The 229857-nt window shown below is 54.6% G+C and carries 219 protein-coding genes and 1 other RNA gene (2 of these 220 only partly in view); 91 read left to right on the plus strand and 129 right to left on the minus strand.

The annotated features are described in order from the left end of the window. The 3 genes from RB2501_RS11275 to RB2501_RS11285 all read right to left on the minus strand — a co-directional run. A protein-coding gene (locus RB2501_RS11275) for an NTP transferase domain-containing protein (protein ID WP_015754950.1) crosses the window boundary here: on the minus strand, positions 1-112 show its 5' portion. 428 nt of this gene lie to the left of the window's left edge; only the first 112 of its 540 coding nucleotides appear in the window; the start codon lies at positions 110-112; its stop codon lies off the left edge, out of view. 170 nt (positions 113-282) lie between these two features. Beyond that, positions 283-1266 (minus strand): GTP 3',8-cyclase MoaA, encoded by a 984-nt coding sequence (gene moaA, locus RB2501_RS11280; RefSeq protein ID WP_015754951.1) that lies wholly within the window; start codon positions 1264-1266, stop codon positions 283-285. 9 nt (positions 1267-1275) lie between these two features. Continuing rightward, a complete protein-coding gene (locus RB2501_RS11285; protein ID WP_015754952.1) occupies positions 1276-1521 on the minus strand; it encodes a MoaD/ThiS family protein in 246 nt (81 codons plus the stop codon). A 143-nt stretch (positions 1522-1664) separates the two neighbouring features. On the opposite strand from RB2501_RS11285, the gene RB2501_RS11290 reads away from it, so the two are divergent. Together RB2501_RS11290 and RB2501_RS16270 are read left to right on the plus strand one after the other, a co-directional pair. Then, positions 1665-2756, plus strand: coding sequence for a vWA domain-containing protein (locus RB2501_RS11290; RefSeq protein WP_394330206.1), 1092 nt, complete (start codon positions 1665-1667; stop codon positions 2754-2756). A 152-nt stretch (positions 2757-2908) separates the two neighbouring features. Beyond that, entirely contained in the window at positions 2909-3076 is a 168-nt protein-coding gene (locus RB2501_RS16270; RefSeq protein WP_015754954.1) for a hypothetical protein, read from the plus strand. 22 nt (positions 3077-3098) lie between these two features. Here the strand turns inward: RB2501_RS16270 and RB2501_RS11295 are convergent, their stop codons facing one another. The 7 genes from RB2501_RS11295 to RB2501_RS11330 all read right to left on the minus strand — a co-directional run bounded on the left by RB2501_RS11295 (position 3099) and on the right by RB2501_RS11330 (position 10094). Next, positions 3099-4565, minus strand: coding sequence for a M14 family metallopeptidase (locus RB2501_RS11295; RefSeq protein WP_015754955.1), 1467 nt, complete (start codon positions 4563-4565; stop codon positions 3099-3101). A 5-nt stretch (positions 4566-4570) separates the two neighbouring features. Then, positions 4571-5248 carry an N-acetylmuramoyl-L-alanine amidase gene (locus RB2501_RS11300; RefSeq protein ID WP_041327214.1) on the minus strand — a complete coding sequence of 226 codons (678 nt, stop codon included), beginning with the start codon at positions 5246-5248 and terminating at the stop codon, positions 4571-4573. Position 5249: 1 nt separating this feature from the next. Continuing rightward, positions 5250-5675, minus strand: coding sequence for a 3D domain-containing protein (locus RB2501_RS11305; protein WP_015754957.1), 426 nt, complete (start codon positions 5673-5675; stop codon positions 5250-5252). Positions 5676-6021: 346 nt separating this feature from the next. After that, positions 6022-6864 carry a 1,4-dihydroxy-2-naphthoyl-CoA synthase gene (locus RB2501_RS11315; RefSeq protein WP_015754959.1) on the minus strand — a complete coding sequence of 281 codons (843 nt, stop codon included), beginning with the start codon at positions 6862-6864 and terminating at the stop codon, positions 6022-6024. A 132-nt stretch (positions 6865-6996) separates the two neighbouring features. Continuing rightward, positions 6997-8508 (minus strand): DEAD/DEAH box helicase, encoded by a 1512-nt coding sequence (locus RB2501_RS11320; protein ID WP_015754960.1) that lies wholly within the window; start codon positions 8506-8508, stop codon positions 6997-6999. 117 nt (positions 8509-8625) lie between these two features. After that, on the minus strand, positions 8626-9555 hold the full coding sequence (locus RB2501_RS11325; RefSeq protein ID WP_015754961.1) for a 2-hydroxyacid dehydrogenase: 930 nt from the start codon (positions 9553-9555) through the stop codon (positions 8626-8628). A gap of 26 nt (positions 9556-9581) precedes the next feature. Beyond that, positions 9582-10094, minus strand: coding sequence for a DUF6155 family protein (locus RB2501_RS11330; protein WP_015754962.1), 513 nt, complete (start codon positions 10092-10094; stop codon positions 9582-9584). Positions 10095-10266: 172 nt separating this feature from the next. Here RB2501_RS11330 and RB2501_RS11335 point away from each other — a divergent pair, with 172 nt between their 5' ends. Beyond that, positions 10267-11130, plus strand: coding sequence for a sigma-70 family RNA polymerase sigma factor (locus tag RB2501_RS11335; protein ID WP_015754963.1), 864 nt, complete (start codon positions 10267-10269; stop codon positions 11128-11130). Between the two features lie 476 nt (positions 11131-11606). Here RB2501_RS11335 and RB2501_RS11340 read toward each other — a convergent pair whose 3' ends face one another. The 6 genes from RB2501_RS11340 to RB2501_RS11365 are packed head-to-tail and all read right to left on the minus strand — an operon-like array spanning position 11607 to position 20658. Next, positions 11607-12806 carry a YaiO family outer membrane beta-barrel protein gene (locus tag RB2501_RS11340; protein WP_148214359.1) on the minus strand — a complete coding sequence of 400 codons (1200 nt, stop codon included), beginning with the start codon at positions 12804-12806 and terminating at the stop codon, positions 11607-11609. Further along, positions 12806-15133: an LTA synthase family protein gene (locus tag RB2501_RS11345; RefSeq protein WP_015754967.1), complete on the minus strand. Its 2328-nt coding sequence runs from the start codon at positions 15131-15133 to the stop codon at positions 12806-12808. Before RB2501_RS11345 ends, RB2501_RS11340 begins: the two co-directional genes overlap by 1 nt. A 4-nt stretch (positions 15134-15137) precedes the next feature. Next, positions 15138-16565, minus strand: coding sequence for a glycosyltransferase family 2 protein (locus tag RB2501_RS11350; RefSeq protein WP_041327215.1), 1428 nt, complete (start codon positions 16563-16565; stop codon positions 15138-15140). Beyond that, positions 16558-18525 carry a HEAT repeat domain-containing protein gene (locus tag RB2501_RS11355; RefSeq protein WP_148214360.1) on the minus strand — a complete coding sequence of 656 codons (1968 nt, stop codon included), beginning with the start codon at positions 18523-18525 and terminating at the stop codon, positions 16558-16560. Before RB2501_RS11355 ends, RB2501_RS11350 begins: the two co-directional genes overlap by 8 nt. Before the next feature lie 32 nt (positions 18526-18557). After that, positions 18558-18935 (minus strand): response regulator transcription factor, encoded by a 378-nt coding sequence (locus RB2501_RS11360; RefSeq protein WP_015754970.1) that lies wholly within the window; start codon positions 18933-18935, stop codon positions 18558-18560. Continuing rightward, entirely contained in the window at positions 18928-20658 is a 1731-nt protein-coding gene (locus RB2501_RS11365; RefSeq protein ID WP_015754971.1) for an ATP-binding protein, read from the minus strand. The genes RB2501_RS11360 and RB2501_RS11365 overlap by 8 nt, the downstream gene beginning before the upstream one ends. A 139-nt stretch (positions 20659-20797) precedes the next feature. On the opposite strand from RB2501_RS11365, the gene RB2501_RS11370 reads away from it, so the two are divergent. Next, entirely contained in the window at positions 20798-22090 is a 1293-nt protein-coding gene (locus RB2501_RS11370; RefSeq protein ID WP_015754972.1) for a dipeptidase, read from the plus strand. Here the strand turns inward: RB2501_RS11370 and RB2501_RS11375 are convergent. Both RB2501_RS11375 and RB2501_RS11380 read right to left on the minus strand, forming a co-directional pair. Beyond that, a complete protein-coding gene (locus RB2501_RS11375; protein WP_015754973.1) occupies positions 22078-22482 on the minus strand; it encodes an acyl-CoA thioesterase in 405 nt (134 codons plus the stop codon). The genes RB2501_RS11370 and RB2501_RS11375 overlap by 13 nt on opposite strands. Positions 22483-22703: 221 nt before the next feature. Continuing rightward, entirely contained in the window at positions 22704-24101 is a 1398-nt protein-coding gene (locus RB2501_RS11380) for an NAD-dependent succinate-semialdehyde dehydrogenase (RefSeq protein ID WP_015754974.1), read from the minus strand. Between the two features lie 279 nt (positions 24102-24380). Here RB2501_RS11380 and RB2501_RS11385 point away from each other — a divergent pair, with 279 nt between their 5' ends. After that, positions 24381-24788, plus strand: a complete 408-nt coding sequence (locus tag RB2501_RS11385; protein WP_015754975.1) for a hypothetical protein — start codon at positions 24381-24383, stop codon at positions 24786-24788. Here RB2501_RS11385 and RB2501_RS11390 read toward each other — a convergent pair. Further along, positions 24777-25460, minus strand: coding sequence for a DUF2461 domain-containing protein (locus RB2501_RS11390; protein ID WP_015754976.1), 684 nt, complete (start codon positions 25458-25460; stop codon positions 24777-24779). The two genes, RB2501_RS11385 and RB2501_RS11390, sit on opposite strands and share 12 nt — an antisense overlap. A 126-nt stretch (positions 25461-25586) precedes the next feature. Here RB2501_RS11390 and epsC point away from each other — a divergent pair, with 126 nt between their 5' ends. Continuing rightward, positions 25587-26381: a serine O-acetyltransferase EpsC gene (gene epsC, locus RB2501_RS11395; RefSeq protein ID WP_015754977.1), complete on the plus strand. Its 795-nt coding sequence runs from the start codon at positions 25587-25589 to the stop codon at positions 26379-26381. Continuing rightward, positions 26371-27255: a cysteine synthase CysM gene (cysM, locus tag RB2501_RS11400; protein ID WP_015754978.1), complete on the plus strand. Its 885-nt coding sequence runs from the start codon at positions 26371-26373 to the stop codon at positions 27253-27255. Before epsC ends, cysM begins: the two co-directional genes overlap by 11 nt. 53 nt (positions 27256-27308) lie before the next feature. Here cysM and RB2501_RS11405 read toward each other — a convergent pair whose 3' ends face one another. The 4 genes from RB2501_RS11405 to RB2501_RS11420 form a co-directional block, all read right to left on the minus strand. Beyond that, a complete protein-coding gene (locus RB2501_RS11405) occupies positions 27309-27857 on the minus strand; it encodes a hypothetical protein (protein WP_015754979.1) in 549 nt (182 codons plus the stop codon). 124 nt (positions 27858-27981) lie between these two features. Continuing rightward, positions 27982-28488, minus strand: a complete 507-nt coding sequence (locus tag RB2501_RS11410; RefSeq protein WP_015754980.1) for a Dps family protein — start codon at positions 28486-28488, stop codon at positions 27982-27984. Positions 28489-28754: 266 nt separating this feature from the next. Next, positions 28755-29846, minus strand: coding sequence for a magnesium/cobalt transporter CorA (corA, locus tag RB2501_RS11415; protein ID WP_015754981.1), 1092 nt, complete (start codon positions 29844-29846; stop codon positions 28755-28757). A gap of 26 nt (positions 29847-29872) precedes the next feature. Then, positions 29873-30697, minus strand: a complete 825-nt coding sequence (locus RB2501_RS11420) for a tRNA pseudouridine synthase A (protein WP_015754982.1) — start codon at positions 30695-30697, stop codon at positions 29873-29875. Between the two features lie 158 nt (positions 30698-30855). Here RB2501_RS11420 and RB2501_RS11425 point away from each other — a divergent pair, with 158 nt between their 5' ends. Continuing rightward, positions 30856-31356 (plus strand): hypothetical protein, encoded by a 501-nt coding sequence (locus RB2501_RS11425; RefSeq protein WP_015754983.1) that lies wholly within the window; start codon positions 30856-30858, stop codon positions 31354-31356. Positions 31357-31463: 107 nt separating this feature from the next. Here RB2501_RS11425 and RB2501_RS11430 read toward each other — a convergent pair whose 3' ends face one another. The 21 genes from RB2501_RS11430 to RB2501_RS11530 form a co-directional block, all read right to left on the minus strand. Beyond that, the gene (locus tag RB2501_RS11430) at positions 31464-32942 is read right to left on the minus strand and encodes a MoxR family ATPase (protein ID WP_041327218.1); all 1479 of its coding nucleotides are present in this window, start codon (positions 32940-32942) and stop codon (positions 31464-31466) included. A gap of 31 nt (positions 32943-32973) precedes the next feature. Further along, positions 32974-34122 (minus strand): vWA domain-containing protein, encoded by a 1149-nt coding sequence (locus tag RB2501_RS11435; protein ID WP_015754985.1) that lies wholly within the window; start codon positions 34120-34122, stop codon positions 32974-32976. A gap of 57 nt (positions 34123-34179) precedes the next feature. Next, positions 34180-34800 (minus strand): bifunctional phosphoribosyl-AMP cyclohydrolase/phosphoribosyl-ATP diphosphatase HisIE, encoded by a 621-nt coding sequence (hisIE, locus tag RB2501_RS11440; RefSeq protein ID WP_015754986.1) that lies wholly within the window; start codon positions 34798-34800, stop codon positions 34180-34182. A gap of 13 nt (positions 34801-34813) precedes the next feature. After that, positions 34814-35569 carry an imidazole glycerol phosphate synthase subunit HisF gene (gene hisF, locus RB2501_RS11445; protein ID WP_015754987.1) on the minus strand — a complete coding sequence of 252 codons (756 nt, stop codon included), beginning with the start codon at positions 35567-35569 and terminating at the stop codon, positions 34814-34816. A 2-nt stretch (positions 35570-35571) separates the two neighbouring features. Beyond that, entirely contained in the window at positions 35572-36075 is a 504-nt protein-coding gene (locus RB2501_RS11450) for a DinB family protein (RefSeq protein ID WP_015754988.1), read from the minus strand. Positions 36076-36078: 3 nt separating this feature from the next. Next, entirely contained in the window at positions 36079-36819 is a 741-nt protein-coding gene (gene hisA / locus RB2501_RS11455; RefSeq protein WP_015754989.1) for a 1-(5-phosphoribosyl)-5-[(5-phosphoribosylamino)methylideneamino]imidazole-4-carboxamide isomerase, read from the minus strand. Continuing rightward, positions 36816-37403 carry an imidazole glycerol phosphate synthase subunit HisH gene (hisH, locus tag RB2501_RS11460; protein ID WP_015754990.1) on the minus strand — a complete coding sequence of 196 codons (588 nt, stop codon included), beginning with the start codon at positions 37401-37403 and terminating at the stop codon, positions 36816-36818. Before hisH ends, hisA begins: the two co-directional genes overlap by 4 nt. A gap of 11 nt (positions 37404-37414) precedes the next feature. Next, positions 37415-38551: a bifunctional histidinol-phosphatase/imidazoleglycerol-phosphate dehydratase HisB gene (hisB, locus tag RB2501_RS11465; protein WP_041327794.1), complete on the minus strand. Its 1137-nt coding sequence runs from the start codon at positions 38549-38551 to the stop codon at positions 37415-37417. Positions 38552-38577: 26 nt separating this feature from the next. Next, entirely contained in the window at positions 38578-39630 is a 1053-nt protein-coding gene (hisC, locus tag RB2501_RS11470; protein ID WP_015754992.1) for a histidinol-phosphate transaminase, read from the minus strand. Further along, the gene (gene hisD, locus RB2501_RS11475) at positions 39623-40939 is read right to left on the minus strand and encodes a histidinol dehydrogenase (RefSeq protein ID WP_041327796.1); all 1317 of its coding nucleotides are present in this window, start codon (positions 40937-40939) and stop codon (positions 39623-39625) included. The genes hisC and hisD overlap by 8 nt, the downstream gene beginning before the upstream one ends. 14 nt (positions 40940-40953) lie before the next feature. Next, positions 40954-41811, minus strand: coding sequence for an ATP phosphoribosyltransferase (gene hisG, locus RB2501_RS11480; RefSeq protein WP_015754994.1), 858 nt, complete (start codon positions 41809-41811; stop codon positions 40954-40956). 202 nt (positions 41812-42013) lie between these two features. Continuing rightward, positions 42014-42829: a prohibitin family protein gene (locus RB2501_RS11485; RefSeq protein ID WP_015754995.1), complete on the minus strand. Its 816-nt coding sequence runs from the start codon at positions 42827-42829 to the stop codon at positions 42014-42016. A gap of 12 nt (positions 42830-42841) precedes the next feature. Continuing rightward, positions 42842-44866 (minus strand): vWA domain-containing protein, encoded by a 2025-nt coding sequence (locus RB2501_RS11490; RefSeq protein WP_015754996.1) that lies wholly within the window; start codon positions 44864-44866, stop codon positions 42842-42844. A gap of 186 nt (positions 44867-45052) precedes the next feature. Then, on the minus strand, positions 45053-45799 hold the full coding sequence (gene fabG / locus RB2501_RS11495) for a 3-oxoacyl-[acyl-carrier-protein] reductase (RefSeq protein ID WP_015754997.1): 747 nt from the start codon (positions 45797-45799) through the stop codon (positions 45053-45055). A 105-nt stretch (positions 45800-45904) separates the two neighbouring features. After that, positions 45905-46777 (minus strand): succinate--CoA ligase subunit alpha, encoded by an 873-nt coding sequence (gene sucD / locus RB2501_RS11500; RefSeq protein ID WP_015754998.1) that lies wholly within the window; start codon positions 46775-46777, stop codon positions 45905-45907. 60 nt (positions 46778-46837) lie between these two features. Further along, positions 46838-47773 (minus strand): UDP-3-O-(3-hydroxymyristoyl)glucosamine N-acyltransferase, encoded by a 936-nt coding sequence (locus RB2501_RS11505; RefSeq protein ID WP_015754999.1) that lies wholly within the window; start codon positions 47771-47773, stop codon positions 46838-46840. Beyond that, on the minus strand, positions 47774-48343 hold the full coding sequence (efp, locus tag RB2501_RS11510; protein WP_015755000.1) for an elongation factor P: 570 nt from the start codon (positions 48341-48343) through the stop codon (positions 47774-47776). Between the two features lie 6 nt (positions 48344-48349). After that, positions 48350-49135, minus strand: coding sequence for an acyl-ACP--UDP-N-acetylglucosamine O-acyltransferase (gene lpxA / locus RB2501_RS11515; protein WP_015755001.1), 786 nt, complete (start codon positions 49133-49135; stop codon positions 48350-48352). A gap of 1 nt (position 49136) precedes the next feature. Then, positions 49137-50531, minus strand: coding sequence for a bifunctional UDP-3-O-[3-hydroxymyristoyl] N-acetylglucosamine deacetylase/3-hydroxyacyl-ACP dehydratase (locus RB2501_RS11520; RefSeq protein ID WP_041327219.1), 1395 nt, complete (start codon positions 50529-50531; stop codon positions 49137-49139). 4 nt (positions 50532-50535) lie between these two features. Continuing rightward, entirely contained in the window at positions 50536-51558 is a 1023-nt protein-coding gene (gene lpxD / locus RB2501_RS11525) for a UDP-3-O-(3-hydroxymyristoyl)glucosamine N-acyltransferase (RefSeq protein WP_015755003.1), read from the minus strand. Between the two features lie 47 nt (positions 51559-51605). After that, on the minus strand, positions 51606-52838 hold the full coding sequence (locus tag RB2501_RS11530) for an HD domain-containing protein (protein ID WP_041327220.1): 1233 nt from the start codon (positions 52836-52838) through the stop codon (positions 51606-51608). Positions 52839-52945: 107 nt separating this feature from the next. Between RB2501_RS11530 and porX the strand changes: the two genes are divergently transcribed. Further along, on the plus strand, positions 52946-54490 hold the full coding sequence (gene porX, locus RB2501_RS11535) for a T9SS response regulator signal transducer PorX (RefSeq protein ID WP_015755005.1): 1545 nt from the start codon (positions 52946-52948) through the stop codon (positions 54488-54490). Between the two features lie 126 nt (positions 54491-54616). Here the strand turns inward: porX and RB2501_RS11540 are convergent, their stop codons facing one another. Then, positions 54617-54925, minus strand: coding sequence for a DNA-binding protein (locus tag RB2501_RS11540; RefSeq protein WP_015755006.1), 309 nt, complete (start codon positions 54923-54925; stop codon positions 54617-54619). A gap of 176 nt (positions 54926-55101) precedes the next feature. On the opposite strand from RB2501_RS11540, the gene RB2501_RS11545 reads away from it, so the two are divergent. Next, on the plus strand, positions 55102-55473 hold the full coding sequence (locus RB2501_RS11545) for a hypothetical protein (protein WP_015755007.1): 372 nt from the start codon (positions 55102-55104) through the stop codon (positions 55471-55473). A gap of 11 nt (positions 55474-55484) precedes the next feature. On the opposite strand, the gene RB2501_RS11550 is transcribed toward RB2501_RS11545, so the two are convergent. Continuing rightward, positions 55485-56411: a hypothetical protein gene (locus tag RB2501_RS11550; RefSeq protein ID WP_148214361.1), complete on the minus strand. Its 927-nt coding sequence runs from the start codon at positions 56409-56411 to the stop codon at positions 55485-55487. A gap of 222 nt (positions 56412-56633) precedes the next feature. Between RB2501_RS11550 and tsaE the strand changes: the two genes are divergently transcribed. From tsaE to RB2501_RS11565, 5 genes are all read left to right on the plus strand, one after another. Next, positions 56634-57059, plus strand: coding sequence for a tRNA (adenosine(37)-N6)-threonylcarbamoyltransferase complex ATPase subunit type 1 TsaE (tsaE, locus tag RB2501_RS16030; RefSeq protein WP_015755009.1), 426 nt, complete (start codon positions 56634-56636; stop codon positions 57057-57059). Between the two features lie 181 nt (positions 57060-57240). Beyond that, the gene (locus tag RB2501_RS16135; protein WP_148214362.1) at positions 57241-57477 is read left to right on the plus strand and encodes a hypothetical protein; all 237 of its coding nucleotides are present in this window, start codon (positions 57241-57243) and stop codon (positions 57475-57477) included. Between the two features lie 133 nt (positions 57478-57610). Further along, entirely contained in the window at positions 57611-58249 is a 639-nt protein-coding gene (locus RB2501_RS11555) for a hypothetical protein (RefSeq protein WP_015755011.1), read from the plus strand. A 118-nt stretch (positions 58250-58367) separates the two neighbouring features. After that, entirely contained in the window at positions 58368-59564 is a 1197-nt protein-coding gene (locus tag RB2501_RS11560) for an alanine dehydrogenase (protein ID WP_015755012.1), read from the plus strand. 1 nt (position 59565) lies between these two features. Continuing rightward, entirely contained in the window at positions 59566-59943 is a 378-nt protein-coding gene (locus RB2501_RS11565) for a hypothetical protein (RefSeq protein ID WP_015755013.1), read from the plus strand. 82 nt (positions 59944-60025) lie between these two features. On the opposite strand, the gene RB2501_RS11570 is transcribed toward RB2501_RS11565, so the two are convergent. Beyond that, positions 60026-61192 carry a proline dehydrogenase family protein gene (locus RB2501_RS11570; RefSeq protein WP_015755014.1) on the minus strand — a complete coding sequence of 389 codons (1167 nt, stop codon included), beginning with the start codon at positions 61190-61192 and terminating at the stop codon, positions 60026-60028. A gap of 70 nt (positions 61193-61262) precedes the next feature. Between RB2501_RS11570 and aroB the strand changes: the two genes are divergently transcribed. Together aroB and RB2501_RS11580 are read left to right on the plus strand one after the other, a co-directional pair. Then, positions 61263-62345 (plus strand): 3-dehydroquinate synthase, encoded by a 1083-nt coding sequence (gene aroB / locus RB2501_RS11575; RefSeq protein ID WP_238528069.1) that lies wholly within the window; start codon positions 61263-61265, stop codon positions 62343-62345. Positions 62346-62460: 115 nt separating this feature from the next. Then, positions 62461-62766 carry a hypothetical protein gene (locus RB2501_RS11580; RefSeq protein ID WP_015755016.1) on the plus strand — a complete coding sequence of 102 codons (306 nt, stop codon included), beginning with the start codon at positions 62461-62463 and terminating at the stop codon, positions 62764-62766. A gap of 42 nt (positions 62767-62808) precedes the next feature. Here the strand turns inward: RB2501_RS11580 and RB2501_RS11585 are convergent, their stop codons facing one another. The 3 genes from RB2501_RS11585 to RB2501_RS11595 form a co-directional block, all read right to left on the minus strand. Further along, positions 62809-63333: a DinB family protein gene (locus RB2501_RS11585; protein ID WP_015755017.1), complete on the minus strand. Its 525-nt coding sequence runs from the start codon at positions 63331-63333 to the stop codon at positions 62809-62811. 9 nt (positions 63334-63342) lie between these two features. Further along, positions 63343-63822: an Lrp/AsnC family transcriptional regulator gene (locus RB2501_RS11590; protein WP_015755018.1), complete on the minus strand. Its 480-nt coding sequence runs from the start codon at positions 63820-63822 to the stop codon at positions 63343-63345. Positions 63823-63903: 81 nt separating this feature from the next. Next, positions 63904-65022, minus strand: coding sequence for a M14 family zinc carboxypeptidase (locus RB2501_RS11595; protein WP_148214363.1), 1119 nt, complete (start codon positions 65020-65022; stop codon positions 63904-63906). A 257-nt stretch (positions 65023-65279) separates the two neighbouring features. Between RB2501_RS11595 and RB2501_RS11600 the strand changes: the two genes are divergently transcribed. Next, positions 65280-65636 (plus strand): helix-turn-helix domain-containing protein, encoded by a 357-nt coding sequence (locus tag RB2501_RS11600; protein ID WP_015755020.1) that lies wholly within the window; start codon positions 65280-65282, stop codon positions 65634-65636. A 41-nt stretch (positions 65637-65677) separates the two neighbouring features. Next, positions 65678-66070, plus strand: a complete 393-nt coding sequence (locus RB2501_RS11605) for a hypothetical protein (protein WP_049764898.1) — start codon at positions 65678-65680, stop codon at positions 66068-66070. 92 nt (positions 66071-66162) lie between these two features. On the opposite strand, the gene RB2501_RS11610 is transcribed toward RB2501_RS11605, so the two are convergent. The 5 genes from RB2501_RS11610 to ychF all read right to left on the minus strand — a co-directional run bounded on the left by RB2501_RS11610 (position 66163) and on the right by ychF (position 73536). Beyond that, positions 66163-67125 carry a sterol desaturase family protein gene (locus tag RB2501_RS11610; protein ID WP_015755022.1) on the minus strand — a complete coding sequence of 321 codons (963 nt, stop codon included), beginning with the start codon at positions 67123-67125 and terminating at the stop codon, positions 66163-66165. 98 nt (positions 67126-67223) lie between these two features. Continuing rightward, on the minus strand, positions 67224-67658 hold the full coding sequence (gene mscL, locus RB2501_RS11615; protein ID WP_015755023.1) for a large conductance mechanosensitive channel protein MscL: 435 nt from the start codon (positions 67656-67658) through the stop codon (positions 67224-67226). 11 nt (positions 67659-67669) lie between these two features. Then, positions 67670-70393, minus strand: a complete 2724-nt coding sequence (locus RB2501_RS11620; protein WP_015755024.1) for a DNA gyrase/topoisomerase IV subunit A — start codon at positions 70391-70393, stop codon at positions 67670-67672. 13 nt (positions 70394-70406) lie between these two features. After that, the gene (locus RB2501_RS11625; RefSeq protein ID WP_015755025.1) at positions 70407-72266 is read right to left on the minus strand and encodes a DNA topoisomerase IV subunit B; all 1860 of its coding nucleotides are present in this window, start codon (positions 72264-72266) and stop codon (positions 70407-70409) included. A gap of 175 nt (positions 72267-72441) precedes the next feature. After that, a complete protein-coding gene (gene ychF / locus RB2501_RS11630; protein WP_041327803.1) occupies positions 72442-73536 on the minus strand; it encodes a redox-regulated ATPase YchF in 1095 nt (364 codons plus the stop codon). A gap of 159 nt (positions 73537-73695) precedes the next feature. On the opposite strand from ychF, the gene RB2501_RS11635 reads away from it, so the two are divergent. After that, the gene (locus tag RB2501_RS11635; protein WP_083760720.1) at positions 73696-75177 is read left to right on the plus strand and encodes a carboxypeptidase-like regulatory domain-containing protein; all 1482 of its coding nucleotides are present in this window, start codon (positions 73696-73698) and stop codon (positions 75175-75177) included. Positions 75178-75221: 44 nt separating this feature from the next. Here RB2501_RS11635 and RB2501_RS11640 read toward each other — a convergent pair whose 3' ends face one another. Beyond that, complete coding sequence (locus RB2501_RS11640) at positions 75222-75575, minus strand: 4Fe-4S dicluster domain-containing protein (RefSeq protein ID WP_015755028.1); 354 nt, start codon at positions 75573-75575, stop codon at positions 75222-75224. A gap of 110 nt (positions 75576-75685) precedes the next feature. Between RB2501_RS11640 and RB2501_RS11645 the strand changes: the two genes are divergently transcribed. From RB2501_RS11645 to RB2501_RS11675, 7 genes are all read left to right on the plus strand, one after another. After that, complete coding sequence (locus RB2501_RS11645; protein ID WP_015755029.1) at positions 75686-76786, plus strand: acyl-CoA reductase; 1101 nt, start codon at positions 75686-75688, stop codon at positions 76784-76786. A gap of 46 nt (positions 76787-76832) precedes the next feature. Beyond that, the gene (gene serC / locus RB2501_RS11650; RefSeq protein WP_041327805.1) at positions 76833-77897 is read left to right on the plus strand and encodes a 3-phosphoserine/phosphohydroxythreonine transaminase; all 1065 of its coding nucleotides are present in this window, start codon (positions 76833-76835) and stop codon (positions 77895-77897) included. A 55-nt stretch (positions 77898-77952) separates the two neighbouring features. Continuing rightward, a complete protein-coding gene (locus RB2501_RS11655; protein ID WP_041327807.1) occupies positions 77953-78912 on the plus strand; it encodes a D-2-hydroxyacid dehydrogenase in 960 nt (319 codons plus the stop codon). Between the two features lie 58 nt (positions 78913-78970). Beyond that, the gene (locus RB2501_RS11660; protein ID WP_015755032.1) at positions 78971-79606 is read left to right on the plus strand and encodes a DUF937 domain-containing protein; all 636 of its coding nucleotides are present in this window, start codon (positions 78971-78973) and stop codon (positions 79604-79606) included. Positions 79607-79701: 95 nt separating this feature from the next. Beyond that, positions 79702-80154: a DUF6146 family protein gene (locus RB2501_RS11665; protein WP_015755033.1), complete on the plus strand. Its 453-nt coding sequence runs from the start codon at positions 79702-79704 to the stop codon at positions 80152-80154. A 104-nt stretch (positions 80155-80258) separates the two neighbouring features. Beyond that, a complete protein-coding gene (locus RB2501_RS11670) occupies positions 80259-80576 on the plus strand; it encodes a DUF6787 family protein (protein ID WP_015755034.1) in 318 nt (105 codons plus the stop codon). Positions 80577-81016: 440 nt separating this feature from the next. Continuing rightward, a complete protein-coding gene (locus RB2501_RS11675) occupies positions 81017-83287 on the plus strand; it encodes a TonB-dependent receptor (RefSeq protein ID WP_041327222.1) in 2271 nt (756 codons plus the stop codon). A 90-nt stretch (positions 83288-83377) separates the two neighbouring features. Here RB2501_RS11675 and RB2501_RS11680 read toward each other — a convergent pair whose 3' ends face one another. Together RB2501_RS11680 and folE are read right to left on the minus strand one after the other, a co-directional pair. Next, on the minus strand, positions 83378-83674 hold the full coding sequence (locus RB2501_RS11680; protein WP_015755037.1) for a hypothetical protein: 297 nt from the start codon (positions 83672-83674) through the stop codon (positions 83378-83380). Between the two features lie 15 nt (positions 83675-83689). Continuing rightward, positions 83690-84286, minus strand: a complete 597-nt coding sequence (gene folE / locus RB2501_RS11685; RefSeq protein ID WP_015755038.1) for a GTP cyclohydrolase I FolE — start codon at positions 84284-84286, stop codon at positions 83690-83692. Between the two features lie 126 nt (positions 84287-84412). Between folE and RB2501_RS11690 the strand changes: the two genes are divergently transcribed. Together RB2501_RS11690 and RB2501_RS11695 are read left to right on the plus strand one after the other, a co-directional pair. Continuing rightward, positions 84413-85075 (plus strand): ABC transporter ATP-binding protein, encoded by a 663-nt coding sequence (locus tag RB2501_RS11690; protein ID WP_015755039.1) that lies wholly within the window; start codon positions 84413-84415, stop codon positions 85073-85075. 6 nt (positions 85076-85081) lie between these two features. Further along, positions 85082-85849 carry a TIGR02757 family protein gene (locus RB2501_RS11695; protein ID WP_015755040.1) on the plus strand — a complete coding sequence of 256 codons (768 nt, stop codon included), beginning with the start codon at positions 85082-85084 and terminating at the stop codon, positions 85847-85849. A gap of 19 nt (positions 85850-85868) precedes the next feature. On the opposite strand, the gene RB2501_RS11700 is transcribed toward RB2501_RS11695, so the two are convergent. The 4 genes from RB2501_RS11700 to RB2501_RS11715 all read right to left on the minus strand — a co-directional run bounded on the left by RB2501_RS11700 (position 85869) and on the right by RB2501_RS11715 (position 91438). Beyond that, on the minus strand, positions 85869-86600 hold the full coding sequence (locus RB2501_RS11700; protein WP_041327223.1) for a fasciclin domain-containing protein: 732 nt from the start codon (positions 86598-86600) through the stop codon (positions 85869-85871). Between the two features lie 5 nt (positions 86601-86605). Beyond that, a complete protein-coding gene (locus RB2501_RS11705; RefSeq protein WP_148214364.1) occupies positions 86606-88516 on the minus strand; it encodes a cytochrome-c peroxidase in 1911 nt (636 codons plus the stop codon). Between the two features lie 70 nt (positions 88517-88586). Continuing rightward, complete coding sequence (locus RB2501_RS11710; RefSeq protein WP_015755043.1) at positions 88587-90113, minus strand: PhoX family protein; 1527 nt, start codon at positions 90111-90113, stop codon at positions 88587-88589. A gap of 185 nt (positions 90114-90298) precedes the next feature. Then, positions 90299-91438, minus strand: coding sequence for a Gfo/Idh/MocA family protein (locus RB2501_RS11715; protein ID WP_041327811.1), 1140 nt, complete (start codon positions 91436-91438; stop codon positions 90299-90301). A 136-nt stretch (positions 91439-91574) separates the two neighbouring features. On the opposite strand from RB2501_RS11715, the gene RB2501_RS11720 reads away from it, so the two are divergent. Genes RB2501_RS11720 through RB2501_RS11755 form a run of 8 tightly spaced genes read left to right on the plus strand, consistent with a single transcriptional unit; the run spans position 91575 to position 99732 of the window. After that, a complete protein-coding gene (locus tag RB2501_RS11720) occupies positions 91575-93065 on the plus strand; it encodes a S10 family peptidase (protein WP_015755045.1) in 1491 nt (496 codons plus the stop codon). Between the two features lie 12 nt (positions 93066-93077). Continuing rightward, on the plus strand, positions 93078-93656 hold the full coding sequence (locus RB2501_RS11725; protein WP_015755046.1) for a hypothetical protein: 579 nt from the start codon (positions 93078-93080) through the stop codon (positions 93654-93656). Positions 93657-93708: 52 nt separating this feature from the next. Then, the gene (locus RB2501_RS11730; RefSeq protein ID WP_015755047.1) at positions 93709-94416 is read left to right on the plus strand and encodes an SGNH/GDSL hydrolase family protein; all 708 of its coding nucleotides are present in this window, start codon (positions 93709-93711) and stop codon (positions 94414-94416) included. Between the two features lie 57 nt (positions 94417-94473). After that, positions 94474-95487 (plus strand): glycosyltransferase family 2 protein, encoded by a 1014-nt coding sequence (locus RB2501_RS11735; RefSeq protein WP_015755048.1) that lies wholly within the window; start codon positions 94474-94476, stop codon positions 95485-95487. Positions 95488-95533: 46 nt separating this feature from the next. After that, complete coding sequence (locus RB2501_RS11740) at positions 95534-97450, plus strand: BatA domain-containing protein (protein WP_015755049.1); 1917 nt, start codon at positions 95534-95536, stop codon at positions 97448-97450. Further along, the gene (locus RB2501_RS11745; RefSeq protein WP_015755050.1) at positions 97447-98700 is read left to right on the plus strand and encodes a dihydroorotase; all 1254 of its coding nucleotides are present in this window, start codon (positions 97447-97449) and stop codon (positions 98698-98700) included. Before RB2501_RS11740 ends, RB2501_RS11745 begins: the two co-directional genes overlap by 4 nt. Next, positions 98700-99056 (plus strand): membrane protein, encoded by a 357-nt coding sequence (locus RB2501_RS11750; RefSeq protein WP_015755051.1) that lies wholly within the window; start codon positions 98700-98702, stop codon positions 99054-99056. Before RB2501_RS11745 ends, RB2501_RS11750 begins: the two co-directional genes overlap by 1 nt. 16 nt (positions 99057-99072) lie before the next feature. Continuing rightward, a complete protein-coding gene (locus RB2501_RS11755) occupies positions 99073-99732 on the plus strand; it encodes an alpha/beta hydrolase (RefSeq protein WP_015755052.1) in 660 nt (219 codons plus the stop codon). Here the strand turns inward: RB2501_RS11755 and RB2501_RS11760 are convergent. Next, positions 99726-100223 carry a hypothetical protein gene (locus tag RB2501_RS11760; protein WP_015755053.1) on the minus strand — a complete coding sequence of 166 codons (498 nt, stop codon included), beginning with the start codon at positions 100221-100223 and terminating at the stop codon, positions 99726-99728. The two genes, RB2501_RS11755 and RB2501_RS11760, sit on opposite strands and share 7 nt — an antisense overlap. 3 nt (positions 100224-100226) lie before the next feature. Then, positions 100227-100994 (minus strand): MBL fold metallo-hydrolase, encoded by a 768-nt coding sequence (locus tag RB2501_RS11765; RefSeq protein ID WP_015755054.1) that lies wholly within the window; start codon positions 100992-100994, stop codon positions 100227-100229. Positions 100995-101081: 87 nt separating this feature from the next. Here RB2501_RS11765 and RB2501_RS11770 point away from each other — a divergent pair, with 87 nt between their 5' ends. Then, on the plus strand, positions 101082-102557 hold the full coding sequence (locus RB2501_RS11770) for a hypothetical protein (RefSeq protein WP_015755055.1): 1476 nt from the start codon (positions 101082-101084) through the stop codon (positions 102555-102557). Positions 102558-102609: 52 nt separating this feature from the next. On the opposite strand, the gene bcp is transcribed toward RB2501_RS11770, so the two are convergent. After that, entirely contained in the window at positions 102610-103062 is a 453-nt protein-coding gene (bcp, locus tag RB2501_RS11775) for a thioredoxin-dependent thiol peroxidase (RefSeq protein WP_015755056.1), read from the minus strand. A gap of 46 nt (positions 103063-103108) precedes the next feature. Between bcp and nth the strand changes: the two genes are divergently transcribed. After that, the gene (nth, locus tag RB2501_RS11780; protein WP_015755057.1) at positions 103109-103774 is read left to right on the plus strand and encodes an endonuclease III; all 666 of its coding nucleotides are present in this window, start codon (positions 103109-103111) and stop codon (positions 103772-103774) included. 71 nt (positions 103775-103845) lie between these two features. Here nth and RB2501_RS16275 read toward each other — a convergent pair whose 3' ends face one another. The 4 genes from RB2501_RS16275 to RB2501_RS11790 all read right to left on the minus strand — a co-directional run bounded on the left by RB2501_RS16275 (position 103846) and on the right by RB2501_RS11790 (position 105720). After that, complete coding sequence (locus RB2501_RS16275) at positions 103846-103989, minus strand: hypothetical protein (RefSeq protein ID WP_015755058.1); 144 nt, start codon at positions 103987-103989, stop codon at positions 103846-103848. Between the two features lie 73 nt (positions 103990-104062). After that, positions 104063-104644, minus strand: coding sequence for a sigma-70 family RNA polymerase sigma factor (locus RB2501_RS11785; RefSeq protein ID WP_015755059.1), 582 nt, complete (start codon positions 104642-104644; stop codon positions 104063-104065). A gap of 283 nt (positions 104645-104927) precedes the next feature. Then, complete coding sequence (locus RB2501_RS16280) at positions 104928-105068, minus strand: hypothetical protein (RefSeq protein WP_015755060.1); 141 nt, start codon at positions 105066-105068, stop codon at positions 104928-104930. Between the two features lie 70 nt (positions 105069-105138). After that, positions 105139-105720, minus strand: a complete 582-nt coding sequence (locus RB2501_RS11790) for an RNA polymerase sigma factor (protein ID WP_015755061.1) — start codon at positions 105718-105720, stop codon at positions 105139-105141. A gap of 243 nt (positions 105721-105963) precedes the next feature. On the opposite strand from RB2501_RS11790, the gene uvrA reads away from it, so the two are divergent. Next, positions 105964-108741 carry an excinuclease ABC subunit UvrA gene (gene uvrA, locus RB2501_RS11795; RefSeq protein ID WP_015755062.1) on the plus strand — a complete coding sequence of 926 codons (2778 nt, stop codon included), beginning with the start codon at positions 105964-105966 and terminating at the stop codon, positions 108739-108741. A 129-nt stretch (positions 108742-108870) separates the two neighbouring features. Then, positions 108871-110223, plus strand: a complete 1353-nt coding sequence (locus RB2501_RS16140) for a hypothetical protein (RefSeq protein ID WP_015755063.1) — start codon at positions 108871-108873, stop codon at positions 110221-110223. A 19-nt stretch (positions 110224-110242) separates the two neighbouring features. Here RB2501_RS16140 and RB2501_RS11805 read toward each other — a convergent pair whose 3' ends face one another. From RB2501_RS11805 to RB2501_RS11820, 4 genes are read right to left on the minus strand one after another with little or no spacing between them, the layout of a single operon-like run. Next, positions 110243-111739, minus strand: a complete 1497-nt coding sequence (locus tag RB2501_RS11805; RefSeq protein ID WP_015755064.1) for an oligosaccharide flippase family protein — start codon at positions 111737-111739, stop codon at positions 110243-110245. After that, the gene (locus tag RB2501_RS11810) at positions 111709-113013 is read right to left on the minus strand and encodes a glycosyltransferase family 4 protein (protein WP_041327224.1); all 1305 of its coding nucleotides are present in this window, start codon (positions 113011-113013) and stop codon (positions 111709-111711) included. The genes RB2501_RS11805 and RB2501_RS11810 overlap by 31 nt, the downstream gene beginning before the upstream one ends. Further along, entirely contained in the window at positions 113013-115448 is a 2436-nt protein-coding gene (locus RB2501_RS11815; protein WP_015755066.1) for a YfhO family protein, read from the minus strand. Before RB2501_RS11815 ends, RB2501_RS11810 begins: the two co-directional genes overlap by 1 nt. A gap of 18 nt (positions 115449-115466) precedes the next feature. Further along, positions 115467-115733 (minus strand): hypothetical protein, encoded by a 267-nt coding sequence (locus tag RB2501_RS11820; protein WP_015755067.1) that lies wholly within the window; start codon positions 115731-115733, stop codon positions 115467-115469. Positions 115734-115811: 78 nt separating this feature from the next. On the opposite strand from RB2501_RS11820, the gene RB2501_RS11825 reads away from it, so the two are divergent. After that, the gene (locus RB2501_RS11825; RefSeq protein WP_015755068.1) at positions 115812-116873 is read left to right on the plus strand and encodes a transporter; all 1062 of its coding nucleotides are present in this window, start codon (positions 115812-115814) and stop codon (positions 116871-116873) included. Positions 116874-116948: 75 nt separating this feature from the next. Next, entirely contained in the window at positions 116949-118070 is a 1122-nt protein-coding gene (locus tag RB2501_RS11830; RefSeq protein ID WP_015755069.1) for a GNAT family N-acetyltransferase, read from the plus strand. A gap of 120 nt (positions 118071-118190) precedes the next feature. On the opposite strand, the gene RB2501_RS11835 is transcribed toward RB2501_RS11830, so the two are convergent. The 3 genes from RB2501_RS11835 to RB2501_RS11845 all read right to left on the minus strand — a co-directional run bounded on the left by RB2501_RS11835 (position 118191) and on the right by RB2501_RS11845 (position 122795). Continuing rightward, positions 118191-119450, minus strand: a complete 1260-nt coding sequence (locus RB2501_RS11835; protein ID WP_015755070.1) for an aminotransferase class I/II-fold pyridoxal phosphate-dependent enzyme — start codon at positions 119448-119450, stop codon at positions 118191-118193. 175 nt (positions 119451-119625) lie between these two features. Next, positions 119626-120666, minus strand: a complete 1041-nt coding sequence (locus RB2501_RS11840; protein ID WP_015755071.1) for a PLP-dependent cysteine synthase family protein — start codon at positions 120664-120666, stop codon at positions 119626-119628. Between the two features lie 71 nt (positions 120667-120737). Further along, positions 120738-122795 carry a S9 family peptidase gene (locus RB2501_RS11845; protein ID WP_015755072.1) on the minus strand — a complete coding sequence of 686 codons (2058 nt, stop codon included), beginning with the start codon at positions 122793-122795 and terminating at the stop codon, positions 120738-120740. Between the two features lie 135 nt (positions 122796-122930). Here RB2501_RS11845 and RB2501_RS11850 point away from each other — a divergent pair, with 135 nt between their 5' ends. Together RB2501_RS11850 and RB2501_RS11855 are read left to right on the plus strand one after the other, a co-directional pair. Then, complete coding sequence (locus RB2501_RS11850; RefSeq protein ID WP_015755073.1) at positions 122931-123257, plus strand: YbaB/EbfC family nucleoid-associated protein; 327 nt, start codon at positions 122931-122933, stop codon at positions 123255-123257. 44 nt (positions 123258-123301) lie between these two features. After that, positions 123302-123613 (plus strand): YegP family protein, encoded by a 312-nt coding sequence (locus RB2501_RS11855; RefSeq protein WP_015755074.1) that lies wholly within the window; start codon positions 123302-123304, stop codon positions 123611-123613. A gap of 105 nt (positions 123614-123718) precedes the next feature. On the opposite strand, the gene RB2501_RS11860 is transcribed toward RB2501_RS11855, so the two are convergent. Together RB2501_RS11860 and RB2501_RS11865 are read right to left on the minus strand one after the other, a co-directional pair. Beyond that, complete coding sequence (locus RB2501_RS11860; protein ID WP_015755075.1) at positions 123719-124747, minus strand: threonine aldolase family protein; 1029 nt, start codon at positions 124745-124747, stop codon at positions 123719-123721. Continuing rightward, the gene (locus RB2501_RS11865) at positions 124738-127158 is read right to left on the minus strand and encodes a zinc-dependent metalloprotease (RefSeq protein ID WP_015755076.1); all 2421 of its coding nucleotides are present in this window, start codon (positions 127156-127158) and stop codon (positions 124738-124740) included. Before RB2501_RS11865 ends, RB2501_RS11860 begins: the two co-directional genes overlap by 10 nt. Positions 127159-127348: 190 nt before the next feature. Here RB2501_RS11865 and RB2501_RS11870 point away from each other — a divergent pair, with 190 nt between their 5' ends. The 7 genes from RB2501_RS11870 (at position 127349) to RB2501_RS11900 (ending at position 135244) form a co-directional block, all read left to right on the plus strand. After that, a complete protein-coding gene (locus RB2501_RS11870; protein WP_015755078.1) occupies positions 127349-128812 on the plus strand; it encodes a circularly permuted type 2 ATP-grasp protein in 1464 nt (487 codons plus the stop codon). Positions 128813-128816: 4 nt separating this feature from the next. Further along, entirely contained in the window at positions 128817-129761 is a 945-nt protein-coding gene (locus RB2501_RS11875; RefSeq protein ID WP_041327226.1) for an alpha-E domain-containing protein, read from the plus strand. A gap of 42 nt (positions 129762-129803) precedes the next feature. After that, positions 129804-130652: a transglutaminase-like domain-containing protein gene (locus tag RB2501_RS11880; RefSeq protein ID WP_015755080.1), complete on the plus strand. Its 849-nt coding sequence runs from the start codon at positions 129804-129806 to the stop codon at positions 130650-130652. Between the two features lie 68 nt (positions 130653-130720). Beyond that, positions 130721-131813, plus strand: a protein-coding gene (gene prfB / locus RB2501_RS11885) for a peptide chain release factor 2 (RefSeq protein ID WP_238528070.1) whose coding sequence is annotated in 2 segments (ribosomal slippage) — positions 130721-130777 and positions 130779-131813 — 1092 coding nt in all. Because the reading frame shifts where the segments join, the coding sequence is not laid out codon by codon here. Between the two features lie 30 nt (positions 131814-131843). Then, positions 131844-132191 carry an arsenate reductase (glutaredoxin) gene (gene arsC / locus RB2501_RS11890; protein ID WP_015755082.1) on the plus strand — a complete coding sequence of 116 codons (348 nt, stop codon included), beginning with the start codon at positions 131844-131846 and terminating at the stop codon, positions 132189-132191. 95 nt (positions 132192-132286) lie between these two features. After that, entirely contained in the window at positions 132287-132742 is a 456-nt protein-coding gene (locus tag RB2501_RS11895; protein WP_015755083.1) for a hypothetical protein, read from the plus strand. A 6-nt stretch (positions 132743-132748) separates the two neighbouring features. Continuing rightward, positions 132749-135244 (plus strand): TonB-dependent receptor domain-containing protein, encoded by a 2496-nt coding sequence (locus RB2501_RS11900; protein ID WP_015755084.1) that lies wholly within the window; start codon positions 132749-132751, stop codon positions 135242-135244. A 199-nt stretch (positions 135245-135443) separates the two neighbouring features. Here the strand turns inward: RB2501_RS11900 and RB2501_RS16285 are convergent, their stop codons facing one another. Continuing rightward, a complete protein-coding gene (locus RB2501_RS16285) occupies positions 135444-135620 on the minus strand; it encodes a hypothetical protein (RefSeq protein WP_015755085.1) in 177 nt (58 codons plus the stop codon). Positions 135621-135758: 138 nt separating this feature from the next. On the opposite strand from RB2501_RS16285, the gene fumC reads away from it, so the two are divergent. Next, entirely contained in the window at positions 135759-137159 is a 1401-nt protein-coding gene (gene fumC / locus RB2501_RS11910) for a class II fumarate hydratase (RefSeq protein ID WP_015755086.1), read from the plus strand. Between the two features lie 88 nt (positions 137160-137247). Here the strand turns inward: fumC and RB2501_RS11915 are convergent, their stop codons facing one another. After that, positions 137248-138135, minus strand: a complete 888-nt coding sequence (locus RB2501_RS11915) for a hypothetical protein (RefSeq protein WP_015755087.1) — start codon at positions 138133-138135, stop codon at positions 137248-137250. Positions 138136-138297: 162 nt separating this feature from the next. Between RB2501_RS11915 and RB2501_RS11920 the strand changes: the two genes are divergently transcribed. From RB2501_RS11920 to RB2501_RS11930, 3 genes are all read left to right on the plus strand, one after another. Next, the gene (locus RB2501_RS11920; protein WP_015755089.1) at positions 138298-139134 is read left to right on the plus strand and encodes an MBL fold metallo-hydrolase; all 837 of its coding nucleotides are present in this window, start codon (positions 138298-138300) and stop codon (positions 139132-139134) included. 124 nt (positions 139135-139258) lie between these two features. Beyond that, on the plus strand, positions 139259-140653 hold the full coding sequence (locus RB2501_RS11925; RefSeq protein WP_015755090.1) for a M16 family metallopeptidase: 1395 nt from the start codon (positions 139259-139261) through the stop codon (positions 140651-140653). A gap of 2 nt (positions 140654-140655) precedes the next feature. Next, on the plus strand, positions 140656-142044 hold the full coding sequence (locus RB2501_RS11930) for a M16 family metallopeptidase (RefSeq protein ID WP_015755091.1): 1389 nt from the start codon (positions 140656-140658) through the stop codon (positions 142042-142044). A gap of 50 nt (positions 142045-142094) precedes the next feature. On the opposite strand, the gene ettA is transcribed toward RB2501_RS11930, so the two are convergent. The 3 genes from ettA to RB2501_RS11945 form a co-directional block, all read right to left on the minus strand. Then, the gene (gene ettA / locus RB2501_RS11935) at positions 142095-143789 is read right to left on the minus strand and encodes an energy-dependent translational throttle protein EttA (RefSeq protein ID WP_015755092.1); all 1695 of its coding nucleotides are present in this window, start codon (positions 143787-143789) and stop codon (positions 142095-142097) included. Positions 143790-143859: 70 nt separating this feature from the next. Further along, on the minus strand, positions 143860-144039 hold the full coding sequence (locus tag RB2501_RS11940; protein WP_015755093.1) for a CAL67264 family membrane protein: 180 nt from the start codon (positions 144037-144039) through the stop codon (positions 143860-143862). Between the two features lie 102 nt (positions 144040-144141). After that, positions 144142-145122: a Gfo/Idh/MocA family protein gene (locus tag RB2501_RS11945; RefSeq protein WP_015755094.1), complete on the minus strand. Its 981-nt coding sequence runs from the start codon at positions 145120-145122 to the stop codon at positions 144142-144144. 82 nt (positions 145123-145204) lie between these two features. On the opposite strand from RB2501_RS11945, the gene RB2501_RS11950 reads away from it, so the two are divergent. Beyond that, a complete protein-coding gene (locus RB2501_RS11950) occupies positions 145205-146833 on the plus strand; it encodes an acyl-CoA carboxylase subunit beta (RefSeq protein ID WP_015755095.1) in 1629 nt (542 codons plus the stop codon). Between the two features lie 96 nt (positions 146834-146929). On the opposite strand, the gene RB2501_RS11955 is transcribed toward RB2501_RS11950, so the two are convergent. The 15 genes from RB2501_RS11955 to RB2501_RS12025 form a co-directional block, all read right to left on the minus strand. Next, positions 146930-148639, minus strand: a complete 1710-nt coding sequence (locus RB2501_RS11955) for a hypothetical protein (protein WP_041327227.1) — start codon at positions 148637-148639, stop codon at positions 146930-146932. Positions 148640-148796: 157 nt separating this feature from the next. Next, positions 148797-150149 carry a M24 family metallopeptidase gene (locus RB2501_RS11960; protein ID WP_015755097.1) on the minus strand — a complete coding sequence of 451 codons (1353 nt, stop codon included), beginning with the start codon at positions 150147-150149 and terminating at the stop codon, positions 148797-148799. Positions 150150-150174: 25 nt separating this feature from the next. Then, positions 150175-151263, minus strand: a complete 1089-nt coding sequence (locus RB2501_RS11965; RefSeq protein WP_015755098.1) for an AMP-binding protein — start codon at positions 151261-151263, stop codon at positions 150175-150177. Further along, a complete protein-coding gene (locus tag RB2501_RS11970) occupies positions 151260-152192 on the minus strand; it encodes a CPBP family intramembrane glutamic endopeptidase (RefSeq protein WP_015755099.1) in 933 nt (310 codons plus the stop codon). The genes RB2501_RS11965 and RB2501_RS11970 overlap by 4 nt, the downstream gene beginning before the upstream one ends. Further along, positions 152183-153232 (minus strand): o-succinylbenzoate synthase, encoded by a 1050-nt coding sequence (locus RB2501_RS11975; protein ID WP_015755100.1) that lies wholly within the window; start codon positions 153230-153232, stop codon positions 152183-152185. The genes RB2501_RS11970 and RB2501_RS11975 overlap by 10 nt, the downstream gene beginning before the upstream one ends. A gap of 82 nt (positions 153233-153314) precedes the next feature. Continuing rightward, positions 153315-153992, minus strand: a complete 678-nt coding sequence (locus tag RB2501_RS11980; RefSeq protein ID WP_015755101.1) for a metal-dependent hydrolase — start codon at positions 153990-153992, stop codon at positions 153315-153317. Positions 153993-154017: 25 nt separating this feature from the next. Beyond that, positions 154018-155976 carry a sensor histidine kinase gene (locus tag RB2501_RS11985; protein ID WP_041327229.1) on the minus strand — a complete coding sequence of 653 codons (1959 nt, stop codon included), beginning with the start codon at positions 155974-155976 and terminating at the stop codon, positions 154018-154020. A 635-nt stretch (positions 155977-156611) separates the two neighbouring features. Beyond that, on the minus strand, positions 156612-157370 hold the full coding sequence (locus RB2501_RS11990) for a LytR/AlgR family response regulator transcription factor (RefSeq protein ID WP_015755104.1): 759 nt from the start codon (positions 157368-157370) through the stop codon (positions 156612-156614). Between the two features lie 34 nt (positions 157371-157404). Further along, entirely contained in the window at positions 157405-158313 is a 909-nt protein-coding gene (gene menA, locus RB2501_RS11995; protein ID WP_015755105.1) for a 1,4-dihydroxy-2-naphthoate octaprenyltransferase, read from the minus strand. 2 nt (positions 158314-158315) lie between these two features. Further along, positions 158316-158915, minus strand: a complete 600-nt coding sequence (locus tag RB2501_RS12000; RefSeq protein ID WP_015755106.1) for an SPOR domain-containing protein — start codon at positions 158913-158915, stop codon at positions 158316-158318. A 125-nt stretch (positions 158916-159040) separates the two neighbouring features. After that, positions 159041-159871 carry a CvfB family protein gene (locus tag RB2501_RS12005; RefSeq protein ID WP_015755107.1) on the minus strand — a complete coding sequence of 277 codons (831 nt, stop codon included), beginning with the start codon at positions 159869-159871 and terminating at the stop codon, positions 159041-159043. Positions 159872-159917: 46 nt separating this feature from the next. Then, entirely contained in the window at positions 159918-160259 is a 342-nt protein-coding gene (locus RB2501_RS12010; RefSeq protein ID WP_015755108.1) for a DUF2853 family protein, read from the minus strand. 44 nt (positions 160260-160303) lie between these two features. Further along, the gene (gene menD, locus RB2501_RS12015) at positions 160304-162061 is read right to left on the minus strand and encodes a 2-succinyl-5-enolpyruvyl-6-hydroxy-3-cyclohexene-1-carboxylate synthase (protein WP_015755109.1); all 1758 of its coding nucleotides are present in this window, start codon (positions 162059-162061) and stop codon (positions 160304-160306) included. A gap of 40 nt (positions 162062-162101) precedes the next feature. After that, positions 162102-163181, minus strand: coding sequence for a chorismate-binding protein (locus RB2501_RS12020; RefSeq protein ID WP_015755110.1), 1080 nt, complete (start codon positions 163179-163181; stop codon positions 162102-162104). Further along, positions 163159-163584, minus strand: coding sequence for a PaaI family thioesterase (locus RB2501_RS12025; RefSeq protein WP_041327819.1), 426 nt, complete (start codon positions 163582-163584; stop codon positions 163159-163161). Before RB2501_RS12025 ends, RB2501_RS12020 begins: the two co-directional genes overlap by 23 nt. A gap of 43 nt (positions 163585-163627) precedes the next feature. Here RB2501_RS12025 and RB2501_RS12030 point away from each other — a divergent pair, with 43 nt between their 5' ends. Beyond that, positions 163628-164284, plus strand: coding sequence for an alpha/beta hydrolase (locus RB2501_RS12030; RefSeq protein ID WP_015755112.1), 657 nt, complete (start codon positions 163628-163630; stop codon positions 164282-164284). Beyond that, positions 164266-164832 carry a GNAT family N-acetyltransferase gene (locus RB2501_RS12035; RefSeq protein WP_015755113.1) on the plus strand — a complete coding sequence of 189 codons (567 nt, stop codon included), beginning with the start codon at positions 164266-164268 and terminating at the stop codon, positions 164830-164832. The genes RB2501_RS12030 and RB2501_RS12035 overlap by 19 nt, the downstream gene beginning before the upstream one ends. Before the next feature lie 23 nt (positions 164833-164855). Here the strand turns inward: RB2501_RS12035 and RB2501_RS12040 are convergent, their stop codons facing one another. After that, positions 164856-165824, minus strand: a complete 969-nt coding sequence (locus RB2501_RS12040; protein ID WP_148214365.1) for a hypothetical protein — start codon at positions 165822-165824, stop codon at positions 164856-164858. A 108-nt stretch (positions 165825-165932) separates the two neighbouring features. Next, positions 165933-167840, minus strand: a complete 1908-nt coding sequence (gene dnaK / locus RB2501_RS12045; protein ID WP_041327230.1) for a molecular chaperone DnaK — start codon at positions 167838-167840, stop codon at positions 165933-165935. Between the two features lie 215 nt (positions 167841-168055). Between dnaK and RB2501_RS12050 the strand changes: the two genes are divergently transcribed. After that, complete coding sequence (locus tag RB2501_RS12050) at positions 168056-169480, plus strand: L-serine ammonia-lyase (RefSeq protein WP_041327231.1); 1425 nt, start codon at positions 168056-168058, stop codon at positions 169478-169480. Here the strand turns inward: RB2501_RS12050 and RB2501_RS12055 are convergent. Then, on the minus strand, positions 169477-169944 hold the full coding sequence (locus tag RB2501_RS12055; RefSeq protein WP_015755117.1) for a hypothetical protein: 468 nt from the start codon (positions 169942-169944) through the stop codon (positions 169477-169479). The two genes, RB2501_RS12050 and RB2501_RS12055, sit on opposite strands and share 4 nt — an antisense overlap. Before the next feature lie 114 nt (positions 169945-170058). Here RB2501_RS12055 and panB point away from each other — a divergent pair, with 114 nt between their 5' ends. Both panB and RB2501_RS12065 read left to right on the plus strand, forming a co-directional pair. Next, complete coding sequence (gene panB, locus RB2501_RS12060; RefSeq protein WP_015755118.1) at positions 170059-170877, plus strand: 3-methyl-2-oxobutanoate hydroxymethyltransferase; 819 nt, start codon at positions 170059-170061, stop codon at positions 170875-170877. Between the two features lie 69 nt (positions 170878-170946). Next, positions 170947-171657 carry an RluA family pseudouridine synthase gene (locus tag RB2501_RS12065; RefSeq protein ID WP_015755119.1) on the plus strand — a complete coding sequence of 237 codons (711 nt, stop codon included), beginning with the start codon at positions 170947-170949 and terminating at the stop codon, positions 171655-171657. Positions 171658-171972: 315 nt separating this feature from the next. Here the strand turns inward: RB2501_RS12065 and RB2501_RS12070 are convergent, their stop codons facing one another. Then, complete coding sequence (locus RB2501_RS12070) at positions 171973-173517, minus strand: hypothetical protein (protein WP_015755120.1); 1545 nt, start codon at positions 173515-173517, stop codon at positions 171973-171975. Between the two features lie 148 nt (positions 173518-173665). Between RB2501_RS12070 and RB2501_RS12075 the strand changes: the two genes are divergently transcribed. From RB2501_RS12075 to pheT, 3 genes are all read left to right on the plus strand, one after another. Then, the gene (locus tag RB2501_RS12075) at positions 173666-174838 is read left to right on the plus strand and encodes a 2-isopropylmalate synthase (protein ID WP_015755121.1); all 1173 of its coding nucleotides are present in this window, start codon (positions 173666-173668) and stop codon (positions 174836-174838) included. Then, positions 174838-175956 carry a 3-isopropylmalate dehydrogenase gene (gene leuB, locus RB2501_RS12080; RefSeq protein WP_015755122.1) on the plus strand — a complete coding sequence of 373 codons (1119 nt, stop codon included), beginning with the start codon at positions 174838-174840 and terminating at the stop codon, positions 175954-175956. The genes RB2501_RS12075 and leuB overlap by 1 nt, the downstream gene beginning before the upstream one ends. Before the next feature lie 129 nt (positions 175957-176085). After that, positions 176086-178512 (plus strand): phenylalanine--tRNA ligase subunit beta, encoded by a 2427-nt coding sequence (gene pheT, locus RB2501_RS12085; protein WP_015755123.1) that lies wholly within the window; start codon positions 176086-176088, stop codon positions 178510-178512. A 46-nt stretch (positions 178513-178558) separates the two neighbouring features. Here the strand turns inward: pheT and RB2501_RS12090 are convergent, their stop codons facing one another. Next, the gene (locus tag RB2501_RS12090) at positions 178559-179098 is read right to left on the minus strand and encodes a fasciclin domain-containing protein (protein ID WP_187289167.1); all 540 of its coding nucleotides are present in this window, start codon (positions 179096-179098) and stop codon (positions 178559-178561) included. 201 nt (positions 179099-179299) lie between these two features. On the opposite strand from RB2501_RS12090, the gene RB2501_RS12095 reads away from it, so the two are divergent. Continuing rightward, positions 179300-180040 carry a hypothetical protein gene (locus tag RB2501_RS12095; protein ID WP_015755125.1) on the plus strand — a complete coding sequence of 247 codons (741 nt, stop codon included), beginning with the start codon at positions 179300-179302 and terminating at the stop codon, positions 180038-180040. A 12-nt stretch (positions 180041-180052) separates the two neighbouring features. On the opposite strand, the gene RB2501_RS12100 is transcribed toward RB2501_RS12095, so the two are convergent. Beyond that, positions 180053-181681: an ABC-F family ATP-binding cassette domain-containing protein gene (locus RB2501_RS12100; protein ID WP_015755126.1), complete on the minus strand. Its 1629-nt coding sequence runs from the start codon at positions 181679-181681 to the stop codon at positions 180053-180055. A gap of 214 nt (positions 181682-181895) precedes the next feature. On the opposite strand from RB2501_RS12100, the gene RB2501_RS12105 reads away from it, so the two are divergent. Continuing rightward, positions 181896-183272, plus strand: a complete 1377-nt coding sequence (locus RB2501_RS12105; RefSeq protein WP_238528071.1) for a transaldolase — start codon at positions 181896-181898, stop codon at positions 183270-183272. Positions 183273-183350: 78 nt separating this feature from the next. Here the strand turns inward: RB2501_RS12105 and fsa are convergent, their stop codons facing one another. The 3 genes from fsa to ffs all read right to left on the minus strand — a co-directional run bounded on the left by fsa (position 183351) and on the right by ffs (position 185073). Beyond that, on the minus strand, positions 183351-184010 hold the full coding sequence (fsa, locus tag RB2501_RS12110; RefSeq protein WP_015755128.1) for a fructose-6-phosphate aldolase: 660 nt from the start codon (positions 184008-184010) through the stop codon (positions 183351-183353). Between the two features lie 76 nt (positions 184011-184086). Further along, positions 184087-184899, minus strand: a complete 813-nt coding sequence (locus tag RB2501_RS12115) for an SDR family oxidoreductase (RefSeq protein ID WP_015755129.1) — start codon at positions 184897-184899, stop codon at positions 184087-184089. A gap of 75 nt (positions 184900-184974) precedes the next feature. Further along, positions 184975-185073: signal recognition particle sRNA small type (gene ffs, locus RB2501_RS16045), an RNA gene on the minus strand. A 120-nt stretch (positions 185074-185193) separates the two neighbouring features. Here ffs and RB2501_RS12120 point away from each other — a divergent pair. The 7 genes from RB2501_RS12120 (at position 185194) to RB2501_RS12150 (ending at position 191652) form a co-directional block, all read left to right on the plus strand. Then, positions 185194-186237, plus strand: coding sequence for a glutaminyl-peptide cyclotransferase (locus RB2501_RS12120; protein WP_041327828.1), 1044 nt, complete (start codon positions 185194-185196; stop codon positions 186235-186237). Beyond that, positions 186234-186629, plus strand: a complete 396-nt coding sequence (locus RB2501_RS12125; protein WP_015755131.1) for an acyl-CoA thioesterase — start codon at positions 186234-186236, stop codon at positions 186627-186629. Before RB2501_RS12120 ends, RB2501_RS12125 begins: the two co-directional genes overlap by 4 nt. 201 nt (positions 186630-186830) lie before the next feature. Further along, a complete protein-coding gene (locus RB2501_RS12130) occupies positions 186831-187562 on the plus strand; it encodes a LytR/AlgR family response regulator transcription factor (protein ID WP_015755132.1) in 732 nt (243 codons plus the stop codon). A 141-nt stretch (positions 187563-187703) separates the two neighbouring features. After that, on the plus strand, positions 187704-187982 hold the full coding sequence (locus RB2501_RS12135) for a hypothetical protein (RefSeq protein ID WP_148214367.1): 279 nt from the start codon (positions 187704-187706) through the stop codon (positions 187980-187982). A gap of 975 nt (positions 187983-188957) precedes the next feature. Next, positions 188958-190142 carry a sensor histidine kinase gene (locus RB2501_RS16290; protein ID WP_187289168.1) on the plus strand — a complete coding sequence of 395 codons (1185 nt, stop codon included), beginning with the start codon at positions 188958-188960 and terminating at the stop codon, positions 190140-190142. 46 nt (positions 190143-190188) lie between these two features. Further along, positions 190189-190857, plus strand: coding sequence for a response regulator (locus RB2501_RS12145; RefSeq protein WP_015755135.1), 669 nt, complete (start codon positions 190189-190191; stop codon positions 190855-190857). A gap of 183 nt (positions 190858-191040) precedes the next feature. After that, on the plus strand, positions 191041-191652 hold the full coding sequence (locus tag RB2501_RS12150) for a hypothetical protein (RefSeq protein WP_148214368.1): 612 nt from the start codon (positions 191041-191043) through the stop codon (positions 191650-191652). A 58-nt stretch (positions 191653-191710) separates the two neighbouring features. On the opposite strand, the gene glyA is transcribed toward RB2501_RS12150, so the two are convergent. Beyond that, positions 191711-192985, minus strand: a complete 1275-nt coding sequence (gene glyA, locus RB2501_RS12155) for a serine hydroxymethyltransferase (protein ID WP_041327830.1) — start codon at positions 192983-192985, stop codon at positions 191711-191713. A 188-nt stretch (positions 192986-193173) separates the two neighbouring features. Between glyA and fahA the strand changes: the two genes are divergently transcribed. Both fahA and RB2501_RS12165 read left to right on the plus strand, forming a co-directional pair. Beyond that, complete coding sequence (gene fahA, locus RB2501_RS12160; protein ID WP_015755138.1) at positions 193174-194457, plus strand: fumarylacetoacetase; 1284 nt, start codon at positions 193174-193176, stop codon at positions 194455-194457. A gap of 116 nt (positions 194458-194573) precedes the next feature. Next, positions 194574-195764, plus strand: a complete 1191-nt coding sequence (locus RB2501_RS12165) for a hypothetical protein (RefSeq protein ID WP_015755139.1) — start codon at positions 194574-194576, stop codon at positions 195762-195764. A 112-nt stretch (positions 195765-195876) separates the two neighbouring features. On the opposite strand, the gene ytxJ is transcribed toward RB2501_RS12165, so the two are convergent. Continuing rightward, the gene (gene ytxJ / locus RB2501_RS12170; RefSeq protein ID WP_187289169.1) at positions 195877-196266 is read right to left on the minus strand and encodes a bacillithiol system redox-active protein YtxJ; all 390 of its coding nucleotides are present in this window, start codon (positions 196264-196266) and stop codon (positions 195877-195879) included. 125 nt (positions 196267-196391) lie between these two features. On the opposite strand from ytxJ, the gene clpB reads away from it, so the two are divergent. Together clpB and RB2501_RS12180 are read left to right on the plus strand one after the other, a co-directional pair. Next, positions 196392-198992, plus strand: a complete 2601-nt coding sequence (gene clpB, locus RB2501_RS12175; RefSeq protein WP_015755141.1) for an ATP-dependent chaperone ClpB — start codon at positions 196392-196394, stop codon at positions 198990-198992. 132 nt (positions 198993-199124) lie between these two features. Continuing rightward, the gene (locus tag RB2501_RS12180) at positions 199125-199721 is read left to right on the plus strand and encodes a TetR/AcrR family transcriptional regulator (RefSeq protein WP_015755142.1); all 597 of its coding nucleotides are present in this window, start codon (positions 199125-199127) and stop codon (positions 199719-199721) included. A 17-nt stretch (positions 199722-199738) separates the two neighbouring features. Here the strand turns inward: RB2501_RS12180 and RB2501_RS12185 are convergent, their stop codons facing one another. Further along, positions 199739-201199 (minus strand): PorP/SprF family type IX secretion system membrane protein, encoded by a 1461-nt coding sequence (locus RB2501_RS12185; RefSeq protein ID WP_015755143.1) that lies wholly within the window; start codon positions 201197-201199, stop codon positions 199739-199741. A gap of 92 nt (positions 201200-201291) precedes the next feature. On the opposite strand from RB2501_RS12185, the gene RB2501_RS12190 reads away from it, so the two are divergent. Continuing rightward, positions 201292-201840, plus strand: a complete 549-nt coding sequence (locus RB2501_RS12190; protein WP_015755144.1) for a SixA phosphatase family protein — start codon at positions 201292-201294, stop codon at positions 201838-201840. A gap of 51 nt (positions 201841-201891) precedes the next feature. On the opposite strand, the gene RB2501_RS12195 is transcribed toward RB2501_RS12190, so the two are convergent. After that, positions 201892-202641, minus strand: coding sequence for a DUF6503 family protein (locus tag RB2501_RS12195; RefSeq protein ID WP_015755145.1), 750 nt, complete (start codon positions 202639-202641; stop codon positions 201892-201894). A 106-nt stretch (positions 202642-202747) separates the two neighbouring features. On the opposite strand from RB2501_RS12195, the gene smpB reads away from it, so the two are divergent. Beyond that, entirely contained in the window at positions 202748-203209 is a 462-nt protein-coding gene (smpB, locus tag RB2501_RS12200) for an SsrA-binding protein SmpB (protein WP_015755146.1), read from the plus strand. Here smpB and RB2501_RS12205 read toward each other — a convergent pair whose 3' ends face one another. Then, positions 203210-203851, minus strand: coding sequence for a protein-L-isoaspartate(D-aspartate) O-methyltransferase (locus RB2501_RS12205; protein ID WP_015755147.1), 642 nt, complete (start codon positions 203849-203851; stop codon positions 203210-203212). A gap of 147 nt (positions 203852-203998) precedes the next feature. On the opposite strand from RB2501_RS12205, the gene RB2501_RS12210 reads away from it, so the two are divergent. From RB2501_RS12210 to RB2501_RS12245, 8 genes are read left to right on the plus strand one after another with little or no spacing between them, the layout of a single operon-like run. Further along, positions 203999-204985 (plus strand): Gfo/Idh/MocA family protein, encoded by a 987-nt coding sequence (locus tag RB2501_RS12210; RefSeq protein WP_041327835.1) that lies wholly within the window; start codon positions 203999-204001, stop codon positions 204983-204985. Positions 204986-205000: 15 nt separating this feature from the next. After that, the gene (locus RB2501_RS12215; RefSeq protein WP_015755150.1) at positions 205001-205888 is read left to right on the plus strand and encodes a 3-hydroxyacyl-CoA dehydrogenase family protein; all 888 of its coding nucleotides are present in this window, start codon (positions 205001-205003) and stop codon (positions 205886-205888) included. A 4-nt stretch (positions 205889-205892) separates the two neighbouring features. Continuing rightward, positions 205893-207128: a DUF1015 domain-containing protein gene (locus RB2501_RS12220; protein ID WP_041327233.1), complete on the plus strand. Its 1236-nt coding sequence runs from the start codon at positions 205893-205895 to the stop codon at positions 207126-207128. Between the two features lie 48 nt (positions 207129-207176). Beyond that, positions 207177-207830: a YggS family pyridoxal phosphate-dependent enzyme gene (locus tag RB2501_RS12225; RefSeq protein ID WP_041327836.1), complete on the plus strand. Its 654-nt coding sequence runs from the start codon at positions 207177-207179 to the stop codon at positions 207828-207830. A 19-nt stretch (positions 207831-207849) separates the two neighbouring features. After that, complete coding sequence (locus RB2501_RS12230) at positions 207850-208977, plus strand: exonuclease domain-containing protein (RefSeq protein ID WP_015755153.1); 1128 nt, start codon at positions 207850-207852, stop codon at positions 208975-208977. Further along, entirely contained in the window at positions 208974-209819 is an 846-nt protein-coding gene (locus RB2501_RS12235; protein WP_015755154.1) for an ion transporter, read from the plus strand. The genes RB2501_RS12230 and RB2501_RS12235 overlap by 4 nt, the downstream gene beginning before the upstream one ends. Beyond that, positions 209819-210739 (plus strand): tRNA (adenosine(37)-N6)-dimethylallyltransferase MiaA, encoded by a 921-nt coding sequence (miaA, locus tag RB2501_RS12240; protein ID WP_015755155.1) that lies wholly within the window; start codon positions 209819-209821, stop codon positions 210737-210739. The genes RB2501_RS12235 and miaA overlap by 1 nt, the downstream gene beginning before the upstream one ends. Next, the gene (locus RB2501_RS12245; protein ID WP_015755156.1) at positions 210732-211247 is read left to right on the plus strand and encodes a gluconokinase; all 516 of its coding nucleotides are present in this window, start codon (positions 210732-210734) and stop codon (positions 211245-211247) included. Before miaA ends, RB2501_RS12245 begins: the two co-directional genes overlap by 8 nt. Before the next feature lie 51 nt (positions 211248-211298). Here RB2501_RS12245 and RB2501_RS12250 read toward each other — a convergent pair whose 3' ends face one another. From RB2501_RS12250 to RB2501_RS12310, 13 genes are all read right to left on the minus strand, one after another. Beyond that, positions 211299-212021 (minus strand): response regulator transcription factor, encoded by a 723-nt coding sequence (locus tag RB2501_RS12250; RefSeq protein ID WP_015755157.1) that lies wholly within the window; start codon positions 212019-212021, stop codon positions 211299-211301. A gap of 9 nt (positions 212022-212030) precedes the next feature. Further along, positions 212031-213611 (minus strand): sensor histidine kinase, encoded by a 1581-nt coding sequence (locus tag RB2501_RS12255; protein ID WP_041327234.1) that lies wholly within the window; start codon positions 213609-213611, stop codon positions 212031-212033. A gap of 61 nt (positions 213612-213672) precedes the next feature. Next, complete coding sequence (gene coaE, locus RB2501_RS12260; protein ID WP_015755159.1) at positions 213673-214275, minus strand: dephospho-CoA kinase; 603 nt, start codon at positions 214273-214275, stop codon at positions 213673-213675. Continuing rightward, a complete protein-coding gene (locus RB2501_RS12265) occupies positions 214272-215225 on the minus strand; it encodes a CdaR family protein (RefSeq protein ID WP_015755160.1) in 954 nt (317 codons plus the stop codon). The genes coaE and RB2501_RS12265 overlap by 4 nt, the downstream gene beginning before the upstream one ends. Positions 215226-215228: 3 nt before the next feature. Beyond that, positions 215229-216245 (minus strand): glycosyltransferase, encoded by a 1017-nt coding sequence (locus RB2501_RS12270; protein ID WP_015755161.1) that lies wholly within the window; start codon positions 216243-216245, stop codon positions 215229-215231. A gap of 80 nt (positions 216246-216325) precedes the next feature. Then, a complete protein-coding gene (locus tag RB2501_RS12275) occupies positions 216326-217138 on the minus strand; it encodes an enoyl-ACP reductase FabI (RefSeq protein ID WP_015755162.1) in 813 nt (270 codons plus the stop codon). 103 nt (positions 217139-217241) lie between these two features. Then, on the minus strand, positions 217242-218897 hold the full coding sequence (recN, locus tag RB2501_RS12280) for a DNA repair protein RecN (protein ID WP_015755163.1): 1656 nt from the start codon (positions 218895-218897) through the stop codon (positions 217242-217244). A 56-nt stretch (positions 218898-218953) separates the two neighbouring features. Then, positions 218954-219859, minus strand: coding sequence for a type IX secretion system protein PorD (gene porD / locus RB2501_RS12285; protein ID WP_015755164.1), 906 nt, complete (start codon positions 219857-219859; stop codon positions 218954-218956). Then, the gene (gene coaBC, locus RB2501_RS12290) at positions 219840-221045 is read right to left on the minus strand and encodes a bifunctional phosphopantothenoylcysteine decarboxylase/phosphopantothenate--cysteine ligase CoaBC (protein WP_015755165.1); all 1206 of its coding nucleotides are present in this window, start codon (positions 221043-221045) and stop codon (positions 219840-219842) included. Before coaBC ends, porD begins: the two co-directional genes overlap by 20 nt. A 1-nt stretch (position 221046) precedes the next feature. Continuing rightward, complete coding sequence (locus RB2501_RS12295) at positions 221047-221376, minus strand: DNA-directed RNA polymerase subunit omega (protein ID WP_041327837.1); 330 nt, start codon at positions 221374-221376, stop codon at positions 221047-221049. Between the two features lie 2 nt (positions 221377-221378). Next, positions 221379-222221, minus strand: coding sequence for an outer membrane protein assembly factor BamD (locus RB2501_RS12300; protein ID WP_015755167.1), 843 nt, complete (start codon positions 222219-222221; stop codon positions 221379-221381). Between the two features lie 103 nt (positions 222222-222324). Next, positions 222325-223218 (minus strand): 4-hydroxy-tetrahydrodipicolinate synthase, encoded by an 894-nt coding sequence (gene dapA / locus RB2501_RS12305; protein WP_015755168.1) that lies wholly within the window; start codon positions 223216-223218, stop codon positions 222325-222327. After that, complete coding sequence (locus tag RB2501_RS12310; RefSeq protein WP_015755169.1) at positions 223215-223748, minus strand: DUF6913 domain-containing protein; 534 nt, start codon at positions 223746-223748, stop codon at positions 223215-223217. Before RB2501_RS12310 ends, dapA begins: the two co-directional genes overlap by 4 nt. A gap of 112 nt (positions 223749-223860) precedes the next feature. Here RB2501_RS12310 and RB2501_RS12315 point away from each other — a divergent pair, with 112 nt between their 5' ends. Together RB2501_RS12315 and RB2501_RS12320 are read left to right on the plus strand one after the other, a co-directional pair. Beyond that, a complete protein-coding gene (locus tag RB2501_RS12315) occupies positions 223861-224586 on the plus strand; it encodes a 5'-nucleotidase C-terminal domain-containing protein (RefSeq protein ID WP_187289170.1) in 726 nt (241 codons plus the stop codon). After that, complete coding sequence (locus tag RB2501_RS12320; RefSeq protein ID WP_015755171.1) at positions 224583-225494, plus strand: metallophosphatase; 912 nt, start codon at positions 224583-224585, stop codon at positions 225492-225494. Before RB2501_RS12315 ends, RB2501_RS12320 begins: the two co-directional genes overlap by 4 nt. A 6-nt stretch (positions 225495-225500) precedes the next feature. Here RB2501_RS12320 and RB2501_RS12325 read toward each other — a convergent pair whose 3' ends face one another. The 4 genes from RB2501_RS12325 to RB2501_RS12340 are packed head-to-tail and all read right to left on the minus strand — an operon-like array spanning position 225501 to position 229284. Further along, the gene (locus RB2501_RS12325; protein ID WP_015755172.1) at positions 225501-225803 is read right to left on the minus strand and encodes a hypothetical protein; all 303 of its coding nucleotides are present in this window, start codon (positions 225801-225803) and stop codon (positions 225501-225503) included. 52 nt (positions 225804-225855) lie between these two features. Continuing rightward, on the minus strand, positions 225856-227877 hold the full coding sequence (gene ligA, locus RB2501_RS12330) for an NAD-dependent DNA ligase LigA (protein WP_015755173.1): 2022 nt from the start codon (positions 227875-227877) through the stop codon (positions 225856-225858). Further along, positions 227874-228788: a peptide chain release factor N(5)-glutamine methyltransferase gene (gene prmC, locus RB2501_RS12335; RefSeq protein WP_015755174.1), complete on the minus strand. Its 915-nt coding sequence runs from the start codon at positions 228786-228788 to the stop codon at positions 227874-227876. Before prmC ends, ligA begins: the two co-directional genes overlap by 4 nt. A 4-nt stretch (positions 228789-228792) precedes the next feature. After that, positions 228793-229284 carry a GNAT family N-acetyltransferase gene (locus RB2501_RS12340; RefSeq protein WP_015755175.1) on the minus strand — a complete coding sequence of 164 codons (492 nt, stop codon included), beginning with the start codon at positions 229282-229284 and terminating at the stop codon, positions 228793-228795. Positions 229285-229328: 44 nt separating this feature from the next. Between RB2501_RS12340 and ribD the strand changes: the two genes are divergently transcribed. Then, positions 229329-229857: the 5' portion of a bifunctional diaminohydroxyphosphoribosylaminopyrimidine deaminase/5-amino-6-(5-phosphoribosylamino)uracil reductase RibD gene (gene ribD, locus RB2501_RS12345; protein WP_238528072.1), read on the plus strand. Its footprint extends 503 nt past the window's final position; the window shows 529 of its 1032 coding nt (coding positions 1-529); the start codon lies at positions 229329-229331; the stop codon falls past the right edge of the window.

Consider the following 229857-nt stretch of genomic DNA (forward strand, 5'->3'; position numbering starts at 1 on the left):
GGTCGGAACGCAGGCTCAAAAAGGCCTTTTCGCAGACTTCCTCCAGGAGGGCATAGGCATACTCCCGCTGGGGCAGTCCGTGATAGTCCATTGCCCCTTTGTCGCGGCCCATGCGGTTGCTTTTACCGCCAGCGAGTACCAAACCATATAGGGGTGCATTTACTGTCATGTGCATAGTCATTTTAATCTGGATCCAAGCCGCCACATGCTAAGTTTCCAATTTACCGTCCCGTTCCCAGTTTCCTTTCCCGATACCGGATTTTAGCTACAGACCGGAGGGGGTCACCCCCCGATGGACGACATGGAACTCCCGGTTACAGGCCCGAATTGCTCCTGGGCCTCAAAACCATCCTTTGCCCGTTGCCCGAGGATTTCCTCCAAAAGGGCGCGAATCTGCAGGGAGGTTGCCCCCTGCCGGAGCGGATCCCGGATATTGGCTACAGGTTTTCCGTACAAACAGGTTATCAGGTCGCCGGTGGCGGTAATGCGCAACCGGTTGCAACTGCCGCAGAAGGTCCGGCTGAAGGCCGGAATGATCCCGAAACTACCAGCGTGTCCGGGAATTTGGTAATTGACGGAGGTAGCAGTCATCGGCCCGGGGATCTTTTCGAATTCGGGGTACTTTTCGCGGATATGCCCGAGGATTTTCCTGTGGTTCCATTCCAGGCCCTTGAAATCGCGGCTGCCCCCGTTAAAAGGCATCTCTTCCAGGAAACGGACCCGGACCGGGAATTCGCGCTGGAATTCCATCATCGGGTAGATATCCGATTCATTCTGACCCTTGAGGACCACAAAATTAATCCGCACTTCCATCCCGGAATCGACGAGTTTCATGATATTGCCATAAACCTTGTCAAATTCGTCCCGGCGGGTGATCCTGGCAAAAGTTTCCGCCTGGATGGCATCCAGGCTGATATTCACGCTCTGAATGCCCAATTCTTTCATCCGGTCGATATGCGGCCCGATGAGCGTAGCGTTTGAAGTGACTGAAATTTCGCGAACCTCCGGGAGTCCCCCCAGGTGGGCAAACAAATCCATAACGCCTTTCCGGACAAAGGGTTCTCCCCCTGTAATCCGTATTTTATCGACGCCCAGGCCAGCCAGAATGCTGCACAACCGCTTCATTTCCTCTACGGTCATCAGGTCCGACTTTCGCGCAAAATCGATACCGTGTTCCGGCATGCAATAGTTGCACCGCAAGTTGCACCGGTCCGTTACGGCCAGGCGGACATAATTGATAACCCGGTTGTGGTTGTCTATCAGCATGGTTCTATCTTACCCCCCGCTTACCGGCGGAATTAATGCAATTTCGTCAAAATTCGTGATTTTATCCCCATCCCCGGCGTAGGATTTGTTTACGGCCACCGCCAGGGAACTCAGCCCCCCGAGGTCCGGGTACATTTTCTTCAGGTAGGTTTTCAGGTCGGCCACCGTCTGTAGCCGGCCCGCCTGGTTCATGGGGATGGACAGGGAGCCATTGCCAACGATATCGCGGGTAACTCCAAATAGCAATACGGTCATTGGGGTGTGTATTTGAATTGTCGTCTCGATACTCAAAAGTACCAAAAATTCACCCGATGCCCGGCCGTTTAACAAAATCTTAGATGTGGAATACTAGGATGGGGATTTATACGTTTTCCATGGAAATCAAGAGAACCATGAAAATGCATATGATCCGCACCTTTTTGTTAATCTTCGGACTTACCGGGATGTTCCTTTCCTGTGGAAACGCAGACGACGACGTATCCTTTGACCTGAACGGCAACGGCGACCTGGGCCTGGGCAAACCGGTAGACGATTGTCTGGATTTTGGCCCGAACGAACTCATCCTGTCCATTCAGGACCAGTATACGACCCTCCCGGGAAAAGTATCCGTATTCTTCCGGGTGTCCGATGAATTCGGCAACCCGGTGGCTGGCCTCACGGCCGACCAGTTCACCATCTACGAGCAGGGCCGGAACGACGATTGCTTCAGTACGATATCCTCCTCGGAATCCCAGTCCCGAATCTCCCCGAATTCGCAGATTTTTCAGAACCACACACTCCTTGTGCTGGACCTGAGCAACAGCGTCCTCAGCGGCAGCCTCACCGAACTGAAGTCTGCCTCCGCGAGTTTTATCGATAATGTGATGCCGGCTGTACCTGCCGAATCCTTCCAGATGGCGATCTACTGGTTTGACGGCGAAGATGTCCTGCACGAGCTCAACCCGCTGACCTCGTCACGGGAAGAGTTGATTGCGGCCGTGGAGTCTATCGATTCAGATTTCAGCAATGACCCGTCTACCGACCTGTACGGTGCGGTCATCAAAAGTACGGACCTGGCAACCGACCTGCTCCGGGACAGCGAACAGAACAACACCATCGGGGCGGCGTCCATCGTCCTGTTTACCGACGGCACCGACCAGGCATCCCGCTATTCGGAAAGCCAGGCGCTTGACAAGGTGGAAAAAGCAAACTCCAACATTTCCTTCTTTACCATTGGCCTGGGGGCCGAAATCGACAGCGAGGTACTGGAGGAAATCGGGAAGACATTCAGCGTGTTTGCGGGGAACAAGGAAGAACTCGAGGTCACCTTTAACCAACTGTCCCAAAAGGTCTCCGAGCGGGCGAACAGTTTTTACCTGTTTGAATATTGCAGTCCGAAACGCGACGGCAGCGGGGAGAACAACCTGGCCATCCGCGTTCAGCACGGTGGGCTGCAGGGTGCCGTCCAAACGTCTTTTGACGCTTCCGGCTTTACCGCTGGTTGCCAGTAAACCGCACGCAACTAAAGCATTGGAAAGACTCCCCCCGGGAGTCTTTTTTTTGTGATACCAGGTAGGGTAAATACGGGATCACCTGTTATATAAGTACATAGGCAACCTTCCATCCTGAATCAACGAGACGTATCACTCAAAAATACCCTGTCATGGATGTACTCAACCAAATTGTGAAGGAAAGTGCCATCGGCCCGTTTACGGCCTGGCTTAAAAGCCTTGTGATCAGCTTATTTGTCGCAATTGTCGTTACCCTGGTAAGTATGCTGGTGATCCTGCTGATGCACGGGTCTACCACGGTCATCACCTATGGGTACTAACCGCCTCTCCCGGAGATAACTTTCAACGCAGGATCATACTGTTCTTCCCCGATCCTTTGCGGCTGTCCGGTTCGTACAGGAAGCCATTGACCACAACGTAGCGGACCGAACCCTCCCGGGTCAGGACAAAGGTGGGATTGTCCCCCACATCCCAGCGGGGTTCCGGCAATTCAAAGGATGCACCTACCACTTGTATCGGATACGGGGTGGAAGTGGCCTTTTTAGGCAGGTCCGCCACGCGGACATAGGTGATCCCCTGCCCGAGCAGCTCCCAGAAATCCAATTTCCCAACAGCTTCCAAATTCGGGAGCACCTGGCTGTATACTTTACCAGCCCCGAGCCGATAGCCCGACGCGTTCAGAGTTTCATAGCCGTAGTATGTGGACAGGTCCCCCTGGTCGGTAATGCGGCTGCTGTACCAGAAATCCTCATGGTCCGGGGTGTCTACCTCAAACCGGTGGATCCCCAGGTCGATTATATAGTCCTTCCCGAGTAGCGGATACGTGACCTGTTCGATTTTCAGGTCGAAGAGTTTCCGGTCGTTTTCCGGGATTTCCTCGTAGGCTTCCAGGCCAACGTTGCGGTAGCTTCCCGATCCGATGGCGTAGATCGCCGAGAGGATGGAAACGTAATTCAATTTGCGGATTTCCTGCTTTTCAGGGTCTTCCGGATAGCCACCGGATTCAATGAGGATGGCGCTTGTCCCCCACTTCTGGATGTTGTCCCCGAATGCCCGGGGTTCAAAATCGTCGTTGTATTTTCCAACCTGCCCGGGGGCATACCGCTGGATAATCCGGTTCATATATCCAATCACCTGCATGGCGCGGCTGCGAACCTCATTGATTGCCTTCTCGTAGTTGTAGGCCGGGGCCAGGTAGGAGATGGTGGCCGGTTTCGGGGTGCGCTCGGCATTGTAGTAGGTACTCTGGTCGTGCAGGTTAAAGCCGAATTCCGCTTCCAGGCTGTCCCGCACCCGTTTAAGGGTTTGGCCTTCCGGGGATTGCAGCCGCAGGGCATCCCGGTTGATGTCGATGCCAAGGGTGTTGCGTCGCTGGTAGACCTCCGCCCCGTCCGGATTGAGCATCGGCAGGAAGTGCAGCCGGACCGAATCCAGGAGTCGGGATTTCTCGTCGGCAAACTCCGGGGCTCCCAGGAAGTTCAGGATGTCGAATATGGCCTGGGTGGCCGTGGGTTCGTCCCCGTGCATCTGGGACCACAGGAAAATGTCTGTTTGCCCGTCCCCCAGGCTAATGAGCCGCAGGGGTCGGCCTTCTATGGAGGTCCCGACGCGGTTGACCTCAAACCCGGGTTTGACGGCCAGCGCGTCGATCAGCGGTTGGATATCCGCGTGCTTGATTCTTCGTTTTCCCAGGCTCGGTTCCCGGTAGGTTTCATAACTGTCGTAAAACCGTTCCGTAAAGGATTCCGTTTGCCCAGAGACAGGCAAAACAAACAGGCAAAGCGTTAAAAGCGGTAAGATGTATTTCATGGATGCTATTTTTCGGGCGCGGGTTTCAGTCCCAGATCCCGGACCGAATTTCGGATTTTTTTCATGAATTGCCTTCCGGGATCCGTTTTTTCCGTCCGGTACCCGCTGTCTTTTTCCAACCAGAGCGGGTGCCCTTCGAACCGGGTATACTCGTAATGTCCGATCAGGTATTGGATGTTATGGGTTGCGGCTAATTGGCGTACCAGCCATTCATTGGCCAGGAGTTGCGCTTTTGTGAGCGGGGTCTCCGGAGTGCCCCCCACATTCTCGATGCCGATCGCACAATGGTTCAGCCCTATCACATGCCGGGCCATCAGTGTATCCGGCATCAATTGCAGGATACTGCCGTCCCGGTCTACCAAATAGTGGGCCGAGACGTTCAGGGCGCCCGCCGAGGTGATGTCCCCGCGCGTATCCGGCAGTCGGGGCGGGTAAAATGCATCAAATGACTCCTCCAGAGTGGGGATGGCCGTCCAGTGGAGTACGATCATCCGGGGTTCAATACGGGCATCCTCCTGCTCCATCCCATACCGGTCCCTGAGGTAGGCACCGGTCAATTCCAGTCGCTCCCGGTCAAAACGTATCGGGCGGTCCGACAATAAGGGGCGGTACGTACTGCAGGCCGTTGCAACCAACAGGATCACCAAAATTACAGCTGGGAAGGCATAGTTTTTCAATGGCATATTATTCTGTATTTACCTCTTTCCGGAGATTTTCGCGAGCGGGCACCCGGTAACGGATAACGCGTTTTTTACGGCCCCATTCCCGCGCGCCTTTCACATCCTCGCCCATATACAGGTCGATGTGCCGTTTAAAGCGACGGTTCATCTTATCCTTGACCAGGAAGGTCCCGGGAAGCCCCTGGATTTTAACTTCCGTGTTATGGTCAAGGCCCAGGGCAATAAGGTCCCGGGAAACTGCAATGCATTGCATCCCGGGCCGGAGCGTATCACCCCATGCGGTCAGGGAAGGGTTTCCGGAAGTTTGCCAGGGCACCGAATTATAAGCCGTCACCGTCACCTCGAGTTCCTTCCAGGCATATTCCGGCCCGGAACAGGATATCAGGAAAAAGAGCAGGAATATCAGGCTGGCAGGTGGGTTATGTCTCATGGCCCAAACACGCATCTTGGAAATTAAAGATACGCTATCCCTGCGAAACCTTCCGGGGAATGCGGCCAGCCCCTGGTCTCCCGACAAAATGATGGGGTATAAGGACCTGAAGGGACGCATGGAACACGTGCCGTTCACCGAAGAAATCCCCCCTTATATATCCTACACCACAACCTGCGGCCGTTTCACAACAAAATATTTGCCCTGCGGAATGCCCGGCGTATGTTTACACTGTTCAAATGAAATAAACGGAGTTAATTTTTTTCATTTTCATATAGTGTTCTCGTAAAAGGGTCCTGGTTAAACAACCAGGGCTCTTTTTAGTTTCAGGCCATTCGCACCGACTTTACGGAATCCACTGGTCCTTCCCGAAATCGGGTTTCCGCTTCTCCAGGAATGCATCCCGCCCCTCTTTGGCTTCGTCCGTCATATAGGCCAGCCGGGTGGCTTCTCCCGCAAAAACCTGTTGGCCAACCATACCGTCATCCGTGAGGTTCATGGCAAATTTCAGCATCTTGATCGAGGTCGGCGACTTGGCCAGTATCTCACGGGCCCACTGGTAGGCGGTCTGTTCCAGTTCGTCATGGGGTACCACGGCATTGACCATTCCCATTTCGTAGGCTTCCTGTGCCCGGTAATCCCTGCCCAGGAAAAAGATCTCCCGCGCCCGCTTCTGCCCGACCATCTTGGCGAGGTAGGCCGAGCCATACCCCCCGTCAAAACTGGTGACGTCCGCATCAGTCTGTTTAAAAATTGCGTGTTCCGCGCTGGCCAGCGTCAGGTCGCAAACCACATGCAGGCTGTGTCCCCCTCCTACTGCCCATCCGGGCACCACGGCAATGACTACCTTGGGCATAAAACGGATCAGGCGTTGCACCTCCAGGATGTTCAGGCGGTGGTAGCCGTCCTCGCCCACATAACCCTGATGCCCCCGGGCCCGCTGGTCGCCCCCGCTGCAAAAGGCGTACACCCCGTCTTTTGGGGAAGGCCCCTCGGCAGAAAGCAATACCACCCCGATCGAACGGTCTTCCATGGCGTCGTAAAACGCCCGGTACAGTTCGCTGGTGGTTTTCGGGCGAAAGGCATTGCGCACCTCGGGACGGTTGAAGGCAATCCGCGCAACCCCGTCGCATTTGCGATAGGTAATATCCTCAAATTCTCCTGCTGGTTTCCAATCGGGTGATTCCATGTTTTGGCATTATAGGATTAGTGGTTATTCGTCCCGTAAAGATACGCCCTGATGGTGAAAATACACTGGAGGGCCGCGAAAGGGCCGGAAGGGTTCAACAGGGCCCTTTCCGGCTGGCCGCCCGCCCCTCAACTACATCCGGGCCGCAAACAATTGCGAGATCTTCAGGCGGAGACGGCGCTCGTAGTCCTCCTGAAGCCAGTCCCGATAGTTCTTGGTGTTGTTCATAATGCAGTAGGAATACTGCTTGATGCGATACTCGATTTCATCGCGAAGTTCCCGGGCCAGTATGCGGGCGTCAAATACATCCTCACTGTTCTCCACGCATATCCGGGCATGCTGTTCGATGCTTTTCTCGAGTACCAGCTTCGATTTCTTCCCCTGGGCAAAAATCTTTTTGTACTCCTCCTTTACGTCGAAGTCAATATCCGAGGATCTCCCGAATTTTTCCCGGAGTTCAGCAGGCATTTCATAGACGAATTCCCGTTCGATCTCCTCGTCGTTACGGATGTTTTCCAGGTAGAAATCGGGGAAATGGAAAATTTCCTGCCAGTCTACCGGGGCATCCCAGGGCCCGAACCGTGCGATGTTGTTCCCGAGGTCGATGACGGTGAATTCCTCCTTGTCCTTGAGGATCCGCGAACCGCGTCCGATCATCTGGAAATACAGGGTCAGCGAACGCGTAGCCCGGTTCAGGATGATCGTTTCCACGCTGGGTTCGTCAAATCCCGTGGTCAGGATACTGACCGAGGTGAGGATTGCATCGGGGGTATTGGCAAACCAATCCAGGATTTCCCGCCTTTCAGAGGCCGAGTTCTTATTGTCCAGATGACGGATCGGGTAACCGGCCCGCTTAAACGTTTCATAGACGTATTTGGAGGTGCTGATCCCGTTGTTGAAGATCAGCGTCTTGGTACCCTTGGCGAGTTCCTCGTAGGCACCGACCAGTTTGCCGAGCATTTGCTGGTTCCCGTATAGCGCATCCGAGGACTTCACCGTATAATCCCCGCTGATGCCTAATTTCAGGGACTTCAGGCTGACGTCATAATTGTACAGGTTCGCCTTGGCCAGAAACTTTTTCTCAATCAGGGAGGCGATGGATTCCCCGACGATCAGCTTCTTGTAGTGGTCCTTCATCGGCAACTTGATGTTGGAGCTGAGCGGGGTGGCGGTTACGCCGAGTATCACCGATTTTTCAAAGTACTTGAAAAGTTTCCGGAAGGAATTGTAATGGGCCTCGTCGATAATCACCAGGCCCACGCCTTCCAGGGTTATCGCCTTTTCCTGCAGGCGGTTGTTCAGGGTTTCGACCATGGCGACATAGCATTCGTAATCGTCGCTCTCGTCGAGTTCCTTTACCTCACTGTTGATGATCTTGTTGTTAACGCCGAAGCCTGAGAGCATTCGGGAAGTCTGGAGGCTGAGCTCGATTCGGTGCGTCAGCACAACTACCTTCTTGCCTGTCTGCCGGATGTAGCGGCGCGCAATCTCCGAAAATACGACGGTTTTCCCGCCTCCCGTAGGCAACTGGTAAAGGAGGTTGATATCATCCGGGGATTCCTCGAGGCATTTGAAAATCTTGCCCAGGTCTTCCAGCTGATAGTCGTAAAGGGTTTTTTCGGTAGACTCGGTTTGTGCGCTCAAAAAGGTCGTTTTAGCCAATTTTTTGAACCTTCCCGGTGCGGAAGGCTGAATTTTGCAAAACTAGCCGATTTTTAAGGTTTGAAGAAATTTCTCGCCAGGATTTCTCAACAACGACCGTTAATAACCCCGCTCCCGGGATACCTCGTTGGCCAGTGGGCCACCGCCCAAAAGCGCGCGGTAATTGGCAATAACCTGAGCGGCAACCGATTCGGGCTCGGAAACACTCGCTACGTGCGGGGTCATCGAAATCCCCGGGTGGTTCCAGAAGGGATGGCTGTTTGTCAATGGCTCCTGGGAAAACACATCCAGGCAGGCCTGGGCAACCTGCCCCGTACGGAAGGCCTCCAACAGGTCTTCTTCATTGAGCAGCGGGCCCCGGGCCACGTTGATCAGCCGGGCCCCAACGGGCAGCTGGTCAAAAACACTTTGGTCCAGGATACCCCGGGTCTTGGGGGTTAGCGGAAGCAGACACACCAAAATATCGGATTCCGAGAGGAAAGCCTGACGGCCTTCCGGCCCTTGAAAAACCGGATACCCGGTGGCGGGTTGCGACCGGGCGGTCCAGCCCCGCACGTCGAAACCGGTGCGCACCAACAAATCTGCCACTGCTTTTCCGAGGGTGCCCAACCCCATGATCCCCACCCGGACATCTTCAATCCGGTTGTAGGGCCGGGGGTTCCAGCGGTTGCTGTACTGGTCGAGGGTGTAGGCCGGCAACTGCCGGAGTCCGGACAGGATCTGTGCCAGCACATATTCCGCCATATCGGAGGCCAGGTAAGGGTCCACGACGCGCAGGACAGGCAGGCCTTCGGGCAAATCGGGATCTTCGAGAATAAAGTCCACCCCGGCGCCCAGGCCGTGGATACCCAGTAAATTCGGGTACTCCCAAAGGCTTCCCGGCGGGTGTTTCCACACGCCGACCATGCGAATGGCTTCCCTGGGGTGTGGTTGGTGGTAATCGTATAGCGGAATCTCCGGCGCCACAGCCTCCAGGGCACGGATCCAGGAGTCTGTCCGGTCGTCATTTCGAAGGATTGCGATTGCCATATGGTTGTTTTTAGCAGTTCGGCCCCTTAGAGGGATAATTGTTCATTTCGATCCAGAAAGTCCTCCGCATTCGGCCAGCCTGCCTTTTCTATTTCCGCGATCAAGGCGGCATGGCGATCGCTGAAATCACCAAAAATACCCTGGTGTACCAGGTAGGCGGTCCAATCCAGATAGGATTTATAGATGCTGCGGTAAAAGGCATCCGGGCAATTGCGGGTTTTTTCGAAGGCTGCCGCAATTTCCAGGTTGTAAGCCATCAGGTCTGCCAGCAAGTGCGGTTCCATCCCGAGCTTCCCGAAATGCCGGATGTAATTTTTGGCCACCGACCTCCGGGCCTTGGGGCGCCTTCTCCCCTGGGGAAAATATTCCCTTCGAATCTTCTCCTTGGCTTCCATCAGGAGTTTGTCCTCTTTCGGATTAAAAACAAAATCGTAGTAGGTCTTGACCTGCGGAAACCGGTCGTAAAGGTCGAGTAGTTGTTCGGAAAGTGCTTCCCGGTCCAGTCCGGCCACGTATTTTTTCAGGGCTCTTTTGCTCATGGCGGCCTAATTTACGGGTTCTCGTGTAAAACCGGAGCGCCCGGAGCGCCCGAAAATCTTAAAACTTTGCGAAATTCTCATAAAATATGTATAAGTAAGGTACGGGTCTTTTGGAAAAGAGCGAAGAAAAGCTTATAATGAGAAGATGTTAACTTAAACCCTTTATACGTACATGAGGCAATTAAAAATTGTCAAGCAGGTCACTAACCGGGAGTCCAAATCGCTTGACAAGTACCTGCAAGATATAAGTAAAATTGATCTGATAACCGCCAATGAGGAAGTAGAACTCGCACAACGCATCAAACAGGGAGACCAACTCGCACTGGAGAAGCTTACCAAAGCCAACCTCCGGTTTGTGGTGTCCGTAGCCAAACAATATCAGAATCAGGGGCTCAAGCTGCCTGACCTGATCAATGAGGGCAATGTGGGCCTGGTAAAGGCCGCGAAGCGTTTTGATGAAACCCGAGGGTTTAAGTTCATCTCCTACGCCGTTTGGTGGATTCGTCAATCCATTCTGCAGGCCCTGGCCGAACAATCCCGTGTTGTAAGGCTGCCTCTTAACAAGATCGGCTCGATCAATAAGATCAAAAAAACATTTTCCTACCTGGAGCAGGCCCACGAGCGCCCACCTTCTGCAGAAGAGATCGCCAAAGAACTCGATATGACGGTGAGCGAGGTCAAGCAATCCATCAAGAATTCCGGAAGGCATGTCAGCATGGATGCCCCGCTTCGCGAAGGCGAAGATTCCAATTTGTACGATGTACTTCGTTCGGGAGAGTCCCCGAAACCGGACAAATCCCTGATGCTCCAGTCTTTGAACACCGAGATTAACCGGGCGCTGGAAACCCTGTCGCCCCGCGAGGCGGATGTGGTGAAACTTTATTACGGAATCGGAGACCAGCAATCGATGACGCTGGCCGAAATCGGACAAACTTTTGACCTGACCCGTGAACGGGTCCGGCAAATACGCGAAAAAGCCATTCGCAAGCTGCGCCACCATTCCAGGAGCAAGTTGCTCAAAGCGTATTTAGGATAGATTGCATAAGCGAAGGGTGTTCGGACACCCGAAACCATAAAAAAAGCGGCCCCAGGGCCGCTTTTTTCAATACACACTAAACATTATGAACAGCTAAGTCTGCTGATGTCAAAATCCAGCAGGATTTCATTCAGGGCCTGGATAAAGTCCATATAGGCCGCATTGTCTTCATTGTAATTTGCCATAGTTTCGGGGATTTGGGATTCCACTAATTATAAGCGTCCGGGCTAGAGGTAGTCCAGCTCGGCCAATTCATTCAAACTTAAAATTTCATTTAACTCTCTCAGGAATGTGAGGTATTCCTCGCCGTAGGTATCGTATAACATGGTAAGCTTGGTTTCGGTTACTAGTTATTTTGAGATCTGGGATACTCATTAACACTGGATTAAACCTAAATGAAATCCGGAGGACGTCCAATATTTTGTGGTGAAAACGACTATTGTTGTTGGCAAGGTTATTTTCCCGGTGGTAAGGCCCTAAAAACCGGCCTGGTAGCGCAACCCGGCCTGAATTGCCAGGAAAAACGAACCGGGTTCCAGGACCAGTTCCTGTCGGGCAAGCCCTAATTGCGCCCGGTAGCGGTTTCTTCGGGAGGCACCGGTAAACTGGTATTCCAACTGCACTTGCTGGGATTCCACAAAAAACAATGATTCGGCCAGGAGCTGATCCCCGGATCGCAATTGCTGTAATTCCGGGTTGAATCCGTAAACGGCCCGCAACCCGAGATAATGGGTGGCGTGATCCAGATATCTGCGGGCCAGGATACTTCCGGAAAATCCCGGATCCCGGTCCCGGAAAACACTTACAAAAGGTCGGAAATTCAGGTAGTAATTCCCCCTGTACAGGCCAAAGGATCCGGTAATCAGCCGAACGGAAGTCTCCCTGAAATCGAGGTGCCGCCCTCCCAGGGATACCTCCATGGCCGAGGGAAGGTTTGCGAATAGCTCCACCCCTGCCCGGTGAACGGGGTAGGTCGGGGCTGCGGAGTAACCGTAATTAAGATAGGCGTAGAAGGTTTTGGACACCCGCGGATACAGATCCAATTCATACTGGACGCCATGCGTATTGAAGCGATTGCTGTAATTGATCCGCGGGATAACCTTTCCTACAGGGGTTTGGCGCTCGTATTCCAAAGTAGCATATACCATCGGATCGAAGGTATTGTCAAAGACCTGCAATTGGTTTTCAAGGCTGATGCTGTTCTGCCAGGATCCCGCCTCTTCCCGGGGTGTTTGGCTCGATTTGGAATCGAGGATTTCCTTGCGGATACGCGTAATTGCACTGTCCGGCCCCAGATACATCAGCGCCTTGTTTGCCAGCCCCAGGGCGAGGCTCCTGTTCCCGGCGTATTGTTCATTGCGGATGGCAGCCAGCCAGGATTCCGTATGCAGGCGCTCCCGGGACGTCACCCGGTTCAGGTGCCGCCGGGCCTGGTCGTAATTCCCCTCCCAACTATACGTCTTTGCCAGCAGGGTCTCCACATCGGTATATTCCGGGTAATCCGTTAAGACGGCCGCCAGGGTATCCCTGGCCGGGCCGGTTTGACCCGAGAAGGCCAGGGTCTGGGCGTATTCCAAAACCACATCCGGGTCATACCCGGACCGCTGGCCCTGAGTACTGAGGCAGATGCCGGTGGCAAACACACATACTTTGAATATTTTCCTCGAAATAATCATCACTGCTGGTTTTGTGAAAGCAACCGCCGGGCCCGGTCCATTTTGTCCTTCAGGGAGTTGCTACCCCCCAGGTTTGCCTTTATAGCTGGCTCCAGGTACTGCGCTTTCTGGTGTTGCCCGGACCAGAAGTACACATCGAGCAGGGCGGAATACCCGTCCGGGTAAACCGGGTATTTCTGGACAACCTGCTGGAGGATGTCCTCGGCCGTCCGGTAATCCCCCTCCCAGGCGTGTATCCTGCCCAAAAGAATTTCACTGTCCACGTGGCCCGGCACCCGGGTTAGGATATACTCGCACAGCAATCGGGCCCGGTCCCGCCGCCCTTCAAAGGCCAGGCCCCTGGCAATGTCGTAGGCTTTATCCAGATCGGAACCGCTGAAGACGCTGTGGATCCAGACCATCTCCTTCTTCCCCGGCTCCCGGATCAGTTTTTCGTAGGGGGCAGCGGACTCCGGTATCAGGGCATTGTTTTCCAACACATAGCGTTCGGCCGCCTTCTGGAACCGGAACCGGGATTCGATCTCCTGCCCGGTTTCACCTGCCGCCTCTCGTGGCTGAAGACTTCCGTCGAGGCCAATCGCCCGGCCATCCATGTAGGCGGTTTTACCGTCGATAACCCCCCTGAGACCGCTGTGGTCCCTATAAAGGGGAATAGGTTTCTCCTTGCGCCCGGATTCCCCGGGAATCAGGGATCCTCCCATCCAGGCGGCCTGGGCAGGCAACTGAAGGCCGTAATAGCGGGAAAGGCTCCCCAGGATGGAGGGTGCCACATCCAGGTGGGAGGCGACTTGTTCAAAAACGCGATTCCCCTTGAGCAGCGGGCTGTACACCAGGAGCGGGACGCGGTACTGGTCCAGGGATTCGCTCGCAGGCAGTCCCAAGGGGCGATGCGTACCGGTAATTATAAAAAGCGTATTTCCAGCTGCAGGAAGTCTGCTGAATTTTTTGAGGAATTTGCCGATTTGTCGGTCCGTATAGGCCATGGCGGCGATTAAATCGCGGTTTTTTCGCACAATCCGGCGCTGCCGGGCATCCAGGCCGGAGCGATCGAGGATTTGGGATACCCGATCCTGGTAGGCATCCGCATCGGGGATCAGATAGGGCCTGGAAGTGCTGAGTGTCTGTAGGATATCAAGACGTGGGACGCTACCCGCAGAGTATGATTCCAGGTACCGGTCAAACAAATCACCATCCGGATAACCAAGGGAAATACCCGCAGCATCGGGATCCTGAAGGGCGTATTGGCTTCCGAAAGCCTTGCGGTCCGTGAGCTCGTCAAGGCGTTCCTCGTACAGGAAACGGTCCCAACCGTTCAGGGAGGCATTTCCGCCATATTGAAAACTGGTCCTGTATCCATTTTTTCTGAGCAGGGAAAACATGGTCATCCGGTTGGGACTGTGCGGGGCATCTGTAAACCCTCCGGGGCCCTGGGGCAACGAACCGGATACCAACATCGGGGCCTGGCTGCTTTCCCGCGCATTGCTCAGGTAGTTTTCCCAGAAAAGGGATTGGGTTCTCAGGGAATCCAGAAATGGGGTAAATGCCCGCAACGGCGCATCTTCCCCTATAAAATCCCGACTGAGTCCCTCGACGAGGAGTATTACTACATGCGGCTCCTCCTCCTGCCAGTTTACATACGGGCCCAGGGGGTCGGGCGGCGACCAGGTCCGGTAAAACGGGTTCGGGTCGGATCCCTCGTACACCTCCCCTGCCGTCAAAGCCCGGATAAACTCGCTTCCCACAAATTCTACCTTGTTCCTGTTTACGGGCTTCCGATCCGACCAGAGCGTTGCCAGAAATAAGGTAAACAATAGGATTGTAAACGGATACATCCCGCTGATTGCCCGGTAAAAACGCTTGCTTGACCGATAGGCCAACCGGTACGCGGTACCAAGCACTACCAGCGATATCGCGCAGGTCAGGACCATTTGCGTCGGCGAGAAAACACCCCGCAACTGGGACGCGAACTCCCTGCCGGCCAGGTCAAACACCCGGATAAAATACTCGGTCAGGAGTACCTCTGCCAGCAACAGGGCAAGAAAGAACCCTGCCGCAGACCGGAAACCCCACCCGGGGCGTTTCTTCTCTATCGCCTTGAAAACAAAGGCATAGAAGAAGGCAACCAGTGCCGTAAAGCCCAGATGATGGACCAGAAGCAACAATAAATTGCTATTGAGAAAACTGTCGAGTACCCCGAATTCATAAAGCCGGACCTGCTGATAACCTGCCAGCAGGATCAGACTGGCATAAAACCCGATTACCAACCGGACGTAATCGCGGAGGTATCGTTTTCCCGGACGGGCGCTAAAGAGGGATGGCCATTTCACGCGATCATGCTTTTGCAAATCCTTTCCGGACCTGGGAGCCCCAGCCGGAATTGATCTTGAATAGTTTCTTAAAATTTCCGCGAATGGAGGACCATACCACCACCGGGTGGAATACCACCGGTTCCACCAGGGCACAGAACAGGAGCGTGAGAATATCGCGCGTCCGGGTGTATTGGTTGTAAGACCATACGTCCCAGAGGACCGCATAGAATGAAAACATGGCCGCAAAGGCGTAAACCGTTGCCGTAATCGCCACAAAAAATTCCCAGTTCAAGATTCCCAGGTAGGCGAAGGCCAAAATGGAAAAGAAACCGGTGAACTCCAGGATGGGTGCCAGCCATTCGTAAAACAACCAGTACGGATAGCTCAGCATGCCCAGCCTGCCGTATTTCGGGTTAAAGAACATATCCCGGTGCCGATAGAGCGTCTCCAGGTTCCCGCGGGACCACCGGTCGCGCTGGTTAATGAAGATCCCCAGGTCTTCCGGCACCTCGGTCCAGCAGAGCGGATCGGGTATATAGGCAACTGTATATGGGGTGTCGTTGTCGTGCATCAGGCGTCGCATCCGGAACACGATCTCCATGTCCTCCCCTACCGTGCCCGTGTCGTAGCCCCCCGCTTCCAGTGCAATCTGCCGGTCAAAAAACCCGAATGCCCCGGAAATAATTAACAGGCTGTCTATCCGGCCCCAGGCCATCCTGCCGAGCAGGAATGAACGGGTGTATTCCAGGAGTTGGAAGCGGGCCAGCCAATTCTTCGGCAGGCGGATCTCCTCGAGGGTACCCCCGTCGATCTTACAGGAATTGGCTACCCGTATAACCCCGCCAACGGCGATAACTCGTTTGCTGGTGTGTTCGTAAAACGCCTTCACCACGTGCAGGAGCGCGTCCGGGAGCAGCAGGCAGTCCACATCGATACAACCGATGTATTTGCTTTCCGAAAGTCGCATCCCGGTATTGAGCGCATCGGATTTGCCCCCGTTTTCCTTATCGATGACGGTCAATTTCTCAAAGGACCGTTGCCGGGATTTATACACCCCCCGGATGGGTTTACAGGGCCACTCCGGGTCAATGTCCATCGGGACCCGTTCCAGGTCATAGGCAGCCACCATTTTCTCAAGGGTATCATCCTTGCTGCCGTCGTTTACTACCATAACCTCGTAGTTTACATAGCGTAGGGACAGCAAGGAGCGGATGTTTTCCACAATGGTCAACCCTTCGTTGTATGCTGGGGCAATAATCGTGATACTCGGCGCCAGCGGGGAGGCCATGGTCCGGGAGATATCGCCAATACTGTTCTTATGCCTGTAGTGGATGGAATTCCTGGTGGACAAGTACCCCATGATGGTAAAAAGGGTAAACAGGACCACCGTGAACAACAGGAAGACGATGTTGATATAGTCCAGCAATATGTCGAATACTTCGCTATTCATCCGTAGGGTTTATCCCGGGTCTATCCGCGGTTGGTTTGGTTGCCACCCGGTTATCCGGGCCAGGTTTTTGCGGCCTGATGGCCTCAAAGTCCGGCGTAAAGTCGATAAATTGACCGCCATATCGCGTGGGTTTGGCGCCGGTCTCCCCCGGTTCCTCCGCCTCTGTTGCGGCAGGGGGCTGATGGTCGCAATCGGCCTTCCGGCCAGTCCGTGGAGAAGCATCCCCTAATTTTTCAGTCAACTGCCGGATGGCTTCCCGGACGGCTTTCCGGACTTCGGGTTCCGGGTCATCGGCCAGGGAGTTTAAATACGCCAGCTCCTTTTCTTCTCCCACTTCGGGAATGGCGGCAAGCAGGATCAGCTTGGATTCCGCATCGCAATGGTTGTAGAATTCCCGGACGATAGAAAATGTATCCCCAGGGTCTCCCTCCCGCGGGGCCGCCTGGAAATACTCCAGGTTGTCCGGGGCAGCATCCGGCTCTCCGTCCAGTTCAAACGCGGGCTGTCGGAAGTCATCCCGATTGCCTGGAGCCGGTTCTTCCGGGGCCTCCTCGAGGATTTCGGCCGTTACGGGCAGGTTTCGGAAGGGTTGAATGTCCCGGGGTGCCGGCGGGGCTGATTCGGTTACCATGGGCAAAAATTCAGGTACGGGATTTTCCGCCGGGGACTCCGAGATGTATTCGTTGAGGATGGCATCCAATTCCTGCAACAGGCAGATATCGAACAGCGCCAGATCCTCATCCGTGATTTCCTCTTCGTGTGTCTCCTCGACGTCAATAGTGATTTCCTCCGCCCCGGCAACTTCCAATTCGTAAAAATTTCCGTCCTCATCACCAACCACCTGTTCATCGCGCACTTCCAGTTCGTCAGCCCGGGAGGTCGTTTCCGGCTGCGGGGTGGGCGCAACCATTTCTTCCACAGGCGCTTCCAGATTGGCCTGGGGAAGTACCGAATCGGGCACCAGTCGGTTCAGGACACTGCGGGCTTTGGAACGCACGATGAAATTGGTATCCGATTGGGCCTGCTGCTGCAGGAAGTCGCAATCCCCGGGGTTGCCAATGGTTTCCAGGGTGTTTAATATGGACAACTTCACGGCCTCCCCGGACTTTTTGAACAAGGCCTTCAGGGGGGCGCGGGCCGACTCGAAATGAAACTCCCGGATGCATTCAATAGCCGCGACCTTTACGCTCTGGTCGCGGTGCCGAAGCAATTGCAGGATGGCGGCTTCCGCCTCGTTCTGACGAAAATGCCGGATCAATCGCAGGGAAAACAACACCACGTGCTTGTTTTCGGATACGAGCCAGTCGCCAAATCGCGGCGGTTGGTAGTCCTCCCGATGCTGAAGGATCTCCAGCAACTTGAGTTGCTGCCATTCCGAAATGCCGTACCGGGTGGTATCCAGGAAATAGGCCATTCCCTCTTTCCGGAGCGTGACGGTGGCCAACTCGGCCTGTTTGCGGATTACCCCCCTCCGGTCGTTGATAAACTTCCTGATAAAGCCGTACGCCTGGGTCACCCGCATTTCCGTGAGTTGGCGTATCCCCCGGGAAACGCGCTCCCATCGCCAGCTATTGAGCATTTGGTAGGCATCCTGGTCCAGGCCCAGGTCCTGGTAGAGCCGGAACAGCCGGTCGCGGGCATCTCCGGAGACATCCAACCGCAAGTCCATCAGGACTTCCGTGAGCACCCGGCGGTTTTTCGGGGTTTTGAGCATCTCCCGTATTTCCAGTTTCATCCGGATATACGTTTCCCGAAGCTCCGTGTCGTTTTCCTGTTCAAAAAACAGGAAGTTGCTGATCATTGGGGCCAGTTCGCGTTTTTTCTCCAGATTGGATCGTTCCCGGCGGGTATTCCGGTTGCGCAGCCAGAAAATCAGCAAAAAATACAGAAACCCCAGCCCGCCGAAAAGCAAACCGAGGTCCCAGAGTAAATCCGTATGGATTTCAGGGGCTTCCAGCAATCGCAGGGGGTAATATGTAATAGACAGGTTTATCAATACGCCCGTTGTCTCAGTAATTTTCCTACCCGCACAAGGAGTTCGGACGGGCTGACCGGCTTGGACACAAAGTCATCCGCCCCCATTTCAAAGGCATTCAGGACGTTTGATTCATTCCCGGCCGTGGACATAATGATTACGGGGGTCGAATCCTCGAGCTCATTGCGCAGGAATTCCACCAGCTCAATCCCCGAAAAATAAGGCATCATGATATCGCTGATAATGATATCCGCCTTTTGGCTTTCCAGATACTCCTTAACCTGCCGTCCGTCGCGGGCATGCGATACAGCGTACCCCCCCTTTTCCAGTCGGAATTTGAGCAGGGAAGCCAGCATTTCGTCGTCTTCTGCAAGTAATATTTTCTTTTCAGCCATGACCCTGATCTTTTTTCAATTTTTCCACCTCCCGCTCCAACTGGGCTTCTAACCGGGGAAAATCCTCAGCGAGCTCGTCGAATCGTTGTCCGATTTCCCCCAGGCCCGTCTCTTCCTTGCTTAGCTGATGTATGGCCTCCACATGTTCCAGCCAGTATCCGGCACGGACCATCCGCAGGCCTGACTTTACCTTGTGTGCCGCAGCGGTGATTTGCGCATAGTCGGCAGTAGGGAGGTGCAACCGGATTTTCCCGATGAATTCCAGCAGGTTATTTTTGAGCAAGCCAATCAATTGCTCCAGGACGTCCATATCCCCTGAGCATTCCGCCCATAGTGCCTGTACATCAATCTTCCCCAGTTTTTCGGGGCGCGAATGGGCTTCGTTTGGGACAACCCTTCCATTTTGGAGGTAAAACTCAAGCCTCCCGAAAAGCTCGGCAGGGACATAGGGTTTTAAAAGGACATCGTCGATACCGCTTGCCTTCCGCCGTTCTTCGTCCCGGGCGGTGAAATCGGCGGTTACCGCGATGATTGGGATATTCTGCAAACCCGGCTCGGAGTGATTGCGGATTTGCCGGCTCAATTCAAAACCGTTTGCCTGCGGCAGGTGCAGGTCCATCAGGATCAGGTCTACCGGGTTCTTCTGAAGTAAGGCCATGCCGTAGGCAGCCTGTTCTGCCCGGTAAACGTGGCACCCCCAGCTTTTCAGCCGGGTCTCAAGCAGTTTCATATTCAGGGGGTTGTCTTCAAACACCAAAATGCGCTTCCCTTCCAAACGCTTTTCATCCGGCGATTCAGGCTCCTGCAGGGTGCCCGGTTCCGGGGAGGTGGTTCCCAGGGTGTACGGCAGGCGGAAACTAAAGCGCGATCCGCTTCCCGGCTCGCTTTCCGCCCATATGGCGCCCCCCTGCCGCTCGATGATTTTTTTTACGATACTGAGCCCCAGTCCTGTGCCGATTCCCTGGGTCTCCCCGGTTTGCCCCCCCTGGTGAAAAGGGTTAAATATCAGGCCGAGGTCTGAGGGCTGAATCCCGGGACCGGTGTCTTCGACTTCCCCGTGGAGCGTACAGGTCCGTTTGCGCCATTCGCAGCGCATCCGCAGGGTGATGTGACCGGAGGCCGTAAATTTGATGGCATTTCCGAGTAGATTCATCAGTATCTGCGACAATTTGGAAGGATCCCCCAGCAACAGGTCGGGCAGGTCCCGGGCAATTTCCGTTCGAAAGGCCACATTGTCGCGCACTATCAGGGTTTTGCAGAGGTACCCCACCTCCCCGAGCACCTGCTTCGGGTTAAACGGAATGCTGGTCGCTTTCCAGGTACCCGATTCGATAGTTGAAAATTCCCTGAGTTCATTGACGATTTCCAGCAATCCGTGGGCTGCCGACCGGATAGCGCCGACGTATTCCGCTTCCCGTTCCCCCAGCGGGCTTTCGGAAAGCAGGTCGGTAAATCCGATGATCCCGCTAAGGGGCGTACGGATTTCATGGCTGACGGTTGCAATCAGCATTTGGGAGTCCCTGGAGGCCTCGGGCAATTCGGCTGACGCCTCCTCCCCGGCCCCCGGATCCCAGATTTTGTCTTCCAATTGCCTGCAAAATGCTTCAAAACGACTTTTGAGGGTTTTGGCTTCCCCGATGCTCATCTGGTCAAAAGAAAAACCATCAATGGCAGATCGCAATTCGGCTATTTGCTGCAGGAGGCCTTGAGAACTTGTGGGCATGGGATTGGTTTATCCGGTTGGTATTATCGGTGAACTACGTAAAAATCCGCAAATGCCTTAGGGCCTACAATTAAATGTTCCCTATATTGCCCAGCGTGTTGTCAAACCCCTTTATTTGTTGGTAAAACCCTATTTTAATATGAAGATTTTACGTTTTATCCCCTTCTTCCTGTTGATCCTTGCCTGCGGCGAATCCGAAAAGCCGGCCGAAACCTCCCTGGAGGAAAAAGCCCGTGCCATACACGATGCGGTCATCACCATCGATACCCACGACGATATCAATGTCCGTAATTTCACCGACAGCATCAATTACACGCAGCGCCTCGAAAGCCAGATAAACCTGCCGAAAATGGAAGAGGGCGGCCTGGATGTGGCCTGGTTCATTGTCTATACCGGACAGGATACCCTGACAACGGAGGGTTATGCCGCAGCGGCTGAAAATGCGATGTCAAAATTCGAGGCCATCCACCGGCTCTGCGAAGAGATCGCCCCGGACCAAATCGGGTTGGCCACAACGGCCGGGGAGGTTCGTGAAATTCACGAATCGGGTCGGAAAGTTGCCATGATCGGGGTTGAGAACGCCTACCCCATGGGTACGGATCTGGGCAATTTTGAACGCTACTACGAGATGGGGGCCCGGTATGTTTCCCTCTCCCACAACGGCCACAGCCAATTCTCGGATTCAAATACCGGGGAAGCCGACGGAGTTTGGCTCCACAATGGTTTAAGCGACCTGGGCAAAGAGGCTGTAAAAGAGATGAATAGACTTGGGATTATGATTGATATTTCCCATCCCTCCAAAGCGGCCTCCCTGCAGATGCTTGAATTGTCAAAGGCCCCGCTGATCGCCTCGCATTCTTCGGCCAGGGCGCTTTGCGACCACAGCCGGAACCTGGATGACGAGCAACTCAGAAAATTGCAGGAAAATGGCGGGGTGGTGCAGACCGTGGCTTTTGCTAGCTATCTGGATGCCGATAAGAGCGCGGCGCGAACAGAATACCTCAGGGGCCTGCAACGGCAGGTAGCGGATTCCCTGGGCCTCGAATGGTACGACCGCTCCCAGTTCCGCAAACTGACAGAGGAGCAGCGCAATGCCTTTTTCGGCTATTATTCCCGTGTGCGCAACCTGGCCGACAGCATTGCCGCCACCCAACCGGATGCTCCGCCAGCCGTGAATGTATCGGATTTTGTGGATCACATCGACTATATGGTAGACCTGATCGGGATTGACCATGTGGGGATCAGTTCGGATTTTGACGGGGGCGGCGGGATCGAAGGCTGGTCGGATGCCTCCGAAACCTTCAATGTTACCCTCGAACTCGTAAAGCGGGGGTATACCGAGGAAGAAATTCGCAAACTCTGGGGGGGCAATTTGCTACGGGTCATGGAAGAAGTCCGGGCCGTAGCGGAAAACTGGGATCAGGAAGACTGATGCTCCCGGGCCAGGCGATCCTTGACGTATTCCACCTTGGTTTTGCCGTGAGGGAGGGGCTTCCCGTTTTCGTCCAGATTGACGACTATTAACTGGTCGACCGTCACAATCGTCTCGTGGTTCATCTTGTTCCTGGCCTCGCAACGCAGGGTCAGGGAGGATTGCCCGAATTTGACCACCTCGATGCCTATTTCGACGATGTCACCGGATTCGGCCGTACACATGAAGTTGATCTCGGACATGAATTTGGTGACGACTTTCTTGTTTTCCAGCTGGATAATGCTGTAAAGGATGGCCTCTTCGTCGATCCAGGAAAGCAAGCGCCCCCCGAACAACGTGCCGTTGGCATTTAAATCACCGGGTTTCACCCATTTTCTCGTATGGAATCGCATTGCTGAACTGTATTTACTACAAAGATATTTGAAGCCTGTACGGAGCCGTGTTGCGTTTTTGTTAATTCTGGGCAGAATTCAGGAATCACAAAATTTGTTAATCTCAAAATAAATTTTTCATAATTCCGATGGCTGAACGCTAAGGAGTTGGTACTTTGGAGGACACCAAAACTGAACGAGCTGTGTATACACTGGTCAAAATTGCCATTTCCCTGGCCCTTTCAATCCTTTCCTGGGTGATCTGACCCCGTTGATGCGACGATATAAACGGTCTTCGCATTCACGAATTCCCGAATGCCCAGGGCCGAGAGTTCCCTTCCGTAACCGGATGCTTTGACACCCCCAAAAGGCAACCTGGGATCGCTTTTGACCAATTCATTGATAAATACCGCACCTTCTTCAATTTCGGGCACAAGGCGTTCCGCCCGCGCCGTATCCCGCGTAAAGAGCGAAACCCCCAAGCCGTATTGTGAATTCCCCAATAGGTCCAGGGCTTCGTCTTCGTCATCAAATTCCGTAACTGCGAGCAAAGGCCCGAATGTCTCCTGGTCAAAGGCCGGCATCCCCGGCTGTACGCCGGTCAGGATGGTGGGCTCAAAAAAGGCTCCGTCCCGCTTGCCGCCACAGGCCGTATGGGCCCCCTTGTTCACACTTTCCTGATATTGCGCCTCCAGATCCCGGGCCAGATCTTCCCGGGCCAGCACGCCGATGTACGTGTCGGGATCCTCCGGATCCCCGGACTTCAGGGCTTTTACCCGGTCCACAAGGGCTGCAACAAAGCCGTCCGCGATCTTCCGATGGACGAGCAGCCGTTTCCCGGCGATGCAGCTCTGGCCCGTGTTTTGGAAACGCGCCTGGATACAGGTTTCAAGGGCGGCATCCAGGTCTGCGTCGTCAAAAACCACCAGGGCATTATTCCCTCCCAGTTCCAGGAGGGACTTCTTGATCCGGGAGCCGGCCGCCCGGGCCACTGCACTGCCTGCTCCCCCACTCCCCGTAAGGCTGACCGCCTTGACGGCGGGATGGTCCAGGAGGGCTTCCACCTGGTCACTTCCGATTTTCAGATGGCGGAAGACCCCTTCGGGATACCCGGCCTCCCGGAATACGGATTCTATGGCTTCCCCGCATAACCAGACGTTGGACGCGTGCTTCAACAGTGCGGTATTGCCCGCAGTGAGGGTCGGGGCGGCAAACCGGAAAACCTGCCAGAAAGGGTAATTCCAGGGCATTACCGCCAAGACAGTCCCCAGAGGGTCGTAGCGTACATAACTGCGGTCCGCATCGGTTTCGATAAGCGTGCGCGCCAACTGGGACGGGGCTTCCCCGGCGTAGTACCTGCACACCCAGGCGCATTTTTCTATCTCCGCAAGGGATTGCGTTATGGGTTTGCCCATTTCGGCCGTGATGGTTTGCGCCAGTTCCGATTTCCTGCTGAGCAGGACTTCAGAGGCGCGTTCCAGCAGGCCGCACCGTTCTGCTACCGGCACCTTGCGCCATGCCAGAAATGCTTTGTGGGCGCGTGCCGCCGATACGGCTACCTCTTCCACCGATAGTGGCCGGAAGCTCTGAATGACCTCCCCGGAATAGGGATTGACGGAATGGACTGTTTCATTGCTCATTGGGTGATCTTTAATTGGGTTTACTCCATTAGGACCCCAGACAGGCACCTTGGAAATAGCCGGTATCAAGGGCACCATTCCTCCCTGTCGGCCCATTGAAATGTACGGATGTAAAATACGGAATCCAACCGCAGTTGCCGGTCTTTTTTGGCAGAGCTGCGCGTCCGATCCTCCGCAGGCCCCGGAATCCCTGCGAGTGTTCATAAAGCAGTTAACAGCTCGGGGAGGCCATCCGGCAGGGGCCCGGGAGAATGCCTAATTTTAAAAAAACTTCTCGTCATGAGCACCCGATCGTCCGAATTAATCGGGATCCGGCCGCACATTCCCCAGGCCGTCCTGCATCCCGAGATGACCCAAGACGAAGAATTCCAGAATGCCACATTGCGACCCGTTATCAAATTGCAGAACGACCTCCTGTTGGCCGCTTTCCGCAATTACGCGGTAAAGCACAAAGGGTATTTCTTTGAGCTGGGGCTGGAAAAAAAGCTTCACTACATAGAAAATGCCATCCAAAAGGATATCAAATTCCGAAATTCCCTGAAAGGCATGGTCATTGGGCAATTTACCCTGGAGGAATACGAGCGGTATATCACCAGTTCATCCAGCCTGAACAAGCGGATGATGCAAATGGTTGTCGAGCGGCTCAAGGACCAGGTCCAGTTGTTGGAAACCCCCTCACTGGTTTAGCAGCGATTCCCCGTTCAGATTTGTAGTCAGTATTTGGCTCATCAGGTCGAACCAGGGCCTTACAGCCAGGTAACTCGTATCCAGCTCTTTGATAAACCCCGGGGATACAACCTGCGCATCGGTGAATTCCCGGACAAAAATAAATTGCTTGTGCCGGATCAGGTCGATGGCCTCGTGGTCCCGGCTGAAACCTTTCGGGGCCGTCTTGACGGCATCCCCCTGCAACTCGCCCCAGATGCGCCTGAACCCGGGGTCGTTAATGCTTGCCCGAAATTCGGTTGCGTCCAGTTCCAGTTCCTTCCGTATCCGGAGCAAATCCGGGGGTCGCGGGTCCCAGAACCCCACGGCTGCGAAGGTTTCGCCCGGGCGGATCCTCAGGTAGTACCCGCCGCGCAGGTGGGCACCCGCCCGGGAAAACGAGCCTGCAAAATGCGGTTTGTAGGGAGTTTTGTCGGATGAAAAACGCACGTCCCTGTAAATTCGGAACATCTTTACCCGTTCAATTTCATCGTGCTTTCTGAGGTTATTCGCCACCTCGTCGAAAAATTGCCCTACCTGGCCCTGGATTTTCCGGAACCGGGGCTTATGGGCTTCAAACCATTCCCTGTTGTTATTCGCTTTTAATTCCCCGAGGAATTCCAGTACCCCGGGTGTAATACCTGGTTGATCCATACCACAAAAGTCTTGATGCTTCGTCCGACAAAGCGCAACTGCCGGGCCGTTTTGCTAAAGTTAAGCAAATATGGCCGGGCCCGTTAATATTAATACCTACATTTGGGAAGCATAGCGATAGGGATAATGGACAAAAATGAAATCATCCGATCAATCGAAGCACACAAGGACAATCCGGCCTTGAAATTCAGATTGAAACGACGAAGCGAAGAATTTACGGATCGGCTCTTCCTCACCTTGTTCGACCAGGAAACCCCGGTGAAGGAAAATCTGGAACAGCTGGAACAGTCTTTTGAAGAGCTGGTGGAACTGGCCTGTTGGGAAAAGGACAAACCCTGCAGTGAAGTCTGGGCACAATATGTGGGACTCTTACCGGAAATCCTCGAAAAGCTGAACCTGGATGCCCGGGCGATCTCTGCCTGCGACCCGGCATCGCTTTCGCTGGAAGAGGTGTATATGGCGTATCCGGGATTTTATGCGATTGCCATCTACCGCCTGGCCCACGAGCTTTACAGGATGGGTTTCCCGCTCGTGCCGCGGCTGATGACCGAATATGCCCACAGCCGGACGGGAGTCGACATCAACCCGGGGGCACAAATCGGTCGGTCCTTCTTCATTGACCACGCCACCGGGGTGGTCATCGGGGAAACGGCCGTGATTCGCGACCATGTAAAAATCTACCAGGGGGTAACCCTTGGGGCCCTTTACGTGGCCAAGAATTTACAGCAAACCAAAAGGCACCCCACCATTGAGGACCATGTCACGATTTATGCAAATGCGACCATCCTGGGGGGAGACACGGTCATCGGGGCCAATTCGGTCATCGGGGGAAATGCCTGGCTTACGGAATCCGTCCCGGCTAATTCCACCGTGTTCCACACCCCGGAAATCCGCATCAAAACCGAAAAGCATGCCGGGTAGCCTGGAAGATCTCATCGGGAATACGCCACTGGTTCGCAGCCGGAAGCTCGTCGAGAACCCGGATGTTGCCCTGTATTTCAAACTCGAAGGGCAGAACCCGGGGGGAAGCGTCAAGGACCGGGCCGCCCTGAATATGATCCGCAGTATGCTCAGCCGGGGGGAGATCGGCCCGGAAACCCGGCTTATCGAAGCCACCAGCGGGAATACGGGGATTGCCCTGGCCATGATTGCCAGGCTCTACAACCTGGACCTCGAGCTCGTAATGCCCGCGAATGCCACGGCAGAAAGGGTTCAAACCATGCGGGCCTACGGGGCCAAAGTGACCCTCACGCCCCAGGATGTGGGAATTGAAGGGGCCCGGGATTACGCCGAGGAGAAGGTGCGGGATGCCGGCTACAAAATGTTTGATCAGTTTGCTAACCCCGATAATTGGAAAGCCCACTACCAGACTACCGGTCCGGAAATCTGGAGGGATACCCGTGGGGCTATCACGCATTTCGTGTCCTCGATGGGAACCACCGGGACCATCATGGGTACGAGTGCGTACCTAAAAGAAAAGAACCCGGATATCCAGATAGTCGGCGTCCAGCCCGACGACCAGGCGAGTATCCCGGGAATCCGCAAATGGCCCCAGGCCTACCTGCCAAAAATTTACCGGCCCGAGCGGGTAGACCACATCCTGGAGGTCACCGAGAAGGAGGCGCGCGATATGGCGCGCCGTCTGGCTTCAGAGGAAGGTATTTTTGCGGGGATGAGCAGTGGCGGGGCGGCTGCCGCAGCCGTTCGGCTGGCTTCCGAGCTCGACAGCGGGCACATCGTATCCATCGTCTGCGATCGTGGCGACCGGTATCTCTCCTCCGATCTATTCGAATAGGCCATAAAAAAAACGCCCGAAGGCGCTTTTTTTACTCGGGTCGTCAACCGTGGTTATTTAGATGAAGTGGATTCGTCCGACATCAGTTCGTAGGAATCGATGTAGAAATTCACCTCATTTCCTTCGTTATCCGTGTAGATCATACTTTCGGACACTTTCAACCTGTAGTCGTCCTTCTTCAGGGAAACAGCTTCCAGGATTTTCAGGGACGCCCCTTCGTCGATGGCGACAAAGATTTCCTCATTGTTGGTCACCAGTACAAAATCTGAGTAATTGTCGCTGGTGCTCGGTTTGGTATACCGGAACTTGAGGGTTTCGTCAAAGTCGCTGTCCGTATCATTGTCGATCCAGACCTGCTTGGTAATGTGCTTTTCCGGGTACACCCGATCCTGGTTTACCTGATTCTTATCTTCTTCGCTAAGAGCCACTTCCTGCGACCGCATGGTCTGGATTTTGACCTTGTTGGTCATTTTTTCAGTACCCTGGTCGATTGTATAGGATTTCACAGTGGTCTCCGAACTGATCATCTTGTCGGCCTGCTCATCCATCTGCCTTTCCTGGGCGAATCCCAGCACAGGCAATGCAAAAAGTGCAGCGGTCATTAAATAGTTTTTATAGCGTATCATTCTGTTATTGGGTTTTATAGTTAATAGTTCGTTCTGTATTGCGAATTGCGAATCCTGCGAATTGCAGATTCTTCAAATTGCAGATCCTCCAAATCCCGGATCAGGCAACTGCTTCTTTCGTCTCCTTGAGCCGCTCGGCCGGTGTTTTATTCCAGGCATCGAGCATCCAGCTCATCTTTTCCAGTTCACGGATATAGGCTCCTATCAAATCGATGGTCCCTTCATCCCCCACGGCATCCGCCTGCTCCACAACCTTGGTCATTTGCCGAAGCAGCACCTCATGGGCTTTGAGCGTTTCCTCTACCATCTCGGTATCTTTCAGGGAACTATCGCTCTCTTCTATGGAAGAAGCCTCCAGGTAGGCACTCAGGTTACTCATCGGATGGTACCGCAGGGTCAGGATGCGTTCTGCGATCTCATCGATCTTGGTCCTTGCATCCTCGTAAAGCTCCTCAAACTTTTCGTGCAAATCGAAAAAGTTCTGTCCGAGAATATTCCAGTGAAAATTCCGCAATTTCTGATAGTATACATGGTAATCCGCCAGCAGTGTATTGAGCTCCACCACTACGGGCAATAACTTCTCTTCGTTGATATTCAGGTAATTCATTGTGATGACTTGTTTACGACTTGTTTATGTATGATAAAAAACCCGGTTGCATTTTAGGGTGCCAACCGATGTATTCCACTACTTAATATACAAGTTAAACACCTGTAAGCAAGCCACTTAACAAGACTTAACAAGGATTATGAAGAATTTGGTTAATAAGTGTTAATCTCACACCGGATCTTGTGAAGATCTTAACAAGTCGTTGGTATAGGTTTACGAAGGGAAATGATGAAATCTGCCGGGCGGGAGATGCCTGTCAGGCCGGATCAGAGCCAGCCTTTCCTGCGAAAATAGACAATGAGGGCGATGAATATGACCCCCATGACGCCCCAGACTGCAAAATAGCCGTACCGCCATTGCAACTCAGGCATGTATTCGAAATTCATCCCGTAAATCCCGGCAATAAAAGTCAATGGGATAAAGATGGAAGCCATGATGGTCAGCACTTTCATCACCTCGTTCATCCGGTTGCTGACGCTGCTCATATACATATCCATCAGGCTGAAGGCCATCTCCCGCTGGAGTTGCAGGGTTTCGTGTATTTCATTTGCGTGGTCCAGGGCATCCCGCAAAAATAGCCGGGTGTCTTTGGTTATCATCGGGGAATCCGATTCGATCAACCGGGTAATCAGATCCCGCACAGGCGCTATCCACCCGCGCAGCGAAATGATTTCCTTCCGCAATTGCTGGATCCGGAATGCCGTTTCCGAATTCGGTTTCAGGTACACCTCGTCTTCCAGGGCATCCAGCTTATCTTCGGTAACCTCCAGCACCAGGAAGTAGTTGTCTACCAACGCGTCCAGCAGCGCAAAAAACAAGTAATCCGCACCGCGACTGCGAATGCGGCCTGTATGGGCTTCCAATCGCTGCCTCACGCCGTCAAATACGTCCTCGGCAATTTCCTGGAACACGTAAACGCGATCCTGTTGAAGCACCAGAGCCACGTGTTCCTTGACGATTTTCTTATCCCCGTTGAGGTATAGCATTTTAAAAACCCCGAATATATACCCTTCATACTCATCGATTTTCGGGCGTTGCTCCGTATTGACGATATCTTCTACCGTCAGGGCGTTCAGTGCGGCCATTTGCCCCAGGCGGCTCATCACGGATTCGTCGCTCAGCCCGACGACGTTGACCAACTGTGTGGTGCCCCCGGGTGTCTTTTCCAGATCTTCGAGACGTTCCAAGGTGGATTTTTCATAAGTATCCTCGTTGTACACCAGCAGGTCGATACTCGAGGTTCCGCCCGAACGCTCTCCCAGATAGGTAATCGTGCCGGGGGCTTTGCCGATCTTGCGGCGGCGCTGCCGGGGTTTGCGGACCTTCAGTCCGATTTTTGAAGGGATTTTACGGGCCATAGAGCACTTTTTCCAAATTTAATAAACTAGGCGGTTCCATTTTTGAATTCCACGTGCATCAGGTGAAGGCCGGAAGCGGGAACGATGGAGTCGCTCATCCAACCCTGACCTTCATCCAACACCTTTACCAGCGTTTCCGGCTGCAATTCCTGCCGGCCCACTGCCGCCAGGGCTGCCATCATCAGCCGCACCTGGTTCCGGCCGAATCCCGGGGCCCGGACCTCCAGCATATGTGCGGTGAACCCGGTATCCCCTTCGGGGTCTTTGCCTGCAACCACCCCATCCATCGGGGAACCCACACCCAATCGGCACCGGGTAACCCGGCGGACGTATTTTTTATCTTCAGACGGGCTCGCGGTAAAACAGCGAAAGTTGTGCATGCCTTCAAAAAGCGGGGCGGCTTCCCGCATCCTGGTAATATCCGGCGATCCCGGCAGGAACCCCACAAATGGCGTCCAATAGGCGTCCGGATGATTCCCCGTCTGGAAATAATAGCGGTATGTTTTACTGGCACAATCCCGGATCGGGTTAAAGCCGGGAGGCACAGGCCGGATGGAATTGACGCGTATATCCGGGGGGAGATTCTCGTTCAGCGCATCAGCCAACACCCCGAAAGGCGGCAATTCCGGGGCTCTCGCAATCACCTGTACGGCAAAATCCCGCGCAGAGACACGGGCATCCGTCCGGCCGGCACCCAATATCTTAACCGGCGTATCGGGCAGCACAAACCGGAAAGTCTTCCGGATCATCCCGGCCACGGTTCGCTGGCCGGGTTGTTCCTGCCATCCGTGGAAGCGGAATCCCAGAAAGGCGATTCGTATCAAAAAATGGTGTTCGGGCGTCTTGTGCATCGGCTTCTTTGCAAGTTAAACTAAAAAACCTCTAACCGGGAAGCGGTTTTCACCACAACTTCCGGCACCTTGGCAACATTCGATGTTGTTCGTCGAATTCCCTGAAATATTCAATTTCCCCGGCCGTTCTTAAACCAAATCAAAATTTCCCCGAATCTGTGAAAGCCCTGAAGAAGCTTTTTATCCCATCCCGGTTTATTTCCTGGAAAACGTGCCTGTATGCCACCCTGGCGGTTTTGCCCGTCCTCATCATTTTAAATTTTTACGGCCTGTATTCCAACCAGTTCTACGTGCTGAAAATCGACAACTACATCCTCCCGTTGTTCAGCATCCTTCATTTTGTTTACCTGTATGCCATCCAGTTCAAGGTACGCGAAAACGAATATTCGGATCCCCAGCTCAGGAACGTGGAGTACGGCATGTACGCCGTTTTGTTTATCTATTTCTTTAAGTGCACGGATACGCTGTATATCCTGATGAGCTATAACGACTACGATGCGCACATCATACCGGGCACCTTTTTGCCCATGGGCATTTTCATCTTCTCCCTGCACTTACTGCTTATCGCTCTTACAGTTTCCGCCTTTTATTTCCGGCGTACCCTGGTGGGGCCGTTCAACTTTGACCAGGTCAATGAAAATATCGATTCCTGGCAATGAGGCCGGGAATGATGTGTTGTGGCAAGAAGGCCCCGGGAAGGTTTCCGGGGCCTTTTATTAGTTGCGTATCAATCAGGCGGGAACAGCCGCCCGGGTGATGAAAGGAATTATAAGCCCCGGATAAAGCTCCCGTACAAATCGCCAAAGCGATATCCTTCCGTAAACCGGTTTTTACTGAGCTTCTGATGCGCCACGAGCCCCCAGAGGATTACCTCTTTTATAAAATATTTCTCCTCCGCCTCCAGGTCGGGCTGGTATTTGCGGAGTAAATCCTCAAGGGGTTGGACACTGTCCAGGGCGTCCCGGTAGGCACCGTCCGGCAAGTCGTCTTCGAGTTCCAGGCCCTCGCCTTCAAAAAACCATTGAACCAACTCATCGTAGGGGCTTTGCGCATCCTTGTGCTCCAGCTTTTTGATCTCAGGAAAATGTGTGGCAAATACGGATTTCACGGCATCTTCAATGAGTTGGAGTGCCACGGAGTCCGCCCCCTCCTGTTCCCCTTCATAGACCAGCTCAATCTTCCCGGTAATGGCGGGGACTACGCCGAGGAAGTCGCTGAGACGTACCGTGGTACGGGTATCGCCATTGCGCAGCATCCGCCGTTCCGCCGTACTGACCAGGTTTTCCAGGGCCGTTATACTTGTCCGTGCACTTACGCCGCTTTTGCGGTCTACATACTCACTCTCGCGGGCTTCAAAACTGATTTGCTCCAACAGGTCCCTGGCCGAATCGGGAATGCCGATGCCGGCAGCCTGGGCCTCATCCAGGCCGGCTTCCTGCTCGGTAATTTTCCGGGCCGTATCGATATCTTCCGGATAGTGGGTAAGAATCTGGGATCCGATCCGGTCCTTCAGCGGGGTCACGATACTCCCGCGGTTTGTGTAATCTTCCGGGTTGGCCGTAAATACGAATTGCAGGTCCAGGGGCAGGCGCACCTTGAAACCCCTGATCTGCACATCCCCTTCCTCCAGGATATTAAACAGCGCTACCTGGATGCGGGATTGCAGGTCCGGCAATTCGTTGATGGTAAAAATGCACCGGTTGGCGCGGGGAATCATCCCGAAATGTATCACCCGGTCGTCTGCGTAGGACAGTTTCAGGTTGGCTGCCTTGATGGGGTCTACATCGCCTATCAGGTCGGCCACCGTCACATCCGGGGTAGCCAGTTTTTCATAAAACCGCTCCGAACGGTGGATCCATGCAATCTCGGTTTTATCCCCGTTTTCGGAAATCGTATCCCGGGCATACCGGGAAATCGGCCGGATGGGGTCGTCGTGAATCTCGGAGCCCGCCACTTCCGGTACCCACTCGTCCAACAGGCCAACCATAAGCCGGGCCAAACGGGTTTTAGCCTGGCCGCGCAACCCAAGCAGGTTGATGTGGTGGCGGGACAATAACGCTTGTTCCAGTTGGGGTATCACCGTGTTTTCATATCCCCAGACCCCTTCGAAGGCAGGCTTCCCAGATCGGATCCTGTCTATCAGGTTCGCCCTGATTTCATCGCGTACAGGACGCGGCTGGTAACCGGATGCTTTTAAGTCTCCCAGGGTGCGAATATCCGGGGCATCGGATCGTAGATTTTCCATAGTGTATGCTTCTTTCATTTAACCGCCTGGATCAGCCTCTCAGGCGTTTTTTGCGGTTCGTTTCATAGTCTTCAAAAATGGTTTCCCCAAGTCCCTTCAGTCCTGTAAAGAGGGCTTTCCCTTTATTCGCCTCGGTAAAATGGCGGACGAACTGCATCAGGTAGGGGTCCCGGGCAATCATAAATGTGGTGATGGGAATGTGCAGTTTCCGGGCCTGGGCCGCCATGTTGTAGCACTTTTCCACGATGAAATCATCGAGCCCCACACTGTTCTTGTAATACGTGCCGTCTGCCATGCGCAGGCAGGAAGGCTTCCCGTCCGTGATCATAAAGATTTGCTTGTTCGTATTTCGCTTGCGCCTCAGCAGGTCCATGGCGAGTTGCAGTCCCGCCACCGTATTGGTGTGGTAGGGACCAACCTTCAGATAGGGAAGCTCCCGGACACTGATCGGCCAGGCATCATTGCCAAAGACCAGGATGTCCAAGGTGTCCTTAGGGTATCTTGTGGTAATCAATTCTGCCAGGGCCATGGCTACTTTCTTGGCCGGGGTAATGCGGTCTTCCCCGTACAGGATCATACTGTGGCTGATATCGATCATCAGCACGGTGCTCATCTGCGCCTTGAAATGGGTGTCTTCCACAACCAGGTCGTCTTCGTCCAGGCGGAAATTATCCATCCCGTGGTTGACCTGGGCATTCCGAAGACTTTCAGTCATCGATATCTGCTCCAGGGAATCCCCGAATCGGTAGGATCGGAAATCCCCCGTGTGTTCATCCCCCGGCCCCGCTTTACCCGTGCGGTGGTTGCCGCGTCCGCGACGGCGCAATTTTCCAAAGATTTGTTCCAGGGCCCGTTGCCGCAACATCCGCTCCAGTTTGGAGGTTATGGACAGTGATGGGTCGCCGGACGCCCCTTCGCCATCCCCCTCGCCATCCGGGCCAAATTGGGGTTCCTCCCGGAGAAACCCTTTGGCTTTCAGGTCTTCGATAAAATCGTCAATGGTGTAGTCCTCGTCGGTTAGCTCGTATTCCCTGTCCAGCTCGCGCAACCAGTCAATGGCCTCGTCCACATCCCCGGAAGTATGGGTGATGAGTTCCTGGAAGATGTCGAAGAGCTTCTCGAAAGGGCTGAGGTCTGGGGCCTGGTAAGAAGTAAACCGGAATCCTTTTCTTTTATTCATAGCTGCAAGCTTAAAATTAAGACAATTCGTGCAGCCCAGTCAACAATTTAAGAAAACTTAACGCCTCTGCCGATGCCGCTCCGCGAGCAGGCGTTCAATATCCGCCATCCGGAAACCCTTGGCCTGCAACAGGATGAGCCAGTGAAATAGCAGGTCGGCACTTTCATTCAGGAAGCGGTTATCGTCGGATCCCATAGCTTCAATGACCGTTTCAACGGCCTCCTCCCCTACTTTTTGTGCCACTTTGGCCGTACCCCGTCGGAGTAGTCCGGCCACATAACTGTTCGCTTCCCCCCCGGGCGTATCGGCCTGCTCTTTTCTGCTGGCGATGATGGCTTCCAGTTCCGGCAGAAAGTCTTCGTCGCCCGGATTGGCTTCATCCCAACAGGTGTCTGACCCCGTATGACATACCGGCCCGGTGGGCCTGGCCCGGATCAGGAGTGCATCCCCATCGCAATCCACCCGGACATCCACAAATTCCAGAAAGTTCCCGCTGGATTCCCCCTTGGTCCAGAGCCGCTTTTTACTGCGACTGTAAAACGTGACCTTCCCGGAGGATTTTGTAGCTTCCAATGCCTCGGCATCCATATACCCCAGCATCAAGACCGCCCGGGTATTGGAGTCCTGGATAATGGCTGGCACGAGCCCGCCGGTTTTTTCAAAGTCAATCGATTTCATAGTACAATTAAGTTTATATCCGCACCGGGATGCCTTGTTCCCTCAGGTAGGATTTCAATTCCGGGATCGGGATTTCGCCAAAATGGAAAACACTGGCCGCCAGGGCCGCGTCGGCGTTGCCCCTGGTAAACGTATCGGCAAAATGGCTTTTAGTCCCTGCCCCGCCGGAGGCAATCACGGGTACCGCCACCTCTCGGGCCATCCGGGCCAGCGCCTCGTTGGCAAAGCCGTTCTTGGTGCCGTCGTGGTCCATGCTGGTAAAGAGGATTTCCCCTGCGCCCCGATCCACGACCTCCCGGGCCCAGCTAAACAATTCCAGTTCCGTGGGTACCTTGCCGCCCACCAGGTGGATGCGCCACAGGCCATCCATCCATTTGGCGTCCAGGGCTGCAACGACGCACTGGGAACCGAACTTTGCCGCCAGTGTATCGATCAGTTCCGGGGACCGGACCGCCGATGAATTTACGGAAACCTTGTCGGCTCCGTTGTGCAAAAGTACATCCACGTCGGCAACCGAAGAAATCCCGCCCCCGACGGTAAATGGGATATCGATCCGTTCGGCAACCCGGCGGACCAGGTGGGCCAGGGTTTTACGTTTTTCCTCCGTGGCCGAAATGTCCAGGAAAACCAGCTCGTCAGCACCTTCGCGGGCATACGCCTCGGCCAGGTCCACCGGATCGCCGGCGTCGCGCAGGTCCACAAAATTGACCCCCTTAACCGTTCGGCCGTCTTTGATATCCAGGCAGGGAATGATTCTTTTGGCCAGCATCCTCAGGAATTTTTGGTTGTCAGGTCCAGCCCGTCGTAAAAACCGAGTTGCTGCCCGGTACCAGCCTTGACGATAAAGGCAATCTGCCCGGTATGATAGCTCAGGTGTTCAACGGCGTGGATCACCAGGCCCATCCCGCTGAATGTAAACCCCTGGACATTTCGTTTTTCCAGTAAATCGGCTGCCTGGGCACCGCGGATAACGGCTTGGGCCTCACGCACGGTTTCCTGAAAGCCGGCCCATACCTCGGCCCTCCCGGATTGCTGCACGGCTTCGAACTCCATATCCCGCTCCCGGCTGTCGGGTGCTCCGCCCAGGCCACTGATAATGTATTGCCGGATATTCCCCGACAGATGCAGCATCAGGTTGCCCACCGAATTCAAAACGCCATGCTCGCGGTGCCAGAACAAACCGTCCGGGACCTTCTCCATGCAAATGGCGAGCATTCGCACAGATTCGTCCATGCGGAAGAGGGTATTCTCCTTAAAATCTTCTGTCCAATCCATCCCCTATTCGTTTGATTCCATATAGCCCTGCAATTCCCTTAATCCGATGGTTCCTTCGTATAGGGACTTTCCCAGTATGGCGCCTTCACAGCCGGCTCCCCGGAGGGCATCCAGATCGGCCAGACTGCGGATTCCCCCACTGGCTATCAACCGGATCTCCGCATCATCCGCCGGCGCTTCCCGGATCAGTTCCCGGTAGAGGTCTGTAGCCGGGCCTTGTAACATACCGTCCCGGGCAATGTCCGTGCAAATCACGTACCGGATCCCCTGACTCAGGTAGTCCCTTACAAAGGGCACCAGTTCCCGTTCGCTGCCTTCCTCCCAGCCGGATACGGCTATTTTCCCATCCCGGGCATCCGCCCCAAGCAGGATTCGTTCCCAGCCGTATTCAGCGAGCCATCCGGCAAACCGATGCGGTTCCCGGACAGCAATACTGCCGCCCGTCACTTGTTCTGCCCCGCTCTCAAATGCAATGCGCAGGTCGTCATCCGTCCTCAGGCCCCCGCCAAAATCAATTTGCAGGCGGGTGCGGGAGGCCAGCTTTTCGAGCACCTTGTAATTGACGATACGACCTGCCCGTGCACCATCCAGGTCCACTACGTGAAGGTAGCGGATTCCGTGGTCTTCAAATGCCCGGGCAGCTTCCAGGGGGTCTTCGTGATAAACCTTGGTGGTTGAATAGTCCCCCTTGGTCAGGCGAACGCACTTTCCTTCAATGATATCGATTGCCGGGATAATCCTCATGGTTCCATTTCTATAAAATTCCGCAGTATCTGCGCACCGTCTTTGCTGCTTTTTTCCGGGTGGAACTGCACCCCCATAAAATTATCGCGTCCCAGGGCTGCGCTGTATTCGAACCCGTATTCGCTACCGGCGATTGTATCGCCGGACAGCGGGGCGAAGTAACTGTGGACCAGGTACACATACGCTCCTTCCCCGACCCCTTTAAAAAGCGGTCCTTTTAACCGGTGAATACTATTCCAGCCTATTTGCGGGACCTTGAGGCCTTTTGGGAATCGCCTGACCTCCATGTCAAAAATACCCAGGCCGCGGGTTTCCCCCTCTTCCGAATACCTGCACATGAGTTGCATGCCCAGGCAAATACCCAATACGGGCTGGGTCAATCCCGGGATCACCTGGTCCAGGCCGCTATCCTCCAATTTTTCCATAGCGCTGCCTGCTTCTCCCACCCCCGGGAAAATCACCCGATCCGCTTCCCGGATCCGTGCGGCATCCGAGGTAAAATCCGCAGTATACCCCAAACGCTCCAGCGCAAACCGGATGCTCTGTATATTTCCGGCGCCGTAATCGATAATGGCTATATTCAAGTCTTTCACGGCTATAGCATTCCTTTGGTGGAAGGCAGTACCATCCGGTCCGGGTCGCGCCGGACCGCCATCTTTACGGACTTGGCGAAGGCCTTGAATATCGCCTCGATCTTGTGGTGCTCATTCCCGCCTTCTGCCTTAATATTCAGGTTGGCCCGGGCGCTGTCCGAAAAGGACTTGAAAAAATGCATGAACATTTCCGTGGGCATGTCGCCGATTTTCTCCCTTTGAAAAGCCGCATCCCACACCAGCCAGTTTCGGCCCCCGAAATCCACAGCCACCTGGGCCAGGCAGTCGTCCATCGGAAGGCAGAATCCGTACCGCTCTATACCGAGTTTCCCGCCCAGGGCTTCCGAAAATGCAGACCCCAGTGCGATTGCGGTATCCTCAATGGTATGGTGCTCGTCCACCTCCAGGTCGCCCCGGGTCCGGATTTCCAGGTCCATTTGCCCGTGTCGCGCCAACTGGTCGAGCATATGGTCAAAAAAGGCCAGGCCCGTATGGATGTCGCTTTTGCCGGTACCGTCCAGTACGAGCCGGATATCAATATCCGTTTCGGCTGTTTTCCGTTTGACGACAGCCTCCCGTCTCCCCATCTTTAAAAATTCGTATATCCCCTTCCAGTCCGAGCCTTCCCAGGCGATAATCTCCCCGAGGCTGTCGACGGAGTCGGTCAGTTCCGAGGCGCCTAGCTCGGGGTGCGAATTGAGGAATATACCCCGGGCCCCCAGGTTCTCTGCGAGCTTCATATCTGTCAGCCGGTCGCCAATGACAAAACTGCCTGCCAGATCCCATTCCGGGCTCATATAGTCTTTGAGCATGCCCGTGCCCGGTTTCCGGGTTTCCGCCCCCTGTTCCGGGAAGGTGCGGTCTATATGTACCGAAGCGAATTCAATCCCCTCATTTTTAAGGGCATTCATCATAAATTCCTGTACCGGCCAAAAGGTATCTTCCGGGTAGGCGTCCGTACCCAGGCCGTCCTGGTTGGTAACCAGGACCAGGACAAAGTCGGTTTCCCGGGCGATGGCCCCGAGGTAGCGGAAGACGCCGGGGAGGAACTCCAGTTTGTCAAAAGCGTCGATTTGCTCGTCTTCCGGTTCCCGGATCAGGGTGCCGTCCCGGTCTATTATAAGTAATCTTTTCTTCATCTTGCCATGATTCATATTGCCCCGATTCATTTGGACAATTCGTTTAATACCCGAAGCAGTCGTTGGTTTTCTTGCGGTGTACCCACGGTGATCCGCAGGCAGTTTTCGCAATGCAACTGCCCCGAGCGGTTCCTTACGACGATGCCTTTATCGATGAGTTGTGCATAGCGCGCATGCGCATCGTCTACCCGGACCAACAGGAAATTCGCGTCCGACGGGAATATCCCGGATACGAATGAAATGGATTCCAGGCCTTGCCTCAACCCTTCCCGCTCCCGGTTCAGTACTTCGACATGCTCCCGGATTGCTTCCGATTGGGCGAGCCCCTGAAGGGCGCGCTGCTGGGTGAGTTCATTGACGTTATACGGCGGTTTGACCCGGGTGAGGTACCCGATCACCTCCGGATGCGCCATGCAAACGCCCAGGCGGATACCCGCCATACCCAGGGCTTTGGAAAATGTTTGGGTAACCACCAGGTTTTTATGTTCGCCCATTAATCCGGCGAATCCAGGCTCCCCGGTAAAGTCGATATACGCTTCGTCGATGACGACCAACCCGGGAAATGCCTCCAGCAATTGGATTACTCCCGCCCGGGCCATGGAATTTCCGCTGGGGTTGTTCGGGGAGCAGATAAAGAGGAGCTTGGCACGGGGCTGTACAGCCTCGAGAATCGCCGGGACGTTGAGCTGGAAGTCCGGGGTGAGCGGCACGCGGATGTTCTCCACCCCGTTGATTTCGGCCAGGACACTGTACATGCCGTAGGTGGGCGGCAGCGTAATGGCGGCATCCTGCCCGGGCTCGCAGAAGACCCGAAAGAGCAGGTCCAGGACTTCGTCGCTTCCATTGCCCAATAGCAGCGACTCCTCCGGGACTCCCCGGAACCGGGCAATTGCCTTCTTCACGGTCCGTTGGTGGGGGTCCGGATAACGGTTAACGCCGTTTTCAAAAGGATTTTCGTTGGCGTCCAGAAAGTCCATGCCGCTCCCGCTGCCGCTGTATTCGTCCCGGGCAGAGGCATAGGGCTTCAAGTTGCGGACCAGCGGTCGGACAAGTTTATCGATATCCAGTACCTCAGGCATCTTCCTTCTCTTTTTTGTTCGGTATCTCATGCAGGTCCGCTACTCGGAGTTTCATGGCGAGCGCATGGGCCGACAGACCCTCGGCCTCGGCCATGGTGATAATTGCCGGGCCAATTTCCCGTACCCCCCGATCGCTGAGACGCTGGTAGGTGATCGCCTTGGTAAAACTATCCAGGTTAACCCCGCTGTATTGCCGGGCATACCCGTTGGTGGGCAGTGTGTGGTTGGTCCCCGAAGCGTAATCCCCGGCACTTTCGGGAGTGAGATTGCCCAGGAATACGGAACCCGCGTTGCGGATCTCCCGCAGCAGAAATTCTTCCTGCCTGTGGCAGATGATCAGGTGTTCCGGGGCATACTGGTTGATCATCTCGGCTATTTCCCCGGAGGATTCCAGGAGGATCATCCTGCTGTTGTCGATGGCATCCGAGGCAATTTCCCGTCTCGGGAGTTCCCGCAGCATGGTTTCCAATTCGCGGCGTACGGCCCCGGGCAACTCCGCGTCATCCGTGAGCAGCAATACCTGGCTGTCCCGCCCGTGTTCTGCCTGGCTGAGCAAATCCGCAGCGATATAGGCCGGGTTGGCGGAGTCGTCGGCAGCCACCAGGACCTCGCTCGGACCGGCCGGCATATCGATGGCGACACCTTCCCGGACAGCCCGTTGTTTGGCCTGGGTAACATATTGGTTTCCCGGGCCGAAAATCTTATAGACAGCAGGGATTTCACGGGTGCCGTAGGTCATGGCGGCAATGGCCTGGATGCCCCCCGCCCGGCAAACGGTTCGGACACCGCATTTGCGGGCCGCATAGCAAATGGCCGGGTGCAGGTTACCGGCCTGATCGGGTGGAGAGCACAGCACCACCTCGCGGCAACCGGCTATGGCAGCCGGGATGGCAAGCATCAGTACGGTTGAAAATAACGGGGCGGTACCGCCCGGGATATAGATGCCCACCTTGTCGATGGGTTTCTTTTCCTGCCAGCAATCCACCCCCGGGCGGGTTTGCACCCGGACCGCCGGGGTTTTCTGAGCCTCGTGGAATTGCCGGATATTCTCATAGGCCAGGTCGATGGCATCCCGGAGATGCCCGGGCACCAGCTCCGCCAGCCGGGATATTTCCGTTTCGGGGAGCACCGGGGATTCCAGGGAAACCCCGTCGAATTGCCGGGTAAAGTCGCAGACGGCCTGATCCCCGTTTTCGCGGACGGCTGTGAATACCTCTTCCACGGCGCGTTCCAGGGATTGGGCGGAAGCCGCGGGTCGTTTTAACAATTCGGACCATTCGGACCGCGGCGGATAGGCAATGAGCTGCATCATGAATTCCTGCTTTAAAGGACCATTTTTTCAATTGGACAAACCAGGATGCCTTCCGCCCCGGCTTTCTTTACTTCGTCCAGGACCTCCCAGAACCGTTCCCTGTTGATCACTGTATGCACGGAACTCCAACCTTCCTCGGCCAGGGGCAGTACGGTAGGGCTTCGCATTCCCGGCAACAGGGCGATGATCTCCTCGAGCCTGTCGTTCGGCGCATTCATCAAAACATATTTGTTCTGCCGCGCCCTGAGCACCGATTCGATCCGAAATTGCAGCTGCCGGAGGATGCCCTCCTGTTCTTCCCCGATTTTCGGGGAAACGGCCAGGACAGCTTCGCTTTGCAAAAGCACCTCCACTTCCTTTAAGTTATTCTTGAAAAGCGTACTCCCGCTGGACACAATATCGCATATTGCATCGGCCAATCCGATGTTCGGGGCAATTTCCACGGAGCCGTTGATGATATGGAGGTCGGCGGAAATACCCGCCTTGTCCAGGAAATGGCGGACAGTGTTCGGGTAAGAAGTCGCAATGCGCTTACCGTCCAGGTCGCCGATTTCCGAATAATCCACAGACTTGGGCAGGGCCAGGGAAACCCGGCATTTGGAAAAGCCCAGGCGAACGCTCACCCGGATATCTTTGCCCTTTTCAAAGAGCACGTTTTCGCCAATGATGGCGATGTCCACCACCCCGTCGCGCAGATATTGGGGAATATCCCCGTTCCTCAGGTAGAGCACTTCCATAGGAAAATCCCGGGCCGCGGCCTTGAGCTGGTCCCGGCCGTTGTCGATGGATATACCGCAGTCTTTGAGGATCCTCAGGGAGTCTTCATTGAGCCTGCCGCTTTTCTGGATGGCGATTTTTATAGGTTCCATAGCTTAATCAAAAATAAATACGAATTGCCTGTAAATAAAAAAACCCGCTTGATTGCTCAAACGGGTCCGATTATGTGGTCTGCAACACAACATATACCGCTACCTCGCCTGAGCGCAGGAGCCGATATGATGATGTGTGGTGTTCTTCTTCATTTCGCCTGTAAAAGTAAGGCAAACTTTTTAAAGATAAAAGCTGCAGAAATTAATTGTTGCCCAGGATGATTGGTAGGCCGTCCTCGCCGGACCCAACAACAACCACCTTGGCATTGGGCGATTCCGCAAGTTTCAATGTAGCCTCTATTCCCTTATCGGAAAGGATTTTATCGGTCAGGGAAGCACTCAGGATGCGGTTGGCGTCGGCTTTACCCTGGGCCTCAATCCGCTGCCGCTGGGCTTCCTTATCGGCGCTGATCAGCCGGAATTCATATTCGAGGGATTGCTGCTCCTGTTTTAATTTCCGCTCGATGGCTTCCTTTATGGTTGCGGGAAGCGTTACATCGCGCACCAGGATCTCATTGAGCTGGATATACTGGTCGTCTACAATTTTCTGGGTTTCGCTGAATATTTCCTGCTGGATGGCGTCCCGCTTACTGGAGTAGAGCTGTTCCGGGGTATAGCGCCCCACAACCGACCGGGCCGCAGACCGGATAGCCGGCAACAGGATGCGCTCTTTGTATTCCTCCCCCTTTTCCTGATGCAGTTTGCCGAGGTCACTGGCCTTGGGCTGGAACCAGGCCGAAGCGTCGAGTGATATATCCAGGCCATTGCTGGAGAGTACTTTCATCTTTTCAAATACTTCCTGCTGGCGCACCTCGTAGATAAAGACTTTGTTCCAGGGCGCAACAATGTGGAACCCTTCCCCCAATGGGGGCTCGTCGGTTACCACTCCATCCCCGAAGGTTCGGTAGAGGACCCCCGCTTCACCGGAACCGATGGTTACGGCCGATTTGGAGATGAGGATAATGAGTAAAATAATCGTAATGACTGCCGGTAAGGCAATTTTGGGTAATCTGTCCATAGTAAATTTCAATTATAGCAATCCGTTATATTTTCTGATAAACCACTCAGCTGCAAGGCAACTGACGATGCCAAAGAGCAGCCAGCGGAAATCTATTAAAGGTACAACATTCCTGCGGCTTTTCTGAACGGGGCGGAAGCGATCTGCCTGCAGCAGGCTGTCCCGGAGTTCGGAAGCCGTATCCGGGTAATAGAGGGCCCCGCCGGTCTCCCGGGCCAGAAGCCCCAACGTGGCTGCATCGCTGGAAAGCTGTTGGGCCTCCAGATCAAAGGCCATCAGGCTGAAGGACCCGGACTCGCTGAAGCCCGAATCGCCGGCAATGACCGTAAACTGGTAGGTGCCCGGAGGCAGCCCGGCCACATCGGCTTCGTAAAAGTCCGACCGGAGCGCCATGGGCCGGGATTCCAGACGGTTCCCGGTACTGTCGGCAAGTTCGAGGGTTAAACGGGCCCCGGGTTCAAATGCAAAGGACTCGTCGTAAAACCGGGCCCGAATCCGGGCATTGCCGCTGTCTTCATACAGCGGCTGATAGTCCAGGGTCAGGCGTTTACTGCTGCCTCCTGCCGTCAGGAACAGAAGGGTTTTGGCGATAAACTCGTCAAATGAGGCAAAATCCCCGGAATTCCTGAAGGCGGCCATCCGCCACTGCCAGATTCCGCTGCCCTGCAGCAACGCCTCCCGGTAGGGGCCTTTAATCAGTACAAGCAGGGGTTCCTCCATGTCCACCCCGCGAACCTGCTGGCCGAGCAGTGTCTGGTTCTCCGCCCCGATCAACAAATTTCCCAGGGGGCCTTCCAGGGGGGGATATCCGGACACGTCCCAATCGGAAAGGTCAAAGTACCCGAACCCGGCATCCCGCAATGGCAAAATATCGTCGGCGGGGCCTATATCGGCAAGTTCATACACCGATTGTGCCTGGTTGAGAAACGACCAGTGTGTCCGGGGGCCGGTCAGGGTCATCCTGGGTACATCCCTTTGCGCAAGGGCCTGGAAAAGGGACCGGAACCGGGTATCCGGTTGGTAGAGGATCAGCAGGTCGGCGGCATCCAGTTGCTCAAGGGCTGTCTCGGGGCTCACCAGCCGAACCTCCCGCTGTTCGTTTTGTAGGATACTCCGCCGGAGTGCCCCCAGGTCCGGATGGTTCCCGGTATGCACCAACAGGATCCGCGTCCGTTCGTCCACCACTTCCAGGCCCGCAATCCGACGGTTATTGGAGGTATTGCGTTCCCCGGGCAACGCGCTGAGTTGTGCAGCCAGCCGGTGAAAGCCCACCGCTTGGGCATCGAGCAGAATTTCCGATTGCCAGGTGGAGTTGCCTGCGCCCAGGCGGACGGTTTCCCGGTACACCCGATTACCGTTGTCGGTGATTTCCAATTCTGCAACTGCCGGAGCGTCTCCGGAATAGGAAACCAGGACTTCTACCGGGAATTTATTGTCCAGGAAAGCATAGCGGTTTACATTCAGCTGGTCGATTCGGATATCCCGATACCGGGTAGTGTCCCCGATCACAATGGGGTACACGGGGATGCCCGTCCCTGCCGCCTGCAGATAGCTCCTCCCGGAATTTTCGTTCCCGTCCGTGGCAATCAGGATAACCGCATGGTCCGAGTTGATGGCCTGGGTTGCCCGGTCCAGCGCAGACCCGATATTGGTCCTGCCGGCGGTAAAATCGAGGCTGTCCGATAAGCGCATTGCATCGCCAAAGGTGAACAGGTCCCGGTCAAATCGATCTGCGATTTCCGGGTCGCGGCCAAAAAGGGACCGCAGGTTGTACAGGGCCTGTCGGGAACTGTCCGTGCGGATGGATGCGCTGTTGTCCAGCAGCAGGACCAGGCGGTGTTTTTCGAGGAATACCCGGGTTTCGCGAATCTTTGGGTTAATCAACAATACGAGCAGGCCCCAGACCGCAAAGAAGCGGAGGGCTGCCAGGAAGTACCGGAACCGGGTGGGCCCCGGCCGGAAAAAGTACTGAAACCAAACCAGTCCAAGGCTCAGGATGGCACAGAGCACAATCCAAAATACCGGATGGTCGGGCATTTACGTCTTTCTTCCTTTTAATTCATTTTCAGATGCCGGTTAACACGACTGTCAACCAGCAATACGAGTAGTCCCGACAGGAGGACAATGCCTGCATAACCCAAAAACATCATGCGTGATTTAGCGTTAAATCCAAATGGCCTTTCCCGGGCCGACCTGTCAGTAAATTGGCCACCTCGGGAATTGTCAGGTGAGCATGCCGCCGTCCACGTGCAGCACCTGACCCGTCACATAGGCCGACAAATCCGAAGCGAGGTACAGGCAGGCATTCGCCACATCCTCCGGGGTCCCGCCCCGTTTGAGGGGAATGGCGTCGCGCCAGCCCTGAACGGTTTTCTCGTCGAGTTTCTCGGTCATTTCCGTTTCGATAAAGCCCGGCGCAATTGCATTGCACCGAATATTCCGCGACCCGAGTTCCAGGGCCACGCTTTTGGTAAAACCAATCATCCCCGCTTTGGAAGCGGCGTAATTGGCCTGACCGGCATTTCCCTTGACGCCCACCACGCTGCTCATATTGATAATGGAGCCGCCCCGTTGCTTGAGGAAGGTGCGCTGGATTGCCTTGGTCATATTGAACACGGATTTCAGGTTGATTTCAATCACTTTGTCAAAATCCTCTTCGCTCATCCGCATCAGCAGGTTGTCCTTGGTGATACCGGCATTGTTGACCAGGATGTCCACACCGCCAAAATCCTCCAGGACCCGGGCCACCAACTCTTCGGCCGCTTCAAAGCTGGACGCGTCGCTTTTGTATGCCCTGGCCTTGACGCCCATGCCGCTTAATTTGTTTTCGAGCTCCTTGGCCGGCCCGTCGCTGCTGCTGTATGTGAAGGCAACATCGGCACCCTCCCGGGCAAAAACTTCCGCGATGCCGCTTCCGATACCGCGGCTCGCCCCGGTGATGATCGCTTTCTTTCCTTCTAGGATTTTCATGTAGCTGTTGGTTTAGGATAGCTTCTACCCAAAGATAACGGGTTTGATGCAAGATGCCATAAAAAATCCCGCTCAGGGCGGGACTTTATTATACTGTTAACGAATTCAGGCGAGGACTTCGGAGACCTTCTCCCCGATTTTGGCCGGGGAATCCACCACGTGGATCCCGCATTCCCGCATAATGCGCTTTTTGGCCTGTGCCGTATCGTCGCTGCCGCCGACAATCGCCCCGGCGTGCCCCATGGTACGCCCTGCAGGCGCCGTCTCTCCGGCAATAAAGCCAACTACGGGCTTCTTGCTTCCGCTTTCCTTGTACCAGCGGGCTGCCTCGGCTTCGAGTTGCCCTCCAATTTCGCCGATCATCACCACGCATTCGGTTTCCGGATCGGTTACCAGCAATTCCAGGGCTTCCCTGGTGGTAGTCCCGATAATCGGGTCTCCCCCGATACCGATGGCCGTGGTAATGCCGAGCCCCTGCCGCACTACCTGGTCGGCTGCCTCATAGGTAAGCGTCCCCGATTTGGAAACGATGCCCACGCCGCCCTTTTCAAATACAAAGCCCGGCATGATGCCCACCTTGGCTTCCCCGGGGGTAATCACGCCCGGACAATTCGGGCCGATCAGGCGACTGCCGCGGTCCTTTACATAACTATGGGCCTTAATCATATCGGCTACCGGAATCCCCTCGGTAATCGTAATGATCACCTTGATCCCGGCGTGGGCCGCCTCCATGATGGCATCGGCGGCAAAAGCCGGCGGGACAAAGATTATTGAGGTATCGGCCCCGGTTTCGGATACGGCGTCCTGAACAGTGTTAAAGACCGGTTTGCCAAGATGCTTTTGGCCGCCTTTGCCCGGGGTGACGCCCCCGACGACATTCGTGCCGTAATCGATCATCTGTTCGGCGTGAAAGGTTCCCTCGCTTCCGGTAAAACCCTGTACAATTATTTTGGAGTCTTTGTTAACTAGAACGCTCATGTATCCGTGTTTTGGTTTTCACAAAAATAGGCCTTACGATCAATTTGGGCTATTGAATTCTTATTGTTTTTTCAACTGGGCGGCCAGGGCGGGTATCTGCCTGAGCGCTGCCAGCTGTTTCATGCGCTCGCGCGATTCCTCTGCCGGACTGCCAAAATAGGTCTTCCCGCCTGCCAAGGATTTTGATACGCCTGCCTGGGCGAGTATTACAGCCCCCTTGCCTATGGTTATCGCACTGATTACCCCAACCTGGCCCCACAGGGTTACCTCGTCCTCGATGACCACGCAACCCGCAATCCCGGTCTGGGAAGCGATCAAACAACGCTTGCCGATGACCGTGTCGTGCCCTACGTGGACCTGGTTGTCCAGCTTGCTGCCGGCGCCCACCCGCGTGTCTCCGGTAACGCCCCGGTCGATTGTACAGAGGGCGCCGAGTTCCACATCGTCCTCCAGGACGGCCCGGCCTCCCGAGAGGAGGCGGTCAAATCCCTCCGGGCGCTTCTTGTAATAGAAGGCGTCGGAACCAACAACGGTACCCGATTGCACAATCACCCGGTCGCCCAGGATGCAATGGTCCCCGATGGTTGCGTTGGGGTGGATCACGCAGTCTTTCCCGATACGGACATGGGCCCCAATTCGCACGTTGGGCCCTATTGCCGTCCCCTTGCCAATCTCGGCCGTCTCTGCAATGGATTGCCCAAAACCTTCAAATGGCCGGAAATGCCGGGTTAGTTTATTGAAATCCCGGAATGGGTCTTCGGATATCAGCAGGGCCTTGCCTTCCGGGCAATCGACTTCCTTATTGATCAGGATAACGGTTGCAGCGGATTGCAGGGCTTTGTCGTAATATTTCGGGTGGTCCACAAAAACGATATCCCCGGGCTCCACCACGTGAATTTCGTTCATACCGCCAACCGGGAAATCCGCGGGGCCCACAAAGCGGCACCCGAGAATGCCGGCAATATCGCCTAGTGTGTGATTCCCGGGAAATTTCATCTATGAATCTTTGGCGCGTTCCATGTAGGACCCATTGGATGTGTCCACCTTGATTTTGTCCCCTTCGTTGATAAAGAGCGGCACGTTGATCCGCGCCCCGGTCTCCACGACGGCTACCTTGGTCGCATTTGTGGCGGTATTGCCCTTGACGCCCGGTTCCGCCTCTGTAACCTCCAATACCACGCTGGCAGGCATATCCACCGAAAGCGGCATGCTGTCCTCCGTATTGAACATAATGGTTACCACCTCTCCTTCTTTGAGGAGTTCAGGTGTATCCAGGGCGCTTTCCTGAAGCGCTATCTGGTTGTAATCGTCCGTATTCATAAAGTGGTAGGTCTGCCCGTCGGAATAGAGGAACTGGTAGGAACGCGTCTCCACGCGTACGTCGTCTATTTTATGACCCGCCGAAAACGTATTGTCGATGACCTTGCCCGTGGTGATGCTCTTGAGTTTGGTGCGCACAAAAGCAGGCCCTTTACCGGGCTTCACGTGCAGGAATTCCACAATCTTGTAAATATCGTTGTTGTGCCGGATACAAAGTCCTTTCCGGATATCGGATGTGTTTGCCATAAACTACTAGTTGTTGCTAAAATAACCTTTCATGATGCCCCGTTGGGAATCCCGGATAAATTGCAGGATCTCATCCCGCTCCGGGGTAGCTTCCACCTCGGCCTCGATAATCTGGACCGCCTGGGAATTGTTGTAATTGCGCTGGTAGAGAATGCGGTAGATGTTCTGGATTTCCCGGATTTTTTCGGCCGTAAACCCGCGGCGCCTGAGCCCGACGGAATTGATCCCCACGTACGACATGGGCTCCCGGGCTCCTTTGACATACGGGGGTACATCCTTCCGCACCAGGGAACCCCCGGTTACAAAGGCGTGCGTGCCGATAGAAACAAACTGGTGGACGGCCACCAGGCCGGCGAGCACCACATAGTCTCCGATGGTTACATGCCCGGCCAGGGTAGAATTGTTGGAAAAGATACAGTTGTTGCCCACCACGCAATCGTGGGCGATGTGGCAGTACGCCATGATCAGGCAGTTTTTGCCAATCACCGTCTTCATCCGGTCCGAAGTGCCCTTGTTGATGGTAGCGCACTCCCGGATAGTTACATTATTGCCGATTTCCACCGTGGTTTCCTCCCCCTGGTATTTCAGGTCCTGAGGCGGGGCGGAAATCACAGCCCCCGGAAAAATATTGCAGTTCTTGCCGATACGCGCGCCCTCCATAATGGTCACGTTCGACCCGATCCAGGACCCTTCCCCAATCGTTACGTTGTTGTGGATGGTCGCAAAGGGTTCGATGACCACATTCTTGGCTATTTTAGCACCCGGGTGCACATAGGCCAGGGGTTGATTCATATCAGACGTTTTTGGTTTTTACGATCTGCGCCATCAGTTCCGCTTCGGAAACAAGCTTGCCATTCGCATAGGCATAGGCAGACATATGGCAGATGCCCCGGCGAATCGGCGACATCAGATCGCATTTAAAAATTAGTGTATCCCCGGGAACAACCTGTTGTTTGAATTTCACATTGTCGATCTTCATGAAATACGTAAGGTAGTTCTCCGGGTCGGGCACCGTGCTCAGCACGAGGATGCCCCCGGTCTGTGCCATGGCCTCAACCTGGAGTACCCCGGGCATTACCGGCGCCCCGGGAAAATGCCCTACAAAAAACGGCTCGTTCATGGTGACGTTTTTAACCCCCACTACATGGGTGTCGGACAATTCCAGGATCTTATCCACCAACAGGAAAGGCGGCCGGTGCGGCAGCATCTTCATGATCTGGGTAATGTCCATCAACGGGGTCTGGTTCAGATCGTACTTCGGAACCTTGTTGCGTTTCTCGAGCTTGATGATCTTGGACAGTTTCTTCGCAAACTGCGTATTCACGTAGTGACCCGGCTTGTTGGCTATCACCTTCCCTTTAATACGCGTGCCGATCAGCGCCAGGTCCCCGATCACGTCGAGCAGTTTGTGTCGCGCCGCCTCGTTCGGGTGGTGCAGGGTCAGGTTGTCGAGGATGCCATTCGGCTTTACGGATAGTTTTTCCTTTTTAAAAGCTTTTTCGAGCTTTTTCATCGTTTCTGCGGAAATCTCCTTGTCCACATAGACGATTGCGTTGTTCAGGTCGCCCCCTTTGATCAGGCCGTTTTCAAGCAACATTTCCAATTCGTGCAGGAAGCTGAAGGTGCGGGCATCGGCAATTTCATCCTTGAAATCCGACAGGTGTTCCAGGGTGGCATTTTGGGTCCCCAGGACCTTGGTCCCAAAATCCACCATCGTGGTAACCTGGTATTCCTCGGCGGGGATTACAGTAATCTCGCTGCCTGTAGCCTCGTCCCGGTAGGAGATTACATCCTTAATAACGTATTCCTCCCGGTCCGCATCCTGCTCTACAATGCCGGCCGACTCCAGGGCTTCCACAAAAAATTTGGAGGAGCCATCCATAATCGGGGGTTCCGGGGAGTCCAGTTCAATCAGGACATTGTCGATATCGAGCCCCACCAGTGCCGCCAGCACATGCTCGGACGTCTGTATTTTTACGCCCCGCTTCTCCAGGTTCGTCCCGCGTTGCGTGTTGATCACGTAATTTGCATCTGCCTCAATAATCGGCTCACCTTCCAGGTCTACCCGTTTAAAGGCAAATCCGTGGTTCTCAGGTGCGGGTACAAACTTCATGGTCACATTCGCCCCCGTATGCAGGCCTACGCCCTGCAGGGTCACCTCCTTGGCAATGGTTCTTTGCTTGGTCATAGGATTACTTACCGTTTTGCTTTTCAAGCGATTCCACCCGGCTTACCAACCGGGGCAGGTTTTTAAAATGCACATAAGATTTGTTAAAGTCTCCGTAGTTGAGGGCCGGAGAGCCCTGAAGTACTTCGTCGTCCTTGACATTTCGGCCAATCCCGGACTGGGCCTGGATCTTGACCCGGTCTCCGATGAGGATGTGTCCCACAATCCCCACCTGGCCGCCGATCATACAGTGCTTCCCGATCTTGGTAGATCCGGCGACCCCTGTTTGGGCAGCAATGACGGTGTGTTCGCCGATCTCCACATTGTGTGCAATCTGGATCTGGTTGTCCAGCTTCACCCCGCGACGCAGGATGGTGGAGCCCAGGGTGGCCCGGTCAATAGTGGTGCCCGCGCCGATGTCCACGTGGTCTTCGATTATGACATTCCCGGTTTGCGGAATCTTGGAATAGACCCCATCGTCATCCGGGGCAAAGCCAAAACCGTCCGCGCCAATGATAGCCCCGCTGTGAATCACGCAATCCCTCCCAATCTGGGTTTCCGAATAAATCTTGGCACCGGCAAAAACAATCGTGTTGTCTCCGATCACCACATTGTCGCCGATGTAGGCGTTTGGGTAAATCTTTACATTGTCGCCCATGCGGACGTTATTCCCCACGTAACAGAATGCGCCCAGGTAGCAGTCCTTACCATATTCGGCCGATTCTGCCACATGCACCGGGTCTTCCACCCCGGTTTTTGCACTTTTCACCTGGTCGTAATACGCCAGGAGTTTGGAGAAGGATTTATAGGCATCCTCCACCTTGATCAGCGTGGTGGACAGGGATTGCTCGGGGGTAAAATCTTTGTTGACGATAATGATGGACGCCTCGGTACTGTATACGTAGGGCGTATACTTCGGGTTGGCCAGGAAAGTCAATGAGCCAGCCTCGCCTTCTTCTATTTTTGACAACTTATGGACTGCAATCTCGGGGTTGCCCTCAATTTCGCCTTCCAGGATGCCTGCGATCTGACTGGCCGTAAATTCCAAGTGTACTACGTGCTAATTGTTTTCAGTGGTGACAAAAGTAAGAAAAATTAGATTACGCCTTTCTTGGGGTAACAGATATAGTGCTTAACGACATCGGCAGAAAGCGCCTGCAGATTGAGCTGGTCGGAAGTACTCGCAACATCGCGTATTTTGCCATTTTCCCGGAGGATATTGATATTCTGGCGGTCCTGGTTGTAGGCGCGGTTGACAATTTCCCCGGAAAACACAAAGTAGCCGGCCTCATCCCGGGTCAGGCCCCAGGCTGCCTGCACCCTCTGAATCTTGCCTTCCAACTTCGATTCCGCGATGGGCTTCTTCTTGATTTTGATGGCCGGCAACCGACGGTTTAGCAGCATTTTGCACAGACGCGAAAGCACCGGGTCCGGATCCGATTGCCAGTCCTTCAGGGCAGCCAGGATATCCACGTCGTCCAGGCCGGCAAAACGGTGGAGGGCTTCCGGGGTATCCGGGAAGCCGCCCCCTTCCAGGGCCAGGAAATACTCCAGGTTGCGGCCGCAGTGCTCCAGCTTTCCGTCAAGGTAGCGCTCCCTGGCCCTCCGGAGCAGGCGCACCAGCACCTGCTCGGCCGCAAGGCCGGTTTTATGCAGGTATACCTGCCAGTACATAAAGCGGCGGGCCATCAGGAATTTTTCGACCGAATAGATGCCCTTTTCCTCTACCACGAGTTTCCCGTCGTAGACTGTGAGCATGGTTATCAGGCGTTCCGAATTGATATTCCCCTCGGCCACCCCGGTGTAGAAACTGTCCCTTTTCAGGTAGTCGAGCCGGTCCATATCGAGCTGGCTAGACACGAGCTCGTTCAGGAATTGCTTTTTATAACAACCCCGGAATATTTCAATGGCCACCTCCAATTGCCCGCTGAATTCCTCATTGAGTTGCCGCATAAAGCGCAGGGAGAGCTCCTCATGCGAATGCCCGGGAATCAATTCGTTTTCAAGGGCATGGGAAAACGGCCCGTGGCCGATATCGTGCAGCAGGATGGCACAGAGCAGGCCGTTTTCCTCCTCCGGGGTGATCTCAAGTCCTTTCCGGCGGAGCAGGTCTACGGCATTTTGCATCAGGTGCATCGCCCCCAGGGCGTGGTGGAAGCGCGTGTGATGAGCCCCCGGATACACCAGGTAGCTCATCCCCATTTGGGAGATACGGCGCAGGCGCTGGAAATACGGGTGGCCTATTAAATCGAATAACAGCCTGCTGGGAATGCGTATAAATCCGTAAATTGGATCGTTGAAAATCTTGAGCTTGGGAACGTGTTTCAACGCGGGCGGCTTTAGGTGGGTCAAAGGTAGCCAATTGCCGGCAGATTCGCATGCAGCCACCCGGTTTCCCGGCATCCGGACCTTAATCCCCGTATAAAAACCGGCGCATGAAGAACTTTACCATCCTATGGGTAGACGACGAAATCGACCTGCTCAAATCCCACCTGCTCTTCCTGGAGGAGCGGAACTACCGGGTAGTTACCTGCAACAGCGGGCAGGATGCCCTGGAAGCCATCCGGCAGGAATCCTTTGATATTGTTTTCCTGGACGAGAACATGCCCGGGCTTTCCGGCCTGGAGACCCTGACGGAAATCAAGCAGCAAAATGCCTCCCTGCCGGTGGTCATGATCACCAAAAACGAGGAGGAATCCCTGATGGAAGAAGCCATCGGGTCCAAGATTGCCGATTACCTGATCAAGCCGGTAAATCCCAACCAGATCCTGCTCTCACTCAAAAAGAACCTGGACCACAGCCGGTTGGTTTCCGAAAAAACCACCGCGGGGTACCAACAGGAATTCCGCAAAATCGCCATGGACCTCTCCATGATCAACTCCTGGGAGGGGTGGGCGGACCTCTACAAGAAACTTATATACTGGGAACTGCAACTCGAGAACATCGAAGACACGGGCATGTTCGAAATCCTGGAGAGCCAGAAAGCCGAGGCCAACCAGCAATTCGGAAAGTTTATCGAAAAAGAATATCCCGCCTGGTTCTCCGGGGAGGAAGCCCCCGTACTGTCGCACACGCTCTTCAACCAGCGCATTGCCCCGGTGCTCCGGGAGGGCCCTACCCTGCTGGTGGTTATCGACAACCTGCGCTACGACCAGTGGTTTGCCTTTGAGGATGCCCTCTCCCCTTTCTACAAAAAAGATTCGGAAGAGGCGTACTGCAGCATCCTGCCCACAGCCACCCAGTATGCGCGAAATGCTATTTTTTCCGGATTAATGCCCCTGGAAATGGAACGTCAGTTTCCGAAATGGTGGAAAAACGACACGGATACCGGCGGAAAGAACCTGCACGAAGCGGATTTCCTGGGGGCCCAGCTCAAGCGGCTCGGGCTGGACCTGGATTGGGAGTACCACAAAATCAGCAGTCTGAAACAAGGGAAACACCTGGCCCAGCAATTCAAAACCATGAAGGATAAAGACCTGGTGGCCGTGGTGTATAATTTTGTGGACATGCTTTCGCACGCGCGAACGGAGATGGAAGTGATCAAGGAACTGGCCTCCAATGACAAGGCCTATCGCTCCCTTACCCTGAGCTGGTTTAAGAACAGCCCGCTACTGGCCCTGATCCAGGAAGCGCAGCTCCTGGGGTTCCGCCTGATCATCACTACGGACCACGGCACCATCAACGTGAAGCAACCCTCCAAGGTGATCGGCGACAAGGAAACCAGCCTGAACCTCCGCTATAAGACCGGCCGGAGCCTCACTTATGAAGAAAAGGATGTGCTTGCCTGCAAAAAGCCATCCGAACTGCATTTGCCGGCCATTAACGTGAGCAGCTCGTACATCTTTGCCAAAAACGACTTGTTTTTTGCCTACCCGAACAACTACAACCACTATGTAAGCTATTACCGGAACACCTACCAGCACGGGGGCGTCTCCCTGGAAGAGATGGTGGTGCCTTTTGTGGTGATGCGGCCAAAGTAACATCGATAGCCACTTTATGCATCTCCCCGTTTACGCAATGTGGCAGACTCAGCAGGAATCCGACTGAACAGGAACCCCATGCCTATGCGTTTTATGACGTTGAAAAATTATACCCATAGAAACCAATTAATCCTGCGGATGGAATTTTTTGGGTTTGAGATAACTGCCCTCCAATATTTCCATAACATGATCATGGGCTCCGATGCAGATTGAAAAATTCACCTCCAAAACGAAATCATCCTTGTAGAAATACGTTTTCCGGCTTCTGTCATAGCCTATCTTTGCTTCGTAATCCTTGAGTTGTTCAATCAGATAGTAAACAGTACGCTCGCTGATCCCCAACCGGAAGGCCACTTCCGACGGCGACCCCGTACATTCCATTTTAATAAGGTTGTGCAATCTTTGGAGCCTTTCGATGTGTTTGATGTTTTTCATAGAAGAAAATTGTTGGGGTTATCGATATTTCTATGAGGGACCAGTTCTTTTTAAATATAGACTATTTTCTTTATTTAGTGAAATATTCTTTATTTATAAAGTCTTTTTTCTATTCAATAGAATATTTTCTTATTTCGGAAAGTTAGCCTATATTAGTGCAAAACAATCGCAGCATCATGACAAAAACCATCGACCGACTCATTCAATTTATCAACCACATCGGGCTGAGTGCTCGCCAGTTTGATATCTCAATCGGAGCGAGCAATGGGTATACGCTACGCATGAAGAAAAATCACGCATCTGTAGGGAGTGATGTCCTGGAAACCGTTCTGCAAACCTACCCGGATCTCAACGTGGTTTGGTTGCTTACTGGCGAGGGCGTGATGCTGAAATCACAAATGGAGGACGAAGTTCTGGATTTTGAAAAGTTGCCGGCCGAGAAGAAGGCGATTATTGAGAAGATTATAGAAGATAAAATCCGCGAAAGGCAACACCAGGAATTGCGCAACCTGGTAAAGGAAGTTGCTAAAGAAATAAAAAGCGACTAACCAGTCACCTTTCAAGTAAGTTCATTCTCCTTGGCTAATTGATTTAGAATCTCTTCAAACCTACTGTTTAGATAGTCCATATTGTCTAATATCTTAACCCTCAATTTTACAATTTGTGCTATCAAAACAAATAAGAAAATTAAGGCTAGAAACGTTGGGAAAATATTAGTGTTTCCAAAAGATTCAAAATCCTTCACATCGAGAAATCCTTCATAAAATTGATAACTATAAAGAGAAAGTGCGGGAAGAAATGAAAATCTCACCCAGGATTTACATTTAAAAAAACAGATCAATAGCCCAATAATTACCGTTACCTTCCTTGCAAAATACCAAACCATAGTTTCAATATTTAAGAAGCCAAAAGATTCATATGTCCTGCCAAATATTCTAATTGACTTCATTTCAGTAGGAATAATTACATGCAAAAAAGGAAGCAAGGTAATCACTAAGAGCAACAACAATAGTGGCAGCATTGCATGTTCTCTCTTCTTACATGCTTCTTTTATTGCCTCTTTCTTATCTAGGTTCGATTCTCTTTCCGCAATTTTAGTTAAATGATATAATTCACATAGTTCTTGTTTTGGGTTATCACTAAAAGAGCTTTGTGCTTTAATATTTTCAACTTTATTATTCCAATTAGAAAACTTAACGATCTGTCTTTTTGAAATTAGGCTTGAAAACAATATTTGTGGATTATTGTTCTTTTTAGAAAAAAAATCTATTTGACCCAAAATCAGTATAAGATCAACACCAATATAAATAAGAATAACCCCAGGTAAACTAAATACAAGAGAAAGTATATATTGTTCACTTAGAATAGAAACGGTACTTAGTAAAAAATATACCAATAAGGGGATTAAATAATACTTTATACGCTTATCAATTGTAATATAACCAAACAAGAAAAGTAATAAATAGGATAATTCTACTAATATCATCCATACAAATACTTGATTTGACTCATACCCGTGGAAGTATTCGAATCCTAATAATGAAATCTGGCTATCTTCCCGGCTAAATAAGAGATGAATAAACGAAAGTAACGGAGTTATGATTATTGCAATAGAAAAGAGCAATTGACGAAAATATAAATTCTTCCAGGTCATTACTTCGTAGTAAATATTCTAAATATAGAAAAAATATTTAAAAGAAGGTAAAGTTTGAAAAGTTTAGATTATTCTTTGAGTCAAATTGGAGAGGCAGCAAGATTTATTTTAGACAATGCTCATTCTAAAATAGTTTGTTTTAAAGGCGATTTGGGGGCTGGTAAAACTACTTTAATAAAAGAAATATGTACAATATTAGAGATTGAAGGACAAGTACAGAGTCCTACTTTCGGAATTGCCAATGAATATACTTTGATGGATAGTGGCGAATCAATATTTCATTTGGATTGTTATCGAATAAACTGTTCTGAGGAAGCTTTAGATTTTGGAATTGAAGAATACCTAAATAATGGTAAATATGTATTCATCGAATGGCCAGACATTGTTGATTCCTTATTACCTGAAATGCGAACGGAAATAGTAATACTGCTTCTCAATCATGAGTCTAGACGGCTGACCCTTAAAAACTTCAACACGTAGGAAACGCTTATCGTCCATTCTGCAGGATTATTGCAGTTGATTCGATGAAATGCACTTTTTTCGGTAAAATGCTTGATTCTATCGATAAAATGCATTATTTTTGAATTTAATTGACTAAGGCGAATGTAGATTTTCCTACATTTGTTAATGAAAATGAAAACCATACCTAATCCTCCGAACTATGAACACTAGAAAAATCTTTTATACTCTTATAGCTTTTTCTGTATTGTTTTTAGCTGCCTGCTCAAATGATACAGGAGATGGTCTCTATGAAGGTGTTAATCGAACGGATATTACCCCAGATCGGTCTGTAAATAGAACAGATGTTACTCCAGATAGAGCTGTTAATAGAACTGATATTACTCCAAATAGGTCTTCGGTAAATCGCACTGATATCACTCCAGACAAGAGAAACTGATATTACAGTATATTATTTAGATGCACTTTTCGACGAAATGAGTTAATTCGTCTTTAAACTGCATGATTTAGATTAAAAGGGCGTCCAATAAGACGTCCTTTTCTGCGTTATCTCTCTACCAAATCTCTTAAAAATGAACGCAGAAGAAGTAATTGTAAAAAAGAAAACTCGAAAAAGACTTTGGATTGAGTCTATAGCAGTGTTTTTTATAATAGCATCGCCCTTTGTGTTTAAGGCACATGACTACTTCAGCAAAGAACCTGGAGCCACCGTTGAATTCCTAGGATTTGTTATTGATAGCAATGGATTTAATAATATAAATGCTTTTGCTTGGTTTTTCGTTAGTAAGTTTATACCTCTTTATTTATTAATTATCTGGTTTTTCACTTGTAAACACTGGTGGTATCATATTCTGCTCATACCTATTTGTATGTATGCATTTCAATTATTTGAAGTTCTTGTATCTCCCGATTTGAATATCGACACAAAAAATGTATTGTGGTTGCTCCCCATTTGTATGGTAGTGATACCTTTTGTTTATTTTATTCGAGTAAAAATATATGATAAATATGTCCATGGAATTGATCTTGAAGCGATGGATGCCGAACTTCAGTATTACAAGAACCGAGAAAAGGAACAATTAGAGAAAGCTGGAATTCAAATGGGTGATTATTCCACATCAATTGATAAAGAGTTATCAGATGTCACTCCAAAAAGAACACTCAATAATCTTTTGAGAGGAATCCAACATTCTTTCCGAAGTTTATTCTAAGAATAAACTCACCACCAAAAAAAGAGGACTCGCGTCCTCTTTTTTATTTCGGGCCAAATCGTGCATTTATTGTATTTTTGAGGAACCACCTACGCGCCAGCTTAGCATTTAAAGGCCTATGGACCAACCTACTTCACCGTTCAGCAAGCAGCAATTACTCCCGCAGGAAGAAAAATTGGAAGTCCTCCAACAAAAGGGGGAGCTCTACATCGGCATTCCCAAAGAGAGCCAGTACCAGGAGAAACGGATTTGCCTGACCCCGGATGCGGTGGGGGCCATCGTGGCCCATGGCCACAAGGTGCTCATTGAAGCGGGTGCAGGAGAAGGTGCAAGTTTTTCGGACCTGGATTATACGAATGCAGGCGCCCGGATCACCCGGGACACGAAAAAGGTTTTCGGTTGCCCGATTATCCTGAAGGTGGAACCCCCTACCCTTTCCGAGGTGGAATTCATCAATCCGCAAAGTACGATCATTTCCGCCCTGCAGATCAAAACACGGAACAAGCAATATTTTGAAACCCTGGCCAAAAAACGGATTACCGCCGTTGCCTTTGAGTACATCCGGGACGATGACGGGAAGTACCCAGCTGTGCGCTCCCTGAGTGAAATCGCCGGGATCTCCTCGGTTTTGATCGCCGCGGAAATCATGGCCGCCGACCAGGGCAACGGGATGATGTTTGGGAACATCAGCGGGGTCCCCCCGGTGGAAGTCGTTATCCTGGGGGCCGGAACGGTTGGGGAATACGCCGCCCGATCTGCGCTGGGTCTGGGTGCCAACGTGAAGATATTCGACAATTCCATCACCAAACTCCGGCACATCCAGACCAACCTGAACCGGCCTTTGTACACCTCCACGCTCCAGCCCAAAAACCTGCTCAAGGCGCTGAAGCGCTGCGATGTGGCCATCGGCGCAGTACGCGGCAAGGACCGCTCGCCCATCCTGGTGTCCCAGACCATGGTGGAAAATATGAAAAAGGGGTCGGTGATTATCGACGTGAGCATCGACATGGGCGGCTGTTTTGAAACCAGCGAACTGACCACCCACAACAAACCCACCTATACGAAATTCGGGGTCATCCATTACGCGGTGCCCAATATCCCGGCCCGTTACCCAAAGACCTCGTCAGTTTCCATCAGCAACATCTTTACCCCCTACCTGCTCAAGATTGGCGAAGAAGGGGGCCTGGAAAATTCCCTCCGGTTCGACAAGGGGTTGCGAAACGGACTCTATATGTACCACGGAATCCTGACCAACCGGATGGTGGGCGAATGGTTCGGGATGAAATTCTCAGATATCAACTTCCTGATTTTTTAGCATGTCCTTCCTCAAACGTTTTGGCTATTATCTGGCCGGGCTGTCTATTGGCCTGTTATTTTTGGCGTTTTTCCTTCGCAAAAAGGCCGATGAAACCGGGGTGGAATTCTGTTACCTGCCGAATTGCCGGGTACTCAAGGCCCTGCGTTCCAACCCGCTGGAAGTGGCGGAGCGCCTACGGGCCGTAGCGGATACGGCTACCGTGGCTTACCTTTTGGAGGAGGGGGATGTGGAATTTGACAGCAGCGACCCCCGGGCCGAGCCCTGTGGCATCTTTGTGGTTACCGGCACCTATGTGGAAGAGCAGCTGCAACTTACCCTGGAACGTTGCGATTCGCTGACACGCCTTACGCAGTACCAACGCCTTACTGAAGAATAAATCCCTATAGGCCTGGCTCTGCCCTTCCCGGGTGGCCGATACCCATGGCGGGCATCCGTCGGGATTTCCATGGTGTCTTTGGCTACATCTTCCGCCGCTTCCGCTCCTTTTTGAGCAATTCGAGTTCCCGGCTGGTTTGTCCGGCCACCGAAGTGTTCTCCTCGGCCCGGCGGATCAGATAAGGCATCACGTCCCTTACCGGGCCAAAGGGCAGGTACTTGGCTACATTATAGCCGGCACGGGCCAGGTTGAAGCTGATATTGTCGCTCATGCCATACAACTGGCCAAACCAGATCCGCGGGTCGTTGGCAGCGATCCCGTCGGCCTCCATCCACTCCATCAGCCGGTAACTGCTTCTTTCATTGTGGGTGCCCGCAAATACGGAAACGGTTTCCAGGTTATCCAGGCTGTAGCGGATAGCCTCGTCGAAATTTTCGTCGGTCAGTTGCTTGGAGGCGCAAATGGGTGTGGGATATCCTTTTTCCTCTGCCCGGTCGTTTTCCTTTTCCAGGTAGGCCCCGCGCACCACCTTGACCCCTATCCGATATCCCCCTGAAACCGCCCGCTCGTGCAGTTCCCTGAAGTAGTCCATACGGTCCCAGCGGTACATTTGCAGCGTATTGAACACCACGGTTTCCTTCTGGTTGTACCTGCGCATCATCTCTTCCACCAGTTCGTCGGCCGCAGCCTGCATCCAGCTTTCCTCGGCATCGATCAGCAGGGATACCCCCAGGTCGTAGGCTTTTTTGCAAGTGGTATCGAAGCGCTTGACCACCCGCTCCCACTCGGCAGTTTCCGATTGGGTCAAAGATTCCCCCCGGCTCTTTTTAACGAAAAGCCCGAAGCGCCCGTATCCTGTAGGTTTAAATACGGCAAAAGGCATGGCTTCCTTCTCCTTGACAAACTGGAGGATTTCCAGGTTCTTGGCCAGGGAGTCGTCCAGCGGGTCTTCCGTGTCCTTGCCTTCCACTGAATAATCCAGGACGGTACAAACGCCCTGCGCCCACATGCGCTCCACCACGGGCATGCAGTCTTCCTCGCTCACGCCCCCGCAGAAATGGTCGAATACGGTAGCGCGGATCAGGCCCTCAACGGGCAGATGGGCCTTGATGGCGAAATTCGTCAGGGTGGTTCCGATCTTAACCAGGGGCTCGTGTGCAATCAACTTGAACAGGTAATACGCCCTTTCCAGTTCGGCATCCGATTTCAGCGCAAATGCCGTTTGGGTGTCTTCAAAAATCTTCTTCATGCAATTTGATGTCTCACGCGCAAATATACTTAGTCCCGCTGGAAGGATTTAATGAAAAAAATCGGTTATTTTGCCCAGAAAGCAGCTTTCCATGAATGCCATCCAGACCGATTCCCACGCGGTGTTTTTCGAGGATGCGGCGATTGAGGCCCTTCGGGACCACATATCCAAAACGTCGTACTCCCGGATATTTGTTCTCACCGATAACAATACCGCGCAACACTGCCTGCCGGAATTGATCCGTTGGATCCCGGAAGCCGCCTCCTGGACCTGCCTGGAAATAAAAGCGGGGGAAGCCCACAAGCATATTGGGAGCTGTATGGAAGTGTGGGAAGGCCTTTCCGCGTCGGGTGCGGACCGGCATAGCCTCCTGGTGAACCTGGGCGGGGGCGTTGTCACCGACCTCGGGGGCTTTGTCGCCTCCACCTACCAGCGGGGAATCCGGTTTATCAATATCCCCACCTCCCTGCTCGCCATGGTGGATGCTTCGGTAGGGGGCAAAACCGGGGTGGACCTGGGGCCCCTGAAAAACCAGGTGGGGGTGATCAACCAACCGGAAATGGTCCTCATCTGCAAGGTTTTCCTAAAAACACTGGACCCCAGGGAACTCCGCAGCGGATTTGCCGAGATGCTCAAACACGGGCTCATCCGGGACGCCGACTATTGGAGGCAGCTGGCTGCCCTGGAAACCCCGGCGGATGCGGTGGCCCATATCCGGCATTCGGTGGCCCTCAAGAACGAAGTCGTGCAGCAGGACCCTACCGAGAAAAACCTGCGGAAAATCCTGAATTTCGGGCATACTCTCGGGCACGCCATCGAATCGCATTTTTTGGGCCATCCGGACCTGGAAACGTTACTACACGGGGAGGCCATCGTCATCGGAATGATCCTGGAAGCCTTTCTGGCCACGCGCCTTTGCGACCTCCCGGAACATCAGGCCAATGAGATTCGGGACGTACTGCTATCGCATTACCCCCGCGTGGACATACCCCGGGAACATCGCCCGGAGATTGTCCGTCTGCTTATCCACGATAAGAAAAATACGCACGGCAAGGTACTCTTTACACTGCTGGAACAAATTGGAAAGGCTACCTACAACCAGGAAGTCCCCGCCGATTTGTTGGAAGCGTCATTCGATTACTACGCGGAATAGCCGGTTCACCTACTTTTTTTCAACGCTTCACAACTCTTTTCCGGGTCTGCGGCTGAATTCTTTTAGATTCGGAAGACAAACCTCCGGGTAATTCCCGGGTAACCAACCCATTACTATGAAGCGTATTATCATCGATTACCGGAAACTCACCCAGGAGTTGGCGGCTGCCCTCCTGCAACACTATCCCCAGGGCTATGGGGATGAAGACCTGCTGACGTTTAAAAATGCGCGGGGTGAATGGATCGAGGCAGTGGAACTGCCAACGCCGGAAGCCTTGTACCTGGTGAAAATCGGACAGGACCTGAACCGGCTGATGTCGGACTTTCTGGAACTGGATGAAGACCGGGATTCGGATGTGCCCGGCCTGGAAAACGAGTACGACGGTTCGCTGGAAACCGATTTGCAGCTGGAGGAAGACTGATAGACTCAGGGTGCCGGCCCCGGCAACACTCCCGGAAGCGGGTTATTCCCCCAAATACCGCGACCGGATGATATTCCGGTGGTGCCGCTGGTGGCCGCAGATGATAAAGCCTATGGCGCCCAGGCTGATGGTTTTCCCGCTGGCTGTACCCAGGTACGCCAGGTCTTCCCGGGAAAAGTCTCGGAACAGCGACAGGGTCGACTTCCTTACCGCCTGATATTCTTCAATATGGCGCTCCCTGGACCATTCCCGGGACGGATTGCCCGATATCCAGGTATCCTGGTCAAACCCGGGCAGCGGGGTCGCGTCCTTCCGACCAAAGCAAACGGCCCGGTATTGGAACACGCGTTCAGCATCGTAGACATGACCCAGGCATTCCGCCACGCTCCACTTTCCGTCGGCATAGCGATGCCCCATCAGATTATCGGGAATACTCAGGATAAATTCCGGGAAATTTCGGTGCTGCCGCTCGAGCATCTCCAACAGATCGGCATCCCCGGGCAAGGTGTCGAGATACCCCCGATAGAACTGCGGGCAATCCGCGTCGGTTAGTTCGGAGCGTTTCATATGCCCTGGTTACAGCTCGTTGAAAATGGTATGCATCAGCCGTTTTTTGTCGTTGATGCTTTCCTCTAGGGAAATCATCGTCTCCGTCCGGCTGATCCCTTCGATATCGTCGATCTTGAAGATGATATTTTTGGCGTGGTTTGTGTCTTTGGCCCGTATTTTACAGAAAATATTGAATTTGCCAGTAGTAATGTGTGCTACCGTAACATTCGGAATCTGCGTAAGCCGTTCCAGGACGAATTTGGTCTGGTGGGTTTTTTCGAGAAAAATCCCCACATAGGCGATAAAGGAATACCCCAGTTTCACGTAATCCAGGGTCAGGGAACTGCCCTTGATGATCCCGGCTTCCTCCATCTTCTTTACCCGTACGTGTACGGTCCCGGCGGAAATCAGGAGTTTTTTGGCAATATCCGTAAAGGGAGTACGCGTATTGTCGATCAGCATGTCGAGGATCTGGTGATCGATTTCATCCAGTTTTACTTTGCCCATTTCAAAAAATTTTAGGCTAAAATAACTATTTAAGAAATATTATGCATCTAAAGCTATAATATTTTGAATATAATGCAACAATCAAGAGGATTGGCCTTTTTCCAGAAGTCGCAGCAAACCAGGGGTTTTTAAGATTTCCTCCCGGTCTGCCTCCCGGGCGGCATCCCATTCGCGATGTCCATAACGTCCCTCGGTCAGGTCTTCTTCCGGCCATTCGGGTACCCAATGGATCCTCCCGTCTCGGAGCACCTCCCGGTATTGGATCGCCAGGTCCTCATCTTGCCCGAAGTGGGGGAACAAGTGGCCGGCGTTGCGAATACGCAGGTCAACCAGCAATTTTCCGTTAGCCGGCAGGGACAGGTAGTGAGCAGTTGAAAAAGATGCATACGAACCGTCGGCAATCCGGTTAAGGCAGCTGAGCAACGCCCTGAATACAAAAAAACGCGTGTGTTCCCGGGAATAGTCACCGGGAAAGTGGCCAGCTTCGAACAGCAGCGTCGCGGCACCATCCATCTGGAACTGGTCGCCCACGCAGTTCGGGTTAAAACTGTCGTCGTACCGACCAATCCCCCCGGGCAGGACCTCCCGAAGATCCTGCGCAATTGCTGCAATCAACTCCATGGCGCGTACACGGTTTTCCGGGAGCCCGCGAGCCGCGTCGGCAGAAGGGGCCAGAAAGGATAGGGTAGCCGGGATGGGCGATGCCCCCAGGCTGTAAATCGTCCGCTGATCGTGCAGGTTCAGGCAGAAATGCGGTTGGAATTTCTCATAACAAGCCCGTAGGACTTCACTTTCCGGCTCTTTCCTTTGATGGGCGTCCCGGTTCAGGTCGGTACCGTTGGCATTTTCCCGTGTGTACGCAAGGGAACCATCCGGATTCAGCATCGGCAGCATATCTATGGTCAGCTGGCCTTTCAGAAATTCCACCTCCCGGGAGCCGGATAACAAATAATGCATCAGGTCCAAAACCGCCTTGGTAGTCGTAGACTCGTTGCCGTGCATTTGTGACCACATCAGGACGCGGATGGGCCCGTTGCCCAATCGCACCTTGTAAATGGGCAACCCGCTTACCGATTTTCCTACTTCTGTGGTGTTGGGGTTCCCTGGCAATTTCTGCAATATTCTATCCAGGGTGTCCGGCGGGAAGTAGCGTCCGGAAATATCATTGATGCGATGCGTTTCATACTTGTGTCGGTCCATCGGAATTGACAGGTTTCCCACAAAGTTAACCCGCTTATTTTTTACATTTGTAAAACAAAAGGAAAATTTCAATTGCGTAAATTACATGGCAAATCCAATGAATTTACATTTGTAATCAAGATGAATAAATGTTTATTCGTTATGTTTATTTTCAGTTATTTATATGTTGTTAATTAATATCATAATTTAATATTTTTAGTGCTATATGAATATGGATCGAAGCTGGCACAGCTAAATATCCATAAGCGTTTTTTACAATGGTAAACACGGAAGATTTTATCGGAAGACTCGAGCGCATCCTCGCATATTACGAACAAACCGCCTCCGGTTTTGCTGATGCCATCGGGGTTCCCCGCTCCACCATTTCCCACCTGTTAAGCGGAAGGAACAAGCCGAGCCTTGATTTTGTCATGAAGGTAATCCGGAAGTATCCTGAAGTGGATCTGTACTGGCTGCTCAACGGGAAAGGCACCTTCCCTTCCACTCCCTCCAGGCCGACCACGATCCGTCGGGAACCTGCGGTGCCTACCATCGAAACAAACCGGGCCATCGATAAAATTGTGATCTTTTACTCCGATGGCACTTTCGAAAGCTATTTTCCCGGTGAACTCTGAGCTGCGCCTTTGGGATGGGCATTGTTTGTATCTTTGCAGGCATGAATTCAACGATAAAAACCCTCTTGTTTCCCGCTTTGGCCTCCCTGGCGTTGTTATCCTCTGGATGTTACCAGCCCACCCGCGAATGCGCCGACTTCCGCACGGGGACCTTTCGGTTTACCGCTACTATCGACGGGGAAGAACAAACCACCGTATTTACCCGGACTGATGATTTGGAAGTCTCGGAGTTTGCCGGGTCTACCGATTCGGCTTCCGTGCGATGGATCAACGATTGCGAATACATCCTTTCCAACCTGAACCCGGCCAATCGCAATGAAGAGAAACCCATCCACGTCAAAATATTGACCACCGGGGATAATACGTATACTTTTGAATACAAACTGGTAGGCACCGCCCGCACTTCCCGCGGGACAGCCATTAAGACCGACTGACAATTATTGAGGCTTTTGCCAGCTCCGACCCCCGGTTGCACTATTTGGGCGTCCCCGTCCCGAGATCATTTCGGACAATAGGAAACCCGCGCCTAGGTAGCGGGTTTTGTAATCAACTTCTCCTGCATCTTTTGTTTGCGCTGCTTGCGAAATTCGCGTTGCTGTTGCTTGACAGTAAGCGTACTCCCGTCCGGGCTCCATCCCGGAGGGCCGAAGATGTACATCAGGGCGTGCGAAAACTTTTTGGCCTTCTTCACGTCATTCCAGATGTCTTTGTATTCATGGGTGAGAATAACGATCGGATTGTAGGAATTCGGCGCGTGGATGACGCCGTACCGAATATCCACGGATTCGTCCAACGGTTTCCAGGTCCCGAACATCCGGTCGAAAATATTGAGGATACCCCCGTGGTTCTTGTCCAGGTACTCGATATTCTGCGCATGGTGTACCTGGTGCATTGTGTGCGAGTTGATAATGGCTTCGAGCGGGCCCAGTTTCGGGATGTATTGCGAATGCAGTTGAAACTGCCACAAAGCTTCGATTCCCAGGCAAACCAGGACCATTTCCGGCGGAAAGCCCACAGCGGGCATCCAGGCGTAAAACAATGGCTTGTAAAGCAACGTAAACCAACCATTCCTGACTGCCGTTCCCAGGTTGAAATTATCGGATGAGTGATGCACGATATGCGCCGCCCAGAACAATCGGATCTCGTGGTTGGCCCGATGGAACCAATAATACGTGAAATCGTCCGCCAGCATACACAAAAGCCAGACGTACCAGGCATAGCCCAACGGACCATATCCAAGGATGTTAACATGCTCCCCGTCCACAAGCGGGTTAAAAAGATTATAGACTCCTTCAAATAGGACAATCGCGAAGATAACTTTCAAAAGGGGGCTGAGGATTGCAGACCCAACACCCATGGTCCCGCTGGCCAATAGGTCTTTCCATTTGTAAATATGATCGTCTCCGTGAGCCTTGCTATAGGCCAACTCCAGGAGTATTAAAGCGATAAAACAGGGAACTCCGTATACCAGGGGGCTGGTTAATTCCATAATTGGGGCTTCAGCTTGGAAAATGAATTAATCTGAGATTCGCACATGATACTAAAATTTGGGGATTGTCGGCAATAATGAAAGGTTAAATTGCGGATTCATTTATTTTTCTTTTGCTTGAGTATTTGGTTCTGTTCGTGCATAAGCCCTTCGATCCGGGCGAGCAACTCGATTTCCTTGGGGGTTACTTCCGCCTTGTCTGCAGGGTCCTCGGCCCGGCTGCGGATGCGGTTCAAGGCCTTGATCAGCAGGAATATCGTCAGCGCAATTATGCCGAAGTCAATCAAAGCCTCCAGGAGTATTCCGTAACCCATGGTAATTTCCTCCTGCGTATCGGTGGCCTCGCGGATAACCCACCGCATATTGGTAAATTGTACCTCGCTGGTAAAAAAGGCAAGGGGCGGGGTCAGTATTTCCTTTACCAGGGCATTCACCACGTTGTTGAAGGCCGTACCGATAATGATGCCGATTGCCATGTCGAACATGTTGCCTTTGATGGCGAAATTCTTAAACTCCCGGATAAATCCTTTCATTTCCCGTACTGTTAGAAAAGGGTTCCCTGGCTTTCGCCTCCGTTTTTGGTTTCGTCACCCCCGGCATTTCCGGAGCCACCGCCGCTTCCGGGGCCACGGCCTTTTCCGGAGTCCCCGTCATTCCCGGAGCCCCCGGAGGCTTTTTTGACAGTCTCTTTGGACCCCGGTTTTCCGTCCACGTCCTGCTCATCCACCACCTCGATATCACGTGCCTCCTTTTTCTCCGGCTCCTCATAGGGAAGGGGCGCCAGCGCATTGATCTCCAGGACCTTTTCCCGGGTGAGCTGGTTGCCCATGGCCGTGATGCCCTTGACAGCGATGAATTCCTCCAGGTTCACCTCCAGGTTGGGCTTGCGTTCCTGCCCCCGCTTTTTGGTAAAGACCACCTCCGCCACGGGCCGGTAATCGGTAAATAGTTTCTCGAGATAGGAATCCGGGTGGTCCGTCAGGATGTTTTCCTCCTTGTCCGGATTCTCAATCAGAAAGCGTTTTACGTAAAAGAGCTCCTTCTCCCCTTCCCAGTAGATGGCGGAAAGCGGCTTCTCCGGTTTCCATTTTTCCAGGACAATCATGTTCGGGTCAAAGTGCATGGTCAGCTCGGGGATGACCGTTTTGACGTCCCCTTTCTGGTTTACGATCAGCAAGCGGTCTTCAGGGGTGAACTGGCCCAGCAATTCGCCCCGCCCGTCCACGTTGAGTCGCTGGACCGTTTCGTCGAACCAGATTTTCCGGGGTTTGAGGGTGGACAGGCCCTTTTCCTTAAGCTCGATGCGCTTAACGGGATATTTGGTCACGATATTCCCCTTGGCGTTACGCCCCTTGATCATCACATCGGCAAAATCCAGGTCCCATTTCAGCTTCTTGATACTGCCGGATTGCCGCAGGTTAACTGTCACCACCTCGGCTTCCCCATTCGGGTTCGCGGTAAAGTAGAGCACTTCGGACTGGGCCTTGCCGGTGGTCAGGTCGTAGAGCTTGTCGCGGGTAAATGCCGTTACGTTGAAGCGCTTGACGTAACTCGGCCCCCCGCGGCCATCCTTGTAAATCATGTTGTAGGTAGTGCGCTTGTCTTTTTTCTTATAAACCGCCACGTGGATGATATTCTTGCCGACAAACGTCTTGGAATCCACCCGGGTAATCATCATCTGCCCGGACTTTGTAAATACAATGATGTCGTCGATGTCGCTGCAATCGGTGACGTACTCGTCCTTGCGGAGGGAAGTGCCGATAAATCCCTCTTCCCGGTTTACATAGAGTTTCGTGTTGCGGATCACCACTTTGGTAGCCTCGATCTCGTCGAAAACCCGGATTTCCGATTTGCGCTCCCGCCCGGCCCCGAAATTCTTTTTGAGCTCCCTGAAATAGTCGATGGCGTAATCCGTGAGGTGCGCCAGGTGGTGTTTGGTCTCTGCGATCCGCTTTTCCAGGTTGTCCAGGTGCTCCTGGGCCTTGTCCAGGTCGAAACGGGAGATCCGCTTGATCCGGATCTCGGTCAGGCGGACGATGTCCTCTTCGGTCACCTCGCGACGGAGGTGGCCCGTGTGCGGCTTGAGGCCTTTCCCGATAGCTGCGATAACCCCCTCCCAGGTCTCCTCCTCTTCGATGTCCCGGTAAATCCGGTTTTCGATAAATATCCGTTCCAGGGAGGCGGCGTGCCACTGCTCCTGGAGTTCCCCCAGGAGGATTTCCAATTCGGCCTGCAGAAGTTCTACAGTGTGGTCCGTGGACCGGCGGAGCATCTCGCTGACGCCCATAAAGACAGGCTTGTTGTCCTCGATGATACACCCCAGGGGGGAGATGGACGTCTCACAGGCCGTGAAGGCATAGAGCGCATCGATGGTTTTATCCGGCGATATCCCGCTGGGCAGATGCACCAGGATTTCCACCTCGGCTGCCGTATTGTCCTCGATCTTTTTAATCTTGATTTTTCCTTTGTCGTTTGCCTTGAGGATGGAATCGATCAGCGAAGAGGTATTGGTGCCGTATGGGATCTCGCTGATAACCAGCGTGTTTTTGTCCTGCTGGGCGATACGGGCGCGTACCCGCACCTTCCCGCCGCGTTCCCCGTCGTTGTAATTGCCGATATCGATGATGCCGGCCGTCGGGAAGTCCGGATAGAGCTTGAAGCGTTTTCCCTGCAGGTGCTTGATGCTGGCGTCAATCAGCTCGATGAAGTTGTGGGGCAGGATCTTGGTCGAAAGGCCGACAGCGATCCCCTCGGCCCCCTGGGCCAGCAACAGCGGAAACTTCACGGGCAGGTGGACAGGCTCTTTCTTCCGCCCGTCGTAGCTGAGCTGCCATTCGGTTATTTTTGGGCTGAAGACTACCTCCAGGGCAAATTTCGACAGGCGCGCCTCGATATACCGCGAGGCAGCCGCCCCGTCCCCCGTTAGGATGTTCCCCCAGTTCCCCTGGGTATCGATCAGCAAGTCCTTCTGCCCTATCTGGACCATGGCGTCGGCAATACTCGCATCCCCGTGGGGGTGGTACTGCATGGTCTGACCCACGACGTTGGCCACCTTGTTATAGCGGCCGTCGTCCATCTCCTTGAGGGCGTGCATGATTCGCCGTTGCACGGGCTTGAAACCGTCTTCAATGGCCGGCACGGCACGTTCCAGGATCACGTAGGAGGCGTAATCCAGGAACCAGTCCTTGTACATGCCGGTTACCCGGGTCAGGGCTTCCTGCTCCGCTTCCTGTTGGTTCGGATCGTTTGGTGGGGCGTTTTCTTCCATTGAGCCGGGCTGCTTACAATTGGTTTTCTTCTACCAGGTCCACTTCAACTTTCAGGTTTTCGATAATGAATTCCTGCCGGTCCGGCGTATTCTTGCCCATATAGAATTTGAGAAGTTCCTCGATGGACATCGCCTTGTCCAGCATCACGGGTTCCAGGCGGATGTCCTCGCCGATAAAGTGCTGGAATTCGTCTGGGGAAATCTCCCCGAGCCCTTTAAACCTCGTGATTTCAGGTTTCCCTTTAAGCTTTTTAACGGCCTCCCGCTTCTCTTCCTCGCTGTAGCAATAGATGGTTTCCTTTTTATTCCGCACCCGGAAGAGCGGCGTTTGCAGGATGTAGAGGTGGCCCTCCTTGATGATTTCGGGGAAAAATTGCAGGAAAAAAGTGATCAAAAGCAACCGGATATGCATCCCGTCGACGTCCGCATCCGTCGCGATCACGATGTTGTTATAGCGCAGGTCTTCCAGGGATTCCTCGATGTTCAGGGCTGCCTGTAACAGGTTGAATTCCTCGTTCTCATAGACGATTTTCTTGCTCATCCCGTAGGAGTTCAGCGGCTTCCCGCGCAGGCTGAATACCGCCTGGGTGTTGACGTCCCGGGATTTGGTGATGGAACCGGAGGCGGAATCCCCCTCGGTGATAAACAGCGTGGTCTCCAGCCGGCGGTCGTTTTTCATATTGTCCAGGTGCACCCGGCAATCCCGTAATTTCTTATTGTGCAGGCTGGCCTTCTTGGCGCGCTCCCGCGCGAGTTTGCGAATACCGGAGAGTTCCTTGCGCTCCCGTTCTGCCTGCTGGATCTTCCGCTGGATGAGTTCTGCGGTTTGCGGGTTTTTATGCAGGTAGTTATCGAGTTCCCTGCCCACAAAATCATTGATGTAGGTCCGGACGGTAGGCAGGTTGCCCCCCATGTCCGTGGAACCCAGCTTGGTCTTGGTCTGGCTTTCGAACACCGGTTCCATCACCTTGATGGAGATGGCGGATATCACGGATTTCCGCACGTCGGAAGGATCGTAGTTCTTGCCGTAGAAATCCCGTAAGGTCTTAACCAGCGCTTCGCGGAAGGCACTCTGGTGCGTCCCGCCCTGGGTAGTGTGCTGCCCGTTGACAAAGGAATGGTATTCTTCGCTGTACTGTGTTTTGCTATGGGTCAGGGCCACCTCGATATCCTCCCCTTTCAGGTGGATGATCGGATAGAGCAGGTCGTCAGCGCTGTTGTTGTCCTGCAAGAGGTCCTTCAGGCCGTTTTCGGAGTGGAATTTCTCCCCGTTGAACACAATGGTAAGCCCCGGGTTCAGGTATACGTAGTTCCGGAGCATCCGTTCCACGTACTCGCTCCGGTATTTGTATTTCTTGAAAATGGTTTCATCCGGGGTAAAGGTGACCTTGGTACCCCGCTTGCGGGAGGTTTCCTCCAGGAACTCCTCGTTCTTCAGGTCGCCGGTTTCGAACTCGGCGGCCTTGGACTTGCCATCCCGGTTGGATTCCACGCGGAAATAGGTGGAAAGGGCATTGACCGCCTTGGTCCCCACCCCGTTCAGGCCCACGGCTTTTTTAAAGGCCCGGGTATCGTATTTTCCGCCGGTGTTCATTTTGGAGACCACCTCCACTACCTTACCCAGCGGGATGCCCCGCCCGTAGTCCCGGACGGTTACCTTGTCCTCCCGGATCGTGATCTCGATGGTCTTCCCGGCCCCCATCACAAACTCGTCGATGCAGTTGTCGATCACTTCCTTCAGGAGGATATAGATGCCGTCATCGGCCGAGGAGCCGTCGCCGAGCTTCCCGATATACATACCGGGGCGCATCCGGATGTGCTCCTTCCAGTCGAGGGAACGGATATTCTCTTCGGTATATTGGGATTGCGCCATGCACTCAGGGGTTTAACCCGCTAATATAAAATATAGCAAAAGAAAATAAAATCGGGGCTTCCCAAAGTAATTAACAATACCGGCCGGCGTTTGTTGATTACTTTAATGCCCCTACTATACGCAAAAGCCGCGGCCCGACGTTGCGGCGGTGAGGCCTGCTCCCCGGGCAGGCACATCAGACGTTGAACCGGAAATGCATCACATCCCCGTCCTGAACGATGTATTCCTTGCCTTCAACGCGCATTTTTCCTGCTTCCCGAACCTTCGCTTCGCTGCCGTACCGGATGTAATCGTCATAGGAAATGACCTCTGCGCGAATAAAGCCTTTCTCAAAGTCTGTGTGGATAACCCCCGCTGCCTGAGGAGCTGACGACCCCACGGGTATGGTCCACGCCCGCACTTCCTTCTCCCCTGCGGTGAAATAGGTCTGCAGGTTAAGCAGGCTGTAGGCGGAGCGGATGAGCTTTGACGATCCGGGCTCGTCCAGTCCCAAATCTTCCAGGAAAAGCTGGCGCTCCTCAAAGGTTTCCAACTCGTTGATGTCCGCCTCCGTGGCTACGGCCAGGACCAATACTTCTGCCTGTTCCCCGGCAACGGCCTCTCGAACGCGGTCCACATATGCATTCCCGGTTGTGGCCGCCTGTTCGTCTACGTTGCAGACATACAGGACAGGCTTGTCGGTAATCAGCTGCAGGGGGGCCACAAATTCCCGGTAATCGTCCTCTTCGAATCCGATAGCCCGGACGGAGGTGCCGGATTCCAGTCCCTTTTTTAATCGCTCCAGGGCCGAGGCTTCCTTTTGGGCCTCCTTGTTGCCGGTGCGGGCAGACCTTCCCACCTTTTCCAGGCGCTTTTCCACGGTTTCCAGGTCCTTCAGCTGCAATTCCATATCGATGGTCTCCTTGTCGCGGATCGGATCTACCGACGCGTCCACATGGACCACGTTGTCATTGTCAAAACAGCGCAAGACGTGCAGGATGGCATCGGTTTCCCGGATATTCCCGAGGAATTGGTTGCCCAGCCCCTCCCCTTTGCTGGCGCCTTTGACGAGTCCGGCGATATCGACGATTTCGACGGTGGCAGGCACCACGCGCTGCGGCTGAACAAGGGATTCCAGCTTTTTCAGGCGCGGGTCCGGGACGTTGACTACCCCGATATTCGGTTCGATGGTGCAAAACGGAAAGTTTGCACTCTGGGCCTTCGCATTGGACAGGCAATTAAAAAGGGTCGATTTTCCGACATTTGGCAATCCTACAATTCCGGCTTTCATGGGTTCGATCTTGCAGAGCACTCAGGCTCCCGATTTACGGCTGCAAATATAGGCCAATATCCCGTTTCAGCCGGTATTCGGCCGGTATTCGACGTTAAATTTTCACGAGTCGGTAACAAATCTACTTCCCGCGCGTCCATTTAGGAGAACCCAGCCATTATGCGAATAATTCAGTTGCTGCTATTTTTCCTGGTAAGCAGCCTTGCTTTTGCGCAATCCGCCACCTTTCGGGTTGTGGACGCAAACTCGGACGAACCCGTCCCCTTTGCCTCCGTGGAGACCGGACCCGGCAAAGGCACCATCAGCAACGAGGAAGGGTATTTTACCCTGAACCCCGAAGGCCTCAGCAGCCGGGCTGTCCGGATTTCCTGTATGGGCTACCGGACCCTTGAACTGGAACATGACCGACTCCGGGCGCAGTCCGGGCCCATCCGCATGCAGCCTGCTGCCATCAACCTGAATGAAGTCCGGCTTACCAGCCGGGTGCCCGGGGCTGAGGAGATCATCGAGCAGGTGCGGCAAGGCCTTTCCACCAACTACCCGTTATCGGGAAAAGCTTTTGAAATTTTCTTCAGAGAGTCCGAATACATGCAATTCGAAGACCTGCAGCTGGAATTGGAAAAAGCATCCGACCTGAACCGCCGGGCCCTGGATGCTGCCGACAAACGCCTCAGAAAACTCGGGGAGGACATTGTGCGAAGCGATGCCCGGATGTTCCTGGATTTCAAGGGCAACCTGGCTGTAGTGGACGATACCACTGCCATCCTCCGGGTGGACCGTGCCACGGAACTGACCGACCACAAAAAGGGGTATTCCATGGACGACATACAGGCTCGCGCCCAGAAAATCATCCTGGCACACCTGGACAGCAGCCAAACCTATAAGGTCAAAACCGGATTGTTCAAGATCGAGGACAGCATTTCGCCCGGAAAGGAGTTTATGGAAGCTGAAAACCGGGAAAGCGATAGTTCCGAATACGACTACCTGAAAGGCAGGAGCCAGGGAATACTGGGAATTGCCAGCTGGAGGGACGGGACAAAACTCCGCAGGTTCCTGGACGGGGACCTCTACGAATACCGGTTTGTGGAAGCCACCTATTTTGACGGAAATTACGTGTACGCCATCGAATTCACACCCCGTAAAAGGAAGGCGAAATACGCCGGGACGTTCTTTGTGGATGCCACTTCATTTGCCGTACTGAAGGCCGATTATGCCTATGGCCGCGGCCGGCGTGGCGACAAGGTGAACCTGAAGCTGCTCCTGGGGATTAAATACGTGGAAAACCTCAGCCGGGGTACTGCGATTTTTAAACGAAACGAACAAAACACCTACGACCCCTATTTTATTCAAAATGAATATGGCAATTACATTTACCTGCATCGCAGCTTAAAGTTTATTGAGAACAGCCGGCGCAGGAAAAAGGTGCGTTTTGATTTTCTGATGGAGGGCGGGGTACGGCAACGGGAGTCCGTGCTTTTAAGCCCGGCAGATCCTGCTGAATTTCACACATTGGCCGGGTACACGGAACCGGAGAAAATCCGGATTCAAAAGATTCTGCAATACGAACCGACCATCTGGGAGGATACGCAGGTAATTGCACCCCTGGAAGAAATGAAGAATTTCCGTGCCGGGAAAGATTAGCCCAAACGACATGGCGGGGCGACCTGCCCACCCCTTGAAGCGACCTATCCTTCCGGGTGCATGAAGCGCTGCTTGCCGAGCAGTTCCTCTTCGGTTTCCACATGGTCGTCGTCCGGGACGCAGCAATCTACCGGGCATACGGCCGCGCACTGGGGTTCTTCGTGGAAGCCCATGCATTCCGTACACTTGTCCGGGGCGATGTAATAAACTTCATCACTGATGGGTTCCTGCACGGCATCTGCGTCTACTTCCTTCCCATTGGGGAGGACCACGTTGCCTTCAAGAGAAGTCCCGTCGCTGTATCGCCATTCGTCCGCCCCCTCGTAGATTGCGGTATTCGGGCATTCGGGTTCACAGGCCCCGCAGTTTATACACTCGTCTGTTATGATAATCGCCATAGCCTCACTGTTTCAAATCTCCTACATTCTACCGGCACCCCTTGGCAGGCGGCCCCGGTATCTCTATTTTTGCACAAAGGTAACTGCTAATCCCATAGGACACAAATAGTATGGCACAACCCGATCCAAGCTTCAGCGCCCTGGTCCAACTTGGGGATTTCCTCCGGGAATTTCTTGCCGATGCTTCCCGTGAAACCTCCGGTATTGCCGATACTACCCGTGAAGCTTCCGGCAACAAAGCCTTTCACCAGTTGACAGCCACAATGGAACAGGCGCGGTTGCAGAATCCCTGGTTTACCCGGGAAGAAGTGACCTATGCGTTGCAGCAGTGGGGGGATCTGCTGAGGAAAGACCGCCTCAAGAAGTGGCTCGCGGCCTATGACAGCCCATCCGGCGAACCACTTACCGTTGCCCTTATCCTGGCGGGCAACGTCCCGCTGGTGGGATTCCACGACTTTATATCCGTCTTATTGACCGGGAACCGGGCCCTGGTAAAATGTTCTTCCTCCGACAACATCCTCCTGCCCCACCTGGCCAGCCTGCTGACGGGTTTTGAGCCCAGCCTCGACGGGCGGTACCGGTTCGAGGACGGGACGCTGAAGGCGTACGATGCGGTCATTGCCACCGGGAGCAATAACACGAGCAGGTATTTTGAATATTATTTCGGGTCCCGCCCGCACATCATCCGGATGAACCGCAGCAGCGTTGCCGTACTGACCGGTTCGGAATCCCCGGAAGAACTCGGCGGCCTTGCAGACGATATCTTCCGCTATTTCGGGTTGGGTTGCCGGAGCGTCTCAAAGCTATTCGTGCCGGATGGCTATGACTTTGACCCGTTTTTCACGGCTTGCTATGCCCACAAACACCGAATCGACCATCAGAAGTACGCCAACAACTACGATTACAACAAAGCGGTGTATTTGATGAGCGGGTCGGCCATGCTCGACAACGGCTTCCTGCTGCTTAAAGAAGATCCCGGCCTGGATTCACCCATCGGCACGCTGTTTTATGAAACCTACACCTTTATGCGGGAATTGCAGAACCGTCTCGATGCGCTTTCCGGCGATCTTCAATGCGTGGTTGGCCCGGACACCCTGGCAGGGGCCATTCCATTCGGACAGGCCCAGCAGCCGGCCCTGGACGCCTATGCAGATGGGGTGGATACCATTGCATTCCTCCAGGAAATCCCGGCTTCAAATCCGGAGCAGTAATTGTGTACTTTTGCGCAAACCCCTGCAGAAACAAATCAATCGACCGATGAAAAAACACAACTTCAGCGCCGGCCCGTGTATCCTGCCGGAATCCGTTATGAAAAAAGCGGCCGAGGCCGTGGTGGAACTGGACGGTTCCGGCCTTTCACTTATTGAAATCTCCCACCGGAGTCCTGCCTTTGTGGACATTATGGAGAGGGCTCGCAGCCTGGTCCTTGAACTGATGCAGCTCGAAGGGAAGGGATACGAAGTTCTTTTCCTGCAGGGTGGCGCCAGCCTGGAATTCCTGATGGTGGCCTACAACCTGCTTGAAAAGCGGGCGGGATATATCAACACGGGGACCTGGAGCGATAAAGCGATCAAGGAGGCCCGGATATTCGGCGAGGTTGTCGAGGTGGCCTCTTCCGGGGAATCCGGCTTCAACCATATTCCCAAAGGGTTTGACATCCCCGCAGGCCTGGACTACCTCCACCTGACCTCCAACAATACGATTTTCGGCACCCAGTTTAAAGACTTTCCAAAGGGGGACGCCCCCCTGATCGCAGACATGAGTTCCGACATCTTTTCCAGGGTAATCGACTATTCACAGTTCGACCTCATCTATGCGGGTGCCCAGAAAAATATGGGGCCGGCGGGTACCACCCTGGTGGTGGTAAAGCCGGAGGTCCTGGGGCGCGTCAGCCGCAAAATCCCGTCCATGCTGGATTACCAGGTGCATATAGCCAAGGACAGTATGTTCAATACGCCCCCCGTATTCGCTGTATATACCTCCCTGCTTACCCTGGAGTGGTTGCGGGACCTCGGGGGGGTTGCGGCCATCGAAGAGCAGAATGAAAAGAAAGCCAAACTGTTGTATTCGGAAGTCGACCTGAACCCCCTCTTTGAGGGGTATGCCGCTAAAGAAGACCGCTCTCTGATGAACGCGACCTTCAACCTCACCCGGCCCGAACTGAAGGAAACATTCGACGCCATGTGGAAGGAAGCAGGTATCAACGGATTGAACGGCCACCGGTCCGTAGGTGGTTATCGCGCCTCCATGTACAATGCCCTGCCGCTCGAAAGCGTTGGGGTTTTGGTCGATGTGATGAGCGACCTGGAACGAAAGGCTTGATATTGAAGGGCTTCATGCAGATAATACGACTACAAACTGAACCTAATACCCTATGATGCGCATTCTGGCCAACGACGGCCTCGCTGAACCGGCCATCGCCAAATTGGAATCGGCCGGGTTCGAAGTACTGACCACCAAGGTGGCCCAGGAACAGTTGATCCCCTATCTGAACAAGGAAAATATCCGCGCCCTGCTGGTGAGGTCTGCAACCCAGGTAAACGAGGAACTGATCGACGCCTGCCCGGGCTTGCTGCTGATTGGCCGTGCGGGTGTAGGCCTCGACAATATTGCTGTGGCCCATGCCCGCAAAAAAGGGTTGCATGTAATCCACACCCCGAATGCATCGGCCAACTCGGTGGCCGAACTGGTTTTTGCCCACCTGCTCGGCGGGACGCGGTTTTTGCATGAGTCCAACCGGCATATGCCCCTGGAGGGGGACCAACAGTTCCGGGCCCTTAAAAAAGCCTATGCCGCCGGGCGGGAGGTTCGGGGCAAAACCCTGGGGATTATCGGGTTCGGCGGCATCGGTGAGGCTGTCGCCCGGATTGGCCTGGGATTGGGAATGGAAGTCTGCTTCCACGACACCCACCGGGACAGGGCCGTAATGACCCTTGAATTTGCCGGCGGGCAACAATACGATTTGGAAATCCAGGGATTCGGGCTGGATGAGTTGCTTTCCCGTTCGGATTTCGTGACCCTGCATGTCCCGGCCCAGGACCGCCCGGTAATCGGATCCCGGGAACTGGGTCTGATGCCCCGGGGTGCGGGCCTGATCAATACCTCCCGCGGCGGCGTCATTGACGAGGAGGCACTTCTTGCCGCATTGGATTCGGGCCATCTGAGCTTTGCAGGCCTCGATGTGTTTGCCGAGGAGCCGCGCCCCGGGGTACGATTGCTGATGAACCCGGACCTGTCCCTGAGCCCCCATATCGGCGGCTCCACGCTGGAAGCCCAGGAGCGGATTGGGCTGGAACTGGCCGGCCAGGTAGTTGAATTGCTCAAAAAAGCGGATTGAGGCCTCCGGCAGGCCCCATCTTTTCGTATATTGCTCCTCCCATTAAAACCCTTTTCACATGTCCGGAATATTGGAATTACTCAACAGCCCGATGGGCAAACAACTCATTGAAGGGGTTTCCCGGGATACCGGAGAACCCGAAGACCAAACGGCTGATGTACTGAGCATGGCCATGCCCTTGCTAATGGGGGCCATGAAGAAAAACGTGTCTACTCCGGACGGGGCCCAGGGCCTGATGAGCGCCCTCTCCTCAAAACATTCCGGGGGTATCCTGGACGACCTGGGCGGTCTGTTTGGCGGGGGTGTGGACGCAAAGGTGAAGCGGGACGGCGCCGGGATTCTCGGCCATATCCTGGGAAGCAAGCAGCCGGCCGTGGAAAGCGCTCTGAGCCAGAAATCCGGGATGGACGCCTCCTCGGTTGCAAATATCCTGCAAGTTGCCGCTCCTATCCTGATGGGGTTCCTGGGGCGCCAGCGTTCCCAGAACAATGTTTCTGATGCCAACGGCCTCAATACACTCCTGGGCAGCATGCTCGGGGGGCAGCCCCACCGGAACCAGAGCCTGATAGAAAGCCTGATAGACGCCGACGGGGACGGCAGTGTGCTGGATGATGTTGCGGACATGGTACTCGGGAGCAAACAAAACAAGAAAGGCGGATTGGGTGGCTTGCTCGGCGGGCTATTTGGAAGATAATCAGGCGCTGGCCTATCACCCTGTTTAGCGAATTTTTAACGAAACCGCCGGAAAACCTCCGGCGGTTTTTTCTTATTTTAAGAGAAAGTATCGCTATGAAATATTTTATCTCCACCACCCTCGTGGCTGCCCTGGTCCTGTTGCTGGCCGCCTGTTCCGGCCAGCAAGGCATTGCCATGAGCGAGCAGGAAAAGGAAGTGCTCAACAGCCAGGGGCCGGACAGCGTGCGGATTGCCGATGCAGAAACCGAATACGAGATCATTATCATCGAACCGGGTTTCTACAACTGGTTGGTCAGCATCGCCAAACCCGAAGGCTATTATTCCCAGACTTTTTTGGAGAACCGCAACCATATCTACGTCACCAATTGGAACCAACGGGCGCTGCAACCGGCCCAGTACGGCGGGGCCGACCTCTACGCCCTCCCGATTGACTACGACCCGCAGGTAGACTATGGCTACGAGGTAAACTACAAACTCTACAATTACTTTATCTATTTCCAGCGGCGATACAACCAGCGGCTCGGGCCCTGGGTACCGAGAATCTGACCCCGTGCCCGGAATACTCCGGCCCTACAAATCGGAGATTCCAGCCCCGGGGGCACCGGGCACATGAGTATGAATGCGTATATTTGCCGCCAGTTTACACGGAGATGAAGAAACTCAAACAGCGCTGGGGAATTACCTCGAATTTTCAATTAATCGTCATCCTGATCGTTTTCGCCATTACCGGGTCCGCCTCGGTTTGGGTGGCCAAGCCTTTTTTGAACTGGATCGGGCTGGATGCGCTCCGCGAAGGTTCGGGCGGCTGGCGGCCAATACTCTACTGGACGCTTCGGCTCCTGCTTATTTTCCCCTTTTACCAGGTACTCTTAGTTACCTTCGGGTGGATCTTCGGCCAGTTCCGGTTTTTCTGGAATTTCGAAAAGAAGATGCTGCAGCGCATGGGGCTGGGTTTTCTCCTCTCTTGAATTAAGTTTTATTTAACAGCCTGAGGCGGGTCAATTCCTTTATTTTGCATTGAGTCCCTCTTGTATGATTCGAATACTCATTTCCTGGCTGCTTTTTGTCTGCCTGTCGCTCCCGACAGTTGCCAAACTGTCACACGCGCTGGATGGGCATATCCGGATAGAATGCAACGAGGATATCCCCAATCATATTCACCAGGCTGAATTTGATTGTGAATTCCATAAATATCACATTGTCACCCCGCTTGAGGCTTCATGTTTCCTATGGGAGCCTTTCCAATTTGCAGTAAACCACCGACCCCTAATATATACCGTTCAAGGGGTGGCGGGTGACTCTCCCCGGTTTTATTCGTTACGGGCGCCTCCGGTTTAACCCGGCTCTTATTGGCACCCTTACCATTTGGGTGTACTTTCCTTTACATAACGACTAAATCCGCTTACCAATGAGAATACTATTTACCATAGGCTGCCTGCTGCTTGCGGGCATGCTTCACGCCCAGCATGAACTGCAGGGCCGCGTACTGGACGCTTCTGACAATGCCCCCCTGGAACAGGCTACCGTCTATTTTCCCCAACTCGAAAACGGGGTGATTACCGATACCGATGGAAATTTCCATATCCGACAATTGCCTGAAGGCACATACAAGTTGGTGGTATCGATGATCGGATATGCCGCGTTCACCCAAAGCATTACCCTGGGGGAAAATAACCCTTCACTGACCATCCGCCTCCGGCCTAGTGCCATCGAAATGGAAGAAGTCATCGTGTCCACGCCGTTTCACAAATTGCAACGCGAAAATGTTATGAAAGTGGAACAGGCCCCCCTGGCTGAAATCCGGAAAAACGGGTCCCCTACCCTCGCCGAAGGCCTCCGCCAAATCGCCGGTGTGGAGACGGTGAGTACCGGGGTGGGAATCGGCAAACCTGTGATTCGTGGTTTGAGTTCGAACCGGGTTTTGGTTTATACTCAGGGTATTCGGATGGAAAATCAGCAATTCGGAGATGAACACGGCCTCGGAATCAGCGATGCCGGAATCGAAAGTGTTGAAGTGATCAAAGGCCCTGCTTCACTTCTCTACGGTTCCGATGCGCTGGGGGGGGTATTATACCTAAACCCGCAGCGATATGCCCCGGCGGGCACTGCGCAGGCGGATGCCACAGCCCTATATTTCGGTAACACATCCGGGGTCGCAGCGAATGCAGGGGCCGGCGTTTCCGGAGAGAAATGGAAATTCCTGGCCCGACTTGCCAGGGCATCCCATGCAGATTACCAGGATGGTGGGGATACCCGCATCACGAATTCCCGGTTCAGCGAATGGGACCTGAAGACAGGCGTGGGTTATGCATCCGGCCGGTTCAAAAACGATTTGCGATACAACTACAACCGTTCGGAACCAGGCATTCCCGAGGAAATCGGGGTGCAGGGAACAGATCGGACACCTTTGTTACCCTACCAGGAAATAGAATCGCACATTCTAAGTAATACCACGGAATTCTTTATGAAAAATTCCAGTCTCAAAGTAATCCTGGGTTACGTGGGAAATTCTCGGTTGGAATTCGAAGACCATGAAGAGCATGCAGGAGAAGAAGATGGGGAGGAGCATGCCGAAGAAGAACACGGAGAAGAAGGCCCGTCTCTGGATATGCAACTCAATACGCTGAACTATAACCTGCAGTATCAATTCAGTCCTTCGGGGGATAGCTGGCAGACCGTAGTGGGCTTACAGGGCATGTGGCAAGAAAACTCCAATGCGGGGGAAGAAATCCTCGTCCCGGACGCCCGCACAGTCGATGTGGGGTTGATGGCCACCTCGCATGTCCACTTCGAGAAAAGCGACCTGCAACTCGGGCTCCGGTACGACCGGCGACAAATCGATAGCGATGCGTTTGGCACACCCGGAGAAAGCGAATACATCGGACCATTGGATCGTTCCTTCAATAGCTTTAACGCCGCCGCAGGATACCGCATAGACATTGCACCACGAGTGATCGGTCGCCTGAATCTGGCCTCGGGGTTCCGGGCACCAAACTTGTCCGAACTGGGCTCCAATGGAACACACTCCGGCGCAAACCGCTTTGAAATCGGAAATCCGGACCTGGAAAACGAACGCAATGTTCAGGCCGACCTTTCCCTGGAATATAAAGGAGAACACTTTGAGTTGGGGATCAACGGATTCCATAACCGGATCCGGGATTTTATCTTTATAGCCCCAACGGGGAATACTGTGGAAGGGGACCCGGAGTTTCAATACCGGCAACAGGATGCCACCCTCTATGGGGGCGAGGCTGTTTTCCACCTGCACCCGCATCCGCTGGACTGGCTGCACCTTCAAAGCAACGTGGCTGTAGTAATCGGGGAACTCGATTCCGGGACGCCATTGCCGCTTATCCCGCCGGTAAATTGGCGGAATACACTTCGGGTGGAATGGGATAAAATTTCAAGTAACCTGGAAAACTTTTATGGATTCCTGGGATTAGAAACCTATTTCAGGCAGGGCAGGCCTGGGGATTTTGAAACGGAAACCCCGGCTTACAACCTCGTTCATGCGGGACTCGGAACCCGACTTCCGCTTTTCGGGAACCCCCTGGATATCCGGATTGCCGCAAATAACCTGCTGGACACCAAATACATCGCCCACCTCTCACGCATAAAGGCCGACGGCATCAACAATATGGGAAGAAATATCAGCCTCGGGTTGAGCATGACGCTGTAACCCAAAGCGGGTCGGATTCCAATAAGGAATAACTCATTTGATAATTGATAAGCGCCCGGGCATTTCCCGGGCGCTCGCTATTTCCTTTATTTAGCGGGTTGACGGGTCATGCCTTCCTTTCCGAATCCAATAGGTATATATCCACATAAGCGTGAAGGTCGGAACGATGTCCGTCCCCGGAAGCAACTCCTCGGCAAAGGCGACGAATCCTGCGGCTCGTCCGGCTGTACCGGCATAGAGCTGTGTCATCAACCAGCCGGCAACCGGGGCCCAGATCAGGTCCAGGGCCGGCCCCAGCCCGGGGATGAGCAGGGAAAGCATCCCGATCCCGTCGAACAGCAGCCCGAAGAGGAGTTTCCTTTTTTTACCTTCAAATAACGCATTCATTTCGGGCGGGTTGCATCAGTGGAGTTCCGAACTGATCAGTTTCAGGAATTCGTTCCGGGTTTCGCTTTTTTCGAACTGGCCCCGGAACCCGGAGGTTGTCGTAACCGAGTTTTGTTTCTGTACGCCCCGCATCATCATGCACATATGGGCTGCCTCAATGACCACGGCAACCCCCCGGGGCTTCAAGGTGGTATTGATACATTCCAGGATATCGTCCGTGAGGCGTTCCTGCACCTGGAGGCGGCGGGCAAAGACATCCACCACCCGGGGGATTTTGCTCAGGCCGACGATGTGGCCGTCCGGGATGTAGGCCACGTGGGCCTTGCCGTAAAAAGGGAGCATATGGTGTTCGCAGAGGGAGTACACCTCGATATCCTTGATAAGGACCATTTCGCTATAGGATTCCCGGAACATGGCGCCCTTGAGGATTTCGACCGCATCCTGCCGGTACCCCTGGGTGAGGAACAGCATGGCTTTGGCGGCTCGTTCCGGGGTCTTGAGCAGGCCCTCCCGGGCCGGGTCCTCCCCGATCTCCCTGAGGATGCGCTCGTAGTGGTCGGTAACTTCCCGGGTGACCTCAATATTGTACTCTTCAAGGTGGCGATACGGCATGGTTGTGAATTTGCATTAAAGATGGGAAAAAAAACCGGTTTTTGGCCCATGCCTGCGGGTACTTAGGCGGAATTGATTTTGCGGATTCTGGCCGAATAGTTACTTTCCCCGTCGGAATAAGACCCAATGATCAGCGCTGCAAATATTCACAAGTTTTACGGGGACCTCGAAGTCCTCAAAGGGGTCGACCTGGAGATCGGGGAGGCTGAAATCGTTTCCGTGGTCGGGGCCTCCGGGGCGGGCAAAACCACCTTGTTGCAGATCCTGGGCACCCTGGACCAGCCGGCCCCCGGGTACGATACCCGGGTAACCATCGCCGGGCAGGACATTACAGGTCTCGGGGAGAAGCAGATGGCGCGGTTTCGCAATGAGCGGATCGGGTTTATCTTTCAATTCCACCAGCTGCTGCCGGAATTCACTGCCCTTGAAAACGTCTGTATCCCCGCGTTCATCCGGAATACGGAACGAGCGGAAGCCGAAGCACAGGCCCGGGAACTCATGGAATTTTTGGGGTTGGGCAGCCGGATGGACCATAAGCCTTCCCAACTCTCCGGAGGGGAACAACAACGGGTGGCCGTGGCCCGGGCCCTGATCAACAAGCCCGCGGTTATATTAGCCGATGAACCGAGCGGGAACCTGGATTCCGCCAGCGCCGACCGCCTGCACAACCTGTTCTTTGAACTCCGGGACACCTATGGGCAGACCTTCGTCATCGTCACCCACAACGAGGAACTTGCCGGAATGGCGGACCGGACGCTGACCATGGTGGACGGGCAAATTGTTTCCTGACATCTCATGACCCTCAACGAAAAACGCGAATTCCTGGATGCCAAAGTATCCAGCTACCAGCAGCCGGAATTCCTGGAAACCGACCCGATTCGCATCCCGCACAGCTTCCGCCGCAAGGAGGACATCGAAATATCAGGATTCCTGGCGGCCACCATTGCCTGGGGCAACCGGAAGAGCATCATTCGCAGCGCCAACCGGATGATGGAGCTCATGGGGCAGGCACCCTTTGATTTCGTCATGCAGGCAACTCCTTCCGACCTCGACAGCCTGGACGGATTCGTGCACCGGACATTTAACGCCGATGACCTCCGCACCTTTACCCGCGCCCTCCGGCATATCTACAGCGAACACGGCGGCCTGGAAGGGGTTTTCACCAAATACGCCCCTTCAGGCATGCAACCCGCCATTTCCAGGGTCCGCGAACATTTTTTTGAAATCCCGCATGCTCCCCGCACCCGGAAACACTTCTCGGACCCGGCGCGCGGATCGGCGGCCAAGCGGCTGAACATGTTTTTGCGCTGGATGGTCCGCCCGGCATCCGGGGGCGTGGACTTTGGCTTGTGGAAAAACATCCCCCCGGCAATTCTCTCCTGCCCCCTGGATGTGCACAGCGGCAAGGTGGCCCGGGCCCTCGGCCTGCTCAAACGCAAACAAAACGACGCCCGGGCCGTGGCGGAACTGGACACATCCCTGCGTAAACTCGACCCGGTAGACCCGGTCAAATACGATTTCGCCCTGTTCGGCCTTGGGGTGTTCGAAGGGTTTCCCTCCTGAACGGGCAATTGAAAACCAGCTAAAACAGGTAATCCCGGACAACTTCCGGGACCAGGATCTTATCGATCCGGTAGATATAGCCATTGGAAGCCTCCAGAACAGCGAGGTCCATGTAGGATTTCCGCAGGAATCCGTCCATCACATACCAGCCTTTGGCATCCTGGCCTACCCAGATAGTTTCGCCGGCAAGTAACGTGGGGATTTGCCCTTCAGTCAATTGCCCGACAGCAATCGACCGGGATGCAACATGATAGGCCACCAGCTGCTGAATCGCCTCCTTTTCCAGGGATGACTCAAAATCGGCAAAGCCGTTATACGGATCGCCCAAGCTCTCAAAAAGCTCGTCAATGGCTGCATTGGTCGGGGCAAATACCGTATAATCCCCCCCGGTATCTGCCAATAATTCATGCAACTCGGGGGAAATTACCATGGCTTCCACAAACCGGGCCAGGTCCTGCTGATCCTTGAGCAGCTCGCTCAGAAGCGGTAAATCGTCCCGAGCCGTATCCGGATCAGATGCTGAACCGGTTGACCCTTCGGCATTTCCGGAGCCTTCATTATTGCCGGATTCCGCTTCCCGGCCGGAATCTTCGTCTGCATGCTCACCGCCTTCCACCTCCCCGCTTCCTGCGTTCTCTGTGGTTGGGGCCTCAATATAAAGCGTGTCCTCCGGGTTTGTCCCGTCTGAGCAGCCGGTAATAACAAATGCCGCTATCAGGCAGCATACAAAAGGTAATAGTCTGTACCACATAATTTTCACAGGTTGGGTGATTGCTTTTGTTTGGCGTCCGGGGAAGGTGGCAGGTCGTCCAGGGTCCGTATAAATGCGGTCAGGTCGGAAATTTCCCGAGCCGTGAGCTGCAATTCGTCAAATGGGAGCGTTTGGTGCTCCAGGTCGAATCCCAGGCCTGTGCCCCCGCCGAGGTTGTAGAATTCGATGACCTGCTCCAGCGTGGCATACACGCCGTTGTGCATGTAGGGCGCCGTTTGGGCCGCATTTCGCACCGTTGGGGTTTTGAACATCCCCAGGTGGATGGGTTCCTCAAATTGGGTATAAAAGCCCGGGTCCGCATCCCAGGCGGCATTGGCCGCAGTTTCCGGGACGCCAATCACTTCTTTTTCAGTTTCCAGGAAAAATGGCGGCACGGTCCCGTTGGTGAGTGGCAGGAAATGACAGGTTGCGCAAAGCGCTTTGCCTGAAAACAGGTTGAATCCGCGTATTTCCGATTCGGTTAATGTGGTTTCTTCCCCGCGAATATTCCGATCGAAACGGGAATCCATCCCGGTTAGCGTACTGATATAGGCCGATAGCGCCTTGATAACTTCCCGGTTTCGGGTGGGTACGCCTGAATAGGCTTCCTCAAAGAGGCGTATATAGGACGTGTCCTGTAAGATGGCATCCGAAAAGGTATGGACACCGCTGTCAAACTCCTTTTCATTTGTAAATACGGAACGGATTTGTGCCATAATATCATCTGAGCGGCCATCCCAGAAAAATGCCTGCTGGAAGATTGAATTCACCAATGTGGGCGTGTTTCGTTCCAGGGGCAGGCCAACGTTATCCGGACTGGCAACCCGGCCATCTGCCCATGCCTGTTCGGGCAAATGGCAGGATGCACAGGACATGGTTCCGGATTTTGACAGATTGGGGTCGTAAAAGAGTTTTTCACCCAGAAGTACCTGGGCATCCGTAATCCGGCTATTATTAACCGGCATAAAAAAAGACGCATTGAAGCTGTCCGGCTCAAAAAATGTTGGGGCGTCCATATTAAATGGCCCCGCTTCTTCCCCGTCCCAAAGTCCGCTGGCCTTGCGAATGGCAACCCAGGCACGCATCATCGGATTGAAACGGTCCCTGAGGAATTCATACCGGTTAAAGGCCATAAAATCCCTGCCCGATCGCAGGTAAGCAACAGCATCCTGAAGCGCACTCACAAACCTGTCGTCCAGGCCAGGCTCCGTCTGCCGGATTTGGCGTTGCAGGACGATTTCATATACCTGCAGCATACTTTCCAGGGAAACTGCTGCTTCATCCAGCCCCCATAAGCTCACCGGCGTATCAAACCCGGTAATAGATAAACTGGCCACACGCATGAGTTGCTGGTGCTGGGAAATAAAATACCGTTTGGGGGTCGGGGGGTGTTTTCGTATATAGCCCAATAAATTTCGCAAAAGTCCCCGGGTAATCCGGATCTCTTGATAGAGCGCCCCAGGGTATGTTTCGCCTTCAAATAGCGTTTCCTCAACCTTTTGTAAACCCAGGGGTTGCAGTACCCGCTGACTGTCGTCGGTGAAAACCGGCAGGGCCGGACCGTTGGCCCGATGCCCAATCTCCGGGTTGAGATAGGAGCCGTAGGCCTCTGCTCTTTTAAACGCCCGCCTCGCCTCGCGGAAAACGCTGCGCAGGACAGCTGAATCGGTGGTTTTGGATGCATGCAACACAGCCATTGAATCCAATAGTCGAATGGCTGTCTCCATTTGCCGTGCATAGTAGGCCTGCGCCCCACCCCATGGATATTCATCTGAAAAATTGTCGGTGGTGGGAGCCGGAACCGATAGGTCTGCTACTCCGGCTGCCGTACCGTGCAGGGAAGAAGGGCCTTCGCCGCATCCCCAAAGTAAAAAGGCACAGGCAGGCAAAGTTAAATACAGAAGGAGTCTGTACATAAGGCTCGTTTTATGTATTGAAAAGCCCCCATGCGCAGATGGGGGCCATTTCGGTGATTGATTCAAGCAATTATCGGGGAAGCCCCTTCAAAATAACGATCTGCGACCCCTGGTCGTCTTCGCGCGCTCCCGCTTCGAGGGCATCGGCCCGGGTTTCCATATCGTGGCCATCCAGGCCTTTGAAAGCATCGCTTTCCCAATAGTGTGGCTGCAAGGCCAGCAGGAAAGTGCCGGGTATCCCCACCTTATCAGAAATGTCGGTTAGCGCCCCAAACTCCCCGCTCAAACCTGTACTCCCGGTAGGATCCAGTTCCTGCCGCACTTCGAGCTCCAGAACCACCTTGGCATTGTTGCCGTCCAAATCGGTCTGATAGATGTAGGCTGCATGGCCCCTGTCAAAACTGTTCGGGTCTTCCTGTAAATAGATATAGTTTTCGGTTACGGCGATATTGTCCGGGCTTTGAAGCAGCGGCAGGTTCCCATCCATGTTGTTGGTATCCGTATTCCCGCTGATTATCTGGGTGAGCTTGCCGGAGAGCGGGTTTTGCGGGTCCAGCTGCAGGCGATAGGCTGTACCCCAGTCATTATAAGTGCCCCGGCCAGGACCGCGGCCAGTGACAGCGACAAATACATTTCTGCCATTCGCGTCGTTGCCTTTTTGGTAATCCACATCTTCCACACGCATGAATGCGGTGGCCCCTACGGCAATACAGGCTTCCTCCATTTCATCCTTGGTAAGGGCTGCCCCATCCGCTATTTCTACAAACTCCACATCGTAGGTAATTCCGAAATCCAGTTCTCCCTCGTTGTGAACAATCCCCGCTTCGCAGGTCATTTTACCACCATTGCCATCGGAGATTTCTTTCAGGCGAAGTACATATATTTTCCCGCCGGATAAATCCGCATCTCCATTTTCGGATAGGTACATGGTAATCTGGCCTTCCGAATTGCTGGAGTCATCGTCCCCGCCGATGATGACTGTTTTACCCGGGTACGCATTCTTTGGAAGGGGTACGGCATTCTCCCAGGAAAATTCGCCCAGGGCGTCCAACCCGAAATCGGCCGTGGGCGTTGGATTGGCCGTGTAGGGATCGATACCCTTTACGTCGTAGTTAAAACTTTCTGAAGCCGAGAGGAACAGGTCCTGGGATCCGCCATGGATGGAACTTTCCCACATGGTACCGGAACATTGGCGGGCAAAATCGTCCACGCCCGAATTGAGCAAATACTCCCCGGTTAAGGGATTCAGATTTTTGTCCAGATGGATGCGGGCCACTGCGTAATCGTCCTCGCAGTTGACGATATAGATATAGCCATCGCCATTTTCGAGGAATCCGGCACCGTCGGCGGCACCCGCCAATTGGAAACCGTTATCCAGGATATCCGTGGTACTCAGCAGGGAATAGGCCGAAACCTGTGAGAACTCCGGCCGGATACTAACCAGTGGGGTGAGTCCGGATTTGTTTTCGAAAAGGGTGCCTTCCGGGCTGTCGTCCGAACCATGACCTCCGCCATCGCCGAGGAAATCGTCCAGTTTGGAACAGGAAGTAAAAAGAAGGAGTCCTGCTCCCAGTGCTGCTTTCAGGTGTGCTTTCATAATTTCAAGAGAGGTTATTTGTTAAATGCTTCTCAAAATTACGGGCTGCACCCTGCAAAGTACGTAAAGCAAAAAGTGTCTTTACTTGACGATTATATCAACCAAACGTTAAAAATATTAATTGAATGTTAGTAGTTCGGGACGTTAGCTGAACTTAATGTAAACCCCATTGTCAATAACCCGGCTCACCCCCCGAAACCGTAGCCTTCCGGGATGTCTAGCGGTATGGTCCGCCCTCCCTCGCGGATCGAACGGTAGATGGCCTCTACGATGATCATATCCCGGCGGCCCATTTCTCCCGGTGCCAAATTCGGCGCCCCTTCCAGGACGTGGCGCGCAAAGTCGTCCATTTGCAGTTTTTGCTGGGATTCGTGTGGAAACTGGATGGGCCCGTCCGAGGTCCGGCCGCTGAGCGGGCCGTAGTTGTTTGCCGGCTGCAGTTCAAACCAGCCCGAATCGCAGGAAGCGTACATGCGGTTGGCGTTTGCGTTATGGGATGTCATCACCGAGCCGACAACGCCGCCTGGAAAGGTAAGCTGCGCCAGGATGGTTTCGTCCGTATCCTTGAAATATTCGGGCCGCGTACTGAATTCCTGTGCACTTACGGCCACCGGGTTCCTCCCGCAGCCGTAAATACAGCTCTGGATGGCATAAACCCCCATATTCATCAATGCCCCACCGCCTGAAAGGGCTTTATCAAGCCGCCATTGATCCGGGTTGCCCCTGGAGATATAGGCCGCTTCGCCCATGACGTATCGGACCTCCCCAAAGGTTTTCTCCCGTACCAGGCGCTTGACCTCCTGCGTATAGGGCTCCGAATGCAATCGGTAGCCCATGCCGAGTTTTACCCCCGCAACTTCACAGGCTTTGATAATCGCGTCGCACTCCGCTACGCTGATGCCCATGGGCTTTTCGCAAATGACGTGTTTCCCGGCCTGGGCCGCGCGGATAGCGTATTCCGCGTGCATGCTGTTGGGCAACACCACATAGACCGCATCGATAGCATCGTCCCCGGCAATGCTGTCAAAGTTTTCGTAGTTGTAGACGTGCTCCCCGGGGATGCCGTACTGGCTCATCCAGCGGGAAGCCTTGGAAGGCGTTCCGGTGACAATTCCGGCCAGGTGGCAGTGGCGGGTTTCCTGCAGGGCCGGGGCCAGTTGGTAGGTGCTATAGCTTCCGAGCCCTACCAGGGCGATGCCCAGGCTCCCATTCTCCTGCCCGGCCGCACCCATGCCGCAAGCCAGCGGCAGGTTGCCCATCAGGAATGTGCCGGCAACGCCCCGGGAGAACCGGTTGTTAAACGTACGGCGGGTAATAGATTCCATATCCTGCATTTTTTATAAAGATACTAAAGAACCGCTGAAAAGGCCCGGCCGGGAACGCCAATCGGGAATTCTCGCGGGTGGAGGGCGGCAACTTCCCAAAAAGCCTTATTTTTAGTTCGCTAATTCAAATACCGACATGACCAAAAAGACTACCCTGCTCCTGTTATTCCTCGCTGTATTTTCCAACCTGGAAGGCCAGGAGCGCAAATTGCCCATCGATACCACCGTAGTCACCCAGCACAGCGTGACGATCAACGGCGAAAACATTTCCTATACCGCGGAAACCGGTACGCAACCTGTATGGAATTCCACCGGGGACCCCATCGCTGCTCTTCATTATACCTATTATACCCGGAACAACGTCCGGGACCGGGCAGCGCGACCCCTGCTGATTTCCTTTAACGGGGGCCCGGGCTCCGGATCCGTCTGGATGCACCTGGCCTATACCGGGCCACGGGTGCTGAAGATCGACGACGAGGGGTATCCCATACAACCCTATGGCGTGGACGCCAACCCGTATTCTGTGCTGGATGTGACGGATATCGTATACGTGAACCCGGCCAATACGGGGTATTCCCGAACCATCCCTGAAGAGGGAAAGGAAGTGGACCGGGAACACTTTTTCGGCATCAACGCGGATATCGCCTACCTGGCCGAGTGGTTGAACACCTTTGTGACGCGCCACAATCGCTGGCGTTCGCCCAAGTATATCATCGGGGAGAGTTACGGGGGCACCCGGGTGATGGGATTGTCCCTGGCCCTGCAGAACCAGCAGTGGATGTACTTAAACGGCGTCATTATGGTATCCCCTGCCGATTACAAAGTCATCCGCGTGGGCGGCCCCGTGAGCAGCGCGCTGAACCTGCCCTATTACACCGCGGCGGCCTGGCACCATAAGGCGCTGCCTCCTGCACTCCAGCAAAAAGACCTGTTGGAAGTGTTGCCGGAATCCGAGGAGTTTACCATCAATACGCTGATCCCCGCAATTGCCAAAGGCGGGTTTATCGAAGCCTCGGAGCGGCAGGCCGTGGCTGAGAAAATGGCCTATTACTCCGGGCTCGAGAAGAAGGACATCCTGGACCTGAACCTGGACGTGCCCACCTCCTTTTTCTGGAAGGCCCTGCTGCGCGAAAAAGGGGGGTATACCGTCGGCAGGCTCGACAGCCGCTACCTCGGGATGGATAAGACGCTGGCGGGCATGCGCCCGGATTACAACTCCGAGATCACCTCCTGGCTGCATAGTTTCACCCCCGCCATCAATTACTACCTGCAGGAGGAATTGAATTTTAAAACGGATATCAAATACAATATGTTCGGACCTGTCCACCCCTGGAACAATGAAAACGACAACACCCGGGACGACCTGCGCCAGGCGATGGCTCAAAACCCTTATTTGAACGTGCTGGTACAGTCCGGATATTACGACGGAGCCACCACCTACTTCAACGCCAAATACACCATGTGGCAAGTAGACCCGAGCGGGCGGATGAAGGATCGGTTCGAATTCAAGGGCTATCGCAGCGGCCACATGATGTACCTGAGGCGGGAGGATTTAAAAAAGGCCAACGACGACCTGCGCAACTTTATATTACGGACGCAAGCCGATGGAAAAAGTGCGAAATACTAAAAAGTTGATTCGATGAAAACCCGGATGTTTTTTCTTATGGCCCTGATGGGGCTGCAAGCCATAACCGCCCAGAACATACCGCCTGCCGATTGGCAGATACGCACGGCCCTGCTTGCCGTACCGGAAGATTTCAGGGAAGGTGCCGCCGTACTGGGCTATTCCCGGGACGGGACCCTGGTAACCCTGAAGGAAGGGACCAATGCGTATATCGCCCTGGCGGACGACCCCTCGGATGACCGGTTCTCAGCGGCTGCCTATCACCGGGAATTGGAACCCTTTATGGCCCGGGGCAGGGAACTGCGCGCTCAGGGAAGGGACGGAAAGGAAATCTTCGATATCCGGGAAGAAGAGGTAAAGGCCGGGAAACTCGCCATGCCGGATAAGGCAACGCTTTGCGTATTCAGCGGTACGGTAGACGAATCCACCGGGGAAATCACCGACGGATATGTGCGCTATGTGTTTTATGTACCCTTTGCAACCGGGGAATCCACCGGGTTACCCACTACTCCGACCCCTCCCGGCCACGCCTGGCTCATGGACCCGGGTACGCATCGGGCGCATATCATGATCACGCCCCCGAAAAATGAGTAAACGACTAACAGTTGGCCTCTACCGGGGCCGGCCACTATCTGAACAGACTACCATGAAAACACGGATACCTGCTACACTGGTTTTATTCGCCTTATTCACTATCGGCAATTATCAACAGGCCGTTGCCCAGGACTGGGCAGACCTGGAACACTTCCGGGAAGCCAATAAGGCTTTGGCACCCCCGGCCCCCGGGGAAGACCGGGTAGTTTTTATGGGGAATTCCATCACCATCGGCTGGCTGCACAAAGTGCCGGAATTCTTTGAGGGCAAGCCTTATGTAAATCGCGGCATCAGCGGGCAGACCACCCCGCAGATGCTCCTGCGTTTCCGGCAGGATGTCCTGGACCTGAGCCCCAAAGTGGTGGTGATTTTGGCCGGGACCAACGACATTGCCGGGAATACCGGCCCGATGACCCTGGAACAAATCCTCGACAATTTAAAGTCCATGGCGGAACTCGCCCTGGCCAACGGGGTGGAACCCGTACTTTCATCGGTACTGCCCGCCTACGACTACCCCTGGCGTCCGGGTCTCCAACCGAATATCAAGATCCCGAAACTCAACGCCATGATCAAAAATTATGCGGCCCTGAGTGGGATAGTCTACCTGGATTATTTCAGCGAAATGGCGGATTCCCGAAACGGGTTGGATAATACGTTGGCTACCGACGAGGTCCACCCGACGGAAAAGGGGTATCGCATGATGGCTCCCCTGGCAGAAGCCGCCATTGCCAAAGCCCTGGCAAAAAGAGCTTCCCGCTAGCCTATTCGGTTAGGGGTCCCCGGGCCCTGTGCAACCTGTATTTACCGACCCTGCCACATGCCTTTGAAACAGCCGCTGGTCAGCATATTGATGCCTTTCAGGAATACCGGTCACTTTCTGGGTGAATGCCTGGATTCCATCGGCAGACAGTCCTACCCGCATTGGGAACTCCTGGCGGTGAACGACCATTCTTCCGATTCGAGCCGGGCCCTGTTAGAAGCAGCTGCACGCAACGACCCGCGCATCCTTGTCCAGGACAACCCGGGGTCCGGGATCATCCCGGCCCTCCGCAAAGCCTATGCCTCGAGTAGCGGCCAGTTGATAACCCGGATGGATTCCGACGATCGGATGGCCCCGGAACGACTGGGCACCATGTCCCGGCAACTCCTTGAATCCGGGAACGGACACATAGCCCTCGGGCTGGTCCGATATTTTTCGGACCGGGGGATTTCGGATGGCTACGCCCGGTATGAGGCCTGGATCAACGGGCTTTCCCGGACGGGGTCCAACTTTACCGAGATCTACAAGGAATGCGTCATCCCCTCCCCATGCTGGATGGCCTGGCGTGAAGACCTGGACGCGTGCGGCGCCTTCCGGCCCGATCGCTACCCGGAAGATTACGACCTCACCTTTCGTTTCTACGAAGCTGGGGTCAACTGCCTGCCTGCCTCGGAGGTCCTTCTCCATTGGAGGGATTACGATGCGAGGACCTCCCGCAATTCGGAACATTACGCCCAGAATTACTTTCTGGATATCAAAGTCCATTACTTTCTTAAAATCGACCGGGATCGTTCCAGGCCCCTGGTGCTTTGGGGGGCCGGGTTCAAGGGAAAAAAAATCGCCCGGCTGTTGCAGGAGGCCGGGGAGCCCTTTACCTGGGTTTGCGACAACCCCAGGAAAATCGGGAAGCGGATTTATGGGGTAATGCTCCGAGATTTCCGCGGCATCTCGGGGGTGGAAAGCCCGCAAAGCATCATCACCGTCGCCAACGACCAGGCGCAGAAGGAAATCCGGGAATTCCTGGAATCACTGGGCCATCAATCCGCCCGGGATTACTTTTTTTTCTGTTGAGCCGGACGATCACGAATTGGCTATATTTGGGGAATCAATCGCCACTATGCTGCTGAAGTATCCGGAATTGCTATGGGGTTTGCTCTTATTGATCATCCCGATCCTGATCCACCTGCTCCAACTCCGACGCTTCCGAAAAACCGCATTTACGAATGTCCGGCTGTTGGAAAAACTCGCTGTGGAAGCCAACCGCAGCAGCAGGCTTAAAAAATGGCTTTTGCTATTTTGCCGATTGGGCCTGATCGCCGCTTTGGTGGTGGCCTTCGCCCAACCCTATCAGGCCAAAGAAGATGCGGGTACATCACGGGAAATCGTTATTTATCTGGATAATTCGTTCAGTATGCAGGCACCCGAAGGCCAGACGAGCCTGATGCAGCTTGCCGTCCAGGAACTCCTGCAAAACCTGCCCCCGGAATTTGAATGTGCCCTGCTCACCAACGACCGCCAATTCAGCCGGAGGAGCCTGGAGGCCCTCAGGGAACCGATGCTCAACCTGGGCTACACCCATTTGCAACCCGATGCGCCTGCACTGGCCCTGAGGGCCCGGAATTTATTTTCCGGGGACCCCGGTGTAATCCGGGAATTCTGGATGATTTCGGATTTTAACGGGCTGGATCCCGGGCTGATCGATACGGCGGGGGTATCCGAGCTGCACGTCCTTCCGTTGCGCCCGGAGGTCCGATACAACCTGTCCATTGATACGGCCTATATCCGGGACCGGAGCGCGGAACTGGTGAACCTCGAGGTGGCGGTATCCGCGGATGACCCGACCCGGAACCAGCCCCTCTCGCTCTACAACGGGGACACCCTGCTGGCAAAAAGCGCCCCTGAGCTAGGTGAAGACGGACGGGGCATGGCCGTTTTCAGCCTGCCTGCCGGGGCCTCCATCCAGGGGGCTGTCAGGGTGCTCGACGAAGGGCTCGCATACGACAACAACCTCTACTTCAACCTGAATCAACCCCCGAAAATACGGGTATACAGCCTGGGGCCGGGCCCCGGGGATTACCTGCGCCGCATCTTTACGGAAGATGAATTTGATTTTCGATCAAGCGGCATACAGGAGGCGGATTTCGGAAACCTGGAATCCCAGCACCTGGTAATTCTCAACGAAGTGCCGGACATTCCGGCCCCAATGATCGAACTCCTGGAGGCTTTTATCCGGGATGGGGGCAACCTGCTGATCATCCCTGCCAGCGACCTGGAATTGCCCGATTACAATTCCCTGCTGCGAACCACAGGCATGGGCATTGCCGGCCGTGTGGACGGGACCAATCGGGTTACCGGAATTTCATTCGGGCACCCGCTATTCCGGGATGTATTTGAAGGGGAAGTCGCCAATTTTGAATACCCTTCCGTCCAATCCTATTTTACATTGTCCGCCCAGGGCAGTGCAGTTCTCGAATTCCAGAACGGGACACCTTTCCTCACAGCCAGCGGGCGCACGTACCTCTTTACAGCCGCCCTGAACCCGCAGAACAGCAATTTCAGGCAATCCCCGCTCATCGTCCCCACTTTTTACGCCATCGGCAGGAACAGCCTGCCCTTTCCGGACCTGTATTACACCATCGGGCAACCCGCCCAACTGGAACTCGACCAGCGACTGGGGGAAGACCGAATATTTCGGCTTCGGGGACCGGATTACGAATTTATACCGCGCCAACAGGCTTTTGCCCGCAAAACCCGACTGATCTTTGGGGAAGAACCCGCCCGGGACGGCAATTACACGGTGTACCAGGATGACGCCCCGGGGCAGACAGTCAGTTTCAACTACCCCCGGGCGGAAAGTCGGGCAGCACCGCCCCTGCCGGAGTTCCCCGGGTTTGTAACGCGCCATCCCGATGCTGCGGACCTGATTGGCCGATACCAAAATGACACGCGCATAACGGCTCTTTGGAAATGGTTTGTTATTTTAGCGCTGTTATTCGTCCTGGCAGAAGCGATTCTCCAAAAAACCCTTCGATGAGCCTACTCATAAAATCGGCTGTCATCCTGGATGCAAGCCAACCCGGGCTGAACCGGAAAAAACGCGACTTGTTGATCGAGGGCGGTCGCATCAGCCGGATTGCCTCCCGCATCGACCCCCCAAAAAATTGCCGGACGCTGACCTTCCCCAATTTGCACGTTTCCCCCGGCTGGTTCGACAGCAGCGTAAGTTTTGGGGAACCCGGGTTTGAGGAGCGGGAGACCATCTCCAACGGATTGGCTGTAGCGGCGGCATCCGGGTTTACGGGCGTGGTCCTGAACCCGAACACCCGCCCCGTGCCGGACACGAGCGGGGATATCGTATTCCTCAAGGACGCCTCCCGCAAGGCTGTGACCGAACTCTATCCCATGGGTGCCCTGAGTATGGGGTCCCGGGGCGAAGACCTCGCGGAACTCTACGACATGCATGGTGCCGGGGCCGTGGCGTTCAGCGATTACAAAAACGCCGTTTCCAACCCGAATCTGTTAAAGCTGGCCTTGCTGTATACCCAGGGATTTGACGGCTTGGTCCACTCCTTCCCCCAGGATGAACACCTCGGGCGAAAAGGACAAATGCACGAAGGGGAAGTATCTGTGCGGCTCGGCTTGCGGGGAATCCCTTCCCTGGCGGAAGAGCTGCAGATTGTCCGGGACCTGGCCATACTGGAATACACGGGGGGCCGCCTGCATATCCCGATGATCTCCACAGCCCGCTCGGCGGCTCTGATCGGTGCTGCCCGGAAAAAAGGCCTGGATGTCACCTGCAGTGTCGCGATACACAACCTGGCTTACACAGAAGAGAAGCTCGAAAGTTTTGACAGCGCCTACAAGGTGCTGCCCCCGCTTCGAACCAAAAAGGACCGCAAGGCGCTTCAAAAGGCCCTGGCGGAGAATATCATCGACTTTGTAACCACCGACCACAACCCGATGGATATCGAAGAAAAGCGGCAGGAATTCGACCGGGCCGCCTACGGAACGCTTGGGTTGGAATCTGCTTTTGGTATCCTCAACAAATTATTTGGCACGGACCGCGCAGTGGATTTCCTCTGTCGCGGGCGCAGCAGGTTCGGCGCCCCGGAGGTGCTGATGCGAGAAGGCGAACGCGCCGTTCTCACGCTATTCGATCCGCAGTCCACATATACGTTGGAAAAGGACCACCTCGGGTCTGCTTCAAAAAATTCGATGTTCCTCGGCGAAGAACTGCAGGGCAAGGCTTATGGGGTCGTCGTCGGATCCAGAACCAACCTGTAATGGCCAGGCCTCCCAAACAAGCCCGTACGATTGCCGTAGTGGCCTACCTGACCCTGGTCGGAGCGCTCATTTCCATCAGTATGAATGCGGAGCCCAAATACCCCTTTGGCCGCTTCCACGCGCGGCAGGCCTTTGGCCTGCACCTGGCTTTTATCCTCAGCGCCCTGTTAATCAGCCTGGTATTTGAGCTTTTCAACCAAATGAGTTTCTTCGTGTTCTCATCCGTTTGGTTTGCGTTGTACGCGGGCTATTTTGTTCTGTGGATATACGGTTTTGTGGCTGCATTGCAGGGAAGTCAAAGACTTGTACCTTTGGTCGGCCGGGCGTTTCAACGCTGGTTTACGTTTATTTCCTGAAGCCCAATCCCTTCCTATGCATACACAATCCCTGAGCCTCGAACACCTGATACGCCCTGCCGCCGGTCAAGGGGGCCACGCGCCGGCCCTTTTTATGCTGCATGGTTACGGCAGTAATGAGGAGGACCTGTTTTCCTTTGCAGGAGAGCTGCCTGCAGACCTCTTTGTAATTTCCATCCGGGCACCCTATGACCTGGAGCCATTTGGCCATGCGTGGTATTCCATCGATTTTTCCGCGGACAAAGGGAAGTGGAACGATGTGGCGCAAGCCCGGGAATCCCGGGAAACCGTCCGGAACTTTATCCGGGAAGCTGTCGAGGCCTATGGGTTGGACACCGGGCGGATCAGCCTGTTGGGATTCAGCCAGGGGACCATTCTGAGTTACGCCCTAGCCCTCTCCTACCCGGAGGCGTTTCGCAATGTCGTCGGACTCAGCGGGTACATAGAGGCGGAAATGCTGGTAGACGGCTACCGGGAAAAAGATCACAGCCACTTGCAGGTTTACGCCTCGCACGGCCAGTTGGACATGGTAATTCCGCCCGCGTGGGCCCAGATGGTACCCGGCTTCCTGGACGAGCTTAAAATTTCGAATACCTTTGAGGAATTCCCGGTAGGCCATGGCGTCAGCCCCGATAACTTCCAATCGTTCAACCAGTGGCTCTCCCGGCGCTATTGATGGCTGCGGGCGTAAAGCAGGTGGTCCAGGACCGTAAAATCAATGCCCAGGTCGTCTTTTAGCTCGTACTCGATCAGTAATTCCCCCCAATATTTCCCGTCGGAGAAATCCGCGAGGATCCACCGGTGGTTCAGGACTTTGATCTTGTTGATTTTGAAGTCGTTTTCCATGCCTTCATAAGGCACCAACGGGTTGTCGCCCCGGGGTTCGTTGGTTTCCAGAAGCCTATCGGCAATATATCGGGAGGGGTTCTCCAGTTGCAGATGGTCGTAGTACACCAGGGCATCGTCGTTGTTTTCGAGGCTGAAATACTGCATATCGAGTACCTCCAGGCGGGAGGTTTCCAGGGAATCCTCCAGGGCTTCTACCTGCCCCCGCAATGCCTGGATTTCAGATGAAGCCTCGGCTACCTTCCGGTTTCCCGAAAAGGCCAGGTACAGGGCAATCAATGCGGCAAATAGAAACAGGTAGCGATAGATATTCTTTTGCATGGTTCAAAGAGTTAGCGTTAGGTTGTCATGGGCCAGGTGAACGCGGTCCGGCAAGCGGGATTCCACCTCGGCGTGGAAGCCCATCCGGTGGCTGATATGGGTCAGGTATGCCCGTTCGGGGCCAACGCTTTCAATAAAGCCCAGGGCTTCTTCCAGGTTGAAGTGCGAGTGGTGCGGTTCAAGGCGCAGCGCGTTAACCGCCAGAACCCGCACACCCTGCAACCGGGCAGCTTCCTCCGGTTCAATGGATTTGACGTCCGTCAGGTAGGCGAAATCCCCAAACCGAAACCCAAATACCTGCAACCGGTTGTGCCAGGCCTCCACGGGCGTCACCCAGTGGCTGCCCAGGCGGAATGCCCGTCCTTTTTCGATGGTATTTACGGCTACTGAAGGGGCCCCGGGATATCGGTTCTCATCCGTGAAAATATAGTCAAAACGACGCTGCAGGGACGCGATGACCCGCGGGTGGGCGTAGATGGGGATGTCTCCCTGCCGGAAGAAAAAAGGACGGATATCGTCCATTCCCGCCGTGTGGTCCGCGTGTTCGTGTGTAAAGAGGATGCTGTCGAGCCGGGTTACCTGGTTGGCGAGCATCTGCTGGCGGAAATCCGGGCCGCAATCCACCACGCAATTATACCCGTCGTCATAGGTGATCATTACCGAAACCCGGAGCCTCTTATCGCGCGGGTTCTCGCTGAGGCAAACCGGATCGTCGCTCCCGATTACGGGGATGCCCTGGGAGGTTCCGGTGCCTAAAAAGGTAATCTTCAACCGCGCGTTTATTTGCTTCAAATTTATAACATATTTATTACTTGGAATGCGGCATCTTTTTATCTTTGTTTGTTGAAAGCGACCCCTATGGCCACTGTTCAGAAGAATGAATTCGCATTTGAGAATATCCCCTCCATCAAAGCCAAGACGCTTCGGATCAATCTCAACCCGGACATCTACGGAACATTCGCAGAAATAGGGGCCGGCCAGGAAACGGCCCGTCATTTTTTCAGGGCGGGCGGGGCTTCCGGGACAATCGCCAAGGCGATGAGCGCATACGACAAAGCCTTCAGCGATGCGATCTACGGCCTGGAGGAAGACGGGAGGTATGTCACCCAGAGCCGCCTCAAAAAGATGTTGTCCCACGAGATGAAGCTCATGGAAGAGCGCATCAGCCGGGACCGGCACCCGGACCGCCTCTTCTTTGCCTACGCCAATACGGTGGCCACCATTGATTTCTCCAAGCGTTATAAAGGTCACGGCTGGGTGGGTATCCGTTTCCAGTTAGATCCCAAGCAGAAGGAATTCGACGAAATTGTCCTGCATATCCGATTCAAGCAGAACGAGGCCCGGTTGCAGCAGGAAACCCTGGGCATTGTAGGGGTTAACCTGATCTACGGGGCCTTCTACAAGCACCACAAGCCGCGCAAACTCCTGAAATACCTCTACGACCACATCGACAAGGACACCCTGGAAATCGACATGGTGAATTTCAGCGGCCCGAATTTTGACCATGTGGACAACCGGCTGATGAGCCTGCAGCTTATCAAAAACGACATGACGGACGCCGTCATGTTCGGGGCAGACGGCAACAACCTCCTCCCGGCGGCCGTCCTCTACAAAAAGAACATCCTGGCACTCAGGGGCAGTTTCCGGCCTGTGACCAAAGTCAATATGGATATGTTCCAGAAATCTTACGACATATTCATCCGGGAACAGACTGTGGAGGAGGAAAACACCATTGTCATCTTTGAGATCACGCTTACGAACCTGCGGTCATCCGGAGAGATAGACGAGCAGGATTTTATGGACCGGGCCGAGTTGCTGTGTTCCCTCGGACACATGGTGATGATTTCGAAATTCTCCGAGTATTACAAGCTGGTGGAGTACTTCAACAACTACACGAAGAATCGGATAGGATTGACCATGGGGGTCAACAACCTGATCGATATTTTCGACGAAAAATATTACCGCCACCTGAGCGGGGGCATCCTCGAGGCCTTCGGGAAACTCTTCTTCAAAGACCTGAAGGTATACCTCTATCCGATGAAGAACCCGGAGACGGGGCAGATCATGACCAGCAACAACATTAAGGTGCACCCGCGGATGAAGGAACTGTACAAGTTCTTCAAATACAACGGGAAGGTCATGGACATTATCGACTACGACCCGGACATCCTGCATATATTCTCAAGGGACGTGCTGAAGAGAATCACTTCGGGCGAAGAGGGCTGGGAGGAGATGCTTCCCGGGGGAATTGCGGAAATGATCAAAGAGAAACAGCTCTTTTTAGCGCAAAAAGCCCAGGCAGATAAAACCCCGGCCGAAAAAGCAGACAAATAAATAAGCCGGGGAGTCCCCGGCCTGATCCTTTCAGCGTATTCCGTTTTTATCCCTATTCGAGAATCTGGGCTGCGTGATCCTTGGTCTTCACCTTGTCGATGACGCGCTCCACAAGGCCGTCCTCCCCGATAATAAACGTTTTTCGGTGGATGCCCTCATATTCGCGGCCCATAAACTTCTTAGGCCCCCAGACTCCGAATGCGTCGATCACGGTCCGGTCCTCATCGGCAATCAACGGGAATGGAAAGCTGTACTTATCGCGGAATTTGGCCTGTTTCTTCGGGGCATCCGCGCTCACCCCCACCAGGGCATAGCCGGCGTCCTTGAGTTCGGCGTAGTGGTCGCGCAGGTTGCAGGCCTCGGCGGTACATCCCGGGGTATCTGCTTTCGGGTAAAAGAATACTACCCATTTCTGCCCTTTGAAGTCGGAAGTTGAAATCGGGTTTCCGTCTTGATCGGGAGCTGTAAATTCCGGTACTTTATCCCCGGCTTGCAAGGTTTTCATGTGCTATCTTGTGTGTTTATTGATTTTTATGTAAAGTTAAACATAAATGACCAGAAAAGAAAAAGCTGCTTATATTATCGACGTGCTCGAATCCATTTACCCGGAAGTGCCTGTCCCGCTCGATCACCAGGACCCCTACACGCTGCTGGTAGCCGTCCTGTTATCCGCCCAGAGCACGGATGTGCGTGTCAACCAAACCACTCCCCTGCTCTTTGCCCGTGCCTCCACCCCGGAGGACATGGCCAAGGTGCCGGTGGAAGAAATCCGGGATATTATCCGTCCCGTAGGACTTTCCCCAACCAAGGCAAAGGCGATCAGGCGGTTGTCGGAAATACTGGTTGAAGAACACGGCGGCCGGGTCCCCAGGGACCTGGAGGCTCTCGAACGGCTGCCTGGGGTGGGGCATAAAACAGCCAGTGTCGTGGTTTCCCAGGCCTTTGGCATCCCGGCTTTCCCCGTGGATACACATATCCACAGGCTCATGTACCGCTGGGGGCTATCAACGGGAAAAAACGTGGTGCAGACCGAGAAGGATGCCAAACGCCTCTTCCCGGAGGAACTCTGGAATAAATTGCACCTGCAAATTATCTGGTATGGCCGGGAATATTGCCCGGCCCGTGGCTGGGATCTGGAAAAGGACGTGATCACCCGGAAAATCGGAAGGAAATCGGTGTTAAAAGATTACGAAAAGAAAAAAGGGGGGCGTAAGTAATTCGTGGCCCGCAAAGGCAACTTGCGGCAGGCGGTATAAAAAAAGGCCCGCCGAGGCGGGCCTTTGAGATTTTAGTTGAGGTTCGATTCAAACTGGAACCCCTGGTAACCCAGTACATGCAGGGATCGGGAGTACTGCATCAGGAAGGAAATTGTCTCCTGCTTTACCCGAACCAGTTTACATGCATCTGTCTGACTTGCGTAAATTTTTTCCATATGCTTAGAGTTCGTTACAAGAATATAACGCAAGCGAAATGGAAATATTGCTCGGCAGGGAATTGCCCGGAAACTAGTTGGTCAGTACAATCTTGTTTTTCTGGATAATCTTGCGCAGGTTGATCAGCGCATAGCGCATCCGGCCCAGGGCCGTATTGATGCTCACGCCGGTACACTCGGAAATTTCCTTGAAACTCATATCCTTGTAGATACGCATAATCAGGACTTCGCGCTGGTCGTCCGGCAATTCGTCAATGAGCAGGCCCAGGTCGCTGTCTATCTGGTCTTTGATAAGTTGCTTTTCGATGTTTGGACGGTCGTCTCCGATTACCGAGAAGATATTGAAATCCTCCCCGCCCTCAAACTTGGGCATCCGCTTGTTTTTACGGAAATGGTCGATAATCAGGTTGTGCGCAATCCGCATGACCCAGGGAAGGAATTTCCCTTCTTCACTGTAATTCCCCTTCTTCAGGGTCTTGATGACTTTAATAAAGGTATCCTGAAAAATATCCTCCGTAATATCGCGGTCCAGAACCTTGGAGTAGATAAAGCTGGTAATGCGTTGGTTGTGCCGGTTGATCAGGATCTCGAGGGAGCGCTCGTCGCCGCTGATATAATCCCTAACCAGGGCTGAGTCGTCGATCTGTAGTTCCATAGAGCGTACTTTAGTTTTTAATCCAGGACCTTGTTACAGGACATCTGAAGGTTGGTTACCGATTGGGTTATCGTGTCTGCCGTTCAAACACAATTTAAAAGTAGCCAAAGGCCCTGCTGATGGAAAAACTATGTTGTAAAACGCTCGATTCTTGATGTCAAAGGCGAATTTTGACATTTCTCGCCCCGGGGTGGGTGGAAGTTACCTCCGGGGTTCCGCCTCGGGACCGGGCATAAAAAAGGCCCCGGAAAGGGGCCGTGGTCTATCTTAAACGGACGTATTGTCAATTCAGGTTGTTCTCGAAATCCATCCCCCGGGAGGAAATAACAGAAAGGGATTTGGAGTAATCCAGAAGGAACCGTACGGTTTCCTCTGAGGTGGTTACGAGTTTACATCCGTCCTGGGTTGTGTAGCTGTGATCCATAGGCTGCTGTGTTTGGATAAAATAACGCAAACCAATGCAGCACCCGTGTTTCCGCTCGACCTATGGCCAATTAATTCGTTAAAACTATATTGTGCTCATCGATGAGCTTCCGCAGGTTGATCAGCGCATAACGCATCCGGCCCAGGGCCGTATTGATACTTACGCCGGTATTTTCGGCTATTTCCTTAAAACTCATGTCCCGATACATCCGCAACTGCAGAACCACCTGCTGGTCCTCGGGCAATTCGGCAATCAGGTCTGCAATATCCGTTTCAATCTGCTCCTGGATCAGTTGTTTCTCCGCATTGAGGCGGTCGTCCTGCATGATGGAAAAAATGCTGAACTCCGGGCTGCCTTCATAGCGCGGCATCCGGTTGCTCTTCCGATAGTGGTCGATGACCAGGTTGTGGGCAATCCGCATCACCCAGGGCAGGAATTTGCCCTCTTCATTGTACTTGCCGAGTTTCAGGGTCCGGATGACCTTGATAAAGGTATCCTGGAAGAGGTCTTCGGTTACCTCCCGGTCGTAGACCTTGGAGTAAATAAAAGAGGAGATCCGCTGATTGTGGCGATTGATGAGTATTTCCAGTGACCTTTCGTCACCGTTCAGATAGTTCTTGATCAGGATAGCATCGTCTGCCTGGTGGTCCATACAACTTACTTTTTTGGTAATTCCTCCCGTCCACGAAGTTCGCAGAGGCAGGGATTTGGGTTACATTTTCAAAAAAGTAATCGTGTTGTATAGGCAGCGCTTATTATATCATAGAATGCCCAAATATAGGAATTTTTTAACGTTGGCAAAAAATATGATTCGGGATCGGGCGGGTATTCAGGTGGATCAAGCGCTTCGGTATGCCCCTGGCAAATCGTATCTTTGCGCCTCATTCCATCGTATATGCCCGCACCCGTCCAAGCCGATCCCAGGCAAAATATCCTGATCCAGGGAGCCCGTCTGCACAACCTGAAGAATATCGACGTGGTGATCCCGCGCAACCAGCTGGTGGTCATCACCGGGATGTCCGGCTCGGGCAAATCGAGCCTGGCCTTTGACACCCTGTACGCCGAGGGCCAGCGTCGCTATGTGGAAAGCCTGTCTTCCTATGCCCGGCAATTCCTGGGGAAACTGGACAAACCCAAGGTAGACCAGATTCGGGGTATCGCCCCTGCCATTGCCATCGAGCAAAAAGTAAACTCCACCAACCCCCGGTCTACGGTGGGCACCACCACGGAAATCTACGACTACCTGAAACTGCTGTATGCTCGGGTGGGCCGCACGTATTCCCCCGTTTCCGGAGAGGAAGTGAAAAAGGATCGGGTATCGGACGTAGTGGATTTCGTCAGGTCCTTTCCGGAGGGAAGCCGGCTGTTGTTGCTCGCCCCGCTGCGGATCCCGGAGGAGCGCGAGGTTTCCAAATCCCTGGAATTGCTCTCCAAACAGGGCTATGCGCGCATCAAGCACCAGGGGGAGGTGGTGCGGATCGACCCGGATCTCGAAGGTGTGGGTCGGGAGTTTGAGCTGGTGGTAGACCGGATCGTGGTGCGGGAAGGAGAAGATTTCCTGAACCGCCTGGCAGGAGCCGTCGATACCGCATTTTTTGAAGGTAAGGGGGAATGCTATGTCGAATCGCTGGCCGATGGGACGCGTACGCCTTTCAGCAATAAATTCGAGCGGGACGGGATGCAGTTCCCGGAGCCCAATGTCCACCTTTTCAGTTTCAACAACCCCTATGGGGCCTGCCCGAAATGCGAGGGGTACGGGGACGTCATCGGTATCGATGCGGACCTGGTGATTCCCAACACCGGGCTATCGGTTTACGAAAACGCCATTTTCCCCTGGCGGGGCGACAGCATGGGATGGTACCGGGACCAACTGGTCAACTCGGCCTACAAATTCGACTTCCCCATCCACAAGCCCTGGTTTGAGCTCAGCGAGGAACAGCAGGCCCTGGTTTGGGAAGGAAATGAGCATTTTACCGGCCTGAATGCGTTTTTTGCCAAGCTCGAGGAAAAAAGTTACAAAATCCAGAACCGGGTGATGTTGTCCCGTTACCGGGGCAAGACGCGTTGTTCCGTATGCCGGGGGCGTCGCTTGCGGAAGGAAGCCGAATACGTGCGTATTTACGGTAAATCCATCTCGGATCTGGTGGAAATGCCCCTGTATAAATTGCAGGCGTATTTTGACGAACTCGAGCTCAGCGACCACGATTCCCGCATCGCCCGGCGGTTATTGACCGAAATCCGGAACCGTCTCGCCTACCTGATGCAGGTAGGGCTCGGATACCTGACCCTGAATCGCAAATCCAACACGCTTTCCGGAGGAGAAAGCCAGCGCATCAACCTGGCGACATCCCTGGGCAGCAGCCTGGTGGGCTCCATGTACATCCTGGACGAGCCGAGCATTGGCCTGCATCCGAGGGATACGGAAAACCTGATCGGGGTACTGGAATCCCTGCGCGACCTGGGGAATACAGTGATCGTGGTTGAACACGACGAAGATATGATGCGCGCCGCAGACCGGATCATCGATATCGGGCCTGAAGCCGGCACGCACGGCGGCCGGGTTGTAGCCGAGGGCACCCTGGGGGATATCCTCGCTTCGGATTCTTTCACCGCCCGGTACCTGAACGGCAGCCTGAATATCCCGGTCCCTGCACGCAGACGGCCCCCCCGAGGGCATATCGACATCCTGGGGGCACGGGAACACAACCTGAAGAACATCGACGTTCGGATTCCCCTGCAGGTACTCACGGTGATTACCGGGGTCTCTGGCAGCGGGAAAAGTACGCTGATCCGGCGCATCCTCTACCCGATGCTCCAAAAGGAGTTGGGAGGCTATGGCGAAAAAGCCGGGCAGCATACGGAATTCAAGGGGGAGTTCCAGTTTGTCAAATACGTGGAGATGGTAGACCAGAATCCCATCGGGCGGTCGTCCCGGTCGAACCCGGTTACCTATATCAAAGCCTACGACGACATCCGCAACCTCTATGCCGCCCAGAAACTGAGTAAACTCCGTGGTTATAAATCCAAACACTTCTCCTTTAATGTGGACGGCGGCCGATGTGATAAATGCAAAGGGGATGGTGAGATTACCGTGGAAATGCAATTCATGGCCGATGTTCATCTGGAATGCGACCAGTGTGGCGGCCGGAGGTTTCGCAAGGAGGTGCTTGAAGTTAAGTTCGAGGGCGCCTCCATCGCGGACATCCTGGAAATGACCGTTTCGGATTCCATCGAGTTTTTCAAAGAGCACAAACAGGAGAAGATTGCGGCCCGCCTGCAGCCCCTGCAGGATGTCGGGCTGGGATATGTCACCCTGGGCCAGCCCTCCTCCACCCTATCCGGGGGGGAGGCCCAGCGAATCAAACTGGCCTCGTTTCTCGGCAAGGGACAGACCCGGGACAAGGGCGTGTTCATTTTTGACGAGCCCACAACCGGGTTGCATTTCCACGACATCCACAAATTGCTCACCTCCTTCAATGCGCTCCTGGAAAAAGGCCATTCCATAGTGGTCATCGAACACAACATCGAACTGATCAAATCTGCCGACCACGTGATTGACCTGGGGCCGGAAGGCGGGGATAAAGGGGGGCAGATAGTTGCCTTCGGAAGTCCTGAGGAAATCGCCGCACACCCGGATTCCCTCACGGGCCGCTATCTGAAGGGAAAACTCTGAGTTATTTCATTCTACATCAACACACTGATTTACAGTTGTTTAAATTAGTTTTTTGTTTTTTGGCACGCTAATTGTACCTATTCGGGCGGTATGTAAATAGTTACATCCGGAATCTTAAAACCGAATACGATGAAAAAGTTTCTACTCATTATAGCGGCCATACTGACGGGAGCAGCTAGCCCTGTCGCCGCCAGCACAGACGATAAGGTTGCGCTTCGCAATGCCTTCAACTTTGGCAACTCTTTTATTTTTGTCGAGAACGGTATTACGTTTTCGGTATATCCGGATGGCGAATTTGATTTTTATATCAACGACCGCGTAAACGTAAACGCCCATGTGGGGGTTGGCCCCATCGGGGTGACCTTTAACTCCGGGTATAATTACAACCCCTATGTGCAGTACGATGACTACGGGGCCATCATCCAGGTGGAAAATATCCCGGTATACTACGACTACTACGGTCGCGTAAGCCGTATTGGCGGTGTGGATATCCTGTATCGCAACGGCCTGGCCTACCGGATTGGCGGGATGCGCATCTTTTACACCCCCCGTGGGATCTACGACTACCACACCGGGTTTATCAACGTGTATAACAGGGCGTATGTATTCCGCCCGTGGCACCGCTACTTTGCCCGTCCGGCCGTTGGGTTCTGCATGGTCTATAACCGTCCTTACCGGAGGTTCTACCGTCCCATCCGCTATACGTATTACCGCCCGTACAGGTACAACAACCGCAGGGCGTATGCAGCGGTTGGCAGGACCTACCGCCACGCCCCCCGGGCAGAGCGTACCCGGATCTACCGGAACGACCGGCGCGTAGCCGTACGCAACGACCGGGTACGAAGCAACAGCCGCGTAGCCGTACGCAACGACCGGGTACGAAGCAACAGCCGCGTAGCCGTACGCAACGACCGGGTACGAAGCAACAGCCGGGTTATCCGCAGTGCGAATACGGATGTACGCAGGAACCAGCGCTCCAACGCCACTTCGGTTCGCAGGCAAAGTGCCGCCCGCCAGGGTCAGCGTGACATACGAGGCAACCAACGGGCAACGCGAAGCAATACCTCTGCCCAGTCCCGTCGGAACACTCAGGATACGCGCACAGTAAAGCGCAGCAGCCGGGAAGTCCGCACGAGTCCGGTTGGAAACACGGTACGCAGCAGCCGGACGACTACGGTACGCAAAACGGAGGCGCGCCGGCCGGTGCCGCAGCGGGCGTCCAGGAGTACGGTAACCACACGGAAATCAACAACCGTTAAGCGCTCGACCGCCTCCCGGAAGGCACCCCAGGCGCACCGTAGTGCAACGGCGCGGAAAGCGCCCCAGGCCCGTCGCAGTGCCCCGGCCAGGCAAGCACCCCAGGCCCGTGGGAAGACCGCTTCCCGGACGGTTCGAAAGTCGGCCGTAAAAAGCAGCCGGCGCAGCGGCTCAGCCGTACGGAGCGGATCGCGTAGCAGAAGCAACAATCGCGGATCGCAATAGAAAATAGTTTTTAGGTTGGTTAGTTGTCAGGACCCCGTGGAGGATTTTTCTTCTCGGGGTCCGGTTTTTTAAACCCCCTGCCCAGAAGGGCGAACGCGTCTTTGGCAATCCCCAGCCGATGGACCAGGCCGAGGTAGAACAATGCCGCCAGCAGTGATTTCAACCCAATATTGACCAGGGGGTGAAACGGAAAGGACAACCAGAGAAACAACGCCCCGGTGAGGACCCCCACCCCGATCAGCCTAAAGGTATCCCGGCTCCAGGGAACCAGGCCGAATTTCAAGCGGACAAACAGGAGTTTGACCAGGTTGTAGGCGGCGATTGAGATAAAAGTGGCCCAAGCAGCCCCATTGATCCCAAAGCGCGGGATCAACCAGATATTCAGTGCGATGGTGATGAGCACCAGGCCCAGGCCAAATACCAGCAACATCCGGTAATACCGGGAATTGTACAGGATGGCCGCATTGATACCCAAAAAGGAATCAAAAACCCGGGCAGCCCCGATCAGGGCCACAATGGTAAAACCACCCCGGTAATTTTCGGGCAACAGGAGATAGAGCTCTTCGAGGTTCATCAGGATCAGCAGGTATATAAGCCCCGCCGCCACCAGCAGGGCCAGGGAACTTTTCCGGTAGAGGCTCCCAAGGCCCGACAGGTCCTTTGCGTGGAGCAGTTCGGCGGTAATCGGATAGGTAATCTGGTGCATGGCCCGTTGGGGGACGATAATTACCGTGGCGATAAAGACGGCTACCGTGTAATAGGCCACATTCGCCAGTTCGATATACTGGTTGATCATGAACCGGTCTACTTCCAGGAGCAGTACGGAAACCGATCCGCCCAGGAGGATCAGCGCGCTGTACACGGTAATTTCCCGGGAGTCCCCGGGCAGTCGGAACCGAAATCGGAAGGGCATCAGCCGCAGGGCATATACTGCCATCAGCAGGCACCTCAGGGCATACAGGCCCACCAGCCACCTGAGGAAGCCAGCCACCGAGAGCACTTCAAAATACAACAGGAAAAGCAGGAGACTGACCCCCAGCCGGACAAAGACTTCCTTTAAAAACGTACCGAATGCCGAACGGAGGCACACCTTGCTCCATGCAAAAAACACCTCAAAATACGCCATGGAAAGGCCGATCAGGAAAATATGCCCGACATATTCCGCCACTATGGCATTTTCCCGGGCCAGGAAACTCCCGATAGCCTCATCCGCCAACAAGCTGAATACCGCCAGGGGGAGGATAAAAACCAGGGGGAGCAGAAGCATTCGCGTCAGGAACGGGTTCCGGTGCGGTGCTTCCCGGTTGGCGGAAAAGAATTTCACCAGGGTGTTCGGCACCCCGAAGGCCATCAGCGGCATCAGGAGCGCACCGGTGGAAAGGATAACCCCCACCAGGCCAAAATAGGTATCGGACAGGAAACGGGTGTATAAAACGAGCGTGTTGACGGCCCCCAACCCGAAACCGACATAGGTTAGCAGCGTGTTTACGATGGATTGTCTGAGGATAATTCCCATAGGATTTCCTTTGCCAGCCGGCCGGTGAGTTCCCGGCGATGGTATTGGGCTACTCCTCCCGGCCGGACCGAAAGGGCGCCTTTTCGATAAAGATCGTACCATTGCCGAAGCTGCGCAAGGATTTCGTCCATTTGTCCGTACCGGAACCCCGCTCCGCAGCCGCTGCCTATCACCCGGTCCGCGGCTTCCCATCCATCCGGGCCTATGGCGAGGATGGGCCGGGCAGCAGCCATGTATTCAAAAAGCTTCCCGGGCACGATGCCCCGCGTTTCCGGCGAGTCGATTTCGAGCAGCAGCAGCAGCTGTGCCTTTTCCTGCCGGATGATAGCTTCGCGGTGCGGGACATATGCGTGTATTTTGGTATGGGTCTCCAGGCCGTGCTCCCTCAGGGACTCCATCACCTCCTCACTGACCAGGCCGGTAAGTTCCAGGCGAAAATCTTCCCGAAAACCCGGCGTATCCCGGAGGAGTGTAGCCAGGGCCTGCCAGAGGGCATCGGGGTTGCGCCCGCTGAGGAGCGAACCGATATGCGCCACCACAAAGGCACCGTCCGGCTGGTCTCCCCGGGCAGGCTGCCGGTCGAAACCGTTGGTGATTACCGCTACCGGGCGGGGCGTATGGGATCCCAGGCTATCGGCCGTTACCTGGCTGGTTGCCATGACGCGATCCGCCGCGCCGAGGACCCGGGTTTCCAGCTCCCTGTGTTTTCTACGGGCCCGTTTGCCAAGGCTCATGGCGGAATGGTAGCCGATCTCCGTCCAGGGGTCCCTAAAATCCGCGACCCATTTCAGGTTCGGCCTGCGCCGGGACAATTCCAGCCCGATCAGGTGCAGGCTGTGGGGCGGCCCGGTGGTCACCAGGGTGGTAATCCCCTCCTGATCCAGGATGCCAGGCAATTCGCGGACGGCTTTTTTTACCCAGAATTTGCGGGCGTCCGGAATGAAAAAATTGCCTCGGGCCCAAAGCAACAGCCGTTCCACCAACCCGGGGTTCCTCCTTTGGATAATTCCGGAACTGATCCGCCCGGCCTTCTTCCGGCCAAACAGCCGTGCCCATGCATAGGGTTCCCAAAATTGGCTCCTGTATACCGTGAGGTTTTCCGGCACCTCCCGCTCCAGGTCCGGGTCGGTTAACGGGTAATGGGGGGTTTCGGGAAGGTAGAGAACAGGCTCGAAGCCAAAGTCGCGCAGGTACTTCACAAAGAACAGCCATCGCTGGACTCCGGGGCCTCCAGCGGGTGGCCAGTAATACGTAACGACCAGTACCTTATGCATTATTCCGTTTCCTTGGGAGGACGTTTTACCAGTCGGTAGGTCACGGCGCCCAGCAGGAGTACCAGCAGAGCGATGGATCCCGCCAGGGATATCCGGCTTCCCTTCCGGACAACTTCCGGTTCGAAACGGAAGGTCACCCGGTGTTCCCCGGCCGGCACCTCCAGGGCCCGCAGGGCGTAATTCACCCGAAAATGGTCGGCTTCCCGTCCATCGATAGATGCCTGCCAGCCTTCAGGGTAATACATCTCAGAAAACACCAGCAAACCTTCATGGGCATTTCGAACCGTGTATTCCAGGAAATTCGGGCGATAGGTATCCAGTTGGGCCGTGGCGGCTGAATCCCGGACGTATGCCCTGGAGCCGTATTCCGGGAAATCCGAGGTGTTGACCACGGCGGTACGGCTAACCTGCAGCGTATCCAGCGACCGGATAGCGGCATCCGCCGTGGGCACGGGAACCAGGTTTTCCACAAACCAGGCATTGCCCATTGCATTCGGGTTCAGGGTCACGGACGGGGCCCCTTCTTCATTGGTCTGTATCAGGTATTTGGTGTTCAGCATGTGAAGTACCTGCCGGTTGTCGCGGTAGATGTGGTAGTCGAATAAATCCATTAAACGCCTGGGCTTAGCCGCATGGTAGCCCCCCAGGGAATGGTGGAAATACGAAGTCCGGGCCCCGTTGAGCCCCTCCCCCACATTCAGCACCCGGAATACCGAGGTATCCCGAAGGATAACCTGGTCTGCCTGGGACATCGCTATCGGGGCGTTCATTCGCCTTTCCGGGACAAAATCCCCGGAATCCACGTATCGCTTGTCAACTCCGACCAGGTCGATCAGCAAGACAATGCCCAGGGCAGCCAGGGTCAGGTTCCGCCCCAGGCGGCCCTTGACATGCAGCCAGAGCAGCCCGGCCCCCGCCAGGACAATGATCAGGGACCGGATGGTGTCGGCAATATAGACAGCTTCCCGGTCTCTGCGGATTACCTGCATTACGTCTTCCCCAAAATACCGGGTCAACATCGGGTCGCTGCCGCCTGAAAAATCGAAAAGCCCCCTGGAGAGGAAGAGCAATACCCCCAAGCCGGCAAGGGACCCGGTCGCAACAACCAGGGCCCGAATTTTTTTGGATGCCTCCAGGGACGGGTCAAAAAAACGCTTCAATGCCAGGATGCCCAGGATGGGAAAGCAGAGTTCGAGAATGACCTGGGCCGAAGAGACGGCCCGGAACTTGTCGTAGAGCGGAAAATATTCGATCATCAGGTCCGTGAGCAGCGGGAAATTCTTTCCCCAGGAGAGCATCAGCGATAGTATTGCTCCGCCGAGCAACCACCATTTGGCCCGGCCGCGAACGAGCAGCAGCCCGAGCAGGAAGAAAAACACAATCAGGGCTCCCACGTAGGCCGGGGCGGAAACACCCGGCTGATCCCCCCAGTAGAGCTGGAGGTTGTTGCTGAACTCAAGCGCCTGGGAGCGCGGCACACCCTGGTCGATCAGAAATTCATACGTCTTGGACCCCTCCCCCAGGGACTCTACGGAAGCCCCCCCGAAAAGCCTGGGGACGAACAGGTTCAGGGATTCCACAATCCCGTAGCTGTACTGGGTGATGTATTCGGTGTCCAGGCCGTCGGTCTGCTCCATGGGGTTACCCTCCGGGTCCAGGGTGAGCTGGGAGGGGCCCCGCGTACTCCAGGCTGCGTATTCCCGGGTAGCCATCAGGGAGGCTGCGTTGGGCAGGATCCCAAGGAGAACCGCGAGAACCAGCAAACCCGTGGCCAGGGCAAAATGCTTCAGTTGCCCCCGACGGATAGCATCGATCAGATACACCAGGCCCAGTACCAATACCAGCAACATAAAGTAATAGGTCATCTGATAGTGGTTCGCCTGGATTTCAAGGGCCATGGCAAAAGCTGTGAGCACAAATCCCCAGAGGTATTTTTTGCGGTAAACGAGCAGTATCCCGCCCAGCAACATGGGCAGGTAGCCCAGCGCGTGTGCCTTGGCATTGTGGCCAACGCCCAGGATGATAATCAGGTAGGTGGAGAAGCCATAGGCCAAAGCCCCCAGGACGGCCAGCCGGTAATCCACTTTCAGGCAGCACATCAGGATGTAGAAGCTCAGCATATACAGGAAGAGGTAATCGGCCGGCCTGGGCAAAAAACGGATTGCCCGGTCCAGGTTCTTTACGTATTCATGGGGGTAGCGCGCGCCGAGCTGATAGGTGGGCATTCCCCCGAAGGCACTGTTGGTCCAATAGGGCTCCTCCCCGGTTTCTTTGCGGAATTCTTCCTGTTCCTGGGCCATCCCCCGGTATTGGACGATGTCCGACTGGTAGATGACCTTGCCCTGGAGAACCGGGTAAAAATAGGCAAGGGACGCCAGCGCAAAGAAAACGGCTACGAAAAAGTGGGTAAAAAATTGTTTGAGGTCGAGGTTCATCTTTGGGTCCGGGTCGGTTTAGGATTCTTCGACTTCCTCGTATTCGATATACTCCCCTACAGGCTCTGCGGGAGGTTGTTTGCGGGCGGGTTTCCGGTCGATGGTCACCTCCCCGGTCCTTCTGCTGCCCGGGTCCTCCGGAGCCCTGCCGCGGAAGGCTTCCTGAAAGTACTCTTCGGTCTTCCTCCTGGCATACCGCCTGAGCCACGGGCCTAACAGCCGCCCGAGCAGGAGCAGGAAATAGTAGCCGAGAAGCAGAACCAAAAGGAACTTTAAAATACCCATTAACTGATCACTCTGTATATCAAAAGTACGATTCCGACGTTGTATTAACTGTACAAAAGTCCTAAAATAATACTAAATATGGCATCAAAAACCCGCGGAATCCTCAATGAAATCGGCAAATTCGGGCTTTTGGCCACTCTGTTGGCCTGGGGCCTGGCCGCGCATGCCCAATATACGGATGTCATCAATTCCAACCGCCCCGGCAAGGCCAATAGCGCCTACGCGGTGGGAAAAGGCGTTGTCCAACTCGAATCGGGCCTGGTTTACGAACAACAGGACCACGCCATCCTGAACACGGAATCCGGAATCTTCGGCGTGGATGTCGCTTTGAGGTACGGGCTGCTGTTTGAAGCGCTGGAACTCCAATACGAAGGAATCAACCAGAACCAGAATATTACCTACTCCAACCTGGGCACGGAGGCTTCTCTTACCGATTTCTACCGGAACCGTGTGGGCCTGAAATTCCTGATCTACGACCGCTACAAGGACCCGGAACGCAACAAGCCAAATATCAGGAGCTGGAGGGCCAACAACGTTTTCCAATTAAAAAACCTGATCCCTTCCGTGGCCCTCTACGGGGGGGCAAACTTCGTGTTGGGCGACAACCCGTTCTACCCCGGTGAACCTACGGTTTCTCCCCGGGCCATGGTGGCCACCCAAAGCCGGTTGTCCCCGAGGTTTGTCCTGGTCACCAATATCGCCTACGACCGGATTGGGACGGATTTCCCCGAATGGAGCTACCTGGTTTCCATTTCCCACGCCTTCAGGAACCCGAAATGGAGTGTTTTTGTGGAAAACCAGGGCATCCAAAGCGACCGCTACTCCGATGTATTGCTCCGAAGCGGCGTCGCCTACCTGTTCAGCCCGAACTTCCAGGCCGATATCAACCTGGGCGCCGGCTTTAAAAACACCCCCAGCCGGATCTTTATCAGCTCCGGGGTTTCTTACCGGCTGGACTTCCACAAGGATCAGCTTATCCCGATTGAGGACCAGGAGAAAATTGGCCGCAATAGCATGCGCCGGGGCGGGAGAAAACTATCCAAAGCCGAGAGGCGGAGCCAGCGACGGGCTGAAAAACGCAACAAAAAACGGGAAAAAAGCGACGACGGGGGCGATGACTGGGAATTCAACCCAATCTGAGGTTCGCGGAATTCAGAAAAACTACTTTACGCTATGCGGAAAGTTCCGTAATATTGGAACCTGCAAACGCGTCCCATGATCCGAATAGAAGAAGCGCATTCCAAAAGAGATATGAAGTCCTTTGTCCGCTTCCCCTTTACGCTGTACAAGGACTCCCCGTATTGGGTTCCGCCCATCATCCGCGAGGAGCTCGCCTCTTTCGACCCAAAGGTAAATCCCGTTTTTCGCCAGGCAGAGGCGCGGTTTTTCCTCGCCTACAGCGGCAGCGAGGTGGTGGGCAGGGTGGCTGCCATCATCAACCGGACCGAAGTGGAGCAACAGGGACTGAAAAAGATGCGGTTCGGTTGGTTCGATTTCAAGGACGATCCGGAAATCAGCAGGGCGTTGCTCGACAAAGTTGCTGAAATTGGCAATGACAATGGCCTGGAGTACATGGAAGGGCCCATGGGGTTTTCCAACCTGGATAAGGTTGGGGTACTTACCGAGGGTTTCGACCACATCGGGACGATGGTCACCTGGTACAACTACCCCTACTACGCTACCCACCTGGAAAATCTCGGATTTACGCGCGAAAAGGAGTACCTGGAGAGCAAATTCCCCGCGGCAAACGCGGATCCCCGGCTGTTTACCCGTATTGAAGCAACCATTCGCCAGCGCTATGGGCTACGGGCCCTGAACTTCACGAAAACTTCTGAAATCATGCCCTGGGCGGACAAGATGTTTGACCTTTTTAATGCATCCTATGCGCGGTTGTCATCTTTTGTGCCGATTTCCGAGGAACAGAAGGCGTACTTCAAGAAAAAGTATATCGGGTTTATTAACCCGGAATACATCAAATTCGTGGTAGACGAAGACGACCGGATTATCGCCTTTGCCATCGTGATGCCCTCCTTTTCCAAAGCTTTGCAGAAAGCACGGGGAAAATTGTTCCCCTTTGGTTTTCGTCACCTGTTGCACGCCCGGAAACACAACAAGGACGCTATATTCTACCTGATCGGGATCGAGCCGGAATTCCAGAATAAGGGGATTACCTCAATCATCTTCAACGAATACTACAAGGTTTTTCAGGAAAAAGGTGTAACCATGTGCTACCGGACGCCGGAACTGGCAGAAAACAAGGCCATCCAGCAAATGTGGAAACACTTTTCACCCGTCGTTTACAAACGGAGGTGCACGTATCGGAAACAACTCGGCTGATCCGTTCCGCGAAACCGGCAAGCCCTCCAATTCCAGAACCCGCGATTCCTTCCGTCCCGGCCTAATAAAGAAAAACCCGGCGCCGTGCCGGGTTTCCTGTTCTGTAAAATTGCTCCCGGGTTACTCCCCCATGGCCGCAGCAACCGCCGCAGAGAGCCGTTTGTAGGTGCCGTTTTGCAGTCGTTCGCGGATGGCGGAAAAAGCCTCCAGCGTTTCCTCTATATCCTCGGCTGTGTGGGTGGCCGTAGGGATCATTCGCAATAGGATCAGTCCCTTGGGGATTACCGGATATACCACAATGGAGCAGAATATACCGTAATTTTCCCGCAGGTCCTTAACCAGTGCCATCGCCTCCGGGATGCTACCGTTCAGGTATACCGGGGTGACGCAGGAACTGGTAGTCCCGATATCGAATCCGCGTTCCTTCAGCCCGTTTTGCAGGGCATTGACGTTCTCCCAGAGTTTTTCCTTGAGTTCCGGCATGGTGCGGAGCATTTCCAGGCGTTTCAGGGCTCCCTTCACGTAAACCATGGGCAGGGATTTGGCGAACATCTGGGAACGCAGGTTGTATTTCAGGTAGTCGATGATTTCCTGGTCGGCCGCTAAAAAGGCGCCTATTCCGGCCATGGATTTCGCAAAGGTGGCGAAGTAGACGTCAATCTCGTCCTGAACCCCCTGCTCTTCCCCGGCCCCGGCCCCGGTTTTCCCGAGGGTTCCGAATCCGTGTGCATCGTCTACCAGCAGGCGGAAGTTGTATTTTTCCTTCAGGGCCACAATCTCCTTGAGTTTTCCCTGTTCGCCCCGCATTCCAAACACGCCTTCCGAAATCACCAGGATGCCTCCCCCGGTTTGTTCGGCCAGTTTCACCGCCCGTTCCAGGTTTTTCTCCAGGGACTCGATGTCGTTGTGCTTAAAGGTAAAGCGTTTCCCCACGTGCAGCCGGACCCCGTCGATAATACAGGCGTGGGAATCCACGTCGTATACGATGATATCGTCCTTGGACACCAGGGCGTCGATGGCCGACATAATCCCCTGGTAGCCGAAATTCAGCAGGTAGGCAGCCTCTTTGTCCACAAACTCGGCCAATTCTTTTTCGAGTTGTTCGTGGTAATCCGTATGGCCGCTCATCATGCGGGCACCCATCGGATAGGCGGCTCCGTGTTCCAGGGCGGCTTCCCCGTCTACTTTTTTGATTTCCGGGAGGTTGGCGAGGCCGAGGTAGTCGTTGATGCTCCAGGTAATCACCTCTTTGCCCTGGAATTTCATCCGGTTCGAGATAGGGCCTTCCAGTTTCGGAAAGACGAAATACCCTTCGGCCTGGGAAGCCCAGCGTCCCAGCGGACCCTTATTCTCAATAATTCGATCGAATATATCTTTCATGGAGTTTAGCTTGGTTGCGCAGGAAACCTACCGGGAAGCATGTTGCAAAACGCGAATTTCCGCGGGTAGCGATCCGAGGCAAAAGTAAAGAAATTTAAAGCGAATTCATAGCATCGGGAGGAAGCAATTGCGGGAATTTTCCACAATCTGCAGGATGTACCAGGCTGGCCTGAAATTACTTGATTACCTGGATTTGCTGCTCTTCCCCGACGTGTTTGCTGTCGAAGAACCCCTGATCCTCCATCCATTTGTCGCTGTAGATTTTGCTCATATAACGACTGCCGTGGTCCGGGAAGATCACCACAACGCGGCTATTTGCGTCGAATGTTTTGTCTTCCTGCAGTTGTTTGAGAGCCTGCATGGCCGCGCCGCTCGTATACCCCGCAAAAATCCCCTCCTTATGGCAGAGTTCCCGGGCAGTATGGGCGCTCTCTTCATCGGTCACCTTGATAAACTCGTCGATAACGGTAAAATCCGTAGCGTCCGGGATCAGGTTCTTGCCGAGGCCCTCGATCCGGTACGGATAGATTTCCTCCGTGTCGAATTCCCCGGTTTCGTGGTATTTCTTCAGGACGGAGCCGTAGGCATCCACCCCGATGATCCGGATATCCGGATTTTGCTCCTTCAGGTAGCGCGCCGTACCCGAAATGGTGCCCCCTGTGCCGCTGCAGGCCACCAGGTGGGTAATCTGGCCTCCGGTCTGTTCCCAGATCTCAGGCCCGGTGGTGGCGTAGTGGGCCTTGATATTAAAATCGTTGAAATACTGGTTGATGTAAATGGAGTTCTGGGTTTCCTGGTGAAGCCTTTTGGCTACCTGGTAATAGGACCTGGGGTCGTCTGCGCTCACGTGGGCGGGACAGATATACACCTTGGCACCCATGGAACGAAGCATATCGATCTTATCCCTGGAAGACTTGGAACTCACCGCCAGGATACATTCGTACCCCTTGATGATGCTGACCATGGCCAGGCTGAAGCCCGTATTCCCGGAGGTGGTTTCGATTACTGTGCTGCCGGGCTTGAGAATCCCGCTCCGTTCGGCCTCTTCAATGATAAAATGGGCAATCCGATCCTTGGAGGAATGACCCGGGTTGAAGGCCTCGAGTTTGGCGTAGTATTCCCCGGGGAAGCCGGCCGTCAGACGATTCAAACGGACCAGGGGGGTTTTTCCAATAAGTTCAAGGATATTGTTAAACGCCTGTATCTCTTGTTTCATACACTAAGGTTAGGCTCATAAACCGGCCGATGCGGTTCGGATTTGGAGGCAAAATTACTATTTTTTTTGGATTATGGCACTTTCCCCTCCAGATCGAGCAGGAAGGCGTATTCCATAGCGGTCTCGCGAAGGGCTTCAAATCTCCCGGAAGCCCCGCCGTGCCCGGCGTCCATGTTCGTGTATAAAAACAGTTGGCGGTCGCCCAGTTTTTTGCTCCGCAGGCGGGCAACCCACTTGGCGGGTTCCCAATACTGCACCTGGGAGTCGTGCAGGCCCGTAGTCACCAGCATATGCGGGTATTCCTGCTCCCGGACATTGTCATAGGGGGAATACCCCACCATATACTCGTAATATTGGGGGTCGGCGGGATTGCCCCATTCGTCATATTCCCCGGTGGTCAGCGGGATGCTTTCGTCCAGCATCGTGGTTACCACGTCCACAAACGGAACGGCGGCAATGACCCCGTTAAAAAGATCCGGGGCCGCATTGATCACTGCCCCGATAAGGAGGCCGCCGGCCGAGCCCCCATACGCATAGATGTGGGGGGGCGTGGTGTATTTTTCGGCAATCAGAAAGCGGGCGCAATCCTCAAAATCCGTGAAGGTATTCATTTTCTTCAGCAGCTTCCCCTCTTCGTACCAGGGCCTGCCCAGGTATTCGCCCCCGCGGATATGGGCGATGGCATAGATGAACCCCCGGTCCAGAAGGCTCAGGCGCACCGTGGAAAAATAGGGGTCTGAGGTGCTCCCATACGACCCGTATCCATACAGCAATAGCGGGCTGCTGCCATCGAGGGGGGTCTCCCGGTGGTACACCAGTGAAACCGGTACTTTAACCCCATCCCGGGCCGTTGCCCATACCCTCCGGGATTCGTAGTTTTCTTTTTGGAATTTGCCCCCCAGGACCTCCTGTTCCTTGAGAATTGTCTTCTGGCGCGTTGCCATATTGAATTCCACAATGCTGTACGGTGACGTCATGGCATTGTAGACGTAGCGCAGGTTTTCCGTGTCGAAGTCCAGGTTGACATACGGGTAGGCCACATAGGTTTCATTATCAAATGGCAGGTAATAATCCGCTCCTCCATCCCAGCGGACAATCCGCATTTTACTCAGGCCGTTGTCGCGTTCGGTCACCACATAATACTCCCTGAAAATATCGAGGTCTTCCACAAGCACGGCATCCCGGTGGGGGATAAAAGGTTTCCAGTATTCGCTCCCTGTCTGATCCTCTGTAGTCTGCATCACCTTGAAATTCGTGGCCCCGTCCCGGTTGGTCAGGATAAAAAACCGGTCCGCGTAGTGGTAGATGGAATACTCCACCCCGCGCTGGCGCGGAGTGAAAATTCGGAATTCCCCCTCCGGTTCGTCGGCTGGCAGGATCCGGTACTCCGAGGTCAGCGTGCTGAAGGATCCGATAATGATGTATTTTCTGGATTTCGATTTGTACACGTACGTGTTAAAAGTCTCATCTTCCTCCAGGTAAACGAGTTCGTCTTCAGAAGCCGGGGTGCCCAGTCGGTGTTTGAAAATTGCATCCGCCCTGAGGGTTTCCGGGTCCTTCCGGGTATAAAAAAACGTCCGGTTGTCCGTAGCCCAGACGCCTCCGCCGGTGGTATGCGGCAGGACATCCTCAAAGTCCTCCCCGGTTTCCAGATTCCTGATCCGAATGTCGTACAGCCTGCGAGATACGGTATCCGTCCCAAATGCAGCCAGCTTGTTATCCGGGCTGACCGAAATTCCGCGAAGGTCGAAATAGTCATGACCCGCAGCCAACTGGTTGGCGTCAAACAGGATTTCCTCTTCGGACTCCAGGGAACCTTTTTTCCGCGTATACACCGGGTATTCCTTCCCAACTTCAAACCGGGTGATATACCAGTAGCCGTTTAATTTGTAGGGCACCGAGGTATCGTCTTCGCGGATGCGGGCTTTCATCTCCTGGAACAATTCTTCCCGGAATTTTTCCGTGTGGGCGGTCATTTGACGGAAATAGGCGTTTTCGGCCTCCAGGTATTCGATAACTTCAGGGCTTTCCCGTTCCCTGAGCCAGTAGTACTCATCCACCCGTTTTTTGCCGTGGATTTCGAGTATGTGGGGGTTTTTAGTGGCAATGGGCGGCATGGGCTGGGGCATTTTCGGGGTTCCTTTTTGATACCATGTGGCAAAAATAGCATTTATGCACTGAACTCCCCAAGGCGGATTTCCCTTCGGGCCGGGCCGTAAAAAAGACGTATTTTCGCCTGAGAGAAACCCAAAAAACGCGAAGATATGTTCGGAGACCTGATGGGGATGATGGGGAAACTCAAGGAATCCCAGGAAAAAGTAAAAGCCACCCGTGAACGACTCAAAACGGTCACCCTCCGCGAATCCAGCCCGGACGGACTGCTGGAAGTAACCGTTTCGGCATCCCGGGAGATCAGGGATATTCAAATTTCGGGGGAATTATTGGGTGACAAGGAACAATTGACCGACTACCTGGTGACTGTTGTAAACCGGGCAATGCAAAAAGCCGGGGAAATCCACGACGCCGAATTGTCGGCTGCGGCCAAAGAAGGGATGCCGGACATCCCGGGGCTGGACAATTTCCTGAAATAGGTATGCCGGAAATTCCGTATCTTGATAATGCCTAACACCCAGAGATGCTCGAATACCTGAATGAAGGCGAAAGCGGTTGCCGGTTTGTGGTGAAAAGCGCCCAGGGCCACCCGCTATTGGAAAGCGTTTCCTTCCCGAACCGGGAGGATGCCCGTGAACAGGTGCGTCTCCTCCAGCCAACGCTGCGCGACCCGGCCATTTTTGAACGGCGGACGGATCACCGGGGCCGGTTTCAGTTCACCCTGCGCTCCCCCGGGGGGCAGGTCCTCGGGCACAGCCAATTCTACCAGTCCGAAGCGGGCATGGAGAACGGGATTGCCAATATTCGCCAGCAACTGGGTTCGCTGGAACTCTGACAGAGACCTGTGAATCACCGGCCGGTACCCATTGGCACAGCCGGAACTACCCCCTCCGCACAGCGGGAACTGCCCCATTGGCGGGTTACCCGTGCGAATTTCCGGTTAAAGCTGTATCCCTGAAAGTACTTCCAGTACGCGCATATGCATCGCATCTGTGTAATCCAGGTGGGTGACCATCCGGAGCTTGCCCTGCCCCATGCCGATCAGGCGGATACCGGATTCCTCCATGACTCTCATGAATTCCGATTCGGATACCCGGGGCGTATCGAGTTCAAAGATGACAATATTCGTTTCAACCGGGGCCACGTACCGGACAAATGGCTGCGAATCAAGCACCTCGCCGATCTGGGAAGCCCTTTGGTGGTCTTCCCGCAGCCGGTCGATATGGTGGTCCATGGCGTAAATGGCAGCCGCCGCCAGATAACCGGCCTGCCGCATGCCCCCCCCGAGTACCTTCCGGATTCGCAGGGCTTCCTGCATGGCCTCCCCGGACCCCACAAGCAGGGAGCCCACCGGGCATCCCAGTCCTTTGCTCATGCAAACGCTGATGGTATCAAAGGTTTTGCCGTAAAAGGCTGCATCCCCTGCCCCGTTGGCCAGTGCATTCCAAAGCCGGGCTCCATCCAAATGCAGGGCCAGCTGGTTACTTTCGCATACCTTCCGGATCTTTTCGATTTCCCCGGTATCCCAGCAGGCCCCTCCCCCCTTGTTGGTCGTGTTTTCCAGGCACACCAGGCGGGTTCTCGGACTGTGATAGAAATCCGGCGGGTTGATGGCAGCTGCCACCTGATCGGCCCGCATCATCCCCCGGTCGCCGTCCACGAGTTTGCAGGACACACCGCTGTTAAAACTCACGCCCCCTCCTTCGTAGTTGTATACATGGGCGAATTTATCGCAGATAAGCTGGTCCCCGGGCTGCGTATGCAGCTTGATGGCCGTTTGGTTGGCCATGGTGCCGCTTGGGAAAAACAAGGCTGCCTCCCTGCCGAAATAGGCTGCAACCTTTTCTTCCAGTGCCGACACCGTAGGGTCTTCCTTAAAAACATCATCCCCTACCTCGGCCTGCATCATCGCTTCCAGCATGCCGGGCGTGGGCCGCGTCACCGTATCGCTGATCAGGTTTATTTCCAAGAGACCGGGATTTCGTCCGTACAGCCGGAGCCTATGGGTGAGCCGTCCGGTATTTTGGGTGCATCCGGGACCTTAACAAGCTCAGGGTGCTCCCGGAAACGGTCTATACGCCTCACGATTTCCCGGGCCATATCCGAATCCCCGGCCCGCAGCATCTGTCCGCGGATCGCGTCCAGGGCACCCTGGGCTATTCCGTTAACCTGCGGGTGTACCCCTGGATTTTTGGCAAGTGCCATCAGGTGTTCCAGGGTCCGGAACCCGACTACCTCGCGGATGGACTTCTGGTAATCCCCGGATGTGCGGGTTTCGAAGGCCGTATCCAGCAGGGGCTCCAGCACATCTTCCAGGCCGGGAAGGGACGAATCCAGAGCGTGCTGGTGTACCAGGCGTGAAGCTCGTTGAGGGTGCAATAAAAACCCGAGGGTCATATCCGCCGAAGTTTCCGCTGCCCCCAGGGCATCAAAGGACGGCCCGGTCCGCCCTTTGAAGGACTCCCTGCCGGCCCGATACCCCATGGCCCGGGGCGGGAACCATTGGAGGATGTTTTGCGGGATTGCCAGCTCTTCGGGTTCCAGGGTCCTGAGGAGGGCCTCCAGGGCCGCCTCCTGCTGCCTGGCGTCTACCGGGGACCAGGCGGCGGATTCCTGACCGCGCACGGCGTAGTTGTAGTCGAGACCCCCGATCAGTTTGCTTACGGCCTCCGTTTGATAGCGATGGAAAAAATACAGGGGCACAAATACGTCTTCCAGGACGCTCAGGGGTTCCCCCGTGCGGATATTCGCCGGGGAGAACTGCTCCATGGCCTTGCGCCGAACCCGCAGCACGCGTTCGAGCTCTTCTGAAGCGTTTGCCCCATTATCCCAAAGATGTGCATAGGCGTGCGCCCCGCCGGCCGGGCGGGCATCCTGATCTGAAATATAGCGCAGGCCGTTGGCTTCAGCCTCCCTGAGCAGTTCAGACAGGGCCTCCCGCTCATCGGTGCCTTCGGGGAAATCCGAGTAGGCATACGCCACTGTTACTTTGTCCCACTCCCCGATTCCCGTATCGTAGGCTTGTGAAAAATCGATCTTACCATTATCCAGCCGCACATAAGGATGCGGGTAATCCATGACTGAGGCGCGGTTGTTGGTGCTTGCGGCAAAATTATGGGCAAAGCCCAGCGTATGGCCGATTTCGTGGGCGGACAATTGCCGGATTCGGGCCAGTGCCAGTTCGAGCATGGGCGATGTGTTTTCGTCCGAATTGGCAAACGGGCCGTCGGTCAGCGCCTGGGCGATCATAAAATCCTGGCGGATGCGCAGGCTGCCAAGGCTTACGTGCCCCTTGATGATTTCCCCGGTCCTCGGGTCGGCTACACTACTTCCGTAACTCCACCCCCGGGTAGACCGGTGGACCCATTGGATGACGTTGTAGCGCACATCCAGGGGGTCTGCGTCGTCCGGCAGCATTTTAACCTGAAAAGCATTCGTATAACCAATGGCCTCAAAGGCCTGGTTCCACCAGCGGCCGCCTTCCAGCAGGGCAGACCGGACGGGTTCCGGCGTCCCGTTATCCAGGTAGTAGACAATCGGCTCAACCGCCTCGCTGCGCTCGGCAGAAGGATCTTTTTTCTCCAGCCGGTGTCTCGGGATGTACCGCTTGACAATCGGTTGTTCCACCGGGGTGGCGTAGTCGTAATAACTAAAGGGGTACACCCCGCTCCGCGGATCAAAGGCGCGCTTTTCGAAGCCCGGGTCCGGCAACTTGATCATGGAGTGGTGCTGGGCCACGGTTACCAATTTCGGGTTGGGGGCCACCGAACGGATATAATTGCCTTTGGGATCTCCTTTGAAAGTGAGCAACACATCGAGTTCAATGTTTTCCGGAAAGGCCCGGGTGCGCTCCAGGTTTACCGCACTTTTACTGGTATCCAGGCTGTAGCTGCCCTGATTGGTCCGTTTGAGTCGGTCGGAAACACCGTGCATATCCTGCATCAGGAAAGGGGTCAATTCCACGATATGCCGTTCCCCGATCGTCTCCACTATCGGGAAGCCAAAGAGTACGGAACGGGCAAAAGCCTGTTCCACCGATTTGCGTTCGAGTTCATTGTCCGTGATGGCCCGGTATTCCAGGTTGGGCTGGATGAGCAGGAGCTTGTTTCCCGCCTTCCGGAAGAAAACCACCTGCTCGTTCCCCAGCTGCCCGCGGTCCAGGCCGATATCGTTGCTGCCAATTCCGCTGCTCAGGGAATAGACATAGAGGAATTCTGTTTCCAGTTTGTCGACCTCCAGGTATACCTTGCCTTCGGAGTCGTCGTAGTAGAAATCAAAATATCCTTCGAATTTTTGATACTCCGCACTTTTTTCCTGAAACTGGCCGGGCACTAGCAGCGGGCTCAGCATAAGCACGACCAGGAATATTCGGTTTTTCATCTTGTGTTATTTGCGCCACAATGTAGCCAAAAATGCAGGGAATCGAAATACGGATGTCGCAAAAATACCGCCGGAAATACATGGATTTCGTTCCGGGATGGGTGCGAAAAACGATACGATGCAAAAATTCCCGCTGCCCTTGCCTGTTCCCCATAAAAAGGCGGTATATTAAAAGAAAATCTTCCAATTTATGGCAGGGGACGGCAAAAACATCTTTACCGCATATCACCGGGATCCCAAACTCTTCGACGAATTGTACGACCGGGAAGGAAATGTGACTGCCGTTTACAAAAAATTATTCAAGCTTTACGGGAAGCATTCCATCGCGGATTATTTTGAGCTCAACAAAAAGGCCAAGGCCTCTTTTTTCAACCAGGGGATCACATTCCGCGTCTACAGCGAGGACAAAACCAATGAGAAGATCTTCCCCTTTGACCTGTTCCCCAGGATCATCGGTGCGGAAGAATGGGACCATATTGAGCGGGGTGCGAAACAACGCTGCCTGGCCCTGAACAAATTTCTCTGGGATCTCTACCACGAACAGCAAATACTCAAGGACGGGGTGGTTCCCCTGGACCTGGTGACGACCTCGGAGAATTTCCTGGACCAGATGATCGGCGTGGACCCGCCCGGGGGCATTTACACGCATATTTCCGGAACGGATATCATCCGGCACAACGACGGCCAGTTTTACGTGCTGGAGGACAATATCCGCTGCCCGTCCGGGGTGAGCTACGTTCTGAGTAATCGGACGGCTTTGAAAAGAGCGCTTTTCGGGGTATTCAACCACTACGATGCCCATACGGTAACCAATTACGCGGAAAACCTGCTGGAACTGCTGGAAACGGTCAAACCCGGGGGAGTGGATATCCCGAACACGGTGGTGCTCACCCCGGGCATGTTTAATTCGGCCTTTTACGAACACAGCTATCTGGCCAAGACAATGGGCGTGGAACTCGTAGAGGGACGCGACCTGTTCGTCGAAAACGATTTTGTCTATATGAAGACCATTGCCGGCCCGGAGAAAGTCGATGTCATCTACCGCCGCATCGACGATGCCTTCCTGGACCCCCTGGAGTTCCGCAAAGATTCCTCCCTGGGCGTCCCCGGCCTGTTTGCCGCATACAAAAAGGGGAACGTGACAATCGCCAATGCCCCGGGTACCGGTGTGGCGGACGACAAGGCCGTCTATACCTACATGCCGGATATTATTCGGTATTACCTGGGGGAAGACCCGATTCTGAACAATGTCAAAACGTACCATTGCAGCCGAAAGGAGGAATTGGAATACGTCCTGGAAAACATCCGGGAACTCGTAATCAAGCCCGTCGATGAAGCGGGCGGGTACGGGATCTCTATCGGGAATACCCTGACCGATGAGCAGGTAGAGAAGGTGCGCCGGGAAGTGCGGGAATCCCCCCGGAAATACGTGGCCCAGCCCATCCTGTCCCTTTCGGTCCACCCAACCTATATCGAGGAATCCCAGTCGTTTGAACAGCGGCATATCGACCTGAGGACCTTCACCGTCATGGGGCCGGAGCGAAGTTTCGTGCTCAAAGGAGGTCTTACGCGCGTGGCGCTCAAAAAAGGAAATCTGATTGTAAATTCATCCCAGGGCGGCGGGTCCAAGGACACCTGGGTACTTAAAAACTGATCATATGCTGGCGAGAGTTGCAGACAACCTATTCTGGATGGGTCGGTATATCGAACGGGCCGAACATACGGCGCGGTACCTGAATGTGAATTACTTCTCCTCCCTGGACGCACCCAACAGTACTTCCCAGTCGCGTGACTTTGTGATGCGCTCCATGCTGTACATGGTGGGCGAACCCGCCACCGACGATATGAATATCGACGAGGACCGCGTACTGACCCGTATTGGCATGGACCGGGAATTTGGCCCCTCGGTCATTAACTCCATTTGTTACGCGCGGGAAAATGCGCACTCGGCCCGGGATCTGATCTCAACCGAACTCTATGAATCGATCAATAAATTCTACCATTTTGCAGAGAACTACCCGGTTAAAAAGTTTGTAAAAACGGGATTGTACGAGTTTACCTCCCAGGTGACGGAAATGACGGCTGTACTCCGGGGCAAGATCCGGGGTACCCTCCTGCACGACAGCATCTACGCGATCATCATGATGGGGGTAAACCTGGAGCGGGCCCTGCAAATTACCCGGATTATCAACGCCAAATACAACGATGCCAAGATGTCCCCGGGAAGCTATGGCGACCGGTTCCGCAACAGTTACGAATGGACCACGCTGCTCAAATGCGCCGAATCCTACGATATGATGCGACGCTATTACAAAAAAACCCCAAACAGCCTGTGTACCCTTGAATTCCTGATACTGAATTCCAAATGTCCGAGGTCCGTTATGAACAGCCTGAACCAGGTTTACCGGCACGTCTGCACCCTGGATCCTTTAAAGTCCCGCGACAAGGACTCCACCGCATTTTTGGTGGGGAAAGTCCGGGCAGAGTACCAGTTCAAGCGGGTTGAAGACATCGAAGGCAATATCCAGCAATTTATCGAGGATATCCTCAGCGATTTATCCGCTATTGGCGCCCGGATGGAAAAAGAGTTTTTCCATTACTGATATTCCGAATTTTAAAATACCTTCAAACCCTTATCTGAGCGAATGGCTGAGACATACACCATACGGTATACAGCCGAAAATCGATACGACCACCCGGTGGTTGAAGCGAGCTGGCAGTTCCTGATCGTCCCGCTGGAGAATGCCTCCCAAAGCCTGGGTCGCGTCTTTTTTTCCAATAGCCGGGGGGCTAACTGGGAATTCTCCCAAAATGGGTTTGGATTTACCACCATCCGGGTTCGAAACCGGCACGAACTGACAGATATAGCTTTCGAAGCCGAATTCGAGGTGCTGAAGCAACCCGACAACCCCTTTGATTTTGACCCGTCTGCAGTGCCCGACTACCGACCCGGGGATTTCCGGGAACTTTCCTTCCGCCTGGAGCACCAGATGTTTCTAAAACCCAGCCCGCTGACCCTGCTCCCGGACTCAAAGGATTGTTTCCGTTTCGACACCGGGGTCAATTGCATGGAAAATCTCACCCGGTTAAACGCCTGGGTGTACGAAGACCTGGACTATATGCCCGGGGAAACGGGGGTGGACACCCCGCTTTCGGATATCCTCGATAATCGCAAAGGGGTTTGCCAGGATTTTGCGCATTTGTTTGTTGCCATTGCCCGGGAGCACGGGTTGCCCGCGCGTTACGTTTCGGGCTACCTCCATCAGGGGATGGGGTATGTGGGCGATGCCCAAATGCACGCCTGGGCGGAGGCCTTCGTACCGGGGATCGGTTGGAAGGGCTTTGACCCGACCAATAACCTCCTGGCAGCTTCGGACCACATCAAAGTGGCCCACGGGAGGGATTATTCGGATTGCGCCCCGATCAAAGGCGTGGTATTCGGGCCGGGTGGGAATAGCAGCAACCATCAGGTGGCCGTGAGCAGCCAGCAGTAAATCTGCCGGCCTGCCATGCCCCGCAATTCGCAAAAACAACTTACTTTTACACTCCAAATGCAGTACGAATGAAAGAGAAATTTAAGTCTCTTATGGAACGCCTTGGCGCGTTAAGGAGGTATCTTTGACATAGGTGCCAAACGCATCGAGATTCAGAACGAAGAGGAAAAAACGCTGGAACCCGGCTTCTGGGACGACCCGGTTGCCGCCCAGGGCTTCATGAAGCGCCTGGACACCCTCAAGGGTTGGGTGGAGGAATTCGAAACCGCCGAATCGCTCCTTTCCGACCTGGAGGTAATGGTGGAATTCCACGAGGCGGGTGAGGTAGCTGAAGAAGAAGTGGCACGGCACCTCAAACGAGCTACCGACGCCATTGAAAAACTCGAGTTCCGCAACATGCTTTCCGACGAAGGGGACGACCTCACCGCCGTGCTGCAAATCACTGCAGGCGCTGGTGGGACAGAAAGTTGCGACTGGGCATCCATGCTGATGCGCATGTACATGATGTGGTCCGAGAAAAACGGCTACAAAGTCCGGGAACTCAACTATCAGGAGGGCGACGTGGCCGGAATTAAAACCGTCACCCTGGAAATCGAGGGGCCGTTTGCCTTTGGCTGGCTCAAGGGCGAAAACGGCGTACATCGCCTGGTCCGAATTTCCCCTTTTGACAGCAATGCAAAACGACATACTTCATTTGCCTCGGTGTATGTCTACCCGCTCGCGGACGACAGTATCGAAATCGAGATCAACCCGGCCGATATCGAAATCACTACGGCCCGGTCCAGCGGGGCGGGGGGACAAAACGTCAACAAGGTGGAGACCAAAGTCCAACTCGTCCACAAACCTACGGGGATTCAGATTTCCTGTTCGGACTCCCGGAGCCAGCACGACAACCGGGCGACTGCCCTGAAAATGCTGAAATCCCAGCTTTACGAGATTGAACTGCGCAAGAAGCAGGAAGCCCGGGAAGCGATCGAATCGTCCAAAATGAAGATTGAATGGGGCTCGCAAATCCGCAACTACGTCATGCATCCCTATAAGCTGGTCAAGGACGTGCGTACCGGGGAGGAAACCGGAAATGTGGATGCGGTAATGGACGGGGAGATCAATGACTTCCTGAAGGCCTTTTTGATGATGACCGGGCAGGAAAATTCCGCCTGAGACCCCTGGCAACCCTAAGAAATCACCGACATGTACACAATTTATCACAACCCCCGCTGCCGGAAATCCCGGGAGGGCCTGGCCATCCTGGAAGCATCCGGGAAACCCTTTGAAATTGTCCGTTACCTGGACGACCCGCCTACCGGGGCAACCCTGCGGGAATTGCTCGACAAACTCGGTATGCCCGCCCGCTCGCTGATCCGGACCGGGGAAGCTGTTTGGAAAGCGTCTTATAAAGGGAAGGAATTGAGCGAAGAGGAATTGATCGCTGCCATGTCCGAGCACCCAAAACTCATTGAGCGGCCCATAGTTGCCAGCGAATCGAAAGCCGTCCTGGGCCGGCCGCCCGAGGCGATCAAAGATTTTCTTACTAACTGATTACCAGTTTGTTTAATCGAAATTTGGGTTTTAACAAACATTTAACCAAAAGCAGTTAAACCCTGCACCTTGTAAACTATCTAAAGAAACGACACATGAGAACGCGTGTTTTACTGACATTCCTGTTACTCGGAGGGCTGTTTGCAGCCGAAGCCCAATACGGCTACGGGGCGAATCCCTATTACGGCGGACGCCGACGCAATGTCGTCCCGCAGGCGGAAGCCCCTCCCAAAGAAGTAGCGCCCAAAACTGCCGAGGAACTGGTCTCGGAAGAAATGCCCGAAATCATCCAGGCGGTGGGACTGAACGACTTTGAAGCTGCCGTAGTTTCCTCCATCCTCACCAAATATGTGCAGAAAAGGATGGAATTGCGGATCCTGGAACTCTCCCCGGAAGCAACCCGGGAGGCGCTGGAGCGGCTGGGTATCGAACAGCGGAAGGAGCTCGAAGAGGGGCTGCCGCAGGACAAGTACCAGGCGATGATTGAACTGGAGGAAAATCGGTATAACACAAAAAAGTTCAAAAAGAAAAAACGAAAGAAGAAAACCTAGAACTTCATGAGACACTTCCTTATCCTGCTCTTTGCAGCAATTTCCCTGAACCTGCAGGCTCAACGACCCCAGGGTCCGGGAGAAAAAAGCATCACACTAACCGGTACAGTACTGGATCAGGATACAGGAAGACCCCTGGAGTACGCTACCCTCGTCCTTCAAAAAGTGGGCGAACCGTCGAATGTCACCGGCGGTATTACCGACATTGACGGGAAATTCAACGTGACAACCGAACCCGGTCGATACAACATCCGGGTGGAATACATCTCCTACCTCCCCTACACCCTGGACAACCAGCTATTGAGGCAATCCCGGGACCTCGGTGAAATTCGCATGGCGATCAACGCCCAGGAGCTGGATGCCGTGGAGGTCGTCGGGGAACGCACCACCGTGGAAGTCCGGCTGGACAAGAAAATCTACAATATCGGGAAAGACCTCACCAACAGCGGGGCCACTATCTCCGACGCCCTGAACAACGTCCCCTCGGTTACCGTAGACGTGGAAGGCGCCATCAGCCTCCGGGGAAACGAAAACGTCCGGATCCTGATCAACGGCAAGCCGTCTGCCCTGGCCGGCTTCGGCTCTACCGAGGCCCTGCAGCAATTGCCGGCCGACGCCATTGAGCGCGTTGAGGTAATCACCAGCCCCTCTGCCCGGTACGATGCAGAAGGGACTGCCGGTATCTTGAATATCGTTCTCAGGAAGGAAAAAACACTGGGTTTCAACGGCTCGGTAAATACCTATATCGGGGTGCCCGTGAATTCGGGCATAACGGCCAACGGAAATATCCGTACCGACGCTTTCAACTTGTTCAGCACGCTGGGCTACCGCTACCGGGATGCCCCGGGCAACGGGTATTTCGACAACTCCTACACCTCGGGTTCCTTTGACCGGATCATCGAGGACCGGGATATCAACCGATTGAACAGAGGGCTCAACTGGAATATCGGGATGGAATACTTCCTCAACGACCAGTCCAGCCTTACCGGGAGTTTCTTTTACCGGTTGGGGAATGACGACGACCAGACAGACAACAATACCACCCGTTTCGTCGGTTCGGAAATCGATAGCCGGACACTGCGGCAGGAACTCGAGTCCGAGGACGACCGGAGCTATCAGTGGTCGCTGAATTACACGAACAATTTTAACGATGACGGACACAAGCTTACCGCCGATGTCCAGATTGGGCGCGACCGGGAAGACGTCGCCACGGTGATTGAGGAGCGCACCACCTTCCCCCAGGATGGCCTGGTGGCCCTGGAAAATGTTGCCCAGGAGGAGAATTCAAACGAATATCTCATCCAGGCCGATTATGTCCTCCCGATGGGTGAATCCCAATTTGAGGCCGGATTTCGGTTTGACCTGGAGGAGGAGATCACCAGTTTCCGCCTCGACTCCCTGGACCGGGCCAGCGGGCAGTTCGTGGTCAACGAGTTGCTGACCAACACTTTTACCTACAATGAGGATGTCTATGCGGCCTATACCCAATACGGGAGTAAAATCGGGAAATTTTCCTTCCTGCTCGGGCTCCGGTTGGAGAATACGCGCCTGAGGGGCGAATTGGAATCGGAATTTGACCCCACCGCCCTGGAAGAGGAACTCGGGGTAGATGTGGATGTGAATTTCGACAAGAATTACCTGGGGCTCTTCCCGACGGTGAACCTGATCTATGAAATTGGGGAGAACGAGAATATTTCCCTGGGGTATAACCGCCGGATCAACCGTCCCCGGGGCTGGTTTATCAACCCGTTCCCTTCCCGGGACTCGCGTACGAACGTTTTCCAGGGAAACCCCGACCTGAACCCGGCCTTTTCGAATACTTTCGATTTAGGCTACCTGAAGCGCTGGGATAAACTGACCTTCAATACCTCCGTCTATTACCAGCGGGAAACGGATTCCTTTGAACGTATCCAGGAATCCACCGGGCAGACTACCACAGATGGGATCGACATCATCCGCTCCATCCCGATCAACCTGTCTACCAACCAGCGGTACGGGGGCGAGGCGAGTATCCTGTTTAACCCCTCCCGGAAATTCCGGATCAACTCGAGCTTCAACATCTTCCGGTTTGTGAACGAAGGCTTCTTCAACGGCGTGGATTACGGGGCTGAGAACACCAGCTGGTTTGCCCGCCTGGGATCCAAGGTCACGCTGCCTGCCGCCATCGAATGGCAGACAAATGCCTTTTATTTCGGCCCGCGCCAGAATGCCATCACGGATACCAAGGGGATTTTCTCCCTGAACCTGGCTTTTAGCAAGGATATCATTGAAGACAATGGCACGATTACCTTGAACGTCAACGATTTTTTCAACTCCAGGAAGCGCCGTTCCTTTACCGAAACCGAATTCTTTACCTCGGACAGCGAATTCCAGTGGCGGCAACGCTCCGTGACCTTTTCGTTTATCTACCGCTTCAATGAACAGAAAAAGCGGAATGCCGGCCGCGGGGGCAATGGAAACTTCGATGACGATGGGGAATTCGAAGGCGGTTCGGGTTCCTGAGCCCCGGAACTATGGCCTGTGCAACGCTTCAAGTCCGGGCGCAACACATAAAGCCCGGGCGGTGCGCCTTACGAGCGCCTTCCGGTGAACAGCCGCAAGCGCTGCCAATCACATAGAGACCAAATGCAAAAAGAGCGGGAAAACATCCCGCTCTTTTTTCGTATTTTTCTTAATTCTTGTCCGGAATCGACCCGGGATGTTATGCCTGGCGGCGACGCGCTTTCTTCGCCTCGCGCCGCTCTTTCCAGAGTTCAAGCAGGTTGCCCCCCAGCCAATAAGGTACTACAAAAGCCAGCAGGAAGATCATCAGCCAGAAACCGATGGTAACGATGGTTAAAAAGGCCAGGAAGCCGAGGTATTGGTCGAACTCAAACATATCGTTAGCTTTTCACCACAAAGATAGTGGGAATCGGACCAATCCTACAAATCAAATGCAAAAAAAACATCTCTCCCCCACCCGCGCCTCCACGGAAATTTTGGGCTGAATCCGTACCTTTGGGTAAAATACCCAAACATGGAATACCGTACAGAAAAAGACACCATGGGCACCGTGCAGGTGCCCGCCGACAAATATTGGGGCGCCCAGACCGAGCGCTCCCGGAACAACTTTAAAATCGGGCCGCCCGCGTCCATGCCGCTGGAAATCGTCTATGGCTTCGCCTACCTGAAAAAAGCGGCCGCCTACGCAAATTGCGACCTCGGGGTGCTCCCGGAGGAAAAGCGCGACCTGATCGGCCGGGTTTGCGACGAAATCCTGGAGGGAAAACACGACGACCAGTTCCCGCTGGTCATCTGGCAGACCGGTTCGGGCACCCAGAGCAACATGAACGTGAACGAGGTGATCGCCAATCGGGCCCACGAACTGGCCGGTCACACAATTGGCGAGGGGGAGAAAACGCTCCAGCCCAACGACGATGTGAACAAGTCCCAGTCGTCGAACGACACCTTCCCCACCGGGATGCACATTGCGGTTTACAAAAAACTCGTGGATGTGACCCTGCCCGGAGTCCGGGCACTGCGGGATACCCTGCAGGCTAAGTCGGAGGCGTTTATGGACGTAGTCAAGATTGGAAGGACCCACCTGATGGATGCCACCCCGCTGACCCTGGGCCAGGAGTTTTCAGGCTATGTGGCCCAGCTCAATTTTGGGATCCGGGCCCTGGAGAATACGCTGGACCACCTTTCGGAACTCGCCCTGGGAGGTACAGCCGTGGGCACCGGCCTGAACACGCCCAAAGGATACGACGTTAAAGTGGCCGGGTATATCGCCGAGTTCACTGGTTTGCCTTTCAAGACAGCGGGTAATAAGTTTGAGGCCCTGGCAGCCCACGACGCACTGGTGGAAACCCACGGCGCCCTGAAACAACTGGCGGTTTCCCTGAATAAAATCGCCAACGATATTCGCATGATGGCCTCCGGCCCGCGTTCCGGAATCGGGGAGATCATTATCCCGGCCAACGAACCCGGGAGCTCTATTATGCCCGGCAAAGTGAATCCCACCCAGTGCGAAGCGCTCACCATGGTTTGTGCCCAGGTAATGGGCAACGACGTGGCCGTCACTGTAGGCGGCACGCAGGGGCATTACGAATTAAACGTCTTCAAACCGGTAATGGCCGCAAATGTCCTGCAGTCCGCCCGGTTGATCGGGGATGCCTGCCGGAGTTTTGAAGCGCATTGTGCCTCGGGCATCGAACCCAACCGGGATACCATCGAAAAGCTCCTGAACAATTCGCTGATGCTGGTCACCGCCCTGAATACGAAAATCGGGTATTACAAGGCCGCCGAAATTGCCAATGCGGCCCATAAAAACGGGACGACCCTCAAAGAAGAGGCCGTACGCCTCGGATATGTAACCGAAGCCGAATACGACCAGTGGGTCCGGCCGGAAGATATGGTGGGCAGCCTGGACAAATAGCTGCTTATCCTTACCGGAAATCCCTATTTAACATCAAAAAGCCGCCCGGGTTGGGCGGCTTTTTTTTCGCTTAAGTGAATCGTGTGTATTACTTCAGCTCGAACTTGTTCGTGCCGAGGAGTGTTAAGCGATCGTCGTATACATTCACCATGTAGTTGCCTTCCGCGAATTCACCGGAGTAGTTGCTCACGTAGTCACATACGTCCAGCGCGCTGTTCTCGTAGTAGAAATTCGTGGCTTTCGTATAGGTGATGGTAGGGCCGTCTTCCACAGAGGTGGTATTGCTGCCTCCCATTACGTTCCCCTGGGGGTCCAGCACCTCGATGTAGAATTCCCGGTCACCGGCTTCGGCAATGACGTTGTCGGCAACGGTAAAGCAAACCTTGATCTTGTCCGTACGGCGCGCACGGGAAGTGGAAGCCAGGTTGCCGTTGTTCCGCTCGCGGACGGCGTCTACGGAGAACTGGGTCAGGTTCAGGGCAGAGCCGCGCTCAACAGCATCCGCCAGCTGCGTATTCTGAACAACCAGGGAATCGTTGAATACCGTCTGCTTCTCCAGCTCGGTAAACGTGCTGTCGCGCTGCATGGCAATCAGTGTGTTGGACTCGCGCAGGGAGTCTACCTGGCGGAGCAGCTCTTCGCGCTCCTGCTTCAGGATGGATACCTGGCGACGGTAGCGGGAAAGTGTTGACAGGTCGGCCTTCATTGCCTTAACGCTGTCGATGTATTTGGCGATATTGTCCCGGGCGGCAACCAGTTCCTCATTGGTGGCGTTGCTTTCCAGAATCGCCTTGTCGTATTCGGACTTCAGGCTGTTCAGGTCTTCTACTACCAGCTCTTTCTCCTGGGTCAGTACGGCCTCATTCTTTTTTTTCTCCTGGTAAAGGCTGACCGTGTAAATAATCGTCCCGAGCAGGATGACTCCCAACAGACCGGCAATTACCTTCAATCCATTATTGTTTTTTGTCTCTGACATAGTGATAAAAATTAATTTCTTCGTTTTTGGTTTTTTGTTTGTACCACTCTATATACGACCCAGGGCCCGGTCTTAGATTTCTCAAAAGCCTAAAATCCGTGCTTTTTTTCGCTCAGCCCCCTGAATACCGTATCTTTAAGGAAAGAAAAAATCAAGATTTTTATGAAAATAAATCAAAATACCCGGCTGCACCGCCTGATCGTACCCGCCTTGCCATTGCTCGCGGTCCTGATTCTTTTCACTGCCTGCAAGGAGGATAAGAAAGCAGATACGCCCCCGGACACTCAGGCAGAATCCGCGGAGCCCGGAACAACTGAAGCGTCCGCGGACTTACCCGTCGTACATCCTGTTTCCCATGCCACTGCCGTCCTGGAATGGGACGGTACCACCATTTATATCGACCCGGTTGGCGATGCCGCCCGCTTTACCGGTTACGACGCCCCGGACATTGTCCTGGTAACGGATATCCACGGCGACCACTTCAGTTCCGGGACCCTCGAGGCCCTGCCCCTTGAAGATGCCCGGCTGATTGTCCCGCAAGCCGTCGCCGAACAAATGCAGGATGCCCTGGCCGCCCAGGCGGAAATCCTACCGAACGGCTCTGAACTGGAGGCCTCCGGGATCCGCATCACCGCCATCCCCATGTACAACCTTCGGGAAGAGGCATTGGATTTCCATACAAAAGGGCGGGGCAACGGATACATTCTGGAGAAAAACGGTACGCGCGTGTACTTTTCAGGGGATACCGAGGACATCCCGGAAATGCGCTCCCTGAAGGGGATCGATATGGCATTTGTCTGTATGAACCTTCCCTATACGATGCCCGTGGAAAGTGCCGCCAACGCGGTTTTGGCATTTGCACCCGAACGGGTCTACCCCTACCACTACCGGGGCAACCCGGATGTCAGCGATACCGGGAAGTTTCGGGAGCTCGTGGAAGCCGGCAACCCCGAAATCGAGGTAGTCCAACTCGACTGGTACCCGGGGGAGGATTATTGAATTCGGGGCTGTTGGGCAGCCAGTCCTTAGAAATAGAATTGCCTGATGTAACAATTAATCGATTCCTACGTCTAATTCACCGGGCTCCCCGGCCCGGTACTCCAATTGAATAAATTTCCGATTTATGAAAATTTCCTTTCTGAGGCATACGCTACTGGGCCTGGGCGCCCTGCTGCTGGTTGCCTGCGCGGGTGAAACCGAAAAGCCGGCTACTGCCTCCGAATTCTCTGTGCCCGTAACCTATTACCAACTGGACAACGGCCTGAAAGTCATCCTCTCGCGGGATACCACGGCCCCGACAGTGATAGTTGCGGTCTACTACAACATTGGTTTCCGCATCGAACCAAAGGACCGGACGGGTTTTGCCCATTTATTTGAACACATGATGTTCCAGGGTTCAGAAAACCTCGGAAAAATGGAGTTTATCAAACTCGTCCAACAGAACGGCGGGGTCCTCAATGGGTCCACGCGATTCGATTTCACGAACTATTTTGAAATCGTCCCGTCCCACAAACTCGAAACCATGCTATGGGCCGAAGCCGACCGGATGCGGGGCCTGGATATTACACAGGAAAACCTGTCCAACCAGCAGGGGGTGGTGAAAAATGAAGTGAAGGTCAATGTGCTCAACCAACCCTACGGGGGGTTCCCCTGGCTCGATATGCCCCAGTATGCCAACGAAAACTGGTATAATGCCCATAACTTCTACGGCGACCTGGAGGACCTGGATGCCGCCAACCTGGAAGATGTCCAAAGTTTTTTCAATACCTACTACTCCCCCAACAATGCGGCCCTTGCCGTGGTAGGCGATTTTGAGGAGGCCGAAGCCCGTGCCTGGATTGAGCAGTATTTCGGGGACATCCCGTCGGCGGAGATTCCGCCGCAACCGGATATTTCGGAACCCCGTCAGGAGGAAGAAAAGTCTTTTGTCAAAAACGACTCCCTCGCAAACAAGCCCGCCCTGGCCGTGGCCTATCACATGCCTCAGCGCAACTCGCCGGAATATTATGCCATGGGGCTCCTGGACCAGATACTCGTGCAGGGGGACAACGGCCTGCTGGTTCAGAAACTTGAAAATGAAAAAGGCTTTACCTCCAATGTCAGCGGGGGGATCAACTATCTGGGCAATATGTTTAATTATAAAGGCCCCATGCTCTGGATGTACGACCTGACCTATGACAACGACACCAGCCAGGAAGAAGTCCTGGCAGCCATCGAAGAAGTCATGTCGGGGCTGAAGGACCGCCTGACCCAGGAAATGCTCGACCAGGCGATCGTAAAGATCCGTTCGCAGCTCTACGATAACCTGGGGGGCTCCTTTGGGCTCGGAAGGGCCGATTTGCTTTGCAGTTTCGCGCTTTTTGACGACAATCCCGGCCGGATCAACTCCCTGGAGGATGAATTCCGGAATATCGACCTGGAAACCGTCCGCAAAACCGTAGATGAGTACCTGAGGCCAGGCAACCGGACTGTTTTGGTAACCAACCCGCTCCTGGCAGCAAATGAAAAAACCGAATAACGATGAAAAATTCCCTGTTGAACCTGATTGCGCTGCTCCTGCCGTTGGTATTTCTCACCGGCCAGGAAAAACAGCAGCCCCCAAAGGGAGGAACCCCTAAAAATTTCAGCCTCCCCGAGAAAGAGACGATTGCCTTTGACAACGGCCTGGAACTGGTACTTATCCCGTACGGGTCCATCCCCAAAGCGAATATCCAGGTCTCCGTAAAGACGGGGAATATCCATGAAGGGCCCGACCAAATCTGGCTCAGCGACCTGATGGCCGACCTGATGGAAGAAGGAAGCACCTCGCGTACTGCCAGGCAGATCGCGGATGAGATGGCCGGAATGGGCGGCAACCTGAATATTGGGGTAGGCGCCCACCACACCACCCTGTCTGCTTCCGTTCTCTATGAATTTGCCCCGGACGCCATCGAAGTCCTGGCGGATGTCCTCCGGCAACCCAGCTGGCCGGAAGGGGAGCTCGATCGACTCAAGGGAGATATGAAACGCAACCTGGCGGTTCAGCTATCCCGACCCCGTTCCCAGGCCTACCGGGATTTTATGGCGAGTATTTACCCGGACCACGCCTATGGCCGGGTATTCCCGACGGAAGAGATGATCGATTCCTATACTGTTGCGGACATCCGGGCTTTTTACGAGGCCCAGGTGGGTGCCAGGCGCACCACCGTCTATGTGGCCGGGAACTTCGATGCTGAAGCAGTCAGGGCGGCCGTCCGGAATGCACTCGCGGATTGGCGTGAAGGCCCCGAAGAGTTTTATCCGGTGGCGGAAGCTGCGCCGGCTGAAGTCGTGAAGATCATTGACCGCCCCGGGGCGCCGCAGTCTACCATTTATTACGGATTACCCGTGCCGGATCCGTCCCAGGAAGACTTCCTTGCACTGGATGTCACGAATTCCATTCTCGGCGGCTCTTTTGCGTCGAGGATCACCAGCAATATCCGGGAGGACAAGGGGTACACGTACTCCCCCACGAGCATCTATGACACGAACTACAAAACGGCCCTGTGGTACGAACGGGCCGATGTAACCACGGAGCATACCGGCGCTTCAATAGCCGAAATCAAGAAAGAAATCTCCAGACTGCAGGAGGAGCCTCCCACCCCCGAGGAACTCGAAGGCATCATCAACTATGAATCCGGGATCTTCGTCCTGCAGAATTCGAGCCCATCCGGGATCATCGGCCAACTCGTATTTTTGGACACCCATGAACTGGACGAATCCTTTTTGGAGAACAAGGTGGCCAATATGCACGCGGTTACCCCGGAAAAGATCATGGAACTCACCCGGAAATACATCCGGCTGGAGAATATGACCCTGATCGTCGTGGGCGATAAGGCAAAAATCGAGAGCCAGCTACAGGAGACAGTAGAACTCCCGCTGAAACAGTAATCCCGCCAGGGCGGTTAGTCCCGGACGAGCGGTTAGACCCGGGAAAGCGGTTAGTCCCGGACGAGTTTCTTGTATTTGATGCGCTTGGGAATGCTGTCGGCCCCCAGTCGTTTTTTGCGGTTTTCTTCGTAATCCGAGAAGGAGCCCTCAAAAAAGTAGACCTGTGAATTCCCTTCAAATGCCAGGATATGGGTGCAAATCCTGTCGAGGAACCAGCGGTCGTGCGATATGACCACTGCACAACCGGCAAAATTGTCGAGGCCTTCCTCCAGGGCACGTAGCGTGTTGACATCCAGGTCGTTGGTGGGCTCGTCCAGCAGGAGTACGTTGCCCTCTTCTTTCAGGGTCATCGCCAGGTGAAGCCGGTTGCGTTCGCCACCGGAGAGCATGCTGACCTTTTTATTTTGTTCGCTCCCGGAAAAATTAAAGCGGCTAAGGTAGGCCCTTGAATTGACCTGCCGCCCCCCCATATTGATCAGCTCCTGGGAATCGCTGAAATTCTGCCAAATGGTTTTATCCGGGTCGATGTCCGCATGGCTCTGGTCCACGTAGGCGATCTTAACAGTCTCCCCTACCTCAAAATTCCCCTTATCGGGGGTTTCTTCGCCCATGATCATCCGGAAAATCGTCGTTTTACCAGCCCCGTTCGGGCCAATCACCCCGACAATTCCCGCCTGGGGCAACCGGAAATTCAGGTCTTCATAGAGCAATTTATCCCCATACGCCTTGCTCACTCCTTTTGCCTCGATGACCTGGGTGCCCAGGCGCGGGCCGTTCGGGATGTAGATTTCCAGTTTTTCGTCCAGTTGTTTCTGGTCCTGGCTAAGGAGCTTGTCGTAGTTGTTCAGACGGGCCTTCTGTTTGGCCTGGCGGCCCTTGGGACTCTGGCGCACCCATTCCAATTCGCGCTCCAGGGTTTTCTGGCGCTTGCTCGCCTGCTTCTGTTCCTGGGCAAGGCGCTTGGCCTTCTGCTCCAGCCAGCTGGAATAATTCCCTTTCCAGGGAATTCCCTCTCCCCGGTCCAGTTCCAGGATCCAACCGGCCACGTTGTCCAGAAAATACCGGTCGTGGGTAACCGCAATAACCGTTCCCTTGTACTGGGCCAGGTGGTGTTCCAGCCAATGTACGGATTCAGCATCCAGGTGGTTTGTGGGCTCGTCCAGCAGGAGCACATCGGGCTCTTGCAGCAGCAGGCGGCACAATGCCACGCGACGGCGTTCCCCGCCGGAAAGGACGCCGATCTTTTTATCCGGCTCCGGCGTGCGGAGCGCATCCATGGCCAATTCCAGTTTCGAATCGAGTTCCCAGGCCCCCGCTGCGTCTATCTGGTCCTGCAGCTTGGCCTGTTTGTCCATGAGCTGTTGCATCTTATCCGCATCTTCATACACCTCGGGCAGCCCGAACATATCGTTAATCTTATTGTACTCGTCCAGGATACGTACGGTTTCCGCGGCTCCTTCCCGGACTACCTCCAGGACAGTCTTGTCGTCGTCCAGATGGGGTTCCTGTTCCAGGTAGCCCACGGTATAGCCCGGGGAGAAAACCACATTCCCCTGGTAATTTGAATCCTCCCCGGCGATAATGCGCAACAAGGTGGATTTCCCGGAACCGTTCAGGCCGAGGATGCCGATTTTTGCCCCATAGAAGAAACTCAGGTAGATATCCTTGAGTACCGGGGTATTCGCGTTTTTATAGGTTTTGGTCACTCCAGACATGGAGAAAATGACCTTTTTGTCGTCAGACATAGTGTTTTACTGTTTTTCAGGATGATTCAATACGGGTCCGGATTGCCGACCCCTGCGCAATGGCCAGGGGCTAAACCCGTCCTTTCAGGGCATTGAAAACCCAGGCAATCGCAAAAAATCCAATGCCCACTGAAGCAAATCCCCATCCGGCTATTTCATCGTACCGGAATGCCCCGAGGGCGATGAGCCCAAGCCCTACAATGATCATAATAACCGTTGCCCAGGCCAGTACTGTGTTCTTATCTTTCATATGGTTCCATGCTAGTTTGGTGAGTCTCCAAATATCGGGATTTTTTAAAAGAAACCCGAAGGCCTCCGGGCCGTTTTCTGTCGCTATCGGCCGGCCGCGGCTCTATTCCCCGGGAAACCGGATTCCACACTCTTTGCGAATCCGGTCCAGGAGCCCGTGCAGCTCCAGGCTATTTTCCAGCGACCAGCGACTGCTCTCCAGCTCGCCGGCCAGCAAACAGCTGTGGACCTCTTCGATTTCATGGGTGTACCCCTTCCCTTTGGTCGGCAGTTCAACGCCGGAAATTTCGCCTTCCCGGTCGATTTCGAACCCATCGGTTTCATGCCAGCGCGGCTCTATATACAGCGATGCCTTTTCGCAGGAAATTTCGGCCCGCATCTCGGAACGGGAACTCAACCCGCTGTACAGGAGTGCAATGGCCTGCGGGTATTCAAACAACAATCCGATCTGCTTCTCCACCCCCGTATCGTGGAAGTGCGATACGGCTTTGAACCCCGTGGGCAACCCCAGGAACCAATACGCCAGGAAAACCGGGTAAATTCCGATATCCAGCAAGGACCCCCCGGCCAGTTCCGGGTTTAGCAGGCGGCCTTTTGGGTCCCGGTCCAGGGCGGCAAAGGCAAAGTCTGCCTTCAGGTAGGCCGGTTTCCCGATTTCCCCGCTCCCCACCAACCGGGCGGCTTCAACGAGTGCCGGGTTGAAGCGGCTCCAGAGGGCCTCCATCAAAAATACACCCTGTTCCCGCGCCGCATCCACAAGTTCGCGCACCTGGGCCTGGTTGATGCCCATGGGCTTTTCACAGAGGACGTTTTTACCGGCCCGGATCATCTGCAGGCTGTGTTCTAAGTGGAATGTGTGAGGCGTGGCGATGTAGACAATATCTACGTCCGGGTCCCCCCCGAGTTCGGCATAACTCCCATACGACTTTTCTGCACCGAATTCCCTGGCAAAATCGGCTGCCCGTTCTGCGTTTCGGGATGCCACAGCGGTTAAACGCCCGCCTTCGACAAGTGCCAGGTCTCGGGCAAAACTACCGGCGATCTTTCCGGGGCCGAGGATCCCCCAGCGGATGGGTTTTTGCATGCTGTCAGATTTTGGTTCTTCCCAAATGTAATGATAAAATCATGCGTATCTTTAGGCCGCCACCGAAGAACCCGGCACCCTTATGGATGAAAAATTCAACAAAAACGAAGACCAGAACCGATTGAAGCTCTCCGAATTGCGTAAACGCTATGCCCGTATCCGCAAAGGCGGTGGCGACAAGCGGATCGAAAAGCTCCATGCAGATGGCAAGATGACCGCCCGCGAACGGATTGAGTACCTGTTGGACAACCCGGAAGAGGCCATTGAAATTGGTGCCTTTGCAGGCTACAACATGTACGAGGAATACGGCGGCTGCCCCAGCGGCGGGGTGGTTGTGAAAATTGGCAAGGTGGCCGGCAGGCTTTGCGTGGTGGTAGCCAATGACGCCACAGTCAAGGCGGGAGCCTGGTTTCCCATCACCGGGAAGAAGAACCTGCGGGCCCAGGAAATCGCCATCGAGAACCGGTTACCCATTATCTATCTGGTGGACAGTGCTGGCGTCTTCCTCCCCATGCAGGACGAAATCTTCCCGGACAAGGAACATTTTGGGCGCATCTTCCGGAACAACGCGGTGATGAGCAGCCTGGGTATCCCGCAAGTGGCCGCGGTTATGGGCAGTTGTGTGGCCGGGGGGGCGTACCTCCCGATCATGAGCGACGAGGCGCTCATCGTGGAGAAAACCGGCAGCATTTTCCTGGCCGGCAGCTACCTGGTTAAAGCGGCCATCGGGGAGACCGTCGACAACGAGACCCTCGGCGGTGCCACCACGCACTGCGAGATCAGCGGGGTAACGGACTACAAGGCCAAGGACGATAAGGATGCCCTGGACCGCATCCGTAAAGTATTCGATAAAATGGGCAGCCGGGATTCGGCCGGGTTTGACCGGGCTGAGCCGAAAAAACCGGCCGAGGACCCACAGACCCTGCATGGGGTATTACCGGCATCCCGCTCGGAACCCTACGACATGGTCGAAATTATCCGGCGGCTTACGGACGGATCGGAATTTGAACAGTACAAGGAAGGTTTTGGAAAATCGCTGTTGTGCGGCTATGCGCGGATTGACGGCTGGGCGGTTGGTATTGTCGCCAACCAACGCAAGGTGACCAAAACTGCCAAGGGAGAAATGCGTATTGGCGGCGTCATCTACTCGGATTCGGCAGACAAGGCTACGCGTTTTATCGCCAATTGCAACCAAAAACGGATCCCGCTCGTTTTCCTGCAGGATGTCACCGGTTTCATGGTGGGCAGCAAGAGCGAACACGGGGGTATTATCAAGGACGGTGCAAAAATGGTCAATGCCGTGAGTAATTCCGTCGTGCCCAAATTCACCGTCATTATCGGAAATAGCTACGGGGCCGGGAATTACGCCATGTGCGGGAAGGCCTATGACCCGCGCCTGATCGTTTCCTGGCCGGGGGCCGAACTCGCCGTAATGAGCGGGAACAGCGCCGCCAAGGTGTTGTTGCAGATTGAAACGGCCGCCCTGAAGAAAAAAGGGGAAACCATCACCCCGGAGAAAGAAAAAGAACTGTTCGAAAAAATAAAAAAGCGATACGACGAACAGATATCTCCTTACTACGCGGCAGCCCGTCTCTGGACGGACGCCATCATCGACCCGGCCGATACGCGTCACTGGATCAGCACCGGCATCGAAGCGGCCAACCACGCCCCTATTGAGCGCGATTTTAACATGGGGGTGTTGCAGGTCTGACGGTAAGCTGCATCCATACTGCCTCCCTGCCTGCCCCGTAATTGAAAATGGCCGGAAGACAATGCTTCCTGCCCAGGCCTGCGCATGGAAACGACGCTACTGCACCCCGGGATTGTTAATGGTCAGCAATTCCTGGCTGGCGCCTTTGAGGAACAGCTTGTGGGTATCCACGCGCTTCTGCTGCTTGCTCGTTCCAAATTGCGTATAGGTAGTTACCTTCAGGTAGCTGGGCGTCAGGCTTTTGTTGCCCAGGTAGGTAACATTGACCTGCCAGGGGCCGGGCGTGGATGGGTCGATTACGTACTCGGCCGTTGAATACCCGCTGATCTTTTCGTCCTCGATCCGGCTTGAATTATCCGCATAGGTGTGCTTCCAGTCATAAGCCGCCCCATTCGGGTTGATGAATTGCAATTCAAACTCCGCCTCGCTGTTGTTCCATTCAAAAACCAGGCGCGTGGCACCTTCCAGGTACGGATCTGTCGTCACCTGCCGCATATCCGTGCCCAGGTCCTCCCCTTCCATCTGGAACAGGTTGTCGCTATCGTGCTGCTGAATCAGCCAGAAGTCGTCCGAGCCAATCAAAAAGCCCTCGTAGAGCAGGTACTGGTACCGGCCAAAAAGCGCTGCTGCCTTGGCGTATTGCCCTGCATCCCGGTAAGCGTTCGCCATATCCAGGTAGGATTGACTATACTCGGGCCGCAGGATAAAGATCTCCTTGTAGAGTTCCCGGGCCTTCATCTCCCGTCCCTGGTCCTGGTAAAGGTAGGCCAGCGCCTTCAGTACAACGGCGTTTCCTGCCAGGCGGAAATTGTTATCCTCAATAATCCGGTCTGCAAACTCCCGGTCCGAGCGCTCCGAATAAAAGTGCTCATAGGCATCCAGGTAGAAATAAGGCGAAGCCGAATACTTCCGGGCATACTGTCGGTATACAGCCTGGGCTTCTTCCGTGGAATTTGCCGCCCGCAGTTCTTGCAGGTAGGTAGGGGCGTTCTCGGCGAGTTGCCCGGCCGAAAGCGATTTCTTGGTTGTGGCAGTGGTGATTCCCGGTATTTTATCCTGGGCTTTATAACTGACATTTGCCGTGTTGATCACAATGACCCCTCCTGCTGCCACGCTCCCGTAGCGGACAGCCATGGATCGGTTGTAAAATATGGCCATGCGTTCAATCAGGTTGATATCCAACCAGCCCGGGGCGGATGTATAGATCATTCCATCCACGTCAAATATTGCCGGGACCTGTCGAAATATCGAACTCTGAGCCCTGAGGAATACGCGTCCCTCATCGGGTTTGGAGCATGTGCCCTGAACCGTGATATTGGCAAACCGGTTGCGCAGGAAATCCAGCAGGCAAACGCCAATCGGGTTGATCTGGTCGCCGGTTAGCATGCGAACGCGGCCTGCCGTGGCATCCGGTTCAATAAAGCCGAAAGCAGTCTGGAATATGCGTTCGTTACCGGGATATTCCTGCTGCAATTCCGCCTGGGATTTCAGGCGTTTGGTCATGGTTACCTCCTCGAGTTCCGTATAATCGGGAACCATTACCAGGTTCAGGAAGCGCGTAACGTCTTCCACCAGGATGCGGATATCCTTCATCCCCGTATAGGTATAAAGGAGCACGTCGCCCGGTGCCGCCTCCACCTCGTAGCGGCCTTCGGAATTAGTAAAAACAGGGTTAGATTCCCCTTCGATGACTACACGGACGTCCTGAAGGGATTCGGATCCGTCTGTTATTTTACCTTTAATCAGCCGGTCTTCCTGGGCCATCACCAGCGCCGGCAGGCAAAGCAATACAAACAATAATCTCATAACTTTTTCTTTTAGCAATTTTTACCCCATAAATTATGCCGAGGCTTTCTTAAAGTTACGAAATAATTGTCAAGTCAGGCATGTTACCTACCATACCACCCATCCGGGTTGAAACCTGGTTGTCAACGTGTTTCCTGATCCCGGATTGCCCTATCGGTCAATTCCCAAGCTCAGGCCGGTGCGCGCCAATCAGGTGCAGTCGGGTCTGCCTGCCGTCCGGGTACACGAAGCCGTCACTGCCGTAAAAGCCGGGTTCCTCAAGCATGACCCGGATATCCCGGCCCCATTCCGGCAGGGTGACCGTGGTATTCAATTCGATGGCGTAGGCCGTGTTTTTATGCAACACGTGTTTGGTTCCGTCCGCCCCGCTGACACCCTCCTGGGCATCCCACATGCCGATAGTGGTCCCTGCCGAATGACCATAGGTGCCCAGCGGATGTGTATAGATGGCGGGCCGAAGCCCTTCGTCACGGCCCGCTTTCAGGGACCGTGCAAGAATCTCATTCCCGGTGCGGCCCGCCTGCATATTCCCGGTGAGGATATCCTGTACCCGGTTCCCGTCGGCCAGGGCCTTTTCCAGGAATTCCGGCGCCTGGGTTTCGCCCGGTCGCAAGACATAGGCCAGCTGCTGGCAATCCGTGTTGAGACGCAGGTAGTTGATTCCAAAGTCGCAATGCAACAGGTCGCCCGGCTGGATAACCTGTTGTTCCGGACGGTCCGAAAAGGAATACAGGTGGCCGCGCAACTCGCTGGCCGACCTCTGGATATCGACGGTAGGGTGGAACCAGGTATCCAGGCCCAGGTCCGTTACGCGCTGGCGCATCCACCACTCCACCTCGGAGGTGGTAGTCCGGCCCGGGGTGATCACCGCATCGGAAAAAGCTTCCGCGATAATATTATGCGTAATCCGCACCAGGTGGGCATAGATGGGCATTTCTTCCGGGATGCGCGTTTCGATCCATCCCACGGCCAGGTCCTCAGCTGATACCACCCGGTCCCGGTATTTCCGGGGAAGATACTCCATGAATGCATCGTAATCCGTCTTATCCAGGCCATCCGCTATATTGTGGTCCTCTGAAAAATTCAGGCCGATGGTCTCCGGGTCGCGCTCCCGGATCAATTCCATCAGCCGCAGCCACTGGTCCGGTTGTTGTTCCTTGTCCCAGGCAGACTGGATGCTCTTTCCGATATTGTAGCGTGCAACTGCCAGACGATCCATATCGCCCGATTCGGGGTCCCGGTAGAACAACAGGATGGTCCGCCTCCGGGCACTGAGCCAGGTAGCGGGCAGGAACGTCTTTAAAACCGGGTCCTCGTTGTATTCCCGTGAAATCAGCACCCACATGTCGATGCCGCTCTGCTCCATGAGTTCGGGCAGGAGGGAATCCAGCCGGCGTTCCAGGAGTTCGTCTACCACCGCTGCCCGTTCGGATTCGGGCAGGACGGCCTGGGTACGGGCCCCGGTTATCGAGGCGATGAGCAGAACAAAGGTCAGTAAGGAGTTCTTCATAGTGTTCGTTGGGTTATCAGGGTATTCAGGATTCAGATTTCAGGTTTTCACTGGCCGATCGGTCGATTTTGCCCGTCCCCGTCTGGGCAAATTTTTCAACAGTGTATATTTCCCTTGGGATTTCGTATTCGGTGAATTTCCCGGAAGCCTTGATACGGTCCAGGAGTTCTCCGGTATCGTGCTGGCCTTCCACATACAGGACAAGCCGCTCCCCGAGACGTTCATCCGGTTCGCCGGCAACAAAATACCGGCAGCTGAGAACGGCAGACAATCGGTTCTCGAGTTGTTCGGCAATGAGTTTCACCCCGCCGGAATTGATCACGTGGTCCCAGCGGCCCAGCCAGCACAGGCTGTCATCCCCCTCAAGGGATACGAGGTCGTTGGTGACTACCGGTTTTTCAAACCGATCTTCGGAAGCAATTACCAGACACCCCCGGTCGTCCAGACTAAAGGAGATGCCCTCCAGGGCCCTGTAGGGGGGTAATTCCTCTTCGGGATTCGTTCCCGGCGGTATGGGTTTCAGTTTGCGCAAGGCCACATGACTCCCCGTTTCGGTCATGCCATAGGTTTCCCAGATTTCCGTGCCTTGCCGCGGCAGTATTTCGAGCAGGGAGGCAGGGACGGGGGCCCCGCCCACAATCAGCTTGTCAATCCGGTCCAGTTTACTCAGTGAAGCCCGCAGTTGCAGGGGCACCATGGCCGTAAAATCGAAACGGCCCGAGACGTCGGCAAGCGGGTCCGAAGAAGGTGCCACGGGCACGATGTCCCAGCCAAGGACCAGGGCGCGGATCAGCATCATTTTCCCGGCAATCGTAGAAAAGGGGAGGCAACACAGGGCCCGGGTGCCCGCCGGCAAGCCCAGGAATTCTCCCGTTTGCCCCGCTCCCGCTACCAGGGCGGATTTCGCCAGGCGGATCGGTTTGGGGGGACCCGTGGATCCCGAGGTATGCTGTACGATGTACGGGGCATCTGAGACCCAATCCATCAAAAAGTCCCCCAGGTCTTTTTCAAAGGGTTCCCCCTCCTTGACCAGGCTGTACGCTACTTCCTTCAGGTCTGAATATTCAAATGACTGACCTTCGAGTTGAAAACGCGGGTGGTAAGCTTCCTTCATCTGTCGTTTTTTTCAAATTCGGCGCGGGCTTCCGCTTCGCTGAGGACCGGTCCGGTCAGGCGGCTGCGCCAGTTCTTCCATCCATATTTACGGGCAAATATCCAAAGTAACAAGGGAAATACCACGAAAACGGGCACATAGGCCTCCCAGCCCAGGGAAGGGTCGGAAATATCCAGGTAGAGGGAGTCTGTCTGGAAGGCCGTCCAGTCTGCCGTTACCAGGAGTGCTGTTATCAGATTATTGGCCGCATGGAATCCGAGCGCCAGTTCAAGGCCTTCATCCATCAGGGTGATGATCCCCAGGAAAAACCCTGTCCCGATATAGTACACCAGGGCACCATAGCCTAACTTCTCTACTTCGGGGTTTGCGATATGCAGCAACCCAAACAACAGGCTGGTCACCACCAGGGGAACCCAGCGATTCCGGGCGATAATCCCAAGCCCCTGTAACATGTGGCCGCGAAACAGGTATTCCTCAAAGCTCGTCTGAAGCGGAATCAGCAGAATGGCGATCACCGCGAGCTTCCAAAAGGCCTCCCATCTGAAATTCCACTGGTAGTCGTCGGGGGAAAGGGCCACGTCCAGCAACGTTACCCCGACGGTTATCCCGCCCCAGATCAGGAAGGCAAAAAGCACCCGTTTCCAGTCGATCCGCTTGCGGGACGTGGTCAGGGAACGGATGGATTGGGGGTGGACCCATTTCGTCCAGGCGAGAACGAGCAGCAGACCAAAGGCCAGGAAGGCCAGGTTCATGGCAAAAAACGTGTTCTTCCCAATGGCATCGATCATTTGCTGATAGGCCTCCTCGACGCTGATGGTGGAGTTGATGACGGTGAGGTAATTGACCACCATCAGGCCGACAAAACCGGCCGGGATAAAAAAATATTTCCAGCGGCCCAAATTGCCGCGGTAACCCTGTTCTATGTACATATGGATTTTAATAAAGGAATATTCCAGTCCTTCCCGGCCCGATACCAAAGCTGGCCTTCGGCCGTTTCCAACGGACTGTCGAAATTATTTGAAAACAAGGAGCCCGTACCCAGCCCCTGAGGCATTTCCGTTTTTTGGGTGGCGGTCCACTGGGCAATGGCATTCAGCCCGATATTGCTCTCCAGGGCACTGGTCGCCCACCAGCCGATACCGCGTTCCCCGGCCAGGCCAATCCACTCCTCGCAAGCGGCATACCCTCCCAACAGGCTCGGCTTCAGAATGATATATGCCGGGCGTATTGCGTCCAGGAGCCGGCTGCGCTCGGCCGTGCTGAAATGGCCGATCAACTCCTCGTCCAGGGCCACGGGCAAAGGGCTCTCCCGGCATATCCGCGCCATGTGATCCCACTGATCCTGCCGTATGGGTTGTTCGATGGAATGCAACTCCAGTGCTGCGAGTTGTCCCAGTTTGTCCAGGGCTTCCCCGGGGGCAAAGGCGCCGTTCGCATCTACGCGGATCTCCAGCTCGTCCGGTTGAAACTTCTGGCGAATCCTGCTGAGGAGATTTAGTTCCGTAGTGAAATCCAGGGCGCCTATTTTGAGTTTCAGACACCGGTATCCGGAGGCGATTTTTTCCCGGATCTGGGCCTCCATGAATTCCGGGTCCCCCATCCAGATCAGTCCGTTGATCGGGATCGGTTCCCCTTTGAGGAAAGGCGAGTCAAACAGGTGTAAGGGGAAGGGTGCCCTGAGCGATCGAAAGGCCTGCTCCAGCCCGAATGCCAGGCTCGGCCATTCCGCGAGGTCTTCCCGAAGGCTTTCCAGGCCCCGGTGGACGTTTTGGCAGGCCCAGTCCAGGCGGTTTTCAAAGCCGGGCCGGTCGTCGGCGCTCAGGCCTCTGAATAGCCCGCATTCGCCAATCCCCCAGGCTTCCCCATCCTGGAGCAGGATAAACCAGGTTTCCTTTTTGGTAAGCACCCCGCGGGAGGTGCCTCCCGGCCGGATGAAGTCCAGCGTGTATTTCGTATGGGATGCCTTCATGGATCGGGGCTAATTTACGTATATTTTGGGGCTTTGGGCATCCGTCTATCCGGGTTTTGACAGGCTGTATACGGACAGCTCCCTATACGTCTATGGAAGAACCGATTTCCGGGAGCAGCAGGGTTTTTCCTGCAGCCTTGAAATCGGCAACGGCCTGATCCTTGTCGATCACGATATACCCGAAGGTATCGTAGTGTACCCCCAGTACCCGGTCGCAGCGGATAAAATCACAAGCCCGGATCGCATCGGCAACCCCCATGGTAAAGTTGTCCCCGATGGGCAGAATGGCCAGGTCCGGCTCCCCGTATTCCGGGATGAGCTTCATGTCCATGTGCAGGGCGGTATCCCCGGCGATATAAATCTGCTTGCCGGAGCTGCGGAGCAGAAAGCCCCCGGGCTGCCCCCCGTAACTGCCATCGGGGAAGGAAGAAGTGTGGACGGCATTGACGTATTTCAGCCAGCCAAAGCCAAAATCCCTTTCGCCCCCGTGGTTCATAGGGTGTCCTTCCAGCCCTTTCTTTTCAAAATGGGAGACAATTTCGTAATTGCTGATTATCGTTACCCCTTTGCCGGCCAGCCTTTCCACATCGAGGATGTGGTCCTGGTGGGCATGGGTGAGCAGGATGTAATCCGGTTTGAGGCTGCTCAGGTCTATCCGGTCCTTAGCCAGGTCGTTACCGCTGATAAACGGGTCTACGACCAGGGTATGTTTTTCTGTTTGGATTTTCAGGGCAGCATGCCCGAGGAAAGTGATTTTCATGGGAGTGCGTTTTCTCCCAAACTTATTAAAAATTGAACCAAAAACGTACGCCTTCGCCCGTTTTGTCAATGTTGAGTGTCGACTGCAATTGATTCACCAGACGCTGGATAAGACGAATCCCCATGGAGTTGTTGGCCCGTTCCTCGGAATCCTCCGAAAGGCCCACGCCGTTGTCTGTGTATTCAAAGAAACCGCCGTCGCCCGTCTTGCGGATATGGATATAGATTTTCCCGTCCATGTCGTCGTCCGGGAAGGCGTATTTGAATGAGTTCGAAACCAGTTCGTTCAGGATGAGTCCAAAGGGGATGGCCCGATCGATGTCCAGCTCCACCCCTTCCGCATCGATGGAGATATTGATATTGTGACCGCCCTTTTTAAAGACCGATTGCACGCTGTTGATCAGGCTCTCGATATACCCCTGCATCTCGATGACGGAAAGGTCGTCGTTCTGATAGAGCTTCTGGTGGATCAGGGCCATGGCCTTGACCCGGGTCTTGCCTTCTTCCAGGGCTTCGATGGCCGCCCGGCTCCGGGTGTTCTTTGTCTGCAGGCTCAACAGGCTGGAGACCATTTGCAGGTTGTTCTTCACCCGGTGGTGGATTTCCTTGAGCAGGGAATCCTTCTCCACCAGGGAGTTTTCGATAATGTGCTTCTGCTCCGCAATCAGCCGTTGGTTCTTAATACTTTTCAGGTAGGCGTATACCAACCCCGCAAACCCGAGCAATGTAAATACCAGCGAAATAAAAACCAGGTTAATCCGCATATCCTGGGCCTGCAATTCGGCCCGGCCTTTTTCGAGTTCCTGCCGTTGCTCGTTGACCATGATCTTGGAATTCTCGAGCTCCTCGTTGGCGACGATGGCCAGCAGCTGCTGCTTTCTTCTGGAGGATTCCGCCCGATCGATGGAGTCCTGCAGGCGGGCGTTCCGGCGGAGGTAGCGCACCTCGCTGCCATAATCTTCAATCCGGTCGTAGTAATAGGCCAGCAGGCGGTTGCGCTGCAGGACGAGCTCCACAGGTATCCCGGATAAATCCATTTCCAGGTATTCCCTGGCTTTTTCGAGGTTGCCGAGTTCCATATGGGCTTCTGCAAGGGCCAGTGTATTCTCGGCGATCTCCGGCCTGTACATCTCCCGATGCTGGTCTTCCAGGACCGCAATGCTGTTTTCCAGGTGCGGCAATGCCTCCCGGTATTGGGTAAGCTGAACGTTCGATTTCCCGATATTTCCTTCGATGATCGCCTTGAGCAACTCCGCCTGGGCCACCTCCTTGTCGGTCTTGACATTCTGGATGTCATTCATATAGACCACGATATACCCCTGCGCCTTCTTAAAATAGGATAGAGCGGCTGCGGCCGTGTTGTCCTTGAGCAAAAAGCCCCCAACCGTGTTGTCGTATTCGGCGAGTTGATAGAGGTTCGTGTTGTCGATATTCTTCTTCATCTCAAAGATGTAATCCTTGAGGGCCTTTCGGTGCATGCCGAGGCTGGAATAGATGTCGTAAAAGGCGATATTCTGGGTGAAGCCCCGCTCCCGCTTTTCCTTCCGGATCTCGATCTGTTTGTCGTAGAGCTGCAGCTGCCCGTAGTTCTTATCGATCAGCTCCAGCAGGGTGCGCATGGATTCCCGGTCCGAATCCGGGATATCGAGGTAGATGTCATTGGCCAGGGCAACGCTCTTGTTGTAGTCCCCCAGGTCAAAGTACAAATGGGCCTGAAGCAATTGGTAAGCGCGTATGGCGGTAGAGTCGCCCTGTCTGGTGGCCGTGTGCAGGTCGGCGGTCACGGTATCGAGCCAGTCATAAGCCGACTGTTCCTCGTAGCGGTTTGGGGTATCGAAGAAAAATTCAAACTTGTCCTCCGGGCGGATGAGTTCCTTGAAAGTCTGCAAGGCGCCGGATTCGGGCATGGAAAGGTCCTGCCCCCTGATCTCCCCCTGGGAAACCAGCAATGCCACCAACAAAATCCTTGCGATCCTTGCAATCATAATTTGCGCCCTAACCCGGGCTGGCCCGGGAGTGCCCTCCACTTGGAAAAGGCGTTCCAAACATAGTTTTTTTTGTCCGTATGCCACAGGAATTGTTGTATATCCCCGGCAGGTTGTGGTTAGCGAGGCACAAGAGGTAGCCACCTTACCTGCAGAACCCCAACCGGCAGGTCCTCAACCGTCTCAAGGCCCCAACCGATGGAACGGAAAAAGGCCATGTACGAATACACGGCCTAATTATCCAAACAGTAAGATGTGGGGCTCATTACGGTCAGACACCCCAAATGTACATTCCTGCCCGATAGATTGCCGGCAAATGTTGTGAACCTCCAAAAATTTGTGGTGAAGCACGTAAAAATTGTTGCAAAATGCATTTTATCGAGGATTTGCATCCGGTTGTCGATAAGTGCGGCTTTTCGATAGGTGCAGAATGGGTAGAAACTAAAAAGAGCCCCGCCGGATTAGACGGGACTCTTTTACGAGAACACTATATGAAAATGAAAAAATTAATCCATAATTACAACGCTAAAATACGGGTATAGCTTGCCTGGGGCCAAGGAATTGTTGCCAAACGCCTTAAAACTGTTGTGAAAGTGAATTTAACCGGTATCTGCGGCTGGGCGGGATGGCCCGGATCAGGAATTCATGGCCGAAATGATGAACTCCTTGAAGTCCTTGGAGATCGGGATCGCCTTGTTGTTGATCATGATGTCCCGGGAATTGATGGCGTCGATATGGTCTACGTTGACGATATACGATTTGTGGGCCCGGTAGAATTTATTTCTCGGCAATTTCTCCAGGTAGTCCTTCAGGGGGGAGCGCACCAGGAATTTTTTGTCCCGGGTGTTGACCTCCAAATAGACGTTGTCCGCTTTGATAAAAAGGATATCCTCGAATTGGATCCGGTAGTAGAGGTGCTGCTTCTTGACAAAAATGGAATCCTTCAGGACGGAGTTAGACGTCACCTCGTCGGCTGCAGCCTCCGCGGCATCGCCTTCCGGTCGGTTCTTGGAGCCGTACACAAAATTGGAAAGCGCAATCTCGATGGACGTATACAGGTCCTGTTGCTCAAAAGGCTTGACCAGGTACCCGTTCGGCTGGACGGTCTTGGCGTTTTCCACAGTTGCCCGGTCCGAGTTGGACGTGACAAAGATGAAGGGGATATCGTAGTTTTCACGGATGTGTTTTCCCAGGTCGATCCCGGTTTTATCCGAGGCGAGAATAATATCGATCAGCACCAGGTCTACCTGCTTGGTACGCAACACTTCCTCCGCCTGTTCGTAGACAATGACATTGTCTACAATCTCATATCCGATCTCCTCCAGCATGGACTGCATGTCATCGGCGATGATCACGTTGTCCTCCACGATGAGGATTTTTATGGGTTGTTCCAAAGCAGCTTGGTTTAAGATGGTTATGGAATCAAATTTACAAAAAATTATGACTTGCGATATAAAGTAGCAAGCCGATGAAAAAGGTGCTCAGGGCAACTTTTTTCAATTCCGGGTCCAGGTCGGCCGGCTGGTGTATACGAGCAATCCGCGCCAGGTGCCTGAAAATAATTGCGAAGGGTAACAGGCTCAGGGTATAGAGGCTGGTAATCCCTTTCAGATACACAAAGGTGCACATTCCCAGAAAGGCCATTGCGCAAAGCGCATAGTGGTAACGCCGCCCGTTTTCAAAACCCAGGAGAACCACCAGGGTTCGTTTGCCGGATGCCTGGTCGGATTCCCTGTCCCGGAGGTTGTTCAAATTCAGCACGGCCGTGGACAGGGCCCCGATGGACACCGCTGGCAACCAGGCATCACCGGATATTTGGAGGCTATAGAGAAACTGGGCTCCCTGTACGCTCACCAACCCGAAGAACAAAAAGACAAATAAATCGCCCAGCCCCCGGTAGCCGTAGGCGCTATCCCCAACGGTATACCGAATGGCAGCCCAGATCGCCAGGGCCCCGAGCAGCAGGAACAGGCCCAGATAACCGATTCGCTCCAGGCCAAAGGCCCGGTACAGGGTGGCAAGGGTTAAGAGTGCGCTGAGGCCCGCAGCAAAGAGGATTCCGCGCTTCAGCTGCGCCCGGGTAAGTGCACCGCTTTGCAGGGTGCGCACCGGTCCGACGCGGGTTTCGTTATCCGTTCCCTTTACGCCATCCCCGTAATCGTTGGCAAAGTTGGAGGTAATCTGGTATGCAAGGGTAGTCCCCAGGGTCAGCAGGAACAACAGCGTATCCCGGTACCCGTCTGCCCGGGCGATAGCTGTGCCGGCCAGTATGCCGGCAATAGAAAGCGGCAGCGTGCGGATCCTGGCGGTCCGGAGCCAGATTTTGAATGTGTGCAAGTTTACTGGGCGTCTTCGATGGCTATTCGTTTCCCGTCGCGGTAGGAAGCCACAAAGGCATCATTGAATCCCATGGCCACGAGTTCCCGCCGGAATTTCTGGGCCTCTTCGAGGGTTTCAAAATTCCCTACGGAATAGGCGTAAAACGGGTTGGTCTTCACAAACATCGTATTGGTCAGCGATTCGGAAGCCAGGCTCAGGTTCTTATCTACAAAAGCCTTCACCTGCACGGAGTAAATGGTTTCCTTTTCAAGGAACTTTTTGGCCAGGTAAAATTCCCGGACGAGGCTGAGTTCCTCATTTTGTTGCTTGAGGTTATCCAACCGGCCCTTGATCACTTCAAGACTGTCGATAGAAAAATTTACGTAATCTGCGGATTGTTGCTGGGCGCTCGATGTGAGCCCGACCGTAAAGGAAGTAATAGCCAGGGTTCCTATGAGGAATACGGCAGTGATGGCCGCAAATATATTGCGCTGCAACTTGGAGCGTTTCAGCTCCTTGTTTTTGTATTTAATCTGGTCAAGCAGGCGCTCGTTGATGATTTGCGCCTTGTCGATATCCTTGTGCAGTTCCAGCAGGTCGCTTTCTTCAATAAAAGGCATATTCCGTCAGCGTTTATTTGGTCTTGGGTTAAATGTAATTAAAATGGGCGGTTCCGGCAAACAGTAGCGGCCTTCCCGCCCAGAATGCCAGCCAGTTGCAGCCGGATGCACAACGCAAATTCGGATCAGCGCAGGTAAATTCCGTCGTCCCGGATATCGATGCGGCGCTCCTTGTAGAGTACGCCGATCCCTTTCTTAAAGAGCTTCTTGCTCATTTTCAGCCGTTTGCTGATTTCGCCCGGGTCGGATTTGTCGTGGAGCGGCAGCATGCCACCGGATGCTTCCAGCTCCCGGAAGATCCGTTCGGCAGTGGGTTCCAGTTTTTCATGCCCCAGGGGTTCCAGGACCACGTCGAGTTTGTTGTCTTTCCGGATGGCTTTGATATACCCGCGGGCGGGTTGCCCGATCTCCAGGTTCCGGTATATCTGATCGGAAAAGACAAGGCCTTTGTGCCGCTGTTCCACAATAACCTCCGTTCCCAGGTCGGTGGTCCTGTACGGCAGGATGGACACCGGCTGGCCAATGCTGAGGGAAAATTCCTCATTGTCCAGGAATCGGTTGATCCGGGCGGAAGCGACCAAACGAAAGGATTTCGGGTCCAGGAAACAATATACCACGTAGCTCTTTCCCTTTTCCATGCGTTCGGGCTGTTCCCGGAAGGGGACCAGCAGGTGTTTTTCGAGCCCCCAGTTTAAAAAGGCCCCGAACTGATTGACCTCGGCCACCTCCAGGTACCCAAAGGTATTCCGGGTGACCAGGGGTTCCAGCGTTGTGGCGATGGGACGCTCCTCGTGGTCCAGGTAGCAAAAAACCCGTAGCTCCTGCCCTATCTCGAAATCGTCCGGTACATACTTGTTGGGCAGCAACAGGTCGTCCACGTCATCGTCCCCGAGGAACAACCCCACGCGGGTGCTCCGTTTAATGGTAAGCGTATTGTAATTGCCCAGTTCGATCATTGCAGTAATTCTTCATCTGGTGGTCCCGGGCGGCGGGCCGCCGGCGTCAAAGGTACACAGATTCCTTCCCGAAATGCCGCGTAAGCATGTAATATACCACAACGCGGTACTTGTTCCGCTGGGAAGCGCCATAGGTTTCGAGGACCTCCCGGATGGCAGCCATGAGCGCCTCATTGTCGGGAAGCCCGAGTTTTCCAATCAGGAAATTCCGGCGGACGGTTTCCAGTTCGGCGGGATCCGAGCCCGAAACGCGTGCGGAATCGTGGTTGTATATGGCAGGGCCCAGGCCAATGGCAACGGCCCGGAGCAATTCCATATCCGGGTCCTGCCCGAATTTCTCACGGATATCGGCAGCGTAGAGTGGGATGAGTTGGTCGCGTCGGCTCATATTGCAGCGGCTTATGTTCAGAAGGTTGCGGGGAAATCCAAGGCCTAAGTTAGAAAATCGAAGTAGTCGAGCAAAATACGGTCGTTGATTTCGCGGGGGGTGCGGACTTCCAGGAGGATCGGGCGCCCGGAAGGATCCCAGAATCCGTCAAGCGCAGCCTCTAGTTCCCCGGCAGAGGCAGCCCGCCGGTAACCCATGCCAAACATGTTGCAGACCGGTTCCATGTCCCGGTTATGCACTGTTTCAAAATAATCGGCAAAGGCGTCGCTATCCTCCTTTCCCGGGAGGATCCTGAAAATCCCACCCCCGCCGTTGTTGATGACGATTACCCTGAAATCATCCCGGAGCCTGTCGTTCCACAACCCGTTGATGTCGTAAAGGAAGCTCAGATCGCCGCTCAGCAGGAGGGTCGGCCCCTCGTAATTATGGGCCGCCCCCACGGCCGTCGAGGTACTGCCCTCGATGCCGCTGGTGCCCCGGTTGCAAAAAACCGGGTTCCCGGGTCGCATGTCGAACAATTGGGCATAGCGCACGGTGGAACTGTTTGCCAGTTGCACCATATACCCGTCAGGGATAGCTTTTATCAAGGCCTCAAAGGCACTAAAATCAGAAAAGGGAATTTGCCCGAGATAGGCTGTCCTGCGTTTTCTATACGCGTCCCGAACCGGCGACCATCGCGCCCGGTATCCGCTTTTTGTATCCGGTTGGGTCCGGGGCAGGAAATCCCCTAAAAAATGATCCGCGTCCGACCGGACATGCCCCGCGAGGGAGAAAAATGTGTCGTTGGCATTATGCGGGCCCACATGCCAGTGCCCGGCTGGCGGGTAGGCCCTGAGGAATTGTTTGACTTTTTTTGACACGACCATCCCGCCGAGGGTCAGCAGCAAATCGGGCCGAAGGGCCTCAAAGGAGGGCGCCGGTTGCCCGGAACGCTCAATGGGCGCCAGGACGCTGTCGATACTTGGAAAAAATTCCGGGTGATGCAGGTTGGAGGTGGTTTCGGTGAACACCAGGAGCGAAGGATCGGCGGCCATCCTTTCGACGACGGCATCCGAGAGGCTGCCAGGGGGCAGGCTGCCAATCAATACCATCTTCCTGCCAGCTTCCTGCCAGTGCCCGAGCAAATCCTCCCCTTCCCCGTTAATTTCCGGCAGCCGGGGCTGCAGGGTGGGACGTATTTCAACCGGCGGCTCCGGACTGGTACCGTATAGGGGTTCTTCAAATGGAATGTTCAGGTGGACGGGCAAATGGTCCTCCATGGCTGTTTGAAGGGCTGCCTGTACCCTGGCCTCGTTTTCAGCCAGGATGCGGGCCTGCATTTCATGCAGGGAACGAGGGTCCCCGGGCTCCCTACCGCCTTCCCACCGAATACTTGCCGGAGCGTGGGTGACGTCCTGCTGCAGGTTGCCTTGAAAGCCGATATGGTTGCCATAAACACCGTCCTGGCGGATGGTCTGCCCGTCCCCGATGTCGATTTTGTAAACGGGGCGGTCCGCCGAAAGGACCAGCAGCGGAATCCGGCTGTAATACGCCTCGGCCACGGCAGGGTAATAATTGAGCAGGGCGCTGCCCGAAGTACACACCAGGGCGGTGGGGTTTCCGGACTGCTGGCTCAGGCCCAGGGCAAAAAATGCAGCACTGCGCTCATCCACCACACTGAAACACTCAAAATACGGATCCGATGTAAAGCCCAGAACCAGGGGGGCATTTCGCGATCCCGGGGACAGGACTACCTGCCGGACCCCCGCAGATTTGCAATAGGCCACCACCAAATGTGCAGCCGGGATGTCGGTATATCTCATAGGCGCTGCAAAAATACGAAGCGATCCCGGGTCCTGCCAGTCAATCCGGGGAATTCTGCAGGGCGCGCAGCACCGTCAGGCTCTTATGCTGGATTTCGTCCCATTCCGCGGCCGGATCCGAATCGGCGGTGATGCCCCCGCCCGTGTAGATATACGCGCTGTTTTCCCGGAGTTGCAGGCATCGAAGGTTTACGAACAGCCGGAAGGAGCCGGGGCCGGTCCGGCCCACTTCCCCCAGGAAGCCACAATAATACTCCCGGTCAAAATTTTCGTGCCCCAGTATATAATCCCGGGCGGCGCCCCTGGGCTGACCACACACGGCAGGGGTAGGATGCAATGCCCCAACCAGGCCGGCCGCGGCGTCAGCATCTGCCTGGAATCCGACCCGCGTCCTGAGGTGCCAGAGCGCACCGGCCCGTTCATCCCGGGTGGGGCCCACTTCGGGTTCCAGGCCGGCCTCCCGGAGTTTCTCCACGATAAAATCGGTGACCAGCTGTTGTTCCCTGTATTCCTTTGCCGACCAGGCCGGCGCCACAAATCCCGCTGCCGGCTGCGTCCCGGCCAGGGCATCCGTGTGGCCGCGGGTGCCGTCGAACTCCATAAGCTGCTCCGGGCTCGCACCCAGCCAGGTCCCGGAATCCGGGTGGCTCCACACATAGCAGAAAGCCCGGGGGTAGGTTTGGCACAGGCGGAGAAAGATTTCGACGGCCGAAAGGGTGCACGGCAGCGAAAACCGCCTGGCCAACACCACCTTTTCCAGGGAGGTGGTCCGGATCTCCCGCACAGCCTCCTCCACCAGGCCCATGTGTATTTCCCGGGCTTCCGTGTCCGGCCGGGGGCCGATATCCATCGCACAGGCAGCTCCCCCGGGAACCGGGGTGCGATACGCCTGGTCCGGCCGCAGGAACAGGGTCGGTGAAGCTCCCGTGTGGAACGGGGCAAATACAAAGCCTTTTTGATCACCCCCTGTAAAACCGGGGTTTTCCCGGTCGTTTTGCAATAGGGAATGAATCTCCTCCTCCCCGGGATTCCGGAAAAGGGCAAAGGGCAGCGATTTCCCCCGATGCTCCCCGAGAAGCCGCTCGAGCTTGCTGAATTTAATTTTCTTTGGGGAGGGCAATGGTGGTGAGTTTGCAGTGCGATATCAGTTCGTCCTGCGGTCCGAGGATCCGGATTTCCCACAATTGGGTGGTTCGGCCCCGGTGCATCATGGATGCGTGCGCCTCGACATAGCCTTCGGAGATACTCCTCAGGTGATTCGCCGAGATTTCAATACCGCGTACAAAGAACTTCTGGGCATCCAGGAAAACATATGAAGCCGCACTTGCAACGCTTTCTGCCAGGGCAACCGTGGCCCCGCCGTGCAGGATCCCGTCTGGCTGGTGTACCCTGGGAGTCACAGGCATACGGGCGGTCAGGAAATTTTCGCCCACATCGGTAAACTCAATCTCCAGGGTTTCCATCAGCGTATTTTTACACACGCCGTTACAAACCTCCAGTATTTTTTCTTTGTATTGCTCCATGCATTTTCCATTTTTGTAAAGGTAAACATTCCCTTCCACTCCCATGTCGGACCACGAACCCGAATACCCAACTGAGAAATCGGTTTCCTACACGACCCGGGAACCGTATTTCACCCTTGGCAATCCGCACCTTGGAGCCGGAAATACCTGGATCGTATTCCACGGAATCGGCCAACTGGCCCGTTTTTTCCTAAGGAATTTCAATCACCTGGACCTTACCCGGAATTACGTCCTGGCCCCCCAGGCCCCGTCGCTTTATTATACCTCGGATACCTATGACCGCGTTGGGGCCAGTTGGCTGACCCGTGAGAACACCCAGGGGCATATGGAAAACCTGTTGGCTTATCTGGACGTGATGGCTGCTGAGGAAGGATTGAAAGACTGCAACAACCTCATCGCCTTTGGCTACTCCCAGGGTGTTTCCGTCTTGTGCCGCTGGGTGGCCCGCAGGCGAATAACCTGCAGGCGGATCGTCCTCTACGCGGGCAGGATCCCGGAGGAACTAAGGCCGGCGGATTTTGAACACCTGCCGGAAGGATGCCGGGTAGAGCTATACCACGGGGATTCCGACCCCATGGCCGACAAATGGGGCCGAAAAGAACTCGCCGATCATGCCCGTAAAGTATTTGGCAGCCGGTTGGAGATCATCAACTACCGCGGGGGGCATGAATTACAGCGCAAATGGATCAGGGAAAAGTAGTTTTGCAGAACGAACGGGCGCGTCTGGAGGCGTTGACTCCTGTAAATTATCCGTGCCTCAGGGAAATTGCCCGGGAGCCTGGCCTGATCCGGTATTCGCCAGGGGTACTGACCACCCCGGAAGGATTTGAGACTTATTTTCAAAAGGCATTACGGGAGACGCAGGAGGGAACGAGCCAGGTCTTCCTGATCTACGACAGGGAAGCCGGTCAATGGGCGGGTACTTCCCGATTTATGCGGATAGATGCGCGCAACCGGGTTGTGGAAATCGGTTCCACCTGGATAGGTAGCCGATTTCAGGGTACCGGCTTGAATTCCGCGGTAAAATCCCTGATGCTGGATGCCGCATTCGGGCCGATGGGCTTTGAACGGGTTGAATTCCGGATTGACGAGCGGAATATCCGCTCTCGCAGAGCCGTAGAAAAGTTGGGGGCCCGCCTCGAAGGTGTCCTTCGCAGAAACGTATACCTGGATGACGGTTTTAAAAGAAACACCTGCGTCTACGGCTTATTGCAGCATGAATGGACAGGCGGCAATCCCAACAGATAAGCCAGGAATAACCCCGGCCTGCTTCAATCGTTCAGGCTGTCTTTCTGCGCCACCTCCGCTGGGGGTTTGTAATACGCTATTTGCCGTACCACAAATGAGTTCTCCGGGGTAACCACCTGGCGCACCCAATTTCCGTAGCCGCTGCCGTCCATCTGGTAGACGTAATTCCGGATTTCCTTTCGCTCGCCCTTGGAACCACCTTTCCCCTGCGCATGGATCGTGGTGGTTTCGGTCTCGGGAAGGCCCTGGTCGTTATAGCTGACCTCCCGGGTACTTGCCGGGACAAAGGATTTCTTTTCCGCATCATAGGCAAAAGTCACTTCCCTGAGGAGTTTTCCCTGCTCATCCAGGGTGCTCTCCACGGCCTTTACCGGACTACCCCGCAGGTATTCCTTTACCAGTTGCGTGGTGGTGCCGCCCTGCTCTCCCTGCACTTGGGAGGTACGGATGCTTTTTTGCAGTTCGCCGTTTTTTGTAAAGCTCCGGGTCGCTTCGTTTTTAAATACCGCGTATTCCACCGAGGTCTCGTCCACTCCTTCCGCATCCGTGCGCACTATGCGCTCCAATCGGCCCGAGTCCCCAAAGTAGTAGGCAACCTGTTCCTGGAAAGACCGGTCATAGGATACAATGCGTTCCAGCAACCGGGGCCGGGCAGCTGTATCGCGGGAATAAAAATGGGCAATTGAGGTCTGGGCGTCGAATTTCCCGTCCCGGTATACTTCATCCCGCCTTTCGGTCAGCAGGGAATCCGAAAAACGGTAATAGGTGATATCGTAATCCGAGTCGTTGTAGCGGGTTTGCGACTTAACAAGCCTACCTGTTCGGTCGAACTCAAAGGTTTCCGCCCCGTAGTTCGCCTGGACCACACAGGACTTTACCGGCCCGAGCAGCTGGAAATCGCTTCGGCTGAAAGACTCAGGTTCCTGGGGTCTCAGGGATTGGCCCATCAACGCGAAAACAAGCGATATGCAGACGACGTAGCGATGTTTCATAGCGTAAAATTACTGCTTCGGCGGAAAAGGCGGAACCCTGTTCCAAAAAAATAAAAAGGGCGGAAATTGAATCCGCCCTTTTATGCTAACGCCTGAGTGCGGCGTTTCTTATTTCACTTCCTCAAAATCGACGTCCTCCACGTTGTCTCCTTCCGCGGCATCGCCTGAATCCGTGGTCTGCCCGGCACCGTCTGCTCCCGGTTGCTGGGCCTCGGCCTGTGCCTTGTACATTTCCTCCGAAGCGTTCTTCCAGGCTTCGTTGATTTTGTCCAGGGCCGGCTGGATTACATCGGTATCCTTGCTTTCATAAGCCTTTTTGAGCTCTTCGAGCGCGGATTCGATTTCCTGCTTCTTGTCTGCAGACAATTTATCGCCGAATTCCCCCAGTTGTTTTTCCGTTTGAAAAATCATCTGGTCGGCCTCGTTGAGTTTGTCTACCTTCTCCTTGGCTTTCTTATCCGCTTCGGCATTCGCCTCGGCTTCAGACTTCATCCGCTCGATCTCTTCCTCGGTAAGGCCGGAGGAGGCTTCAATCCGGATGTCCTGAGACTTCCCGGTTGCCTTATCCGTTGCAGACACCTTGATGATCCCGTTGGCGTCGATGTCAAAAGTCACCTCAATCTGCGGCGTGCCCCGGGGCGCCGGCGGGATGCCGTCCAGGTGGAACCGCCCGATGGTCTTGTTGTCCTTGGCCATGGGGCGCTCGCCCTGAAGTACGTGGATTTCCACAGAAGGCTGGTTGTCGGCCGCGGTGGAGAACACCTGCGACTTCTTGGTCGGGATGGTGGTGTTCGCCTCGATGAGTTTTGTATTCACGCCTCCCATCGTCTCGATTCCGAGCGAAAGGGGGGTAACGTCCAGGAGCAGTACGTCTTTTACATCCCCGGTCAGGACGCCTCCCTGGATGGCCGCGCCGATGGCAACCACCTCATCCGGGTTTACGCCCTTGGAAGGCTTCTTCCCGAAAAATTTCTCAACCGCTTCCTGTACGGCCGGAATCCGCGTGGATCCTCCCACCAGGATGATTTCATCGATATCGCTCTTGGAGAGACCAGCCGTTTTCAGGGCCGATTCGCAAGGGGCGATGGTCCGCTTGACCAGGTCTTCGATCAGTTGCTCGAATTTGGAACGCGACAAGGTGCGCACCAGGTGTTTGGGCCCGGAGGAAGTCGCCGTGATATACGGCAGGTTGATCTCCGTCTGTGAGGAAGAGGACAATTCGATCTTGGCCTTTTCAGCCGCCTCCCGGAGGCGTTGCAGGGCCATGGCATCCTCACGCAGGTCCATCTCTTCTTCCTGCTTGAATTCATCCGCAAGCCAATCGATGATCTTCTGGTCTACGTCGTCCCCGCCCAGGTGGGTGTCCCCGTCTGTTGCGAGTACCTCAAAAACCCCGTCCCCGAGCTCCAGGATGGATACGTCGTGCGTTCCGCCGCCAAAGTCAAAGACTACGATTTTCTGGTCCTGGTCTTTTTTATCCAGGCCGTAGGCCAGGGAAGCCGCCGTGGGCTCATTGATAATCCGCTCTACTTTAAGCCCCGCAATTTCACCGGCTTCCTTGGTAGCCTGCCGCTGGGAATCGTTGAAGTAGGCCGGGACGGTAATTACCGCACGGCTGACGGATTGTCCGAGATAATCCTCGGCTGTCTTTTTCATTTTCTGCAGAATCATCGCAGAGAGTTCCTGGGGGGTGTAAAGGCGTCCGTCAACGTCTACCCGCGGGGTGTTGTTGTCTCCTTTGACGACTTTGTACGGCACCCGTTCGGCTTCCTTCTGGGATTCTGAATATTTGTTCCCCATAAAACGCTTTATGGAGTATATGGTCTTGTTCGGGTTGGTCACCGCCTGCCGCTTGGCCGGGTCGCCCACCTTGATCTCACCGCCCTCTACAAAGGCGATCACGGAAGGGGTCGTACGCTTGCCCTCGGCATTCGGGATTACCACAGGCTCATTTCCCTCCATCACGGAGACGCAGGAGTTTGTGGTACCTAAATCTATTCCGATAATCTTACTCATTCCTGTAATTTTATTATTAGTGTATTGCTTTCCGGTCGCACTGTAAGTGTCAAACAATATGCCATTGCACAAAACCTGACATACTGTCACAAACATCCCGCAAAAAGCTGCGGCCGGTGGCTTTCAGGGAAAGTGGTAAGTGGCCGTTTATTTTCCGGCAGTATAGGTGGTACTCCTGCGGAGCTTTGTATTTTCGTACTGATAAAACAACGGGTATGGAGTGCATCAGTGTCTTTGATATGCTTAAGGTTGGAATCGGGCCGTCCAGCTCCCATACTCTGGGACCCTGGAAAGCCGGCTTGCGCTTCCTCGGGGAGTTGCGAAAAACGGAAAAGCTGGAACGGGTAACCAGGGTCCGCGTCCTCCTGTACGGATCCCTTTCGCTTACCGGTAAAGGGCATGCCACGGACCTGGCCGTACAGATGGGGCTCTGTGGGGCCGATCCGGAAACCGTACCCATCGAATCCGTGTCGTCCACCATCTCGGAAATACGGGAAAAGGAAGAACTCCGGCTGGGGGGGTCCCATCCGGTGCGCTTCGACCCGAAAACCGATATCAGCTTCCACAGGAAATTCCTCCCCTTCCACGCCAACGGACTGACGTTTGAAGCGCATTTCAGCGACGGGAAGAAACGGTCGGAAACCTATTATTCCATAGGCGGCGGTTTTGTGGTCAAGAAAGAGCAGGAAAACGCAAAACGCAAAAAGCAGGCCTTCAACCAGTTCCCCTACCCTTCCAGTACCGGGGCGGAATTATTGAGCCATTGCAAAAACGCCGGGGCGTCCATTTCGGATATCGTCCTGGAGAACGAGCGGTCCCTGCGGACCGATTCGGAAATCGACGCCGGGTTGCAGCGTATCTGGGAGGTAATGCTCGCATCGATTTACGAAGGTTGCCATACGCCGGGGGAACTGCCCGGGGGACTCCGCGTAAAGCGCCGGGCAGCGGAAATTTACCAGAACCTGCAGGGGGATTCGCCCTATACCGGGCCGTCAGACTGGCCCGCATCCATTCGGAATACCCGGGTACAGTTCCGTCAGATTCTGAAATGGGTGAGTTGTTTTGCCTTGAGCGTCAATGAGGTCAACGCCAGCCTGGGTCGGATTGTTACGGCCCCTACCAATGGAAGCGCCGGGGTCATCCCGGCCGTGTTGATGTACTACCTGGTCATCGAAAACCACCAGGCGGGGTTTCCGGAAATCAAACGATTCCTGCTGGTGGCAGGCGAAATAGGCAGCCTCTTTAAAAAGGGGGCCACCATCTCAGCCGCCATGGGCGGGTGCCAGGCGGAGATCGGGGTGTCGTCCGCCATGGCCGCCGGGGCCCTGACCGAATTGCTGGGCGGCACGCCGGCCCAGGTACTGATGGCCGCAGAAATTGCGATGGAACACCACCTGGGGCTTACCTGCGACCCGATTGCCGGGTTGGTACAGATACCGTGTATCGAACGCAACTCCATGGGCGCCATCAAGGCGATCAATGCGGCGGAACTCGCCCTGGGATCGGATGCGGCCAATGCAAAAGTGCCTTTTGACAAGGTGGTCCAGACCATGTGGGAAACGGCCCGGGACATGAACTCAAAATACAAGGAAACCTCCGAAGGGGGGCTCGCCGTGGGGGTCAACCTGAGCGACTGCTAAAGGCAGCCGTCCCGCCTCCGCGTATCGACGATGTAGATGATTTTCCAGTCCGATCCATCCCGGAAAAGCTGGAAGGAATTCACCCCGCAGTGGCTGAACTTCCCGCCTACATAGAATTCGTACGGGGTCCAGGCATGAGCCATATTTCCGTCTACCCGGATTTTGTAATCCAGCAACCGCTCTTCGATGACCACAGTATCGGGGATGCCGGCAATGGATGCCAGGAAATCGGCCATGGGCTGGGAACGCAATACTGCCTTTCCTTCCGGATCGCTCCCTACGGTCTGCAGGAGCACCTCGGCCCCCAATACGGTTTTCATCCCGGTGGTATCCCGCTGGTGTAAACCCTGGAAAAAGCGGTCGATACTGGAGCGGACCGCAGCTTTTGAATCCTGCTGAGCCAGTCCAATAGGCCCGGACAGGAGAATGAATACTGCGAGAAGGCGATAAAATAATGCGTACATGGCGTCAAGTTGAATTATCCAAATGTAGCCTATTCCGGCGAATCCCTGGTCGGGGGTGCCTTCGGGCGGACACGGCAAAATTGTGTACTTTTAGGCGCCATAAACCGCCAAACTATGTCCGTTTCTAAAAAAGAATACAAAAGGGTTACCGTCCGGTCGCTCGTGGAAATGAAGCAACAGGGTGAAAAAATTTCAATGCTTACCGCCTACGACTATTCCATGGCGCGGATCGTGGATGCTGCGCGGGTCGACGTAATCCTGGTCGGGGATTCCGCAAGTAATGTCATGGCGGGTCACGAAACCACCCTGCCCATCACGCTGGACCAGATGATCTACCACGCGAGTTCGGTGATCCGGGCTGTGGACCGGGCGCTCGTCGTTGTGGATATCCCCTTCGGCTCCTACCAAAGCGACCCGAAGGAAGCCCTCCGTTCTGCCATTCGCATTATGAAGGAGAGCGGGGCCCACGCCGTGAAGGTGGAAGGCGGGGAAGAGGTAAAGGAATCCGTGAAGCGCATCCTGAACGCCGGCATCCCGGTGATGGGCCACCTGGGGCTGACCCCCCAGAGTATTTACAAATTCGGCACCTACACGGTACGGGCCAAGGAAGAGGCCGAAGCCCGCAAACTCGTGGAGGATGCCAAGCTGTTGGAACGCCTCGGCTGCTTTGCCGTAGTCCTGGAAAAGATCCCGGCGGAACTCACCAAAAAGGTCTCCGAGAAACTCACCATCCCGACTATCGGGATCGGCGGGGGGGTCCATGCGGACGGCCAGGTACTGGTTATTCACGACCTCCTGGGGATGACCCACGAATTCAACCCGCGTTTCTTACGCCGGTATATGAACCTGTACGAGGATATGGGAAAAGCTATCGGGCAGTATGTAAGCGATGTCAAATCGAAGAATTTCCCGAACACGGACGAACAATACTAGCCGGTACCCCGCGGTGTTACGAACCCCAGCGTACTGCGCATTTGCCACGCCTCACACTACCTGCCTTCCATGAACGGTCCGAAAACACATCCCGGAAACCTGATGGTCCTCTATGAGGATAACCACCTGATCGCCGTCTCCAAACGGGCAGGCGATATCGTTCAGGGTGACAAAACGGGGGATACCCCGCTGCCTGAAACCGTCAAGGACTATATCGCGCATAAATACCAGAAACCCGGAAAGGTATTCCTGGGAGTCGTCCACCGGCTGGACCGGCCCACCACCGGCGTCATCGTTTTTGCGCGAACTTCCAAGGCGCTCAGCCGGATGAACCGTTTGTTCGCGGAGGGCGGTACCCGTAAAACCTACTGGGCCCTGGTGGGGACCCCGCCTCCTGAAACAGCCGGCCGTTTGGTACACTGGCTGGAACGCAACCAAAAGCAAAACAAGTCCTATGCCCGGGCTAAAGAAGTCCCCGGCAGCAAGCAGGCGATCCTCAATTACCGACTGCTCGGCAGCCTGGACCGCTACCACCTGTTGGAAATTGACCTGGAAACCGGCAGGCACCACCAGATCCGCGCCCAGCTGGCCGCAATAGGAAGCCCGATAAAGGGGGATCTTAAATACGGCTTCCCCAGGAGCAACCCGGACGGGGGCATCCATTTGCACGCCCGCAGACTCGAATTTATCCACCCGGTGCGCCAAGACCCCGTCAGTATCCTGGCGCCCTTACCGGACGACCCGCTTTGGGAGGCTTGTGGGAAACTGGATTCGATTTGAAGATTTGAAGATTTGAAGATTTGAAGATGGGGATTGGGTGATTTGAAGATTTGAAGATGGGGATTGGGTGATTTGAAGATTTGAAGATGGGGATTGGGTGATTTGAAGATGCGCCGATTTGAAGATTTGGAGATTGCGCGCGGTAACTCAATGACCCCCGGAGGTTTCAAATAGCCGGTTGAATTCCAGACCCCGGATTTTTATTTTAATTGTTAGTAAGCCAATTAGCTCATTGCGATTTCCAAATTACTTCATTGGCAAACTACCTCATTGGCAAATTCACAAATTGGCAAATTGGCAAATTGCCAAATCAACCTACCGCGCCATCGCCACGGCCTTCTCCCGGATAATGTCTGCTACCGGCCGGCCCTGCAGGTGGCTTTCAAGCCAGGAGAGGATGTCCAGGTAGAGGAAGGCGCGTTTCTCGTAAGGGTGGTCTTCATAGACCTTGAGCCGGTCGTATAATTCCTGGAAGGCATCCTTGAGTTCGTGGGGGTAAATAGACCCCATTTTCCTCAGGAATTTGATCATCTCCCGCTGTACCGCGTGCAGTTCATTCATTTTCAACAGGAATTTATACGTGCTTTTAAGCTGCACCTCCAAATGGTAGTCCATCCCCGCCTCGTAGTGTGCCACCAGGCTCAGGACCCGGGCAAAACACATCAGGTCTTCCCGTACCTTCAGGCTCTTGTTCTGGATAATTTTTTTGAGGTAGAGAATGCAGTTTTTATGGTCTCCGTTCCCGAAATACAGGCAGGCAATCTTGTAGTAAAACAGCATGATGTGGTGCTGGTCCAGCCGCTGCCGGTGCTTGGCGATGCCGTATTCCACAATGCGCACCAGGTCCAGGCCTTTACGGAAAGTGCCTTCCAGGAAATGCAGGTTGAGCTTGTTGGCATTCACATAGAGGAAACTCAGGGAGGCCACATTGTCGTTTTTGGGGAAATCCTTGCCGGAAATTACGGTTTCCATATGTTCCAAGGTGCTGCGGAACTGGCTGCTGTATTGCACGTAGAACAGGGATTCCAGCAGGTAGTTGTTCCCCTTGAGGTAGAACACGGGGTTCAGGCAGATCTGGTCCGGGTTGTCGTTGAACAGGCTCACCCATTTGTGGGCATAGCGGTAGGCGGATAAAAAATCCTGGGTCAGGAAACTGTACCACAGGTGTGCCTTGTACAACCAAAGTTTTTCGCGGAACCCCAATTGGTTGAGTCGGTAGTCCGGAAGGTGCTCATCAAAATACTCGGTGACCCTTCGGTAATCCTCGTCGTTGCGTACGTAGCCCACCTGCAGCATCATCCCGTACAACTGCAGGGAAAGGTTGGAGAGCTTGCTGGTGATGTTGTTCAGGTCGGCCAGGCGCTCGGCTTCGGTGGTGAGTTCCCGGGCCCGGTCCGGCAAGCTTCGGGTGATGTACTGGGTCTCGATGATCTTTTCGAGCTCCACGATCTCAAAAGCGATATTTTTCTCCTCGTGTTCGATGGCGGTGGCCTTGACCTTTTCGAGGATTTTCAGGCTTTGCTTGTAGAGGCCTTTCTGATAGAGGATTGTGGCAAAATCGAGTTGTTCCCGGATTTGCACGCGGACATTCTGGTTTACCGGGTTCAGGCGCAGGCTGATCAGGATTTGCTTGTAGAGGTGCGCCTTGAGGTTGGACAACTGGGATTTTTTGACAATTCCGCTCTGCAGGATGGCCTCCTCGTCATAGGCTTTGTGCTTGTCCAGTAAGTTGAACAAAGCCAGGAACTTGGCATCCGCGTTGACGCCCAACCGGCCCACATAGAGTTTGAATTGGCGCTTTTCCGATTTGGACAGGGATTTGACCAAAACGAACAGGGCGTCTTTATGGGTATTCGTCATCGTAATAATTCTATATTAAGCGCCTGTTTTACAGCGCTGTACGAATAGCAAACTGATCCTTAACATTGTAAATGGACAGGCGGATATCCCGGATTCCAACCCACTCCCGTTATCTTCGTTAATTGGTGATTAAAAGTATGTAAATATAATGAGCAAAGATAAGGTACAGATTTTTGACACAACCCTCAGGGACGGCGAACAGGTCCCGGGTTGCAAACTGGATACGGAGCAGAAGCTGATAATCGCCGAACGCCTCGATGCGCTGGGGGTGGATGTGATCGAAGCGGGCTTCCCGATTTCAAGCCCCGGGGATTTTAAATCTGTTTCGGAAATCTCCCGCCTGGTTAAAAACGCGACGGTCTGCGGCCTGACGCGTGCGGTTAAAAAAGATATCGAGGTTGCTGCCGAGGCCATCAAGGACGCCAAAAAGCCTCGGATACACACGGGTATCGGTACGTCGGAATCCCATATCAAATACAAATTCAATTCCACCCAGGACGAGGTGTTGCGACGGGCAGTGGAAGCCGTCAAATACGCCAAGACTTTTGTGGAGGACGTGGAGTTCTACGCCGAGGATGCCGGGCGTACCGAGAATGAGTTCCTGGCACGGATCTGCGAGGCGGTCATCCAGGCCGGGGCCACAGTCCTGAACATCCCGGATACCACCGGTTATTGCCTTCCCGAAGAATACGGGGCCAAGATGAAGTACCTGCGGGAAAATGTGCGCGACATCGACAAGGCGATCCTCTCATGTCACTGCCACAACGACCTGGGGCTCGCCACCGCCAATTCCATTGCCGGGGTGATCAACGGCGCCCGACAGATAGAATGTACCATCAACGGGATCGGCGAACGGGCCGGGAATACCTCCCTGGAAGAAGTGGTGATGATCCTCCGCCAACATCCCCACCTGAACCTGGATACAGGGATCAACAGCAAACTCCTGTACGATACCAGTCAGATGGTTTCCCGGAAAATGGGCATGCCGGTGCAGCCCAACAAGGCCATCGTGGGCTCCAATGCCTTTGCCCACAGTTCCGGAATCCACCAGGACGGGGTCATCAAAAAACGGGAAACCTATGAAATTATCGACCCGGTGGACGTGGGGGTGACCGAATCTTCCATCGTGCTGACAGCGCGTAGTGGCCGGGCGGCCCTGGCTTACCGGGCCAAGAAAGTCGGGTATGAACTGACCAAGTTGCAGCTCGATAAAGTATACGACCAATTCCTGGTCTTTGCGGACCGCAAAAAAGAAATCGAAGATGCCGATATCCACAGCATTGTGGAGGCGTCCGGTGTTAATATAGAAAGTATCGCTTGATGAAATTGAAAATCGCATTGCTCCCGGGAGACGGGATCGGACCCGAGGTGGCCGCCCAGGCCGTTGCCTGCCTGCAGGCTGTTGAAGAGGCCTTCGGGCACCAATTTGAATTTACCAAGGCGCCAGTCGGCGCCATTGCCATCGACCAGACCGGGAACCCCCTTCCGGACGACACCCTGGAATTGTGTAAGCAATCCGACGCCGTCCTGTTCGGGGCCATCGGCGACCCGAAATACGACAACGATCCGGAATCCAAGGTGCGCCCCGAGCAGGGCCTCCTGCGACTGCGCAAGGAATTGGGGCTGTTCAGCAATATCCGCCCGGTAAAGGTCTTCCCTACCCTGATTGACAAATCGCCTCTCCGGAAGGAACGCATTGAAAACACGGATTTCGTTATTTACCGGGAACTGACAGGGGGCATTTATTTCGGGGAAAAATTCCTGAGCGAAGACGGGAACACCGCTTCCGACCTCTGCATCTACAGCGAAGAGGAGATCAGCCGGATTGCGCACCTGGCTTTCAAGGCCGCAAAAGGCCGCCGAAAGAAACTCACCCTGGTGGACAAGGCCAACGTACTGGAATCCTCCCGCCTGTGGCGCCGGGTGGTTACGCGCATCGGGGAGAGTTACCCGGACGTGGAACTCCACTATCTCTTTGTGGATAACGCGGCCATGCAAATGATCTTGAACCCCAGCCAGTTCGATGTGATCCTCACGGAAAACATGTTTGGGGATATCCTGTCGGACGAAGGAAGCGTGATCGGCGGGTCCATCGGCCTGTTGCCCTCTGCGTCCGTAGGGGAATCCAGCGCCATGTTTGAGCCCATCCACGGCTCCTATCCCCAGGCTACCGGCAAGAACATCGCCAACCCGATTGCCTCGATCCTGTCGGCAGCCATGCTGCTCGACCATTTTGGCCTGGACGAAGAGGCTGCCGCCGTGGTGCGCTCGGTGAATAAAGCCCTGAAAAAGGGAATGGTCACCCCGGACCTCGACCCAAAAAGCAAACACGGTACGGACGATGTGGGCCAGTTTATTGCCGGACACATCAGCGATTCGGACGATTTCAAGGGGTTGAACCAGGAGAATATCGGCCTGGGAAAATCCACGATTATCTGATACCGCCTGCATTGCAAAGCAATCCCCCCGGCCCTTAACGCCCGGGGGTTTTTATTTTAATCCGGGCTGATGGCGGAAAGTGGAATAAATAGGGACATTGTTTTATCTTTGTTCGCTTAAAACAGCGGAATGAAAATCTCCTATAAATGGTTGCGCCAGTTCATCGAAATGGACTGGCCGGCGGAAAAAACCGCAGAGTTGCTTACAGACCTCGGGCTCGAAGTGGAAGGAATCACGCCGTTTGAATCCGTCCCCGGGGGCCTCAAAGGTATTGTGGTGGGAGAGGTGAAAAGCTGTGAAAAACACCCGAATGCCGACAAGTTGTCGCTATGCCAGGTGGATATCGGTACCGATAAACCGGTTCAGATTGTCTGCGGGGCGCACAATGTGGCCAAAGGCCAGAAAGTTCCGGTGGCCACTATCGGAACGACGCTCTACACGGCAGACGGGGAGCCGTGGAAAATCAAAAAAGGGAAAATCCGCGGAGAGGCGAGCCACGGCATGATTTGCGCCGAAGACGAGATAGGCCTGGGAGACAGCCACGACGGCATCCTGGTGCTCGATACGGATGCCGCCCCGGGTACCCCCTGTGCAGAACTCTTCCGACTGGAGGAAGACGAAGTCTTTGAAATCGGGCTGACCCCCAACCGCGCAGACGCCATGAGCCATTACGGCGTGGCGCGCGACCTGCGGGCCGGCTTGAAACAACAGAAAATATCGAAGGAACTCATTACCCCCTCGGTGAGCAATTTCCACGTGGACAACCGCTCGGGGCGGATTGAGGTGCAGGTGGAAAAACCGGAACTCGCGCCCCGGTACTGCGGCGTCACCATCAGCAATTTGATCGTTCAGGAATCACCGGACTGGTTGCGCAACCGGCTCCGCGCCATCGGCCTGAGCCCGATCAATAATGTAGTGGATGCCACAAACTACGTCCTGCACGAACTCGGGCAACCCTTGCACGCCTTTGACGCGGACCGCATCCACGGCAAGAAAATCCTGGTAAAGACCGTTAAGGCCGGTACCAAATTCATGACGCTGGACGGGGAAGAGCGCATCCTCCACGAGGAAGACCTGATGATCTGCGACGCGGAAAAACCCATGTGTATCGCCGGCGTTTTCGGGGGCATCAACACGGGAGTCACCATGGATACCCGGAATATTTTTCTGGAGAGCGCCTATTTTGACCCGGTTTCAATTCGGAAGACCGCCAAGCGACACGGGCTTAACACGGATGCTTCCTTTCGCTTCGAACGGGGCATTGACATCAACAATGTGGAGTACGCCCTGCTGCGGGCCGCTATCCTGATCCGGGACATTGCGGGGGGCGAGATCAGCTCGGACGCCGTGGACCTTTATCCGAAAAAGATGCCGGACCACAATGTGTTCCTCACCTACGAAAAAATTTACCGGTTGGTCGGCACGGAAATTCCCCGGGATACCGTTATTTCAATCCTGGCTTCCCTGGATATCCAGGTAAAGAGCGTCACAGAATCCGGGTTGGGCCTGGTGATCCCGTTTTACCGGGTGGATGTTCGCCGGGAAGTGGACGTAATTGAGGAAATCCTACGGGTGTACGGATACAACAACATCCCGGATAAGTCCCAGTTTACCGCTTCCATCGAGCCCCCTGCCGGCGTGGCGCCCCATAAACTACAGGATCGCATCAGCGGCCGGCTGGCTGCTCTGGGGTTTGACGAAATTCTAGGCAACAGCCTCTGCAATCCTGCCCACAATGCGCTTTTGGGCGGTGATCCGGAAGGGGAAGTCGCCTTGATGAACCCGCTCAGCCAGGAGCTGTCCGCATTGCGCAGAGACCTTCTTTTCTCGGGATTGGGTGCTATCTCGCACAATCTGAACCGGCGCCAGCAGGACTTGCGCCTGTACGAATTTGGCCAAATTTATTCCCGGGAAGGGACCCAATGGGAAGAACGGGAAAGGCTGGCCCTGCTCCTGACGGGAAATCAGCATCCCGACCATTGGGAAAACACTGCAAAGCCTCAGGGGTTCTTTGACCTGAAAGCGGTAGTGGCTCATGTTCTGGATAGTCTGGGAGCCGGGCCCCGGGAGGAAATGCCGGTAACGGACCAACGATTTTCGGAAGCCCTCGAGATTTCTATGGGAAAACGCGCCGTCGTCCGGCTGGGATCCGTACACCCGGATATCCTCCGGGCCTTTGATATCCGCCAGGAAGTACTCTATGCGGATATCGACTGGCCGCTGCTGCTCCAGAGGGTTCAGGGCGCGGAAATTTCGTATACCGAAATCCCCAGGCACCCGGAAGTTCGCAGGGACCTGGCCCTGTTGCTGGACGAATCGGTATCCTTTCGGCAACTGCACGACCTGGCACTGAAAACCAATAGAAAAATTCTGCGCGATGTCCGGCTCTTTGACGTTTATACAGGTGATAAGCTGCCGGCTGGGAAAAAATCCTATGCCCTGAGCTTTTTCCTCCAGGACCCGAAAAAGACGCTGGCAGACAAGCAGATCGATTCGGTTATGGGCTCATTGCAGAAAGCGTTTGAAAAAGAATTGGGCGCAGAACTCCGCGGGTAATCCATCCGATTTTGGAATCCGGGCCAGTTGGCGCACGGACCGACTTTTATAAAGGCGCGGGGAGCACTACCCGGTCGATCTCGTGAAAAACCAGGCGTTCGCTGCCTAAGTCCGCACAGGTAATCCGGGCTCGATTCCCCGAACAATCGGTAAGATAGATATCGGAACCCTCCAGGGTGGCAATCAGGTCCTCACCCTGCAGCGTGGTAAATCGCGTAGTGCCTTTTCCGCGGCTCAGGGCCCGTAAAATTTTCGAAGCGGACAATTCCCCGGCTACGATGTGATAGCCCACCAGGGACTTCAGGACTTTTTTATTCTCCGGTTTCAGCCAGTCGCGCACCCGGTCCGGATCGAGCCTGTGAAAAGCTTCGTCCGAAGGTGCAAAAATGGTAAACGCGCCGTTCTCGAGGATTTCCATCAAGTCGGTGGCTGCCACGGCCGTCAAAAGGGTGGGATACTGGTCCGGGGAGAGTCCGAGCCGGGTGATGGGTACTTGTTGCCCCATACCGCTGTGCCGCTGTGCGCACATATCGGGTACCTGGAAAAAAAGGGCTGCCAGCAGCAGCATTCCATAACGGGTAAGCATCCTTATAGTCGATTTCGGGGGCGGGAATACACCGATTCTACCGGGATTCCCGCCCTGAATATACGCAATTCGCCCCCTCAGGCCAATTTGCGGGAATCCGGAAAATGATTTTAACATATCTTTAACAGTTTTAACAACGATACTGTATTTGACTCCCAAAGCCCCAATGCGTATTTTTGGGTAATTGCTAAAAGAAAATTCATGTTAAAGAGGACCAATGTCGAATCCCGGTTGCAGGCGATCCGGGAAAGGGAGTGGCAGGATTCACAGCTTTCCGGCCTGCTCCAAGCCCTGCAAATCCAACAATCCGGGAGAGCCGTGCCAACAGATTTGCCCATCGCGGAAAGCGGGGACAACGATAGGGATGGGCGCCCGGGAAATCCGCCAAATACCTTTGATTTTGACCTGCTGGAAACGCGTAGGATCTACCGGCTGGATCAGATCCGGGCTGTTTGCATCGATTACCGGCTGCGCTTCCTGGACCTGAAGTACTTTAAACCTGAACTCCCGGAAAGTGCCCGTCAGGCCATTGCCGACCTGGAAAACGCACACGATACGCGGCTGGAGGGATTGAAAATCATCGCCCCTTCCCGCCTATTTAAACTCCAAGACCGGGACGACCCGTTGCTGTTTGTTCCCCTGGGGAACGATTACTTTTACCTGGTCCACAAATGGGGGAACGATCTCCACCCCCTGCGCCGTCTCCTGGTGTGGCCTTTCCGGAATATCGCCAACCTGACCCTGGTGGTGTTGCTGGTGAGCTACCTGGTCTCCCTGTTGGTGCCCGGCGGTTTGTTTTCCAAAAACGACAGCGCTGCGGAATTCTGGATCATCTTTTTCTTTATGTTCAAATCCCTGGCAGCCGTGGTGATTTTCTACGGTTTTGCCCTCGGGAAGAACTTCAACCCGGCTATTTGGAACAGTAAGTATTTCAATGCCTGAAACCCCGGCCCGTCAGGCTGGGACACCGTATAATTTCTGCCGTTGCTCCCGGATGGCCGGGTCAGACATGTAGTCGTCAAATGTCAGGTAGCGGTCGATGGTATGTGTCGGGGTGAGTTCCACAATACGGTTGGCCACTGTCTGGGCAAACTGGTGGTCGTGGGTCGTGAAAATCACCGTGCCCTTGAATTGTTTCAGGGAATTGTTGAAGGCCGTAATACTTTCAAGGTCCAGGTGGTTGGTGGGCTCGTCGAGCAGCAGCACATTGGCGCGCTGCATCATCATCCGGCTCAGCATGCAGCGAACCTTCTCCCCTCCCGAAAGGACCGTGCATTTCTTGAGTGCCTCTTCCCCGCTGAAGAGCATTTTACCCAGAAAACCGCGAAGGTATACCTCCTCTTTTTCTTCCTGGGTCTTCGCCCACTGCCGCAGCCAGTCTACCAGGTTCATGTCCTTGTCAAAGTAGGCGCTGTTGTCCGCCGGCAAATACGAGGTTGTAGTGGTTACCCCCCAGGAATGGGTTCCGGCATCCGGTTTCCGGTTACCGGTTATGATTTCATAAAAGGCCGTGGTTGCGCGGGAATCCTTTGAGATTAGGGCCACCTTGTCGCCCTTGGCCAGGTTGAGCTCCCCCTTGCGGAAAAGCCAGTCCCCTTCCTCGCTCCGGGCTGCAAGGCCTTCCACGTGGAGAATCTGGTCCCCGGCTTCGCGCTCCCGTTCAAAAATAATGGCCGGGTACCTGCGGCTGGACGGACGGATATCCTCCACGCGCAATTTCTCGAGCATTTTCTTCCGGGAGGTCGCCTGTTTGCTCTTGGCCACATTGGCGCTGAACCGCTGAATAAACTCCTGCAGCTCTTTGGCCTTTTCCTCGGCCTTCCGGTTTTGCTGGGCGCGCTGACGGGCTGCCAGTTGGCTGCTTTCGTACCAAAAGGTGTAATTGCCGCTATACAGGTTGATCTTTCCAAAATCAATGTCCGCAATGTGCGTACAGACGGCGTCGAGAAAATGGCGGTCGTGGGAAACCACGATTACCAGGTTTTCGTAATCCGCCAGGAAATTCTCGAGCCATTGGATCGTATCGTAATCCAGGTCGTTGGTAGGCTCGTCCATCACCAGCACGTCGGGATTCCCGAACAGGGCCTGCGCGAGCAGGACGCGCACCTTGAGTTTGCCTTCCATCTCTGCCATGCTCGCATGGTGGAGGTCTTCCCGGATCCCCAGGTTGGATAGCAGTGCAGCCGCATCGCTTTCAGCGTTCCAGCCGTTCATCTCTTCGAAAGCCACCTGCAACTCCCCAATCCGGTCGGCGTTTGCATCGTCGTAATCCGCATAGAGCGCCTCCATCTCGGTTTTGATTGCGAACAGGGGCTTGTTCCCCATCAGCACGGTTTCCAGTACGCCATGGGCGTCGTAGGCATTGTGGTTCTGTTCCAGCACGGACATGCGTTTGCCCGGCTCCAGGTGGACGTGTCCGGACGTCGGATCCACTTCGCCCGCGAGGATTCGGAGGAAAGTGGACTTCCCCGCCCCGTTGGCCCCGATAACACCATAACAGTTTCCGGGGTTAAACGTGGCATTTACCTCGTCAAAAAGGACGCGTTTGCCAAATTGGACGGACAGGTTCGAAACCGATAGCATATGTGCTGTTTTTAAATTTTTGCAAAAGTAATCAATTATCTGCCCAACGCCTATTAAAACAGCGTGTTAAAATCGGGCGTCCCGGAAGGCCGCAGCCCTATTTTTAACTAGCCATTAACAGGGGGCGCAAAAGGGTTTCAGTAATTTTGATCGGATATTTTGCAGACAAGATTGTATGGTAAACAAGTACTTTGGTGTTATACTTTTCGTACTGTTGTGTAGTTGTGGGGCTGAGGAATCGCAATCCTCAACAACCTATCTGGGGGGCGAGATCGTCAACCCGACCTCGGAGCAGGTAGTGCTCTTTAAAGGGGAAATTCCCATCGATTCTGCGCTTCTCGATGCCGACAACCGTTTTGAAATCCGATTGGATTCCCTGGACAACGGCCTATATCACTTTTTTCACAAGCCGGAAATGCAATACGTATACCTGGAACGGGGCGACAGCCTGCAGCTTCGGCTCAACACGGTGGCCTTTGACGAATCCCTGGTTTTCTCAGGCAGCGGAGAAGTCATCAATAATTTTCAGCTCGAAGTATTCCTGGATGCGGAAAAGGAGGAACAACTCATTCGCGAAGATTTCATCCACCTGGAACCGGATGCTTTCAGCAATAAAATCGATTCGCTCAGCGAGAGGAAGCTCGCTCAACTCAACGAATTGCGGTCCGAGGAGGGCTTTTCCGAAGACGCTTACCATATGGCCCGGGCCAGCATTGTCTATAAAAACTGGTTTTACAAAGAGAGTTATCCGTTCTGGCACCGGCGAGCCACCGACGACAAAACGCTTCATAACCTGCCAGAAGATTTCTATGCATACCGCAATGAGGTGTCCTACAGCGACCCCAGGCTCACCTACCTGAAACCCTATTACGATTTTATGAAATTCCATATAGGCAACCTGGCGTATATGGGCTGCAAAAAGGCATGTGAAGTGGATGAAGGGACAGGCAAACTCACGGGGAAATTGCACTTCAACCGACACCAGCTCGAATTAATCGACAGCCTGGTTCACCAGGAGACTTTGCGCGACAACCTGTTTCGCGGGGTGGCCATTGAATACCTGCTCAAGCACGATACGGAGGAAAATTTCCAGGCGTTTCTGGAGGAATTTCACAAGCGCTCCGGGAACAACCGGCACCTGGACGAGATCAACCGGCTGAGCGAAGGAATCCACAACCTGCGTCCGAACCATCCCCTGCCGCGTTTGCAGGTGTTGGGTGCGGATGGCGAAAAGTACTGGTTGCGGGATATTCCGGCAGCCGGGCAACAGACGGTTTTTTACTTTTGGTCAGGGCCCGAACAGCGGCACCTCAGGAATATCAGCCGAAGGGTACGCCAATTGGAAGAGCACCACCCGGATTACCGGTTTGTCGGTATTTGCATGCAAACCGAGGAGGCCCAGTGGAAGAATCTGGTAGCTACCTACAGCCTGACGCCGGAAGATCAGTTCCTGGCAGATAACTTCAAGGAATTTGCCCACACCCTGGTGGTCTTTAACCCGTATAAAAGCGTCATTGCCAAAGACGGGTTGATCGTGGACGGCTTTGCGAACCTGAATACTTCTTTCCGAACGCAGTCAAATCCCGAATAATAACCACTCAGGGCAGCCCTGGGATCCTGATTTCTGGGATCGGGCCACCTAACGAACTACCGGCTGGTCTATCTGTATTTATGAATTTCCCTTGCGGTAATCCGCCAGGAACTTCTCCAGCCCGATATCGGTGAGCGGGTGCTTCAAAAGGCCTTCAATAGCAGAAAGCGGCCCGGTCATTACATCGGAACCCAGTTTGGCACATTCTATCACGTGCATTGTATGCCGGATAGAGGCGGCCAGAATCTCGGTATCAAACCCGTAATTGTCGTAAATCTCCCGAATCTCGGCGATCAGATGCAGCCCGTCGGTGGATATGTCATCCAGACGACCGATAAACGGGGATACATAATTGGCCCCGGCCTTGGCGGCAAGCAAGGCCTGCCCGGCCGAAAAGACGAGCGTGCAATTGGTTCGGATGCCCTTGTCCGCGAAGTATTTCAGGGCTTTTACCCCGTCCCGGATCATCGGCACCTTGACCACAATCTGCTCGTGGAGGTCGGCGAGCTCCTCCCCTTCCTTTACGATCTCGTCAAAGGTGGTGGCGATCACCTCGGCGGATACATCTCCCCCGTCCACAATCTTGCAGATATCGATATAGTGCTTGAAAATATTGTCCTTCCCGGTAATCCCCTCCTTCGCCATGAGCGAAGGGTTTGTGGTTACCCCATCCAGGACGCCCAATGCCTGGGCTTCGCGAATCTGATCCAGGTTGGCAGTATCGATAAAAAATTTCATAGTGTATGTCGTTTAATGTTTTAAGCAGCCCCGCTTGCGAACAACAAAAATAACGAGGCGGCTGCTCCGGTCAAAACTACAATTTATAATGTTTCAGCAGAAGTCGTTCAAATATTTTATCGGGCAGCATCCGTTTGAGGGTCAGCGACAGCCGCTGCATGGGGCTACCCACGGTATAATGAACCCTGGGATGCTTTTTCTGCAGGATACGGTAGACTTTCCGGCCAACCTCCTCCGGGTCGTTCCCGGCATCCACGTGGTCGTCCATCAGTTTCAGGCTGTTGCCGTACGATTGCCGGTAGGGCGAATCTTCGAGCAGCGGGCTGTGAAAGCGGCCCGAGGCGATGTTTGTGGCGTAATCCCCCGGGGCCAGGGTGCACATTTTAATGCCGAAACCCCGAACCTCCATGCGGTAGGCTTCCGTTGCGATCCCGAGGGCCGACTTGCCGGCGCTGTATATGCCCCGATAGGGCAACCCCATAAACCCGGCAATTGAGGTGATGTTTACAATAAAGCCAGACTGCTGTTGCCGCATCACGGGCAGCACATGGCGGATGACGCGCAACGGGCCGTGAAAATTGGTTTCCAGGGCATCCAGGCACGCCTGGTGGGGCGTTTCTTCCAGCGGGCCCGTAATGCCAACCCCTGCATTGTTGATCAATATGTCGATCCGTCCTTCCAGGCCGAGGAGTTCCCGGACTGCCGACCTCACGGAGTCTTCGTCCCGGACATCGAGTTGAAGGAGCGTCACTGCCTCCCCCCCGGTGTTATTCGGGGATTTCCGGGTGGTTCCATAGACCCGGTACCCCCGGTCTGCCAGGTAGTGGGCCGTGGATTTTCCAATTCCCGAAGAGGCTCCGGTAATCAGTACGACGGGGCGATGTTGCATGCGCTCAAAATACGAATAAATATTCGACACCTTCCGGAAAAGGGGGGTCGCGACCCCTGGGAACAGGGCATAAAAAAACGGCAAGCTACCTACATCGCACCGCTACGACCGCATACCCTTGCTGCGTTCCCGCCCTGGGGGATTCTGCAGGAGCTGGTCGTGTAGGACTTGCCGCGCGCAAATATACGATGTTTTGCGTTTGGGACAATGGAAATGCATCCGTAATTTAGTACCCGTTCACGGCTTGGCCAGCGCGTGGATTTACAACCTGCTGACAATGACCAAACAATGATTATGACGAATTTGAAAATGGGCCTGACCGGCCTGCTGCTAACGCTTTTCCTCGCCTGCGACGGCGAGAACCCGGCCCGGGGCTTTGCTGTTGAACTCGGGAAGGGGGGCAGGAAATTTACCCATGGGGAGACCGTAGCGATCGGGTTGAAGAATACCTCCGGGACAGCCGTTGACTCCGTGGTTTATTCCCTGGATGGGGTTCGGCTCAACCCGGAAGGCGGACAGGTTCGCCTGGGCGATACCCGGCTCGGCGAGAAAAAACTGGAAGCCCGCGTTTATACCGCCGACGGGGATTTTACCCTGGAAAAAGAAATTACGCTCCTCGCGGGGAACGCCCCGGAAATCTACACATACGAAATCGTCAATACCTATCCACACGACCGGGATGCGTTTACTCAGGGGCTTGAATTCCGCGGGGACACGCTGTATGAAAGCACGGGCCAGAAAGGGGCCTCCAGCCTGCGCAAAGTGGATTTCCGAACCGGGGAAATCCTGGCGCGCACCGACTTGCCGGATACGTATTTCGGGGAGGGCCTGACCATCCTGGGCGATACGCTCTATATGCTGACCTGGCAGGCAAAAACCGGGTTTCTCTACAATCCGGATACCCTGGAAAAACTCGGGAATTTTGCCTATGGGGAAAGCCGGGAAGGCTGGGGGCTCTGCAACAACGGGGAATACCTTTTTAAAAGCGACGGCAGCCAACGGATATGGAAACTCGATCCCCGGACCCTGGAGGAGGTCGGGTATATCGAAACGGTCACAGACAAGTCTGTCTTCAACAAGGCGAACGAACTCGAATATGTAAATGGGAAGATCTATGCCAATGTCTGGCAGCGCCCGAGCATGATGATCATCGATGCCGCCAGCGGGGCGATTGAAGGTGTGGTCAATTTCGGGGGGCTGGAAAACAAGGTAACCCAGCACGACCAATTGGATGTGTTCAACGGAGTGGCCTACCACGGCGGGAGGCAGACATTCTTTGTAACCGGCAAACGCTGGGACAAGCTCTTCGAAGTGCGCATTGTGAAGCGAGACCCTTGAATCGCTACCGCACATACCGCAGGGTAGCCCCGGAAGACCTGGACAACCTGGACCACGTGAATAACATCCGGTATCTGGAGTGGGTACAGGAACTCGCGGGAGACCACTGGGCACAACTTACCCGGCCGGAATGGGATGCCGATTATATCTGGGTGGTTAAAAGCCACCAGATCCAATACCACCGCTCTGCCCTCCTTGGGGAAGAGCTAGCCCTTGAAACATTTGTGGAGGAGGCCCGCGGCGCCATCTCCAAACGCGTGGTGGAAATCCGAATGAGGGACTCCCTGGATCCTGTCGCCACCTGTAAAACGGAGTGGTGCCTGCTCGAAAAATCCCGGTTGACGCCCGTTCGGATGCCTTCAGGGATGATTGCGGCATTATTGGGGCGCTAACTACTCATTAACAGTGATTTACATAACATATTACAGTTTTTTCTTATAGTATCTGTTGCTTTTTCTTGTTTTTAACAGCAAGTATTCCCTACTTTTTCGTGCCGATCATCACAATTTGCGAGGTAAACCATAGTTTTTCTATGGTTTTTACATAGGCCTAAACACCTTGTAATCACTAATTTAACCAAATATTATCAGGCCTTGGAATTCAATTACAGCATTGTTGACCCAAACGCAGCCACTTTCCTTCAGCTTCAGCACTTTTTGGAGGAATACGAGGGGTTGCAATGCGTGGCCCACGATACGGAGCCCCGCAAGGCCCTTGACAGCATTCTGAAATACAACCCGGATGTGCTGTTCATCAACCTGCAGGAATGCGCCACGGAGTGTTTTTCAATGGTGCGGGACCTCTACCAGTACCTGGACACCCCGCCTGTCTGCATCGGGTTGGCACAAACCAAAGACTTTGCCTACGAAGCCCTGAAACACCAGTTTTTTGACTATTGGATGCTTCCTTTCAGCGAATTCGACATCCGCAAAACCCTGCTGAAACTGGGCAAACGACTCCCGGCCCCCGCCGAATCCCCGGTTATTTGCCTGCAATCGTACAAAGACTATCAATTCCTGGATACCAACGAGATCCTCTACCTGAAGGCGGACAACAACGCCACGGACTTTATCCTCAAGGACGGCACCAAAATCAGCGCGTTCAAAACCCTGAAGAGTTTTGAGCAGCAATTGCCTGCCAATTTTGTCCGGGTACACCAAAGTTATATCCTGAACCAGGACTACATCTCCCGGATCAACTACGGCAAAAACCGCTGCACGCTGAAATTCGCCAAGGCAGAATTGCCATTTTCCCGTGGGTATCGTCAAAATGTGGACGCACTCAAGCAAGCGCTCTCGCTGAAATCCCTCTCCGGTAATAATTAGCCGGATTCTCACAGATTCCTGTCAAATTCTCACAAAACCCTGCTGATTGCTAAATGCAGTCATAAAAAGTACCATGACTTTCTAGCTTCGGCTAATTTTCAGATGAAATTGATCCATAACAACCTTCTAACACTATTGATTATGAAAAAAGCAATGAGTTTTGCCGCCGTTTTGGTTTTATTCTTCGGATTAACCGCCTGCGAATCCGATTCCACCCTGGCCGATGTCGACGGGCTTTATGACGCGGAATGTACTACCTGTAATGATATAGATATCGACCCAGATGCAGATTGTACAACTTGCAATGATATAGATATCGACCCAGATGCAGAATGCACCACATGCAATGACATTGATATCGACCCGGATGCAGAATGCACCACATGCAATGATATCGATATTGATGGTGGGGATAACTAATCGAATAACTACAATAATTCAAGAGCCTTGCTGTTTGCAAGGCTCTTTTTTTAATTTTACCTAAAGCGAAATTAGTCCGTGACCTTCAACCGTTACATATGTATTTTTCTACTATTTGAACTTTTCATAGTTCTATCTTGTGGGAAATTTAAAGATCAGGCCGAGACCACTTCTCCGGAATACCATTTAATTTCACAAGAGATAGTAGGATTAAATTCGAATGAGTTATCCAAGCAAGAATTAAAGGAGACTTCATATCAACTTTTGGCTGAGCTTGAAACTAAAGGTCGGGACACCTTATTTCGCGAACTATACTTGTCTTTATTCGATAAAATCGATGACCGGGAGCACAAAACTCTAAAAAGGCAGCTTATTGACAGGGCATTATTGGTGGCTGAGGCAACAAGGGATTCAATGGCTCTTGGAACTTTCAATTTAGAATTGAGCCAATTTTATTGGAATACCAACTCTCCGGATAGTACCTTTCTAAAAGCTAATGAAGCATTCAGGATATTTACAGATTTAGGTGCTACCTATGAAGCAGGAAGAGGAGCTTATACTCTGGCCGCTGCGCAATTTGCCGCGAGTGACTACCTACAGGCAGAACAAACAGCTGTGTTGGCCCTTGAACTTTTTGAAAATTCTTCCAGCCCGGAGAAAAATCGCAGAATCATCTCTGCATACAATCTATTAGGATCCATTGCGACCGCTTTGAATGCATATGATCGTGCAATTGAATATCGGAAAACAGCGCTGGAATACTTTGATTCTGACGAACAATCTGGAAGAGCGTATTATGGCCTTCTCAATAATCTGAGCAATACCCAGATTGAAGCTGGATCCTACGAGGAGGCACTCCGCACCTTGGAAAAATTAGTGAAAAACCTACAATTAAGAAGTGATAATCCCCACCTATACGCAATAGTGTTACTAAATCGAGCACGTGCAAACTTTTCATTGGGAAATCTCGAAGACGTGGAATCCAATTATCTTGAGGCACTTCAAATTAGAGAGGAGTTAGGCGAAACGAGAAACCTCCCCAGAAGCAACTATTTCCTCGCCGAATATTATTGGGATCAACGGGATACTGCACGTGCGCGGGAACACCTGCAGGAAGGCAAGCGGATAGCGCTCGAAACCGAAGAACTGGACGGGCTTCAGGACATTCTCAAGTTGCAGATGCTGGTAGACCGGGAAAACAGCGCCCAATACGGGCTGGAACTCAGCGAACTCAAGGACAGCCTGATCCAGGAAGAGCGGTTGCTCCGGGATAAGTTTGCCCGGGTCCGCTACCAGACAGACCAGTATATTGCAGAAAATCAGTTCCTCAGCCGGCAACGCATGATGTGGATCTGGGTAACGGCCGGGATCGTGCTGCTGGGTATGGCCCTGTTGGTGATTATTAATCAGCGGATCCGCAACCAGAAGTTGCGTTTTCTCCAGCAACAGCAAGAGGCCAACCAGGAAATATTCAACCTGATGCTGACCCAGAACGAAAAAATCGAGGAGGGTAAGCAGGAAGAACAAAAACGGATTTCCGAGGAGCTGCACGATGGCGTACTGGGCGAGATGAACGGCATCCGGATGGTCCTTCTCGGGCTGAATGGAAAAGAGGATGAAAAATCCGTCAGCCTGAGGGCCCAGGCAATCGAAAAGCTCAAAAGCGTCCAGGAGGAGATTCGCGGTATATCCCATGCGCTCAGCGATGCCGCCTACCAGAAATTCTCTAACTTTATCGTCTCCATCGAGGACCTGTTGGAAAGCACGGCCGGGACGGCCGGTCTGGAACACCAGCTCGACTTCGACCGGGAAGCGGACTGGGACGGGGTGTCCGGCGAAATCAAGATCAACTTGTACCGGATTATCCAGGAATGCCTGCAGAATACGATCAAACACGCCCGGGCCAATAAGGTAGTTGTGGAACTACAAGCTTCGGAAAACACGCTCGTGGCGCGTATTTGCGACGACGGCCGGGGGTTCCACAAAAGGCGGGGCAAACGCGGGATTGGCCAAAAGAATATCGCCTCCCGGGTGCAACGTCTCGGCGGGCAGTGGGAGATTGCCTCCTCGCCGGGGTCCGGAACGGAAATACGAATCACCATCCCCCGGGGAAGGTCGCTGCAAAGCCCGTCGAATGAAGTCCTTGAGGGAATGCTATAAGGGAACGCTATAAAAAAGTAAGGCGCAAGAATTTGAAATCGAAACCATGAATATCATCCGCATTCTGGCTGTAGACGACCACGAAATGACCACCCTGGGATATAAATTCATCCTGGAGGACAGCGAATTTGAAGGATTTAAAGTGCATGTGGATACCTCCAAAACTTTTGAAGAGGCCTCGGAAAAAATCCGGCAGTCCGTCAACCGGCTCCCCTACCACATCATCCTGCTGGATATCCAGCTTTCCAGCAACATCGAACACAAGGAAAAGACCGGCGAAGACCTCGGGGTGCTGGCCCGGGAAGTGAGCCCGGAGTCCAAAGTGGTTTTCATGTCCTCCTTTAGCGACAACTACCGGATCAACAGTATCATGCAATCGGTAGACCCGGAAGGGTACATGGTGAAATCCGAAATCGACGAAGCCTCCCTCCAGGCCATGGTGAAAACCGTTACGTCCAACCCGCCCTACTACACCCAAAAAGCCCTGGCCGCCATCCGCAAGAAAATGGCCAACCGCATCAACCTGGACGAAAACGACAAAAAAATCCTCTACCACCTCTCAATCGGGACCAAGACTAAAGATATGGTCAACCATATCTCCCTCTCCCTCCCTACCATTGAAAACCGAAAACGCCATATCAAAGCGCTTTTTGGCATTGAAAAACAAAACGACCAGGCGCTGATTTCCGAGGCGCGGGATCGGGGCTTTATCTGATGCCCTGTTTTACGGGGTGTCAAACCCCCTTGCATTTCAACGACTTATATAAAAACCATCGATATATTATGGTTTTTACATAATCCATTCTGCCGTCATCCACGTACTTTTGTCACAGGACACTGCTTGGATTTTATTGACGGCGAGATGCAGACGAATTTTCCTTATGATTTATCCCTAAAAATGGATTCCAACCCCTCCCTGCCCGGGTTGGATGATTTCTTAAGATCCCTTGAGCGCATATTTTTTGCAGAATCCGAAGTAAAACTCGTATCGGGGAAAACCGGAGAAAATCAACTGATCCTGAACCTTCGCTGCCGCCTGAGCTTGCTGGATGTTCTCTACCATTTCCGAAAAGGCAATTGGGGCCATTGCGGAAACCCCGAATGCTGCAGTGCGGAAAACGACCATCTGAAGGTGCAGTTGGAAAATCTGCAAAACCGGAACACCCAACCGGTGGATATCGAAGAAGTCAACCTGGAACTGGAAGATGTCCTGATCGTGGTGCGGAGTACGGGCCCCGGAAGTATCGCCGGGGAAATCATCAGGCTTTTTGAGGCGCTTGGAGAGCACTATGTTCACTATACCAAGGGGCTGCAAGCGATTCCCTATGAGATTTACATCCCCGTAAAGGAATCGGTTTCCTTTGCATCCCAACCCCCCTCACACCACTCTGCCGATGCGTTCTACAATTATTGGGCGGTGTATTATGAAGATTCGGTAGATGCCAGGATCTACAGCCTGAGACAACGTCAAATCCTGGCGGAAGACCTGTTTTACAGCGATTCGGAATAGCATTTCTGCAATCCGGGATAATCTGCGCGCACCCTATGAGGGACCAGAATAGAGCTGGCTACCCGGCAAAAAGTGGCCGGCTTCCCATCATCTCATTGACTTCCTTTTTGACGGCTTGAGCCGTTTCAGTGGATTCCGGATCGGACAACACCCGGTCGATGAACGATACAACGGCCTCCATGTCCGATTCTACCAGGCCGCGGGTGGTGATGGCGGCGGTTCCGAAACGGATCCCCGAGGTAACAAAAGGCGACTGGTCGTCAAAAGGCACCATGTTTTTGTTGGCTGTGATATCCGCGGTCACCAGCAGGTTCTCCGCATCCTTCCCGGTAATTCCTTTATTCCGCAGGTCGATGAGCATCATGTGGTTATCCGTACCCCCGGAGATCAGGTGGTAGTCGCGGGAGACGAAAGCTTTGGCCATGGCATCTGCATTCTTTTGCACCTGGATGGCATAGTGGAGGAAGCCGTCCGAAAGGGCCTCGCCGTAAGCTACGGCCTTGGCGGCGATTATATGCTCCAGCGGCCCGCCCTGGTTCCCCGGGAATACCGCCAGGTCGATCAGCGAGGACATGGAGCGCAGTTTCCCGCTTTTGAACCGGATGTCAAACGGGTTTTCGAAATCTTCACCCATCAGGATCATCCCGCCCCGCGGGCCGCGGAGTGTTTTATGGGTGGTGGTGGTCACAAAATGGCAATGCGGGATGGGGTCGCTCAGCAGGCCTTTGGCAATCAGGCCCGCAGGATGCGCAATATCCGCCAGCAGGAATGCCCCTACCTGGTCTGCTATCTCGCGGAATTTCGCAAAGTCCATATCCCGGGAGTAGGCCGAGGCGCCCGCAATGATCATGCGCGGCTTCTCCTTCTCGGCGACCTCGAGGATCTTGTCGTAATCCAGGCGGCCCGTCTCCCTGTCCACCCCGTAAAATACCGGTCGGTAAAGTTTTCCGGAAAAATTCACCGGCGAGCCGTGGGTAAGGTGGCCCCCATGGGAAAGGTCGAAGCCGAGGATTGTATCCCCGGGTTTCAAACAGGCCTGGTAAACCGCGGCATTCGCCTGGGACCCCGAATGGGGTTGAACATTCGCATAAACCGCCCCAAAGAGTTCTTTGGCACGGTCGATGGCGAGTTGCTCTACCTGGTCCACCACCTCGCATCCGCCGTAATAGCGTTTCCCCGGGTAACCTTCAGCGTATTTATTAGTAAGGACCGACCCGGCCGCCTCCATCACCTGTGAGCTGGCAAAATTCTCGGAGGCGATGAGTTCCAACCCGTTGATTTGTCGTTGCTTCTCGGCCTGGATCAGGTCGAATATTTCTTGGTCTCGTTGCATTTCAGCAGTTTTGGTTAACGATTGAGCCGGCTTTTTCCGTTCTGCGCTACCCCCCGTAATTACAGGCGATACGGCCATGGCTGGCAGGTTTGATTCCGCTCGGTAAAAGTACGAAAGGACAGCAGTTAAACCAGATAAAATGATATATTTGATCAGGAACTTATCAAATAAAAAATTAACAATATCCTATGTCCATTAAAGCCAATGACCCGAGCCGACAGTCCTGGCTCAACGTACCTGAAGATTCCGATTTTCCCATCCAGAACATCCCCTTCGGGGTTTTTCTGACCCGGGACGATGTGATCACGATTGGAACCCGGATCGGGGATACGGCCATCGACCTGGGTGCCATGCACCAGCTCGGGTATTTCCGGGATATTCCCCTGACGGACGATATTTTCCTGCAGGATAGCCTGAATGATTTTATTTCGGACGGCAAAAAAACCTGGCGCCTGGTGCGGAACCGGATTGCCGAGGTATTTGATAAAAATAACCCGGAGCTGCAAGAACACGAAGCGCATCGCAAAACCGTGTTGTTCGACATGGATGAAATTGAGATGCAATTGCCCGTGCAGATTGGCGATTACACGGATTTCTATTCGAGCAAGGAACACGCCACAAATGTGGGCAGCATGTTCCGGGATCCGGATAATGCCCTGTTGCCGAACTGGCTGCACATCCCGGTGGGGTACCACGGCAGGAGTTCCACAATCGTACCCAGCGGGACGCCCGTGCGACGCCCCAATGGACAAACCCTGCCCAAGGATTCGACACAACCCGTATTCGGACCTTCCAAACGGGTGGATTTTGAGCTGGAAATGGCATTTATCACCACGGATGCCAACAAGATGGGCGAGCCTATCCCCGTGGCGGAAGCAGAGGACTATATCTTTGGCCTGGTCCTTTTTAACGACTGGAGCGCCCGGGACATCCAGAAATGGGAATACGTCCCGCTCGGCCCCTTCCTCGCAAAGAATTTTGCCTCGTCCATATCCCCCTGGATCGTTACCCTGGATGCCCTGGAGCCGTTCCGCACCGAGAGCCCGGCCCAGGATCCCGAACCCCTCCCCTACCTGCGCCAGACGGGGAAAAACAGTTTTGACATTTCCCTGGAAGTAGACCTGATCCCGGAAGGCGGCGCGCCGGCCACCATTTGCAAATCCAATTTTAAATACATGTACTGGACGATGGCCCAGCAACTCGCCCACCATACCGTGAACGGCTGCAAGGTGAACAGCGGGGATATGATGGGAAGCGGCACAATTTCAGGCCCCACCCCGGATTCCTACGGATCCATGCTGGAGCTTTCGTGGGCCGGCAGCAAGCCGTTATCCCTCCCGGGCGGAGCCACGCGGGTATTCCTTGAGGATGGGGACACCGTGGTAATGCGCGGACATTGCAAATCGGAAGGCCTGCGTATCGGCTTCGGGGAAGTTCGCACAAAACTCTTGCCTGCCCCGGCATCCAATTAACTGCAGCACAGTCTTTTGATCCCATTTATACGAAGTTTCATCGATTTTCGTTCTATTTAGGGTTGATTTTGGCACAAACCTTGAAAACCATTTGCCAAACCCCTAAACAGACCATCATGAAAAAAGCACTACTCTGCGGACTCGTCCTGGTTCTGGCCGCTGCCTGTGGCGGCGTCAGGAAAACCCAGGAAGCCGTGAACACCGGAAATTACCAGCAAGCCATCCACCGGGCCATCGACAACCTGGCGGACAACAAGACCAAAAAGGGCAACCAGGCCTATGTGCTGTTGCTGGAAGAAGCTTATGCAAAGTATACCGAGCGGGAATTGCAGGAGATTGCCTTCCTGAAACAGGACGGGAATCCGGCCAACCTGGAAACGATTTATGAGAAATACAACCACCTGAAGGAGGTCCAGAACCGGATCCGGCCGCTCTTACCCCTCCCCATCTTTGAGGAGAACCGGGATGCGAGGTTTCGATTTGAAAATTACGACCGGGAAATCCTGGCCACCAAAGACGACCTTTCGGAATACTTGTATACGAATGCCTCCCAGCTGCTGGCCGGGGCGCAGACCAAGTACGACTACCGGCAGGCCTATGACGATTTCAGGTACCTGGAGGAGATCAACCCGGGGTACGGGGATACGCGTGACCTGATGGAACAGGCCCGGATCAAAGGACTGGACTATGTCAAGGTTACGATGATCAACGATACCCAGCAAATCGTGCCGGCCCGCCTGGAGGAGGAATTGCTGAATTTCAACACCTACGGCCTGGACGACCTCTGGACCACCTACCACACCAACCCCGTGGATGAGGTGGAATACGACTACGAAATGCAGGTTGCCTTCCGGGATATCGTTATTTCCCCGGAGCGCGTCAACGAAAAGCAATTTATCCAGGAACGCCAGATCCCGGACGGCAAACAATTCCTCCTGGACGAGGAAGGCAATGTGGTCAAGGACAGCCTGGGCAATAAGATTGAAGTAGACCGCTTCCGTTCCGTGCGATGCAACTTTTACCAGTTCACGCAGCAGAAAACTGCCCACGTAAACGGGAATGTGAATTTTATCGACCTGCACACCCGCCAGTCACTCAATTCCTATCCCCTGGCCAGCCAGTTTGTATTTGAACATGTCTACGCCAATTACGACGGGGACAGGCGGGCATTGGACAACGATTTGGTAGCCCTGCTGGACCTCGCCGCCGTGCCGTTCCCTTCGGATGAGCAGATGGTTTACGATGCAGGGGAGGATTTAAAGGCCCGGTTGAAAAACATCCTCCAACGACAGAAATTCAATCGCTAGGGATTGCGTTTCCCTGGTATGGAATTGCCAGGCAATACCCATTATTTGAAGCCCCGGTCTCAGGCCGGGGTTTTTTATTGCCGTACATTCAGGATTAAACGGATACGGGCTTTCAGCCAACCGGGAATTCCTCAGGGTCCAGGCTCTCGATAGCACCGTGGGAAGCGTGAGCCACCAGTTCCCCGTCGCGGATAACCAGCACCTGGGGGGATTGGTGGGTGCAACCGAACCGTCCTGCCACCAAATCCGAAAGGGGCCGGTTCCGCTTTACGTCGATCAGGAAAAACTCTGCCGCCCCAGCCGGCCACAGGCCCTGGAAGCGCCCGAGCATGATCCGGCTGATCCCGCAGGAATTGGAATGCTTGAACACCACCTGCAGCCCGCCTTCCGCAACAGCGTTAAAAAGGGCCTCCCCTTCCGGGTCTTCCAGGTTGTTCCAGGGAAACCCTCCCCGGGATTCCCCTTCCGTGTTGTCCCCCGACCCAAATAGGTTTCCAAACATATTTGCAATTCCCATATATCCTGTCTTATTGTCTTGAATTATTCGTTTTTGGCTGTCAAAATGGCGGTGAAGCCCCCTTGGTAGGATTCTTGACATCCAAGGGCATAAACGTAAGCATAACAAGGATGAACATAAATAATTTTACCATAAAATCCCAGGAGGCCATCCAGCAGGCGCAGCAGCTCGCCCAGGAGATGGGCCACCAGCAGGTGGAAAACGAACACCTGTACAAGGCCATCGCCACCGTGGATGAAAACGTCCTCCCTTTCCTGCTTAAAAAACTGCGGGTCAACGATGTGCTCGTGGGGCAGATCGTCGACAAGGAACTGGAATCCTTCCCAAAGGTTTCCGGAGCGGACCTGATGTTTTCGGCAGAAGCCGGGCGTACGCTGAATGAAGCAAACTCCATCGCCCGGAAGGATAAAGACGAATACGTATCCGTAGAGCACCTGATCCAGGCCATCCTCCGGTCGAAGTCGAAGGTGGCCCGTATCCTGAAGGATCAGGGCGTGAACGAGAGAGACCTGGGCAGTGCCATCGCAGAACTCCGCAAGGGCGGGCGGGTTACCTCCCAGAGTGCCGAGGACACCTATAATTCCCTGGACAAATATGCGCGAAACCTGAACCAGCTGGCCGATGCCGGCAAGTTGGACCCGGTTATCGGCAGGGATGAGGAAATCCGCCGGATCTTGCAGATCCTCTCGCGGCGAACCAAGAACAACCCGATGCTCGTCGGGGAACCCGGAACGGGCAAAACGGCTATTGCCGAAGGCCTGGCCCACCGCATCGTCCAGGGCGACGTGCCGGAAAACCTGAAAGACAAGGTCATTTACTCCCTGGATATGGGGGCCCTGATTGCCGGGGCCAAATACAAGGGCGAATTTGAAGAGCGCCTGAAATCCGTAATCAAGGAAGTCACGACTTCGGACGGGAATATCGTGTTATTTATAGACGAGATCCACACCCTGGTAGGGGCCGGGGGCGGGCAGGGCGCCATGGATGCCGCCAACATCCTCAAACCCGCGCTTGCGCGGGGGGAATTGCGGGCCATCGGCGCCACCACCCTGGATGAATACCAGAAATACTTTGAAAAGGACAAGGCGCTCGAGCGGCGCTTCCAGAAAGTCACCGTCGAGGAGCCCGATACGGAGGCTGCCATCTCGATTCTCCGTGGGCTGAAGGAAAAATACGAAACCCACCACAAGGTCCGGGTCCGGGATGAAGCGGTCATCGCGGCGGTGGAGCTTTCCGAGCGGTATATCACGAATCGCTTTTTGCCGGACAAGGCCATCGACCTGATGGACGAGGCGGCGTCCAAGTTGCGGATGGAGATCAACTCGAAGCCGGAGGAACTCGATGCGCTGGATCGGAAAATCATGCAGCTCGAAATTGAAATCGAGGCGATCAAACGGGAAAACGACCCGGATAAACTCAAAGCGCTGAATGCGGAGCTGGCAAACTTCAAGGAGGAGCGCAATGAGATCTTTGCCAAATGGGAAAGCGAACGCGAAGTGGTGGACGGGATCCAGAAGACCAAACAGTCAATCGAGGAATACAAGCTGGAAGCCGAACGGGCTGAACGCAATGGCGATTATGGCCGCGTGGCCGAATTGCGGTACGGAAAAATCAAGGATGCACAGGCCCAGCTGGAAAAGTTGCAGGAGGAACTCGCCAGCCAGCAGGAGGCCGGGACGCTGATCAAGGAAGAGGTCACCCGGGAGGATATCGCCGAGGTGGTGGCTAAATGGACAGGGATCCCGGTAAACAAGATGCTTCAGAGCGAACGGGAAAAGCTCCTGCAGCTCGAGGAGGTCCTCCATAAGCGGGTCGTCGGGCAGGATGAGGCTATCGAAGCGGTATCCGATGCGATCCGGCGAAGCCGTGCCGGCCTGCAGGACGCCAAACGGCCCATCGGCTCCTTCCTGTTCCTCGGAACGACCGGGGTGGGGAAAACCGAACTGGCCAAGACACTGGCCGCCTACCTCTTTGACGACGAAAACGCAATGACGCGAATCGATATGTCCGAATACCAGGAACGCCATGCGGTAAGCCGCCTGGTGGGGGCTCCTCCGGGCTATGTAGGATATGACGAAGGGGGACAACTCACCGAGGCCGTCCGCAGAAGGCCCTATTCGGTGGTCCTGCTGGACGAAATCGAAAAGGCCCACCCGGATACATTCAATGTCCTTTTGCAGGTTCTCGACGAAGGCCGGCTAACCGACAACAAGGGTCGCGTGGCGGATTTCAGGAACACGATCATCATCATGACCAGCAACATGGGCAGCCATATTATCCAGGAAACCTTTGAGGACAACCCGGATATTTACAGTGCTACGGAAGCCGCCCGGGTAGAAGTCCTGGGCCTGCTGAAGAAATCCATCCGCCCGGAATTCCTCAATCGGATCGATGACATCATCATGTTTACCCCGCTGAGCCGGGAGGATATCCGGCAGGTGGTGCGCTTGCAGCTGGACCATGTACGCAGCATGCTGGCCGCCCAGCACATCGAGATCGACGCCACGGAAGAAGCCGTAGAGTACCTGGCAGACAAGGGGTTTGACCCGCAATACGGGGCGCGCCCCATCAAGCGGGTGATCCAGAAGGAAGTACTCAACAAACTTTCCAAAGAATTGCTCAGGGGCAGCATTCGCACCGATGGCGTGGTGCTGATCGACAGCTTTGAGAACGAGCTGGTTTTCCGCAACCAGGATGAGTTGGTGGAATAACCGGTAATGCTTTAAAACCCGCCGATTACAGCGGGGTAAATGCCCCCGGCCAGCTGGCCGGGGGTTTTATTTTTGGCTACTATTATACCATACCGTATCTAATTTTTATATTAGCAGGAAATAACCACCTACATGACTACCAAAGCCGAACGGACCACAGCCTACATTATTGAAACCGTGGCCCCTATTTTCAATCGGCAGGGATATGTGGGAACGAGTATGAGCGACCTCACGGAGGCAACCGGCCTCACCAAAGGGGCGCTTTACGGGAATTTCGAAAACAAGGACGCGCTGGCCCTGGCGGCCTTTGAATACAATAGCACCCTGTTGCTGCATGCCCTGGAGAAGCAATTAAGCGGTCCGGGCACCGCCATGGAGCGCCTGGCAAACCTCACAGAGTTTTATAAGAATTACGATACGTTTACGCGGGATATGGGAGGATGCCCCATCCTGAATGTGGGGGTGGATGCGCAGTATAACCACCGCACCCTGGCCGCTGCGGCCCGCGAAACAGCCCGGACGATTGAAGGGAAAATCGCCGTGGTCCTTGAAGACGGTATCCGGGAGGGCGAACTGCGCCTGCCGGTTCCCCCGCTGCTCTTTGCCAAACAACTCTTCACAATGATCCTCGGGGCCGTCACAATGGCCACGATCAGCAACGACCGGAAATACCTCCACAATACGATTGCCTACCTGGAAATCCTGATCAAAAAAGAACTCGGCAAATAATCTGCTGGCAACGGCTGTCAGCGGATCCTCAGGATCCACAGGTCGCCCTGGTACCTGCCTGAGAATTTGCTGTCCCTGGCCCGCCGGGCGGCTTCTATGGAATCGTACCTCCTCAGGAATACGTAATTGTATTTGTTGGAACTCCTGTAGAACGATCCGGGCTCCAATCCGGCATCCCGCAATTGCTTCATAAAGGCATCGTAATACCGCTTGGTGCCGAAGACATTGGCTATCAGGTAATAGCCGGGCTCCAGGTCGCCTTCCTGGGCGAGTTCCTCATACCGCTCTCCTTTCTCGGGCGTGACTTCCTCCTCCTGCAGGGCCAAAGCCCGCTCGGCTTCCTGGATGGAATCCTGCCTCCGCTGTTCGGCCAGGAGCTGCTCCTGGCGGCGTACGGTTTCCAGGGAATCCCGGCGCATCTCTGCCAGCCGGGTCGCTTCTGCCTCCCGGGCCAGTCTAAGGGAATCGGCCTCCACCAGTCGGGCTTCCTCTTCGGCCTGCCGGCGGGCAGCTTCGAGTTCGGCTTCCCGTTCCAGGTCTTCCTCCACATCGAATCCAACCACTTTCTTCCGCTTATCCGTCTTCCCGAAATCGTAGGAGGCCACAAATTCGTATGTGAGTCCGTCCGTTTCAGGGGCGTTGTCCGATGCAAATTCCACTACCCCCCCTACCGAGAGGTTTTGGAAAAAGCGTCCCCCCAACCCCAGGGAAGGTCCGTAAAAACTGTTATATCCGCCCTGCAACCAGTAACGCGTGGCGGAAAACGAGGCGTTGATACCGTATTGGGTGTCAAAACCCGGGATTTGCTTAAAGTACACCAGGGGTGTAAACCGGTTCGGGCTGGCCGCGGTGCCGCCTCCCGTATCGAATCCATATCGGGCCATCCCCATAACGACCTTCTGGTCGTTCTCGGAAACGGCGCCCCGGTAGTTGAAGCTGTAATCAAACAGGTTTTCGAATGCCATTCCCACACCGAAATCCCCCACATTCAGGGTGAATCCCGGCATCACCTGGATGATAAAATCCGTATTGTCGTCCGGAAACGGCAAAATGGGTTCCTGGAGGATTCCGCTGTCATCCGATAGTTTCTGGCTATAGGCAAAGAGGTTCGTACCGAATGCCAGGTTGATGGACTCGGTAAAGGGGATACTGAAGGCAAAGTTTACAAAACCTCCCGTTTGCTGGAAAATCTGTGTGTTATGCTGAAGGAAACCGCCTGAAAACGCCATATCGCTCTGCCGGTTGCCATACTGCAGCAGCAAGGTCGTGGGATCGGCGTCCGGGGTCTGCCATTGCCAACGGGACCAGGTACTGATCCGGTGTTGGGCCTGCTGGTCGAGGCTCAGGGTCGGGTTAAACAGGTTGGGGGCAACCAGCAACAGGTTCTGTTGCCGGAAATCCGGGGGCAGGGGTTCCTGTTGTCCGAAAACCGTAGCAGCAGCCATTACCAGCACGAAGGACGTGATGCTTTTTACCATAGCGCAAAGCGATTAAAGGTAACGATATACTATATTTGGTGAAATACAGTTAAATTCAGTGGGGAAGACAAATTTACACAAACCGTGTCATTATGAAAATAAATAACTGCCTTATCCTCCTAATGGCCCTGATGCTCGGGCTTTCATGCAAGGATGATCCGCAAACGGCAACGATGGACCCCGCGCCGGGAGAAGTCACTACTTTTTACCTGATCCGCCATGCTGAGAAAGATCGCAGCAACCCGCAGGATGCGGATCCGGAATTGACACAAAAGGGGCTCGGCAGGGCCATGCACTGGGCAGAAATCCTCAATGAAGTTTCCCTGGATGCCATCTATACCACGGATTACGAACGCACGTCCATGACGGCCGCCCCGGCTTCCGTCAAACAAGATATCACGGTACAATATTACGACCCCGAGTCCCTGGATGCCGAAGCCTTTAAAACGGAGCATGCAGGGCAGAATGTCCTGATTGTGGGCCACAGCAATACCACGCCCGACCTGGCCAACCGCTTACTGGGCGAAGACCGCTTTTCCCCGATGGACGATACCGATAACGGCTCCTTATTCATCGTACAGGTAGTGGGAAGCCAGTCCACGGCTACCCGATTGGTATTCAATTGCAACTGCCCAAAATAACCAGCCCGGGGTTCCTTTAGTGCGCCAGGACCTAATACAACCGGCGCCTTATCAGAAAGTATCCGGGTCCACCCGTACATCCTCCAGCTCAATCACCGAAAGCAACTCCAGTTTCCCGGCTGTGTAAAGACTGTCGATGGCTGCAATGGGGGCGGCTACCAGCGGTTTATAGTTCCGGTAGTCCTGAAAGCGGATACCCCCCACTGAGCGGTCGTTATAGGCCACGCGGAATCGCTGCCCGCCCCCGTCAGTATGGTATTCATAGGCCAGGTAGTCCGGTCGGAAAGTCTCCGTATGGAACCAGTAGATAAAAACATCCTCGAAATCCTCTCCCCCGCCTTCCTGGTCAAAGGTGACCCGGATTTTATAATACATGGAATCTTCCAGCTTTACCCTGCCCAATAGTTCCTTGTTCACAGCCCGGTCATTCAGGCCGTATGGCAGGTAGGCAAAATAGTGGACGGAGTTTACCGAGTTCGCCAGCCGGTTGCTGGTGGTGTCCGGCAGGATCTGCAAGGTGTCGTTTACCAGCCGTTGGAACGCATTGCCAATTTTGCTGTCCGTGATCACAGCCGTGTCTGTGGTGGTAATCCTGCGCAATACCCGTTTCCCGTTTTCACGAAAGGAGACGTAGTCCCGATCCCTGAAGGCGAATTGAATCGCACTCTCCCGATAGCGGTCACCCCCCGCTACTTCGATGGCACGGTCGACGATTTCCTGTGCGGAGAGATCCGCCTGGGCCTTCTCTCCCCGGCATCCCATAATCATAACAGGTATCAGTATCAAAAAGACATATTTCATATTCACGATATTTAAAGACTACAAAAATGATGAATTCCATCGATTGGTCCCGGGATTCCACTTAAAATAACAGTTTAGCCGCATTTTTCTTTTAATTTTGGGGGCCATGCAGAAACAGATCAACATCAAGAACCGCCGGGCCCGATTCGATTACGAATTGCTGGACACCTACGTAGCGGGTATCGTCCTTGCCGGTACGGAGATCAAATCGATCCGCCAGGGCAAGGCATCCATCGCCGAGGGATTTTGTGAATTCAACGAGGACGGGGAACTGTTTGTGATCAACATGCAGGTAGATGAGTACAGCCACGGGTCCCATTTCAACCACCAGCCCAAGGCTGCCCGAAAACTCCTGCTCAACAAACAGGAACTGGGCAAACTGCACAAGGCGGTAAAAACGAGCGGGAATACGATCATCCCCCTGAACCTGTTTATCAACGACCGCGGCCTGGCCAAACTCCGGATCGCCCTGGCCCGTGGTAAAAAACAATACGATAAACGGGACACCATCAGAGCCCGGGAATCCAAACGGCAGCTCGACCGCGTCAAAAAAGCTTTTAATTCCTGATCAGCCCTTGTCCTCCAGCATCGGGACAAAGCGGAATGCCCCTCCTGCCTGCCTTTCGAATTTTGTTTTGGAGGCGCGGCGGATAAGCATCATCGTCTGGTCTTCCTCCCCTACCGGCACCACCATCCGGCCGCCTATGGCCAGCTGGGAAAGCAATTCCCGGGGTACCATCGGGGCACCGGCCGTTACGATAATCCCGTCAAAGGGGGCCTCTTCGGGGAGGCCTTTGTAACCGTCGCCAAAGACAAACTTTTTGGGCCGGTACCCCATACGCCTGAAAAAAAGGTTCGTTTTTTTAAAGAGCTCCAATTGCCTTTCGATGGTGTAGACCCGGAGCCTCAAATGCAGCAGGACCGCCGTCTGGTAGCCGCTGCCGGTTCCGATCTCCAATACCTTGTCTCCGGGTTTCAAGCCCAGCAGAGAAGTTTGGTAAGCCACAGTATAAGGTTGGGAAATCGTTTGGCCCGCCGCTATGGGGAACGCTTTGTCCTGGTAGGCGTGGTCCTCAAAACTGCTGTCCATGAAGAGGTGCCTGGGAACGGCGCGAATGGCGTCCAGGACCGCCTTGTCCTCTATGCCTTTAGCGGCTACTGCCCCGGCCAGTTGGTTCCTCTTCCCACGGTGCTTTAAGGTATCCTTCAAGTTTGTCGGTTTTGCGCTAAGTTAGAAAAATAACAGGAGCTTCCCGACCGGGATTTCGTCAGATTTGGCGTTGAAGAGCCCAAGAAAAACCAGCCGGCCCGCTCTGTCTCCCAAACTATGTTTATTTTTGGGAAAAACCTCAAGGATATGATTAAAGCCGGCGTCTTGGGAGCGGGACATTTGGGAAAAATTCACCTGCGCCTGCTCGGGGAATCCCCCCGATACGAACTCGTCGGGTTTTACGATCCGGACCTCGTGCGGGGCAAGCAGGTTTCGGAGGAATTCGGGATCCGGTATTTCGACAATATGGGCGAATTGATTGACGCCGTGGACATGGTGGATATCGTCACCCCCACGCTTTCGCACTACGATTGCGCCTCCCGGGCCATCCGGGAAGGCCGGCATGTATTTATTGAGAAACCCGTAACCCATACTTACGAAGAAGCGCAGGAGTTGATGGAATTGGTGGAAGCCCGGGGCGTAAAGGCCCAGGTAGGCCATGTAGAGCGTTTTAACCCGGCGTTCACAGCAGTTGCAGATGCCATCGACTCCCCCATGTTCATCGAGACGCATCGCCTGGCAGAATTCAACCCCAGGGGCACCGACGTGCCGGTAGTACTGGATTTGATGATACACGATATCGATATCATCCTGAGCGTTGTCCGGTCTCCGGTTCGCGATATCCGGGCAAGCGGCGTTTCCGTTATCAGCAAGTCCCCGGACATTGCCAACGCGCGGATTGCCTTTGAAAACGGCTGTGTTGCCAACCTCACTGCCAGTCGGATTTCCCTGAAGAATATGCGGAAATCGCGGTTCTTCCAGCGGGATGCCTATATATCGGTGGACTTTTTGGAACGTAAAGTAGAAGTGGTCAAAATGAAAGACGCCCCCTCCTCCCCCGGGGAGTTCGATATGATCCTGCAAAACGCGGAAGGGGAGAAGAAACAGATTTATTTTGAAAACCCGGAAATCCGCGCAAATAATGCCATCCTGGACGAACTGGAAACGTTTGCCACGGCCATCGAAACCGGTGGCGACCCGGTGGTTTCCCTGAAGGACGGCGCCCGGGCGCTGGACGTGGCCCTCCGGGTGATCCGGGCTTTCGACGAGCCCGCCCGCGTGGAACCCTCTTAAAAAACAATACCTGAAATGAAGAACATATCAGTGGTAGGCGCCGGTACGATGGGCAACGGAATTGCCCATGTCTTTGCGCAACACGATTACAATGTCCAACTCATCGATATCTCGGAGGATAGCCTGCAAAAGGGCATGGAAACCATTGAGCGGAACCTCCGGCGCATGGTGGCCAAAGGGACTATCGAATCCGAAAGCGTCCAGGCGACGCTGGGGAATATCCAGACCCATACCTCCCTCTCCGAAGGGGTTGCAGGGGCCGACCTGGTGGTGGAAGCAGCGACGGAAAATGCCGGGCTGAAGATGGATGTTTTCAGGGAATTGGATGCCTCGGCCCCGGAAGATGCGATCCTGGCCAGCAACACTTCTTCAATCTCCATAACGGAAATCGCGGCGGCTACCGGCCGGCCCGAAAAGGTGATCGGCATGCACTTTATGAACCCGGTGCCCCTTATGCAGCTCGTGGAGGTCATCCGCGGGTACAGCACGAGCGATGCGGTAACCCGCGCGGTATTGGACCTCTCCGTGAAATTGGGTAAAACCCCCACCGAGGTCAATGATTGCCCGGGCTTTGTTGCAAACCGCATCCTGATGCCCATGATCAACGAAGCGATTGAATCCCTGTATACGGGCGTGGCCGGGGTGCAGGAAATCGACACGGTGATGAAACTCGGGATGGGCCACCCGATGGGCCCCCTCCAACTGGCCGATTTTATCGGATTGGATGTGTGCCTGTCCATCCTGGACGTACTGAGCGACGGTTTTCGGATCCCCAAATACGCGGCCTGCCCGCTCCTGAGAAAAATGGTCACCGCCGGGAAACTCGGGGTAAAATCCGGGGAAGGCTTTTACGACTATTCCGAGTCGCGGAAAGCCGAACGCGTATCCCGGCAGTTCAGCTGATCCGATGCCAGAAGCACTCCCTTTTGCAGCCATCCGACCTGCCGTAGACAAGGCCCCATTCGTGGTTTCCCGCTCCTGGGACGATTACCCGCCGAGGGACCGGACGGCCGAAATGCGCGCCAACCCGTTCTCCTTCCTGCATATCATCGACCCGGGTTTTAAATTCAACACCCCGCTGAAAGGCAGCCGGCGCCATGAGATGGTCCGCAACCGGTACCTGGAATTTCTGGAAGAAGGTATCCTCGTAAAGGAGAGCCAGCCCTGTTATTACATCTATGAGAGTTCGCGCCCCGGGTTTACCTGTCGGGGAATTTTTTGTGCCACACCCACTTCCCGATACCGGGACGGCAGCATCCGCCGGCACGAAGACACCATCCGCCGGCGGGAGGTGTTATTTGCGGATTACCTGGAACAGGTGCGATTTAACGCGGAACCCGTCCTGCTCACCTACCCGGACAACCCGGCGGTGGACGCTGAAACAGCCGCTATCTGCCGTGGAAAACCCCTGTACCATTTTACCACACCGGACCGGGTGGAACACCGGATGTGGGTGGTGCGGGACGAATCCCGGATTCGCGCCATCCGGGAGGCCTTTGCGGGTATCCCCGTGGTATATATCGCAGACGGCCACCACCGGAGCGCCTCCTCCGACCTGCTGGCGCGGAGGCTGCAGGAAAACAACCCGGATCATCACGGCAAGGAGCCCTACAACTATTTCATGAGCTATCTGATCCCGGAGTCCCAGGTGCGTATCCGGGCCTTCCACCGGGTGCTGACCGACCTCGGCGATTTGCAACCTGCCGATATCCTGCTGCAACTCGATGCGGCATTCCGGATTCGGCCCCTGGGAACCCAACCATACGAGCCGACCCGAAAACACGTATTCTCCATGTACCTGGATGGCGCCTTTTACGAGCTGCATTTGCGCAAATCGGCCCGGCCCCGGGAATCCGCCCTGGACAACCTGGATGTCTGCCTCCTGAACGAGAAGGTACTCAAACCGGTTTTCGGCATTACCGATCCGCGCCGGGACCGGCGGCTCCAGTATCGGTGCTGGGAGCACCCGGCACTGGAACTCAAAGCAGCGGTGGACAGCGGGCTGTTCGCTGTGGGCTTCGGGTTGGTACCCGTGAGTATGGAGGAAATCCGGAATGTGGCGGACAGCGGGCAGACCATGCCGCCTAAAAGCACCTTTTTGGAACCTAAATTACGCAGTGGCCTGACTATTTATGATATTTGAACCCAGAGAAGCACTGTGAAAATTTAAATCCAGAGAAGCACCATGTCCATGGAAATAGCGAAAAGACTTGCGGAACTGAAGGAATCCCTGCCGGATGGCGTTACCCTGGTGGCCGTGTCCAAAACCAAGGACGATTCGGCCATCATGGAGGCGTACGAGGCAGGGCATCGCGTTTTCGGCGAGAACCGGGTACAGGAACTCACGGCCAAGTACGAACGCCTCCCCAAGGACATCCAATGGCATATGATCGGGCACCTGCAACGCAACAAGGTAAAGTACCTCGCGCCGTTTGTCAGCCTGATCCAGGGGGTGGACAGCCCGCGCCTGTTACGTGAAATCGACAAACGCGGCCGACAGGCCGGTCGGGTCATCGACTGCCTGCTGCAGGTACATATCGCCGAGGAGGACAGCAAATTTGGCTTCGACCGGGAGGAACTCGAGGAGTTGCTCGCAGGCGGGTCGCTCAGGGAGATGGAACATGTACGGGTTCGCGGGATGATGGGCATGGCGACATTTACGGATAATACCGCCCAGGTACGCCGGGAATTTGCCAGTTTAAAAGCATTGTACGACAGGTGGCTGGAAGCCGACCCCCGGGCAGACATCCTTTCCATGGGGATGAGCGGGGACTACCGCATTGCCCTGGAGGAGGGAAGCAACATGGTCCGGATCGGAAGCAGTATCTTTGGCGCCAGGGATTAACAGTAAAAGAACAGGGATTTTGACGTACGCCGTACTCGACATAGAAACCACCGGGGGAAAATTTGACGAAGAAGGGATTACCGAAATCGCTATCCACCGCTTTGACGGCCATGAGGTGGTGGATACTTTTATCAGCCTGATCAACCCGGAACGCCCAATCCAGCCTTATGTTCAGAAACTCACCGGCATCGACCCGAAAATGGTGCAGACCGCCCCGCGATTCCACCAGGTTGCCAAGCGGATAGTTGAAATTACGCGCGACAGCGTGCTGGTAGCCCACAACGCCCAGTTCGACTACCGGATCCTGCGTACGGAATTCAGGCGGCTCGGGTATAATTTCGAGCGGAAAACCCTGTGTACGGTCGATTTGTCCCAGCGGCTGATCCCCGATGCGGAATCGCACAGCCTGGGCAAACTCGTCCGGTCGCTCGGCATCCCGGTCAGCAATCGCCACCGGGCCAACGGGGACGCCCTGGCTACCTTGAAATTATTGCAACACCTGCTGGATCGGGATACCGGCAAGACCATCACCTCGGAGGTGATCCGTGCAGAAACCCTTGGGGAACTCTCCAACCGCCAACTCCGATTTGTGGAGGAGGCCCCGGATTCCGTGGGCGTTTATTACCTGTACGATAAAGATGGCAACCTGTTGTACCTGGATGGAACGCGCGACATGAAACGCAGCCTGAACCGGCACTTTACCGGGGAGAGCCCGCATTCCAGAGCACTGCGGAAACTGACCCGCGAGGTGCGTTTCGAAAAAACCGGAAGCGAATTGATCGCCAGGCTGAAGGCATTTGCCGAGGTCCGGGAAAACAAACCGTCCTACCGACCCAGGAAAAAAGGCCGGCAGGTGACCCCCGGGACGGCCCTCCATATCAACGGGGACCGGTTTCCCCTTGGGGAATGCGATTTATTGCTGGTGGATACCGGGAGGTCCGAGGGAGAGCGTGCCGCAGTTCGCATCGGACAGGAAGGCGTAAAAGGCATGGGGTACTTTGGGCTGAACCATCAAATCAATAATATTCCTATCTTAGAGAATCTGTTGACCCCAATTGCCGACCCCCGGGGCGGTTTGGGCATTGTTGCCGCCTACCTGAAGGATCAGAAGGTCCTGCGGATTGTAGAACTCAACGAATCCTCTTGAAAGACTCCGACAACAATTTCGGCTGGAAGCGCAAGCTCCACGAAATCATCTACGAAGCCGACACCCCGGAAGGGAAATGGTTTGACCTGATCCTGTTTGCGGTGATCATCCTGAGTGTGCTCCTGGTTATGCTGGAAAGCGTCGCGGAATTCGACGCCAAGTACCACCGGGAGTTGCTGGCGCTGGAATGGGTAGTGACGATATTTTTTACCATCGAATACATTGCCCGGGTGGTGTGCATCCGGAAGCCAACCAGCTATATTTTCAGTTTTTACGGCATCATCGATTTCCTCTCCACCATCCCCCTGTATGTTTCCTATATATTTGCCGGCTCCCAGGTACTGCTGGCCGTTAGGGCCCTGCGCCTGCTGCGTATTTTCCGGATCCTGAAACTCGTGCAGTTTATCGGGGAGGCCTCCCAGCTGAAATCTGCCTTGAAGGCGAGCCGGGCCAAGATCTTTGTCTTTATCTATGCGGTATTGATCCTCTCCGTGATCCTGGGCACCATCATGTACATGATCGAAGGGGACGAAGCCGGCTTCACGAGCATCCCGCGCAGCATTTACTGGACGATAGTCACGCTCACCACGGTGGGATTCGGGGATATTACCCCCCAGACAACACTGGGCCAGCTGATCGCCACGATCATTATGGTGCTGGGATATGGCATCATTGCGGTCCCCACAGGCATCGTGACGGTGGAGTACGGCAGACAGAAGCGGGAAGGAACGGCCTCCAAAGAGCCGGTTGTCCACCTGAATACCCAATCCTGCCCTGACTGCGCCGTCGGGGGACACCGGGACGGGGCGGAATTCTGCTTTAATTGCGGGGCCCGGTTGTGATGGGAAAGGTGCTGATCTCCATCGGCGGCCCTACCGGTATCGGCAAGACCACCTGGGCCATCGGCCTGGCCCGGCATTACCGGGCCGAGATCCTCTCCGCGGATTCCCGGCAGTTCTACAGGGAAATCCCCATCGGGACCGCCAGCCCGACATTGTCTGAACAGGAACAGGCGCCCCACCACTTCGTAGGACACCTCTCCGTACACGATACCTATTCCGTCGGGGACTTCCGGCGGGATGCCCTGGAACGCCTCCGGAACCTGTTTAAAACCCATGATATAGCAATCCTTGTCGGGGGGAGCGGCCTCTACCTGGATGCGGTAACACGCGGACTGGACGAATTCCCGGAGGTGGAAGCCAGGATCCGCCGGGAACTCAATGCGCTTTGGCAGGATCAGGGCCTGGGGGCCCTGCAGGAGATGCTGCGCGAAAAAGACCCCGAGTATTATTCCGCGGTAGACCGGCAAAATCCGCACCGGCTGATCCGCGCCCTGGAGGTATGCCTGGTTGCCGGTCGGCCTTACAGTTCATTCCTGGGCAAACGAAAGGCCCCGGAATTTTTCAAAACGATTCGCCTGGGTATCGATGCCCCTAGGGAAACGGTTTACCGCAGGATTGAACAGCGGGTGCAGGCCATGGTGAAAGCGGGCCTGGAAGCCGAAGCCCGGTCGCTCTACCCCTACCGGGACCTCAATGCACTGCAAACGGTGGGGTATCAGGAATTTTTTGCATATTTCGATGGGAAATACGACCGGGATACCGCCCTGGAGGAAATTGCCAAAAACACGCGGCGCTTTGCGAAAAGACAGCTGACGTGGTTCCGGAAAGATCCCGAAATCCATTGGATCCCCTATGATGCCCCCCTGGACCAGGCCATTGAATATATTGACGCACAAATGAAAAATCTGCGCCATGGATAGCAGCCAACCGGACATATTTATCGTAATGGGGGTTTCCGCCTGCGGCAAAACCACCCTGGGAAAGGCCCTGGCAGCCGAACTGGAGTGTCCGTTTTTCGATGGGGACGACTTCCACCCGCCGGAAAATATCGTGAAAATGAAGGCCGAAGAACCCCTGGGCGATTCGGACCGGGAAGGCTGGCTGAAAGCCCTCAATGCGCTGGCCCGCAAACATACGGGCTCGGGAGGGGCAGTGATCGCTTGTTCGGCCCTGAAAGAAAAGTACCGGGACTGGCTCAGGGAGGGGTTGGCACCTGGGAAAATTTGCTGGGTGGTACTAACCGGCACCTTTGACGCCATCCTGGAGCGCATTCAGGCCCGTGCCGACCACTACATGCCCCCTGCTCTGCTCCGCAGCCAATTTGCGGACCTGGAAGTACCCGATTACGGAATCCACCTTCCGGCCTACGGAATGCCAACCGAAGAAATGGTCCGTCGGGTTTCGGCCCATATTAAAACGAACCGATAATACGGATATCCGGGCAGGCTGGGCGTACCGCAGCCCACCACAGCCAGCGGGCTATTCGGATTTTTCAGAATCGGTCTTGACTACCAGGCGGAAGCCTTCCCCGTGGATGTTGAGGATTTCCACGCTATCGTCTTTCTTGAGGTATTTGCGCAGCTTGGCAATGTAAACGTCCATGCTCCGCGATGTGAAATAGTTGTCGTCCCGCCAGATTTTGGTCAGGGCGAGTTCCCGGGGCATCAGGTCGTTTTCGTGCAGGGCCAGGAGCCGCAGCAATTCATTTTCCTTGGGGGAGAGCTTGGTGGGCTCCTCGTCTTTGTACTTGAGGAACCGCAATTTGGAATTCAGGTGGAAATCCCCGAAATCAAATTCAAATTGCTTGCTGTCCGCCAGGCTGTTGGAGGCTTTCCTCTGCAGGATCGCCTTGAGTTTCACGAGCAGGACTTCCGAATCAAACGGCTTGTTCAGGTAGTCGTCTGCACCTGCCTTATATCCTTTCAGCACATCTTCCTTCATGGTTTTGGCGGTGAGGAAAATAATCGGAATGTGGTCGTTTTTCTCGCGGATCTCCTTGGCCAGCGTAAATCCGTCCTTATAGGGCATCATCACATCCAGGATGCAAACGTCAAAAGGCTCCTTTTTAAACTTCTCGAAGCCCTCCATACCGTTTTTAGCCAGGGTAACGTCAAAATCATTCATCGAAAGGTAATCCTTCAGGACGATGCCGAAGTTCGGGTCGTCTTCCACCAAAAGAATCTTTTTATTCTCTGTTTCCATACTCGCTTGTTAAATTAGTGGGAGTTTGATATAAAAAGTGCTTCCTTTTCCTTTTTCACTTTCCGCATACACCTCTCCCTGGTGATCCTCTACTATTTTCTTGACGTAGGCCAATCCCAGCCCATGCCCTTTTACATTATGTATATCCCCGGTGTGTTCCCGGTAAAATTTTTCAAAAATCCGCTTTAAAACGGCTTTGGACATTCCCGCCCCCTGGTCCTGTACCCGGATCAGGATTGCGTTGTTGGCCACCTCCGTATACACGTCGATCTTGGGGGCCTCCGGCGAATATTTCACCGCATTGTCCAGTATATTAACCATCACGTTGCCAAAGTGCATTTCATTGGCCAAAACCTCCGAGCGCTCCGCGTCCAGGTGCGCCTTTACATACCCGCCACGGTCCAGGACAATCAGTTCCACATGGGTAATTGCCTGCCGGATCAGGTCGTGCACGTCTACCCGTTCCTTGCTGATATCCAGCTGATTCTTTTCGAGTTTCGATATGCGCAGCACGTTTTCCACCTGGGCGTGCATTCGTTTATTCTCGTCCCGGATCATCTGCAGGTACCGGTTGACTTTTTCCCGGTCATCCATGATTTTCGGATTCTTGATGGCTTCCACGGCCAGGTTGATGGTCGCTATCGGCGTTTTGAACTCGTGGGTCATGTTGTTGATGAAATCCGATTTGATCTCAGAAATCTGTTTCTGCCGGATGAGCTGGTAGATGGCGCTCGCATAGGCCACCATAATGATCAGCGTAAAGAGCAGCGATAACCCCGCCATACTCAGCACCGAATTGAGCAGGAACTTTTTCTTTCTGGGGAAGGACAACAGCAGGGCGTATTCCGTATTGCCCTCGATGTCCCGGAAGAGCGGCGCCTTGTAATAGTTTTCCCGGTCGTATTTGTATTTCCTGGAGCGGACCTTGGTAGGCAACCCCCGGCTGTAGACCCCGTATTCATAATCGATATCCAGGTTCCGGTCTGCGAGTTCCCGGTCCAGCAGAAGTTCGATTTCCTGCCGGCTCACCCGTTCGTGTATCGGGACTTTTTCCGCGTATTCCCGGTAGATATCGTCAAAGGCCACTTTGTCCAGGATCGGGATACCGCCCACTTTCTCCCATTTCTCAACCGGGTTGTAGCGGTAGGCTTTCCCGTCCAGGCCGTATTCTTCCTTGAAGACCGCGCGGGTTCTTCGGCTCGTATAACTCTTGATGGTGGTGGTATCTGTTATCGTACCACTGTCAAAGAACGTGGAGGCAATGTCGTAATCCTCTTCGAGGATGCCGTGGGAATAGAAGGTAATCTCATTGGAGTTCAGGTCCCGGTCGATAAAGAAAATGTTGCTCCAATGGGCGCTTTTCAATTCGCCGATACTGTCCTTGAGCGTCAGGAACCGGTCCGAGTAATCCTTGATTTCCCGCTCTTCGATCTGGTCCGTCACCTTCGACAGGATTTCCGTGACCACATTCGAGAACTGTTCTTCCTTATCCTCTACCGAACTCTTGATCCAATAGAGTTGAACTGCAATAATCCCTATGAGCGAAAGGCTCATCAGAATGACGAGCAGCACAAATAATCTCCTATTCATCGTCCTGGTAAAAGTAAAAATTTAACATTTAGAGGCGGGGTGGTTTAACCTAACCTTAACACTACGAAGCCCCGGGGGACCCCGGAATTTCAAGCAATTCCCGGTGAATGCGATGTACTGCACGCCGCGTTGCCTCCAATTCCATGTTTTCGATGACAAAGTCGGACAGGGGGATTTTCCGCTGGTCACTCCACTGGGCGTCCATGCGGCTGCGCACCCGGGAGCCGGAAGTGTTATCCCTGGCGACCACGCGCCGGATGCGCTCCTCCTCGGGCGCCGTGACGAGGATGACCCGGTCTAAATTCCGGTATCCCCCGTTTTCAATGAGGATTGCCGCCTCCTGCAGGACATACGGGGCCTCCTGCCGGGCCGACCAGGATCTGAAATCCGCAGCTACTGCCGGGTGTACCAGGGCATTGAGGGCTTCCAGGAGTTCCGCGTCGCCGAAGACACGGGAGGCGATCCAGGCGCGGTTCAGTTTCCCTTCGGCATAAGCTTCCTCGCCCAAAAGGTTTTCGATACGCCCCCGGAGTTCCGGGTCCGCCTCCATGAGTTCCCGCGCCCGGACGTCCGAGTAGTAAACCGGGATACCCAGCTCCCTGAAAAAACCTGCCACCGTGCTTTTTCCGCTTCCGATACCTCCTGTAAGGCCTACCCGCATCATTCGCTTCGCACAATAAATTCCACCGTGGATTCCAGCAGGACCCCACTTTGGATTGTCCCGGGCTGTTCGGCAATGCGCAGAAGCAGCCGGCCGGTTTCCGGATCCGGGTTTTCAAAATCGGCTACGATCCGGAAATCGGAAGGTTCGAGTTCCTTGAGGGATTCTATCCGTCCCTTGCACAATACCCCCACCGAAGCGGGAAATGTCCGCACTTCCCTGTCCGCAGGCAGGTTGATGACTTCCACCGGCACATCGACAACCGTTTCGGAAAACCGGAACACCCCGGCGGTCACGGTAACCTGCCCAACGGAAAACTGCGTGTTTGGGAGCCGTCCTGCAACGGGCAGGCTGAGGGTCCTGCTAACCGTATCGCGCACCCCGGTAAGCTTCAGGGGTTCAGTCCAAACCTCCCGGATGGTATCGATTTCTCCCGGTGGACCCAGAAGGTGGACATTCGGCGGTTCCACCTGAATCGGCCCATCCAGCATATAGTTCCTGGCCAGTTCTATCTGAACGGCCGCGCGGACGGGGACCGTACGGGATCGGAGGGCCTGGAAATCCAGAAATATGGTATCCCGGGTCATCTCCAGCAGGCCCATGGCCTCCCCAAGTTGACTTTCCACCTGCCGCCTGTAGGCCTCCGGGCCGATAAAATACGCGCCCTTTCTGCGCTGGGCCGTACGGAGATCAATCGCCACATCCCTGGGGCTGATCTGGTACCTCAGGAGCTGGAATCCGCTGGCGCGGACCCGCACATTCAGGTCCCGGGGTGGCTGCGTCAGCAACACGAGGCTGTCCGGGGGTTGTTCATACTGCATCCGGAATGTCAACGTATGGTTGTATGTCTGCGCCAGGCGTATCAGGAGCCAGGCCGAAAAAGAGCAAAAAAGGAACAGGAGAAAGATTTTCGCCTTCGGGGTATTGATTCCGGATTTTAATTTCTTGATCAAGCCTCAGGTATTATAAAAAAGTTCCGGAAAGAGCGTTTGCGGTTTCTTTCTACTAAAGGTAAGCAAGATGGCGGATTTGAAAAAACCCCATCCATACCCCGTAAACTGCACCAGGACTGCGGGGATCGCCAGGCAGGCGGCCCGCCAGTCGCGCGTTGTGCTCCGGGCGCCCAGGCCCACCGCCGCCAGGTAGGCCAGGTAGGCCCCGGCAGGGATCCAGGCCGCGGGGTGCCGAAATAGCAGGGGCAACAGGAGCGCCACGGCCAGTCCCAGCGTAAAAACGAAGGGAAACCAATAGGTAACCCTGGCGCTCCCCGGGTGCCAGCGGTTGAGGATGGGCCGCGCAAGGCCGAATTTGTATACCTGCCTGTAAAATGAATGGAAATCCACCCGGCGTTTGTGGTAGACCACCACCTCCGGGTAATACCCAAGGCGGAAGCCCAGTTTCCGAAGCCTGAGGCTCAGGTCCGGGTCCTCCCCGGGATGGATGTTTCCGAACCCCCCGCTTTTTTGGAAAGCTTCGCGGGAAATTCCCATATTGAAACTCCTGGGTTGGAAGGCCTCCCTCCTTTTTGCACCCCCCCGCAACCCGCCGGTAGTTAGCCCCGAGGTCATCGTATAGCTGATGGCTTGCTGCACGGGCGAAAAAGAAGGGTCGGCTGCATCCGGACCCCCAAAACAATCCAGGGGGTCCGACTGAAGGGCTTCCTGCAGATTCCCGAGGTAACCCGGGGGAAGGATGCAATCCGAATCCACCAAGAGGAAATACTGTCCCCGAGCGCGTTCCATCCCGAAATTCCGGGAGTCTCCTGGGCCGGTATTCGCCTTGCTGAAATAGCGGATATCCAGGTCTTCCCGGAATGCCTCCACCACCTGCCGGGCATCCTTTTCGGAACCGTCTTCCACCACGAGCACCTCAAAGGGGGTGTCCGCCTCCTGTGAGGCCAGGCTGGCAAACAGTTCCCGGAGCTCGTCCGGGCGGTTGTAGACCGGGATTACAAAGGAAAAGAAGGGGTTCATGGAGTCGGGTTAGTCAATCGGCTCCCGTTATCCCGGGGCTGCTGCCTTCCGGCAGGTTCCGGCCGTGCGGGACGGGCGGATTACTCCGAAAATTCGTCGATGATCTCCTGACTGACCCCCGTGCTGGAAAAACCGCCATCGTGAAACAGGTTTTGCATGGTCACCTTCCGCGTCAGGTCCGAGAACAGGCTAACCGTGTAATCGGCGCAATCCTGCGCAGTTGCGTTGCCCAGGGGCGACATCTTCTCCGCATAGGAAATAAAACCGTCAAATCCCTTGACACCCTGTCCGGCGGTAGTAGGGGTGGGCGATTGAGAAATGGTATTGACCCGTACTTTTTTCTCTTTCCCGAAAAAGTACCCGAAGCTTCGGGCGATGGACTCGAGGTAGGCCTTGTTGTCGGCCATGTCGTTGTAATCCGGGAAGGTTCGTTGGGCCGCCATGTAAGTCAATGCCACAATGCTCCCCCAGGGGTTCAGGGCATCCGCCTTGTAGAGGGTCTGCATAACCTTGTGGAAGGAAAGGGCCGATACATCCCAACCCTTTTCCGTCCAGTCGTATTTCTGGTCCGTGTAGTGCCGCCCTTTGCGGACGTTGATCGACATGCCGATGGAATGCAGGACAAAATCCAGTTTGCCCCCGAGAATTTCCATGGACTGGTCCACGAGTTTCTGCAGGTCCTCTTCACTGGTAGCGTCTGCCGGTATGATCTGCGACCCCGTTTTCTCGGCCAGGGCATTGATCTGGCCCATGCGCATGGCTATCGGGGCGTTGGTCAACACAAATGTCCCACCTTCTTCGTGGACTCTTTCTGCCGTCTTCCAGGCGATGGAGTTCTCATCCAATGCGCCAAAAATAATCCCCTTTTTACCTTTCAATAAATTATATGCCATGGTTTGTCGCTTTGTTTAACAGTTCCAAAGATAGCTAAATTGGAGGATTTAACGGCTACGGCAACTCGGGCAGCAACGAGCCGGCCCCGGCTGTTCTCAACGGTCAGTTCAGCAGTTCGCGGGCATGGGTCAGGGCCGTATCGGTCAGCTGGCTGCCCCCGAGCATCTGGGCGAGTTCCTGGATGCGCTCTTCCTGGGAAAGTTGTCGGATCCGGGTGGTGGTGCGGCCTTCGACATCCTCCTTGTATACTTTGTATTGCTGGTGCCCCTTGGAAGCAACCTGGGGCAGGTGGGTAATGGCAAACACCTGCATATGCCGGCTCATTTCCCGCATGATATCCCCCATGCGGTTCGATATTTCCCCGGAAACCCCGGTATCGATTTCATCGAACATCATGGTTGGCAGGGCTTCAAAAGCTGCCAAACGCGCCTTGATGGCCAGCATGATGCGGGAAAGTTCTCCCCCGGAGGCCGATTTTTTAAGGGGTCCGTAGTTTCCTCCCTTGTTCGCCGTAAAAAGCAATTCCAGGACATCGCGGCCGCTTGGCCCGAAGGCTTCCCGTTGCAGCAATTCCCAGGTAAACGACGCATTGGGGATTCCGAGCTCCACGAGTTCCTTTCTCAGATCTTCGGTGAATCCCGGCAACACCCCGGCGCGACGTTCGGATAACTGCCCGGCAATCCGGTTGAGGGAATCCTGCAATTTTTCGATTTTCCCATCCAGCGCCTCAATGTCGGTCTCCAGCTGGGCTGTATCGTGCACTTTCCTGGAAAGGGAGTCCCGGATGGCCAGCAGTTCCTCCACGGTTGCCACCTGGTGTTTCTTTTGCAGATCAAACAGGCGGCCGAGCTGGCTGTTCACTTTTTCCAGCGCATCCGGATCCGGCTGCTGCTGATCCGTCAGGTCGGCAAATTCAGTGGCGATATCGTCGGATTCAATCAACAGGGACTGAACCCGTTCGTGTAATTGGGAAAAACGGGAGCCGTACGCGGCGAGTTTCGAGGTAACTTGCCGCAATCGCCCGAGCATGGCGAGCAAGCCGTACTCTTCCTCCTGCATCACCTGGTCTGCGTTGCCCAGCAGGCCTATGATTTGTTCGGAGTTGCTGAGTGTGGCCTGCTCTTCTTCCAGTCGCTCCTGCATGCCCGGTTCCAGGTTGGCCCCGTTGAGTTCTTCCAGTAAAAATTCATTGTAATCCTGTTCCCGGAAGGCCAGGTCGCGCTCGTTCCGCAGCGCCTGCAACCGCTTTTCCATTTCCAGGTAGGTTTTCCGGGTTTCCCGGTAGGTCTCCAGCAGGGGGCCGTTGCCGGCCAGTGCATCCACCACGCGCAACTGGAAGTCCCTGTCGGTGAGTTCCAGGGTCTGGTGTTGGGAATGAACGTCGATGAGCCGCTGTCCGAGCTCCTCCATGACGCCGAGAGTTACCGGGGTGTCGTTGATAAATGCCCGGGACTTTCCATTGGGTCGGATTTCGCGCCTCAGCAGGGTTTGGGCATCATAGTCCAGGTCGCGGGTCTCGAAGAATTCCCGCATACCCGGGTAGGCGCCAACGGCGAACTCAGCCTCCACCACGCATTTCTTTTCCGTATCGCGGAGCGCGGAGCGGTCGGCCCGGTTGCCCAGTACGAGGCCGAGGCTTTCCAGGAGGATGGATTTACCGGCCCCGGTTTCTCCAGTAATGGTGGTCAGCCCCCCTTTAAAATCGACGCGCAGGTCCTCGATAAGGGCGTAATTGCGAATGGCGAGGTGGGTGAGCATAGAGGCAGCGGGTTACTGCCTGTAAAGATAAAAGAATCGCCGCAATCCGCTAGCGGTTAATAGGTGATTTGATTCCAGGTACTCGCATAGAATGGCGCCACCCGGTTAAGCGTTTCCTTGAGCTGGACAATATCCACCTTCGGGCCGTCCGAAAAGATGTTCTGGATTTCCTCGGCCTTGGCATCGAAAAACGTCTGGATCAGAAAGGCGTTGGGCCGCCGCTGTATAAGTGTTTCGAACAAGCGCAGGGAACCGGCAATCACTTGTTTCCCCGTACTGTTGTTGTCCGCCATGATGTCGAGCCCCTTCCGGTGGTAATTGTAGAGGGCAATCCGGTATTCCCGGAACGTGTTGGACAGCAGGTTGTCCACCAACTGGAACCTGGTGCGGTTGTCGGTGGCGGTCTGCCCCCAGCCCGGGTAATTGTTGCCCTGTGCCTGGGTGACGATGGCCCGCGCCTTGTTATACAGGTCGGACCCCCCTTCCAGCTGAAAGGTATCCGCATCCAGCCCGAGCATGATGTAGGCGTAATAAGCCACCACGCCGACCAGGTTGGAACTGAACGCGTTTTCATTGAATACAAGCGGCTGGAATTCAATATATTCAAAATTGAACTTGTCGTCCTTGTAATTCAGGATGGGTGTTTCGTAAGAGGTATTGAATACCGGCCGGGACGACTGGATCTGGATGGTCGCCTCAAAACGGTTTGAATCGAAGTTTGTGACCGTGATAAACATCCGGCAATTGACCCGCTCGTTTTCCCGGTAGACGCGATCCGTCCAGCGCGTCTTGTTGACGAATTCGGCCAGGGAACGCTCCAGGGTCCGGAATATCTGTTGGTTTGTCTGGGAGACCTGGTCCGAATTGACAGTGACCGTACAGTTCAATTCCTGGGCCCGCGCCTGCCAGGCAGCCGCCAGCAGGAGCAGGCCTGCAAGCAGGTTATTTCGAAATACGCGCATCGATCTCCCGGAGTATGTCCCTTGCCACATCGGCTTTGCTTTTTAATTCAAACGATTTTATCCCGGAATTCTTGTCTATGAAACTCACTTTGTTCCGATCCCCTCCGAATCCCGCCCCGGGATCCCTCAGGGAATTCAAAACGATGGCGTCGAGCTGCTTCCGCCGAAGCTTTTCCCGCGCATTTTCCTCCTCGTTTTCGGTCTCCAGGGCAAAGCCCACTACAAACTGCCCCTGTTTGCCCGAGGCAAGTGTCTGGATAATATCCGGGTTCTTCACCAGGTCCAGGCGGAGGGTCTCAGCCGTTTTCTTGATTTTCTGTTCCTGAGTTTCCGCCGGGCGGTAATCCGAAACGGCCGCAGCGCCGATCACCACATCGGCATCCGAAAAATGCGATTGGGCAGCTTCGAGCATGTCCGAGGCGGTCTGCACGCGCAGGCAGGTGATCAGCGGGTGGTTGGCCTGTTCCTGGCTGGGCCCCGATACCAGCGTCACCCGGGCGCCCCAACTGGCCGCGGCACGCGCCAGTTCAAATCCCATTTTGCCACTGGAATGGTTCCCGATAAAACGGACGGGGTCGATGGGCTCAAAGGTAGGACCCGCGGTTATCAGCACGTGCTTGCCCCGCCACGGCAAACGCGCCAACAGGCTTTCTTCCAGGTGGCGTACGATCTCCTCGGGCTCGGCCATGCGTCCTTCCCCTTCCAGGCCGCTTGCCAGCTCTCCGCTTGTCGCAGGGATCATCGTATTGCCAAAAGCCTCGAGCTTTTCCAGGGAGGTCCGGGTTGTAGGGTGCTTGTACATATCCAGATCCATGGCAGGAGCAAAGAAAACCGGGCATTTGGCAGACAGGTAACACGCCATCAGGAGGTTGTCGCAGGTTCCGGAAGCCATTTTGGACAGCGTGTTGGCCGTGGCAGGTGCAATGAGCATCAGGTCGGCCCAGAGGGCGAGTTCTACGTGGTTGTTCCAGTCGGTGGCGCCATCCTCCTCCCGGACAAAATCCGTCAGGACCTCGTGACGGGAAAGGGTAGCAAGGGTCAGGGGGGAAACAAAATGGCCGGCGCTTTCGGTCATTACAATACGGACCTCAGCGCCGGCTTTTATCAGTAAACGGGTCAGGAATGTGGTCTTATACGCAGCAATACCCCCGGTAATGCCCAAAAGGATACGCTTGGATGCCAGCATCTTATTCTTCGTCCTTAGCCGTGTTCCGGTAGTATATCTTATCCTCAAGCCACTCCTCGATGGCCAGGGCATGGGGCTTGGGCAATTTCTCGTAGAACTTGGAAACCTCTATCTGCTCCTTGTTTTCAAAAACCTCTTCGAGGCTGTCGCTGTAGGTGGCGAATTCCTCGAGTTTTTCGAGAAGTTCCTTCTTGATTTCCGAATTGATCTGCACCGCGCGCTTGGCTACGATGGAAATGGCCTCATAGATATTGTCGGTTTTTTCGTCAAACTCGTTCCGGTTGATGGTAATGGTGGTTACCGGTGCCTGGGAGTTTTTAAGGTCGTTCATATTCATTTGGATAAAGTTTGTATCGCTTCAAATTCTGTAATTTCTTCCTGCAGGTCAGCATAGAGTTGTCGCGCATCTTCGGCGAACTCGCTTTCCGCATAGTACCTCATAAAAGCATTGTACGCCGCAACGGCATTGTCGAGCCGCTCCTTCTTCTTGGAGGGCGTACTGTTTTCGGCCAGGGTAGACGCAGCCCGAAGCCTCAGGAAATAGGCTTCTTCCCTGTAAACAGAACCCGGATGATCCGAGATAAAATTGTCCAGGGCGGCAATGGCCGAAATGTTGTAGTCCAGCGTGTAATACTTGCCCAATTTCACAAACTGCCGGGCAATCTCAAAGGCCTTTTTCTGTTTTTTCCGGGTGAGTTCCTGGGCCATGGCATTCGCCTCTTCCATGAATTCGGATTCCGGATAGGCGTTGATGAAAACCTGCAGTTTATTCAGGGCCTTGTCCGTATCGGTCTGGTCGAGCGAATACCTGGGCGAAAGCATATAATAACTCTTGGCACCCAGAAAAGCGGCCTCCGGGGCCTTGTCGCTTTTGGGATAGGATTTGAGGAACCGTTCGAACTGGTAGCCGGCGAAATTGTAATCCCCCTTCTGAAAATAGCTGTCCGCAAGGAAGAACATCACCCGTTCACCCTGGGGTTTCCCGACAAATTGCGGGGCGATCTGTTCCAGCAGGCGATTGGCCTTTTTATAGGACCCTTCCTGGTAGAGGCGTTCGGCCAATTCGTATTTCCGGTTGATATCCGTATCCTTCAGCACCTTCTGGTACTCACTGCACGAGGCCAGCGCAAGGCTTGCCAGCAACAGGCAACCGTAAAGTCTGGTTTTCAAAAACATTTGGCAAAATTAGCGATTTCCAACGACATAGAAAACCGAAAAATACGGTATTAATTGCCCCGGGGAGGCTGGGTCTGACGGAATTAAACAAAACTTTAACGCTTCATACCTTTTCCCGCAGAAATGCGGTCATGAACGTATCGAGGTCGCGGCTTAGTTCAGCACTCGCTGCCATGAGCGGCAGTCGCACCTCCGGCCTGCAGATGCCCAGCTGGCTCAGGAGCATTTTCACCCCGGCCGGGTTGCCTTCCCGGAAGATCAATCCGATGAGCGGGCGCAGGGATTCCGACAGGTCCGTGGCCGGACCGGATTCACCGGCAAGCCCCTGGCGGATCATGGTAGAAAATTCTACGGGCAACGCCTGCCCCAAAACGGAAATTACCCCAACCCCCCCGGCAAGTACTGTCGGAACGGCGGTGAGGTCATCCCCGGAGATTACCAGGAAATCCCTGGGGACTGCATCGATCAGCGTGTGAATCTGGGCGATATCCCCGCAGGCTTCCTTGATGCCGACAATCCCCTGGCAATCCCGGGCCAGCCGGGCCACGGTTTCGGGCAGCATGTTGCTGCCGGTACGGGCCGGGACATTGTACATGACAATCGGCAGGGGCGCCCGGTGCGCCAGATATTTGAAATGCTGGTAAATCCCTTCCTGGGTGGGTCGGCTGTAATATGGGGAAACCGAAAGGATCGCATCGTAGCCATCCAGGTTGGCCGATTCCATTTCGGCAGCTACCGAAAGCGTATTGTTCCCGCCGATCCCAGCCACCAGCGGCAGGCGGCCGTCGTTTTCCTCTGCAATGACCCGCAGCACGGCGGCCTTTTCCCCGGGCGCAAGGGTAGCAGACTCCGCGGTGGTCCCAAGTGCGACCAGGTAGTCTACCCCGCCCTCAATAACGTGACGGACCAATTTACGCAACGCCGGGATGTCCGGGGACAGGTCTTCCCGGAAAGGGGTGACGAGCGCCACGCCGGTTCCTTTCAATTCGCTTCTCATACCAATTCGTTCATTACCTCCAGGTACTTTTTCATTTCTTTCTTAAACAACCCGAAATCCTGCATGTCGCAGTCAAAAATCAGGTCGTTGAAGGCCGGATCCAGGCCTGCAAAACCCACGCGCATCCGGGCCCGGGTCTTGACGCTCATCAATTGCATCGGGAGGTTGTCCTCCGAGAAGTAATTGATCAGGATATCGTATTCCCGGCTCAGGAACTCCAGCGCATAGCTGTTTGCAATTTCCCCGTTCCAACCCAGGTCCTTGTCCGAAAAAACCGGTGTGGCATAGGGGGAGTTCGTATCGTAAAAACGCCTGTACCCAATTACCTTGATGGCGTTGGGCCGCAGGCCAAAGGCTTCAATCAGGTCAAAAAACACTTCGGCCCTGTCAAAGGTGTCCAGGTCCGCGATAATCGCAATCGCCTGCACTCCCCGCTTGCGCTCTGGAGCGGGCCGGTCGCGGGACATTTCCTCCCGGAGGTATTTCACCCCGGATTTGTATTTAAATTTGTCTTTGAGACCTTTAAACATGTACCTTTACGCTTTAAGCAAAGGTAGGAATTATCCGCTCTTGCACAGCGCAAAGTTACAAGGTTGCAGGCGTTTAAAAATGAAACATTTTGTTTTAATCATAACAATTTGTGTGTTGGCATCCTGCCGGCAACAACCGGTATCCCTTCAGCAAATTACTGTTTCCCAAACCATTATAGACAGCACCCTGTCCGAAGACGACTCCCTGCAGGCCCTGATCGCCCCCTATAAAAATCGTCTGGAAGATGCGCTGAATGCCCCCCTGGCCTATGCCCCGGAGACGCTCACCAAAACCGATGGGGCCCGCAACACGAGCCTCGGCAACCTGCTGGCCGACCTGGTGCTGGAACAGGCCGACTCCCTCCGCACATTGCAGGGGAAACCGCCGGTAGACCTGGTAATCCTCAACCACGGGGCGATCCGGAACATCATTTCCCGGGGGCCCGTCACCCAGCGTACCGCCTACGAAGTGATGCCCTTTGAGAACACCATCTATATCGTGCCCATGCAGGGAGCGGCCATCCGCGCCATGATCGCATTCCTGGTGGCATCGTCCATGCCGCACCCGTTTGCGGGGCTCGACATTCAACTGGGGCCCGGGGGCAGTCTCGAAGCCGTCAATATCGGGGGACAACCCTTTGACGAGTCGAGGACCTACTACGTGGCCACCTCCAACTACCTGGTGGAAGGCGGAGACGGCATGGATTTTTTCCAGTTGGGGGAAACCCCCGAGGATACCGGTTATAAAATACGGAATGCCATGGTAGACTACTTTACCCGGGTAGATACGTTGCGGGCCGCTGTCGACGACCGGTTCGTCCTAATCCAATCGCAATGAACCGAAGGAAGTTTATTAAAACCGGCGCGGCCGGGGGAGCAGCCCTCGGGCTTACCGGGATCAACCTGGCTTCCTGTGCCGGGTTGTCGCGCAGGCAAATCACCATCCTGCACACCAATGATGTCCACAGCCATGTCGACCCCTTCCCCCCCGGACACGGGGCCTTTCCCAATATGGGCGGGGCGGCACGGCGGGCGGGCCTGATAGCTCAGATCCGCAGGGAGAACCCGAATACGCTCCTGTTGGATGCCGGGGATATTTTTCAGGGAACCCCCTACTTCAACTTTTACGGAGGCGAACTGGAATTCCGGCTGATGAGCCGCATGGACTACCAGGCCGCCACCCTGGGCAACCACGATTTCGACAACGGCATCCCCGGGTTACTCGCACAGCTGCCCTATGCGAGTTTCGAGTTTGTCTCGGCCAATTACGATTTCACCAACACGGACCTGAACGGCCTGGTGGCGCCGTATACAATCCGGGTAGTGGACGGGGTCCGGATCGGGATTTTTGGACTGGGCATTGAACTGGACGGCCTGGTAATGCCGGACCTCTATGGGGAAACCCTTTACCAGGACCCCTATGAAAGGGCCCTGGACATGTCCCGCACCCTCAGGGAGGAGGAAGCCTGCCACCTGGTCATCTGCCTTTCCCATCTGGGGTTCCGCTACGACGACCCGAGCCGTCCCAGCGATGTACTGCTGGCTCAAAAAACCGAAGGGATCGACCTGATTATCGGGGGGCATACGCATACCTTCCTGGAAGAAGCCCGCGTGCTGTCTAACCGGGCGGGGGATCCCGTACTCGTGAACCAGGTGGGATGCTACGGGGTTCGGCTGGGCCGGGTAGATTTTTTCCTGGAACCCGGGGCGCCGCCGGCCGGTTCCTGGGTATCGATCACTGTGTGACCCGCTTTATTCCTGCAGTAAATACGCGACAATTTCCCGGAATTCTTCCTGTAGTGAATGCTCCGGGTAAGGCCGGCCGGCCCGGTTGTACCAGTAGCCCGCATTCCATCGATCGCCTTCCCGCCTGTGGAGGTAGGCGTGTATCCAGCTTCCCACGGGCCCCTTCATGGCCTCGGCAATATCGTGCGATGCCTGCCAGTCCCCTGCCCCTTCCCACCAAAGGGCCTTCAGGCCGTCCGGCCAGGAAGTATCCGGGGCCTGGCGATCCAGGGTTTTTTCGAATTCGTCTACATTTTCAGGCAGTGGCATAATACTTTCGTTTCAATCTGTTTATCGCAGGTTCTCCCCCTGTCCGCCCGGGTCAGTCCCCGAGCATTTCCAGGAACTGGGTTTCCGAAATAATGGGTACCCCGTTTTTGTCCGCCTTTTCCCGCTTGCTGGGCCCCATGTTGGCCCCGGCAACCAAAAAGTTCGTACGGGCCGATACCGAGGAGGTGACCTTCCCCCCATTGTCCTCGATGCGTTTTTTTAATTCGTTCCGTCCAATGGACTCAAAGACCCCGGAGACCACAAAAGTTTTGCCCCGGAATAAATCGGTTTGCCCCCTGAGTTGTTCTTCACTCAGGGAGAACTGCAGGCCGTGTCCCTTGAGCTTTTCGACCCGTTCCCGGTTGACCGGGTCGCTGAAAAATTCCACCACGCTTCCCGCAATCCGCTGGCCGATTTCGTCTACCTGTTGCAGCTCGTCGGCACTGGCAGCCATCAGCGCATCGATGTTCTTATAGGCCCTTGCGAGTTTCTTGGCAACGGTTTCCCCTACATATCGTATCCCCAGGGCAAACAACACGCGCTCGAAAGGCACTTTCCTGGAGGCGGCCACCCCTTCCACCAGGTTGGCTGCAGATTTCTCCGCCATGCGTTCCAGGGGAAGCAGGTCGTCAGTGGTCAGCGTGTACAGATCCGCGTAATCCCCGATCAGTCCCTCCTTAAACAGGAGCTCTACGGTTTCGGAGCCCAGCCCTTCAATATCCATGGCTTTTCGGGAAATAAAATGCTGGATGCGCCCGGTGATCTGGGGCGGGCACCCGGTGTCGTTCGGGCAGAAATGCTGGGCTTCTCCCGGGTTTCGCACCAGCTCGGTCCCGCACTCCGGACAGGCCGAAATGTAGGTGGTCGGGGCACTGTTTTCCGGGCGTTTGCTAAAATCCACCCCCGTGATCTTCGGGATGATCTCCCCGCCTTTTTCCACGTAAACGGTATCCCCTTCCCGTACGTCCAGTTTGGCAATCTGGTCGGCATTGTGCAGGGATGCGCGCTTGACGGTGGTTCCGGCCAGCAAGACAGGTTCCAGGTTGGCAACCGGGGTAATCGCACCGGTTCGGCCTACCTGGTAGGTAATCCGTTCCAGGCGCGTGGCGGCCTGCTCGGATTTGAATTTGTACGCCATGGCCCATCGGGGCGATTTGGCCGTATACCCCAATTCTTCCTGTTGCTGCAGGCTATTGACCTTGACCACCACCCCGTCTGTTTCATAAGGCAGTTCCAGGCGGTGAGAATCCCAGTACTCCAGGTAGGCCACAACCTCGTCGATATTCTTGCACAATTTGGCCGTGTCCGGCACCTTAAACCCGAGTTTCCGGGCCAAACCGAGTATTTCAAAGTGCGAATCGGCCCCGAGGTCCCGGCCTGCCATCCCGTAAAGCAGACAATCCAGGGGGCGCTCAGCCACGATGCTGCTATCCTGCAATTTCAGGCTCCCCGAAGCGGTGTTCCTTGGATTCATATAGGGGTCCTCCCCGTTTTCGACCCGTTCCCGGTTCATACGGGCAAAACCTTCCAGCGGCAACACAATTTCGCCCCGGATATCAAAGCGGTTGGGATAGTCGCCCTGCAGCCGGAGCGGGATGGACCGAATGGTTCGGACATTCGTCGTCACGTCATCGCCCTGCGTACCGTCCCCCCGGGTAACGGCTCGCAACAAAGCGCCGTCCTGGTAGGTCAGGCTGATGGATGCCCCGTCGTACTTCAGCTCGCAGGTAAAAGTCACCGGAACATCGCCCAGCACCCGCTGGATGCGCTTTTCCCATTCCCGCAACTCCTCCACGGAATAGGAATTGTCCAGGGAGTACATCGGGTAATCGTGGACGACGGTCTCAAAATTTTTGGTGATGGCACCTCCCACGCGTTGCGTCGGGGAAGCCGGGTCGTAAAATTCCGGGTGCTGCTTCTCGAGGTCCTGCAACGCCTTGAGCTTCATGTCGAAGTCATAGTCGCTGATTACCGGTTCGTCCAGTACGTAATAGCGGTAATTATGGTCCCGGAGTTCGTCCCGGAGCGCCTGTATCTTCTCCGCTATATCCCGCTTGTTCACTTTCTCGGTCATGGGTTTTGCCTCGCTTTATGGTTTGTATCCGGGCTCCGGCCGCACAGAAACCGGTCCTTTCCAAAAATATCTTTTTTCAGGGAAACTTCGAGTAAACCGGCCTCCCGGAACAACTCCGCGGTCGGCGCGCCGAAATCCTCGTGGATTTCAACATACAACCACCCCCCACCGCGTAAATGGCGGCGCGAAAACCCGGCGATATGCCTGTAATAGAGCAATGGGTCGGAATCCGGGGCGAAAAGTGCCTCCCGGGGCTCGTGGTCCCTGACGTGGACTGCCAATTGGCCTTCCTGGCCCCTGGGAATGTAGGGCGGGTTGGAGATGATCAGGTCGTATCCGGGCCATTCCCCTTCCGGATTCAGAATACTTTCGGGCCATTCCCCTTCCGGGTTGCGGATATCCGCCCGAACCAGGCGCACATCCAGTCCGAGGTGCCGGGCATTCTCCCTGGCAACCTCCAGGGCCTCCCCGGAAATGTCGAGAGCTGTTACCCGGGCAGCGGGCAGGCTTTTTGCCAGGCCCAGGGCGATACAACCGCTGCCTGTCCCGATATCGAGGATGTTCCCTTCCCTGAGGTCCGCGGCGTGCCGCTCCAGGACCCACCGTACGAGCTCTTCGGTTTCCGGGCGCGGTATCAGCGCGCCCGGGCCTACCCGCAAGTCCATATCCAGGAATCGGGCCGTACCTGTAATATACTGAACGGGCTGGCCTGCTGCCAGCTGGGACAGGGCATTGAAAAGGGGGGCTTCTTCTTCGCGGGTCAGCATTTTCCCGGGTTCCAGTCCAAGCACAAATCGCGGCAGGTCCAGATAGTGCTCCAGAAGGCGGTAAAACAAAGCGTCCACTTCCCCGGGCGGATGAGTCCCGCCGAGTTCCTTCCTGTAAATGTCCCGCACCTCGCGCAACAGCATCCGCTCAGAGTTTTTTGCGCATCCAGACCTGGCAGGCCGTATGCCCGGTACAGCCGAGTGGCTGGCTGAGATCCTCAAACCCGTACCGGCGATAGAGGCTCAGGGCCGTCTCCATGTAGGGCATGGTTTCCAGGTAACAATACGCGTATCCCAACTCCCGGGCTTTCTGCAGGGCTTTTTCCAAGAGGGCTTTCCCAAACCCCATGCCCCGGAGTTCCTCCCGGAAATACATTTTCTGAAGTTCGCAGGTATCTGCATCCCCGCCATCCAGGGGGGCAATCCCGCCGCCGCCCCAAACCTCCTGCTCGTCGGCCACCACCCAGAATGCACTGTCCGGGCGGTCATAGGTTTCAAACATCCGGTCCAGGGAAGTATCCGCCAGGGCCGTTCCCCGGGCGGGCGCCCCGGTGCCCGGAAGCACCTCCCGGATCAACGCCGCCAGTCCCGGGTTGTCGCCGGGTTCAATCCGCCGCAATTTCAAGGTCGCTTTATTCATCCCCAATATGCTATTTTTGCGGGGTGAAGATACAGGAAAAATACATGTTGCGCTGCATCCAAATCGGTCGGAATGCCCTGGGCCGGAGTGCGCCGAACCCGATGGTCGGGGCCCTACTGACCCATGGCGATACGATTATCGGTTCCGGGTATACCAGTGCTTTTGGCGGGCCGCATGCCGAGGTAAATGCCATCCGTAGCGTGGCCGACCCCGGCAAGTTGCCGGATTCCACCCTGTATGTCACCCTGGAACCCTGCTGCCATCACGGGAAAACGCCTCCCTGCACAGACCGGATCATCGAGTCGGGAATACGCCGCGTGGTGGTCGGGCTGCCAGACCCGCACGACAAGGTGGCCGGCCAGGGGATCGCACAACTGAGGGAGGCCGGTTGCCAGGTGGAAGTAGGGGTTGCAGCGGACGCCTGCCGGGAACACCACAAGCGCTTTCTGACCCTGCACGAAAAAGGCCGTCCCTATATCGTATTGAAGTGGGCCCAGAGTCCGGATGGCTTCCTGGCACCCGATCCGGAAGTCAGGGGCGAATCGACGGGGCCCTGGTGGATTACCGGCCGGG

The organism is Robiginitalea biformata HTCC2501, from assembly GCF_000024125.1.
Classification (GTDB): domain Bacteria; phylum Bacteroidota; class Bacteroidia; order Flavobacteriales; family Flavobacteriaceae; genus Robiginitalea; species Robiginitalea biformata.

Excerpts from the sequence above, each read along its gene's own strand:
- hisD (WP_041327796.1), bottom strand. The coding sequence starts at position 40,939 with ATGCAGCTCATTGCCTATCCGCCGCGGTCCGAATGGTCCGAATTGTTA.
- arsC (WP_015755082.1), top strand. The coding sequence starts at position 131,844 with ATGTACACAATTTATCACAACCCCCGCTGCCGGAAATCCCGGGAGGGC.
- RB2501_RS12065 (WP_015755119.1), top strand. The coding sequence starts at position 170,947 with ATGAACGGTCCGAAAACACATCCCGGAAACCTGATGGTCCTCTATGAG.
- RB2501_RS11665 (WP_015755033.1), top strand. The coding sequence starts at position 79,702 with ATGAAATATTTTATCTCCACCACCCTCGTGGCTGCCCTGGTCCTGTTG.
- RB2501_RS12295 (WP_041327837.1), bottom strand. The coding sequence starts at position 221,376 with ATGAACGACCTTAAAAACTCCCAGGCACCGGTAACCACCATTACCATC.
- RB2501_RS12030 (WP_015755112.1), top strand. The coding sequence starts at position 163,628 with ATGTCGGACCACGAACCCGAATACCCAACTGAGAAATCGGTTTCCTAC.
- RB2501_RS16280 (WP_015755060.1), bottom strand. The coding sequence starts at position 105,068 with ATGGATCACAGCTACACAACCCAGGACGGATGTAAACTCGTAACCACC.
- RB2501_RS12310 (WP_015755169.1), bottom strand. The coding sequence starts at position 223,748 with ATGTTTAAAGGTCTCAAAGACAAATTTAAATACAAATCCGGGGTGAAA.
- RB2501_RS16140 (WP_015755063.1), top strand. The coding sequence starts at position 108,871 with ATGAAAAAGTTTCTACTCATTATAGCGGCCATACTGACGGGAGCAGCT.
- RB2501_RS12025 (WP_041327819.1), bottom strand. The coding sequence starts at position 163,584 with ATGGAGCAATACAAAGAAAAAATACTGGAGGTTTGTAACGGCGTGTGT.
- RB2501_RS11550 (WP_148214361.1), bottom strand. The coding sequence starts at position 56,411 with ATGATATTAGTAGAATTATCCTATTTATTACTTTTCTTGTTTGGTTAT.
- RB2501_RS11565 (WP_015755013.1), top strand. The coding sequence starts at position 59,566 with ATGTCCTTCCTCAAACGTTTTGGCTATTATCTGGCCGGGCTGTCTATT.
- prmC (WP_015755174.1), bottom strand. The coding sequence starts at position 228,788 with ATGCTGTTGCGCGAGGTGCGGGACATTTACAGGAAGGAACTCGGCGGG.
- RB2501_RS11595 (WP_148214363.1), bottom strand. The coding sequence starts at position 65,022 with ATGGACCGACACAAGTATGAAACGCATCGCATCAATGATATTTCCGGA.
- RB2501_RS11335 (WP_015754963.1), top strand. The coding sequence starts at position 10,267 with ATGAGGCAATTAAAAATTGTCAAGCAGGTCACTAACCGGGAGTCCAAA.
- RB2501_RS11930 (WP_015755091.1), top strand. The coding sequence starts at position 140,656 with ATGAAAAATTCCCTGTTGAACCTGATTGCGCTGCTCCTGCCGTTGGTA.
- RB2501_RS12340 (WP_015755175.1), bottom strand. The coding sequence starts at position 229,284 with ATGAATAAAGCGACCTTGAAATTGCGGCGGATTGAACCCGGCGACAAC.
- RB2501_RS11850 (WP_015755073.1), top strand. The coding sequence starts at position 122,931 with ATGTTCGGAGACCTGATGGGGATGATGGGGAAACTCAAGGAATCCCAG.
- folE (WP_015755038.1), bottom strand. The coding sequence starts at position 84,286 with ATGCCGTATCGCCACCTTGAAGAGTACAATATTGAGGTCACCCGGGAA.
- RB2501_RS11925 (WP_015755090.1), top strand. The coding sequence starts at position 139,259 with ATGAAAATTTCCTTTCTGAGGCATACGCTACTGGGCCTGGGCGCCCTG.
- bcp (WP_015755056.1), bottom strand. The coding sequence starts at position 103,062 with ATGAAAACCTTGCAAGCCGGGGATAAAGTACCGGAATTTACAGCTCCC.
- RB2501_RS11750 (WP_015755051.1), top strand. The coding sequence starts at position 98,700 with ATGGCCAGGCCTCCCAAACAAGCCCGTACGATTGCCGTAGTGGCCTAC.
- coaE (WP_015755159.1), bottom strand. The coding sequence starts at position 214,275 with ATGATGCGGGTAGGCCTTACAGGAGGTATCGGAAGCGGAAAAAGCACG.
- RB2501_RS11915 (WP_015755087.1), bottom strand. The coding sequence starts at position 138,135 with ATGTCAGAGACAAAAAACAATAATGGATTGAAGGTAATTGCCGGTCTG.
- RB2501_RS11640 (WP_015755028.1), bottom strand. The coding sequence starts at position 75,575 with ATGGCGATTATCATAACAGACGAGTGTATAAACTGCGGGGCCTGTGAA.
- corA (WP_015754981.1), bottom strand. The coding sequence starts at position 29,846 with ATGGCCCGTAAAATCCCTTCAAAAATCGGACTGAAGGTCCGCAAACCC.
- RB2501_RS11380 (WP_015754974.1), bottom strand. The coding sequence starts at position 24,101 with ATGAGCAATGAAACAGTCCATTCCGTCAATCCCTATTCCGGGGAGGTC.
- RB2501_RS11805 (WP_015755064.1), bottom strand. The coding sequence starts at position 111,739 with ATGGGAATTATCCTCAGACAATCCATCGTAAACACGCTGCTAACCTAT.
- RB2501_RS11315 (WP_015754959.1), bottom strand. The coding sequence starts at position 6,864 with ATGGAATCACCCGATTGGAAACCAGCAGGAGAATTTGAGGATATTACC.
- fsa (WP_015755128.1), bottom strand. The coding sequence starts at position 184,010 with ATGAAATTTTTTATCGATACTGCCAACCTGGATCAGATTCGCGAAGCC.
- RB2501_RS11635 (WP_083760720.1), top strand. The coding sequence starts at position 73,696 with ATGCGAATAATTCAGTTGCTGCTATTTTTCCTGGTAAGCAGCCTTGCT.
- clpB (WP_015755141.1), top strand. The coding sequence starts at position 196,392 with ATGAACATAAATAATTTTACCATAAAATCCCAGGAGGCCATCCAGCAG.
- RB2501_RS12195 (WP_015755145.1), bottom strand. The coding sequence starts at position 202,641 with ATGAAATATGTCTTTTTGATACTGATACCTGTTATGATTATGGGATGC.
- moaA (WP_015754951.1), bottom strand. The coding sequence starts at position 1,266 with ATGCTGATAGACAACCACAACCGGGTTATCAATTATGTCCGCCTGGCC.
- mscL (WP_015755023.1), bottom strand. The coding sequence starts at position 67,658 with ATGAAAGGATTTATCCGGGAGTTTAAGAATTTCGCCATCAAAGGCAAC.
- recN (WP_015755163.1), bottom strand. The coding sequence starts at position 218,897 with ATGCTCACCCACCTCGCCATTCGCAATTACGCCCTTATCGAGGACCTG.
- RB2501_RS11720 (WP_015755045.1), top strand. The coding sequence starts at position 91,575 with ATGACCAAAAAGACTACCCTGCTCCTGTTATTCCTCGCTGTATTTTCC.
- RB2501_RS12275 (WP_015755162.1), bottom strand. The coding sequence starts at position 217,138 with ATGGCATATAATTTATTGAAAGGTAAAAAGGGGATTATTTTTGGCGCA.
- RB2501_RS11610 (WP_015755022.1), bottom strand. The coding sequence starts at position 67,125 with ATGGAATTAACCAGCCCCCTGGTATACGGAGTTCCCTGTTTTATCGCT.
- RB2501_RS11880 (WP_015755080.1), top strand. The coding sequence starts at position 129,804 with ATGGCTGAGACATACACCATACGGTATACAGCCGAAAATCGATACGAC.
- RB2501_RS11580 (WP_015755016.1), top strand. The coding sequence starts at position 62,461 with ATGAAGCGTATTATCATCGATTACCGGAAACTCACCCAGGAGTTGGCG.
- RB2501_RS16135 (WP_148214362.1), top strand. The coding sequence starts at position 57,241 with ATGAACACTAGAAAAATCTTTTATACTCTTATAGCTTTTTCTGTATTG.
- RB2501_RS11760 (WP_015755053.1), bottom strand. The coding sequence starts at position 100,223 with ATGCAAAAGAATATCTATCGCTACCTGTTTCTATTTGCCGCATTGATT.
- RB2501_RS11430 (WP_041327218.1), bottom strand. The coding sequence starts at position 32,942 with ATGGAAAATCTACGATCCGATGCCCCGGATATTCGCACCCTGGGAGAC.
- RB2501_RS12115 (WP_015755129.1), bottom strand. The coding sequence starts at position 184,899 with ATGCAACATCGCCCCGTCGTACTGATTACCGGAGCCTCTTCGGGAATT.
- RB2501_RS11385 (WP_015754975.1), top strand. The coding sequence starts at position 24,381 with ATGAGCACCCGATCGTCCGAATTAATCGGGATCCGGCCGCACATTCCC.
- RB2501_RS11520 (WP_041327219.1), bottom strand. The coding sequence starts at position 50,531 with ATGACCAAGCAAAGAACCATTGCCAAGGAGGTGACCCTGCAGGGCGTA.
- RB2501_RS11820 (WP_015755067.1), bottom strand. The coding sequence starts at position 115,733 with ATGGGTATTTTAAAGTTCCTTTTGGTTCTGCTTCTCGGCTACTATTTC.
- RB2501_RS12000 (WP_015755106.1), bottom strand. The coding sequence starts at position 158,915 with ATGCCTTTTATTGAAGAAAGCGACCTGCTGGAACTGCACAAGGATATC.
- RB2501_RS11405 (WP_015754979.1), bottom strand. The coding sequence starts at position 27,857 with ATGACCGCTGCACTTTTTGCATTGCCTGTGCTGGGATTCGCCCAGGAA.
- RB2501_RS12145 (WP_015755135.1), top strand. The coding sequence starts at position 190,189 with ATGAATATCATCCGCATTCTGGCTGTAGACGACCACGAAATGACCACC.
- RB2501_RS11815 (WP_015755066.1), bottom strand. The coding sequence starts at position 115,448 with ATGAACCTCGACCTCAAACAATTTTTTACCCACTTTTTCGTAGCCGTT.
- RB2501_RS11970 (WP_015755099.1), bottom strand. The coding sequence starts at position 152,192 with ATGTACATAGAACAGGGTTACCGCGGCAATTTGGGCCGCTGGAAATAT.
- fabG (WP_015754997.1), bottom strand. The coding sequence starts at position 45,799 with ATGAAAATCCTAGAAGGAAAGAAAGCGATCATCACCGGGGCGAGCCGC.
- RB2501_RS11745 (WP_015755050.1), top strand. The coding sequence starts at position 97,447 with ATGAGCCTACTCATAAAATCGGCTGTCATCCTGGATGCAAGCCAACCC.
- RB2501_RS11340 (WP_148214359.1), bottom strand. The coding sequence starts at position 12,806 with ATGATTATTTCGAGGAAAATATTCAAAGTATGTGTGTTTGCCACCGGC.
- RB2501_RS11740 (WP_015755049.1), top strand. The coding sequence starts at position 95,534 with ATGCTGCTGAAGTATCCGGAATTGCTATGGGGTTTGCTCTTATTGATC.
- RB2501_RS11855 (WP_015755074.1), top strand. The coding sequence starts at position 123,302 with ATGCTCGAATACCTGAATGAAGGCGAAAGCGGTTGCCGGTTTGTGGTG.
- RB2501_RS11810 (WP_041327224.1), bottom strand. The coding sequence starts at position 113,013 with ATGCATAAGGTACTGGTCGTTACGTATTACTGGCCACCCGCTGGAGGC.
- RB2501_RS11490 (WP_015754996.1), bottom strand. The coding sequence starts at position 44,866 with ATGCCCGACCATCCGGTATTTTGGATTGTGCTCTGTGCCATCCTGAGC.
- RB2501_RS11560 (WP_015755012.1), top strand. The coding sequence starts at position 58,368 with ATGGACCAACCTACTTCACCGTTCAGCAAGCAGCAATTACTCCCGCAG.
- coaBC (WP_015755165.1), bottom strand. The coding sequence starts at position 221,045 with ATGCTGGCATCCAAGCGTATCCTTTTGGGCATTACCGGGGGTATTGCT.
- RB2501_RS11980 (WP_015755101.1), bottom strand. The coding sequence starts at position 153,992 with ATGAAAATCACTTTCCTCGGGCATGCTGCCCTGAAAATCCAAACAGAA.
- RB2501_RS11290 (WP_394330206.1), top strand. The coding sequence starts at position 1,665 with ATGCATATGATCCGCACCTTTTTGTTAATCTTCGGACTTACCGGGATG.
- RB2501_RS11370 (WP_015754972.1), top strand. The coding sequence starts at position 20,798 with ATGAAGATTTTACGTTTTATCCCCTTCTTCCTGTTGATCCTTGCCTGC.
- RB2501_RS11730 (WP_015755047.1), top strand. The coding sequence starts at position 93,709 with ATGAAAACACGGATACCTGCTACACTGGTTTTATTCGCCTTATTCACT.
- RB2501_RS11435 (WP_015754985.1), bottom strand. The coding sequence starts at position 34,122 with ATGAATAAAAGAAAAGGATTCCGGTTTACTTCTTACCAGGCCCCAGAC.
- RB2501_RS11895 (WP_015755083.1), top strand. The coding sequence starts at position 132,287 with ATGAGAACGCGTGTTTTACTGACATTCCTGTTACTCGGAGGGCTGTTT.
- RB2501_RS11410 (WP_015754980.1), bottom strand. The coding sequence starts at position 28,488 with ATGAATTACCTGAATATCAACGAAGAGAAGTTATTGCCCGTAGTGGTG.
- RB2501_RS12055 (WP_015755117.1), bottom strand. The coding sequence starts at position 169,944 with ATGTACGCATTATTTTATCGCCTTCTCGCAGTATTCATTCTCCTGTCC.
- RB2501_RS12210 (WP_041327835.1), top strand. The coding sequence starts at position 203,999 with ATGATTAAAGCCGGCGTCTTGGGAGCGGGACATTTGGGAAAAATTCAC.
- RB2501_RS12225 (WP_041327836.1), top strand. The coding sequence starts at position 207,177 with ATGGAAATAGCGAAAAGACTTGCGGAACTGAAGGAATCCCTGCCGGAT.
- RB2501_RS11450 (WP_015754988.1), bottom strand. The coding sequence starts at position 36,075 with ATGGATTGGACAGAAGATTTTAAGGAGAATACCCTCTTCCGCATGGAC.
- RB2501_RS12120 (WP_041327828.1), top strand. The coding sequence starts at position 185,194 with ATGACGAATTTGAAAATGGGCCTGACCGGCCTGCTGCTAACGCTTTTC.
- hisG (WP_015754994.1), bottom strand. The coding sequence starts at position 41,811 with ATGGAACCTATAAAAATCGCCATCCAGAAAAGCGGCAGGCTCAATGAA.
- RB2501_RS12090 (WP_187289167.1), bottom strand. The coding sequence starts at position 179,098 with ATGCTTACCCGTTATGGAATGCTGCTGCTGGCAGCCCTTTTTTTCCAG.
- RB2501_RS11825 (WP_015755068.1), top strand. The coding sequence starts at position 115,812 with ATGGCATCAAAAACCCGCGGAATCCTCAATGAAATCGGCAAATTCGGG.
- RB2501_RS12010 (WP_015755108.1), bottom strand. The coding sequence starts at position 160,259 with ATGAGCCGACGCGACCAACTCATCCCACTCTACGCTGCCGATATCCGT.
- RB2501_RS11840 (WP_015755071.1), bottom strand. The coding sequence starts at position 120,666 with ATGAAACAAGAGATACAGGCGTTTAACAATATCCTTGAACTTATTGGA.
- menD (WP_015755109.1), bottom strand. The coding sequence starts at position 162,061 with ATGAGATATACCGACATCCCGGCTGCACATTTGGTGGTGGCCTATTGC.
- glyA (WP_041327830.1), bottom strand. The coding sequence starts at position 192,985 with ATGCAACGAGACCAAGAAATATTCGACCTGATCCAGGCCGAGAAGCAA.
- RB2501_RS11700 (WP_041327223.1), bottom strand. The coding sequence starts at position 86,600 with ATGTGGTACAGACTATTACCTTTTGTATGCTGCCTGATAGCGGCATTT.
- ytxJ (WP_187289169.1), bottom strand. The coding sequence starts at position 196,266 with ATGTTTGGAAACCTATTTGGGTCGGGGGACAACACGGAAGGGGAATCC.
- smpB (WP_015755146.1), top strand. The coding sequence starts at position 202,748 with ATGCAGAAACAGATCAACATCAAGAACCGCCGGGCCCGATTCGATTAC.
- RB2501_RS11420 (WP_015754982.1), bottom strand. The coding sequence starts at position 30,697 with ATGCACAAGACGCCCGAACACCATTTTTTGATACGAATCGCCTTTCTG.
- RB2501_RS16275 (WP_015755058.1), bottom strand. The coding sequence starts at position 103,989 with ATGGAAAAAATTTACGCAAGTCAGACAGATGCATGTAAACTGGTTCGG.
- RB2501_RS11330 (WP_015754962.1), bottom strand. The coding sequence starts at position 10,094 with ATGAGCAAAAGAGCCCTGAAAAAATACGTGGCCGGACTGGACCGGGAA.
- RB2501_RS11675 (WP_041327222.1), top strand. The coding sequence starts at position 81,017 with ATGAGAATACTATTTACCATAGGCTGCCTGCTGCTTGCGGGCATGCTT.
- RB2501_RS11485 (WP_015754995.1), bottom strand. The coding sequence starts at position 42,829 with ATGGACAGATTACCCAAAATTGCCTTACCGGCAGTCATTACGATTATT.
- RB2501_RS11830 (WP_015755069.1), top strand. The coding sequence starts at position 116,949 with ATGATCCGAATAGAAGAAGCGCATTCCAAAAGAGATATGAAGTCCTTT.
- RB2501_RS12100 (WP_015755126.1), bottom strand. The coding sequence starts at position 181,681 with ATGCTATCGGTTTCGAACCTGTCCGTCCAATTTGGCAAACGCGTCCTT.
- epsC (WP_015754977.1), top strand. The coding sequence starts at position 25,587 with ATGGACAAAAATGAAATCATCCGATCAATCGAAGCACACAAGGACAAT.
- RB2501_RS11285 (WP_015754952.1), bottom strand. The coding sequence starts at position 1,521 with ATGACCGTATTGCTATTTGGAGTTACCCGCGATATCGTTGGCAATGGC.
- hisA (WP_015754989.1), bottom strand. The coding sequence starts at position 36,819 with ATGAGGATTATCCCGGCAATCGATATCATTGAAGGAAAGTGCGTTCGC.
- RB2501_RS11350 (WP_041327215.1), bottom strand. The coding sequence starts at position 16,565 with ATGAATAGCGAAGTATTCGACATATTGCTGGACTATATCAACATCGTC.
- uvrA (WP_015755062.1), top strand. The coding sequence starts at position 105,964 with ATGCCCGCACCCGTCCAAGCCGATCCCAGGCAAAATATCCTGATCCAG.
- RB2501_RS11695 (WP_015755040.1), top strand. The coding sequence starts at position 85,082 with ATGACCCTCAACGAAAAACGCGAATTCCTGGATGCCAAAGTATCCAGC.
- RB2501_RS11985 (WP_041327229.1), bottom strand. The coding sequence starts at position 155,976 with ATGATTGCAAGGATCGCAAGGATTTTGTTGGTGGCATTGCTGGTTTCC.
- RB2501_RS12190 (WP_015755144.1), top strand. The coding sequence starts at position 201,292 with ATGAAAATAAATAACTGCCTTATCCTCCTAATGGCCCTGATGCTCGGG.
- RB2501_RS11710 (WP_015755043.1), bottom strand. The coding sequence starts at position 90,113 with ATGAAAGCACACCTGAAAGCAGCACTGGGAGCAGGACTCCTTCTTTTT.
- RB2501_RS11645 (WP_015755029.1), top strand. The coding sequence starts at position 75,686 with ATGGCACAACCCGATCCAAGCTTCAGCGCCCTGGTCCAACTTGGGGAT.
- leuB (WP_015755122.1), top strand. The coding sequence starts at position 174,838 with ATGAAATTGAAAATCGCATTGCTCCCGGGAGACGGGATCGGACCCGAG.
- RB2501_RS11545 (WP_015755007.1), top strand. The coding sequence starts at position 55,102 with ATGACAAAAACCATCGACCGACTCATTCAATTTATCAACCACATCGGG.
- RB2501_RS12185 (WP_015755143.1), bottom strand. The coding sequence starts at position 201,199 with ATGGTAAAAAGCATCACGTCCTTCGTGCTGGTAATGGCTGCTGCTACG.
- RB2501_RS11945 (WP_015755094.1), bottom strand. The coding sequence starts at position 145,122 with ATGCAAAAACCCATCCGCTGGGGGATCCTCGGCCCCGGAAAGATCGCC.
- RB2501_RS11325 (WP_015754961.1), bottom strand. The coding sequence starts at position 9,555 with ATGGCAATCGCAATCCTTCGAAATGACGACCGGACAGACTCCTGGATC.
- RB2501_RS12250 (WP_015755157.1), bottom strand. The coding sequence starts at position 212,021 with ATGGAAACAGAGAATAAAAAGATTCTTTTGGTGGAAGACGACCCGAAC.
- RB2501_RS12165 (WP_015755139.1), top strand. The coding sequence starts at position 194,574 with ATGAAAAAAGCACTACTCTGCGGACTCGTCCTGGTTCTGGCCGCTGCC.
- RB2501_RS12035 (WP_015755113.1), top strand. The coding sequence starts at position 164,266 with ATGGATCAGGGAAAAGTAGTTTTGCAGAACGAACGGGCGCGTCTGGAG.
- RB2501_RS12070 (WP_015755120.1), bottom strand. The coding sequence starts at position 173,517 with ATGACGAATACCCATAAAGACGCCCTGTTCGTTTTGGTCAAATCCCTG.
- RB2501_RS11585 (WP_015755017.1), bottom strand. The coding sequence starts at position 63,333 with ATGAAACGCTCCGAACTAACCGACGCGGATTGCCCGCAGTTCTATCGG.
- sucD (WP_015754998.1), bottom strand. The coding sequence starts at position 46,777 with ATGAGCGTTCTAGTTAACAAAGACTCCAAAATAATTGTACAGGGTTTT.
- RB2501_RS12270 (WP_015755161.1), bottom strand. The coding sequence starts at position 216,245 with ATGAACCCCTTCTTTTCCTTTGTAATCCCGGTCTACAACCGCCCGGAC.
- RB2501_RS11660 (WP_015755032.1), top strand. The coding sequence starts at position 78,971 with ATGTCCGGAATATTGGAATTACTCAACAGCCCGATGGGCAAACAACTC.
- efp (WP_015755000.1), bottom strand. The coding sequence starts at position 48,343 with ATGGCAAACACATCCGATATCCGGAAAGGACTTTGTATCCGGCACAAC.
- RB2501_RS11770 (WP_015755055.1), top strand. The coding sequence starts at position 101,082 with ATGGCCACTGTTCAGAAGAATGAATTCGCATTTGAGAATATCCCCTCC.
- RB2501_RS11845 (WP_015755072.1), bottom strand. The coding sequence starts at position 122,795 with ATGCCCCAGCCCATGCCGCCCATTGCCACTAAAAACCCCCACATACTC.
- fumC (WP_015755086.1), top strand. The coding sequence starts at position 135,759 with ATGGAATACCGTACAGAAAAAGACACCATGGGCACCGTGCAGGTGCCC.
- RB2501_RS16270 (WP_015754954.1), top strand. The coding sequence starts at position 2,909 with ATGGATGTACTCAACCAAATTGTGAAGGAAAGTGCCATCGGCCCGTTT.
- RB2501_RS11735 (WP_015755048.1), top strand. The coding sequence starts at position 94,474 with ATGCCTTTGAAACAGCCGCTGGTCAGCATATTGATGCCTTTCAGGAAT.
- RB2501_RS11690 (WP_015755039.1), top strand. The coding sequence starts at position 84,413 with ATGATCAGCGCTGCAAATATTCACAAGTTTTACGGGGACCTCGAAGTC.
- porX (WP_015755005.1), top strand. The coding sequence starts at position 52,946 with ATGAAGAACTTTACCATCCTATGGGTAGACGACGAAATCGACCTGCTC.
- RB2501_RS11605 (WP_049764898.1), top strand. The coding sequence starts at position 65,678 with ATGAATTCAACGATAAAAACCCTCTTGTTTCCCGCTTTGGCCTCCCTG.
- RB2501_RS11600 (WP_015755020.1), top strand. The coding sequence starts at position 65,280 with ATGGTAAACACGGAAGATTTTATCGGAAGACTCGAGCGCATCCTCGCA.
- RB2501_RS11620 (WP_015755024.1), bottom strand. The coding sequence starts at position 70,393 with ATGGAAGAAAACGCCCCACCAAACGATCCGAACCAACAGGAAGCGGAG.
- RB2501_RS11375 (WP_015754973.1), bottom strand. The coding sequence starts at position 22,482 with ATGCGATTCCATACGAGAAAATGGGTGAAACCCGGTGATTTAAATGCC.
- cysM (WP_015754978.1), top strand. The coding sequence starts at position 26,371 with ATGCCGGGTAGCCTGGAAGATCTCATCGGGAATACGCCACTGGTTCGC.
- serC (WP_041327805.1), top strand. The coding sequence starts at position 76,833 with ATGAAAAAACACAACTTCAGCGCCGGCCCGTGTATCCTGCCGGAATCC.
- miaA (WP_015755155.1), top strand. The coding sequence starts at position 209,819 with ATGGGAAAGGTGCTGATCTCCATCGGCGGCCCTACCGGTATCGGCAAG.
- RB2501_RS11705 (WP_148214364.1), bottom strand. The coding sequence starts at position 88,516 with ATGTACAGACTCCTTCTGTATTTAACTTTGCCTGCCTGTGCCTTTTTA.
- nth (WP_015755057.1), top strand. The coding sequence starts at position 103,109 with ATGACCAGAAAAGAAAAAGCTGCTTATATTATCGACGTGCTCGAATCC.
- RB2501_RS12095 (WP_015755125.1), top strand. The coding sequence starts at position 179,300 with ATGTTAAAGAGGACCAATGTCGAATCCCGGTTGCAGGCGATCCGGGAA.
- RB2501_RS11835 (WP_015755070.1), bottom strand. The coding sequence starts at position 119,450 with ATGAAAGATATATTCGATCGAATTATTGAGAATAAGGGTCCGCTGGGA.
- RB2501_RS11365 (WP_015754971.1), bottom strand. The coding sequence starts at position 20,658 with ATGCCCACAAGTTCTCAAGGCCTCCTGCAGCAAATAGCCGAATTGCGA.
- RB2501_RS11755 (WP_015755052.1), top strand. The coding sequence starts at position 99,073 with ATGCATACACAATCCCTGAGCCTCGAACACCTGATACGCCCTGCCGCC.
- RB2501_RS11300 (WP_041327214.1), bottom strand. The coding sequence starts at position 5,248 with ATGCCATTGAAAAACTATGCCTTCCCAGCTGTAATTTTGGTGATCCTG.
- pheT (WP_015755123.1), top strand. The coding sequence starts at position 176,086 with ATGAAAATCTCCTATAAATGGTTGCGCCAGTTCATCGAAATGGACTGG.
- RB2501_RS11540 (WP_015755006.1), bottom strand. The coding sequence starts at position 54,925 with ATGAAAAACATCAAACACATCGAAAGGCTCCAAAGATTGCACAACCTT.
- RB2501_RS12135 (WP_148214367.1), top strand. The coding sequence starts at position 187,704 with ATGAAAAAAGCAATGAGTTTTGCCGCCGTTTTGGTTTTATTCTTCGGA.
- RB2501_RS12220 (WP_041327233.1), top strand. The coding sequence starts at position 205,893 with ATGCCAGAAGCACTCCCTTTTGCAGCCATCCGACCTGCCGTAGACAAG.
- RB2501_RS11625 (WP_015755025.1), bottom strand. The coding sequence starts at position 72,266 with ATGGCGCAATCCCAATATACCGAAGAGAATATCCGTTCCCTCGACTGG.
- RB2501_RS12325 (WP_015755172.1), bottom strand. The coding sequence starts at position 225,803 with ATGCCACTGCCTGAAAATGTAGACGAATTCGAAAAAACCCTGGATCGC.
- RB2501_RS11670 (WP_015755034.1), top strand. The coding sequence starts at position 80,259 with ATGAAGAAACTCAAACAGCGCTGGGGAATTACCTCGAATTTTCAATTA.
- RB2501_RS12005 (WP_015755107.1), bottom strand. The coding sequence starts at position 159,871 with ATGATCGAACTGGGCAATTACAATACGCTTACCATTAAACGGAGCACC.
- hisF (WP_015754987.1), bottom strand. The coding sequence starts at position 35,569 with ATGCTGGCCAAAAGAATCATTCCCTGCCTGGATATCAAAGACGGCCGA.
- RB2501_RS11305 (WP_015754957.1), bottom strand. The coding sequence starts at position 5,675 with ATGAGACATAACCCACCTGCCAGCCTGATATTCCTGCTCTTTTTCCTG.
- RB2501_RS11870 (WP_015755078.1), top strand. The coding sequence starts at position 127,349 with ATGGCAGGGGACGGCAAAAACATCTTTACCGCATATCACCGGGATCCC.
- RB2501_RS11790 (WP_015755061.1), bottom strand. The coding sequence starts at position 105,720 with ATGGACCACCAGGCAGACGATGCTATCCTGATCAAGAACTATCTGAAC.
- RB2501_RS11950 (WP_015755095.1), top strand. The coding sequence starts at position 145,205 with ATGGATGAAAAATTCAACAAAAACGAAGACCAGAACCGATTGAAGCTC.
- RB2501_RS11785 (WP_015755059.1), bottom strand. The coding sequence starts at position 104,644 with ATGGAACTACAGATCGACGACTCAGCCCTGGTTAGGGATTATATCAGC.
- ettA (WP_015755092.1), bottom strand. The coding sequence starts at position 143,789 with ATGTCTGACGACAAAAAGGTCATTTTCTCCATGTCTGGAGTGACCAAA.
- RB2501_RS12075 (WP_015755121.1), top strand. The coding sequence starts at position 173,666 with ATGAGCAAAGATAAGGTACAGATTTTTGACACAACCCTCAGGGACGGC.
- RB2501_RS11955 (WP_041327227.1), bottom strand. The coding sequence starts at position 148,639 with ATGAGATTATTGTTTGTATTGCTTTGCCTGCCGGCGCTGGTGATGGCC.
- dnaK (WP_041327230.1), bottom strand. The coding sequence starts at position 167,840 with ATGAGTAAGATTATCGGAATAGATTTAGGTACCACAAACTCCTGCGTC.
- RB2501_RS11590 (WP_015755018.1), bottom strand. The coding sequence starts at position 63,822 with ATGGGCAAAGTAAAACTGGATGAAATCGATCACCAGATCCTCGACATG.
- lpxA (WP_015755001.1), bottom strand. The coding sequence starts at position 49,135 with ATGAATCAACCCCTGGCCTATGTGCACCCGGGTGCTAAAATAGCCAAG.
- RB2501_RS16285 (WP_015755085.1), bottom strand. The coding sequence starts at position 135,620 with ATGTTTGAGTTCGACCAATACCTCGGCTTCCTGGCCTTTTTAACCATC.
- RB2501_RS11865 (WP_015755076.1), bottom strand. The coding sequence starts at position 127,158 with ATGAAAAACCGAATATTCCTGGTCGTGCTTATGCTGAGCCCGCTGCTA.
- RB2501_RS11960 (WP_015755097.1), bottom strand. The coding sequence starts at position 150,149 with ATGAAGAACTCCTTACTGACCTTTGTTCTGCTCATCGCCTCGATAACC.
- fahA (WP_015755138.1), top strand. The coding sequence starts at position 193,174 with ATGTCCATTAAAGCCAATGACCCGAGCCGACAGTCCTGGCTCAACGTA.
- RB2501_RS12150 (WP_148214368.1), top strand. The coding sequence starts at position 191,041 with ATGGATTCCAACCCCTCCCTGCCCGGGTTGGATGATTTCTTAAGATCC.
- RB2501_RS11965 (WP_015755098.1), bottom strand. The coding sequence starts at position 151,263 with ATGAAGGAAGCTTACCACCCGCGTTTTCAACTCGAAGGTCAGTCATTT.
- ligA (WP_015755173.1), bottom strand. The coding sequence starts at position 227,877 with ATGACCGAGAAAGTGAACAAGCGGGATATAGCGGAGAAGATACAGGCG.
- RB2501_RS11725 (WP_015755046.1), top strand. The coding sequence starts at position 93,078 with ATGAAAACCCGGATGTTTTTTCTTATGGCCCTGATGGGGCTGCAAGCC.
- RB2501_RS11390 (WP_015754976.1), bottom strand. The coding sequence starts at position 25,460 with ATGGATCAACCAGGTATTACACCCGGGGTACTGGAATTCCTCGGGGAA.
- RB2501_RS11715 (WP_041327811.1), bottom strand. The coding sequence starts at position 91,438 with ATGGAATCTATTACCCGCCGTACGTTTAACAACCGGTTCTCCCGGGGC.
- RB2501_RS11875 (WP_041327226.1), top strand. The coding sequence starts at position 128,817 with ATGCTGGCGAGAGTTGCAGACAACCTATTCTGGATGGGTCGGTATATC.
- RB2501_RS12050 (WP_041327231.1), top strand. The coding sequence starts at position 168,056 with ATGGAGTGCATCAGTGTCTTTGATATGCTTAAGGTTGGAATCGGGCCG.
- RB2501_RS11505 (WP_015754999.1), bottom strand. The coding sequence starts at position 47,773 with ATGAAATTTCCCGGGAATCACACACTAGGCGATATTGCCGGCATTCTC.
- RB2501_RS12255 (WP_041327234.1), bottom strand. The coding sequence starts at position 213,611 with ATGAATAGGAGATTATTTGTGCTGCTCGTCATTCTGATGAGCCTTTCG.
- RB2501_RS11655 (WP_041327807.1), top strand. The coding sequence starts at position 77,953 with ATGCGCATTCTGGCCAACGACGGCCTCGCTGAACCGGCCATCGCCAAA.
- RB2501_RS12215 (WP_015755150.1), top strand. The coding sequence starts at position 205,001 with ATGAAGAACATATCAGTGGTAGGCGCCGGTACGATGGGCAACGGAATT.
- panB (WP_015755118.1), top strand. The coding sequence starts at position 170,059 with ATGTCCGTTTCTAAAAAAGAATACAAAAGGGTTACCGTCCGGTCGCTC.
- RB2501_RS11900 (WP_015755084.1), top strand. The coding sequence starts at position 132,749 with ATGAGACACTTCCTTATCCTGCTCTTTGCAGCAATTTCCCTGAACCTG.
- RB2501_RS11570 (WP_015755014.1), bottom strand. The coding sequence starts at position 61,192 with ATGAAGAAGATTTTTGAAGACACCCAAACGGCATTTGCGCTGAAATCG.
- RB2501_RS12300 (WP_015755167.1), bottom strand. The coding sequence starts at position 222,221 with ATGTTTTTGAAAACCAGACTTTACGGTTGCCTGTTGCTGGCAAGCCTT.
- hisB (WP_041327794.1), bottom strand. The coding sequence starts at position 38,551 with ATGAAGAAAAGATTACTTATAATAGACCGGGACGGCACCCTGATCCGG.
- RB2501_RS12180 (WP_015755142.1), top strand. The coding sequence starts at position 199,125 with ATGACTACCAAAGCCGAACGGACCACAGCCTACATTATTGAAACCGTG.
- hisC (WP_015754992.1), bottom strand. The coding sequence starts at position 39,630 with ATGCCTGAGGTACTGGATATCGATAAACTTGTCCGACCGCTGGTCCGC.
- dapA (WP_015755168.1), bottom strand. The coding sequence starts at position 223,218 with ATGAGAAGCGAATTGAAAGGAACCGGCGTGGCGCTCGTCACCCCTTTC.
- RB2501_RS11940 (WP_015755093.1), bottom strand. The coding sequence starts at position 144,039 with ATGAAAGATAAGAACACAGTACTGGCCTGGGCAACGGTTATTATGATC.
- RB2501_RS12040 (WP_148214365.1), bottom strand. The coding sequence starts at position 165,824 with ATGAAACATCGCTACGTCGTCTGCATATCGCTTGTTTTCGCGTTGATG.
- RB2501_RS11360 (WP_015754970.1), bottom strand. The coding sequence starts at position 18,935 with ATGGCTGAAAAGAAAATATTACTTGCAGAAGACGACGAAATGCTGGCT.
- RB2501_RS12245 (WP_015755156.1), top strand. The coding sequence starts at position 210,732 with ATGGATAGCAGCCAACCGGACATATTTATCGTAATGGGGGTTTCCGCC.
- ychF (WP_041327803.1), bottom strand. The coding sequence starts at position 73,536 with ATGAAAGCCGGAATTGTAGGATTGCCAAATGTCGGAAAATCGACCCTT.
- RB2501_RS11555 (WP_015755011.1), top strand. The coding sequence starts at position 57,611 with ATGAACGCAGAAGAAGTAATTGTAAAAAAGAAAACTCGAAAAAGACTT.
- RB2501_RS11680 (WP_015755037.1), bottom strand. The coding sequence starts at position 83,674 with ATGAATGCGTTATTTGAAGGTAAAAAAAGGAAACTCCTCTTCGGGCTG.
- porD (WP_015755164.1), bottom strand. The coding sequence starts at position 219,859 with ATGCGCGTATTTCGAAATAACCTGCTTGCAGGCCTGCTCCTGCTGGCG.
- RB2501_RS12320 (WP_015755171.1), top strand. The coding sequence starts at position 224,583 with ATGAACCGAAGGAAGTTTATTAAAACCGGCGCGGCCGGGGGAGCAGCC.
- RB2501_RS11920 (WP_015755089.1), top strand. The coding sequence starts at position 138,298 with ATGAAAATAAATCAAAATACCCGGCTGCACCGCCTGATCGTACCCGCC.
- RB2501_RS11975 (WP_015755100.1), bottom strand. The coding sequence starts at position 153,232 with ATGAAGGCATCCCATACGAAATACACGCTGGACTTCATCCGGCCGGGA.
- RB2501_RS11295 (WP_015754955.1), bottom strand. The coding sequence starts at position 4,565 with ATGAAATACATCTTACCGCTTTTAACGCTTTGCCTGTTTGTTTTGCCT.
- hisIE (WP_015754986.1), bottom strand. The coding sequence starts at position 34,800 with ATGAAATCGATTGACTTTGAAAAAACCGGCGGGCTCGTGCCAGCCATT.